We start from the raw sequence: 227,899 nt of genomic DNA, 5'->3' as shown, positions 1-227,899 counted from the left end.
GGAAGCCGTCGACCCTGTACGCCCGTGCCCACGTGAGCACGGAGTCGATCATCAGCTTCTCCATCATCCGGTGCTCGGTCGCGGTGTTGGAGCAGCAGGTGCTGTTCTCGACCGCGCCGGTCGCGGAGAGCCGGTGGTAGTAGCCGGGGACGACCCGGTCGAGCACGGACCTCGGGTCCTGGCCGGACGCCGCGGTGTGGTTGTAGACCACGTCCATCACGACCTGGAGGCCGGCGCCGTGCAGCCCCTGGACCATCCGCCGGAACTCCACGGTGCGGGGCGTGCCGTCGGGATCGGTGCTGTAGGAGCCCTCGGGCGTCGTGTAGTGCAGCGGGTCGTAGCCCCAGTTGAAGCCGTCGCTGCCGGCGATCGCGCCGACGCACTCCTGCTGCCGCGGCGAGTCGGGCGGCAGCGCGCGCAGGTCGCAGTCGGGCGTGGCCTGGGCGGCGCGGCGCTCCTCGATGGTCGCGATGTCGAAGGCCGGGAGCAGGTGCACCGTGTTGAGCCCGGCGTCGGCCAGCCGGCGCAGGTGGCGCATGCCGGCGGAGTCGCGGCGGGTGAAGGCGAGGTACGTGCCCCGCTCCGCGGCCGGCACGGTCTCGTCGCCGATCGAGAAGTCGCGGACGTGGAGCTCGTAGACGTTGCGGTCCTCGGGCTGCGCGATCCGGGGCGCCCGGTCGCGCGACCAGCCGGCCGGCGCGAGGCGGGGGTCGTCGAGGTCGACGACGAGGGACGCCTGCGAGTTCGCGGTGAGCGCGACGGAGTACGGGTCGGTGACCCGGTTGGTGACCACCGCTCCCGCCGCGGGGGCGAAGACCGTGACGTCGTAGGTGTAGGCCGCGCCGCGCCACGACGCGGGGCCGGTGACCTGCCACGTGCCGTCGTCGCGGCGCCGCATCGGCACCGTCCGGCCGGCGACCCGGGCCGAGACGGCCTGCGCCGTCGGCGCCCAGACGGCGAGGGTCGGGCGCCCTCCGCGCCACGTCACGCCGAGGTCGGCCCGCGCCGCGTCGGCGTAGACGTCGTCGAGGACGCCCGGCACCTGCACGCCGGTCGCGTCCTGGAGCGCGCCGCCCGGGTCGTACGACGCGACCGCGAGCTGGCCGGTGAGGATCTCGCGCACCCGTCGCTGCGCACTGCGGTCGAGGCGGAACGCCTCGTAGCCGTCGAGCTGCGGGAAGTCCTCGAGCACGTCGGCCGGGAGCCCGTCGGGGTCGAGGGTCAGCGGGACCGACGACCCGCCGGTGACCGCCTCGGCGTCGACCGCGAGGTCACCCGCGCGGGAGAAGTGCAGGCGGTGGCGACGCGAGCCGGCGTCCGGGACGTCCCAGGCGAGGAGGCCGCGGCGCACCCACTGCGCCTTCGCCTTCGTCAGGTCGGGCGCCGCGCCGGCCTGGCGCGAGGAGATCGTCAACCGGTGCGTGGCCACGTCGTAAGTGAAGACCACCTGCACCCCTCCTGCGGGGACGTCGAAGCCGATGTTCGCGCCGTCGCGGGCGCCGTCCTGGCCGTAGTTCTCCTCCCACGACAGCCCGTGGGCGACCTTCGTCTCGTAGCTGCCGGCCGGCAGCGCCAGCGACGCGGTGTAGGTGCCGTCGACGTCGGGGTCCTGCAGCCAGCCGCGCATGCAGTCGGGCGACCAGTCGGCCGCGCAGCCCAGCTCGGACTGGAAGCTGCCCGCGAGCGTGACGATCGGCCCCTGCGCGTCGCTGGTGACCCAGTGGGTCGCGTGGTCGTAGTAGAACGTCACCGGGCCGGGGGCAGCGACGTCGAGCGGGATGTTGGCCCCGCCGGGCACGCCACCGGCGCCGTAGTTCTCGTCCCAGGCGTTGTCGATCGCGGCCTTGTACTCGTAGCCGCCGGCGGGCAGGTCGACGGTCCGCTTCCAGACCAGGTCGTCGGCGTCGAGCGACATCTGCGCCTCGGCGCAGTCGGGCTGCCAGTCGCCGGAGCAGCCCATCTCGCTGTTGAGGCTGCCGGGCACCGACACGGCGGACGGCTGGGTCACCGGACCGCCGCCGCCACCGCCACCCGGGGTCGGCTCCTCCTCCGGCTCGCCGACCGAGGCGTAGGACGACGCCACCGACAGGTTGCCGCTGGAGTCGCGCAGCACCGCGCGGTACTCCACGAGCGTGCCCTTCGCCAGCGACGAGACGTCGTGGAAGACCCGGTAGGGCGCGTTGTCGTCGGTGCCGAGCGTGGTCCAGTCGGTCGCACCGACCGGACGCCACGCGACGCTCACCTGGTTGAACCCTCCGTCGGGCACGCCGACCGTGATCGGCGAGCGCCCGCCGACGACGCCCCCGGCGGACGGCTTCTCGAGGTGGATCGCCGGCGCCTCGCGGCGGCGCTCCAGCCGGGCGTCGGCGCGCCAGACGACCGCCGACAGGGCGGGCACCGTGATCTCGGTGCGGCCCTCGGCGTCGGTGCGCAGCCGGCCGCGGCCGGCGGGCCACACCTGCGCGAACGACCCGCGCCGGGCCTCGGTCGCGACGGTGACCGTCTTGGCGGTCGTCGCGTTGTTGAGCGCGACGAGGAACTCGCGGCGCTCCCCCGCGTCGATCCGGCTGAAGGCGTAGACACCGGCGTCGTCGGAGGCGTAGCGGTGCAGCTGCGCGCCGTCGGCGAGCGCCGGGTAGGTCTTCCGCAGCCGGGCCAGGTCGCGGATGGTGCGGTAGAGCGGGTGCGAGGTGTCGTAGCTGGCCTGCGCGGTGGTGGCGTCGGTGCCGATCAGGTCGTTGTCGTTGTAGGACGGCACCGCGCTGGCGAACATGTCCTCGCGCGCGTCCTTGTCGCCGCCGTCGCCGACGAAGCCCTGCTCGTCGCCGTAGTAGACGACCGGCTGCCCGCGGGTCAGGTACATCAGCGCGTGGGCGAGCCGGTCGCGCTCGAGCACGGAGTCGGTGCCCTGCAGGAAGGTGCCGATGCGGCCCATGTCGTGGTTGCCGAGGAAGGTCGGCGACGCGTACGCGTTGGAGTCGGCGTCGGTGTACCAGTCGTCGCCGGCGTAGAAGTCGCGCAGCCGGGTCGTCGCGGCGCCCTTCGCGAAGCCGGTGCCCGCCGCCTGGAAGCCGAAGTCGAGGGTGGCGTCGAGCCGGCCCTCGGTGCTGAACCGCGAGAGGTAGGCGGGGTCGGCGTCGTAGACCTCGCCGAAGGCGAAGAAGTCGTCGTTGCCGGTCGCGGCGGCGTGGTCACGGATGGCGGGGGCGAACTCCTGCCAGAACTCCATGTTGACGTGCTTGACGGTGTCGATCCGGAAGCCGTCGATGCCGAAGTCGACCCAGGTGCGGTAGACGTCGGTCATCCCGTCGACGACCTCGGGCTTCTCGGTGAACAGGTCGTCGAGGCCGACGAAGTCGCCGTAGGTCGAGGACTCGCCGGCGAACGTGGAGTCGCCGCGGTTGTGGTAGTTCGTCGGGTCGTTGAGCCACGCCGGCACCTTGACCGTGCGGTCGGCGTCGGTGCGGAAGACCGGCGTGTAGGGGAACGACGCGGCGGCGTCGAGGTCGGGGAAGGTGTCCGTGCCCGCGAAGTCGCGGTCGTCGAACGGCTGTCCCGCGGCGTCGCGGTAGGGCTCGGCGTCCTTGCCGACGTAGCCGTACTGCTGCTCCTGGTAGTCGATGACGTCGGCGGTGTGGTTGGTGATGATGTCGAAGAAGACCTTGATCCCGCGGGCGTGGGCCCGGTCGATGAACGCCTTGAGCTCGGCGTTCGTGCCGAAGTGCGGGTCGATGCGGGTGAAGTCGGTGACCCAGTAGCCGTGGTAGCCCGCGCTCGCGTCGGCGCCCGTGCCCTGCACCGGCCGGTTCTGGAAGCTCGGGGTCAGCCAGATCGCGGTGGTGCCGAGCCCGGAGATGTAGTCGAGCCGGTCGGAGAGGCCCTTGATGTCGCCGCCGTGGAAGAAGCCCTTGTCGGTCGGGTCGAGACCGGTCGTCATCCGGTCGCCGGTCAGCCCTCCGGTGTCGTTGGTCGGGTCGCCGTTGGCGAACCGGTCGGCCATCACGAAGTAGAAGTTCTCGCGGGTCAGCGGGGTGCGCAGCGAGGTGCCGGCCAGCCGCCGGTCCGCGGCGGTCGGCTCCGCGGCCGGCTGCTCGGCGAGCGCGACGGCGATCCGGTGCGTGGTGTCGTCATAGCTGAACCGCAGCCGCGCCTGGTGCTGCAGCACGAGCGGCACGTCCGCACCGCCGGCCGCGCCGCCCGCCCCGTAGTTCTCGTCCCACGACCCGTCGATGGTCACCTTGAAGCCGTACGCCCCGGCCGGCAGGTCGGCCTCGAGCGCCCACGTGCCGTCGTCCTGGCGGGTGAGGCCGGAGGCCTCGCAGTCGGGCGTCCAGTCGCTCGCGCAGCCGAGCTCGTCCTGCAGGGAGCCGGCGAGGGTGACGGTCGCGGGTGGGGCCTCCCGCGCGGCGAGCGCACCCGTCGTGGGCACGAGGGTGGCGAGCGCCGTGACGGCGGCGACGAGGGCGGGGGTGGGTCGACGCACAGGTACTCCCGAGAAGGCGGTCAGCGTGGCGTGCGTCACACTAGGGCCGGGAGCAAGCAGTTGCAATGCCTGCAATATTTTGCAGGCACGTCGGCCGAGAGTCTGCGTACCTTCCCAGCGCGCTCTCAGGGCTTCCACAGGGAGGCGACGCACGGTGGAGTCATGAGCGACGGATTCCCTCCCCAGAACGGTGCCGGCGAGCCGGCAGACCCCTCCCGTCCGACCCCGCAGCAGCCCGCGGACGGGTGGCAGCACTCCCCCGGCTGGCCCGCGCCGGCCGCCCCGCTCACCCAGCAGCGCCCGCCGCGACGTCGACGCACCGGCCTGGCGGCCGCGGTGGTCGCGACGTCCCTGCTCGTCGGCGGAGGCGCCGGCGTCGGCGGCGCAGCGTTCTGGGACGCCACCCACGACGACCCGGCGGGGACCTCGAGCGCCAGCCCGGTCTCGACCTCGACCGTGGCGAACCAGAGCCAGTCCCCCGCCGCCGACGGCTCGGTCGAGTCGGTCGCGCAGAAGGTGCTGCCGAGCGTCGTCAAGATCAACGTCGCGGGCCAGCAGGGCGAGGCGTCGGGGTCCGGCATCATCCTCACCGCCGACGGCACCATCCTCACCAACAACCACGTCGTCGAGCTCGCCGAGGACGGCGGCACGCTCAAGGTCGACTTCAACGACGGCACCAGCGCCGACGCCGAGATCCTCGGCACCGACCCGCTGACCGACACCGCCGTCATCAAGGCCTCCGGTGTCTCCGACCTCACCCCCGCCACCATCGGCAAGTCCGCCAACCTCGGCGTCGGCGAGGGCGTGGTGGCGATCGGCTCGCCCTTCGGGCTCGACGCCACCGTCACCTCCGGCATCGTCAGCGCCCTCGACCGACCGGTCAACGTGGGCTCCGACGACCAGGGCAACTCCACGACGTACCCCGCGATCCAGACCGACGCCGCGATCAACCCGGGCAACTCCGGCGGTCCGCTCGTCGACATGACGGGAGCGGTGATCGGCATCAACTCCTCGATCCGCACCGCGGCCTCGCAGTCGGCCTACGGCTCGTCGGGCGAGTCCGGCTCGATCGGCCTCGGCTTCGCGATCCCGATCGACGAGGTGATGCCGATCGTGGACCAGATGGCGCAGGGCGAGACGCCCACGCACGCGCGCCTCGGCATCCGCGTCGGCGACGACGAGGCCGGCGCGAAGATCGCCGACGTCACCGCCGGCTCGACCGCCGCCGACGCGGGCATCAAGACCGGTGACGTGATCACGTCGGTCGACGGGAAGAAGATCACCGGCGCCGACTCGCTGGTCGCGACGATCCGCTCCTACCGTCCCGGGGACCAGGTGAGCGTCACCTGGACCCGTGGCGGCGAGCCCCAGGAGGCGACCGTGACGCTCGACAGCGACGCCACCTCCAGCGCCGGCTGACACGACACGGACCCACCCGTTGCCCAGGCTCAGGCCGGCCGCGCCATGATGGGGCGGCCGGCCTGACCCGTCTTCGACCGAGGAGCCACATGCAGCTCGAGCTGAGCCCGACCGACGCGGAGTTCCGCACCCGGATGCGCGAGCTCTTCACCACCAAGGTGCCGCAGGAGATCCGGGACACCGTCCTGGCGGGTCGCCACCTCTCGCACGACCAGATCGTCGAGAGCCAGCGCATCCTCAACGCCGAGGGCCTCGCGGTGCCCCACTGGCCCACCGAGTGGGGCGGGCAGGACTGGACCGACCTCCAGCGTCACCTCTGGCACGAGGAGATGCAACGCGCCGGCGTGCCGCTGCCGCTCGCCTTCAACGCCTCGATGATCGGCCCGGTGATCGCGCAGTTCGGCACGCAGGAGCAGAAGGAGCGGTTCCTGCCCGCGACGGCGAACCTCGACATCTGGTGGTCGCAGGGCTTCTCCGAGCCCGACGCGGGCTCCGACCTCGCCAGCCTGCGCACCTCTGCGGTGCGCGACGGCGACGACTGGGTGGTCAACGGGCAGAAGACCTGGACCACGCTCGGCCAGTACGGCGACTGGATCTTCACCCTCGTGCGCACCGACCCCGAGGTGAAGAAGCAGGCCGGCATCTCGATGCTGCTCATCGACATGACGTCGCCGGGCGTCGAGGTGCGTCCGATCGAGCTCATCGACGGCGGCCACGAGGTCAACGAGGTGTGGTTCTCCGACGTCCGCGTCCCAGGCGACCTGATGGTCGGCGACCCGGGCCAGGGCTGGACGATCGCGAAGTTCCTGCTCGGCAACGAGCGCGTCGGGGTGGCTCCCGTCGGCGCCACCAAGCGGGCGCTCGCCCGGCTCAAGTCGGAGGCCGCCGACCTGATGGACGACCCCCTCGTCCGGGCCCGCGTCGCCGAGCTGGAGAACGACCTGCTCGCCCTCGAGCTCACCGCGCTGCGGGTCGTCGCGCACTCCTCGGACGGGGCGCCGCACCCGGCGTCGTCGGTGCTCAAGCTGCGCGGCTCCGAGCTGCAGCAGGCGGTGAGCGAGCTCGCGCTCGACCTCGCTGGACCGGCCTCGCTCGCGGCACGCGCCGACGACGACTCGCCGCAGGAGGGCTGGGCGCGCCGCTCCGCGCCGACCTACCTCAACCTCCGCAAGGCCTCGATCTACGGCGGCTCCAACGAGGTGCAGCGCCAGATCATCAGCCGCACGATCCTGGGCCTCTGAGGGCCCGGAGAGGACTGGTCATGGACTTCACCCCTGACGACGAGCAGCAGGCCCTGCGCGAGGCCGTCCGCGGCCTGCTCGCCACGACGTACGCCGACCACGACGCGCGGCGCCGCACGGTGGCCGAGGATCCCGGCTTCGACGAGAAGCTGTGGGGCCGGCTGGCCGAGATGGGCGTGCTGGGGCTGCCCTTCAGCGAGGCCGACGGCGGCGTCGGCGCCGGGCCGGTCGAGATCGGCATCGTGTGCCAGGAGCTCGGCCGCGTGCTCGCCCCCGAGCCCTACCTCGCCTCGGTCGTGCACGCCGGCGGCCTCGTCGCCGCGTGCGGCACGGCGGAGCAGAAGGCCGACGTGCTCGGTCGGCTCAGCGCGGGCGACCTGGTGCTCGCCGCGGCCGACACCGCGCCGGGCGCGCGGTGGTCGTCGGCCAACGACGGCGTGCGGGCCACCGTCGAGGGCGACGCGTGGACGCTCACCGGCGTCGCCGACCCGGTCGTCGGCGGCGCGCGGGCGGACCTCCTGGTCGTGACCGCGGCGCTGCCCGACGGCGGCACCGGGCTGTTCCTGGTGTCCCCCGAGGCGGTCGAGCGCACCGGCTACGTCGCCGCCGACCTGACCCGTGCGGCGTCCGTGCGGTTCGACGCGAGCGCCGCCACCCCGCTCGGCGAGCCCGGGCGCGACCTCTCCGCGAGCATCGCCACGATCAGCGACCTGACCCGGATCATGGGCGCCAACCAGGCGCTCGGCGTCATGCAGTCCCAGGTGCGCGCGACGACCGACTACCTCAAGAGCCGCACGCAGTTCGGCGTCACGCTCAACACCTTCCAGGCGCTGACCTTCCGCGCGGCCGACATGTACGTCTCGCTCGAGATGGCGCAGAGCATGGTCGACTGGGCGACGATGACGATCGCCGGCGGCGACCCCGCCGTCGTGGCCGACGCCGCCGACCGGGTCGGCCTCACCATCGCGCGCACCGGGCGGCACGTCGGGCAGGAGGCGATCCAGCTCCACGGCGGCATCGCGATGACGGCGGAGTACGCCGTGGGCGTCGGCGCCGCCCACGTCGAGGTGCTCGGGCAGTGGCTCGGCAACGGCGCCCACCACCTCTCGCGCCTCGCGGACCGGGTCGGCGAGCACGAGATGGTCGACGCCGTCTGATGGACCTCTCGCTGAGCGAGGAGCAGCAGGAGTTCCGGGCGCTCGCCCGCGACTTCCTGGAGCGCGAGGCCGTCCCGCACCGGATGCAGTGGGACCACGACGAGTCCGTCGACCTCGCGATCGTGCCCAAGATGGCCGAGCTCGGGTTCTTCGGGCTCACCATCCCCGAGGAGTACGGCGGCGTCGGCGGCGACCACGTGACGTACTCCCTCGCCATGGAGGAGCTCGGCCGCGCCGACTCGGCGCTGCGCGGCATCGTGTCGGTCAGCAGCGGGCTGGTCGGCAAGTCGATCCTCTTCCACGGCACCGAGGAGCAGAAGCAGGAGTGGCTGCCCCAGCTGGCCGCGGCGACGAAGCTCGGCTGCTTCGGGCTCACCGAGCCCGGCACGGGGTCCGACGCCGGCAACCTGACCTCGCGCGCGCGGCGGGACGGGTCCGACTGGGTGATCGACGGGCAGAAGCTCTTCATCACCAACGGCACGTGGGCCGACGTCGCGCTCGTCTTCGCCCGGACCAGCGACGAGGGACCCCGCGGCGTGACGGCGTTCCTGGTGCCGACCGACGCCCCGGGGTTCACCGCCCGCGAGATCAAGGGCAAGCTCGGGCTCCGCGGCCAGGCCACCGCCGAGCTGTTCCTCGACGGCGTGCGCGTCCCGGACGCGGCGCGGCTGGGTGAGGTCGGCCAGGGCTTCAGGATCGCGATGGGCACCCTCGACAAGGGCCGCCTGGCGGTCGCCTCGGGGTGCGTCGGCATCGTGCAGGGCTGTCTCGAGGCGTCCGTCGCCTACGCCACCGAGCGCCAGCAGTTCGGTAGGCCGATCGCGTCGTTCCAGCTCGTGCAGGACATGATCGCCGACATGTCGGTCGACGCCGACGCGGCGCGGCTGCTGTGCTGGCTGTGCGCCGACCTGGTCGACCGCGGCGAGCCCTTCGGCACCGCCGCGTCGAAGGCCAAGCTGTTCGCGTCGGAGGCGGCCGTGCGCGCGGCCAACCTCGCCGTCCAGGTCCACGGGGGGTCGGGCTACGTCGACGACTTCCCGGTCGCGAAGTACCTCCGCGACGCCCGCGTGATGACGCTCTACGAGGGCACCTCGCAGATCCAGAAGCTGATCGTCGGACGCGCCGAGACCGGGATCAGCGCCTTCACCTGAGCGACGGTCAGGGACCGGCGTCGACCAGGCGACGTACGTCGTCGAGCTCGAGGTCGTGGGGGCCGACCCGCGTGAGCACCCACGACGCGCCGCGGTCGAGCCACGGCGCCGGGTCCTGGTCGGGCTGCAGGTCGACCACGAGGTCGAACCCGGGAGCGGGGTCGTGCGCCGCGAGGTCGGCCGCGACCCGGTCGAGGTGGTCCGGCCCGCCGAGCCCGATGACGAAGAAGCCGTCGTGGCGGGCCGCGCGCCGCAGCGGGGCACGGTTGCCGAACCGTCCGGCCAGCCACACCGGCACGTCGGGCGCCGACCGCCCGCGCACGCCGCGCGCCGCGTAGTGCTCACCGTCGTGGTCGACCTCCCCGTCGCCGAGCAGGCCGGCGAGGACGGCGAGCCCCTCGTCGAGCATCCGCCCGCGGACCTTCGGGTCGGTCTCGTCGCCGTAGCCGCCGAACTCCCCCACCCAGTCGTCGCCGATCCCCAGCCCGAGCACGAACCGGCCGCCGGACAGCACGGCCAGGCTCGCCGCCTGCTGCGCCAGCACCTGCGGCCGTCGGCGCGGCAGCGGGGTCACCATCGGGCCGAGCAGCATCCGCTCGGTGCGGTCGGCCACCACGGCGCAGCAGGTCCACACGTCAGCGAGGTCGGTGACCCGGTCGCCGTACTGCAGGTGGTCCCAGAGGAAGAAGCCGTCCCAGCCGGCCCGTTCCGCCGCGACCGCGAGGTCGCCCACCACGCGCGGGTCGGCGAGGGCGTCGAAGGGGGCCACGAACAGGCCGCGTCGGGTCGTCATGGCGCCATTGCAGCACGACACTGCGGTCGACGGCTGCCGTGGCCGACGGGGCCGCCCCTACCCTGTGCCGGTGTCCTGGACCGAGAGCATCGACGGCTACTGCGAGCGCACCGACCCGTCCTTCTGGTCGGAGCCCGTGAACGCCCTGACCAACCTGTCGTTCGTCGTGGCCGCGGTCGTCACCGCACGCATGGCACGACGAGCCGGTGACCGGTCGGCGCTGCTGCTGGCGGTGTGCGCAGGCAGCATCGGTGTCGGGTCGTACCTCTTCCACACGCTCGCGACCCGGTGGTCGATGCACGCCGACGTGTGGCCGATCCGCGTGTTCGTGCTGCTCTTCCTCGTCCTGGCGGTCGTGCGGTTCCTCCGGGCGCCGGTCTGGGTCGGGCTGGCGGCGGCGGCCGGGTTCGTGGCGGTGACCGCGGCCACGATCGCCGCCGGGCGGACGCTCGGCCTCACCCTCAACGGCTCGATCGGCTACGCCACCGTCCCGGTGGCCATGGCCGCGATGGCCGCGTTGACGGCGCGCGAGGACCGTCGCTCGTCCCGCGCCCTGCTCGCGATCGCGGCGGTCTTCGTGGTCTCCCTGGGCTTCCGCACCGTCGACCGCGAGCTGTGCGCCGCGCTGCCGCTCGGCACCCACTTCGGCTGGCACCTGCTCAACGGGGTGGTGGCCGGGACGATGATCGCCCTCTACGTCAGGAAGGGCCAGGACCGCCCAGCTTCTTCTGGAAGTCCCCGAGCCACGCGACCGGCCGGAAGCCCAGCGCCTCGTTGACCGCGACCATGTGGGTGTTCACCTCGGCGTTGTAGGTCGTCAGGCGGACGATGTCGGGGCGCTCGCGCTGCAGCAGGCGCAGGTTGGCGACCTTGACCGCGATCCCGAGGCGGTGGCCGCGGTGCGCGGTCTGGACGAGGGTGCCCCACTGGTAGGCACGGCCGGGCTCGTGGACGGTCGTGGCGAGGTCGGTGTAGGCGACCACCTCACCGTCGCCGGTCAGGGCCACGGTGTTGAGCTTCGTGCGTCCCTGCGCGACCAGGGTCGCCTCGCGCTCGCGCACCGCCTCGGTGCTGACCGCCTCGGGCTCCAGGTCGAGGTCACCGGTCGGCGCCTCGGTCGCCAGGCTCGACGTGAGGGCGGCCCAGCCCGCGAGCAGGTCGTCGGGGACCGGCCCGACCCAGGAGCGGAGCGTGTACGCGGCGTGGGCGGGCGCCGCGTCGTCGGCCAGCCGGGCCAGCACCGCGTCGTCGACCGGGAGCCACAGCTCGCGCTGCACCTCCGTCAGCGCGAGGTCGTAGCCCCGCACCCGGGCGAAGGACGGGCCGGACGCGCCGTCGCCCCCGGGCCCGGCGGCCGAGGGCCACCCGCAGAGGCCGGTCAGCACCCGACGGCCGCGGGCGGCCGCGGCGGACTCGAGCACGTCGAGGACGGCCGAGCCCACGCCGCGGCGGCGGGCGTGGGGCAGCACGTGGACCGCCACCTCGGCGAGCTCGAGGTTGTCGAGCAGCGGCGTACGCATCCACCCGGCCGCCACGACCTCGCCGTCGAGGTGTCCCGACCACCCGCCCGAGCAGCTGTGCGAGGCCGTCGCCCGCATCGCGACGCGCAGCTCCTCGACCTGCCAGACGGTCGCGAAGTCGTCGAGGTCGTGGCGCTCGGCCGCGGCGTAGACGGCGTGCCAGGCGTCGAAGGCAGCGTCGTCGTGGACGTCGAGCTCGCGGACCTCCAGGCCCGGCGGCGGGGTGGTCATCGGGTGCGGGCCACCCGGCCCTCGTCCCAGACCGGGCCGTCGGACTCGTAGACCTCGCCGTCGGCGCCGTAGACCAGGAACCGGTCGAAGCCGCGGGCGAACCAGCGGTCGTGGGTCACCGCCAGCACGGTGCCCTCGAACGCCTCCAGACCGGCCTCCAGCGCCTCGGCGGACTGCACGTCGAGGTTGTCGGTGGGCTCGTCGAGCAGCAGCAGCGTCGCCCCGGAGAGCTCGAGCAGCAGGATCTGGAACCGCGCCTGCTGGCCGCCGCTGAGTGACTCGAACCGCTGCTCGCCGGCGTGCGCGAGCTCGTAGCGGTCGAGCACCCGGCTCGCGGCCTCGCGGCCCATCCCGGCCCGGCCGTCGGGGGTACCGTCGCCGCGGTGCAGGATCTCCAGCAGCGTGCGCCCGACCAGCTCGGGGTGCTCGTGGGTCTGGACGAACCAGCCGGGACGCACCCGCGCACCGAGCTTCGCCGACCCGGTGTGCGCCACCGGCGCGGGCGGGTCGCCGACCGGCCGGTGCTCGACGTCGGGGTCGCTGCCGCCCGCTGCCAGCAGGCGCAGGAAGTGGGACTTCCCGGAGCCGTTGGAGCCCAGCACGGCCACGCGCTCGCCGTACCAGACCTCGAGGTCGAAGGGCCTCATCAGGTTCGTCAGCTCGAGGTCGGTGCACACGACGGCGCGCTTGCCCGTGCGCCCGCCCTTGAGCCGCATCGTCACCTGCTGCTCGCGCGGCTGCTCGATCGGCGGCCCGGCGTCCTCGAACTTCTTCAGCCGGGTCTGCGCCGCGCGGTACTGCGAGGACATGCCGTCGTTGTACTCCGACTTGATCTTCAGCCGCAGCACCAGCGCCTTGATCTTGGCGTGCTCCTCGTCCCAGCGGCGGCGCATCTCCTCGAAGCGCTCGAAGCGGTCGCTGCGCGCCTCGTGATAGCTCGCGAAGCCGCCGGGGTGGGTCCACACGAGGTTGCCGGCGCTGCCGAGCTCGACCGTGACGATGCGGGTCGCGGTGTTGTCGAGCAGCTCGCGGTCGTGGCTGATGAACAGGATCGTCTTGGCCGACTCGCGGATCCGCCCCTCGAGCCAGATCTTGCCGGGCACGTCGAGGTAGTTGTCCGGCTCGTCGAGCAGCAGCACCTGGTCGGGCCCGCGCAGCAGGTACTCCAGCACCAGCCGCTTCTGCTCGCCGCCCGACAGGGTCGAGAGCAGGCGGTGCCGGGCGCGGTCGAAGGGCAGCCCCATCGCCGCGGTCGTGCACACGTCCCACGTCACCTCGACGTCGTACCCGCCGGCGTCGGCGTAGTCGGACAGGGCGGTGGCGTACGCCATCTGGGTGCGCTCGTCGTCGGTGTCCATGAGCGCCAGCTCGGCGGCGTCGACCGCCTCGGCCGCCGCGCGCACGGCGGGCGGCGCCACGCTCAGCAGCAGGTCGTGGACGGTCTCGTCGCCGCCGCCGTGGCCGACGAACTGGCGCATCACGCCGAGCCCGCCGGAGCGGGTGACCACGCCCGCGTGGGGGGTGAGGTCGCCGGTGACGATCCGCAGCAGCGTCGTCTTCCCGGCCCCGTTGGCGCCCACGAGCGCGACCTTCTGGCCGTCGCCGACGCGGAAGCTGACGTCGTCGAGCAGCACCCGCCCGTCCGGCAGCTCGTACCTGACCCCTGCCACGTCCACATGTCCCACGAGGAGAAGTGTCGCAAGCCGGACGCGTGCCGTCGCCCGGTTATCCCGCCCGCCCGTCGGAGGAGGGACGGGGTGCCGTCACGAGACCGATGGTCTAGACCGCGGTTAGGGTGCAGGGCATGGCGACCACCACAGGAGACCAGCAGACCACCGTCCCCCGATGGCGGGTGATCGGGCCCGGCCTCGTCGTGGCCGCCACCGGCGTCGGCGCGGCCGACCTGGTGGCGACCCTCATCGCCGGCCAGAAGTTCGGCTACACGCTGCTGTGGTGCGTGGTCGTGGGCTGCGTCATGAAGATCGTGCTCGTCGAGGGCGCGGGCCGGTGGTCGCTCGCGACCGGCCGCACGATCTTCGAGGGCTGGCGCTCGCTCGGGGCGTGGACGACCTGGTACTTCGCGCCGTACATCGTCATCTGGGGCTTCGTCTACGGCGCCGCCGCGATGGCCGGCACCGGGCTGGCCCTGCAGGGGCTGCTCGGTGGGCTCTCCACCACGTGGTGGGGCATCCTGTCCGGCCTGCTCGGCCTGCTGCTGGTGTGGACCGGGCGCTACTCCGTCTTCGAGAAGGTGCTGGCGGCCCTCGTCGGGATCATGTTCGTGACGATGGTCGGCGCCGCGCTGCTGACGCTGCCCAACCTCGGCGAGCTGCTCACCGGCCTCGCGCCGCGCATCCCCGACGGCGGCCTGGTCAACACCCTCGCCCTCGCGGGCGGCGTCGGTGGCACCATCACGCTCGCGGCCTACGGCTACTGGCTGCGCGAGAAGGGCTGGGCCACGCCCACCTACATGCGGGTGATGCGCATCGACAACACCGTCGCCTACGTGGTCACCGGCATCTTCGTGCTGGCCACCCTGGTCGTCGGCGCCGAGCTGCTCTACTCCACCAGCGTCGCGATCGAGAGCGGCGACGCCGGCCTGCTCGACCTCGGCGTGGTGCTGCAGGACCGCTACGGGCAGTGGGCCGGCAAGCTGTTCCTGCTCGGCTTCTGGGCGGCCGCGATGTCGTCGCTGGTCGGTGTCTGGAACGGCGTCAGCCTGATGTTCGCCGACTTCGCGACCAACGTGACCGGCGGCCCTGCCGAGGATGCCCGCGCCGGCGGGAAGTGGTACCGCGCCTACGTCCTGTGGCTGACCTTCCCGCCGATGGTGATGATGTTCCTCGGCAAGCCGGTGTGGCTGATCCTGGCCTACGGCGTGCTCGGCGCGTTCTTCATGCCGTTCCTCGCGGTCACGCTGCTGTGGCTGCTCAACACCGACCGGACGCCGGCGGAGTGGCGCAACAAGCTGCACTCCAACGTGCTCATGGTCGTCATCGCGCTCGCCTTCGTCGCGCTCTGCGTCAACGAGGTCCGCAAGGCGGTCTCGGGCGCCTGAGCTCAGGCGCCGGTGGGGTGCCGGACCCACACGTTGGGCTCGACGTAGACGGCCGTGCCGTGCTCGGCGTCGCACATGACCGGCGCGAGCGCGCCGGGCACGACGACCGGTCCGGTCGTGTCGAACGGCAGCCCGGTCCACGCCCGCCACTCCGCGACCGTGCCGGGGATGACCATCGAGCGCGGCGCGACCCGGTCGATGCGGCCGCCGGCGCGCACGTGGACGCGCAGCCACGGGTCGACCGGCAGCCCGTCGTCGCGGGTGCGGGAGGCGTACGTCTCCATCGGCTCGTGGACGTCGGTCTTGCCGTTCGGGCGGACCGGGGCGAGCAGCTCGGAGTAGCCGAGGCGTCCGGCGTTGTCGCGCAGCGCGGCGAGCATCACGCTCGAGAGCCCGGTCCCCTGGAGCTCCGGGACGATCGCGATCTCGGCGGCCGTGATCGCGTTCGGCGTCTCGCCCCAGACGGGCGTCAGCACCGCGCTGCGCAGCGCGAAGTCCCAGCCGGCGTCGGGCAGCTCGCCGTCGGGGAGCTGGAACGGCGCGCTGTGCGCCTTGGCGACGATCCGGCCGTCGCCGTCGAGGGCCACCAGCACGCACTCGAGGAAGAGCTCCTCGAGGCAGGCGTAGTAGGAGTTGCCGATCGGGTCGTGCTTCATGAACTCCGGCCACGACGTCTCCATCGCCCAGAACACGTCCCACGGCTGGGGGCGCTGGGCGAGGGTGACGATCTCGAGGTCCATCCGGCGATTGTGGGCGTCGTGAGTCGTCGCCGCCACCGACTTGTCAGGCTCTCGCTGAACTTGTCAGGGCGTGCACGGCCTGACAAGTTCAGCGATCCCCGGTCAGCCGGGGATCGCTGAAGAGGCCCTCACATCCGCTCCGCCACCCGCCGCGCCGCGACCTGCAGCACGTCCCAGGCGGTCGCGAACGGCGGGGCGTACGCCAGGTCCATCCACGCCAGGTCGTCGACGGTGCCGCCGTGCCACAGCACCGCGGCCGCCGCGTCGACCCGCTTGCCCGCGCCGCGACCACCGACCAGCTGCACCCCGAGCAGCCGCCGGGTGGCGCGGTCGGCCATCACCCAGATCGCCACCGGGTCGGCCTCGGGCATGTAGCCGCTGGCGGTCGAGCCCTCGGTGACCAGCACGACCGGGTCGAGGCCGGCGGCCTCGGCGTCGGCGCGGGACAGGCCGGTGCGGGCGACCTCGACGTACTGCCCGCCGGCGGCGAAGCGGGTGATCGACGTGTCGGTCATCCCGTCGAAGGCGAGCGACCCGCCGGCGAGGCTGTCGCCGAGCGCGCGGCCGTGCTTGTTGGCGTGGGTGCCGAGCGGGCGGAACACCCACGCGTCGTCGATCCGGCGACGCACCTCGCAGCAGTCGCCGGCGGCCCAGACGTGCTCGGCCACCCGGCCGTGCGGGTCGGGGCGCAGCGCCCCGTCGTCGGCGAGCGGCACGCCGGTGCCGCGCAGGAAGTCGGTCGCGGGCCGGACGCCGGTCGCGACGACCACGAGGTCGGCCTCGCGGGTGCCCCCGTCCCAGTGCACGCCGGTCACGCGCTCGCCGTCGAGGTCGAGCCCGGTCACCTCGGCGCCGAGCACGAGGTCGACGCCGGCGCCGACCAGCGCCGCGTTCACCCGGTCGGACATCTCGTCCTCGAGCATCCCCATCCCGCGGGTGCGGGTCAGCACGGTCACCGCGAGCCCGCGGCGCAGCGCCGCCTCGGCGACCTCCACCCCGACGTACCCGGCGCCGACCACGACGACGCGGGCGCCCGGGCCGGCCTCCTCGAAGCGCCGCAGCCACGCGCCGCCGTCGTCGAGGGTCTTGACGGTGCCGACCCCGTCGTACGGCGTCCCGTCCGCGCGCAGCGCCCACTCCGGCACCACCGCGGGAGCACCCGTGGCGACCACCAGCTCGTCGTAGGCGAGCACCTCGCCGTGGGCGGTGGTCACGGTGCGCGCACCCGTGTCGACCGCGACCACCTCGGTGCCCATCCGCAGGTCGAGCCCGCTCGCGAGGTGCTCGTGGGCGCTGCGGGCGACCAGGTCGCCCGGGTCGTCGACGTCGCCGGCCATCCAGTAGGGGATGCCGCAGGCAGAGTACGAGGTGTGGTGGCCGCGCTCGAGCACCGTGACCGCGAGCTCGCGCCCGTGCCGCTTCGCGGTGCGCAGCGCCTGGTGGGCGGCGGACATCCCGGCCGCGTCGGCCCCCACCACGACGACCCGGGTCGCCCGACCCCCGTGCTCGCTCACTCCTCGGTCTGCTTCGCCCAGAGGTTGATCCCCGACTCGACGGCGTACCGGTCGATCTCGGCGAGCTCGTCGTCGGTCAGCGGCGGTCCGGCGAGCGCGTCGAGGTTGGTGTCGAGCTGCTCGACGCTCGAGGCGCCGATCACGGCGCTGGTGACCCGCCGGTCGCGCAGCACCCACTGCAGCGCGAGCTGGGCCAGCTTCTGCCCCCGCTGCTCGGCGACGGCGTTGAGGCCCCGGACCCGGTCGAGCACCGCCTCGTCGAGCCCGGCGACCGTCGAGTCCTCGCGTGCGGCGCGCGAGTCGGCGGGCACGCCGTCGAGGTAGCGGTCGGTGAGCAGGCCCTGGGCGAGCGCGGTGAAGACGATGCAGCCCATCCCCTGCGCGTCGAGCTCGTCCAGCAGGCTCGGGCCGTCGCCGTCGGGCCCCTCGATCCACCGGTTGAGCATCGAGTACGACGGCTGGTGGATGAGCAGCGGCGTGCCGAGCTCGCGGGCGATCGTCGCGGCCTCGCGGGTCCGCGACGCGGAGTAGGAGGAGATGCCGGCGTAGAGCGCGCGCCCGGACCGCACCGCGGTGTCGAGCGCCATCATCGTCTCCTCGACGGGAGTCTCGGCGTCGAATCGGTGGCTGTAGAAGATGTCGACGTAGTCCAGGCCCATCCGGCGCAGCGACTGGTCGAGCGAGGCGAGGACGTACTTGCGCGAGCCGCCGCCCTGGCCGTAGGGGCCGGGCCACATGTCGTAGCCGGCCTTGGTGGAGATGACGAGCTCGTCGCGGTAGGGCGCGAAGTCGTCGGCGAGGTAGCGCCCGAAGTTCTCCTCCGCGCGACCGTAGGGCGGGCCGTAGTTGTTGGCGAGGTCGAAGTGGGTCACGCCCCGGTCGAAGGCGCGGCGCAGGATGGCGCGCTGGGTCTCCTCGGGCCGGTCGGTGCCGAAGTTCTGCCACAGGCCGAGCGACAGCGCGGGCAGCTTCAGCCCGCTGCGGCCGGTGGACCGGTAGTCCATGCCGGTCGCGTCGTCGTACCTGTCGGGGGCTGCGTCGTGGGCCATGGCCCCATCCTGCCCGGTGCGCGGGCAGCGAGGCCCCTCGGGGACACGCCGGGGATCATCCGGATCGACGCCGTTCGCGCCCGTGGGATTGACTGGCCCCATGGCTTCGTCGACGGCGTCCACCCTGCGTGGCACCGCCCTGCGCCTGGCCCTCTCCGGCGTGCGGCGGGTGCCGTACGTGCGCGTCCCCGCCGGCATCCGGTACCCGCTCCAGCGCGACGGCGTACGCCCCGTGGCCCGGCTGGCGCAGACCCGCGAGCGCGGCGACGTGGTGCGCTTCGCCAGCCTGCTCGGCACCCGCGTCTGGCTGGTGACCGGTCACGACGTGGCCCGCACCGTCCTGGCCGACTCCACCTCGTTCGCCAACGACGTGCGCGGCCTCATCGGCCGCCAGGAGCGCGCGCCCGCCGAGCGGATCGGCGGGCTCGGGATGACCGACCAGCCCGACCACGGTCGCCTGCGCGGCCTGCTCACGCCGTCCTTCACCCGGCGCCGGCTGCTCGACCTCCAGGCCGACGTCGACCGCGTCGTCGCCGCCGCGCTCGACGACATGGAGGCCCACGGGCCCGAGGTCGACCTCGTCGAGCGGTTCGGCTTCCAGGTGCCGTTCGAGGTGATCTGCGACCTGCTCGGGATGCCCGACGTGGACCGGGCGGAGTTCCGCCAGCACGGCGCCGCCCGCTTCGACCTGCGCGACGCCGGCGCCGGCATCTTCGACACCGCCGCCGGCACCCGGCAGTTCCTCATCGACCTGGTGGCCTCCGAGCGCCGGTCGCCCCACCTGCCCGACGGGCTGGTCTCCCGGCTGGTCGCCGACCACGGCGCGGACTTCGACGACGTCGAGCTCGGCGGCCTCGCCGACGGCGTCTTCCTCGGCGGCTACGAGACCAGCGCCAGCATGCTCTCCCTCGGCACGTGGGTGCTGCTGCAGCACCCGGCCTCGTGGCGGGCGCTGCGCGAGGGCGACCCGGTCGAGGTCGAGCGGATCGTCGACGAGCTGCTGCGCTTCGTCTGCCCGGTCCAGATGGCGTTCCCCCGCATCGCGCGCCACGAGGTGGCGGTCGGCGAGCAGGTGGTCCGGGCCGGCGACATCGTGCTGGTCTCCCTCACCGGCGCCGGTCGCGACCCGGCCCGCCACGTCGACCCGGAGGCCTTCGACCCGACCCGCGAGCCGGTCGCGACGCTCGCCTTCGGCCACGGCCTGCACCGCTGCGTCGGCGCCGAGCTGGCCCGGATGGAGCTGCGCACCGCGCTGGTCGGGCTCGCGCGCCGCTTCCCCGACCTGTCGCTCGCCTGCGACCCCACCGACCTGCGCTTCACCGAGCTGGCGATCGTGCACGGGGTGGAGCGCCTGCCCGTACGGCTGGGGTGAGCGCCGCCCGCGACGTACCGTGGGCGAGGTGGCAGGACGCGCCGTGCTCGCGCTCGCCGCGGCGCTCGCCGCGGTGACCACCGCCTGCGCGTCCGACGACCCTCGCCGCGCGCCGGAGCCCGGCGCGGGCAGCACCTCCTCGGGCGCCCCCGCCCCGTCCGCCTCGGCCGGCACCCCGACGCCCACCAGCGAGCCCACCACCGAGCCGACCACCGAGCCCGCCCCGGAGCCCCGGCGCTCCTTCGTCACCATCGAGGCGATCGGGCTGCGCGACTTCCCGGTCGTGCGCTACCGCGGGTCCCCCGACGACGCACCGGGCACCGCGCTGCAGGACGCCGGCGAGATGGCCTCCCCGCGCGGCCCGGGCGGCGGCACCGGGCCGGGCGAGATCGGCAACTTCATCGTCACCGGTCACCGGCTCACCGGCGCCGCCCCCCTGCGCTACTCCCCCAGCCTCGTCCGCGGCGACCGGATCCGCGTGCGCAGCGGCGACACGGTCTTCGTCTACGAGGTGCGCCGCACCCGCTGGACCTCGTTCCGCGAGCCCGCGTCGCTGCGCGCCCAGCGGGCCGAGGTGCCCGGCCGGCCCGGCCGCACCGCGACCCGGGCGATGATCACGCTGTCGACCTGCGCGACCCTCGAGGACCACGCCGCCGGCAACTACTGGTCCGACGAGTTCAAGAACCCCGAGCACCGCATCGACAAGATCGGCGTGCTCGTGGCCACCCGTCCGGCCTGATCGCCCGGCGGATAACGCCCACCCCTTGCCTCCCGGCGCGACGGACGGTTGAGTGCGCGCCATGTCCGACCCCGAGGACCGCTGGCGCGACCCGACCTTCCTCGCCGCCGCGCACGCGTGGATCCACCAGCAGCTCGACGGAGGGACCGGGGGTCCGGTGCTGCAGGTCGAGCAGACCCACGTCACCCCCTGGTCGACCGTCATGCGCGTCACGGCGCGCCACCAGGTCCTCTGGTTCAAGGCGAACGACGAGCCGATGCGGCACGAGGCGGCGCTCACCGCGTTCCTCGCCGCGCGCTCGGGAGAGCGGGTGTGCCGCCCCACGGCATACGACCGCGTCACCGGCTGGATGCTGATGACCGACATGTCGCCGCGCCTGCGCGAGGTCGTGGCCGAGGAGCGCAGCCTGGATCGCTGGCACGAGGTGCTCGACGCCTACGCCCGCATCCAGCTCGCGTGCGAGGACCAGGTCGACGCCCTGCTGGCCCTCGGCGTACCCGACCGGCGGCTCGCGACGCTGCCGGGCGCGTACGCCGACCTGCTCGCAGGGCTCGACGACGCCGACCCACGCCTCCCCGGACCGGAGACCGTCGAGGCGATGTGCGCCGGGCTCGCGGCCCTGGGCCTCCCGGACACCATCCAGCACGACGACCTGCACGACGGGCAGGTGTTCGTGCCCCACGGTCACGCCCACGTGCTCGACTGGGGCGACGCCTGCGTCTCCCACCCGTTCCTCACGCTCGCCGTGACCCTCGAGGGGGTCATCGCCTGGGGCGTGGACGACGAGCAGGACTCCGAGGACGTCGGCCCCTTCCTGCGGTCCTACCTGCGGCCCTACGCCGAGCGGCACCGGGCGGACGGGGCCCGGCTGCTCGAGGCCGCCCGGACGGGGATGCGGCTCGGCTGGGTCTGCCGCGCGGTCAACGGCCACCTCCCGCACGACCCGGCCTCGACCCACACCCGGCTGCGGATGTTCCTCGACGGGCGCCCCTAGGCCCGGCGCGTCTCCAGCACCCGGAAGCCCTTGCTGCTGGCGAGCCGCTCGGTCGGCCAGCCCTGCTCGGTCAACCAGCGCTGGAGCGAGTCGCCGCCGAGGTTCTTCCCCACGACCATCACCATCCGCCCGCCCGGCGCGAGGCGCGGGAGCCACGTGAGCAGCAGCTCGTGCAGCGCCTCCTTGCCGATCCGGATCGGCGGGTTCGACCAGATCTCGTCGAACACCTGGTTGCCGGGCACCTGCTCGGGCAGGCAGGCCACGAAGCGCGACGACAGGCCGGCCGCCCGCGCGTTGTCGTTGGCCAGGAGCAGGGCGCGCTCGTTGACGTCGACCCCCGTGACGTTGGCCAGCGGCACCGCCTTCGCCAGGGCGAGCCCGATGACGCCGTAGCCGCAGCCGAGGTCGAGGAACTGCCCCTGCGGCGGCGGTGCGAGCTCCTTGAACAGCACGGCCGTCGCGTGGTCGAGGTGGCCGCGGCTGAAGACCCCGGACCCGGTCTCGAAGGTGAGCTCGTGGCCCCAGAGCTCCGCGGTGAACGGCTCGCGCTCGAACGGGCTGGTCGGGTCGGCGGAGAAGTAGTGCTCAGGCATCGATCGCCTCTCGTCGGGCGCGGGCGCGGTCGGCCTGGGCCGCCAGCTCCGCGTCATCGGGGTAGCCGACCTCCTCGAGGGTGAGGCCGTGGGCGTGCACCACGCGTACGCCCTGGTCGCGGCGCCGCCCGGCCATCACCTCGGCCGGCCAGTCGACGGGCCTGCGGCCCTCGCCGACGGCGATCAGGCTGCCGACGAGGGCCCGGACCATGTTGTGGCAGAACGCGTCGGCGCGCACGGTGCCGACCGCGACGCCGGCCCGGTCGCGGCGCCAGTCGAGGTCGAGCAGCGTCCGGACGGTCGTGGCGCCCTCGCGCTGCTTGCAGAAGGCGGCGAAGTCGCGCAGCCCGAGGAGCGCCGCGGACGCCTCGTTCATCGCGGCCAGGTCGAGCCGCCGGCCCCACGCCAGCACGTGGCCGCGGGTCAGGGGGTCGACCACGGCCCGGTCGTCGGCGATGCGGTAGGCGTAGCGGCGCCACACGGCGGAGAAGCGCGCGTCGAACCCGACCGGCGCCTCGCTGATCCGTCGCACCCGCAGGTCGGGCGGCAGGATCCCGTCGACCCGACGGGCCAGGGCCTCCAGCGGCGGGTCGGTCGAGCGGCCCGCGGAGGCCTCGACCACCCCGGGCTCGACGTCGAGGTGGGCGACCTGCCCGCGCGCGTGCACGCCGGCATCGGTGCGCCCGGCGACGGTCACCCGCGCGGACTCCTGCCGCAGCGCCGTCGCCAGCGCCGCCTCGAGCGTGCCCTGCACGGTGCGCCGCGTCGGCTGGGCGGCCCAGCCGGAGAACTCCGTGCCGTCGTAGGCACAGTCGATCCGCAGGCGCACGCCCCGATCCTAGGCGTCCGGGACGGCTCGGGCCGAGGGGGTGCCGTCCGCGGCCGCGGCTCCCTAGGCTGGTGGGGTGACCCGCCCGCTGCCCACCGGTCCGCTGCTCGCCGCCCTCGGCCTCGCCGCGTCGCTGGCCGCGGCCCCTGCACCCGCCGCCGTGCCGGTCACGGTCACCGTGGTCGGGTCGGGTCCCGTCGGGGAGGCGCGCGCCGGCACCGCCGGGACGGACACCGACGGCGACGGCCTCGACGACCTCGTCGACGGCTGCCCGACGCTCGCGTCCGGCAACCCGACCGGTTGCCCCTCGGCGGCCCGCCGCGCGCGGCTGCGCTGGCTGGAGGGGCCGGGACGGCTCGAGGCCCGGATCACCTCCCCGGTCCAGGCCTGCGCCTCCCGCGCGCGCGTCAAGCTCTGGCGGGTCCGGCCCGGCGGCGACGCCAGGGCCGGCTCCGAGGACGCCTCGGCCCGCGGGCGGCAACGGTTCCGCGTCCCGCGCGGCGCCCGCTACTACGTCAGCGTCTCGCCGTCCTACGCCTCCGGGCTCGCCGAGTGCGACAAGGCGGTCTCGCGCATCGTGCGCGTCCCGCGGCGCTAGTTCAACCGATTGGTTGACAAAGGATCCCACCCGGCCTACCTTCTTGTTCAACCCATCAGTTGAAGAAGGTGCCCCGTGACCGACCCGCTCTCCCGCGTCTTCGCCGCGCTCGCCGACCCGACCCGTCGGGACATGGTGGCCCGCCTCGCCGAGGCGGACCACACCGTGGGCGAGCTGGCCGAGCCGTACGCCGTCAGCCTCCAGGCCGTCTCCAAGCACCTCAAGGTGCTGGAGGACGCCGGCCTGGTGACGCGGACCCGTGAGGCGCAGCGACGTCCGGTGCACCTGGAAGCCGAGGTGTTCGACCTCATGACGAAGTGGATCGAGCGCTACCGCCGGCAGGCCGAGGAGCGGTTCTCCCGCCTCGACGGCGTGCTCGCGCGGATGCAGGACGACGAGGACGCCACCGACCGACCCCGCACCCAGGAAGGAACCGCATCATGACCACCACGCACGACCAGCAGGCCACCACGCGCTACCCCGAGGCCGCCATCGAGGCCGACCCCACCGTCCCTGCGATCCACATCTGGCGCGACTTCGCCGCGACGCCCGCCCAGCTGTTCCGCGCCCACACCGACCCCGCGCTCTTCGCCCGGTGGAGCGGCCCGAGCAGCATCGGCGCCGAGATCACCGAGTGGGACGCCCGCGACGGCGGGTGCTGGCGCTACACCGCCCGCGGCCTCGAGGGGCGCGACGAGTTCGAGACGTCGTTCCACGGGTGCTTCCACACCGTGCGCGAGGACCGGATCGTGCAGACCTTCACCTGGGACGGCATGCCCGACGCGGTCGCCCTGGAGACGATGACCTTCGAGGACCTCGGCGACGGCCGCACCCGGCTGCACGCCTTCAGCCTGTGCGACTCCTTCGAGGCGCGCGACGGCTGGCTCAGCAGCGGCATGGAGGTCGGCGTGCACGACGGCTACGCCGCCATCGACCGCCTGCTCGCCGACGGCACGCTCTGATGGCCCTCCCCGAGGCTCCCGCCGACCGCCACGCCGCGGTCGCGCGGGGCTTCGGCCGGCTCGTCGAGCAGACGCCCGACTGGTCGGCCCCCTCCCCCGTCGCCGGGTGGACGGCCCGCGACGTGGTCGGCCACCTCGTCGAGTGGTTCCCTGGCTTCCTGGCCGCCGGCGGCGTCGAGCTGCCGGCCGGCCCGACGGTCGCGGACGACCCGTGGGCCGCGTGGGAGCACCACGCCGACGCCGTGCAGGGCCTCCTCGAGCAACGCCCCGACGAGGAGTTCACCCACCCCTACGTCGGCACCCAGACGCTCGCCGAGGCCGTGGACCGGTTCTACACCGCCGACGTCTACATGCACTCCTGGGACCTCGCCCGCGCGGGCGGCCAGGACCCCGGCCTCGACGAGGACTTCGCCGCCCGGATGCTCGAGGGCATGAAGCCGATCGAGGCGATGCTGCGCGACTCCGGCCAGTACGGCCCGGCCGTCGCAGTCCCGGACGACGCACCGGTCGTCGACCGGCTGATGGCCTTCATCGGCCGCGACCCCGGGTGGCGCGCCTCGTAGGGTCGGGGCCATGAGCTACGTCGTCTACGGCACCGGGGCCGTCGGTGGGGTCATCGGCGGCCACCTGCACCTCGCGGGGCTGCCCGTCACGCTCGTCGCCCGCGGCGCCCACCTCGAGGCGATCCGCGCGCACGGCCTCGTCCTCGACGCCGGCAGCGGCCGGCACCGGATCGACGCGCCCGCCACCGACGGAGCGGCCGGGGTGGGGTGGACCGACGACACCGTCGTCCTGCTCGCCGTGAAGTCCCACCAGGTGGCGGCCGCGCTCGACGACCTGCGCCGCCACGCGCCCGCCGACGTCGCCGTCGTCTGCGCCACCAACGGTGTCGCCACCGAGGTCGCGGCGCTGCGGCACTTCGCCAGGACGTACGCCGTGTGCGTGATGCTCCCGTCGTCGCACCTCGAGCCGGGCGTGGTCGTCGCCTCCTGCCACCCGACACCGGCCATCCTCGACGTCGGACGTGTCCCCGGCGGCACCGACGCGACGACGGCGGCCGTCGCGGCCGACCTCCGCACGGCGGGGATCGCGTCGCAGGAGCGCGACGACATCATGGCCTGGAAGCGCCGCAAGCTGGTGCTCAACCTCGGCAACGGCGTCGATGCGGCGTTCACCCCCGGACCGGGCGCCGACGAGCTCGCCGCGCTCGCGCAGGCCGAGGGCGAGCGTGTCCTCGCCGCCACCGGCCTGAGCGTGGTCACGGCCGCGGACGACACCGCCCGGAGGGGCGACGTCCTGCAGCGGCGCCCCGACCTCGAGCGCCGCGGCGGGTCGACCTGGCAGAGCCTCCACCGCGGCACGGGCGACAGCGAGATCGACTACCTCGCCGGCGAGGTGGTGCTCCAGGGTCGCCTGCTCGGGCTGCCGACACCCGTCAACGAGGCCATCGTCGCGGCGACCCGCTCCCTGGCGTACGCCGGCGGCGCCGCCCGCAGCCTCGACCCCGCCGCGGTACTCGCGACCCTCCGCCGCTGAGCGGTGCCCCACCCACATTCCTGCACCCGAAAATGTGGCTCACGCACCGCCCCCAGCGCGAGCGGTGCCCCACCCACGTTCCGGCGCCCGAAAATGTGGCTCACGCACCGCCCACCAGCGCGAGCGGTGCGTGAGGAGGATTCCAGCAGCCCACAATCCCCCTCACACACCGCTCGGGTGGCGGGCTGGCCGGGTAGCGGGCAAGGGCGTACGCCCCCGGGGACGCGCGAAGGCCCGCCACCCCAGGGGGTGGCGGGCCTTCGTCGTGGTCCGGCAGGAGCCGTGGATCAGGCCTTGGCCTCGTCCTCGGTGCCCTCCGCAGCCTCGGCAGCCTCGGCGGCGGCCTCGTGCTCGGCGGCGGCAGCCTCGTGCTCCTCAGCAGCAGCCTCGTGCTCCTCGGCAGCAGCCTCGTGGGCCTCGGCAGCGGCCTCGTGCTCGTCGGCAGCCGTGGTCTCCTCGACCTCGGTCTCCGCAGGCGCCGGCGCGGGAGCGGCGGCGGCCTCGGTCTTCTTGGTCGACGGGGCCTTCGGGCTGTAGGCCTCGGTCACCAGCTCGATGACCGCCATGGGGGCGTTGTCGCCCTTGCGGGGGCCGATCTTCGTGATGCGGGTGTAGCCGCCGGGACGCTCGGCCATGACCGGGGCGATCTCGGTGAACAGGGTGTGCACGACCGACTTGTCGCGGATGGTCTTGAGGACCTCGCGACGGTTGTGCAGGTCGCCCCGCTTGGCCTTGGTGATCAGCTTCTCCGCGACCGGACGCAGCAGGCGCGCACGCGTCTCGGTGGTGGTGATCCGGCCGTGCTCGAACAGGGCGGTCGCCAGGTTCGAGAGCATGAGGCGCTGGTGGGCCGGGCTGCCGCCGAGGCGGGGACCCTTCTTGGGCTTGGGCATGTCATTTCCTTCTCTCGGGCCGTGTCAGGTACCCGGGTAGACGACCGGCGGGCGCCGGTCGGTTTGTCAGAGCTGCTCGTCCTCGATGAACGCGTCGTCGTCGTCGTCGCCGTAGGCGGCGAGGGCGGCGTGCGGGTCGAAGCCGGGCGCGCTGTCCTTGAGCGAGAGGCCCATCTCGACGAGCTTGGCCTTGACCTCGTCGATCGACTTCGCACCGAAGTTGCGGATGTCGAGCAGGTCCTGCTCCGAGCGGGAGATGAGCTCACCCACGGTGTGGATGCCCTCGCGCTTGAGGCAGTTGTACGAGCGGACCGTGAGCTGCAGGTCCTCGACCGGCAGGGCCAGGTCGGCGGCGAGCTGCTCGTCGACCGGCGACGGGCCGATGTCGATGCCCTCGGCCTCGACGTTGAGCTCGCGGGCCAGGCCGAAGAGCTCGACGAGGGTCTTGCCGGCCGAGGCGATCGCGTCGCGGGGACGGATCGACGGCTTGGTCTCGACGTCGATGACGAGCTTGTCGAAGTCGGTGCGCTGCTCGACGCGGGTGGCCTCGACCTTGTAGGTCACCTTCAGCACGGGGCTGTAGATGGAGTCGACCGGCATCCGGCCGATCTCGTTGTCGGCACCCTTGTTCTGCACCGAGGAGACGTAGCCGCGGCCACGCTCGACGACGAGCTCCATCTCCAGCTTGCCCTTGTCGGACAGGGTGGCGATCTTGAGGTCGGGGTTGTGCACCTCGACACCGGCGGGCGGCGTGATGTCGGCGGCGGTGACGTCACCGGCACCCGACTTGCGCAGGTACATCACGACCGGCTCGTCGTGCTCCGAGGAGACGACGAGGCCCTTGAGGTTGAGGATGATCTCGGTCATGTCCTCGGTGACGCCCTCGATGGTCGAGAACTCGTGGAGGACGGAGTCCACCTTGATGCTGGTGACCGACGCGCCCGGAATCGAGCTCAGGAGGGTGCGGCGGAGCGAGTTGCCGAGCGTGTAGCCGAAGCCCGGCTCGAGGGGCTCGATGACGAACCGCGAGCGGAACTCGTCGACGGTCTCTTCCGTGAGGGTCGGGCGCTGAGCGATAAGCACGGAGTGTGTCCTTTCCGGATCCACCCGCTATTTGACGGATCCGAACATGGTGAGGAGTGGTGTGGAAGAGGGGCGTCGGTGGCCGCCCGGGACGGACGGCCACCGACAGTGATCACTTCTTGGAGTAGTACTCCACGATGAGCTGCTCCTGGACCGGGACGTCGATCTGCGCCCGGACGGGGACCTGGTGGACCAGGATGCGCATCCGCGACGGGATGACCTCCATCCACGCGGGGGTGACGCGCTCGCCGTGGGTCTCGCGGGCGACGATCAGGGGCGTCATCTCCAGCGACTTCTCGCGCACGTCGATGATGTCGTGGTCGGTCACCTGGAAGGACGGGATGTTGACCTTCTTGCCGTTGACCAGGAAGTGGCCGTGCACGACGAGCTGGCGGGCCTGGCGGCGCGTGCGGGCGAACCCGGCGCGGTAGACCACGTTGTCGAGGCGGCACTCGAGCAGCTGCAGGAGGTTGTCGCCGGTCTTGCCCTGGCGACGGCTGGCCTCCTTGTAGTAGCGGACGAACTGCTTCTCCATCACGCCGTAGGTGAAGCGCGCCTTCTGCTTCTCACGGAGCTGGAGCAGGTACTCCGACTCCTTGATGCGGCCGCGGCCGTGCTGGCCGGGGGCGTAGGGACGCTTCTCGAAGGCAGCGTCGCCGCCGACGAGGTCGACACCGAGACGGCGCGACTTGCGGGTCATGGGACCGGTGTAGCGGGCCATGGTTCAGTCTCTCTTTCTCAGTCTCGGGTCAGACGCGGCGGCGCTTGGGCGGCCGGCATCCGTTGTGCGGGGTGGGCGTGACGTCCTGGATGGTGCCGACCTCGAGGCCGATGGCACCCAGCGACCGGATGGCGGTCTCACGACCCGAGCCCGGGCCCTTGACGAAGACGTCGATCTTCTTCATGCCGTGGTCCATGGCGCGACGGCCGGCGGCCTCGGCGGCCATCTGGGCGGCGAAGGGGGTCGACTTGCGCGAGCCCTTGAAGCCGACGGTGCCGGCAGAGGCCCACGAGATCACCGCGCCGGTCGGGTCGGTGATGGTGACGATGGTGTTGTTGAACGTGCTCTTGATGTGGGCTTCGCCCTGAGCGATGTTCTTCTTCTCCTTGCGGCGGACCTTGGTCGCGCGGCTCTTGGGAGGCATTCACTAACTCCTGGTGAGGTCTGGTCGAAAAGCTTCTGGGAAGCGGGCGTGGATCACTGCGCGAGGGCGCAGGTCACTTCGCCTTCTTCTTGCCGGCGACGGTGCGCTTGGGGCCCTTGCGGGTACGCGCGTTGGTCTTGGTGCGCTGACCGCGGACCGGGAGGCCCATGCGGTGGCGGCGACCCTGGTAGCTGCCGATCTCGATCTTGCGGCGGATGTCCGCCTGGACCTCACGGCGGAGGTCACCCTCGATCTTGAAGTTGGCTTCGATCTCGTCGCGAAGCTTGACCAGCTCCTCGTCACCGAGCGTGTGGACCCGGGCGTTCGGGTCGACGCCGGTGGCGGCCAGGAGCTGCTGGGCGCGGGTACGGCCGATGCCGTAGATGTAGGTGAGAGCGACCTCGATGCGCTTGTCGCGCGGGAGGTCAACACCAACGAGGCGTGCCATGTGGCGGTTTCCTTGTCTGTTCTCGCATCGGTTTCGGTTCGTGTCGCGTCCCATCCCGCCTCGGGTGGGCTCCGGCCGGTGCTCCGGAGGTGGTTCGGTCAGGCGGTGCCTGGCCTAGCGTTCACGTTGTGGAGTTGCTGGTCGTGCCCTGATCGGCGCAGCCGGCGGAGCCGGCGGCGGCGATCAGCCCTGCCGCTGCTTGTGGCGGGGGTTCTCGCAGATGACCATGACCCGGCCGTGACGGCGGATGACCTTGCACTTGTCACAGATGGGCTTGACGCTGGGGTTGACCTTCATGTCAACGATCCTTGCTACTCGGCTGGCTGGTTACTTGTAGCGGTAGACGATCCGACCCCGGGTGAGGTCGTACGGCGAGAGCTCCACCACGACCCGGTCCTCGGGGAGGATCCGGATGTAGTGCTGTCGCATCTTGCCGCTGATGTGCGCGAGCACCTTGTGCCCGTTGGCCAGCTCCACACGGAACATGGCGTTGGGAAGGGCCTCCACGACGGTGCCCTCGATCTCGATCACGCCTTCTTTCTTCGGCATGTCCTCCACAATCTGTTGTCTCGTTGTCTACCGTGGCCCGGGAACCGCCCGGCTCCTGCAGGCAGGGGACCGGTGGACCTCGTGAACGGCCCGGGGTCCTCATCCCCGGCACGCGCGAGCGTCTGGGACGATCACACGAGTCCGGGCAGCCGCGAGGCACCACGAAGCACAGCCCACGTTGGGCCGACGAGCCAGTCTAGTCAGGCGTCCTGCGAGAACGCCAATCTGCGAGTCCGCGCAGCCGCTCCCCGACCGCCGCGCCCCGCCGGGACGGGTTGGACCGCAGGAACGAGCGGAGGCTGATGGCCGCGCGCCACCGCTGCCAGCGGCCCACCTCCTGCGACATGGCCCGGCGCTCGGCGTCGACCTGCTCCCAGTACGCCGTGGCGGCGGAGGCCTCCGGGACGCCGGGGCCGAACACGAACCCGTCGGCCCGACGCGCCAGCTGACCGGCCCCGCCCGACACGATCCCGGCGGACTGCTCGCGCCGGGTCACCGTCGGGCCGAGCGGGACGACCTGGCCGAGGTCGCGCGCGTGGTCGACGAGCTCGCGCCAGGCGCCCACGAAGCGGGCGGACACGACCTCGGCGGTGCGGCGCCTGCGCCGGCGCAGCGCCTTGAGGCCCACGACCGCGCCGAGGAGCAGCGCGACCACGAGGATCGGGAGCCCGACGTAGGTCAGCACCGCGCCGACCCACCCGGGCAGGCCCGCGATGAGGCCCTCCTCCTCGTCGGCCTTCTTGCGCGCGGACTTGCGCTCCTTGAGGTCGGCGTCGCTCTGCTCGCCGGCGTCCGACGGCGGCGGGATCGGGTTGGGTGGCGGGATGACTGTGCCCGACATCGGGGTGTTGGTCTCGGGCACCTGGTCGGCCGGCGGGGTCAGCGACATGAAGCGCTCGGTCGGCAGCGTCCGCCACGAGCCGTCGGCAGCCCGCAGCTCCACCCACGCGTGCACGTCCTCGCCGGTGACCTGGCCGCCCTCCGGGACCTCCGCGCCCAGCACCACGCGCGCCGGGACGCCGATGTCGTTGGCGATCAGGGCCATGGTCGCGGCGTACTGCTCGTCGTTGCCGACGATCTGCGGCGCGTTGACGAACTCGTCGGACAGCCGCCACACGCTGTGCCCGGCCACGTAGATCCGCTGGGTGCGGCCGATCCCGTCGGAGTACTTGCCCTCCGAGCGCAGGTGCTCGGCCGCGGCGAGGACGCGCGCCATCGGGTCGTTGCCGGCCTTCTCGGTCCACTTCTCCGTGGGGCCCTGGATGAACGCCGCGCTCTGCGGGAGGTAGGTCGGGTCGGCCGAGGCGACCGTCTCGTCGCTGAGCTCGTCGTCGGGCAGGACCGCGGTGAAGGTGTACCGGTCCCCCGCCTGCAGGCCGGTGGGCACGACCCCGGTGGACGTGGCGAGGTTGTAGCGGAAGACCTCGGCCTTGGACCGGGCGTCGGCGGTGTCGAAGCGCATCGAGGTGAGGGCGCCGACCGTGGGCAGCCACACCCCGTCGTAGCCCTCGTCGAGCGTGATCGTCACGTCGACCGGCTCGCCGTCGACCGGGTTGTCGATGGTCGAGGAGACCCGCTGGAACGAGTCGTCGGCCGGGCCGGGCAGCGCGTCGTCGGTGGCGCCCCAGACCATGCCGTCGTAGCGGTCCATCGTCGCGATCCGCACGCGGGTGCCTGCCGGCACGCCGTCGACGTCGAACAGCGCCTTGTCGTGGACGTTGGCGCGGCTGGGGCGACCCTGCGGGTCGACGTACTTGCGGAAGCCGGCCAGCGGGGACGGGTAGCGGCCGATGTCGAAGGGCGGCTCGACCCAGTCGCGGGCGACGGCACGGTCCCGGTCGTCGGTCAGCCAGCCGCTGGCCGGCACCGCGACCGCCGCCGCGACGGCGAGCATCGCGACCGCGCCGGCGCCGCGGACCCACGACCGGCTGCCGCCCTGGACCGCCGCGCTCGCCCGACGGGCGCGCACGGCGAGCCAGCCGAGCGCGAGGCCAGCGAACAGGGTGCCCTGGAGCAGCAGCGACTGCGGGTGGCGCACGCCCAGGACGATGGCGCCCGACAGGACCAGGGTCGTGCCGAGGACCGGCAGCAGCGCGCTCAGCCACGGTCGCCGCACCTGCACCTGCGCCAGGCCGAGCCCGACCAGGCCGGCGAGCATGCCGGAGAGCCACGGCAGGACCAGCAGCGGCCCGTCGCCGTCGACGGGCGGCAGCGTGGTGAGCAGGTCCTTCCAGCCGAACACGGCCTGGTCGACGACCTCGGCGAGGGTCGACGGGCCGGGCAGCAGCAAGCCGTCACCGAGCGAGCGCAGGCACAGCGGTCCCCCGAGCAGCAGGAACAGCACCAGGCAGATCACCACGGCCGAGACGAACGGCCAGCCCGCCGCGCGGGTCAGGTGCGTGACCAGCACGGCCAGCACGGTGCCGAGGACGCCGACGACGAGGTAGGCCGAGCCGGTGAACGAGGACCCGAACGCGGTGAGGGCGACGGTGCTCAGCGCGAGCGCGAAGCCGAGGTCGACCCAGGCCGGCAGGTCGGGCAGCAGCGCGTGGGGACGGACCCGGGTGCGGGTGCCGGTGGCGGCGACGTTGCGGCGCCGTCCGCGGGGCGCGGGTCCGGTGTCGCTCATCGCACGCTCCAGCGCAGGAGGCCGCCGAGGTCCTCCTTGACGGCGAGGTGCAGCACCGGCAGGCCGCCGGTCTCGGTGACCCGGCTGTTGCCGCTGGGGTCCACCACGATCCCGAAGCGGCGCACCTCCGGCGGGAACGCGGCGGCGGCGCGCAGCAGGTCGGTGAAGTCGGTCGCGCTGCCCCCGACGAGGAAGGCCAGGCTGGTGTCGGGCGCCATCGTGCTCGCCTGGCGACCGGACTCGACGACGCCGCGACCACCCATCTCGGAGCGGCAGACCGCGTCCAGCGCGAGGTGGCCGTCGGAGCCGGTCGAGGCGTGCCCGCCGCAGACGTAGGAGACGTCGAACTCGTCGAGGACGGCGCGGACCGCGATCGAGGCGGCGACCGCCATCGCGGTCTCGAAGTCCTCGGGGTCCGGCCACGAGCCGACCCGGTCGTCGACGACGATCGTGGCGTGGCTGCGCCGGGTGTCGAGGTACTGGCGCACCAGCAGCGCCGACTCCCCCGTCGACGCCATCACCTTCGCCGACGAGCGCCAGTGGATGTGGCGCAGGTCGTCGCCGGGGACGTACTCGCGCAGGGCGTGGAAGGCCAGGTCGCTCTGGCTGACCGCGTCGGTCGAGACTCCCTCCAGGTCGCGCAGCAGGCCGGCGCCGAGGGACTCCATCGGCACCAGGTGCGGGCGCACCAGCACCTCGCGCACCGGCGTCCAGACCACGTCGCGGGAGAACAGGCCGACCGGGTCGCCGCGCCGCGTCATCGCGGGGCCGACCGGGATCACCCCCCGTCGCTCGGTGCGGATGGTGAACGACTCCTCGTGGACGCCGCCGGGGGCCAGCGAGCTGATGCCGTAGCGGTGGATCGCCGAGCCCACCGGGACCTCGAGCGTCGTGGGCACCAGGCGCGACGAGGCGCGGTTGACCACGACGACGCCGGCGGCGACCGACTCGCCGGCGGCGACCCGCTCCGGCTGGAGGCGGAGGTCGACGCTGACGGCGGTGCTGCCGAGCAGGAACGGCAGGGCCAGCACGAGCAGCAGCACGCACGCCACGCCCAGCACGGCCAGCTCACGCCACTGCATGAGGCTGGCGACCACCGCCGCTCCGAGCCCGAGCCCGAGGACCAGCCAGCCGATCGGCTTGATGACCTCGAGCGCGTCGTTCAACCGCTGCCGCATGGACGTCGTCAGATCCCCACGCGGTCGGTCGGCGGCGCGACGGCGTCGAGCAGCCGGGCGATGACCGTCTGCACGTCGACGCCGCTGAACTGCGCCTCGGCGTCGAGCAGCAGGCGGTGCGCGAGGACCGGCTCGGCGAGGTCCTTGATGTCGTCGGGCACGACGTGGTCGCGACCGTCCGCCGCGGCCCAGGTCTTCGCGACCCGGACGAACGCGAGGCACCCGCGGGCGGAGAGGCCGAGCTTGACGTGCGGCTGGCGCCGCGACTCCTCGGCGAGCTCGGCGACGTAGCCGATGACCGCCGGGTCGACGTAGACGTCGTCGGCGAGGCCGCTCATCTGCGCGATCGTCGCCGCGGTGATGACGGGCGTCACGAGCGCGGCGCGGTCGCGGACGGCGGCGTTGTTGAGCAGCTCGACGGTCGCCTGGCGGTCGGGGTAGCCGACCGAGGTCTTCATCAGGAAGCGGTCGAGCTGCGCCTCGGGCAGCCGGTAGGTGCCGGCCTGCTCGATCGGGTTCTGGGTGGCGATGACGAGGAACGGCCTGCCCACCGGGTGCGCGACGCCGTCGACCGTGACCCGGCCCTCCTCCATCACCTCGAGCAGCGCCGACTGGGTCTTCGGCGACGCCCGGTTGATCTCGTCGGCCAGCACGATGGTGTGGAAGATCGGGCCGGGGTGGAACTCGAAGGTGCCCTTGTGCTGGTCGTAGACCGTCACGCCGGTGACGTCCGACGGCAGCAGGTCGGGCGTGAACTGGATGCGCGCGTGGCTGCCCTGCACCGTGTTGGCCAGCGCGCGGGCGAGCATCGTCTTGCCGGTGCCCGGGAAGTCCTCGAGCAGGATGTGGCCCTCGGACAGCAGGCAGGTCAGCGCCAGCCGCACGACGTGGCGCTTGCCGAGGACGGCCTTCTCCATGTTGTCGGTGAGCTGGTCGAACGTGGACTTGAACCACTCGGCCTGTTCCTGGCTGATGGTCATGCTGCTCCTGCTCCTCGTGGGTGGTGGTGGTGGGGTCCGGCCGCTAGCCGTTGTTCACGGGCCATGACGTCGAGCCTGATGCCGATTGGCCGATGTCGCTCTCGCACGTCACGGTTACCTGGGTGCCCGGGCTGTACCAGCCGATCGCCAGGCTGGAGACGTTGGACGTCTGCTCCGGGAAGTCCCACCCGGGGTTGTAGGACCCTGATGCCGTGCAGTCCCACGGGCCCTCGAACCCGCTGGTGGTGATGACGAGCGTGCTGCAGCTGTTCACGTAGCACCCGACGCCCTCGTACTGCTTGCAGGTGCGCGAGGTGTTGGGTCCGTCGCCGCAGATCTCGCCGCGCGTGATGGTCACGGTGGCAGGCGGCGGCTTGGCGGACCGCGTCGTGTTCTCACCCGAGTCCGTGCCGCGCGACGGCTTGGCGGGATCCACCACCGCGACGCTGACCCGGATCTCCTTGTCGTACCCGTCGGTCGTGTAGGTACGGGTCTGCACGCTGAACCGGCCCGAGACGCCCGGGTTGATCGTGAGCGCCCCGTTGTCGTAGCCGCCGACCTCGTAGCGCACCGCGACCGGGGAGCCGTTCGCGGTGCCGGAGATCACCCAGTAGACGTTCTTGCCGTTGACCACGGGCCGGATCTCGCTGATCGCGTCACCGAGCGGGCCGTAGCTCTGCGCCTGCTTGACGCCGCTGAGCGTGCAGCCGGCCGGCGCCTTCTCGTTGCACACCCGGAGCTCGACGTTGTAGGGCTGGTCGTTGCCGGGCGTGGAGACCGTGACGGTGTTCTGGCCGGTCTGGTTGGGGAAGGACCTGGGCACTCCGTTGACGAGCACGTCGACGTTGCTGGCCGAGCCCCGCGGGTCGGGGACGGTGTAGGTGAGCCGCAGCTCCTGGCTCGTGCCGGTCGGCACCACGGACCAGTCGGCCCACGGCGCGGGCCGTCCGACCAGCGTGATGGCCGTGCCCTCGCTCGCCGGCGAGCGGTTGGCGCCCGCGTTGGCGGCGGTGACCCGGTAGGTGTAGGTGTTCCCCTCGTAGGGCAGGCCGGTGTGCGTGCAGGTCAGGCTCGCCGTCTTCTGGCACCCGGGGACGGCCACCTCCTTGCCGCCGTCGACGCTATAGGTGACCGTGTAGACCGTCGGGCCGGGGCCCTCCGGTGACACGGCGCCCCAGGCGACCCGCACCGACGTCTGGTTGGCCCCGCTGATCAGGTCGGTCACCGACGGGGCGGCCGGCTGCGGCGGGGTGCCGAGCGGCTGGAAGGCCGCGGACTGCCGCGGGTCGGACCACCCGACGTCGTTCCTCGCCCGGACGTTGAACACGTACTGGCTGTTGTTGTTCAGGCCGCCGATCGGAGCGCGCTCCACGTTGCCCGGAACCCTGACGACCTCCCCGCCTGGATAGGTGACCTCGTACTCCTGGATCTTCGAGGTGTCGGTGTCCGGCCGCTTCCAGCCGATGGTGATGGTGCCGTCGCCGCGGTCGACCATCGTGATGGCGCGGACGCGCCCGGGCTTGGTGTCGGCCTTCGCGGACTTGGACGACTCGCTCCACTCGCCCTCGCCGACCCGGTTCACCGCCCGGGCCTGGAAGCTGTAGCGGGCGCCGATCTTGACCCCGCGGAAGACGCACTGGCTGTTGGTGGCACACCGCTGGATGTCGCCCGACCGGTCCTCGCGCACCTGGTAGTAGAGGATCGGCGCGCCACCGTCGTCGTCCGGCGGCGACCAGCCCATCTTGACCGTGCCGGCCTCGTCGGACAGCGGGAACGTGAGCGGCGCGCCGGGGGCCGAGGGCGTGCCGATGACCTGGAACTCGATCTGGCCCTCCGCGCGGCGCGAGGCCGGCGGCGAGCCCCGGTCGACGTCGCTGACGACCAGCCGGAACCGCGCCTGCGCGCCGCCGGCGTCCTTCGCGGCGGTGAGCGTGAGCCGGCTCCCGTCGGCGCTGGCGCGGACCGCCGGGTTGCCGAGGTTGTCCACCGACACGATGGTCGGCGACGGGTCGGCCACGCCCGAGGTGAGGAAGGTGGACACGTCGATGGTCCGGGAGGTCCCGGCCTCCATGGTCTCCACCTTGATCGGCGAGAGCCGCGGCGGCGGGGCCTGGTCGAGCTGGAAGCGCACCTGCTGGGTGTTGCTGTTGCCGGCGCGGACGGTGAGGACGGCCTCCCCGCCCTCGGTCGCGGCGTCGTCGGCAGTGACCGTGACGACCGAGCCGTCCGGAGCGCCCAGGTCGAGTCCGTCGAGGGACTGGTCCCACTCGGCGGAGTAGTCCAGCCCGGCGGCGTCGCGCGGGTCGAGCGTGAACACGGTGCAGAAGTCCGCGATGTCGAGGTCGAGCTGCTGGCCGGCCGAGATCGGGATCGGGGAGCTCGGGCAGGTGAGCTCGGGCCGCTCGTCGCCGACCTGCACCGGGATGGACAGCAGGACGGTCGCGCCGTCCGACGTGGTGGTCGAGTCCTCGTTGCCGCTGGTGTCGCTCGCCGAGGTCACCTCGACCAGCAGGGCACCGGGGCCCCGGAAGCCGGGGGCGGCCGACAGGCGGAACCCGCTGTCGCCCTGGGGGTCGACCGACAGCGGTGAGGGGGACGCCGACCAGGAGCCGCGCCCGGACGCCAGCCGGACCTCGGCGTCGCCCGGCGCGGAGACGTAGTCGCCCAGCGTGCCCGTGACGTCGCCGCCCTCGTCGAGCTCGACGAGCGCACCGTCGACGACGAACGGCAGCCCGTTGCCCGTGGGGGGCACGTAGACCGAGGCCGAGGCGGTGCCGCCGTCCGCGTCGCGCACCACGAACGGGAGCACCTTGGGCTCGGTCCCGCGGTTCGCCCGCACCCTGACCTCGTCGACGACCCGTGCCGACGGGTCGCCGCGGACATCGGCGACCTCGAGCCCGTCGACCGGGCCGTCGGGGTCGTAGGCGCCCTCGAGCACGTCGACGACGACGCTGCCGCTGTCGCGCGCACTGCCGAACGCGTCGTAGACCACCGGAGGGTTGTTGAAGTCCTCCGCGGTGGAGAGCGTCATGGTGCTGCGGGACTCGCTGATCCCGTTGCCGACGGTGTAGACGACCACCACCGGGGGGTCGGTCATGGCGGCCGGGGCCGGGACGGTGACGAGGTTGGTGCGGGGGTCGAGCCGTACGCCGTCCGGCGGGTCGACGAGCCGGACCTCGGCCGCGTCACCGGACCCGACGAAGTCGTTGGCGATCGGGTCGAAGGTCGCGGTGCGCCCGGGCTCCACCGTGAGCCGGTCCTCCACCGCCAGGGGCTGCTGGGGGTCGCCCGCCTCGACGACCACGACGCGCACCGTGCCGGTCGCGAACGCACCCTGGGAGTCGACGACGGAATAGCTGAACTCGTCGGTGCCGACGGCGCGCGGGTAGGCCTGGTACTGCAGGAAGTTGCCGCCGTAGGTCACGATCCGGCCCAGCCGCGGCGCGGAGGTGATGCCGGTGACGGTGACCGGGTCGCCGTTGCGGTCGATCCCGGCGCCGGGGACGCGGATCTTCACCTCGTCGCCGCCCACGACCCGCGACTCCAGGGTAGGCGGCTCGGGCGGGTCGTTGGCCTCGTCCTTCGGCACGACCACGACCCGGAGGGTGCCCGGCGCCCGCTTGTCGTCGAGGTTCTGCGCGACGTAGGTGACGGTGAACGACTCGCGCTCGGTGACCGTGTCCGGCGCCACGAAGCGGACCAGCCGGCCCGAGGTGAACGCCTGGCCCTTGTCGCCGGTGAAGTCGACGGGGGCGACGACGTCGAGCTGGCCGCTGGGCCCGCCGGTGGCGAGGTCCTGCAGCAGCGTGAGCCGGTCGCCGGACGGGGACACGTCGTTGTCGAGCACCGGCACCGAGACCGAGGAACCCGCGCGGACGATCGCCTTGTCGGCGACCGTCAGCGGGGTGTTGTCCGCCGGTGCGGCGCGCTGGGTCACGACGACCTCGCCGCGCACGCCCGACTCGGCACCGTTGCTGATCGTGTAGGACACCGTCTGGGTCGCCGGCAGCAGGTCAGGCTGGGCGGCGGAGAGCCGCAGCCAGCGTCCGTCGACGACCGCCACGTCGAGCTGGCCGGGTCGGTCGGACGACGCGTTCTGCACCGCCAGCAACCCACCCGCGGGGTCGAGGTCGTTGGCCAGCACGTCGACGATGCCGGGCGCCTGCCCGTAGATGGTCAGGGTGTCGGGCATCGCGATCGGCGCGGCCGTGCGCCGGGGCTTCGGCTTCACGTCGACGCGGATGGCGCCCTGGTCGAGGTCCGCGTTGCCGTAGCCCGCGTCGTAGCTGAGGAAGTAGGTCCCGGCCCGCTCCCCCGTGACCGTGACCACCCCGGCGTCGAGGTCGGAGACGACCTCGAGCCCGGCCTGCGGCGGCACCTTGGCGGCGAGGCTGAGGTCGGCGTCCGGGTTGGTGGGGTCCGAGCCCGGCAGGTCGTTGAGCAGCGGGCGGATCTTGATCGGCTTGCCGACCTCACCGCGCACGACGTCGGGCTGCGCCCGCGGGGCGAACGAGTTCTGGTCGTCGCGGGCCTGCACCTGGAAGCTGATCGCCTTCTTGACCGGCGCCGAGCGCCCGTCGGTGACGGCGAAGTCGACGCGGACGGTCGAGGCCCCGCCCTCGGACGAGACCGGTGCGGTGAAGCGGATCCGGCCGTCGGGGGTGGTGCGCGCCGTCGCCCCGGACTGCTCCCCGCCCACGGCGACCGCGGAGTCGAGCAGCAGCGTGTCGCCGTCGCTGTCGTCGCGCCAGTCCGACAGCACCGGCACGGCGAGGGAGCCGCCGTCCGGCACCTGGTAGGTGGGCCGCTCGTAGCCCGTCCGCAGCGTCGGTGCCTCGTTGTCGCCGCTCCCGCGGACCACCACGTCCACCCGGGCGTGCGCCGACACACCGTCGCGGCCGTCGTCGATGAAGTACTCGAACGAGGCGTCTCGGCCCTTCTCCGGCATCTGCAGGACGAGGGTCTGGCCATCCGGGCTGATCTCGACCCGGGCGTCGCCGCTCGGCTGCTCGACGTCGACGATGCTCAGCAGGCGGCCCTCGGGGGCGGAGTCGTTGTCCAGCGGGTGCAGCACGGTGGTGCGCCCGGCCCGAACGCCGTAGGAGTCGGGCTTGGCCTGGGGCGGGCGCCGGTCGGCGTCCGTCTGGTTCTCGTTCTCGTTCTCGTCCTCGTCGTTCTTCTTCTTGGAGGTGAACGACTCCCAGTTGTCGATGCGCACCGGGGCGTCGCGGTCGACGTCCCAGACGGTGCCGGTGGTGGCGTCGTTGAGGACGATCTCGCCCCGGTTGACCCGGAAGGCGAGGCTGCTGGCGTCCCCGCCGAGCGTCTCGGTGCGGACGTCCGCGGACCCGCACCGGCGGGCGAACGAGCCCACCCCGCCGGACCAGGCACCGAACACGCAGGCCCCGAGCCGGACCGGCGCGACGGGGATGCCGCCGGCGGACGCGACGGTGGTGGTGTCACCGGAGTCGAGGTCGACCTCCAGCAGCGCCTCCGGCGTGGTGACGAGCACCGAGCCGGCGTCCGGGCCGGGCTGTTGGAGCACGCTCCCGGCGGCCACGCTGGCGGACGCACCGCCGACGACCGTCAGCCGGCCGGACTCCGCGTCGAGGGTGACCACGCGCTCGCCCACGGCGGTGACCTGGGAGACCTCGCCCGCCTCGGCCGGCAGGTCGGAGGTCGTGGCCTCGGCGAACGCCGCGCCCGACGGGTCGATCGTGGTCACGGTCCCCGCGGCCGCCGACGCGGCCGTGACGGTGCCGCCCAGGCTGACCGCGATGACCGCGCCCTCCCCGGCCTCGGCGAGGGCGTCGGCCTGGCGGTCGACGACGCTCATCAGCGGCGTCCCGACCTGGCTGTCGTAGCGCACCGCCCAGACCTTGCCGCTGTCCGGGTCGGCGCTGGCGAGCGTGCCGCCGCCCATCGCCACCTGGCCGCCGGTGGGGATGGCCGCGGACCCGCCGTCCTGCGCCTCGAGGCGGGTCGTCTCGATGGCCTGCCCGCGGCTCGCGTCGAGGTTGACCGTCACCACGGCAGCGCCGTCCTGCACCACGTCGAGGCGGGTCTTGCCGTCCTGGGTGGGCACCACGCCGTCGAGCTGGGCGATCGGCTTGTTCATCCGACCCGACCAGCCCTTCTTGCCGTTGACGACCCACACGCCGCCGTCGTTGAGCTCGGCCTCGTGGGACTTGTAGCCCTGGGCGGTGACGACGTAGACGAGGATGCCGCTCAGCGCGAGCGCGAGGGCAGCACCGGAGGCGATGCCGGCCCGGTGTCGACGCACGAAGGAACCTCGCGCCACGTGAATCCCCCTACACCCCTGGATGACGTACGCCCGCCGCAGACATCCCGCAAGGAGGGTATGTATGCGGTCAAGGATCCGACAAGTCGCCATCGCGTGCGTGGACAGCGGACCATGGGTGATGATGGTGCCGTAGGCGCGTACGAGGGGAGCCGACGTTGATCGTGGAAGCGCGGTACGCCACCGGGGGCGGCGTGCTGGTGGGCAGTGGCGCGCACTGGGTGCTGCTGACCGACCCCGGCGACGAGCAGGTCGTCCAGGAGCTCTGGGAGGCCGTGAGCCTCACCGTCGCCTCCGGCGCCGGCGTGGCCGAGCGCGTGCTGGCGATCGTGGAGAAGGCCTTCGACGGCGAGCCACCCGGCCTGGCGCTCGTCGACTTCACCTCGGGTGCGTCGACGTCGATGTCGCGCGGCTCCGGCCACGTCCGGCTGGCGGGCGCCGGCCGCGTGCTGAGCCTGGACCACGGCGCCGACCCCGCCCACCTCGCCCCGCTGCGCCGCCTCGTCGGTGGCGTGGTCGCGGCGTCCCGGGTCGAGCTCGAGCCCGTGTCCGCCCGCACCGCTCCCGCTCCGACGCCGCGGGCGACGCCCGCACCGCAGGCCGCGGGCGCCCTGATCGACGGCATCCCGGACGCGATCCTCGCCGCGCGCGGACCCGACGGCCCGCCGCCGCGGACCCGGGTGCGTCGACCGGTCGAGGACACCGGGTCGCTGACCGACACCTCCGAGCCCGACCCGCTGATGGTCCAGCGGATCGAGGAGGGCACCCACACCACCATCCGGCCGCCGGCGGCACCGCAGGGTGCCCACGCAGGCGCCTCGCCGGTCGGCGGACCCGAGGAGGTCGACGACCACGACGGGTCGACCACGCTGCGACCCGCCCACCTCACCCACGCCACCGCGCCCACCGTGCTGGCGGTGAGCTGCCCGCTGGGCCACCTCACCCCGCCGATCGCGCCGCAGTGCCGGGTGTGCCACCAGCGCGTGGCGCCGCAGGAGCCCCGCCGCGTCGACCGCCCCTCGCTCGGCGGGCTGCGCCTGCCCACCGGCGAGGTGGTCCCCCTCGACCGGGGCGTGGTGCTGGGTCGCAAGCCGGCGCCCGCCGAGGGCAGCACCGACTGGCCGCACCTGGTGCACCTGCCCGCGGACCACTCGTTCGTGTCGCGGCGCCACCTCTCGATCGAGCTCGACGGCTGGGACGTCGTGGCGCGCGACCTCGACAGCCGCGGCGGGACGACCATCGCCCCGCCGGGCCGCGAGCCGCAGCGGATGCGTCCCGGCGACGCCTACGTGCTGGACCCCGGTACGGTCCTCGACATGGCGCACGTCTACGCCGTCCGGTTCGAGACGGGAGCAGCTGTCCGGTGAGCGCGCCGGTCATCCCCGGGTTCACGTTCGTCGAGCACCTGGGAAGCGGCGGGTTCGCCGACGTGTTCCTCTACGAGCAGCAGTGGCCGCGCCAGCGGGTCGCCGTGAAGGTCGTGCGTCCCGACGTGCCCCTCACCGACCGCGAGAAGTACCTCTTCACCGCCGAGGCCAACGCGATGGCGCGGCTCGCCGACCACCCCTACATCGTCTCGGTGATCACGGCAGGGGTGACCGCCGAGGGCGGTCGCCCGTTCCTCGTGATGCGCTACTGCCCTCCCCCGGACCTCGGCGTCCGGGTGCGGTCCAACCCGATGTCGCCGATGGACGCGGTCTCCACGGGCATCAAGCTCGCCAGCGCGATCGAGACCGCCCACCGGTCGGGCATCCTGCACCGCGACATCAAGCCCAGCAACGTGCTGGTGACGAGCTACCACGAGCCCGCGCTGACCGACTTCGGCATCGCCGGCCACATGGCCGAGGTCGAGGGTGACGACGACGTCCGGATCTCCTACCCGTGGTCGCCCCCCGAGCTGCTCGACGGCCGCTCCAACGGGTCGGTGGCCTCCGACGTCTACTCCCTCGGCGCCACCATCTGGCACCTCCTCGTCGGACGCTCGCCGTTCTCCATCCCCTCGGGCGACAACTCGACGCGGGCGCTGAGCGCGCGCATCCTGCACGCGGCGCCCCCGGCCACGCAGCGCCCCGACGTGCCGCCGGCGCTCGACCGACTGCTCCAGCAGTGCCTGGCCAAGCGACCCGAGCACCGGCCGTCCAGCGCCCTCGAGCTCGCCCGCGCCCTGCAGCGCATCGAGTCCGCGGCCGGCTGGGCCCGCACGTCGGTGGCAGTGGAGGGCGACCGTCCCGACGCCGCCGTGGCGGCCCCCGACGCGGCCGTGGCTCCCGACTCGCTCGAGGACGCCACCGCGATGAAGCCGGTCACCGTGATCTCCGCGAGCGGACCTCGCCGGATCGCCGCCCAGGACCCCGCGCCCCACCCGGCGGAGGACGACGGCGCGCGCGGACCGGCCGGACTGGTCTGGGCCGGCGTGGGCGCGGCGGTCCTCGCCGTGGTGGTCGGCGTGCTGGTGCTCGGTGGCCGCGACGAGGACCCGGGCGTCACCGTGCCGAGCGCCTCGATCACACCCTCCGACGCCGTGGCGGACGACCTCACCGAGGCACCCACCCTGACCGGGCGGCGTACGGCCCGGGGCGTGCTGTTCACCTGGAACGCGCCGGTCGAGATGCAGGCCGGCGACGCCTTCAGCTACTTCCGCGACGACACCGGCGACTACGGCACGACCACCAAGGAGCAGCTGCTGGTCCGCACCCCGGACCCGATCTGCCTGGACCTGCGGATGACCCGCGGCTCCGACTCCTCGCCCAGCGCCAACCAGTGCGTGACCTGAGCGCCGCTCCAGCCCTGCACGCGACGACGCCTCCCCCGCTGCTGCGGGGGAGGCGTCGTCGCGTGGGATTCGCGGGACCGGTCAGTCGTCGTCCCAGTCGCGCCGCGGACCGGTGGCGGCGTCCTGCTGCTGGGCGTCCATGCGGCTCGACGCCCACAGGGACAGCACGGCGGTGACGGCGAGGGTCGCGAGGATCACGACCAGCGAGAGCCAGATCGGGATCTCGGGGGCCCAGGTGATGTGCTCGCCGCCGTTGACGAACGGCAGCTCGTTCTCGTGCATCGCGTGCAGGATCAGCTTCACGCCGATGAAGGCCAGGAGGAACGCCAGGCCGTAGGAGAGGTAGATCAGGCGCTGCAGCAGACCGCCGATGAGGAAGTAGAGCTGGCGCAGGCCCATCAGGGCGAAGATGTTGGCGGTGAGCACCAGGTAGGGCTCCTTGGTGATGCCGAAGATCGCCGGGATCGAGTCGAGCGCGAACAGCAGGTCGGTGGTGCCGAGGGTGATGATCACGATGAACATCGGGGTGATCATCCGCTGGGCGCCCTCCTTGATGAAGAGCTTCTCGCCGTGCCACTCCGAGGTGGCCGGGAAGCGCTTCTCGACGAACGCGACGACGCGGTTCTCCTCGAACTCCTCGTCCTCGTCCTCGGCGCCCTCCTTGGCGAGCTTGACCGCCGTGTAGACCAGGAACAGGCCGAAGAGGTAGAAGACCCAGCTGAAGTTGTTGATCGCGGTGGCGCCGACGGCGATGAAGATCGCCCGCATGATCAGCGCCATCACGATGCCGACCATCAGCGCGAACTGCTGGAGCTCCTTGGGCACGGCGAACTTCGCCATGATGATGATGAAGATGAACAGGTTGTCGATCGAGAGCGAGTACTCCACGAGCCAGCCCGAGAAGAACTCCAGCGCGGGCGTCCCGCCGGAGGTCCACCACACGCCGAGGCCGAAGACCACCGCGAGCCCGACGTAGATCGACAGGTAGGTGGCGCACTCCTTCATGCTCGGCTCGTGCGGCTTGCGGCCGATCACGACGAGGTCGAAGGTGAAGACGGCGAGCGTCACGACCGCGGTGGCGATCCAGACCCAGGTGGGGACGTCCACGAACTGCTCCTAGAGGGTGAGGTGGGGGCGGTGTCCGTGCACGACACGGACGCCGGAGGTCTCTTCCACCCGCGTCACGCGAGCCGGTGGCACCGGGCCCCGCTCGCGCGGGCGCCGTGCTGACGACACCACCACCAGGGGAATACTCCCCTCCAACCGGTGCAGTCTTCCACGCCCCTCGGGGCGGGAGCCAAACCGGACGTCAGCGTCCGCCGAATGGGACGCCGAGCTCGGCGAGGCGCGCCGCACCGCCGTCGACTGCGGTCAGCACCCACGCACCCTGCGGCGTGACGGTGAAGGTGTGCTCGAAGTGGGCCGACATCGACCCGTCGACCGTCGCGACGGTCCACTCGTCCTCGAGCAGGTCGGTGTGCTTGCTGCCGAGCGTGACCATCGGCTCGACGGCGAGGGCGAGGCCCTCCACGATCACGGGGCCGCGGCCCTTGCGACCGTAGTTCGGCACGTTGGGGGCCATGTGCATCTCGGTGCCGATGCCGTGGCCGGTGTAGTCCTCGAGGATGCCGTAGCGGCCCTGCGCCCGGACGTAGGTCTCGATCGCGTGGCTGATGTCGGTCACCCGGCCGCCGAGCCGCGCGGCCGCCATGCCGCGCCACAGCGACTCCTCGGTGACGCGCAGCAGCTCGCGGACGTCGTCGCCGACCTCCCCGACCGGCACCGTCGTCGCCGCGTCGCCGTGCCAGCCGTCCACGATCGCACCGCAGTCGATGGAGATCACGTCACCCTCGGCGAGCACCCGCTCGCCGGGGATGCCGTGGACCACCTCGTCGTTGACCGAGGCGCAGATCGTCGCCGGGAACGGCGGCGTGCTGTAGCCCTTGAACGACGGGATGCCGCCGTGGTCGCGGATGTTGGTCTCGGCCAGCGTGTCGAGCTCGAGCGTGGTCACGCCCGGCCGGACGGCGGCCCGCAGCAGCTCGAGGGTCTCCCCCACCAGCAGCCCGGCCACCCGCATCTTCTCGACCTGCTCGGGCGTCTTGATCTCCAGGCCGCGGTCGCGGAACCCCATGCGTGCGTGTCCTGCCCGGGTCAGCTCTGCGGCACGACGTCGAGGGCAGCGAAGATGCGCTTGGTGACGTCGTCGACGTCGCCCATGCCGTCGACCTCGACGAGGATGCCGCGCTCGCGGTAGACCTCGATGAGCGGCTCGGTCTGCTCGGCGTAGACCTCCTGGCGGCGCCGGATGACGTCCTCGGTGTCGTCGGCGCGCCCGTCGGTCACCGCGCGCTGCAGCAGCCGCTGCACGAGCTCCTCGGGGTCGACGGTGAGCACCACGACCGCGTCGAGGCGGTGGCCGGTGAAGCCGATCATCCCGTCGAGCTCGGTCACCTGGGCCAACGTGCGGGGGTAACCGTCGAGCAGGAAGCCCGGCTTCGCGTCGTCCTCGTCGATGCGGTTGCGCACCATCTTGTTGGTGACCTCGTCGGGGACGTACTCGCCGGCGTCCATGTAGCGCTTGGCCTCGACGCCGAGCGGGGTCCCCTGCGAGACGTTGGCCCGGAAGATGTCACCGGTGGAGATCGCCGGGATCTCGAAGTGCTGGGCGATGAACGAGGCCTGGGTGCCCTTGCCGGCGCCCGGGGGGCCCATGAGGATGAGACGCATTAGCGGAGGAATCCTTCGTAGTTGCGCTGCTGGAGCTGGCTCTCGATCTGCTTCACCGTGTCGAGGGCGACGCCGACCATGATGAGGATCGAGGTGCCGCCGAACGGGAAGTTCTGGTTGGCCTGGATCATCGCGAAGGCGACGAGCGGGACCAGGGAGATCAGGCCGAGGTAGAGCGCTCCAGGGAACGTGATGCGGGACAGGACGTAGGACAGGTAGTCCTCGGTCGGCTTGCCCGCCCGGATCCCGGGGATGAAGCCGCCGTACTTCTTCATGTTGTCCGCCACCTCGACAGGGTTGAAGGTGATCGAGACGTAGAAGTACGTGAAGAAGATGATCAGCAGGAAGTAGACCGCCATGTAGAGCGGGTGGTCCCCGCCGGCGAGGTAGGTGCCGATGAAGTCGAGCACGGGGTTCTTGCTGTCGGGGTTGAACTGCACCGCCATCGCCGGCAGGTAGAGCAGCGAGGAGGCGAAGATGACCGGGATGATGCCGGCCTGGTTGACCTTGAGGGGGATGTAGGTCGAGTTGCCGCCGAACATCTTGCGACCGACCATCCGGCGGGCGTACTGCACCGGGATGCGGCGCTGGGCCTGCTCGATGAAGATGACGGCTGCCACCAGGATCAGTCCGATGACCATCACGATGGCGAAGGTGACCCAGCCCTGGGACGTCTGGACGCTCCACAGGGACGCCGGGAACGTGGCGACGACCTGGGTGAAGATGAGGATCGACATGCCGTTGCCGATGCCGCGGTCGGTGATCAGCTCGCCGAGCCACATGATCACGGCGGTGCCCGCGGTCATGGTGATGACCATGACGAGGAACGTGCCGGTGCCGTCGTCGTGCAGCAGGTCGCGGTTGCAGTTCTGCAGCAGCGCGCCGTTGCGCGCCAGCGCCACGATGCCGGTCGCCTGGAGGACGGCGAGGCCGAGCGTGAGGTACCGGGTGTACTGCGTGATCTTCGTCTGGCCGGCCTGGCCCTCCTTCTTCAGCGCCTCGAGCCGTGGGATCACCACGACGAGCAGCTGCAGGATGATGGAGGCCGTGATGTACGGCATGATCCCGAGCGCGAAGATGGTGAGCTGGAGCAGCGCGCCACCGGAGAAGAGGTTGATGAGGCTGTAGAGCCCTCCCTCCTCGACCTGGTTGAGGCAGGCCTGGACGTTGGCCACGTTGACGCCCGGGGTCGGCACCTGGGAGCCGAGCCGGAAGATCGTGACGATCAGCAGGACGAACAGCAGCTTCTTGCGCAGGTCCGGGGTCCGGAAAGCGTTGGCGAACGCGCCTAGCACTGGTTCCTCTTTCGTTGGGTGCCGGCCTGGTTCAGGCCGGCTGACGAGAGACCCTCGCCGGTGTACGGCGAAGAGCCCGGGGAAGCCTAACAGTCGCGGTGCGGCCCGCTCTCCCCGCTAACGACGAAGGCCTGGCCGACAGTTCCCACTGTGCGGCCAGGCCTTCACCGGATGGTGCTGATGTGTGGCCTCAGGCCACGGTCGCGGTGCCGCCGGCAGCCTCGATCTTCTCCTTGGCGGAGGCCGAGAACGCGTCGACGCTGACCTGGACGGCGACGGAGATGTCGCCCTGGCCGAGCACCTTGACGGGCTGGCCCTTGCGGACCGCGCCCTTCGCGACGAGGTCCGCGACGGTGACCTGGCCACCGTCGGGGAACAGCTCGCCGAGACGGTCGAGGTTGACGACCTGGAACTCCACGCGGAAGGGGTTCTTGAAGCCCTTCAGCTTGGGCAGGCGCATGTGGATCGGCATCTGGCCACCCTCGAAGGCGACCGGGACCTGGTAGCGCGCCTTGGTGCCCTTGGTACCGCGGCCGGCCGTCTTGCCCTTGGACGCCTCACCACGACCCACGCGGGTCTTGGCGGTCTTGGCGCCCGGAGCGGGACGCAAGTGGTGCAGCTTGAGCGTCATGTCACTCCACCTCCTCGAACGTCACCAGGTGACGGACGGTGTTGATCATGCCCCGGATCTCCGGGCGGTCTTCCTTCACGACGACGTCGCCGATCCGCTTGAGACCGAGCGAGCGCAGCGTCTCGCGCTGGTTGGCCTTGAGGCCGACCGTGCCGCGCTTCTGCTGGACCTTGAGCTGTGCCATTACTGCTGCACCCCCGCCGTCGCCTCGAGCTGGCCCTCGGCGCGCGCCTTGAGCAGCGCGGCCGGGGTGACGTCCTCGACCCGCATGCCGCGGCGAGCAGCCACGGCCTCGGGCTCCTCGAGCATCCGCAGCGCCTCGACGGTCGCGTGGACGATGTTGATCTGGTTGGACGAGCCGAGCGACTTGCTCAGCACGTCGTGGATGCCGGCGCACTCGAGCACGGCGCGCACCGGGCCACCGGCGATCACACCCGTACCGGGAGCGGCGGGACGCAGCAGGACGACGCCCGCGGCCTTCTCGCCCTGGACCGGGTGCGGGATGGTGCCCTGGATGCGGGGGACCTTGAAGAAGTGCTTCTTGGCCTCCTCGACACCCTTGGCGATCGCCGCGGGAACTTCCTTCGCCTTGCCGTAGCCGACGCCGACCAGACCTTCACCGTCGCCGACGATCACGAGGGCGGTGAAGCTGAAGCGACGACCACCCTTCACGACCTTGGCGACCCGGTTGATCGCCACGACGCGCTCGATGTAGGCGGTCTTGTCAGCCTGGTTGCGACCGTTGTCGCGTCCGCGACGGTCACCACCCTGGCGCTCGCCACCGCGCTGTCCGCGCTGGGCTCCGCTCATGAGACTTTCTCCTCTTTCAGAATTCTTCGCGTGGGCGATCAGAACTGGAGGCCGCCCTCACGGGCGGCGTCGGCCAGGGCCGCGATGCGGCCGTGGTACTTGTTGCCGGCACGGTCGAAGACGACGTCCTCGATCCCCGCGGCCTTGGCACGCGACGCCACCAGCTCGCCGACCTTCTTGGCCTTCGCGGTCTTGTCACCCTCGGTCCCGCGCACGTCGGCCTCCATGGTGGAGGCGTAGGCGAGGGTCGCACCGGCGAGGTCGTCGACGACCTGCACCGAGAGGTGCTTGGCCGACTTGGTGACGACCAGGCGCGGACGCTCGGCGGTACCGTTGATGCGCTTGCGACCGCGCGCCTGACGACGCAGACGGGCACGGACGCGGTTCGCGGTGTGCTTGTTGTTGCTCAGCGAGATCGCCATGTCACTTACCGGCCTTTCCGACCTTGCGGCGGATGTGCTCGCCGGCGTAACGGACGCCCTTGCCCTTGTAGGGCTCGGGCTTGCGCAGCTTGCGGATCTTGGCCGCGACCTCGCCGACGAGCTGCTTGTCGATGCCGACGACACCGAGCTTGGTCGGGCCCTCGACGGTGAAGGTGATGCCCTCGGGGGCGTCGAAGACGATCGGGTGGGAGTACCCGAGCTGGAACTCCAGCTGGGTGGGGCCCTTCGGCAGGACGCGGTAGCCCACGCCGACGATCTCGAGCTTCTTCTCGTAGCCCTCGGTGACACCCACCACCATGTTGTGGATGAGCGTGCGGGTCAGGCCGTGGAGCGAGCGGCTGTTGCGCTCGTCGTCGGGGCGCTGCACCTCGAGGATGCCGTCCTCGCCCTTGGCGACCGTGATCGGCGCCGCGATGGTGTGCGACAGGGTGCCCTTGGGGCCCTTGACGGTCACCAGCGAGTCGTCGATCGCGACGTCGACACCGGACGGGACCGCGATGGGGAGCTTGCCAATGCGCGACATGCTTCTCTCTCTTCCTGGTCTCAGTTGGTCCGGGTCACCAGACGTAGGCGAGGACTTCGCCGCCCACGCCCTTCTGGTTCGCCTGGCGGTCGGTCAACAGGCCCTGCGACGTCGAGATGATCGCGACACCGAGGCCACCGAGGACCTTGGGCAGGTTGGTGTGCTTGGCGTAGACACGCAGGCCGGGCTTGCTGATGCGGCGGACACCCGCGATCGAGCGCTCCCGGTTGCGGCCGTACTTGAGCGTGACGGTCAGCGTCTTGCCGACGGCGGGCTCGCCCTCGGCGGTGGCGTTGTCCGTGACGTCGTAGGAGGTGATGTAGCCCTCCTGCTTGAGGATCTCCGCGAGGCCGGCCTTCATCTTGCTGTAAGGCATCGACACCACGTCGTGGTACGCCTGGTTGGCGTTGCGCAGACGCGTGAGCATGTCTGCGATCGGGTCAGTCATCGTCATGATGTGGGTTTCTTTCTCGTCGTGGTTTCCCCAGGCTCGCGGCCTGGGGACCTGCAACGTGTTGAGAGGTGATTACCAGGAGAAGGCGATTACCAAGAGGACTTGGTCACGCCGGGCAGCTCGCCGCGGTGGGCCATCTCGCGCAGGCAGATGCGGCAGAGGCCGAACTTGCGGTAGACGGCCTTCGGGCGACCGCAGCGCTGGCAGCGGGTGTACCCGCGGACGGCGAACTTCGGCTTGCGGGCGGCCTTGACCTTCAGAGCAGTCTTCGCCATGTCAGTTCTCCTTGAACGGGAAGCCGAGCTGCTTGAGCAGCGCACGGCCCTCGTCGTCGTTGGTGGCGGTGGTCACGACGGTGATGTCCATGCCGCGCGAACGGTCGATCTTGTCCTGGTTGATCTCGTGGAACATGACCTGCTCGGTGAGACCGAACGTGTAGTTGCCACGACCGTCGAACTGCTTGGGCGAGAGGCCGCGGAAGTCGCGGATGCGTGGCAGCGCCAGGGACAGCAGGCGGTCCAGGAACTCCCACATGCGGTCGCCGCGCAGGGTGACGTGCGCGCCGATCGGCATGCCCTCGCGCAGCTTGAACTGCGCGATCGACTTGCGGGCCTTCGTCACGGCCGGCTTCTGGCCGGTGATCGCGGTGAGGTCACGGATCGCGCCCTCGATCAGCTTGGAGTCACGAGCAGCCTCGCCGACACCCATGTTGACCACGATCTTGGTCAGGCCGGGGACCTGCATGATGTTGGCGATCTCGAACTCGGAGCGCAGCGCGGGGACGATCTCCTCGCGGTAGCGCGCCTTGAGCCGCGGAATCTCCGTGGAGGTGGTCTCGGCCATCTCAGATCTCCTTGCCGGTCTTGCGGGACACGCGGACCGAGCGGCTGGCGGCGTAGGTCGAGCCGTCGGGACGGCGCTTGGTGACCTCGTCGCGGCGGAACCCGACGCGGGTGACGCCGTCACCCTCGACCAGCATCACGTTCGAGACGTGGATGGGGGCCTCGCGGGTGATGATGCCGCCGGTGGTGCCGGTCTGCTGCACGGACTTGGTGTGGCGCTTGACGAGGTTCACTCCCTCGACGATCACGCGGTCCTCCTCGCGGAGCACCGAGATGACCTTGCCCTGGGCACCCTTGTCCTTGCCAGCGATCACCTTGACGGTGTCGCCCTTCTTGATGTTCATGTGCTTACCCATCTCTCACAACACCTCCGGGGCGAGCGAGATGATCTTCATGAAGCGCTTCTCGCGCAGCTCGCGGCCGACGGGGCCGAAGATGCGCGTACCACGGGGCTCGCCGTCGTTCTTGAGGATGACGGCGGCGTTCTCGTCGAAGCGGATGTAGGAACCGTCGGCGCGGCGACGCTCCTTGACGGTGCGCACGACCACGGCCTTGACGACGTCGCCCTTCTTGACGTTGCCACCGGGGATCGCGTCCTTGACGGTGGCGACGATGACGTCACCGATGCCGGCGTAGCGACGCCCAGAGCCACCGAGAACACGGATGCAGAGGATCTCCTTCGCACCGGTGTTGTCGGCGACCTTGAGTCGCGACTCCTGCTGGATCATTGATTTCTCCTGGTTGTCGAGCTGGTTCTCTCAAGCCCTCGCGGGACTGGAGCCTGGCCGAACTGGTGGGGTTTCTGGGTGGTGCTGGTCCGGTGAGCCGGGCTTGGCCCGACTCACCGGGTGCTCACTTGGCCTTCTCGAGGACCTCGACGAGACGCCAGCGCTTGGTGGCGGAGAGCGGACGGGTCTCCATGATGAGGACCCGGTCGCCGATGCCGCACTGGTTGGTCTCGTCGTGGGCCTTGAGGCGCGACGTCTTGCGCAGGACCTTGCCGTAGAGGGCGTGCTTCACGCGGTCCTCGACGGCGACGACGATGGTCTTGTCCATCTTGTCGCTCACGACGAGGCCCTCGCGGACCTTGCGCTGGTTGCGCTCGACCGACGTGGTCGCAGTGTTCTCGCTCATGCCTTCGCCTCTTCGTTGGTGCCCGGCGTGGTGCGGATCCCGAGCTCACGCTCACGGACCACGGTGTAGATCCGGGCGATGTCCTTCTTGACCGTGCGGAGCCGGCTGTGGCTCTCCAGCTGGCCGGTGGCCGCCTGGAACCGGAGGTTGAACAGCTCCTCCTTGGCCTCGCGCAGCTTCGCCTCCAGGTCGGTGGCGTTGAGCTCGTCGAGCTCGTGGGCGTTCAGCTTGGTAGCCATCAGAATTCACCGGCCTCACGGGAGATGAACCGGCACTTCATCGGGAGCTTGTGCATCGCGCGGCGCATGGCCTCGCGGGCAACGGTCTCGTCGACGCCGGAGAGTTCGAACATGACGCGGCCGGGCTTGACGTTGGCAACCCACCACTCGGGGGAACCCTTGCCGGAACCCATGCGGGTCTCGGCAGGCTTCTTGGTCAGCGGGCGGTCCGGGTAGATGTTGATCCAGACCTTGCCGCCACGCTTGATGTGACGGGTCATGGCGATACGGGCCGACTCGATCTGCCGGTTGGTCACGTAGTGACCCTCGACCGCCTGGATGCCGAAGTCACCGAAGGCCAGCGTGGTGCCACCCTTGGCAACGCCACGGCGCTTGGGGTGGTGCTGCTTGCGGTGCTTGACGCGACGGGGCATCAACATGAGGTCAGGCCTCCTGTCCGGTGCTCGGTGCAGCCTCGGCGGCGGGCGCGGCTGAGGTCTCAGCGGTCGCCTCGGCGCGAGGAGCGCGGTCGCCGCGCGAGCCACGGCTCGGACGGTCACCGCCACGGGTGTTGGGACGACCACCGCGGCCGGGGGCACCGGCGCGGGCGGCCTGCTGGGCCTGGCGCTCGGCACGGGTGCCGGCGACCTCGCCCTTGTAGATCCAGACCTTCACGCCGATGCGGCCGAAGGTGGTCTTGGCCTCGTAGAAGCCGTAGTCGATGTCGGCACGCAGGGTGTGCAGGGGCACGCGGCCCTCGCGGTAGAACTCGGTGCGCGACATCTCGGCGCCGTTGAGGCGGCCCGAGCACTGGATCCGGATGCCCTTGGCACCCGAGCGCATCGAGGTCTGCATCGCCTTGCGCATCGCACGACGGAACTGCACGCGACCGGCGAGCTGCTCGGCGACGCCCTGGGCGACCAGCTGCGCGTCGACCTCGGGCTGCTTGACCTCGAGGATGTTCAGCTGGACCTGCTTGCCCGTGAGCTTCTCGAGCTCGCCGCGGATGCGGTCGGCCTCGGCGCCGCGGCGACCGATGACGATGCCGGGACGCGCGGTGTGGATGTCCACCCGGACGCGGTCACGGGTGCGCTCGATCTCGACCTTGGAGATGCCGGCCCGCTCCATGCCCTTGGAGAGCAGCTTGCGGATCGCGACGTCCTCGCCGACGTACGACTTGTAGAGCTTGTCGGCGTACCAACGGCTCTTGTGGTCGGTCGAGATGCCCAGACGGAAGCCGTTCGGGTTGATCTTCTGGCCCATCAGGCACCCTTTCCGTTCTTCTTGGCCTGCGTGTTCAGCGCGTCAGCCGGCTGCACCGCGAGGGTGATGTGGCTGGTGCGCTTGTTGATGCGGGTCGCACGGCCCTGGGCACGCGGACGCCAACGCTTCATCGTCGGGCCCTCGTCGACCATCGCGACGGAGAGCACCAGGTCGGCCCGGTTGAGGCCCTCGGTGGTCTCGGCGTTGGCGACGGCGCTCTCCAGCACCTTGTAGACGGTCTCGGAGGCGGCCTGCGGCGCGAACTGCAGCAGGGTGAGGGCCTCGTCGACGGGGAGGCCGCGGACCATGTCGACGACACGGCGGGCCTTCATCGGGGTGATCCGCACGTAGCGTGCGCTGGCGAACGCGCCCGGCTGGTCGCCGAGCAGCGACTCGCGGCGCGCACTGGTGCGGCTGCGCTCGGTGGTGCTCATCGACGGCGTCCCTTCCGGTCTTCCTTGACGTGCCCGCGGTAGGTGCGGGTGGGGGCGAACTCCCCGAGCTTGTGGCCGACCATCGAGTCGGTCACGAAGACGGGGACGTGCTTGCGACCGTCGTGCACGGCGATGGTGTGACCGATCATGTCGGGCACGATCATCGACCGGCGCGACCAGGTCTTGATGACGTTGTGCGAGCCCTTCTCGTTCTCGGCGTCCACCTTCTTCTGGAGGTGGCCGTCCACGAAGGGACCCTTCTTGAGGCTACGAGGCATGTCGGTTACTTCCTACCCTTGCCGGACTTGCGACGACGGATGATCTGGGAGTCGCTGGCCTTGCTCTTGCGAGTACGGCCCTCGGGCTTGCCCCAGGGGGAGACCGGGTGACGACCACCGCTGGTCTTGCCCTCACCACCACCGTGCGGGTGGTCGACCGGGTTCATGACGACACCACGGACGGTCGGGCGGACGCCCTTCCACCGCATGCGGCCGGCCTTGCCCCAGTTGATGTTCGACTGCTCGGCGTTGCCGACCTCGCCGATCGTCGCGCGGCAGCGCACGTCGACGTAGCGCATCTCGCCCGAGGGCATGCGCAGCGTGGCGCGGCTGCCCTCACGGGCGACCAGCTGGGCGGACATGCCGGCCGAGCGGGCGATCTTCGCGCCGCCACCCGGACGCAGCTCCACGCAGTGGATGGTCGAACCGACCGGGATGTTGCGCAGCGGCAGGTTGTTGCCGGGCTTGATGTCGGCGTTGGGACCCGACTCCACCGCGGTGCCCTGGGTCAGACCCTTGGGCGCGATGATGTAGCGCTTCTCGCCGTCGGCGTAGTGCAGCAGCGCGATGCGGGCGGTGCGGTTGGGGTCGTACTCGATGTGAGCGACCTTGGCCGGCACGCCGTCCTTGTCGTAGCGACGGAAGTCGATGATGCGGTAGGCGCGCTTGTGACCGCCACCCTTGTGCCGGGTGGTGATGCGGCCCTGGTTGTTGCGGCCGCCGTTCTTGGGCAGCGGGCGCGTCAGCGACTTCTCGGGCGTCGACCTGGTGATCTCGACGAAGTCGGCCACCGACGAGCCGCGGCGGCCCGGCGTGGTCGGCTTGTACTTGCGGATAGCCATATCAGTTCCTATTCAGCGAGCCCGGTCAGGAGACCGGACCTCCGAAGATGTCGATGCGGTGACCCTCGGCGAGGCTGACGATCGCGCGCTTGGTGTTGGGACGCTTGCCCAGGCCGTAGCGGGTGCGACGCGTCTTGCCCTGGCGGTTGATCGTGTTGACCGAGGTGACCTTGACGTCGAAGACCTTCTCGACCGCGATCTTGATCTCGGTCTTGTTGGCGTCCGGGTGGACGATGAAGGTGTACTTGTTGGCGTCGAGCAGGCCGTAGCTCTTCTCCGACACGACCGGCGCGATCAGGACGTCGCGGTGGTCCTTGTGCAGGGTGCTCACTTGTCGCTCTCCTTCTCGGCACGGGTGAGGCCGGCAGCCTCGGCGTCCTCGACGGACTTGAACCAGAAGTCGCCGCCGGCGGCGTCGTAGTCGGCGTCGCCCTCGACGAGGTAGACGCCCGACGTCTTGCCGAGGACCTCGAAGCCCTTCGGGTTCTTGCCGCTCTTCAGCGGGGCCTTGGCGCCCGCCGGGAGCTCCGGGGTGTCGGTGGTCTCGGTGGCGGCCGGCTTCTCGGCCGCAGCGGCCGGGGCGGACGAACCGCCCACGAAGACGTCGTAGGCACCCTTGGTGAAGACCACGTCGTCGGCGGCCAGCACGTCGTAGGTGTTGAGCTGGTCGACGGCGACGATGTGGACCTCGGGCGCGTTGCGCAGCGAGAGCCAGGTGAGGGCGTCGGAGCGCTCGAGCACGACGAGGTAGCCCACGCGGTCGGTCAGCGACGTCAGCGCGGCGAGCGCACCCTTGGTGGAGGGCTTGTCACCCGATACCAGCGAGTCGACGACGTGCACGCGGCCGTTGCGGGCCCGGTCGGAGAGGGCACCGCGCAGGGCGGCGGCCTTCATCTTCTTGGGGGTGCGCTGCGAGTAGTCGCGCGGCTGCGGGCCGTGGACGGTGCCACCGCCGGCGAACTGCGGGGCGCGGGTCGAGCCCTGGCGGGCGCGGCCGGTGCCCTTCTGCTTGTAGGGCTTGCGGCCACCGCCGCGGACCTCGCCGCGGGTCTTGGTGGCGTGGGTGCCCTGACGCGCAGCGGCCTGCTGGGCCACGACGACCTGGTGGATCAGGGGGATGTTGACCTCGACGTCGAAGATCTCGGCCGGGAGGTCGACCTTGACGGTCTTGACAGCCATGCTCAGGCCTCCTTGCCAGAGTTGGTGGTGCTCTTGGCGGCCGAGCGGAGGACCACGAGACCGTTCTTGGGGCCGGGGACGGCACCCTTCACGAGGATCAGGCCCTTCTCGGCGTCGACGGCGTGCACCGTCAGGTTCTGGGTGGTCACCGTGTCGTTGCCCATGCGGCCCGACATCCGGGTGCCCTTGAACACGCGACCCGGCGTGGCGCACGCGCCGATGGAGCCGGGCTTGCGGTGGTTGCGGTGGGCACCGTGGGAGGCGGAGACACCGGAGAAGCCGTGACGCTTCATGGTTCCGGCGAAGCCCTTGCCCTTGCTGGTGCCGGTGACGTCGATCTCCTCGCCGGCGGCGAAGGTGTCGACCCCGAGCTCCTGGCCCACGGTGTAGCCGGCGGCGTCGGCGGTGCGGATCTCCACCACGTGGCGGCGGGGGGTGACCCCGGCCTTGGTGAAGTGTCCGGCCTCCGGGGAGTTCACCTTGCGCGCCTCGATCTCGCCGAAGCCGACCTGGATGGCGTTGTAGCCGTCCACCTCGGGCTGGCGGACCTGGGTCACGACGTTGGTGCTCGCCGCGATGACGGTCACGGGGACGACCTTGTTGTTCTCGTCCCAGAGCTGGGTCATGCCGAGCTTGGTGCCCAGCAGGCCCTTCACGTTGCGTTCGAAAGTCTTAGCCATGTCGCGCCTCAGAGCTTGATCTCGATGTCGACACCGGCGGGCAGGTCGAGACGCATCAGCGAGTCGACGGTCTTCGGCGTCGGGTCGATGATGTCGATCAGGCGCTTGTGGGTGCGCATCTCGAAGTGCTCGCGGGAGTCCTTGTACTTGTGGGGCGAACGGATGACGCAGTACACGTTCTTCTCGGTCGGCAGCGGCACAGGGCCGGCGACCTTCGCACCCGTACGGGTGACGGTGTCCACGATCTTCCGCGCCGAGGTGTCGATCACCTCGTGGTCATAGGCCTTGAGCCTGATGCGGATCTTCTGTCCCGCCATAGGTCCCTGTCCTCTTCGATCTCGTACGCCTGGTCTGGTCTCAGCGCCCTGCCCCGGTGGGCCGGCGCCGCCTGTCTCTCCTCCACCCTCCGACCCCCGCGGTCGGGCGTGTCGTGGGCTGGAACCGAGATTCCGGCCGTGACACGTCCCCTGCGGGAAGCGGTGTTTCTCTGGGTGGCACCCGACGGTTGTCGGATCTGGTCGGGTCTCCGATCACTGTCGTGACCTGGCGCGGTGCACGCAGACGACTGTTTCGATCAAGGAGACGCGATTCAGAAGTCAAGGTGTGCCGCGCCCCGGCGACCCGCCGGAGCAACCGGAACATCTTGGCAGACGCAGCGAGCACACACCAAATCGGAGCACGGGGCCGTCCGGTGAGGGACGTGTCACCCGGCGTCGGTGTCCGCCGCGAGCGCGACCAGCCGCCTGCCGATGCGGGTCGCGGTGCCCTCGACCGGGTCCACGAGCAGCTCCCAGCCGTGACCGGAGCGGCCCGCCACGAAGGGTACGCCGGCGGCGCGGGCGAGGTCGCGGGCGGCCGCGAAGATCGCGTCGCCGTCACTGGGCGCCATCACCACCAGGCCGTCGGGCACCCCGCCCGCGGCGAGCCGCGGACCGAGGTCGGCGAGGTCGGTGCCCTCCCACGCCGGGGGGCCGGAGACGTCGGCCCAGGCATCGACGTCGGCCCCCGCGGCGACCGCCATCACGGTGAGCGACCCGCCCATCGAGGTGCCGAGCAGGACCACGCGGGACGCGCCGAGCTCGTCCCGTGCCCGCGCGACGGCCGGCGCGACCTCGTTGAGCGGGTCGGCGTCCGCGTCGTCGGGGCAGGTGGACTCCCCGTAGCCGCAGGGGTTGACCAGCAGGGAGGTGATCCCGGCCTGCCCGGCGGCGGCCGCGGCCCACCGACCCCAGCCGCACAGCCCGCTGATCTGCGGCAGCAGCACCGCGACCGTGTCGCTGGTCGCGGGGCCGATGCGCGCCGCCTCGACCTCTCCCCCGGTCCGGCCGGGGAGGGTGAGGGCCTCCAGCTCGGCGTCGTCGGGGATCGCCGACAGGCAGCGCTCGCGCAGCGCGGTGGTGGCGTCGACCGACGCGCTCGGGGCGGACGCGTCGGGCCCCGCCGCGCCGCCGTCGGTCGCCGGCGAGCAGCCGGCCAGGCCCAGGCAGGCCACCAGCGTCGTCGTGGCCGTCGCCCGGCGTACCGCTCCCCCGCGTCCCCGCACGCTCCCGAGGATAGGGAGGCGCCGACGCCCCGTCGAGGCCTACGCTCGCGCCATGGCGAGCCTGCGCGACCTCTGGGACTTCGACGACCCCGCCGCCAGCGAGCAGCGCTTCCGTGCGCACGCCGACGCCGCCGCCGAGCCGGCTGCGACCCACGCCCGGACCCAGGTGGCCCGCGCGCTCGGCCTGCAGGAGCGCTACGCCGAGGGCCACGCCGTCCTCGACCCCCTCCCGACCACCGACGACGAGGCCGCGGTGCGGGTGGCCCTCGAGCGCGGCCGGCTGCTGCGGTCGGCCGGGGACGCGGCGGCCGCACGCCCCCGGTTCGAGGAGGCCGCGGCGCGCGCCGCGGCGACCGGCCTCGAGGAGCTGGAGGTCGACGCGCTCCACATGGTCGCACTGGTCGCGGGGCCGGACGAGGCGCTGGCGGCGAACGAGCGTGCGCTGGCCCGTGCGCTGGCCGCGTCGGACCCGGCCGCCCGCGACTGGGACGCGTCCCTGCTCCACAACATCGCGATGGTGCACGCCGACGCCGGCGACCACGCCGCGGCGCTCCCCATCTTCGAGCAGGCCCTCGCGGCCCGCCAGCGGATCGGCGACCCGGCCCGCACCCGGGTCGCGCGATGGATGGTGGCGTGGTCGCTGCGCCACCTCGGACGCACCGACGAGGCGCGCGCCGCGCAGCTCGCGCTCAGGGCCGAGCTCGAGGCCGTCGGCGAGGAGGACCCCTACGTCGACGAGGAGCTGGACCTCCTCGGCGAGTGACGGCTCAGGCGCGCCGGCGGTAGCAGTAGTCGACGATGTCCCGGCCGACGTCGACGCCCTTGCGCTCGAACCGCGTCACCGGACGCTCGGACCACCGCTCGACCGGCCCGCCCTCGAGCGTCGGCTCGGCGTCGAGCACCTCGCGCATCTGCTCGGCGTAGTCGGCCCAGTCGGTGGCCAGCCGCCACGCTCCCCCGGGCACCAGCCGCGACGACGCGAGCGCGGCGTTGGCCGGGTTCACCAGGCGCCGCTTGTGGTGCTTGGTCTTGCGCCACGGGTCGGGGAAGAAGGTCCAGAGCTCGGTGAGGCTGCCCGGGGCGAGCAGGTGCTCCAGGGACCACACGGCGTCGACCGAGCAGAAGCGGACGTTGTCCGCGCCGGCCTCGGCCACCCGCCACAGCGAGTCGGCCACGCCCGGGCGCCACACCTCCAGCGCCAGCACGTTGTGGTCCGGGCGCGCGGCCGCCAGCACGGCCGTCGCCTCGCCGATGCCCGACCCGATCTCCACGATCAGCGGCGCCCTGCGTCCGAACCGCTCGGCGAGGTCGAAGTCGGGCCGGTCGACCGCCTCGTCGGGGATCACCCAGTCGGCCTGGTGGGCCGCCCACGCCTCGGCCTGCCGCGGCGTGAAGCGGCTGCCACGGCGCGAGTAGGTGAGCACCTCCCTCATGCGGCGCCCGTCCTCGGTCAGCTTGAGGTGCGGGCGAGCGGGGCGTACGACGTCGTTCACGGTCCTATTTTGCGCTCGCTCCGCTCGCGCGTGCTCGGCGCCCCCGGAGACGTCGTCTTCCCTCCTCGCTCGACGGCGCTGCCTCGCTGCGCTCGTCACGCTTGCTCGCTCGTCGGTCCAGACGACGTCGGGCGCCGAGCGCGAGTGCTGGGGATTCCCCTCACCCCCGCTCGAGGGCTTCCCTCACATCCGCTCGAGGGCTCCCGTCAGCACGCCGCGCAGGCGCTGCTCGATGTCGTCGAACTCGGGCTGGCCGATGATCAGCGGCGGCGCGAGCTGGATGACCGGGTCGCCGCGGTCGTCGGCCCGGCAGTAGAGCCCGGCGTCGAAGAGCGCCCCGGAGAGGTAGCCGCGGAGCAGGCGCTCGGACTCCTCGTCGTTGAAGGTCTCCTTGGTCTCGCGGTCCTTGACCAGCTCGATGCCGTAGAAGTAGCCGTGGCCCCGGACGTCGCCGACGATCGGGATGTCGAGCAGCTTCTCCAGGGTGGCCCGGAAGGCCGGCGCGTTCTGCTGGACGTGGTCGGTGAGGCCCTCGCGCTCGAAGATGTCGAGGTTCGCCATCGCGACCGCCGACGACACGGGGTGCCCGCCGAAGGTGTAGCCGTGGGCGAAGAGCGTGGTGCCGGACTTGAACGGCTCGAAGAGCCGGTCGCTGGCGATCATCGCGCCGATCGGCGAGTAGCCCGAGGTCATGCCCTTGGCGCAGGTGATGATGTCGGGCTGGTAGCCGAACTCGCTGGCACCGAACATCTCGCCGACGCGCCCGAACGCGCAGATCACCTCGTCGGAGACCAGCAGCACGTCGTACTCGTCGCAGATCTCGCGGACCCGCTCGAAGTAGCCGGGCGGGGGCGGGAAGCAGCCGCCGGCGTTCTGCACCGGCTCGAGGAACACCGCGGCGACGGTGTCGGGGCCCTCGAACTCGATCGCCTCGGCGATCCGGTCGGCGGCCCAGCGACCGAAGGCCTTCTCGTCGTCGCCGAGGTAGTCGGGGCGGCGGTAGAAGTTGGTGTTGGGCACCTTGTGCGCGCCCGGGACGAGCGGCTCGAACATCTCCTTCAGCGGCGGGATGCCGGTGATGGAGAGCGCGCCCTGCGGGGTGCCGTGGTAGGCGACGGCCCGCGAGATCACCTTGTGCTTGTTGGGCCTGCCGGTCATCTTGTAGTACTGCTTGGCCAGCTTCCAGGCCGACTCGACCGCCTCGCCCCCGCCGGTGGTGAAGAACACCCGGTTGAGGTCGCCGGGGGCCATCGCGGCGATCCGGTCGGCCAGCTCGACGGCCCGCGGGTGCGCGAAGGACCACAGCGGGAAGAACGCCAGCTCCTTGGCCTGCCGCGCCGCGGCCTCGGCCAGCTCGTCGCGCCCGTGTCCGACCTGGACGACGAACAGGCCGGCGAGGCCGTCGATGTACTCGTGGCCGTGGCTGTCCCAGATCTTGTGCCCCTCGCCGCGGACGATGAGCGGCATCTCGCCGCCCTTCTCGTAGGTCGAGTGGCGGGTGAAGTGCAACCACAGGTGGTCGCGGCCGGAGCCCTGGTAGTCGAAGGACTCGTCGAGGGAGGGTTGGATGCTCATCGCGTTCCCCAGTTGTAGTGCTGCTTGTTGAGCTTGAGGTAGACGAAGGTCTCGGAGGAGACCACTCCCTCGAGCTCCCGGACCTGTCGCATGACCTCGAGGAGGTGCGGGTCGTCCTCGCAGACGACCTCGACGAGGAGGTCGAAGCTGCCGGCCGTGGTGACGACGTAGTCGACCTCGTCGATCTGGGCGAGCAGGTCACCGACCTGCCCCGGGTCGCCGTGCGTGCGGATGCCGATCATCGCCTGCCGGGTGAAGCCCACCTGCGTGGGGTCGGTGACCGCGACGACCTGCATGACGTCGGAGTCCAGCAGCTTCTGCACCCGGGCGCGTGCGGCTGCCTCCGAGAGGCCGACCGCCTTGGCGATCGCGGCGTAGGAGATCCGCCCGTCCTCCTGCAGCAGCTCGATGATCCGCTTGGCGGTCGCGTCGAGGCGCACCCCTCCGTCGCTCATCGCCGCACCTGCGTCGGGGGCCGCACGAATCGCTCGCTGCGCTCGGTCATGCCGCACATCGTGCTGTGCGCAGCGCCTCATCGCAAGTACCACGGCACGGATTCCGCAATCTGCTGTCAAGGAATCCGCGATTCCCGCAGTTTCCTTCGGACGAACTATGGAGATTGCCCGCGCGTCGTCCTAGTCTCCCTTCACCGCACCCGACCGGGAGGACTTCGTCGTGACCAGCCCACGCACGCTGCGCAACTTCATCGGTGGCACCTACGTCGACGCCCGGGGCCCGGCCACGACCGACGTCGTCGACCCGTCCACCGGGCAGGTGGTCGCGACCGCGCCGGTCAGCGGGGCCGACGACGTCGACGCGGCCTACGAGGCCGCCGACCGCGCCTTCGGCGAGTGGGGCAGCACCACCCCGAGCGAGCGCCAGCAGGCGCTGCTGAAGATCGCCGACGCGATCGAGTCGCACGCCGAGGAGCTCATCGACCTCGAGTCGGCCAACACCGGCAAGATCAAGGCGCTCACGGCGAGCGAGGAGATCCCGCCGATGGTCGACCAGCTGCGCTTCTTCGCCGGGGCCGCCCGGGTGCTGGAGGGCAAGGCCGCGGGCGAGTACATGGCGGGGCACACGTCGTGGATCCGGCGCGAGCCGATCGGCGTGGTCGGCCAGGTCACGCCGTGGAACTACCCGCTGCTGATGGCGGTCTGGAAGATCGGGCCCGCGCTCGCAGCCGGCAACACCGTCGTCCTCAAGCCCAGCGACACCACGCCCGAGAGCACCCTGCGCCTGGCCGAGATCGCCGCGGAGCACCTGCCCGCCGGCACCCTCAACGTCGTCACCGGCGACCGCGAGACCGGCCGGCTGCTCGTCGAGCACCGCACCCCCGGTCTCGTCGCGATCACCGGCTCGGTGCGCGCCGGCGCCGAGGTGGCCGCCAGCGCCGCCCCGAACCTCAAGCGCGTCCACCTCGAGCTCGGCGGCAAGGCGCCGGTCGTGGTCTTCGACGACGCCGACATCGAGGCCGCGGTCGAGGGCATCGCGATCGCGGGCTACTTCAACGCCGGGCAGGACTGCACCGCCGCCACGCGCGTGCTGGTCGCGCCGGGGATCCACGACGAGTTCGTCGCCGCGCTCGCCGACTACGCCCGCACCCAGGCCCCCGTGGGCCTGCCCGACGACGCGGACGCGCTGTTCGGCCCGGTCAACAACGCCACCCAGCTGGCGCGGGTGAGCGGCTTCATCGAGAACCTGCCGTCGCACGCCAGCGTCGCGGCCGGCGGCAACCGACGCACGGACCTCGGCGCGGGCTACTACCTCGAGCCGACCGTGCTCTCGGGCCTGCGCCAGGACGACGAGGCGATCCAGGACGAGATCTTCGGCCCGGTCATCACCGTGCAGCAGTTCGGCGACGAGGCCGAGGCGGTCCGCTGGGCCAACGGTGTCGACTACGGACTCGCGTCCTCGGTGTGGACCAAGGACTTCGGTCGCGCCATGCGGATGTCGAAGGCCCTCGACTTCGGGTGCGTGTGGATCAACACCCACATCCCGCTGGTCGCGGAGATGCCGCACGGCGGCTACAAGAAGTCCGGCTACGGCAAGGACCTCTCGATGTACGGCTTCGAGGACTACACCCGCGTCAAGCACGTCATGGCGAACATCGAGAGCTGACACGACCCACCAGAGCTTCGGGCCCGAGCGAAGGACCACGACATGACACCGATCCCCCGCCGATCGCGGCGCCACCTCTCGGAGCCGGCCGCCGCCCTGACCCGCGCCGCGTCGGGCGGCCTGAGCCGCCGGGCGCTGCTCGGCACGGGCCTGGCCACGGGCGCCGGCGTGGCGCTCAGCGGCTGCGCGCCGCCCGAGCCGCCGACGGGCTCGGGCAGCCTGGCCAGCCTCGACCTGCCGAAGGACGTCTCGGACACCGAGAAGATCCTGAAGTGGGCCAACTGGACGGCCTACCTCGACCTCAACGGCAAGGAGACGAGCTCGCCGACGCTCACCGCGTTCGAGGAGCAGACCGGGATCACGGTGAGCTACAGCGAGGACGTCGACGACAACGACTCCTACTACGCCAAGGTCGCCCCCCAGCTGCGCGCCGACCAGAGCATCGACCGCGACATCTTCACCTTCACCGACTGGATGGCGGGCCGCGTCATCCGCGACCAGCTCTGCCAGCCGCTGCAGCTGATCGAGATGCCGAACGTCGTGACGCACCTGCTGCAGCCGCTCAAGGAGGTCAGCTTCGACCCCGGCCGCAACTACTCCATCACCTGGCAGAGCGGCTTCGCCGGCATCGGCTACAACCGCGACAAGGTCGGCCGCGAGCTCAAGTCGCTCGACGACCTGTGGGCCGACGACCTCAAGGGGCGCATCGTCGTGCTCTCCGAGTTCCGCGACACCGCCGCCCTCGTGATGCAGTCCCAGGGCGTCGACATCACCAGCGACTGGGGCCGGACCGAGTTCGAGAAGGCGCTCGACTTCATCGAGGGCAAGATCGAGGACGGCTACATCCGCAAGGTGAAGGGCAACTCCTACCTGGAGGACCTCACCAGCGGCAACGCCGTCGCCGGCATCACGTGGAGCGGCGACATCTTCGTCCTCGCCGCCGACACCGAGGACCCGTCGTGGACCTTCACGATCCCCGAGTCCGGCGGCACCCTGTGGTCGGACAACCTGATGGTGCCGATCACCGCCACGCACCGCCGCAACGCCCAGAAGCTCATGGACTACTACTACGACCCGGCCGTCGCGGCGCAGGTCGCGGCCTGGGTGAACTACGTCTGTCCCGTCGACGGGGCGCAGGCGGAGATGGAGAAGATCGACCCGGACCTCGCCGAGAGCCAGTGGATCTTCCCCACCGCCGACTTCATCTCGGAGTCCAACATCCAGCAGTTCCGCGCTCTCGACGCCGACGAGGAGATCGAGTACGCCGACCTGTGGTCCACCAAGGTGATGGGGAACTGACATGGCTGGATTCCGCGAGGCCCGTGGCGACCTCCTGCTCGAGGGCGTGACCAAGTCGTTCGGCGACTTCACCGCCGTCGACGACATCGACCTGACCGTCCCCCGGGGGTCGTTCTTCGCCCTGCTCGGCCCGTCCGGCTGCGGCAAGACGACGACCCTGCGCATGGTCGCCGGGCTCGAGCAGCCCACCGTCGGCCGGGTGCGCATCGGCGACACCGACCTCACCGGCTCGCGGCCCTACGAGCGGCCGGTCAACACGGTGTTCCAGTCCTACGCGCTCTTCCCGCACCTGACGATCCGCGACAACGTCGCCTTCGGACCGCGGCGGCGCAAGGACAAGGACGCCAACCGGCGTGCCGACGAGGCGCTCGAGCTGGTGCAGATGACCCAGTTCGCCACCCGCAAGCCGTCCCAGCTCTCGGGCGGCCAGCAGCAACGCGTCGCGCTGGCCCGCGCGCTGGTCAACCACCCCGAGGTGCTCCTCCTCGACGAGCCGCTCGGCGCGCTCGACCTCAAGCTGCGCCGCGAGATGCAGGTCGAGCTCAAGCGGATCCAGACCGAGGTGGGGCTCACCTTCATCCACGTCACCCACGACCAGGAGGAGGCCATGACCATGGCCGACACGGTCGCGGTGATGAACAAGGGGCGCATCGAGCAGATGGGTCCGCCGGCCGCCCTCTACGACCTGCCCCGCACCCGCTTCGTGGCCAACTTCCTCGGCCAGGCCAACATCGGCGAGGGCACCATCGAGGCCACGGACGGCGACCGCGTCGTGGCCGACGTGCTCGGCACCAAGGTGCAGATCCTCAAGTCCCGCTCGCAGGTCCACGAGGGCAACCTGCTCTTCGGCGTACGCCCCGAGAAGGTGACCGTCTCGCGCAAGCAGCCCGACGGGGTCGGCAACGACGTCAAGGGGGTCGTCCGCGACGTCTCGTTCCTCGGGGTCGCGACGAGCTACCTGGTCGACATGCCGAGCGGCGCGACCTGGAGCTGCTACGAGCAGAACCTCGACGTCGAGCCGCTCGACCTCCGGCCGGGTGACGAGGTCTGGCTGACCTGGAACCCGGGCCACGCCTTCGGCGTGCCGGTCGCCTCATGAGCTCCCTCGCCCAGGTCTCGCAGGTCGCGGGCGACCCGTCGGTCCACCCGACGCCGCCCGCGCCGGAGACGGAGAAGCGCAGCTGGACCGCCTACCTGCTGCTGCTCCCCGGCGTGCTGTGGCTCGGCGTCTTCTTCATCCTGCCGCTGGTCCAGCTCGCCGCGGTGAGCCTGCAGAGCCGCTACCCCGGCTTCCCCGGCTACTACTACCGCGACCTCAACTTCGAGAACTACGCCAGCGCCCTCACCGACTACGCGCCGCACTTCGCTCGCTCGTTCGTCTACGCCGGGCTCGCGACGTTCCTCGCCTTCGTGGTCGCCTACCCGCTGGCCTACGCGATGGCGTTCAAGGCCGGCAAGTGGCGCAACCTGATGATGATCTGCGTCGTCGCGCCGTTCTTCACCTCCTTCATCCTGCGCACCTTCGCGTGGTCGCAGATCCTCGCCGACGAGGGCTGGGTGGTGCGCAGCCTGGACTTCCTGCACCTGCTGCCCGGCGGCCACATCATCAACACCCCGGTCGCGGTGGTCGCGGGCCTGACCTACAACTTCCTCCCGTTCATGGTGCTGCCGATCTACGCCTCGCTCGAGCGCGCCGACCCGAGGGTCATCGAGGCCGGGGGCGACCTCTACGCCAACGGGTTCACCACGTTCCGGACCGTCACCCTGCCGATGTCGATGCCGGGCGTCCTCGCCGGCACGCTGCTGACCTTCATCCCGGCGGCCGGCGACTTCGTCAACATGGAGCTGCTCGGCCCCCAGCGCGGGAAGATGGTCGGCAACGTCATCAACGACCAGTTCCTCGCGATCCCGGGCGGCTACCCGGTCGCGGCTGCGCTCTCGTTCACCCTGATGGCCGCGATCCTGGTGATGGTCTTCCTCTACGTCCGCCGCTTCGGCACCGAGGAGCTGGTGTGAGATGACCGCGACCACGACCTCCCGCGCCACGGCTCCGGGCGCCCCGGGACCGTCGGGCGGCAGCCCGGCCTACCGCCCCTCGGCGGCGAAGCGGGCCCAGCTGTGGCTGGCCAACCACTTCGCGATGCTGTCGGCGATCCTCGTCCTGCTCTACCTGTTCCTGCCGGTCGCCTACACCTTCGCGTTCTCCTTCAACGACCACGGCAAGACCAACATCGTCTGGCAGGGCTTCACCACCAAGCACTGGGCCGACCCGTGCCGCGTGGACGGTGCCTGCGAGTCGCTGGTCGTCTCGCTGCAGGTCGGGGCGATCTCCACGGTGGTGGCCACGGTGCTGGGCACGCTGATGGCGCTGGCGATGGTGCGCTACCGCTTCCGCGGCAAGGCGGCCAGCAACGTGCTGATCTTCGTGCCGATGGCCACCCCCGAGATCGTCATGGGTGCCGCGCTGCTGACGATCTTCGTGCAGGGCTTCACCAACATCGGCATCAGCCTGGGCTTCTGGACGATCGTCTTCGCCCACATCATGTTCTGCCTGAGCTTCGTCGTGGTCACGGTGAAGGCCCGGATCCAGTCGCTCGACCCACGCATCGAGGAGGCGGCGCAGGACCTCTACGCGGGTCCGATGGAGACCTTCTGGAAGGTCACCTTCCCGCTGATCCTGCCCGGCATCCTCGGCGCCGCCATGCTCGCGTTCTCGCTGTCCTTCGACGACTTCATCATCACCAACTTCGTCTCCGGCAACGAGAACACGTTCCCCAAGTTCGTCTACGTCGCGTCGCGGCGTGGCATCCCGGCCGAGGCCAACGTCATCGGCTTCTCGATGTTCGTGATCGCAGTGCTGCTCGTCGTCGGCGCGCAGGTCGTCAGCTCGCTGCGCGCGTCCAGGACCAAGGAGTGAACCCCTGATGGACCGACCCATGCGCGTGCTCATGGTGGGTGCGGGTGGCGTCGGCGACGCCGCCGCGCGGATCGCCGTCGAGCGTGACTACTTCGAGGCGTGGGTGGTGGCCGACTACGACCTCGCCCGCGCCGAGCGCACCGTCGCCGCGGCGCGCGGGCGACGCCCCGGCGACGAGCGGTTCAGCGCCGCGCAGGTCGACGCCTCCGACGCCGACGCGGTCGCCGCACTGGCCCGCGAGGTGCGGGCCACCCACGTCTTCAACGCCGTCGACCCGCGCTTCGTGATGCCGATCTTCACCGGCGCGCTGGCCGCGGACGCCGACTACCTCGACATGGCGATGAGCCTGTCGGTGCGCCACCCGGAGCGACCCTACGAGGAGGTGGGCGTCAAGCTCGGCGACGAGCAGCTCGCCCGCGCCGGCGAGTGGGAGTCCGCCGGGCGGCTCGCGCTGCTCGGCATCGGCGTCGAGCCCGGCCTCTCCGACGTGTTCGCCCGCTACGCCGCCGACGAGCTCTTCGACCACATCGAGGAGCTCGGCACCCGCGACGGCGCCAACCTGGTCATCCGCGACGACGACGGCAACGAGGTCTTCGCGCCCGGCTTCTCGATGTGGACGATCATCGAGGAGTGCCTCAACCCGCCGGTGGTGTGGGAGCGCGAGCGGGCCGGCGGCGACGTCGAGCGGGGCTTCTTCACCCTCCCGCCGTTCTCCGAGCCTGAGGTCTTCGACTTCCCCGAGGGCATCGGACCGGTCGAGTGCGTGCACGTCGAGCACGAGGAGGTGCTCCTCATGCCGCGCTGGGTCGAGGCGGACCGGGTGACCTTCAAGTACGGCCTGGGCGAGGAGATGATCGGCATCCTGCGCACCCTGCACACCCTCGGCCTGGACTCGACGGAGCCGGTCACGGTCAAGGGCGTCGAGGTGTCCCCGCGCGACGTCGTCGCCGCCTGCCTGCCCGACCCGGCGACCATCGGGCCGCGGATGGAGGGCAAGACCTGTGCCGGGCTGTGGGTCACCGGCACCGGCAAGGACGGCGCGCCCCGCGCGACGTACCTCTACCACGTCGTCGACAACGCCGACTCGATGCGCGACTACGGCGCGCAGTGCGTGGTCTGGCAGACCGCGATCAACCCCGTCGTCGCGCTCGAGCTGCTCGCCGACGGCACCTGGTCGGGCACCGGCGTGCTCGGTCCCGAGGCGCTTCCCCCCAAGCCCTTCCTCGACCTGCTCGCCGCACCGAAGCCCGAGGGGTACGGATCCCCCTGGGGGATGGAGGACCGCCCCTCCGGAAAGGACCTGTCATGACGCTCTCGCAGGAACGCATCCTCGCCACCGAGATCCCGGGCCCGCGCTCGCGCGAGCTCCAGGCGCGCAAGGTCGCCGCGGTCTCCGCCGGCGTCGGGACCACGCTGCCGGTCTACGTCGAGCAGGCCGGCGGCGGCGTGCTCCGCGACGTCGACGGCAACCAGCTGATCGACTTCGGCTCGGGCATCGCGGTGACCACGGTCGGCAACGCCGCGCCGCGGGTCGTCGACGCGGTGCAGCGGCAGGTCGCCGACTTCACCCACACCTGCTTCATGGTGACCCCCTACGAGGAGTACGTCGCGGTCTGCGAGAAGCTCGCCGACCTCACGCCCGGTGGGCACGAGAAGCGCTCGGCCCTCTTCAACTCCGGGGCCGAGGCCGTCGAGAACGCCGTCAAGGTCGCCCGCCACCACACCGGGCGCGACGCCATCGTCGTGTTCGACCACGCCTACCACGGCCGCACCAACCTGACGATGGCGCTGACCGCGAAGAACATGCCCTACAAGCACGGCTTCGGCCCGTTCGCGGGCGAGATCTACCGCGCGCCGATGGCCTACCCCTACCGCTGGCCGGGTGGGCCCGAGGCCTGCGCCGACGAGGCGTTCGAGGCCTTCGTGACGACCGTCCACGCGCAGGTCGGCGAGGACAACTGCGCCGCGGTGCTGATCGAGCCGATCCAGGGCGAGGGCGGTTTCATCGTCCCGCCGCCGGGCTGGCTGCGCCGCGTCGCCGACTGGTGCCGCGAGCACGACGTCCTCTTCATCGCCGACGAGATCCAGACCGGCTTCGCCCGCACCGGCGACTGGTTCGCCAGCGACCACGAGGGCGTGGTGCCCGACCTCGTCACGACCGCGAAGGGCATGGCCGGAGGCCTCCCCCTGGCCGCGGTGACCGGGCGCGCGGACGTGATGGACTCCGTCCACGTCGGCGGGCTCGGCGGCACCTACGGCGGCAACCCCGTGGCGTGCGCCGCGGCGCTCGCCGCGATCGGGACGATGGAGGCCGAGGACCTGCCGGCGCGCGCCCGCGAGATCGAGAAGGCGTTCCTGCCCCGCCTCGAGGCGATCGCCGCACGTCACCCCGACCGGGTGGGCGACATCCGCGGCCGCGGCGCGATGCTGGCGCTGGAGCTCGTCTCCGACGGCCCCGGCCGCACACCCGACGCCGCCCTCGCCGGCGCCGTGCACCGGGCGTGCTCCGCGGAGGGCCTCGTCACCCTGACCTGCGGGACCTTCGGCAACGTCTTCCGGTTCCTGCCGCCGCTCGCCATCGGCGACGACCTGCTCGCCGAGGGGCTCGACGTCTTCGAGGCCGCCTTCGACGCGGCCGTGGCTGGCAAGGTGGAGAAATGACCAGCGAGAGCGTGCTCCAGTCCGTCCCCCACCAGCTGCTCATCGGCGGCAGCTGGGTCGACGCCACCGGCGGTGCCACCTTCGACGTGCTCAACCCCGCCGACGAGCAGGTGCTGGCGAGCGTCGCCGACGCCACCCCCGGCGACGGCGAACGGGCCCTCGCAGCCGCCGCCGAGGCGCAGCGCGAGTGGCGCGCGACCGAGCCGCGCAAGCGCGGTGAGGTGCTGCGCAGCGCCTTCGAGCTGCTCACCGAGCGCGCCGACGACTTCGCCCGGCTGATGACCCTCGAGATGGGCAAGACCCTGGCCGAGGCGCGCGGCGAGGTGGCCTACGGCGCGGAGTTCTTCCGCTGGTTCTCCGAGGAGGCGGTCCGCATCCACGGCCGCTACTCCGAGGCGCCGGCCGGCGGGACCAGGCTGATCACCATGAAGGGCCCCGTCGGCCCGACCCTGATGATCACGCCCTGGAACTTCCCGCTGGCCATGGGCACCCGCAAGATCGGACCGGCCATCGCCGCCGGGTGCACGATGGTCGTCAAGCCCGCCGCCGAGACACCGCTGACGATGCTGGCGCTCGCCGCACTGCTCGAGGAGGTCGGGCTCCCCGCCGGGGTGCTCAACGTGCTCACCACCACCGACTCCGGTGGCGTGTGCGAGCCGATCATCCGCGACCCGCGGCTGCGCAAGCTCACCTTCACCGGCTCCACCGCCGTCGGCAAGGTGCTCGTGGCCCAGGCCTCCGACCAGCTGCTGCGGGTCTCGATGGAGCTCGGCGGCAACGCGCCGTTCCTCGTCTTCGAGGACGCCGACCTCGACGCCGCCGTCGACGGCGCGATGCTCGCCAAGATGCGCAACATCGGTGAGGCCTGCACGTCGGCCAACCGGTTCCTGGTCCACGAGTCGGTGGCCGAGGAGTTCTCCTCCCGGCTGGCCGGGCGGATGGGCGCCCTCACCGTCGGCGACGGCACCCGTGACGGCGTCGACGTCGGACCCCTCATCACCGACAAGGCCCGCACCGGCGTGCACGACCTGGTCCACGACGCCGTGTCCGGAGGTGCCCGCGCCCTGGTGGGCGGCGAGGTCCCGGACGGCCCCGGCCACTTCTACCCGCCGACCGTGCTCGTCGACGTGCCGCCGTCCGCGCGGCTGCTGCGCGAGGAGATCTTCGGTCCGGTCGCCCCCGTCACCACGTTCACCGACGAGGACGAGGCGCTCGCACGTGCCAACGACACCGAGTACGGCCTGGTCGCCTACGTCTTCACCCGCGACCACGCCCGCGTGCTCCGGGTCAGCGAGGCGCTCGACTTCGGCATGGTCGGCGTCAACACCGGCATCGTCTCCAACCCGGCCGCCCCGTTCGGCGGGGTCAAGCACTCGGGCTTCGGGCGGGAGGGCGGCTTCGAGGGCATCGAGGAGTACCTCGAGACCAAGTACGTCGGGAGCGCGCTGTGATCGAGGGCGCCGTGCCCGTCGACCGGGCCCGGCTGGCCGCCCTGCACGCCGAGGAGGAGCAGCGCTTCGTCGACCTCCACCCCACCTCGGCCCGGCTCGCCGACGAGGCCGGCCGGCACCTGCTCGCCGGCGTGCCGATGCCGTGGATGACCCGCTGGCCCGGGTCGTTCCCGCTCTTCGTCGAGTCCGCCGCCGGCGGCCGCTTCACCGACGTGGACGGCCTCGACTACGTCGACCTCTGCCTCGGCGACACCGGCTCGATGACCGGCCACTGCCTCCCGGCCGTCGCCGAGGCGGTCCGCGAGCGCACCGAGCGCGGCATCACCACGATGCTCCCCTCGACCGACGCCGCCTGGGTGGCCGGCGAGCTGAGCCGCCGCTTCGGGCTGCCCCGCTGGCAGATGGCGATGACCGCCACCGACGCCAACCGCTTCGTGCTGCGCTTCGCCCGCCACCTCACCGGCCGACCGCGGATCGCGGTGATGGACTGGTGCTACCACGGCACGGTCGACGAGACCCTCGGCGTGCTCGAGCACGGCCGGGCCGGCGACCGGGTGGTGCCGCGCCCCGGCGCGCTCGGCCCGCAGGTCGACGTGTCGGTCACCACCGCGGTCGTGCCGTTCAACGACCTCGACGCGCTCGACCGGCGCCTGTCCGAGGGCGACATCGCGTGCCTGCTGATGGAGCCGGCCCTCACCAACATCGGCATCGTGCTGCCCGACGAGGGCTACCTCGCCGGCGTCCGGGAGGTGACCCGACGCCACGGCGTCCTGCTCGTCAACGACGAGACGCACACCATCTGCGCCGGTCCCGGCGGCGCCACCGCCGCGTGGGGGCTCGAGCCCGACCTGGTGGTCATCGGCAAGCCGATCGGTGGTGGCATCCCGGTCGCCGCCTACGGCATGACCGACGAGGTGGCCTCCCGCCTCGAGGGACCGATGCTCGGCCACGACATCGACGTCGCCGGCGTCGGCGGCACCCTGTCCGGCTCGGCGCTGGCGATGGCCGCGGTCCGGGCGACGCTCTCGACCGCGCTGCGCCAGGAGGACTTCGACGTCGCGATCCCGCTCGCCGAGTCGTTCACCGCGGGCATCAGCGAGGTGATCGCGGAGCACGGGCTGCCGTGGCACGTGCAGCGGCTGGGCTGCCGGGCGGAGTACTGGTTCTGCCCTCCCCCGCGCGCCGGCGCCGAGGCGGCCGCCGCCGTCGACGAGGAGCTCGACGCGTTCTTCCACCTCTGGACGGTCAACCGGGGCGTGCTGCTCGCACCGTTCCACAACATGTCGCTCTTCGCGCCGTCCCACACCCGGGCCGACGTCGACGCCCACACCTCGGCCTTCCGGGGTGCCGTGGAGGCGCTCGTCGGATGACGGCCGCCGCCTCCGCGGCGTACGGTTCTCCCATGCGCGACTGGCTCCAGGTCGTGGTCCTGCTGGTCCTCGCGATCGGGCTGCCCCCGGTCGTGGTGGCGGTGTGCACGGGCGACGTGGAGCGCTGGCGGACCTACCGTGCGGCGGCCCGGCTGCTGCGGCGGTTCGCCCGCTGGCGGCCCGGCGCCGAGGTCCGCGTGCTGCGGCGCCCGATCGAGGACGTGGTCGCCGACCTGCGGCGCCTGCACGGTGCGTTCAACCGGGGCGGGATGCGGTTCGCCAAGTGGGAGGGCTGTCGCCAGGCCTACGACCACGTGCTCGGCGAGGTCGCCGAGATGGTCGAGGTGCCCCACCTGCTGGCGGTGCTGCCGCCCGGCACCGAGCTCGACCGCGAGCGCGAACGGATCGAGGACCTGCTCGAGGACGCCGGCCTGCTCCCCCGGCGCTGGGCGGCCTGAGCGCGCCGCCTGTCAGCCGCGGGCGTCCGGCAGCAACCCGGCCGCCCGCGCCGCACCGGCGTAGGCCACCGCGAGGGTGGCGACCGTGTCGTGGGCGTTGAGGCCCGACGGGTTGGGCACGACGAAGACCCGCGAGGTTCCCCACGGCGACGGCTGCTCGCCGACCTGCGCCTTCCGCTCGCCGAACGCCGTGCGGTAGGCGGTGATGCCGGCGACCGCGACGACCCCCGGCTCGCGCTCGGCGACCAGGCGGCGCAGCCGTTCGCCGCCGGCGCGCAGCTCCTCGGCGGTGAGCTCGTCGGCCCGGGCGGTCGCGCGGGCGACGACGTTGGTGATGCCGATCCCCCGCTCCCGCAACGCCTCCCGGTCGGCGTCGGTCATGCCGGCCGCCGGGTCGACGGGCCGGTCGATGATCCCGGCCTCCAGCAGCGCCGGGTAGAACCGGTTGCCGGGACGGGCGAAGTGGGTCTGGACCGCCGCGGTCCACAGCCCCGGGTTGATGCCGACGAAGAGCAGCCGCAGCGGCCGGCCGGGCGCCGGCAGCAGGTCGGGGACCTCGGTGTCGCGGAAGGACTCCAGCTCTGCCCTGGTGAATCCCATGGCCCCATCCTGCCCGCGTCGTCAGGCGCGGTGCCCGTCGGGCCCGTCGAGGTCGTCGAGCAGCCGCTCCTCGGCCCGCTCCTGCCCGACCAGGGTCCACACGCCGCTGCACAGCCGGTGCAGCTCGGCGGTGAGGACCGGGGCGTCCGCCGCCGACAGGCTCGGCGCCGACAGCTCGAGGACGAGCGCGCGGACCCGCTGCTCGCAGCCGCGGATCGCCTCCACCGTGGTGACGCTCGCGGTGCCCGAGTCGACGTAGGCCACCGCGTCGAGGTAGTCGCGCCAGGCCAGCGCCACCCCCGGCGGAAGCGTCGTGGTGAGGACCGCCGGGTCGCGGGGGACAAGGCGGCCGAGGGCACCGGCGAGCACCAGGCTCACGGCCGCGGGCACCGTCGAGGCCCACGGGTGACCGGTGAGCAGCACGACCGCCGTGACGACCACCGCGGCGGCGAAGGCACGCCCGGCCCACCGCGCCCGACGCCGACCCGACTCGACGCGGAAGGTGGCGTCGGCGAGGGGCGCCCGCGGGTCCTGCACCTGCTGGACGGGGCCGGTGCGGCGGGCGTACATCCCCGCGCGGCGCCGCGCCCAGTGCTCGAAGTCGACGTCGTGGTCGACCGCCCCGAGCCGAGCCACCGCCTCGTCCGAGGCGGCGTCGCTCGCGGCCGACGCCTCCGCGAGCGTCGGTCCGACGAGCGGCGGCAGCCGGTCGAGCGGTGAGGCGTCGGCGTGCCGGGCCCGCCGCTCACGCCACTCCTCGCTGGTCGCGTGCACCAGCGCACCGGCTTCCCGGATGCGGGTCATCCGCTCCTCCGTGCGGGCGTCGGACATCGCGGCCCGCACCAGCGGGCGCACCTCCTCGACGACGGACGCGGCGAGCGGCCACGCCGGGTTGCCAGGCTCGACCGAGCCCAGCCGCAGGCCCTCGACGACGTCCTGCCACGGCACGGCGACCTCCTCGGCCGCCACCGCCTTCCCCCGGCCCAGCCTCACCATCGACCACACCGAGCCGACGACTCCGAGGATCGCGGCCACGAACACGATCCGGAGCGGCACGACGAGGTCGGCGCGCGAGAGCAGCGCCTCGTCGATCAGGCGGCCGACGTAGACCACGGCGAGCGCCGCCGTCACGCACCCGACGAGCGGGCGGCGGTCGTCGTGGATCCCCGGGGCGCCCGATCCCCCGTCGTCCGCCGCGACCGGACGCCGCGGGCTGGTGATGATCGTCGTGCCGGTGCCCAGGCGCCGGTAGTGGCGCAGCCGCTCCTGGCGCAGCTCCTCGCGCCGTGCGGCGCGCTCCCCCTCGTCCACGGCGGCCACCCTAGGCGACCGCGCGGTCCCCCGGACGCACGAGACCCCGCCTCCCTTGCGGGAGACGGGGTCTCGGTGTGGATCAACCTGGTCTCGACACGCCCTCGTCGCGACTTCGCAGGCTCAGTCGCGGGGCTGCTCGACCTGGCTGAGGTCCGCCGCCCCGACTGCGTCGGGGCGGCGGCTCAGCTCACTTGGTGATCTTGGTGACGCGGCCGGCGCCGACGGTGCGGCCACCCTCACGGATCGCGAACCGGAGGCCCTCGTCCATGGCGATGGGCTGGATGAGCTCGACCGACATCTCGGTGTTGTCACCCGGCATGACCATCTCGGTGCCCTCGGGCAGGGTCACGACACCGGTCACGTCCGTGGTCCGGAAGTAGAACTGCGGACGGTAGTTGTTGAAGAACGGCGTGTGACGGCCACCCTCGTCCTTCGACAGGATGTAGACCGACGCGTCGAAGTTGGTGTGCGGGGTGGTGGTGCCGGGCTTGATCACGACCATGCCGCGCTCGACGTCCTCGCGCTTGGTGCCGCGGAGGAGCAGACCGACGTTCTCACCGGCCTGGCCCTCGTCGAGGAGCTTGCGGAACATCTCGACACCGGTGACGGTGGACTTCTGCGAGCCCTCGCGGATGCCGATGATCTCGACCTCCTCGTTCACCTTGACGATGCCGCGCTCGATGCGACCGGTGATGACGGTGCCACGACCGGTGATCGTGAAGACGTCCTCGACGGGCATGAGGAACGGCTTGTCGGTGTCGCGCTCGGGGGTCGGGATGTAGTCGTCCACGGCCTGCATGAGCTCGGCGACCGAGTCGCCCCACTTGGCGTCGCCCTGGAGGGCCGGGAAGGCCGCCACGCGCACGACGGGGATGTCGTCGCCCGGGAACTCGTACTCGGAGAGGAGCTCGCGCACCTCCATCTCGACGAGCTCGATGAGCTCCTCGTCGTCGACCATGTCGCACTTGTTGAGCGCGACGACCAGGGCGGGCACGCCGACCTGGCGGGCGAGCAGGACGTGCTCGCGGGTCTGCGGCATGGGGCCGTCGGTGGCGGCGACCACCAGGATGGCGCCGTCCATCTGCGCCGCACCGGTGATCATGTTCTTGATGTAGTCGGCGTGACCGGGGCAGTCGACGTGCGCGTAGTGGCGCGTCTCGGTCTGGTACTCGACGTGCGCGATCGAGATCGTGATGCCGCGCTGGCGCTCCTCGGGAGCCTTGTCGATCTGGTCGAACGCCGAAGCCTCGTTGAGGTCCGGGTGCTTGTCGTGCAGCACCTTGGTGATCGCCGCGGTCAGCGTCGTCTTGCCGTGGTCGATGTGACCGATGGTGCCGATGTTGACGTGCGGCTTGGTCCGCTCGAACTTCGCCTTAGCCACTGGGGCTCCTCCTGATTGTTGTTACTTGACTCGTGGGTGTGGGGTGGTGCTGGGTGCCGAGGATCCGGCAGCGATCACTCGCCGCGGACCTTCTTCACGATCTCGTCGGCGATGTTCGTCGGAACCTCGGCGTACGAGTCGAACTCCATCGAGTACGACGCCTGACCGGAGGTCTTGGACCTCAGGTCGCCAACGTACCCGAACATCTCGGACAGGGGCACGAGGGCACTGACGACCATGTCGCCGTGACGCTCCTCCTGCGCCTGGATCTGGCCGCGGCGCGAGTTGATGTCACCGATGACCGTGCCGAGGAAGCCCTCGGGGGTGGTCACCTCGACGGCGAACATCGGCTCGAGCAGGACCGGCTTGGCCTTGCGGGCCGCCTCCTTGAACGCCTGGTTGCCGGCGATCTTGAACGCGAGCTCGGAGGAGTCGACGTCGTGGTACGCGCCGTCCTCGAGCGAGAACTTCACGTCGACCATCGGGTAGCCGGCGAGCACGCCGAACTCCATGGCCTCCTGGCCGCCCTGGTCCACCGAGGGGATGTACTCCTTCGGCACGCGACCACCGGTCACGTTGTTGGCGAACTCGTAGCCCGCACCGGTGCCGGTCTCGGGGTCGATGTTCGGCTCGAGGGAGATGACGACCTTCGCGAACTGGCCGGAACCACCCGTCTGCTTCTTGTGGGTGTAGCTGTGGCCCTCGACCTTGTTGCGGATGGTCTCGCGGTAGGCCACCTGCGGCTTGCCGACGGTCGCCTCGACGCGGAACTCGCGCTTCATGCGGTCGACGAGGATCTCGAGGTGGAGCTCGCCCATGCCGGCGATGATCGTCTGGCCGGTCTCCTCGTCGGTCTTGACCGTGAAGGTCGGGTCCTCGTCGGAGAGACGCTGGATCGCGGTGCCGAGCTTCTCCTGGTCGCCCTTGGTCTTGGGCTCGATCGCGACCTCGATCACCGGGGCCGGGAACGTCATCGACTCGAGCACGACCTGGTTGTTCGGGTCGCAGAGGGTGTGACCGGTCTTGGTGTCCTTCAGACCCATCACGGCCACGATCTGGCCGGCGCCGACCGACGCGATCTCCTCGCGCTTGTTGGCGTGCATCTGGTAGACCTTGCCGATCCGCTCCTTCTTGCCGTTCACCGAGTTGACCACGGTGGAGCCGGCCTCGAGCTTGCCCGAGTAGACGCGGACGTAGATCAGCTTGCCGAGGTGCGGGTCGCTGGCGATCTTGTAGGCCAGGCCCGAGAACGGCTCGTCGTCGGACGGCTTGCGCGAGATCTTCTCCTCCTCGTCCTTCACCGAGTGACCGACGATGGCGTCGATGTCGAGCGGGGACGGGAGGTACTTGACGACGGCGTCGAGCAGGGGCTGCACGCCCTTGTTCTTGAACGCGGTGCCGCACAGGACCGGGTTGAGCTTGTCGGCCAGGGTGGCGCGGCGGATCGCGGCCTCGAGGGTCTCCACGTCGAAGACGTCGCCGTCCTCGAGGTAGACCTCCATGATGTCGTCGTCGGCCTCGGCGAGCGTCTCGACGAGCTTCTCGCGGTACTCCGCGGCCTGCTCGGCGAGCTCGGCCGGGATCTCCTCGACGTCGTAGTCCTCACCCATCTTGGTCTCGCCGCGCCAGGTCAGGGCACGCATGCCGACCAGGTCGACGACACCGAGGAAGTCGGACTCCGCGCCGATCGGCAGCTGGAGCACGAGCGGGGTGGAGTTGAGGCGCTCGACCATCATGTCGACGCAGCGGAAGAAGTCCGCGCCGGTGCGGTCCAGCTTGTTGACAAAGCACATGCGGGGGACCGAGTACTTGTTGGCCTGGCGCCAGACGGTCATCGTCTGGGGCTCGACACCGGCGACACCGTCGAACACCGCGACGGCGCCGTCGAGGACGCGCAGCGAGCGCTCGACCTCGGCGGTGAAGTCCACGTGGCCGGGGGTGTCGATGATGTTGATCTGGTGGTTCTTCCACCAGCAGGTCGTCGCGGCGGACGTGATGGTGATGCCGCGCTCCTGCTCCTGCTCCATCCAGTCCATCGTGGCGCCACCCTCGTGGACCTCACCGATCTTGTAGGTGATGCCGGTGTAGAAGAGGATGCGCTCGGTGGTGGTGGTCTTGCCGGCGTCGATGTGCGCCATGATGCCGATGTTGCGGACCTTGTTGAGGTCGGTGGTGATGTCGACAGCCACTGTTGTGTCTCAGTCCCTCGGAAGTTGGTGGGGGCTTGTGGGGTGAGGGGCCGCACGCCGCTCGTCGCGGGCGCGGCCCCTCGCCGTCACCAGCGGTAGTGGGCGAAGGCCTTGTTGGACTCGGCCATCTTGTGGGTGTCCTCGCGCTTCTTCACAGCGGCACCGAGGCCGTTGCTGGCGTCGAGGATCTCGTTCATCAGGCGCTCGGCCATGGTCTTCTCGCGGCGGTCCTGGGCGTAGCCCACGAGCCAGCGCAGGGCCAGCGTGGTGGAGCGGTTGGCCTTGACCTCGACCGGGACCTGGTAGGTCGCGCCGCCGACGCGGCGGGACTTGACCTCGATGGCCGGCTTCACGTTGTCCATCGCGCGCTTGAGCGTGACGACCGGGTCGGTGCCGGTCTTCTCGCGGCAGCCCTCGAGGGCGGTGTAGACGATGCGCTGCGCCACGGCCTTCTTGCCGTCCTGGAGGACCTTGCTGACGAGCTGGGTGACCAGCTGCGAGCCGTAGACCGGGTCGACGACGAGGGGACGCTTGGGAGCGGGACCCTTGCGAGGCATTACTTCTCCTTCTTCGCGCCGTAGCGGCTGCGGGCCTGCTTGCGGTTCTTGACACCCTGGGTGTCGAGCGAGCCGCGGATGATCTTGTAGCGGACACCGGGAAGGTCCTTCACACGGCCGCCGCGCACGAGCACGATCGAGTGCTCCTGCAGGTTGTGACCGACACCCGGGATGTAGGCGGTGACCTCGACGCCGCTGCTCAGGCGCACGCGGGCGACCTTGCGGAGGGCGGAGTTCGGCTTCTTCGGGGTGGTCGTGTAGACGCGGGTGCAGACGCCACGGCGCTGCGGGGATCCCTTCAGGGCAGGCGTCTTGTTCTTCGACACCTTGTCCTGGCGGCCCTTGCGGACCAGCTGGTTGATGGTGGGCACCGGGTGGTTCCCTCTCTCTGTCTTCTCGTCACGGTCCGGCGCGGTGCCAGACTCGGTGGTCGTGCGTTGTTGCGACGTGCCTCGTGCAGGTGGGGCGCGGGCCGGGGAACGGCCGCGACATCGGAGCATGCACACGGGTCTGGACATGCCAGACACAGGGATTGAGGCTACTCGGGCGCTCCGACAGGGTCAAAATGCCGCAGGAGCGGCCTCCAGGGCCGGTTCGGACGGCCCCTCGACCCGCTCGCGACGGGCCTTCTCGAGCCTGAGGTAGAGCAGCGCCGACAAGCCTACGCCGGCGATGGTGATGAGCCCGCCGCCGAGCAGCGTCCAGCGGGCGCCGTACTCCTGGCCGATCCACCCGATGATCGGTGCGCCGACGGGCGTGCCACCCATGAAGATCATCAGGTAGAGCGCCATCACCCGGCCGCGGACGCCGGCGTCGACGTGCAGCTGCATGTAGGTGTTGGCGCTGGTGATGAAGGTGAGCGCGGTGAGCCCGGTGACCGGGGCCAGGAGCGCGAAGGCGAGGTAGGTCGGCATCAGGCCGGCCAGCACCACGCTGGTGCCGAAGGCGAGGGCCGATCCCACGACGAGGCGGTGGCGCACCCGCGCACGGCGCGCGGCGAGCAGGGAGCCGGTCAGCGAGCCGACGGCGAGGAAGGTGCCGAGCAGGCCGAACTCCTCGGGGCCCTTGCCGAACACCTCGGTGGCCATCAGGGCCGAGGTGATCTGGAAGTTGAGGCCGAAGGTGCCGGCGAAGAACACCATGCCGAGCACCAGCAGCAGGTCGGGACGGGCGCGGACGTAGGCGACGCCCTCGCGGATCGCGCCGGGCCCGCGGTTGGCCGGCGCCGCGTCGATCCGGGAGGCGTCGAGGTGGCGCAGCGACCAGATCGGGGCGGCGTACGACACCGCGTTGAGCAGGATCACCCAGCCGGTCGCCACCGCTCCCCCGCCGAACGCAGCGATCAGCAGACCGGCGAGGCCCGGGCCGACGAGGCGCGCAGCATTGAAGCTGGCGGAGTTGAGGCCGACGGCGTTGGTGAGGTCGGCCGGCTCGACGAGCTCGGAGACGAACGACTGGCGCGCGGGGCCGTCGAAGGCGGACGCGGCGCCGAGCAGCGTGGCGAGGACCCAGACGTGCCAGACCTCGGCGGTGCCGGTGACGGCGAGCACGCCGAGCACGGCAGCCGGCAGGGCCATGCCGAGGTTGGTCAGCTGGAGCAGCCGCTGCTTGGGCATCCGGTCGGCGACCAGCCCGGCGAAGGGGGTCAGCAGCAGGAACGGGAGGAACTGCAGGCCGGTGGTGATGCCGAGCGCGGTGGCGCCGGAGCCGACGGCGAGCTCGAGGACCAGCCAGTCCTGGGCGACGCGCTGCATCCAGGTGCCGGTGTTCGACACGACGCCGCCGGCGGCGTAGCGGCGGTAGTTCGGGTTCGCGAGGGAGCGGAAGGTGGGACTCGTGGTGACTCCTCGGTCGGGGAAGCGGTCAGTCGGTCAGGGCGAGGCGCACCAGGAGGGGCGCGGCCTCGCGGAGGGTGGCGCGCTCGGCGGCGGTGAGCCCGGCGAGCTGCTGGGAGAGCCAGGCGTCGCGGCGCTGCCGGTCGGCCAGCACCGCGGCGCGGCCGGAGTCGGTGATCGAGACGACGACCTGGCGGCCGTCGGTCTCGTGCGGGCGGCGCTCGACGTAGCCGTCGGCCTCCAGGCAGTTGACCGTGCGGGTCATCGACGGCGGCTGCACGCGCTCGGCGCGCGCGAGCTCGCCGACGGTCTGGTCGCCGAGCCGCACCAGCAGCCCCAGCACCACCATCTGGCCGATGCTCAGGTCGTTGTCGGGGTGGCGCTCGCTGGCCAGGCGTCGGCGCAGGCGCATGACGCCGGCCCGGAGCTCGGAGGCGAGCCCGGCGTGGGTGCGGAGGTCTGCGGTCGGCATGTCGTTAGCATAACTCATTACCTGTGCTAACTATTCCGGGTGCCCCGGCGCACGCCAGCGATCCCCGGCTGACCGGGGATCGCTGAACTTGTCAGGCGTTGCACGGGCCGACATGTTCAGTGATCCCCGGCTGACCGGGGATCACTGAACTTGTCAGGCTCTCCCTCGGCGCCGGCGGAGGGGGCGTACGCCGCTCAGGTGAGCCAGGACGTGATCGGCGAGATCGCGAAGTAGACGACGAAGAGGCCGGCGACGATCCACATCAGGGGGTGCACCTCGCGGACCTTGCCGACCACGACCTTGATCAGGACGTAGGCCAGGAAGCCGGCGCCGATGCCGACGCTGATGGAGTAGGTGAACGGCATCAGCACGATGGTCAGGAACGCCGGGACGGCGATCTCGAGGTCGTCCCACTCGATGCCCTTGACCTGCTGCATCATCAGGAAGCCGACGAGGACGAGCGCAGGGACGGCGGCCTCGGACGGGATCGCCTCGACGATCGGGGCGAAGAAGGTGCTGAGCAGGAAGAGCAGGCCGGTCACGACCGAGGCGAGACCCGTGCGGGCACCCTCGCCGACGCCCGAGGCGGACTCGATGTAGGACGTGTTGGACGAGACGCCGGCCGCGCCGCCCGCCATCGCCGCGATCGAGTCGACGACCAGGATCCGCTGCGCGTGCGGCGGGATGCCCTCCTCGTCGTTGAGGCCGGCCTCGGCGCCGATCGCGGTCATCGTGCCCATCGTGTCGAAGAAGTCGGCGAGCAGCAGGGTGAAGGCGAGCAGCAGCGCGGCGAGCACGCCGACGGAGGAGAAGGCGCCGAACAGGGAGAACTCCCCGAGGGTGCCGAAGCTCGGGACGTCGACGACGCCGTTGAGCTCGGGGACGTTGAGTGACCAGTTGCCCGGGCCGGCCTCGCCGACGGAGCTGAGGTCGAGCACCGCCTGCAGGACGAAGGCCAGCACCGCGGTGGCGACGATGGAGATCAGGATCGCGCCGCGCACCTGGCGCACCCACAGCGCGATGATCAGCACCACGCCGACGGCGAACACGAGCACCGGCCAGCCGCTCAGCGTGCCGCCGTTGCCGAGCTGGACCGGCACGGTCGTCTGGGCCACGTCCGGGATCCGGGTGACGAACCCGGCGTCGACGAAGCCGATCAGGGCGATGAACAGGCCGATGCCGACCGAGATCGCGATCTTGAGCTGCTGGGGCACCGCGTGGAACACGGCCGTGCGGAAGCCGGTCAGCACCAGGACCAGGATGATGATGCCCTCGAGGACGATCAGGCCCATCGCGTCGGCCCACGTGGAGCGGGTCGCGATGGCGTTGGCGACGAAGGCGTTGAGGCCGAGGCCGGTGGCCAGCGCGAGCGGGAAGTTCGCGACCGTGCCCATGAGGATCGTGAGCACCCCGGCGACCAACGCGGTGCCGGCCGCGATCACCGGCAGGTTCGACCCGTCGCCGGTGCCGCCGCCGAGGAAGGCACCGGTGGAGTCGGGCACGAAGCCGAGGATCAGGGGGTTGAGCACGATGATGTAGGCCATCGTCAGGAACGTGACGACGCCGCCGCGCACCTCGCGACCGATCGTCGAGCCGCGTGCGGTGATCTGGAAGAAGCCGTCGAGGCCGGTGGCCTTCGCGGGCTGCGGAGCGGTCTGCGTCTGGTCGGTCACGGAACGTCATTCTCGCAGACCCGTGTGACGGCCGTGTTTCGCCGTCCGCCCCTTGTGTAGCGTGGAGCCGTGGACCTGGGCGACGAGCAGCCGACGACGCACGAGATCGGCAACCGCACCTACATCGTGGCCCAGGTCGAGCCCCTCGACGTCGACGGCGTCCGCACCACCGAGGTCGGCACCGCCCTCTGGCTGCTCGCGTTCGTCGCCCTGCTGCCCTTCTGGGGCACCCTCGAGGAGAACGGCCGCACGTGGTGGCTGTGGACCTGCCTGGCCGGCTTCGGGCTCGGGCTCTGCGGCCTGGAGTACTGCCGGCGCCGGCGCAAGGAGCGCGCCGCGCAGCGGTCGGACGCATGACGCTCCCCCCGACCCGCTGGGAGCTCGCGGGCGAGGAGAACCGCGGCTACGGCGTGCACTTCGCCGACAGCGTCGCGCGCGGGGTCGACGTCGACGGCGAGGCGAGGTTCGTCGACGCGATGGCGGCCCGCGGGTCGCGGATCCTCGACATCGGGTCCGGCATGGGGCGGGTGTCGGCCGCGCTGCTGGCGCGCGGGCACGAGGTGGTCGCCACCGAGCCCGACCCCGACCTGCGCGCGCAGTCCCGCGCGACGTACCCCGACCTGCCGGTCCTGCCGCACCAGGCGCTCGCCCTCGACCCGGACGAGGTCGGCACCTTCGACCTGGTGACGGTCGTCGGCAACGTGATGATCTTCCTCGGCGAGGGCACCGAGCGCCGGGTCCTCGAGCGGGTGCGCGACCTGCTGCACCCCTCCGGTCGTGCCGTGCTCGGCTTCCACCTCACGGCGGTCAAGGCTGGCAGCCGGACCTACCCGGCCCACGAGTTCGTGGCCGACGCGGAGTCGGCCGGGCTGCGCGTCGTGCACCGCTTCGGCAGCTACGAGCTGCACGAGCCGGTCGACGACTACGCCGTGTGGGTGCTCACCCGGGCCTGAGCGGCGCCCGGGGCAGCGGCCTCAGAGGGTCTCGAAGTCGTCCTCGGTGAGCGTGTCGTGGACGTGGTCGGGCAGCGGCAGCGGCTGCTGCTTGCGGGCCAGCTTGACCTCGGAGTGGGCGCCGCAGCCGTGGTCGAGGGAGACCACGCGGCCGTCGTCGTTGGCGTTGCCGTTGGCGCACACGCCGAACGACTCGGCCAGCGAGCCGTTGAGGCGCATCAGGAAGCCGCACGACGTGCAGCTCAGCGGCGCGCTCCGCGCCACCGGGGCGTCGGGCCCGCCGTCACCGGCGTACCAGCGCTCGGCGGCCATGTCGATGCCCTCGCGACTGAGGGTGCGCACGCGCCCGAGCCCGAGGTCCTCGGCGACCCGACGCACCTGCGCGCGGGCGTCGCCGTCCATCGGCGGGTCGAGCGGGTCGTCGCCGACGAGGTAGGTCGGGACCAGGCGCGGGTCCTCGTCCTCGACCGGGAGCAGGTCACCGGGCGAGAGGTCGCCGGGCTTGATCCGCTCCTTGTAGGGCACCCACGCGGGCGCCACGATCGCGTCGTCGCCGGGCAGCAGCACGACCTCGTTGACGGTCACGTCCTTGCCGCGCTTGGCGCGGGTCAGCGTCACCGACCAGTACCAGCCGGGGTAGCCCGGCCGCGAGCAGGCGAAGTGGTGGGTGACCACGCGCTCGCCCTCGGCGCGCGCGCCGAGGTGGTCGCCCACCTCCGACGGCTCGGCGACCTCCAGCACGATGCCGCGGGCCACGTCGACGGCCTTGGCGAGGGCGGCGTCCGGCTTGCCGGCGCGGGTGGGGAGTGCGATCACCTCCGCATCATCGCAAACGGCTCCACCTCCTGTCCCGTCGGGAGTGCCTGCGGGGCGTCCGCGCCGACGCTGTCGGGTGCGTAGGCCAAGATGGTGCCGTGACCTCCGACCGCCCCGACCCCACCCCGGGCCACGGGGTGGACGAGGCCGATCAGGCCCCCACCGACCGGCGCGTGGGCGCTGCCGGGCCCGCCGCCGCGCGCCCCGGCACGGTGCGGCGCTCCCTGGCCGGCGCGGCCCGTGGCGCGAGGGCGGCCGGGCGCGGCGCCCGCGTCGCCGGGCGCGGGGCCGGGACGGCCGGGCACTACGCCGTCTCCCAGGCCCGGCGCGCCGCGCGCGCCGAGGGTGCTGGCGACTCCGGCCTCTCCCGCCTGATCGAGCTGCATGCCTTCAACGCCGCGGGCGACGCGGCGGTGGCGATCTCGCTGGCCGGCACCCTCTTCTTCCAGGTCCCCACCGGCGAGGCGCGCGGGCAGGTCGCGCTGTTCCTGGGCCTGACCATGCTCCCCTTCGCGATCGTCGCCCCGCTGATCGGCCCGTTCCTCGACCGCTTCAGCCACGGCCGGCGCTGGGCGGTCGGCGCGACGATGGCCATCCGCAGCTTCCTGTGCTGGGTCCTGGCGACGGCGGTGGTGACCGAGTCGGCGTGGCTGTTCCCCGCCGCGCTCGGCGTGCTGGTCGCGTCCAAGGCCTACGGCGTGACCCGTGCCGCCGCCGTGCCGCGCCTGCTGCCGCCCGACCTCACCCTCGTCAAGGCCAACGCCCGGGTCTCGCTGGCGGGCGTCGTCGGCGCGGGCGTGTCGGCGCCGCTCGCCGTGCTCGCCTCCACGTTCGGGCCGGAGTGGTCGCTGCGCTACGCCTTCGTCGTCTTCGTGCTCGCCACGATCTGGGCGATCCGGCTGCCCGACAAGGTCGACGCCAGCCAGGGCGAGGGCGAGATGGTGCTGGCCGGCGAGGAGACGGAGTCGCGCCCCGGGCGGCGTACGCGCACCCGCATCCCGTCGGCGGTCGCCTTCGCGCTGCGCGCCAACTGCGGTCCCCGATGGCTGTCGGGGTTCCTCACCATGTTCATGGCGTTCCTGCTGCGCGAGAACCCGATCGGCGACTGGCGTCCGGAGGTGCTGCTCGGACTGGTGATCGGCGCGGCCGGCCTCGGCAACACGCTGGGCATCACCATCGGCTCCCTGCTGCGCCGGCTCAACCCGTCGGTCACGGTGGTCCTCGCGCTGCTGGCCGACTGCGCCGTGGCGGTGGTCGCGGCGCTGTTCTACGGCCTCGTGTCGCTCGTGCTGCTCGGGCTCACCGCGGGCCTGGCGCAGGCGCTGGCCAAGCTCTCGCTCGACTCGACCATCCAGCGCGACATCCCCAGCCGGGTGCAGGCCAGCGCGTTCGCGCGCTCCGACACCACGCTCCAGCTCGCGTGGGTGATCGGCGGGTTCGTGGGCATCGCGATGCCGCTGATGCCGCAGCTCGGGCTCGGCATCGCCGCCGGCGTGCTGGGGGCGTGGGCGAGCTTCGTGCTGCTCGGCAAGGCGTCGCGCGGCGCCCGCCCGACGCCAGCGGCCTGAGCCGCGCGGGCGTCGGCCGAGGGGTCAGAGCTCGAGCTCGTCGGCGAGGGCGCGCAGCACCTTCGCCGTCCCGCGGGCGGCGGCCCGCTCGGGGTGCCGGCCGCGGCGGTAGGTCTCCTCGACGCCCTCGAGCATCCGGATGAGGTCCTCGACGATGGTCACCATCGCCTCGGGGTGCTTGCGCTGGGCGTTGCGCTGGTTGCGGGCGACCGAGGCGGGCGCGTCGAGCACCCGGACCTGGAGCGCCTGGTCGCCGCGGCGACCCTGGGCGATGCCGAACTCGACCTTGGTGCCGGCCTTGAGCGCGCCGGTGCCCTCGGGGAGCGCGTCGGAGTGGACGTAGACGTCCGGCCCGTCGTCCTGGGACAGGAAGCCGAAGCCCTTCTCCGCGTCGAACCACTTCACCTTGCCACTGGGCACGGTCCACTCCACTCCGGTCAGCTGCCACACGACCGCGGACTCACGGGCGCGGGCACAGGATAGGCGGCCCGACCGACAGCCCACCAACGGGTTGTCCCCGGCCGGAGTTGGGGGGTGACGGTGCTGCTGGGACCATGGAACACTCGTGGGACGTCGGACGGCCGCGTCCACGGCACAGTCGACGACGAGCAGGACAGGGTGAGGCACGGTGCGGGCACGATCGGTGGGACGGGTCCTCGGCTGCGGGCTGGCCGCACTGGCGACGGCGGTCACCGCCTCGCTGGTCGCCCTGCCCGACGACGCCTCGGCCAGCCCGGGCGACGGACCCCTGACCCTCGTGACCCTCAACGGACCCGGCACCGCCGGCGGCGACCGCGGCGCCGAGGAGCTGCTCGCCCGCCAGGACGCCGTGCTCGCGGCGATCGGGGCCGGCGAGCCCGCCTACCGCTGGACGACGGCCCTCAACGGCTTCGCCGCCCCCCTCACCGACACCCAGGTCCGCGCGCTCGACCAGCAGCCCGGGGTCGCCGTGATCGAGGCCGACGAGGTCCGGCCGCTCGCCGGCCGCACGAGCCTCGCGACGGTCCGTGCTGCCACCGGCAGCCCACGCCTGCGCGGCGGCGCCGGCGTGGTCATCGGCGTCGTCGACTCCGGCATCGCACCCGACTCCCCCGCCTTCGCCGCCGTCCCGGGCCTCGGCGCCTCGCCCGACGGGTTCAACGGCGTCTGCATGGCCGGCGAGGGGTGGTCGCAGGACGAGTGCACGCGCAAGGTCGTCGGTGCCCGCTGGTTCGTCGAGGGCTTCGGCCGCGACCGGGTCCGCACCTCCGAGACCCTGTCGGCCCGTGACGACCTCGGCCACGGCACCCAGGTGGCCTCCGTCGCCGCCGGCAACGCCGGGGTCAGCGTGCGGGTCGACGGCCGTGACGCCGGGACCTTCGGCGGCGTCGCCCCGCAGGCGCGGGTCGCGGCCTACAAGGCCTGTTGGGGTGCGCCCGACCCGTCCGGTGACGGCTGCTCGACCGCCGACGTCGTGAGCGCCGTCGACGCGGCGGTCGCCGACGGCGTCGACGTGCTCGACCTGGCGATCGCCGGCGGCGAGGGGATCGACACCCTCCAGCGCGCGCTGCTCGGCGCCGCCGAGGCGGACGTCGTCGTGGTCGGCGCGGCCGGCAACTCCTCGCGCTCCGCGTTCGCCGCGCACGTCTCGCCGTGGGTCACCACCGTCGGCGCCTCCGTGGGGCGGATGTCGCGCGGACGCGTCGCCGTCGCGGGTGGGCCGACGCTCACCGGCGGCGGCCGCCCGGTCGACGTGCGCGGGCGTACGGTGCTCGCCCGCGACGCCGCTGCTCCCGGCGCCTCGCGCGCCGGCGGCGGCCCAGTGCCGGCCCGGCGCCCTCGACACGCGCCGGGTGGCCGACCGGGTCGTGGTGTGCGTGCGCGGCGGCATCGGTCGCATCGACAAGTCGGAGGCCGTGGCCCGTGCGGGAGGCCGCGCGATGGTGCTGGTCAACCCGCGCCGAGGCGCGGTGAGCGCGGACTTCCACGCCGTCCCGACCGTCCACCTCGCGGCCCGGGAGGGTCGCCGGCTGGTCCGGTGGGTGGCCCGGCACCCGGGCACCCGCATCAGGCTGGGGCGCGTCGACGCCTCGCCCGCACCCCGCCGCGCCGCCGGGTGGAGCGCCTCGGGCGACCCGCGGGGTCCCGTCCTGAAGCCCGACGCCATCGCCGACGGCGACGCCGTGCTCGGCGCCCTGCCGGGGACGAGCGGCCGCTCGTGGGGCGTCTTCACCGGGAGCTCGGCCGCGACCGCCCACGCTGCCGGCCTCGCGGCGCTCGTGCTCGGCGAGCGCGACCTCCCCGCCGCCGTGGTGCGCTCCCTCGTCACGACCTCCGCCCAGCCGGTCCGCGGCGCGAGCGTGCTGGAGCAGGGCTCCGGCGCGCTGCCGCAGCGGGCGCCCACGGCCCACCTCGCCCTCGACGTGCCGCTCCGCGCGTGGCGCCGCGCCCTGCGCCGCCACGACCTGGTCGACCTCAACACCAGCTCGGTGCTGCTGCAGGCCCGTCGGCCCGTCGCGCGGCGCACCGTCACCAACATCTCCGGCCGCGCGGAGTACTTCTCGGTCACCGCCCGCGGCTTCACCACCCACCGGGTGCGGGTCCAGCCGCTCGCCGTGCGCCTCGCGCCCGGCCAGTCCGCGACGTTCACCGTCACCGCGACCGGCCCGAGCGGACCGGGCCGCCTCGACGACGGCGAGCTGGTCTGGCTCGGTGCGCGCGGTGGCGTGACCCGGGTGCCGGTGGCCATCACCCGCTGACCCGGGGCAGCCACGGCGACGGGCCGCCGCCCCCGGGGGGACGACGGCCCGTACGGCCCTCAGGCCGGGCTCAGCTGTCGAGCACCCGGTCGTGGCGCAGCGACGTCGCCCGGGTCTCCTTGGCGAAGAGCACCGAGACGACCGTGAGCACCGACGCGATCGTCATGTAGATCGCCACCTTGGAGACGTTGTCGCTCCCCTCGCTCGCGTCGCCGAGCAGGTCGATGGCGATGATCGGCGCCAGCGCGCCGGCGAAGATCGAGGCGAGCTGGTAGCCGACGGACGCGCCGGTGTAGCGCACCGAGGTGCCGAACAGCTCGGAGAAGAACGCCGCCTGCGGGGAGTACATGAACGCGTGCAGGACCAGGCCGACGCAGATCGCGAGGATGATCTTGCCCTCGGAGCGCGAGGCGATGAGGTCGAAGAAGACCCAGGTCCACGCGGCGACGCCCACGGCGCCGACGAGGTAGAGCGGGCGGCGCCCGACCCGGTCGCTGAGCGCACCGACGAGCGGGATGGTCACGAAGTGCACGACCGAGCCGATCAGCAGGGCCTTGAGGATGAGCGGCTTGTCGTCCGCGGTGCCGGCGTAGAGGGTCAGGAACGAGATCGAGATGATGGTGAAGATGTAGTACGAGATGTTCTCGGCCATCCGCATGCCCATCGCGACGAGGACCTCGCGGGGGTACTTGCGGAAGACCTCGAGGATCGGCAGGTGCGGCTGCTCCTTGGTCTCGAGCTCCGACTTCGCCTCGGCGAACACCGGCGACTCCTCGACCGAGAGCCGGACCCACAGGCCGACGGCCACGAGCACGGCGCTCAGCAGGAACGGGATGCGCCAGCCCCACGCGTTGAACGCGTCGTCGGACTGCACGGCGGCCAGCACCCACAGCACGCCGGTCGCGAGCAGGTTGCCGAGCGCCACGCCGGCCTGCGGCCACGACGACCAGAACCCGCGCTGCGAGTCGTCGCCGTGCTCGGCGGCCATCAGCACCGCCCCGCCCCACTCGCCGCCCACCGCGAAGCCCTGGAGCAGCCGGCAGGTCAGCAGCAGCAGCGGCGCGGCGATGCCGATCGAGGCGTACGTCGGGAGCAGGCCGATCGCGAACGTGGACAGCCCCATCAGGAAGAGCGAGAACACCAGCATCTTCTTGCGGCCGACCTTGTCGCCGAAGTGGCCGAAGACCACGCCGCCGAGGGGGCGGGCGACGAAGCCGAGCGCGTAGGTGCCGAACGCGAGCAGCGTCGCGGTGGCGGGCTCGCTGTCGGGGAAGAAGAGGGTGCCGAAGACGAGCGCCGCGGCCGAGCCGTAGAGGAAGAAGTCGTACCACTCGACGGCGGTGCCGATGAGGGAGGCGAACACCACCTTGACGATGCTCGTCCGGCCGGGATCGGCCCCGGGGGACGTGGCCCCGGGGCGGTCGGGCGTGGTGGTCTCGGTGGTCATGGGCGTGCCTTTCATCGGGTTCTGCGGGAGCTGGTGTCGAGGTGGTGGCCGGGCGGCCGGCGTCAGGCGGCGGTCCAGCCGCCGTCGAGGAGGAGCGACGTGCCGGTCATGGAGGTGGCGGCGGGGCTGCAGAGGAAGGCGACCGCGTCGGCGACCTCCTCCGGCTCCACCAGCCGCTTGAGCGGGGTGCGGGCGAGCAGCACCGTGTCGACGACCTCGTCGTCGGGCACGCCGTGGGCGCGCGCCTGGTCGGCGATCTGCCCCTCGACGAGGGGCGTGCGGACGTAGCCGGGGCACACCGTGTTGCTGGTGACGCCACGGTCGGCGCCCTCGAGCGCGATCACCTTGGACAGCCCCTCGAGGCCGTGCTTGGCGCTGACGTAGGCGGACTTGAACGCCGAGGCGCGGTGGCCGTGGACGCTGGAGACGTGCACCAGCCGGCCCCAGCCGCGGGCGTACATCCCGGGCAGCACCCGCTGCGCCAGCAGGAACGGCGCGTGCAGCATGAGCGCGTGGATGGTGCGGAACCGCTCGGGGTCGAAGTCCTCGACGGGCGCGACGTGCTGGACGCCGGCGTTGTTGACCAGGACGTCCACGTCGAGGTCGAGGCGCGCGATCGCGGCCGGGTCGGTGAGGTCGACGACGTGGGGCGTGCCGTGGACCTGGGCGGCGACCTTGGCCACCCCCTCCTCGTCGCGGTCGAGCAGGTGGACCTCGGCGCCGGCCGCGGCGAGCCGGGCGGCGACGGCCGCGCCGATGCCGCTGGCGGCGCCGGTGACGAGCGCGCGGCGGCCCTCGAGCGTGGGCCGGACGGGGTGGGTGGCGGTGGTCATGGGATCACCGTAGGGAGGCGAGTGACGTACGGCACATGGTGTTCGGCCACATACTTGCCGCCGTTCCGTGTGCCGCCGGGCCACTCCACGTGGTTGCCCGACGGGGTGTAGTCCAGTGACGAACGGTTGCTGGACGTGCCGTCCGACGACCATCCGTCACTGGACTACCCCGGATTGGTGGGCGGGCCCGGGCCGACGAGGTCAGGGGCGCTGGAGGCGCGCCAGGCGCAGCGCGAGCTGGACGTCGAGCGAGCGCGCGGGCTCTCGCCAGCCGGGGCCGAGCAGCTCGCCGACGCGGTCGAGGCGCTGGGTGACGGTGTTGGGGTGCAGGTGGAGGGCCGCCGCCGTCTCCTTGAGCCGACCGCCGGCGGCGAACCACGCCTCGAGGGTGACGAGCAGCGACGTGCCGCGCCGCTCGTCCCAGTCGCGGACCGGGCCGACGGCGGCGTCGATGAAGGCGTCGACGTGCTCGGGGTCGTTGTCGCCCAGCAGCAGCCGCGCGACGCCGAGCCCGGCCGGGTCGCTGACCTCCCCGCGGCGACCGAGCCGCACGAGGGCGTCCAGGCAGCGCAGCGCCTCGCCGTGCGCGCGGGCCAGCCGGTCGTCGTGCAGCGCATCGGTGGTGGCGGCGACGCCGATGGTCGCGGTGCTGCCCGTGGCGGCGACGACGGACTGCAGCTCGACCCCGACGCGGTGGGGGTCCTCGCCGGGCACCACCAGCACCAGGGCACCCCGGTGCTCCCCGGCCAGGCCCGACATCCGGCGGGCGAGGGCGAGCACGGAGCGGCTGGCCCGGTGCCGGTCCGCGCCGTCGACCGCGGCGGCCGCGACGACGACCGGACCGTCGATGCGGGCGCCGTGGCGCCGGACCCGGTCGCGCAGCCGGCTCCGGTCCGCCGGGTCGCCCTCGAGCAGGTCGACCAGCAGCTGGCCGCCGAGGCGCTCCTCGGCGTCGGAGACCGACCGGGCGAACAGCAGCACCAGGGCGGTGACCAGCGCGCCGCGCTCGAGCGTACGGCGACCGGCGAGGTCGAGCGGCTCGTCGCGCCGCAGCACGAGGGTCGCGACGTGCTCGCTGCCGGCCTGGGCGGCGGCGACCAGCCCCGACCCGACGACGACGGAGCGGCCCGAGGCCAGCGCCGCGGGCACCGCGTCGGCCCACGCGACGCCGGCGTCCTCGCCGGCCTGCAGCTCCCCGGACGGGGTCCAGATCGACACCGCGCCCCCGAGCACGCCGGAGAGCACGTCCGCGACCTCGGCGACCCCTCCCCCGCCGACCAGCAGGTCGGTGAGCCGGTCGTGGGCCAGCGCGGCGGCGTCGACGGCCTCGGTGTGGCGGGTCAGCGAGCGGTTGGCCGCGTCGAGCTCGGCGAACAGACGGGCGTTCTCCAGCGCCACCACCGCGTGCGCGGCGAACGACGTCAGCAGGCTGACCTCGGCCTGCGGGAAGCGCCGCACGGAGCGGTGCACGGCCAGCAGCGCCCCGATCACCACGCCGTCCAGCACCAGGGGCACCCCGAGGATGGCGCGGATCTGCTCCCCGGCCACGGCGTCGTCGATGTAGCCCTGGTGGAGGAACCGCTCGTCGCGGGCGTAGTCCTCGGTGAAGTACGCGGCGCCGGTCTGCGCGACCAGGCCCAGCAGGCCGGTGCCGAGCGGGAGCCGCAACGTCTGGAACTCACGCGTCAGGGCACCGTCGGTGACCTTCATGTAGGACGCGCCGTCGCCCTCGTCGTTGAGCGAGAGGTAGGTCATGTCGCAGTGCAGCAGCTGGCGGGCGCGTCGCACGATCGCGGCCAGGATGGTGTCGACGTCGCGGATGGCGGTGAGGTCGGAGGCGGTCTCGTAGAGCGCCGAGAGCTCGGCCTCGCGCGCCCGCATCCGGGTGATCAGGTCCCGCAGCCGCAGCGCGACGTCGTACTCCGCGCGCACGGACGCCGCCTCCTCGCCGGCGAGCCCCTGCTCGGCCCGGGCGAGGTGCGCGTCGAAGTCGCTCAGCGGCGCCTCGTCGTAGAGCAGGTCGAGGAAGGTCGGCACCCGTCCCATCCTGCCGCCAGCGGCGCCGGCGCGCACGGGACGGGTCAGGCCTCGCGGGAGATCGTCATCTCGCGGTCGCCGTAGACGACCTTGTCGCCCTCGAGGAGCGTCGCGGGCTTGCCCGGCGCCAGCTGGCGCGCGACGCCCTGGCGCACGAGGACCGTGCCGTTGGTGGAGCCCCGGTCCATCACCACGATGGTGCCGTCGGGGGCCGGCCCGAACTGGGCGTGGGTCTTCGACACCGACATGTCGGCGGACGCGAGCGGCACGAGGTGGGCGACCTGCTCGCCGTTGCGCGCCTCGGGGCGGCGCCCGACGAGGGCGAGGCCGGCGATGACGAAGCTCTCGCCGTTGTCGAAGTGGACGCGCCAGCGCGTGGCCTGCCCGGGCGGCGGTGCGGCGTGCCGGGGCGGCCCGGTCGGTCGGCGCTGCTGGGTCACCGCGGCCGGGGGCGGTGGCGCCGCCGCCGGGGTCGGCTGCGGGGTCGGCTGAGGCGCGGGAACCGGCTGCTGCACCGGAGGCTGCGCGGGAGGGTGGACCGGCTGCCGGACGGGCGGCTGGACCGGCTGCGGGACCGGCTGGCGGGCCGGCGCCGGCGCGGCCGTGACCTCGGGCGGGAGCGGCTGGCGGCGCATCGAGTGCTCGGAGCGCTCGGGGGTCCGGACCGCCTCCACCGGCGGGGCGGGGATCAGTCGCATCGCGGTCAGGTTGACGATGTGGCGCGGCGCGTCGTCGACGTCGTCGACCGCGGACTCCACCACGGGTCGCACGTCGACGACCACGGTGTGGGCGAGGTGGTCGTGCCAGCCGCGACGTTGCCGGCCGCGGTCCTCGACGGCCGTCCAGGCCAGGGTCGCGACCCCGAGCCCGAACGTGGGCAGGCCGGCCGCGCCGAGGACCAGCGAGCGCAGCAGCGCGGGGCCGACCCCGATCGGGGTGCCCGTGCCGTGGTGGACCACGCGGAGGCCGGTCATCGCCTTGCCGGGCGAGGTGCCGCCCACGCCCAGCACGACGGCGAGGACGAGCCAGAGCAGCACGGTGGCGCCGGCGACGACGCCGACGACGGTCCACGGCTCGTCGGGGACGAGCACCGCGGTCACGACGCCGGCCGCGACCAGGAGCCCCCAGCCGAGGAGGCGGTCGACGGCGAACGCGGTGAAGCGGCGCTCGAGAGCGGCGACCGGGTAGGTGGTCGCCGGTTCCTGCCGGGGTGGCGCGGGGTGCGGGTGCGGGTGCTGGTGCTGGGTCACGGTGGTGTCGCTCAGGGGTTGGTCACCTGGATGGTGACGCCGTCGCCCAGGTCGAGGACGGCGCCCGGGATCAGGCTGACGGCGATGCCGGCCGTGAGCTCCTCCGGGTCGAGGCCGGGCTGCGCGAGCACGGTGCCGTTGGTCGAGCCCAGGTCGGTCACGATGGCCGAGCCGTGGTCCGCCCCGGCGCCGGGACGGATCTCGAGGTGGGTCGAGGAGATCTCCTGGTGCGGGCTGGCGACGGTCACCACGTGGGGCTGGTCGTGGGAGGCGAACCGGCGGGCCTCCGGCGCGCGACCGACCAGCACGGTGCGGTCGACCGCGACCACGTCACCGGTGGAGAACACCAGCGAGGCGACGGGCGCGGACACCACCTCCGGGCCGATCTCCTGGCCGGGGACCGGCGGACGCTGGAAGTCGGGGGCGGGCGGGCCGGCGACGGTCTGCCCGTCGCGGTCCCAGTCATCCTGCACGGCCGGCGTCTCGCCGGTCGGCGTCGGGTCCTCGTCGGGCTGGCCGAACGTCATCGGCTCGGCGGGCACCGCGACCGGCTCGGGTGCCGGCGCGGCGTCGGCGACGGGCGGTGCGGGCTCGGGCGTGGGCTCGGGCGTGGGCTCGGGCGTGGGCTCGGGCGTGGGCTCGGGCTCGGCGACGGGAGTGGGCTCGGGCGTCGGCTCGGGCGCGGCGACGGGAGCGGGCTCGGCCGCCGGCGCCGGGGGGCGTACGTCGTCGGCGGCGGCACGCTCCGGGCCGATCTCGACGACCGACACCCGGGCCAGGCCGGGGGTGAGGGTGTGCTCGACCGGACCGTCGCCGGCCACGGCCAGGCGGACCGACACCTCGCCGGCGAGGACCTGCTCGTGCCAGGTCGTGCCGGGCTCCGCGGTGAGGACCGACTCGCCGGCCGCCGACACCACGCGGGCGGACGGGGCGCCCCGCACGAGGACGCGGGTGCTGCCGTCCGAGCGGGCCACGAGGGCGAGGTGGTCGAGCGAGGACAGCCCGCCGGCGAGCAGGGCGTCGAGCAGGGTGTCGGCGTCGGCGCCGCCGTCGGCGAGCTCCCAGAGCGCGGCCACCCGGCCGCGCTGGCTGCTCGGCAGCAGGACGGTGACCTGCTCGCCGACCACGGCGTACCAGTCCCCCGTCGCGAACCTGCCCGCTGCGCCGGCCTCTGCGCTCACTGTCGTCCCCCCAGCTTGGATTCGAGACTCTGCAGCTGGCGCTGCGAGTCGTAGGTGGCGTCCTTCACCAATCCCACCACATCGACGACGATCGCCGTGGCGTTGTCGCGACCACCGGCGGCCACGGCGGCCCGGACCAGCCGGTCGGCCGCGTCGCGCGGGTCGGGGACGCTCTCGAGGATCTCCTCGATCTCCTTGTCCTCGATCATCCCGGTCACGCCGTCGCTGCACAGCAGCAGGCGCTCGACCGAGCCGAGCGGGAGCAGGAAGAAGTCGGGCTGGATGCCCTCCGGGCTGCCGAGCGCCCGCGTGATGACGTGCCGCTCGGGGTGGACGGCGGCCTCCTCGAGGGTGATCTCGCCGGCGTCGACCAGCTCCTGGACGACGGAGTGGTCGACGCTCACCTGCTCGAGCCGGCCCTCGGTGATCCGGTAGATCCGGGAGTCGCCGAGGTTGGCGAGCAGCCACTTCGTCACGCCGTGGTCGTCGACCAGCACCGCGACGACCGCCGTCGTGCCGGCGTGCCAGCCCGGGGTCAGCGCGCGGTGGGCGTCGCCGTAGTCGACGATGCGGGCCTGGGCGCGGGCGAGCGCGTCGGCCACCTGCTCGGCACCGCGGGCGGGGTCGTAGTCGCCCGCGAGGCGCTGGAACTCCTCGACCACCATCTGGCTCGCGACGTCGCCGCCGGAGTGACCGCCCATGCCGTCGGCGACGACGAAGACCGGCGGCGCCACCAGGTAGGAGTCCTCGTTGACCTTGCGCACCAGTCCGACGTCGCTCGACGCCCCGTGGTGCAGGTCGACGTTCTTCATGCCCGGCCCTCTTCGCTGCCCCGTGCCCAGTTGGTCGGCGGGGGTGCCGACCAGGCGAGTAGCGTAAGAGGGATGTCCAGCCAACGACGGGCGACACCCGCACGCACCCTCGCCGACCAGCTGCGCGGCTGGCCCGACGAGCGTCTCGTCGCCCTGCTCGGGGCCCGTCCGGATCTCGCCACGCCCGCCCCTCAGGATTCGTCGCAGCTGGCCTCGCGGGCCGCCACGCGCTCGTCGATTCATCGCGCCCTCGACGGCCTCGACCGCCTCGAGCTTTCCGTGCTTGATGCCCTGATCGTGGTCGGTCAAACCACTCCGGAGCGACTTGTCGAGGTCGTGCACGCGGATCCCGCACGGACGCAGGCCGCGCTGCAGCACCTGCTCGACCTGGCGCTCGCCTGGGAGGCGCCCGGTGGCCTGCGGGCGCTGACCGGCGTGGCCGACGCGATGCGCGGTGGTCCGGGCCCGGTCAGCGGCCTGCGACCGAGCAGCCCGGAGCCCGAAGACCCGGAGGTCGTCGCCGGCCTCGTCGCCGAGCTCAGCCCGGCGGCGCAGGCGCTGCTGCGCCACGTCGACGCCCACGGGGGCGAGGGCACGACCGGCGCCGCGCGCCGCACCGTCACCCCCGCCGACGCCGCGTCCCCGGCCGAGGAGCTGCTCGCCCGGCGGCTGCTCGTGCCGCGCGAGGGCACCACCGTCGTCCTGCCGGGCGAGGTCGGTCTCGCCCTGCGCGGCGGGCGCACGACCACCGAGCCGGTCGACGACGTGCCCGGGCTCGCCACGTCCACCCGCGACCCGGCGCTCGTGGCGCGGACGGCGGCGGGCGCCGCGTTCGACGTGGTCCGTCGCGTCGAGCTGCTGCTGGACCAGTGGGGGGTGCACCCCCCGGGCGTGCTGCGCAGCGGCGGGCTCGCGGTGCGCGACCTCAAGGTCGTGGCGCGCGACCTGCACGTCGACGAGGGCGAGGCGGCGCTCGTCGTGGAGGTGGCCCTCGCGACGGGCCTCGTCGCGGAGGGCACCGAGCCCGACGGGTCGCCGGCCTGGCTCCCGACCGACGAGTTCGACGTGTGGTCCGCCCGCCCGATGGCGCAGCGGTGGGCGAGCCTCGTGGGCGGGTGGCTCTCGAGCAGCCGGGTCCCGTCCCTCGTCGGCAGCCGCGACGCCGCCGGCAAGACCTGGAACGCGCTGTCGCCCGAGCTCTCCAGCGGCCTCGCGGAGGAGGCCCGCCGGCTGGCGCTGCGGGTGTGGTCGCAGACGGCCGAGGGCGAGGTGCTGGCCGCCGGGACCGGGACGGCGTCGCTGGTGCGGCACGTCGAGTGGCTGCGCCCGCGGCGTCCGACGATCTTCACCGACCTGGTGGCGGCGGCGCTGGGCGAGGCCGCGGTGCTCGGCGTCGGCGGCGCGGGCGGCCTGCCGCCGAGCGGCCGACGGGTCGCGGAGGGCGACCTGCCGGGCGCGGCCGCGGCCATCGACCCGCACCTCCCCCAGCCCGTCGACCACGTGCTCCTCCAGGCCGACCTGACGGCCGTCGCGCCCGGCCCGCTGGAGACCGAGGTCGCCCGCCGGCTGCACCTGCTCGCCGACGTGGAGTCCCGCGGCGGCGCGACGGTCTACCGGTTCAGCGCCGGCTCCCTGCGGCGGGCCTTCGACGCGGGCTGGTCGGCCGCCGAGGTCCGCGACTTCCTCGCCTCGGTCTCCCAGACGCCGGTCCCCCAGCCGCTGGACTTCCTCGTCGACGACGTGTCGCGGACCTTCGGCACGGTCCGGGTCGGCCACGCCGAGGCGTTCCTGCGCGCCGACGACGAGGCGGCGCTCGCGGCTCTCGTCCACGACCCGCGGGCCCGCTCGCTCGGGCTGCGGCTGCTCGCCCCCACCGTCGCGATCGCGACCTCCCCGCTCGACGTGCTGCTGCCGCGCCTGCGCGAGCTGGGTGCGGCGCCGGTGGTCGAGGCCGCCGACGGCACGGTCCGGGTCAGCCGTCCCGACCTCCAGCGGGCCCGCTCCCGGCGCGGGCGGCGTCCGGCCGGCGCGGTCGAGGCCCGGCAGGTCGCGCAGGTGCAGGCCGTCGCGACGGCGATCCGCGCCGGCGACCGGGCGGAGTCGTCACGCCCGCCCAGCGCCGCGACGACCACGCCGTCGGGCGCGCTCGCCGCGCTCCGCGAGGCGATCGAGGCGGGGACCACCGTGGTGATCGGCTACGTCGACAACCACGGCGCGACGGGCGAGCGCGTCGTCGACCCGCGCCGGCTCGACGGCGGCCGGCTCTCGGCCTTCGACCACCGCTCCGACGACCTGCGCGAGTTCGCCGTGCACCGCATCACCGGCGTGCGCCGGGCGTGAGGCCCGCCCGTGCGGACGCGTTCGTAGAATGGTCGGATGGACTTCCTCCGCTACGCCGAGCGCTCCGCCGCGCTCGTCAACGCCGAGCTGCCCGACGAGGCCGCCCTGCGTGAGCACCTCGCGGACCGCTCCTGGCTCCACCGGTCGGTCGTGACGGACGACGTGGCCGCGCTGGAGACCTTCCGCGCCGAGCTGCGCCCGGTCTTCGAGGCCTCCCAGGCCGACGACGTACGCCTGGTGGTGAGCCAGCTCAACGACCTGCTCGCCCGGCACCCGGTCACCCCGATGATCTCCGACCACGACCCCACCCACCTCCACATGCACGTGGCCAACCGCGCCGCGTCGGTCGCCGAGCTGCTGATCGGCGAGGCGCTGATGGGCCTGGCCACCCTCGTGTGCGACCTCGGCGCGACCCGGCTCGGGACGTGCTCGGAGCCCAAGTGCGACCACGTGTTCGTCGACACCTCGCCCAACCAGTCGCGCCGCTACTGCTCCGACCGGTGCTCCTCGCGCGCCAACGTGGCGGCGTTCCGGGCACGGCAGAAGGCGGTGCGCGCGCAGCACGACGGCGACGCCCCGGCCGCGGCGGCGGCGCAGTGAACGACGGCCCCCTGATCGTCCAGTCGGACAAGACGCTGCTGCTCGAGGTCGACCACCCGTCGGCCGCCGAGGCCCGCAAGGCGATCGCGCCGTTCGCCGAGCTCGAGCGCTCCCCCGAGCACATCCACACCTACCGGCTCACGCCCCTCGGCCTCTGGAACGCCCGGGCCGCCGGCCACGACGCCGAGCAGGTCGTCGACGCGCTCCTCACCTGGAGCCGGTACGCCGTGCCGCACGCGCTGCTCGTCGACGTGGCCGAGACGATGGGCCGCTACGGGCGGCTGCGCCTGGAGAAGCACCCGGTGCACGGCCTGGTCCTGTCGTCGGTGGACCGCCCCGTCCTCGAGGAGGTGCTGCGCGCCAAGAAGGTCGCCGGCATGGTCGGCGCCCGCATCGACGACGACACCGTCGCGGTCCACCCGAGCGAGCGGGGCAACCTCAAGCAGGCGCTGCTCAAGCTGGGCTGGCCGGCCGAGGACTTCGCGGGCTACGTCGACGGCGAGGCGCACGCCATCGACCTGGCCGAGGACGGCTGGACGCTCCGCCCCTACCAGCGCGACGCCGCGCAGTCCTTCTGGGACGGCGGCTCGGGCGTCGTGGTGCTCCCCTGCGGCGCGGGCAAGACCATCGTCGGCGCCGCCTCGATGGCCCACGCCGGGGCGACCACGCTGATCCTGGTCACCAACACGGTCAGCGCCCGCCAGTGGAAGGACGAGCTGGTCCGGCGTACGTCGCTGACCGCCGACGAGATCGGCGAGTACTCCGGCGCCGTCAAGGAGATCCGGCCGGTCACGATCGCGACCTACCAGGTGCTGACGATGAAGCGCAAGGGCGTCTACCCGCACCTCGAGCTGCTCGACGCCCGCGACTGGGGCCTCATCGTCTACGACGAGGTGCACCTGCTGCCCGCCCCGATCTTCCGGATGACCGCCGACCTCCAGGCCCGGCGCCGGCTCGGCCTGACCGCGACCCTGGTGCGCGAGGACGGCCGCGAGGGCGAGGTGTTCTCGCTCATCGGGCCGAAGCGCTACGACGCGCCGTGGAAGGACATCGAGGCGCAGGGCTACATCGCGCCGGCCGACTGCGTGGAGGTGCGGGTGACGCTCCCCGACGGCGAGCGGCTGGCCTACGCCACCAGCGACCCCGACACCCGCTACCGGCTGGCGTCGTGCACGCACGCCAAGATCGACGTGGTCAAGGACCTGGTGAGGCAGCACGCCGGGCAGCCGACCCTCGTGATCGGCCAGTACATCGACCAGCTCGACGAGATCAGCGCGATGCTCGACGCGCCCGTGATCAAGGGCGAGACGACGGTCAAGGAGCGTCAGCGGCTCTTCGACGCGTTCCGCTCCGGCGAGGTCGGGCTGCTGGTCGTGAGCAAGGTCGCCAACTTCTCCGTCGACCTGCCTTCGGCCGAGGTGGCGATCCAGGTCAGCGGGTCCTTCGGCTCCCGCCAGGAGGAGGCGCAGCGGCTGGGCCGGCTGCTGCGTCCCAAGACCGAGGGGCGCAGCGCCCACTTCTACACGATCGTCTCACGCGACACCGTCGACGCCGACTTCGCGCAGAACCGCCAGCGCTTCCTCGCCGAGCAGGGCTACGCCTACCGGATCATCGACGCCGGGGACCTGCAGGCCGACGCCTGACCCGCGACTCCGCCGGGTCGGCACAACCTGACCCCCGACCCTGCCGAGTCGGCAGGATCGGGGGCCCAGGTGCTGCCGACTCGGCTGGGTGCGCCGTCAGGCGAGGGTGCTGCTGTCGATCACGAAGCGGTAGCGCACGTCGGAGGCGAGCACCCGCTCGTAGGCCTCGTTGACCTGGTCGGCCCGGATCAGCTCGATCTCGCTGACGATGCCGTGCTCGGCGCAGAAGTCGAGCATCTCCTGGGTCTCGGCGATGCCGCCGATCATGGAGCCGGCGAACGTGCGCCGGTTGCTGAGCAGCGAGAACACGTTGACGTCGAGCGGCTCGGCGGGAGCGCCGACGTTGACCATCGCACCGTTGACCGCGAGCAGGCCGAGGTAGGCGCTGACGTCGATCTTGGCGCTGACGGTGTTGATGATCAGGTCGAACGAGCTGGCGAGGGTCTCGAAGGTCCCCTCGTCGGAGGTCGCGTAGTAGTGGTCGGCGCCGAGACGCAGGCCGTCCTCCTGCTTCTTCAGCGACTGCGACAGCACGGTCACCTCGGCGCCCATCGCGTGGGCGATCTTGACGGCCATGTGGCCGAGGCCGCCCAGGCCGACGACGGCGACCTTCTTGCCGGGGCCGGCGTTCCAGTGCCTGAGCGGGGAGTACGTCGTGATGCCGGCGCACAGCAGCGGGGTGGCTGCGGCGGGGTCGAGGCCCTCGGGGACCGAGAGGACGTAGTCGGCGTCGACCACGACCTTCTGGGAGTAGCCGCCCTGGGTGGTGGTGCCGTCGCGGTCCGTGGCGGCGTACGTGCCGACCATGCCCTGGCGGCAGTACTGCTCGTCACCGGCGCGGCAGTTGTCGCACTCGCCGCAGGAGTTGACCATGCAGCCGACGCCGACGCGGTCGCCGACCTGGTGGCGCGAGACGTCGGAGCCGACCGCGGTGACGGTGCCGACGATCTCGTGGCCCGGCACGACGGGGAAGGGCTGCGGGCCCCAGTCGCCGTTGACGGTGTGGATGTCGGAGTGGCAGATGCCGGCGTACTCGATGTCGATGAGCACGTCGTTGGCGCCGACCTCGCGGCGCTCGATGGTGATCGGCTCGAGCGGCTGGCCGGCGGCGGGGGCGGCGTAGGCGTTCACGCGCATGGTGGAAATCTCCTTGCTTCCTCGGGGGACCTCCGGGCGGCGCCCGGACGGCGGTCGGGCCGTGGCCCGACTAGTGGTCGGTGACCGCGCGCAGCTCCTCGGCCATCGCCCGGGCGCGCGCCGAGATCTCGTCGGCGCGCCCGGCGTCGCCGTCCTCGACCGCCTGCCAGTAGGCGATCTTGAGGTCGACGTAGCGCTGGCGCAGGGCCAGCCGCTCCGCCTCGACGGTGAGGTGCCGCTGCTGCTGCTCGAGCAGCTCGCGCTGCCCGGCCGCCGCGGCGGCGCCCCGTCGGGCGTTGGCCATGTAGTGGCGCATGTCGTCGAGCCCCATGCCGGTCGCGGCCAGGCAGGACACCGACATCAGCTGGTCGAGGTCGGCCTCGCCGTAGACGCGGTGCCCGCTGCTCGCGCCGCGGCTGATCGGGGGGATCACCCCGACCTGCTCGTAGTAGCGCAGCGTGCTCGCCGGCAGCCCGGTGAGGGCCGCCGTCTCGCGGATCGTGTAGCTGCGGGGCTCGGCGTGCGTGGTCACGTCCTCGACGCTAGGAACTTCGAGTACTCGAAGTCAAAGCGGGCCGCGGACGTTGTGCGCGCTCGCTAGGCTCGAGGACGTGACCCTCCGCGAACGCCTCGGCGCCGAGCTGTTCCGCAAGGTGGCCGGGCCTGACGGCGACCGCGCCCGCGAGCGGGTGCACGGCACCCCCGGTCCCCGGTGGTTCGCGCCCGACTCCCCCATCGCCCGCGTGCACGGCGACGCGTCGATGTTCGTCGGCGGCATCCGCGCGATCATGCTGCAGTCGCTCCACCCGGCGGCGATGCAGGGCGTGGCCGACCACTCCGGCTACCAGGGCGACATGTGGGGCCGGCTCGCGCAGGTCTCCACCTACATCGCGATGACGACCTTCGGCACCGAGAAGGACGCGCTGCAGGTGATCCGGGCGGTGCAGCGGGCCCACGAGTCGGTGACGGGCACCATGCCGGACGGGACGCCCTACGCTGCGAGCGACCCGCACCTGCTCGGCTGGGTCCACGCCGCCGAGATCGAGAGCTTCCTGCTCGCCCACGACCGCTACGGCCGCCGGCCGCTGGTCGGCCGCGAGCGCGACGAGTACGTCGCCCAGACCGCCGTCGCCGCCGAGCACCTCGGCGTGATCGGCGCCCCGCGCTCGGAGGAGGAGCTGCGCACCGTGCTGACCGCCTACGGGCCCGAGCTGCGTGGCACGCCCGCCGCCCACGACGCGATCCGCTTCCTGCTGCTGCACCCCGACCTCCCGCTGGTCGCGCGTCCCGGCTACCTCTCGCTCGCGACCGCCGCGATCGGCCTGCTGCCGACCGAGGCCCGGCGCGAGCTGCGGCTGCCGCCGGTCCCGCCGGTGACCAACCGGATCCTGGGCGCCGCCGCCACCCGCACCATCCGCTGGGCGATGGCGTCCGGCCACGACCACGCCCGCCAGCTGCAGGAGCAGCAGGCGTGAGCCTGGCGGCCCGCTGGCCGCTGCCGGACCGGCACGACGTGCGCGACGAGCTGCTGGCCGCGTGGGACCGCCCGGGCTACCACGACCTGCAGCACCTCGCGGAGGTGCTCGAGCGCCTCGACGAGCTCGCCGACGCGGGCGCGGGCTTCGACGCCGCGACGGTCGCGCTCGCCGCGTGGTTCCACGACGCGGTCTACGACGGCGCCGACGACGACGAGGAGCGCTCGGCCCGGTGGGCCGAGCGGGTCCTGGCGCCGCCCCTCGCGGCGGAGGTCGCGCGGCTGGTGCGGATGACCCTCGAGCACCAGCCGGACGACGACGACGCCGACGGGTGCGCCCTCAGCGACGCCGACCTCGGGATCCTCGCCGCCACGCGGGAGCGCTACGACGCCTACGTCGCGGGCGTGCGGGCCGACTTCGCGCACGTGTCCGACGCCGACTTCCGCGCCGGGCGTCGCGCCGTGCTCGAGGACCTCGCCGCGCGGCCGCGGCTGTTCCGCACCCGTCAGGCGCACGACCTGTGGGACGCCCCCGCGCGCGCGAACCTCGAGCGCGAGCTGGCGGGGCTGCGCGGGTGAGCCCTCAGCGGTCGGCGAGCTGGAGGTAGAACGTGAACCGGTCGTGGCGGTAGCAGGTGCGCGAGACCTCGACGATCCGGCCGTCGGCCACCGCCCGGCGCGCGTGGCGCAGGACCGGGTCGCCCTCGGCGATGCCGAGGATGCTGGCCTCCTCGGCGCTCGCGCGGTCGGCGCTGATCGCGTCCTCGACGTCGGTCGGGCGCAGCCCCCGCGCGGCGAGCGCCTCGTAGAGGCTGGTGGGGGTGCCGTGCTGCAGGAAGCCCGGCAGCAGCACCTCGTTGAGGTAGGCGTCCTCGACGCAGACGATCTCCTGGTCGGCCCGCCGCAGCCGGCGCCAGTGCAGGACCGGGTCACCCGGCGAGATGTCGAGGGCACGGGCGACGCCCGGCCCCGCCTGCTCGACGCGGGCGAGGAGGGTCTGCGACTCCGGGAGCATCCCGCGCCGACGGATCTCCTCGGTGTAGGACGTCAGGCGCCCCGGGGTCTTGGGCGGCTGGGCGACGAACGTCCCGCGCCCGGGGATCCGCTCCAGGAGTCCCTCGGCGACCAGGGCGTCGAGCGCCTGGCGCACCGTCATCCGGGCCACGCCGAAGCGGGCGACCAGCTCGCGCTCGGACGGCGCCGCCGACCCGGGGGGCTGGCTCTCGATGAGCCCGCGCACGTGCTCACGCACCTGCACGTGCTTCAGCGCCCGCTGACGCGGGACGACGAGGTCCACCGGCTCCATGCCACACAGGCTAAGGAGCGGCGCTGATCTACGTCACCCAATTGACCAAGCCTGTGGGTAAGCCTTGACCAGACCTTGATGTTCGAACGTGCGTTCGACAGATCGGGTACGATGCCGCCGTGGACTCCCCACTGGACTTCCAGGGCTCGCTCTTCGCCGCCGAGGACACCGCCGCGGTGCCCCTCGCGCCGGAGCGCCGCCTGCTCACCGACGGCGCCTGGGTCGACGTGCAGCGCAGCTGGCTGGCCGAGCCCAACGCCGTGCTGGAGGCCCTCGTCGCCCGGGTGCCGTGGCGCGCGGAGCGGCGGGAGATGTACGACGCGGTGGTCGACGTCCCGCGCCTGGTGCACACCTACGTCGGGGGCGACGCGCTCCCCCACCCGGTGCTGGAACGGGCCCGCGAGACGCTGAGCGAGCACTACCTCCCCGAGCTCGGCGAGCCGTTCGTGAGCGCCGGCTGCTGCTACTACCGCGACGGCCGCGACTCGGTGGCCTGGCACGGCGACACCATCGGACGTGGGCGCCACCAGGACACCATGGTGGCGATCGTGAGCGTCGGCGACCCCCGCCGGCTGTTGCTGCGCCCGCGCGGCGGGGGTGCGTCGATCGCGTTCACGATGGGCCACGGCGACCTGGTGGTGATGGGCGGGTCCTGCCAGCGCACCTGGGAGCACGCGGTGCCCAAGGTCGCCCACGCGGGGCCGCGGATCTCGGTGCAGTTCCGCCCGCTCCACGTGTTCTGACCCGCCCACCAGGTCGACCGGCGCTACCTCCGCAGCAGCCGCCGCACGAGGGCGAGGCCCACGACCGCGGCCAGCGCCTGCTTCCAGTACGACCTCGCCAGGACGGGCAGCACCGCGCTCCCCAGGTCGAGCGCCTCCGCCGGGGGCGGCGGGGGCGGCGGGGGCGCCGGCCTCGGCGGCGAGCGGCCGCCCGGGCCGTCGGCGCCGTCCGTCGTCCGCGCCGGGCGCGGCGTCGGTGGCCGGCTCGGGCTCGGGCTCCGGCTCCGGCGCGGGCGCGGCGAGGCGCTGCTCGAGGCAGGACACGAACTGCCCCAGCAGCTTGTCGGAGACGTCCTGCATCACGCCACGGCCGAACTGCGCCGGCTTGCCGGTGATGGCCAGGTCGGTCTCGACCGCCACGTCGGTGGAGGAGTCGGAGCCGGTCATCGACACCGTCACCTTGGCGCCGGCCGTGCCGTTGCCGCGCTTGTCCTTGCCCTTGGCGTCGACCACGAACCGGTGCGCCACGGCGTCCTTCTCCACGAAGGTGCCGCTGCCGTTGTACTGCAGCGCGATCGGGCCGAGCTTGACCTTCACCGATCCCGAGAACGACTCCTCGTCCGCCTCGGTCACCTGGGCGCCCGGGAAGCACTCGGCGACCGACGCGATGTCGTTGAAGTGCGCCCAGGTCTCCTCGACGCCGACGGGCACGGTGAAGCGGTGGGACAGCTCCACGCCTACGCCCCCGCTGCCCGGAGCACCGCGCGGCCGGTGAGGACCCGGGCGAGGTGCTGGCGGTAGTCGGCGGCGCCGTTGAGGTCGGAGGGCGGGTTGGTGCCGTCGGCCGCCTGCTCCGCCGCAGCGCGTACGCCGTCCTCGGTCGCGCTCGCACCGGCGAGCGCGGCCTCCGTGGCCCGCGCCCGCAGGGGCGTCGACCCCATGTTGGTCAGGCCCACGCGGGCCTCGTCGATCGACCCCTTGACGGTCGCCGCGACGGCGACGATCGGCCACTGGTGGGCGACCCGCACGAACTTCTCGTAGTGCGCGCCCCAGCCGGTGTGCTTGGGGACCCGGACCTCGGTGAGGATCTCGTCCTCGCCGATCGCGGTCTCGAAGAGGTCGACGAAGAAGTCGTCGGCCTCGACGGTGCGGGTGCCGCCGGAGCCGGCGATCACGAACTGCGCACCGAGCGCCAGCGCCGGCGCGCCGAGGTCGCCGGCCGGGTCGGCGTGGGCGAGCGCGCCGCCGAAGGTGCCGCGGTGGCGGATCTGGGAGTCGGCCACCTCGGCCGCGGCCTTCGACAGGAGCAGCGCGTGATCCTTGACGAGCGCGTCGTCGCGGACCTCGGTGTGGGTGGTCATCGCGCCGATCACGATCGCGTCGCCGTCGTCGCGGATGCCGCGCAGGGAGGTGATCCGACCGAGGTCGATCACCACCTCGGGCGCGTTGAGGCGCATCCGCAGCACGGGCAGGAGGCTCTGGCCGCCGGCCAGGATCTTGGCGTCGTCGCCGTGCTCGCCGAGGGCGGCGAGCGCCTCCTCGACCGAGCTGGGCGCGACGTAGTCGAACTGCGCCGGGATCATGCCTGGGCCCCTTCCGTGCTGTCGGGTCCGGGTTCGGACTCGTCGAAGTGAGGCATCGCCGCCTCGGGAGTCGGTGCGGCCTGGTCGCCGGCGTGGATGGCGCGCCAGACCCGCTCGGGCGTGCACGGCATCTGGATGTCGGTGACACCGAGGTGGCGCACGGCGTCGACGACCGCGTTGACGACCGCGGGCGTGGAGGCGATGGTGCCGGCCTCGCCGACGCCCTTGGTGCCGAGCGTGTTGGTGGTGCAGATGCTCGGGTCGTCGGTGTGCACGACGTCGAAGGAGATCGTGTCGGCCGCGGTCGGCAGGAGGTAGTCGACGAACGATCCGCTCACGAGCGTCCCGGCCTCGTCGTGCACCGCCTCCTCCCACAGCGCCTGCGCGATGCCCTGGACGAGGCCGCCGTGGACCTGCCCGGCGACGATCAGCGGGTTGATGATGGTGCCGATGTCGTCGCAGCAGGTGTACTTGCGCATCTTCACCTGACCGGTCTCGGTGTCGACCTCCATGGCGCACAGGTGCGTGCCGTGGGGGTAGTTGAAGTTCACCGGGTCGTAGGTCGCGTCGGCGTCGAGGTTGAGCTCCATGCCCTCGGGGTAGTTGTGCCCGGCGAACGCCGCGGTCGCGAGCTCCTGGATCGCCGTCCCCTGGTCGGTGCCGCGGACGGTGAACCGGCCGCCGGAGTACTCGAGGTCGTCCTCGCTGGCCTCCAGCAGGTGGGCGGCGAGCACCTTGGCCTTGTCGATCACCTTGTCGACGGCCCGCACCAGCGCCTCTCCGCCGACCACGAGCGAGCGGGAGCCGTAGGTGTCGAGGCCCTTCGGAGCCGTCTGGGTGTCGCCGTGCAGCACCTCGACGTCCTCGAACGGGACGCCGAGCCGGTCGGCGACGATCTGGCTGAACGCCGTCTCGTGGCCCTGCCCGTGGGCGCTGGCGCCGGTGACGACCTCGACCTTGCCGAGGGGCGTCAGCCGTACGCTCGCGTGCTCCCAGCCGCCGGCGCCGTAGTCGAGGCTGCCCAGCACCCGGCTCGGCGCGAGGCCGCACATCTCGGTGAAGGTCGAGACCCCGATCCCGAGCTGGACGCGGTCGCCGCGCTCGCGACGCTCCTTCTGCTCCGCGCGCAGGGCGTCGTAGCCGAAGGACTCCTTGGCCTTCGCGGTCGCCGCCTCGTAGTTGCCGGTGTCGTACTCGAGGCCGGCCACGGTGGTGAACGGGAACTCCTCGTGGGTGATCCAGTTGCGCTCGCGGATCTCGAGCGGGTCGACACCGACCTCGGCGGCGAGCTCGTCCATCATCCGCTCGATCGCGTAGGTCGCCTCGGGCCGCCCGGCGCCGCGGTAGGCGTCGGTGAAGGTGGTGTTGGTGAGGACGGTCTGGCACTCGAAGCGGTAGGCCGGGAACTTGTAGATCGCGTTGAACATGAAGGCGCCGAGCACCGGGACGCCGCCGCCGACGATGGCGATGTAGGCGCCGAGGTCGGCGTCGAGGTGCACCTTGAAGCCGGTGACGTTGCCGTCCTTGTCGGCGGCCAGGGTGAGGGTCTGGACCTGGTCGCGGCCGTGGTGGGCGGCCATCAGGCTCTCGCTGCGGGTCTCGGTGTACTTCACCGGCTTCATCAGCCGGCGCGCCACCGCCCACGCGATCCACTCCTCCGGCGTGGTCTGGAGCTTGCCGCCGAAGCCACCGCCCACATCGGGGGCGATGACGCGGATCTTCGACTCGGGCACGCCGGTGGTGGCGGCGAGCGCGAAGCGCAGGATGTGCGGGATCTGGGTCGCCGACCACATCGTCATCTGCTCGCCGGTCGGGTCGACCACGACGCTGCGCGGCTCCATGAAGGCGGGGATCAGCCGCTGCTGGCGGTACTCGCGCTCGATGACGATGCCGTCGGAGCGCGCGGCCTCGATGGCCGCCTCGACGTCACTGCCGGTGCCGGCCTCCGCGGAGTCGAAGACCCACAGGGCGGACTTGTTGGTGCCGAGGTCGGGGTGGGCGAGCACCTGGTCCTCGAGCGCCTTCTTGATGCCGACGACGGCCGGCAGCTCGTCGTACTCGACGTCGACGAGCTCGGCGGCGTCACGCGCCTCCGCGGCGCTGCGGGCCACGACCACGGCGACGATCTCACCGGCGAACGCGACGCGGTCGGCCGGCATCGGCGAGTGGCCCGGGGTCTTCTGGTCGGGCGTGATCGGCCACGCGTTGATGCAGGCGCCGAGCTCGTCGCCGAAGTCCTTGCCGCTCAGCACCGCGACGACGTTGGGCGAGGCCTTGGCGGCCTCGACGTCGACCGACGTGATGGTGGCGTGGGCGAAGGGACTGCGCACCATCGCCAGGTGCAGCATCCCCGGCAGCGTGATGTTGTCGGTCCAGCGGGTCCGGCCGGTGATCAGCCGCTGGTCCTCCTTGCGGCGGCGGTCGCGGCCGATCTCGGTGGCCGGGCGTTCCTGGGTGGCGGTCACTTCGCACCTCCGGCGGCGTGCAGCACGCTCTTGACGATGTTGTGGTAGCCGGTGCAGCGGCAGAGGTTGCCCTCCATGCCGAGCCGCACCTCCTCCTCGGTCGGATCGGGGTTCTCGGCGAGCAGGTCGACGGCCTGCATGATCATCCCGGGGGTGCAGAAGCCGCACTGCAGGCCGTGGCACTCGCGGAACGCCTCCTGCACCGGGTGGAGCTCGGAGTCGACGGTGTCGGCGAGGCCCTCGATCGTGGTGACGGTGCGGCCGTCGGCCTGCACCGCGAGCACGTTGCACGACTTCACGCTGGTGCCGTCGAGGTGGACCGTGCACGCTCCGCAGTTGGAGGTGTCGCAGCCGATCACGGTCCCGGTCTTGCCGAGCTTCTCGCGCAGGTACTGGACCAGCAGCATGCGCGGCTCGACGTCGTCCGAGACCGAGGCCCCGTCGACAGTGAGGTGGATCTTCGTCATCAGTCGCCTCCGGGCGGGTGTGAGGTGTGTCACTCGACGCCGACGGTAGGTGGAGCTGGTTGGTCGATGGTTGGGGGCAGGCCGCCCGTGACCGAGGAACGAGGTCGCGGGCGAGGCTGTCCCGGTCGAGCGAGCGTCGCGCCCGAGCTCGCGAGGGCGCGGCAGCGCGTCGAGACCCGGTCCAGACCGGCAGCGACGCGGCGGCGTGGGCGGGCCCTGACTCCCGCCCACACCGCCGCGTGCCTCCCCTGGTCAGTAGGCCAGCACCTTGCCCTTCGGCCCGTCGGCGAGGACGTTGGCCGACACCAGCACCTGGCCGCCGACCCACTCCACCGCCGCGGGCATCTTCACCGTCGCCCACGGCTTCGCGGTGCTGCTGCCGTGCCGGACCCGCGAGACCTGCCCGCCGAAGAGCTGAGCGACGTAGACGTCACCGTTGCGGGCGACCGCCACGCCCGTCGCGCCGGCGAACCCGGACGCGACCGTGCGGACCGCACCGGTGCGCGCCTTCACCTTGACGACCATCCCGTTGGCGCCCGCGCTCCCGTCCTCCGGCCCGCCGGGCAGGAGGCTGACGTAGAGCCAGCCGCCGCGCCCGACCTCGACGTCGGTCGGCACCGGCTCGAAGGCGTACGCGTGGCCGACGGTGCAGGCCGGGAGCTCGTTGGCGGCCGCCGCCTCGGCGGTGATCACCACCGGCACGGTGGGCAGCACCGCGACGGTGGAGACCTTGCCACGCGGGCTGACGGCGAGGATGGCGTTGGCGCCGGCGTCGGCGACGTACGTCGTGCCGCGGCGCACCGCGGTGCCGTAGGGGTGCGAGTCGACGAGGCCGGCGTAGGACGCCGGGACCGCCGGGGGCACCTGCGCGAGGCAGGTCGGGTCGAGGTCGGTGAAGCCGTAGGCCTGGTCGGCGTCCGGGTTCCGGGTCTTCTCGTAGCGGTAGAGGTCGGCGACCTCGGTCGGGCTCGCGCCCGGGCGCATCGACCACAGCGCGGCGTGCTTCTTGGCGGTGGTGGCGAAGCGGACCAGGCCGCCGCCGACCGAGACGGCCCCCACCTCGGTCTTCCTCGGCGCGGCGAACACCACCTCGGGCGAGCCGCCGGCGGGCACCGCCGTGAGCAGGCCCGCGAAGTTCTGGCTGACGTAGGCGGTGCCGTCGCCGGCGACCGCCATGCTGAGCGGCGAGACGAGCTTCCTCGCCACGGTCGTGGGGTCCGACGCCGGTGCGGCCCCGGACGGGGCGGGGGCGACGAGCAGTCCCCCCGCGAGCAGCGCGGCGACCGCTGCGGTCACCCCTGGTCGTGTCGTTGCCATGCGTGCTCCTCGGAACGTGGCTGCGCCTCCTCCCCGGCGCAGCGCGCTCCTACCGAGCGTCCTCCGGGGACGCCGACCGCGCCAGAGCAGCGACGGATCTCTCGGGAATTACCCAGTTTGTGCCCGCTCAGCGGGCGCTGGCGAGCTTGCCCTTGAGCAGCGGCCGCACCGGGTGGTGCACCGGGATGGCGGCGAGGCAGGCCTCGACGACCGCCGTGTCGTAGGGAGCGAGGTCGCTGTAGCGCAGCACCGCGTCGGGGTCGGGATCGGCCAGCAGCGCCTCGCGGACGCTGACGGCGAGGTAGTCGCCCATCTGGACGAGCGCCGGCGAGTCGGTGCCGGGCAGCAGGTCGCCCCCGTAGGCCCGGACGGCGGCCCGCACGTCGCCGCGGCGCAGCAGCCGCTGCACCTCCTCCACGTCGGTGGTCACCGGCAGGGTCAGGCGGTACGGCCGCGACGACAGCTGGCCGGCGAGGGCGGCCCGCAGGTGCGAGACCTCCGCCTTCAGCGTGGACGTGGTGACGGCGGCGTCGCCGTAGAGGAGGGAGTGGAGGTGCTCGACCGACAACCCGCCCGGGTGGAGGGCGAGCAGCGCGAGGATCTCGGTCTGGCGCCTGTTGAGCAGCAGCCGCTGGCCGTCGAGCCACACCTCGGCGGTCCCGAGCAGTCCGAGCGTCAGCCCGGGGTCCGCCGGCGCGGCCGCAGCGCCGGGGTCGCCGCGCCGGTCGGCCGGCAGCGCCCCCTCGATCAGGCGCGCCATCACGCGGGCAGTCGCCAGCCCGATCGGGTGCGTGCGGTCCCACGTCGTCGACAGGTCGATCACCCCGAGGCTGCGACCGGTGACCGGGTCGAAGACCGGGGCCGCCCAGCAGACCCAGTTGTGCACGACCTCCGCGTAGTGCTCCGCACTGAACACCATCGACGGCTTCGCGGTGCGCCCGGCGATGGCGAGCGCGTTGGTGCCGACGCTCTGCTCGTCCCACCTGCCGCCCGGCACGAAGTTGACCGTCTCGGCCTTGCGCCGCATCACCCGGCCGCCGTAGGTCCACAGGATGCGGGTCTGCTCGTCGGTGACCGCGATGACGAGGTCGCCGTCCTCGGCGGTGCGCCGCAGCTCGTCCTGGACCCGCGACACGGCCGTCTGCAGCGGCGAGGCGTTCCAGAACTCCGCGGTGTCACCCTCGTCGGCGAGCGGCGCGTGGGTCACCGTCGGCGACACCACCCCGGACAGCTGCCAGCTGCGCAGGATCTCCGGCCGGACCGCCTGCGCGTCCCCGTCGGAGACGAAGCGGGTCCAGGCGCGCACGGCGTCGACGCGGCGTGCGTGCAGATCCTCGCTCGGCATGGCGGCTCCCCTGTGGTCGCGGCCAACCTAACTCGCCTGTGACGCTCGCAACAGGGAATCTGGACCACCGAGGACGTTCGCGCCGACCGTCGCGCCACCCGGGGTGGCGGCACACGACGTGCGCCGCGCGCTCAGTCGTCGTGGTGGATGCGACCCGACGTCGCGGCGAGCCGCTCCCCCGACCCGCCCCACTGCCGCGCGACGATCTCCGCGGCGATCGACACGGCCGTCTCCTCCGGGGTCCGGGCACCGAGGTCGAGCCCGATCGGGGACGACAGCAGGGCCAGCTCGGCGTCGTCGAGGCCGGCGTCGACCAGCCGCTCCATCCGCTCGTCGTGGGTGCGTCGCGAGCCCATCGCCCCGATGTAGGCGGGGCGCACGTCGTCGGGCAGCCGCAGCGCGACCTCGAGCAGCGGCACGTCGAACTTGGGGTCGTGGGTGAGCACGGCCAGCACCGTGCGCCGGTCGACCCGGCCGGCGTCGACCTCGGCCCGGAGGTAGCGGTGCGGCCAGTCGACGACGACCTCGTCGGCGCCCGGGAAGCGCGAGCTCGTCGCGAACACGGGCCGGGCGTCGCAGACCGTGACGTGGTAGCCGAGGAAGGAGCCCACCTTGGCGACGGCGGCGGCGAAGTCGATCGCGCCGAAGACCAGCATCCGGGGCTTGGGGGCGAAGCCCCACACGAAGACCCGCATCCCCTCGCCCCGGCGCTCGCCGTCGGGCCCGTAGGTGAGGGTGGCGTTGCTCCCGGCGGCGAGCAGGCCGAGGGCGTCGTCGTGGACGGCGGCGTCGGCGCGCGGCGAGCCCAGGGTGCCCCCGGCCGGCGCGTCGGGGCGTACGACCATCCGCCGGCCGAGCCACGTCGGGTCGGGGTGCTCGATGACGGTGGCCAGCGCGACCGGTCGGCCGGCCTCGACGTCGGCAGCCACCTCGCCGAGCTCGGGGAAGGTCTCGCGCGACACCCGCTCGACGAAGACGTCGAGGATCCCGCCGCAGGTCAGGCCGACGGCGAACGCGTCGTCGTCGGAGACGCCGTAGCGCTCCAGCACCGGCTCGCCCGAGGCGACGACGGACTGGGCCAGCTCGTAGACCGCGCCCTCGACGCACCCGCCCGACACGGACCCGACCGCGGACTCGTCGGGCCCGACGAGCATCGACGCCCCGGCCGGTCGGGGCGCGGACCGGAAGGTGGCCACCACGGTGCCCACCCCGACGGTCTCGCCCGCCTCCCACCACTGCATCAGCTCGGGCAGCACGTCACGCACGCGCGATCACCTCCGTGAGGTCGGCGAAGGTCGCCAGCGAGTGGCCGGCGAGGAAGTCGTCGCAGTGCGGCAGGGCCGCGACCACACCGCCCTGGAGCGGGGCGTAGCCGGCCTTGCCGCGGTGCGGGTTGACCCACACGACGCGGTGGGCGACCCGTTGGAGCCGGGCCATCTGCTCGCCGAGCAGGGCCGCGTCCCCGCGCTCCCACCCGTCGCTGAACACGACGACCACCGAGCCACGTGCCATCCCGCGCTGACCCCAGCGGTCGAGGAAGACCCGCAGCGTCTCGCCGAGCCGGGTGCCGCCGGACCAGTCGGGCACCACCTCCCCGGCAGCGACCAGCGCCCGGTCGGGGTCCGGTGAGCGCAGCGCGCGCGTCACGTGGGTGAGCCGGGTGCCGACGGTGAACGTCTCGACGACGCCACCGTGGGCGCGCGCCGACTGCGTCAGCCGGTGCGCCAGGCGCAGCAGCGCGTCGGCGTACGCGCTCATCGACCCGCTGACGTCGACCAGCAGCACCACGCGCCGGGGCCGGGTGCCGCGGCGGCGCCAGGCGATCTCGCCGGGCTCGCCCATCCGCCGCAGCGAGGCGCGCAGCGTCCGGGACGCGTCCACGCTCCCGCGGTGCCAGCGGCGGTGCCGGGCGGTGCGCCGGGTGGGCGGGCGCAGCGCGAGCCGCACGAACATCGCGTCGAGACGCCGCTTGTCGTGCGCGTCGAGCGTCGCGACGTCGCGGTGGCGCAGCACCTCCGACTCCGACGCCGCGACCCGCAGCACGTCCTCGTCCTCGTCGCCCCGGCCGGCGCCACCGCTCTCCGCGTCGGGCAGCAGGTGGGCGGTCGCCGGGCGCGGGGTCTCGCGCGGTCTCGCCCGGGGCGGGCCGTCGCGGTGGTCGAACCACGCGGCGAAGACCTGGTCGAAGCGGGCGAGGTCGTCCGGCGAGCCGCAGAGGGTGGCCCGCCCCGCCCACCAGGTCGCCCGACGGTCGTCGAGGCCCACCGCCGCGACCGCGGCCAGGAAGCCGTGGGCGCGGTCCTGGGTGACCGGGACGCCCGCCGCCCGCAGCGCGCGGGCGAAGCCGAGCAGCACCTCGTCGGGTGCGTGCAGTTCCTCGGCTCCGACGCTCATCGCGACAGCATCCGGTCGAGGGCCGCCTTCACCCGGTCGCCGTCCTCGCGGTACTTCAGCAGCGCCCCGAGCGTGGCCGCGGCCGTGGCCAGGTCGAGGTCGGTGGTGCCGAGGTGCGTGAGTGCCCGCGCCCAGTCGAGGGTCTCGGCGACGCCCGGCGGCTTGAGCAGGTCGTCGCGCACCCGCAGCTGCTGGACCAGGGACACGACCTGGCGGGCCAGCTGCTCGCCGACCTCCGGCGCGCGGGAACGGACGATCTCGACCTCCCGCTCCAGGCCGGGGTGGTCGATCCAGTGGTAGAGGCAGCGTCGCTTGAGCGCGTCGTGCAGCTCGCGCGTGCGGTTGGAGGTGAGCACGACCAGCGGCGGCTCCGGAGCGGTGACGGTGCCGAACTCGGGGATCGTCACCTGCCAGGTCGACAGCACCTCGAGCAGGAACGCCTCGAACTCGTCGTCGGCACGGTCCACCTCGTCGACCAGCAGCACCGCCGGCGCCTGGCGCAGCGCGGCCAGGACCGGGCGGGCGAGCAGGAAGCGCTCGTCGTAGAGGCTCTTCTCGGCCTCGTCGGAGTCGACCGCCCCGGCGGCCTCGAGCGCGCGCAGGTGCAGGATCTGGCGCGGGAAGTCCCAGTCGTAGAGCGCCTGGCTGGCGTCGATCCCCTCGTAGCACTGCAGCCGGACGAGGGGCAGGTCGAGGGCCTGCGCCAGCGCCTCGGCGAGCGCGGTCTTGCCGGTGCCGGGCTCCCCCTCGAGCAGCAGCGGGCGCTGCATGCGGGAGGCGAGGAAGACGACCGTGGCCAGCTCGTCGTCGGCGAGGTAGCCGGTCGCGCCGAGCCGGGCGGCGACGTCAGCAGCGGAGTCCATGCCGTCAGGCTACGACCCGGCACGTTGGTCCCACGTTGGCGAGGGGTGGCGACGATCAGCGGGCGTCGACGTCGACGCCGGTGGCGAGGTCGCCGCACTCGACGAGGTCGACGGCGCGGGCGGCGAGGTAGTCACGCGCACCGCGGTCGCCGGCGGCCGAGGTGACGACGCCCGCCCAGTGGTCCCGGCCGATCAGCACCGGGTGCCCCGGCACCCCGTCGTACGCCGCCCGGGCGAGCACGTCGCTGCCGCGGGCGGCGCCGAGCAGTCGCCCGACCACGTCGCCCCCCACGTCGGGCAGGTCGACGAGCGTGACGAGCGCGGCGTCGTGGTCCGTCCCCTCCAGCGCCTCCAGACCGGCACGCAGGGACGCGCCCATCCCGTCGGCCCAGTCATCGGCGCGCACCCGCGCGACCGACATCGGCAGCAGTGCCGCGGCCTGCTCGGCCCCGGCGCCGAGGACGACCACCACCTCGGCGCACGGGCGCAGCGCCTGGACCGACCGCAGCAGCCACGACGTGCCGTCGTCGTCGCGGGCCAGCGCCTTGGGGCCGCCGAACCGGCGACCCGCGCCGGCGGCCAGGAGCAGCCCGGCGACCGAGGTCACCCGGCGAACGCCTGGTCGTAGAGCGCCTGCAGCTCGGGGGCCGCCTCCGCGGTGAAGCCGCAGAGCGTGACCCGACCGCCGTCGGCGCTGACCAGGTAGGTCTTCCCCTCCTGGAAGTCGACCGCCATGAGGAGGTCCCGCAGGTCCTTGCTGGGAGCGTCGACGGTCACGGTCGAGCCGTCGCCGCCGGCGTACCACTGGTCGACGTCGAGGGTGACGGTGCCGCCGTCGATCGAGGCGACGGTGCCCGCGAAGGCCGTGTCGAAACCGGCGAGGGTCTCCGCGTTGGGCACCGCGCACTTGCCGGCCGTCGTGCCGTCGGCGGTGAGGGCGAGCGTGCCGTCCGAGGCGGCGCCCGCGGCGTCGGAGTCGTCGGAGGTCTGCGACGAGGACGGGGCCGACTCGGGCGCGTCGGAGTCCGTGGTGCTTCCGCCGCAGGCGGACAGGGTCGCGAGGGCGAGCACGGTGACGGGGGCGGCGACGAGGCTGCGCAGGGTCTTCACGGTTCCTCCTGGTCTGGCCGGGCCGGTGTGGTCACCGGCCCGTGGGAGTGGGACGGACGCGGGTCGCGATCCGTTCCCGCTCAGCGCACGGTGGCGTCGGTGTCGTCCTCGCCCTCCTGCTCGTCGATCCGGCGCCTGATCCGACCCATGCCGGGGAGCTTGGCGAGCATGTCGTTGAGCTCGCGGGCGACGGTGAGCAGGTCGTGCACGTCGGGCGCCACCGAGCCGAGCGTGCCGAGGATCGGCACCACGTCCTGCTCGACGCGCTCCGTCAGCACGGGCAGCTGGTCGACGAGCCGGACGAGCGCCTTCACCTCGTCGGGGTGGGTGGTGTCGGCCAGGGTCTCCAGCGTCGGCTGCAGCCGGGTCAGGGACGGCTCGAGGCCGTCCATGAGGGTGGTGACCCTCCCGACCTGGACCTGCGCGTCGTCGACCACTCCCCCGACCCGCACGACGACGACGTTCGCCGCCTCGGTCACCTCACGGACCCGCTCGATCGCGCCCGAGGCCCGCACCAGCAGCCGTTCGGCGTCGTCGAGCAGGGTCAGCATCCGCGGCACGGCGCCGATGACCGCCTCGACCTGGTCACCCCCGCGCTCGAGCAGGGACATCACGTCGCGGGGGCCGGGCACGGGGAGGCGCATGGCCCATTCCTACCAGCGTGCACCGAGCGCGGGGACGGACGCAGCACGGCCCCCGCCGTGGGCGGGGGCCGTGCTGGGTGTGGAAGCGCCTGCGTCAGTTGACCTCGAGCGGGACTGCCACCTGGTTGACCGTTCCGCCGGCCGGCAGGCCGAGGGCCGTGCGGGTCGCCGTCTCCAGCAGCCACCCGCTGTTGCTGCCGGCGCTGGCACCGCAGTCGGGGTTGTCGATCGACGCCGACGTGAAGGACACCGACGTCGTGTAGCCGGACGTGACGGTGGCGGGCACCATCCACGACCCCAGCGAGCCGCTGTAGACCGCGGCCTTGCCGAAGTTGACCTGTCCTGGAGTACCGCCGTCGTTGAGGTAGGCCTGGCCGCTGTTCACGTTGGCGCAGGAGGAGGTGTAGTAGATCTGTGCCGGGCTGCTGGTGCCGTCCCACGCGACGGACAGCAGGTAGCCGGTCGAGCTGATGAAGGAGACGCCGTAGGAGTCCATGTGGACGACGTCACCGAGCGTCACGCCGTTGGCGTCCTTGAGGACGAGCGCACCGCCGGCGGGTCCCTGCGGACCGGTCGCGCCCGTGGCGCCGGTGGCCCCGGCGGGCCCCTGCGGACCCGTCGGACCGGCCGGCCCCTGCGGCCCCTGCGGACCCTGCACGCCCTGCGCACCGGTCGCGCCGGCCGAGCCGGTGGCGCCCGTCGTGCCCTGCGGACCCTGCGCACCGGTCGAGCCCGTCGCGCCGGTCGCACCCGTGGCGCCGGTGTCACCCGTGTCGCCCTTGGGGCCGATCGGGCCGCGGAGGTTCACGACGGGCGCCCAGCCCTGGGCGCCCTTCTGGTAGGCGTCCCACGAGTCGGTGTCGAGGTACCAGTCGCCGGTCGTGCCGAGGCCGTTGCCGGGAGCACCCGCGCCGCGCAGCCACTGGCTGCCTGCGGCGCCGGTCGCACCGGTGTCGCCCTGGTCGCCCTTCTCTCCCTGGTCGCCGGTGTCGCCCTTGGCGCCGTCGGCTCCCGCGTCACCACGGTCGCCCTTCGCGCCCTGGGCGCCGGTCGCACCGTCGGCGCCCTTGGCGCCCTGCGGTCCCACCGCGCCGGGGGCACCGGTGGCGCCCATGATGTTGACGCGGAACGACCAGCCGCCGGGGGTGTTCTTGTAGGCGTCGCCGGTCGCGGTGTCGAGGTACCAGCTGTTGGTGTCGCCGTCGCCGGCCTTCGGCGCGCCCACGCCGGAGTTCCAGCTGGTGCGGAGGCTGTCGAGCGCGTCCGTGCTGATCTGCTGCTTGCCGATGGTGCGGTTGGCGATGTCGTCGGCCGTGATCGACCGGTCGCGGATGTCCTTGCCGGTGATGAGGGCGCCGGCGGTGGCGCCGCCGACGCCGGCGGACACCACGAGGGCGCCGGCGACGATCAGGGCGGGGACGGTGCGCTGCCCGAGGCGCGCAGGCTTGAAGTGGGTCACGAGGGCTCCTGGGGGATGAGTGCGCGGCCACCCCCACGGCGGCTCTGCGCACGACGAGCCTAGGAGCCAGAAGCGCTCCTCGTCCCGGGAACACCGGAACCCGTCCACGGGCCGAGGTCCGTCACGAAATGGCAGCAGGGCCCCCGCCGAAGCGGAGGCCCTGCCGGTGGAACGAGGGGGATGGATCAGAAGTCCATGCCGCCCATGCCGCCCATGTCGCCGCCGGGCATGGCCGGCGCCTTCTCGGGCTTGTCGGCCACGACGGCCTCGGTGGTGAGGAACAGCGCGGCGATCGACGCGGCGTTCTGCAGCGCCGAGCGGGTGACCTTCGCCGGGTCGATGATGCCCTCGGCGATCATGTCGACGTAGTCACCGGTCGCGGCGTTGAGGCCGTGACCGGCCGTCAGGTTGGCGACCTTCTCCGCCACGACGCCGCCCTCGAGACCGGCGTTGATCGCGATCTGCTTGAGCGGGGCCGAGGTGGCGACGCGGACGATGTTCGCGCCGGTGGCCTCGTCGCCGACCAGGTCGAGCTTGTCGAACGCGGTGGCGGCGGCCTGGACGAGCGCCACGCCACCTCCGGCGACGATGCCCTCCTCGACGGCGGCCTTGGCGTTGCGCACGGCGTCCTCGATGCGGTGCTTGCGCTCCTTGAGCTCGACCTCGGTGGCCGCGCCGACCTTGATGACGGCCACGCCGCCGGCCAGCTTGGCGAGGCGCTCCTGGAGCTTCTCGCGGTCGTAGTCGGAGTCCGACTTCTCGATCTCGGCGCGGATCTGGTTGACACGGCCCTCGATCTGGCCCTGGTCGCCGGCACCCTCGACGATGGTGGTCTCGTCCTTGGTGATGACGACCTTGCGGGCCTGGCCGAGCAGCTCGATGCCGGCCGACTCGAGCTTGAGGCCGACCTCCTCGGAGATGACCTGGCCACCGGTGAGGATGGCGATGTCCTGCAGCATGGCCTTGCGGCGGTCACCGAAGCCCGGCGCCTTGACGGCGACGGAGCGGAAGGTGCCCTTGATCTTGTTGACGACCAGGGTCGACAGCGCCTCGCCGTCGACGTCCTCGGCGATGATCAGCAGCGGCTTGCCGGACTGCATGACCTTCTCCAGCAGCGGCAGCAGGTCCTTGACCGTCGACACCTTGGAGTTGGCGATGAGGATGTACGGGTCCTCCAGCACGGCCTCCATGCGCTCGAGGTCCGTGGCGAAGTAGGCCGAGATGTAGCCCTTGTCGAACCGCATGCCCTCGGTCAGCTCGAGGTCCAGCCCGAAGGTGTTGGACTCCTCGACGGTGATGACGCCTTCCTTGCCGACCTTGTCCATCGCCTCGGCGATGATCTCGCCGACGGTGGTGTCAGCGGCGGAGATCGACGCGGTGGACGCGATCTGCTCCTTGGTCTCGACGTCCTTGGCCATGGCGAGCAGCTGCTCGGACACGGCCTCGACGGCGGCCTCGATGCCGCGCTTGAGACCCATCGGGTTCGCGCCGGCCGCGACGTTGCGCAGACCCTCGCGGACCATGGCCTGGGCCAGGACGGTGGCCGTCGTCGTGCCGTCACCGGCGACGTCGTCGGTCTTCTTGGCGACCTCCTTGACCAGCTCGGCGCCGATCTTCTCGTAGGGGTCCTCCAGCTCGATCTCCTTGGCGATCGAGACACCGTCGTTGGTGATCGTGGGGGCGCCCCACTTCTTCTCCAGGACGACGTTGCGGCCCTTGGGGCCGAGGGTGACCTTGACCGCGTCGGCGAGGGTGTTCATACCCCGCTCGAGGCCGCGGCGGGCCTCCTCGTTGAAAGCAATCAGCTTCGGCATAACTCTTCGCGATTCCTATCGACGTGAGTCTGGTGGTGTCCCCGGGCAGGCTGCCCGCGACGGACGACCGGCTCCGCCGGCGATCCATTCCCACCGGCCTTGCCGACCTCAGCGTCACCCGGGTCGTTGTCACTCTCCAGTCGAGAGTGCCAGCCTCATGTTTAGCACTCGACCCCCGAGAGTGCAAACGCCGTCCCGGAGGTCCGGGACGGCGTCGGCAGTGCTCGTGGCGCGGAGGGCGCGGCTACTCGATCAGGCGCACCGGCTCGCCCACGATGCGGGCGGTCCACGTGGTCGCGTCGGTCACGGTCGCACCGGGGAAGTTGATCGCCACCCGGAACCAGCAGCCACCCTGGCTGGAGGTCTGACAGGTGTAGGTGTTGGGGATCGGCACCCGGATCGTCTGCAGCTTGCCGTTGTTGGTCGCCGACGTCACCCCGTTGACCTTGCAGTTGGTCAGCGTTCCCGTCGTGGGTCCGGTCGCCTTGCAGTCGGAGATCGACGTCATCGCCGCGGCACCGATCTTGGCGTCGCCGGGCGGCAGGATCTGCACGCTGCCCGCGGTCGTGCCGGTGGCCTCACCGACGTCGAAGTAGGTGATGACCAGGGTCTTGTTGGCCGCCGCCGGCACCACGCGCACCAGGTTGAACTGCGTGTTGGCCGAGTCGGCGTTGGCGAAGATGCGCATCTTCTCCCAGGGCGAGACCGAGATCGCGCCGGCCGCGGCGCCGGTGACGGCGCGGACGGCGAACTGGTTGGTGCCGTTGCCGAGCACGAGCGGGTTGTCGGCAGCCTGGTTGTAGACGTTCGCGTTGCCGGCCACCGCGCCGGTCGAGTCCAGCGTGTAGGCCAACGGCATGGCCACGTTGCTGCGGACCTGCAGGTAGTAGTCACCGGCCTGGGTCGGGGTGAAGGTGCACAGGTTGACCCACTGGTGGAAGACCCGTGCGACTTCCTCCTGCAGGGCGGCGTTGCTGCCGAGGTTGCGCAGGTTCCGCTCGCGGGGGCCGGTGCTGCCCGTGTAGGCGTAACCGGGCCACTGCTTGGTGCACTCGGTCGGGTTGAGGGCCGGAGCCGTGTACGGGTTCAGGTTGTCCACCGGGCTGCGCACCGTGAACGACGTGATGGTGGGCACCTCGACGCCGAAGCGTCGGCCGCTGTTGTCCGAGTCGCCGGTGCAGAACATCGTCGCGTTGACGTTGTCGTTCTTGTAGCGGTCGCTGGCGTCGGTCGTGGCGTAGGGGTAGTTGCCGTTGGCGGACGACGAGATGTTCGCGGTCGGGCCGGTCGAGCAGTCGGCCGCCGTCTCGACGTAGGCCGGGTCGTAGATCTGCAGGTTCACCGACTGCCCGACCCCGGCAGGGGCGACCCGGATCAGGTAGATGAAGCCGCGCGGGTCGAACTCGTCGTTGACCCCGCCGCTGCAGCCGTCCTCGCCGCTGCCGCACTTGCGGGCGTCGTACTGCGACCCCTGGTCCTTCCAGGTCTCCGGTCCGGTGATCGCGCCCCAGAACTGGGGGTTCGAGCAGCTGGCGTAGGTGGGGACCTTGGTCTGGGAGCTCTGCGGGCCGAGCTGCGCGGACCCGGCGGGCTCGTTGGCGAAGCTGTTGCACGGGCTGCCCATCGGCGCGGGCCCGTTGAAGTCGGCGAGCGCCGAGCGGGACATGGTCGACTGGGAGATGCCGAACGAGCGTGCGAAGGCGTTCTTGACGGTGGACGACACCGTCACCTTGAGCTGCGTGGGCTTCGTGCCGGCCGCGACGGTCACCGACGACGTGCCGGAGTTGGGGAACCCGTTGTCCTCGGCGACCTCGATGGCGCGGGCGCGGGCGGCGTCGAAGTCGTCGGGCATGAAGGTGACACCCGCGGTGGCGGCGGCGTCGGCCGCCGCCTGGACCCGCTGGAGCTCGACGTAGAGGCGGGCCAGGTCGACCGAGGCGGCGCCGAGCGGGAGCGCGATGAAGGCGAAGAACATCGCGACGATGATGGCGGTCGCGCCCGCTTCGTCACGACGCCTGCGCCAGGTGGTGGGGGCTCTCATCTCTCGTCCGATCAGTTGTGCGCGTTGGGGGTGCCCGGCTTGCACCGGTCCTGCTCGAGCGGCTCGAACTTCATGACGGTGCGCTCGGTCATCACCTTGGCGCCGCCGAGGACGCTGTTCATCAGGCCGGTCATCCAGTTGTGGTTCGCGCGGAGCGCGACCCCGACCGCGTCGGTCTCGTTGAGGCAGGCGTTGACGGTGGCCGACGCCCAGGACCCGCTGGAGTAGCGGAAGCGCCCGGTGCCGTTGGCGGTGACGACGCCCGCGTCCCAGACGTACATCACGCAGTTCGCGACGCCCGAGCAGCTGGCGGGGATGGTGGAGCCGGTGCCCGGGAAGCCGGCCCCGTTGGCCTTGTAGACCATCACCCACTGGATGTCGGCGGAGTTCATGGCCATGCCGGCGGTCTGCATGGTGTCGGCCGCGGCCTGCGCGAACCCGGGCACCGAGGCGGGCGAGCACGGCGGGGGCGAGGCGCTCGCCTCGCAGGTGCCCGGTCCGGCGTCGGCGGCCGCCGACGCCGAGCGTGCGCCCGCGCGCACGCTGCTGCTCATCGAGATGTTGTCCTTCATGTAGAGGCCGAGCTCGATGGTGCCGAGGAAGAAGAGCAGCAGGATCGGCACCGTGAGGGCGAACTCGACCGCGACCGCACCGCGATCGTCCCGTCGCCTGGCGAAGAACCTCATCGACTACTCCCTCGTTGTCCCCACGCCGCTGCAGACGACGTACGACACCTGCTGCCACAGTCTTGGCGCCCGAGGCGCAGCGCGCCCGACCTTTGCCGAACGCTAGTGACAGCGGATCAAGGATGCGTCAGCACGACGGTCGAGATGTATAGCCCGAAATGACCATGTGCGGGGTGGTCCGGACGGCACTACCGCAGGCGCGAGGCCACCAGGTCGGCGAAGGGTGCGGCGTTGGCGGGCGACACGTCGAGGTAGAGGCCCGGCTCGATCAGCTCGAGCTCGCTCACCACCCACTCCCCCTGCCACCGCAGCAGGTCGACGCGGAGGTAGTCCATCGGGCGCCCGAAGCGGGCGGCCATGGCATCGGCCGCGCGCAGCGCGAGGTCGGCGACGTCGCCGAGAGCGACGGCCCGGACCCGGCCGCCGAACTCCTCGTTGACGCGGACGTCACCCTCGCCCGGCAGCTTGTCGAAGCGCTGGGCGAGGTGGCCGTCGAGCACGTAGACCGACGTCTCGCCGTGGGTGCGGATCGACTCGACGAGGGGCTGGACGACCCACGGGCCACCGACCTCGGGGTAGTCGGGGTGGCTCTGCACCGGCGTGCCCAGGCGCGGGTCGTCGGGGTCGGTGACCACGATCAGGCCGGCTCCCCCCGCGCCGACGCGCGGCTTCACCACGGCGGTGCCGAAGCGGGCCACCGCGGCGGCCAGCGCTGGCCGGTCGTCGGCGAGGACCGTCGGCACGGCCGGCAGGTCCCCCAGGTCGGTGAGGTAGCGCTTGTCGTGGTTCCACGCGAAGACGTCCGCGCCGTTGAGCAGGCGGGACTGGTCGAGCGCCTGCGTCCACGCGAGGAAGTCGCGGTGGCGGGTGACGTAGTCCCAGGTCGAGCGGACGGCGACGAGGTCGGCGGCCGCCCAGTCGACGGCCGGGTCGTCCCAGCGCGCCCAGGTGGCGTCGACCCCACGCTCGGCGAGCGCCGCGTCGAGTGCCGCGGCGCCGGGCTCACCGGTCGGGAGGTCGCCGCTGGTGGCGAGGAGGACGGTCATCGCCCGCTCACGCGTCGGAGCGCTCGGCCGGGATCTCGCTGGCGCCGTAGAGCTCGTGGGCGACCGCGTCGCGGTTGGAGCCCTCGCGGTTGTCGCCCTTCTCGATGATCACGAGGTTGTGGTAGCAGTGCACCGCCCGGACCCACTGGTCGGTGTAGGTCGGCTCGTAGCCCTCCACGAGGAACTCCTCGTGGTTGAGGCCGTCGACGAGGTCCTTGACGAGGTCCATCGACGTGCCGGGGGCCCGCGGGTCGAGCTGGCCGCCCCAGGCGGGCCAGTAGGACGTCTGGGTGTCCTCGATGCAGTAGATCGCGCCGTCGGGCAGCAGCGGGAACAGGATCCGGAAGGACTCGCGCACGTGGGCCGGGATGTGGCTGCCGTCGTCGATCACGACGAGTGGGGCACCCTGCTCCTCGATGATGCGGTGCAGCACCTCCGGGTCGGTCTGGTCGCCGTGGTAGGCGTGGACGTGGCCCTTGGTCAGCCACGTCTTGTCCTCGATGTCGAGGCCGACGATCCGCGCCTTGGGGAAGAACCAGCGCCACATCTTCATCGAGGCGCCGCTGCGCCGGCGCTTCTTGTAGCCCCCGATGCCGAGCTCGAGGAGGGTGAAGGACTCGCGGCGCAGGTGCTGGAGGTGGCGCTCGTAGTGGGGGGTGTACTTGTGCACGCCCCACTTGTCGGTGCGGAACTCGATCGCCAGCTCCGTCAGGTTGCTGGCCAGCAGCCGCCGCCGGCGCTCGGCGCGCGGGTCCGGCACCTCCGCCACCGTCGGCTGGGCGGACGTCTGCAAGCGTCCGGCCTTCCTGGCGGCCTTCTTGACGGCCTGGCCGGCTCGACGAGCAGTGGTGCGCACCCGCAGACCCTAGCCTGACCCGCCCACCACCGGCGCGTGGTGCCCGAACGGCACGTCCTCGACCGCGCCGAGCGCCGCGAGGACCGACGGCAGCATCGCCTTCGCGGTGCGCTGGTAGCCGTGCGCGCTGGGGTGGAACCGGTCGAGGCTGAACATCTCGTCGGGGTTGGTGATGAAGAACGGACCCACGACGTGCGCCAGCGAGACGACCCTCGCTCCGTGCTCGAGCGCGACGGTGCGCTGGGCCTCCGCGAGCTGCCGGGACGCCCGGGAGCCGAGCGCGCGCAGCGGCTGCGGCACCGGCCGCAGCGCGCCGAGGTCGGGGCAGGTGCCGACCACCACCTCCGCCCCGCGCGCCCGCAGCGCGTCGACGGCGTCGGCCAGGTGCCGGGCCGAGTCGGCGACGGGCACCCGGTGGGTCACGTCGTTGCCGCCGACCACGACGACCGCGACGTGCGGGCGGTACGTCGCCGGCAGCGAGGCGACCTGGGCGGCGAGGTCGCTGCTCTCCGAGCCGACGACGGCGACGGTCCGCAGCCGCACCGAGCGCCCCAGCCGCTTCGCGACCGCCCGCGCGAGCCGGCCGCCGAGCGTCTGCTTGGGCTTGTCCGCGCCGAGGCCCGCCGCGATGGAGTCCCCGAGGACGACGAGGTCCACCGGGTCGCCGTAGGACCGGCGCCAGTGCCGGTCGCCCGGGGGCGCCTCCTCGCCCAGCGGCTTGCCGATCGCCCGCCGCGCCAGGGCGGCCTGGTGGCGCAGCAGCCGCCCGGTCCCGTACGCCGCGACCGCGACCCCGACACCCACGGCCGCGACGGCGTACGCCCCGGCACCCGTCCCTCCTGCGTGCTCCTCGTGCTCCACGCACCGGTTCAACCACCCGGGCCTGAACCGGCGGTCAACGTCGGGCGACGGATGACCGACCGGCACCGCACAGTTGGGTCGTAGTACTCAGGACGGGACCCGCCGACCGGGCCACGCTGGAGCCATGAACACCTCCGTGGACACCGTCCGCCCCGTGCCACCCCGCCAGCTGACCTGGCTGCGGGCCGAGCTGGTCGACTGGACGTCGCAGGGCCTGATCTCCGACGAGCAGGCCGCGCTCATCTCGACCCGCTACCGCGCCGAGTCCCATCGGGTGGGCGTCGGCCGCGTCCTGCTCTACCTCGGCGGCGGCTTCGTCGGCATCGGCCTGATCTGGCTGGTGGCCGCCAACCTCGACCAGCTGTCGCCCGCGAGCCGCTTCGCCGCGGTGTGCCTGATCTGGCTGGCCCTGCTCGCGGGGGGCGAGGTGCTCGCCGCACGTCGGTCCAGCCCGCCGGTCGTCGGCGCCGCACGCCTGCTGGCGGCCCTCGGCTTCGGCGCCGTCGTGTTCCAGGCCGCCCAGTCGCTGCAGGTGCCCGCGTTCGAGCCGCGCCTGCTGGGCGTCTGGGCGATCGGCACGCTGCTCCACGGCTACCTCGCCCGCGCCTACCTCCCGTTCGTCGTCGGCGTCGCCACCGGCGTCGCCTGGTGGTTCTCGCAACCGCTCTGGCAGGAGCCCTCCGGCCTCGCCGTCGTGGTCCTCCTCGGTGCGGGCGCCGTGCTCGCCTCCTCCCTCGCCGTCCTGCACGACTCCCGTCTCCCCGCCTTCGCATGGACCTGGCGCACGGTCGGCGCCGGCATGGCGCTGCTGGCCCTCTTCGTGGCCGCGATCCCGGACATCGGCTCCGGCGACCTGGTCTGGAACGCGTGGCTCGCCGCCGTGCTCGTCGTCTCCGCCGCCGCCGTGGTCGCCGCCGTCGTGGTCGACCGCTCGGCGCGACGGCTCCTCGAGCCCGCCGGGGCGGTCGTCGTCCTCCTCGTCGCGACCGGGCTCGCGCTCTGGCAGACCGGCACCGACACGACGACGGTCGATGCCTCCGACTGGCTGCACGCCGCGGTCTCGGTGGGCGTCTACGTGGTCCTCGCCGTCGCCCTGGTCGCCCTCGGGACGCTGCGCGACCACACGCCGATCACCTGGATGGCGATGGCCGGGCTGGTGGTCTTCACGACCTTCCAGAGCTTCGCGGTGTTCGCACCGATCGTGACCGGCGCCTGGCTGTTCGTCGTGCTGGGCACGGTCTTCCTGGGCACCGGCTTCCTCTTCGACCGGGCTCGCCGCGAGCTCACCCAGGCGCTGGACGCCGACACCGACACCGACCACTCCCGAGGAGCAGACCGATGAACCGCACCGCCACCACAGCCGTCGTCGCCGTGGGCCAGCTGGTCCTGGTCGGGCTCGCCGTCGCCCCGCAGCTCTCCGCCCGGCTCAACGGGGACACCTACGCGCTGAGGGTGGCGCCGCTCGACCCGATCGACCCGTTCCGCGGGGCGTACGTCTCGCTCGACTACCCCGACCTGCACCGGGGCGGTCCGTCGTCCGGCGAGCAGGGCATCGGCTCGCTGGACGACGGGACGTCGGGCGACCTGTTCATCACCCTGCGCCGCGACGGTGCCGTGTGGGTCGGGGACGACTGGACCCGCGAGCGCCCGGAGGACGGGCCGTACCTCGCCTGCAACGACCAGTCGTGGCAGGTCCGGTGCGGCATCGAGAGCTGGTTCCTGCCGCAGGACGAGGCAACGCGCACCGAGGACCTGCTGAGGGACGGCGCCGTCGCCGAGGTCAGGATCGACGGGCGCGGCAACGCCGCCGTCGTCGACGTCCGCGCCCCGTGACCGGGTGGACCGCCGCGGTCAGCCGCCGGCGACGGCCGGGATGACCGAGACCTGGCTGCCGTCGGGGGTGGGGGTCTGCAGGTCCTCGAGGAAGCGCACGTCGTCGTTGCCGACGTAGACGTTGACGAACCGGCGCAGCGCCCCGGCCTCGTCGAGGATGCGCCCCTTGATCCCGGAGTAGCGGGCGTCGAGGTCGTCGAGGACGGCCGCGAGCGTGTCGCCCTCGGCGCTCACCTCGGACTCGCCCCCGGTGTAGGTGCGCAGGATGGTCGGGATCCGTACCGAGACTGCCATGGGTCCTCCTTCGTACGTGGATGGGCTGAGCGTGCTCTGGCGCACCACCAGAGTGCGCTCAGAGGACGCCGGACGCCACGAAGGCGTCGTAGGACGGTGCGATGGTGGCGGCCGGTCCGACGCGGTCGGACACGGAGTCGAGGGTCTTGAGGCCGTGGCCGGTGTTGATGACGACGGTCTCGAGCGAGGCGTCGAGCTGGCCGGTCTCGACGAGCTTGCGGAGCACGCCGACGGTGGTGCCGCCCGCGGTCTCGGTGAAGATGCCCTCGGTGCGGGCGAGCAGCACGATCGCGTCGCGGACCTCGTCGTCGGAGACGTCCTCGACGGCCCCGCCGGTGCGCCGGCAGACGTCGAGGACGTAGATGCCGTCGGCCGGGTTGCCGATCGCCAGGCTCTTGGCGATGGTGTCGGGCTTCACCGGGCGGATCGCGTCGGTCTCGGCCTTGTAGGCCACCGAGACCGGCGAGCATCCGGTCGCCTGGGCACCGAACACCTTGTAGGGCTTGTCCTCGACGAGGCCGAGCGCGATCAGCTCGCGGAACGCCTTGTCGACCTTGGTCAGCTGGGAGCCGGAGGCCACCGGGATGACGATCTGGTCGGGCAGCCGCCAGCCGAGCTGCTCGGCGATCTCGTAGCCGAGCGTCTTCGAGCCCTCGGCGTAGAACGGGCGGACGTTGACGTTGACGAACGCCCAGCCCTCCTCCTCGCCGGCGATCTCGGACGCGAGCTTGTTGACGTCGTCGTAGTTGCCCTCGACCGCGACGAGCTTCTCGGTGAAGACGGCCGAGTTGACCTTCTTCGGCGTCTCGAGGTTGCTCGGGATGAAGACGACGGTGGGGATGCCGGCGCGGGCACCCGCGGCGGCGACGGCGTTGGCGAGGTTGCCCGTCGAGGGGCACGCGAAGACCTTCGCGTCGAGCTCGCGGGCAGCGCTCAGCGCGCAGGCGACGACGCGGTCCTTGAAGGAGTTGGTCGGGTTGGTCGAGTCGTCCTTGACCCAGAGCTTCTCGAGGCCGAGCTCGCGGGCGAGGTTGTCGGCCCGCAGCAGCCGGGTGAAACCGGGCTCGGTGTTGGGGCTCTGCTCGATGTCGTCCGGCACCGGCAGCAGCGCCTTGTAGCGCCAGATGTTGCGGGGGCCGGCGGCGATCTGCTCGCGGGTCACGGCCGGGAAGTCGTAGGCCACCTCGAGCGGCCCGAAGCACTCCGGACAGGCGTACGACGGGCCGAGGGCGACCTCGTGGCCGCACTCGCGGCAGGCCAGCGACCGGGCGTGGCCGAAGGCGCCGGCACGCAGCGTGTGGGTGGTGTTCTCGTCCAGCAGGGTGCTCATGAAGTCCTCCTCCTCATCTGTCCCGGCGACGATCGCGCGGGTCGGATTTGGCACCTGCTCCCATGTCTGCCGGACGGGGTCCGGGCAGGAGGCTCATGGGCGGTTGCCGGGACTTCGTCGGGCCGTTCCCTCAGTCCCTCGTGATGAGCAAGGACAACTGTAGGCATGCGTCTCACGATGTGCACACGAAGTCCGACATCCGAGACCAAGGTCCCGCGGGTGGCTCCCGTCGCCGTCGGTCCGCTCACCGTGGCGGCACACGACACCGCCCCCAGCACCGTGGCGGCACACGACACTCGACCGGCGCTCCGGGATGTCGTCTGCCGCCACCCTCGGCGCCCGGATGCCGTGTGCCGCCACCCTCGGCGCCCGGATGTCGTGTGCCGCCACCGACGGAGGCGTACGTCAGCGGGCGAGGAGGCCCAGCATCTCGACGACGCCGGCGGGGCCGTCGACCACCACGTCGGCGAGGTCGACGAGGTCGGGCTGCTCGGTGGACGCGGAGCACACCACGAGCCCGGGCAGGCCGTCGGCACGGAGGTCGCGGACGGCCTCGAACGCCTCGATGTCGCCGAGGTCGTCGCCGCCGAAGACCACGCCGCTCGCCTCCTGCTCCGCGACGAAGGTCCGCACCGCGCGGCCCTTGTGCATGTCGCCCGAGCGGACCTCGATGACGTTGCGGCCGGGCTCGAGGGTGAGGTGGTGGCGCTCGGCGAGGTCGGCCAGCGGCTCGCGGATCCGGTCGAGGGCCCCCTCGGGGTCGTCCATGCGACGGGTGTGGACGGCGACGGCCAGCCCCTTCTCCTCCACGAACGCGTCGGCGGCGCCGGCGCGACGCAGCACCGACGGCAGCTCGCGCTCGAAGGTGGCGAGCCCGGCGGGCGGCCGGGGCGAGCGGATCCGCTGCTCGGTGGCCGACCAGCGCTCGTTGCCGTACTGCCCGAACACGAACAGCTCGGCCCCCCTGTCGAGCATGGCGTTGCCGAGCGCGTCGAGGTCGCCCATCGCGATCGCCTGGCGCGCCGGGCGCCCGGTGATCACCGCGACCGCGCGGACCACCTCGGCGAGCTCGAGGAGCGCGCCGGGCGCCGCCGGGTGCAGCCGGGCGGACTCGGGGTCGTCGACCACGGGCGAGAGCGTGCCGTCGAAGTCCAGGCCCACCACCGTGCCCGCGAGGACCTCGCGCACGGCGTCGTAGTGCTCGCGCGCGGCCGCGGAGGTGAACTCCATGGCACCAGCCAACCAGATGTCGCGGGCGGGCGACCAACCGTCCCGCGACCGGGTCACCCCCAGGAGTCGGCGCGCGGTCAGCGGGGGGCGTCGGTGGTGAGGATGACGGTGAGGCGGTCGCGCTTCATCACGCCGACCGCCGGCATCGTGCGCGTGACGCCCAGGTCGAGGGCCAGCTGCTTGCCGGCGGCCTCGAGGCGCGGCGGGAAGTAGACCGTGGTGGTGGGGATGTTGCCGACCCAGTTGTCCTCGCCCACGACCGACCAGCCGATGTCCGTGGCGCGCGCCGCCGTGGAGGCGGCGAGGCCGCTGATCCCGGAGTTGTTGAAGACCTCGACGTAGACCTCGCCGCGCTTCAGCTGGGGCTTGGGCTTCGGCGTCTTCGTGGGCTCCGGCGTCGGCTCCGCGCTCGGCGTCTGGTCGGCGCTCGCGATGGTGGCGGTGTCGACCCGTTGCTCGGTGGGCGCCTGGTCGCGGGTGGCGACGAAGGTGATCGAGGCCATCGCCACGGCGAGCACCGAGAGCATGACCAGCGGCGAGGGGAAGGCGACGCCGCGCTCGTCGCGCGGTCGGGTGGCGGTGGTGGTGCGGCCCGTGCTGGGGAAGGAGGCCATGGGGAAGGAAGCCGATCCGTGAGTGGTGGACAGGTGGGTCGTCAGACCTCGAACCCGAGTCGACGGGCCGAGCGCTGGCGCTGGCGGGAGGCACGCAGCCGACGCAGGCGGCGTACGAGGAGCGGGTCGGCCTCGAGGGCCTCGGGACGGTCGATCAGGGCGTTGAGGACCTGGTAGTAGCGCGTCGAGGACATGTCGAACTTCTCCCGAACGGCCTGCTCCTTGGCGCCGGCGTACTTCCACCAGTGGCGCTCGAACTCGAGGATCTCGCGATCGCGCTGGCTCAGCGCGGCAGCAGTCTCCTGCTCGGCTGCGATGTGCTTCGCGGCGTCCATGACCAACTCCTTGTCGACCCCACGTCCACCGGAGCAGGTGGACTGCGCCCGAGTCTAGGCGACGAACAACAACGATGTCATTCGCCTGCGGCGAGTCGTCTGGACAAAACCCGCGGGCGGCCCACGTTGGGGTGACCTGCGCCTCTCGCGGCCTCGATAGGGTCGTGCCGTGAGCCACACCCCGCAGGCAGACCTCGTCATCGTCGCCAACCGGCTGCCCGTCGACGGCGTGCGCCAGCCCGACGGGTCCATGACGTGGCGCCGGTCGCCGGGTGGGCTGGTGACGGCCCTCGAGCCCGTGCTGCGCGCCAACGACGGGGCGTGGATCGGCTGGCCCGGTTCGGCCGACGAGGAGGACTTCGAGCCGTTCGTCGAGGACGGCCTGTCCCTCGTGCCGGTCCCCCTCAGCGGCGCGGAGGTCGAAGAGTTCTACGAGGGCTTCTCCAACGGCACCCTCTGGCCGCTCTACCACGACGTCATCGCCAAGCCGGAGTTCCACCGCGAGTGGTGGGAGAGCTACGTCCGGGTCAACGAGCGCTTCGCCGACCGCGCCGCCGAGGTGGCAGCGGAGGGCGCGACGGTGTGGGTCCAGGACTACCAGCTGCAGCTGGTGCCGCAGATGCTGCGCGAGCGGCGGCCCGACCTGCGCATCGGCTTCTACCTGCACATCCCGTTCCCGCCGGCCGAGCTGTTCTCCCAGCTGCCGTGGCGCCGCCAGATCCTCGAGGGCCTGCTCGGTGCCGACCTGATCGGCTTCCAGCTCCCGGGCGCCGCCGCGAACTTCGTCCGCCTGGTGCGCAGCCGGGTCGGCCACAAGACCCACCGCGACACCATCTACCTGCCGGACGGCCGGCCGGTGAAGGCCACCGCGTTCCCGATCTCCATCGACACCGCCGGCTTCGAGGAGCTCGCCCGCTCGGAGGGCGTCACCGAGCGGGCCGCGGAGATCCGGGAGGCGCTGGGCAACCCGCGCCGGATCTTCCTCGGCGTCGACCGGCTCGACTACACCAAGGGCATCCACTCGCGGCTGCGGGCGTTCGGCGAGCTGGTCCGTGACGGCAAGCTCGACGTCGAGGACGCGGTGTTCGTCCAGGTGGCCACCCCGTCGCGCGAGCGGGTCGAGCAGTACCGCATCCTGCGCGACGAGATCGAGCTGCTGGTGGGTCGCATCAACGGCGACCACGGCCGGATCGGCCGCCCGGCGATCTCCTACATGCACTCCTCCTATCCCCGCGAGGAGATGGCCGCGCTCTACCGTGCCGCCGACGTGATGGTCGTGACGCCCTTCCGCGACGGCATGAACCTCGTCGCCAAGGAGTACGTCGCCTGCCGCCTGGAGGACGACGGCGCGCTGGTGCTGTCGGAGTTCGCCGGCGCTGCAGCCGAGCTGCGCCAGGCCTGGCTGGTGAACCCCTACGACATCGACGGGATGAAGGCCGCGCTGCTCGAGGCGTTCGCCGCGGACCCCAAGGAGACCGGTCGCCGGATGCGCGCGATGCGCAAGACGGTCGTCCAGCACGACGTGGCCCGCTGGGCGCGCGACTTCCTCAGCGAGCTCGAGCACCTGCCGGACCACCACGACAAGACCGTGCGGCGCTCGCGGGCCCGCTGAGCCCGCTCATCGCGGCTGCTCCTCCGCGGCGGCGCGGTGGGTCGCGTCCTGGGCGACCATGATCGCCTCGACCTCCTCGACGAGCCGGGGCCCGAGGCGGGGCCAGGACGGGTCGTAGCCGTAGGCCTCGGCGAGCCCGACGGCCGACCTCGTGCCGTCGACGAGGTCGACGTCCCCGGGTCCGATCAGCCCGGGGTGCACCACCCCGACCGCCTCCGAGACCTTCAGCAGGTCGCGGCGCAACGACCGGACGTAGTTCGCGGCCCGCTCGCTCTTCAGCGTGACGTCGAGGCCGCGGGTGTAGCGCGGGTTCTGGGTCGCGACCCCCACCGGGCAGTGGTCGGTGTGGCACTTCTGCGCCTGGATGCACCCGATCGCCATCATCGCCTCGCGACCGACGTTGACCATGTCGGCGCCCAGCGCGAAGGCCACCACCGCGTTCTCCGGGATGCCGAGCTTGCCGGCACCGACGAACACCACGTCGTCGGCGATCCCCGCCTGCGCGAAGCGTCGGTGGACCTGGGCGAAGGCGAGGCGGAACGGGTAGGCGACCGAGTCGGCGAAGATCATCGGCGCGGCGCCGGTGCCGCCCTCTCCCCCGTCGATGTTCACGAAGTCGACGCCACGGCCGCCGCCCGCCATCTGCTCGACGAGCTCGTCCCACATGGTGAGGTTGCCGACGGCCGACTTGATGCCGACCGGGAGGCCCGTGGCCGCGGCGACCTCCTCGACGAAGTCGAGCATCGAGTCGACGTCGCGGAAGACCGCGTGCCGGCTCGGGGAGGCGCAGTCGACGCCCTCGGGGATGCCGCGGATCTCGGCGATCTCCCGGCTGACCTTCCCTCCCGGGAGCATCCCGCCCAGGCCGGGCTTCGCCCCCTGGCTGAGCTTGACCTCGATGGCGCGCACCGGCGCCGACTGGACCAGGTCGACGAGGCGGCCGAGGTCGAAGCGGCCCCGCTCGTCACGGCAGCCGAAGTAGGACGTCCCGATCTGGAAGACGATGTCGCCGCCGTGGCGGTGGTGCGACGAGAGCGCACCCTCACCCGTGTTCTGCAGGCAGCCGGCCGCAGCCGCGCCGCGGTTGAGCGCCTCGACCGCCTTGCCCGACAGCGAGCCGAAGCTCATCCCGGAGATGTTGACGACCGAACCCGGCCGGAACGCGTGCGTACGCCCCCGGGCGGCACCCAGCACCTTCGCGCAGGGCAGCCGGACCTCCTCCTGGGCGTGCGGCATGACCGCGGCCCCGGGTCCGGTGAAGGTGCGGTGCTTGATGATCGGGTAGCCCACGACCTGCTCGACGTCGTTGTCGGTGCCGAAGCCGAAGTAGTTGTTCTCCAGCTTGGAGCTGGCGTAGACCCAGCTGCGCTGGTCCCGGCTGAACGGGCGTTCCTCGTCGTTGCTGGTGACGATGTACTGGCGCAGCTCCGGTCCGACCCGCTCGACCAGGAACCTGCCGTGGCCGATGACCGGGAAGTTCCGGAGGATCGCGTGCCGGGTCTGCACCAGGTCGTGGACGGCGGTCGCCGCCGCCGCGACCGCCGAGCCGCCCAGGATCGCGTACCTCCACCTCATGGGGACGTTCCTAGCCGCCCGCGGTGGGGTTGTCGAGGATCAGGCGAGCTCGCCACGCGCGAGGCTCACACCCGAGTGGGTGGGATCGCCGTCGTCGGGCTCCACGGAGATGTCGAGGATCCGGTAGCCCTCGTCGATGAGGCGGCGCGGCACCTCGAAGGTCCCGTCGTCGCCGCGGGCCAGGATGCCGAGGGCGACCATCCGCTTGCCGTCGACGTTGATCAGCCACACCTCGTGGAACCCCGGCTCGCCGCCGAGCTCGCGCGCGCGGACGGACACCTGCACGACGTCGTCGGCGGCGTCGAACGCCTCGACGTCGCCGCGGGGAGCGTCGCTGTCGAGCGCGGTGAGGGCCGCGCTCGCGACCACGGCGCCGGTGGGCTCGGGGTCGGGCTCGGGGGCCGCGACGGGGTCGGCGGCGGTCCAGCGACCGAGGCCGAGACCGGCGACGAGGCCGATGACCGCCGCAGCAGTCGCCAGCCACAGCGGCACGGCGTGGCGACGGCGCAGGGGCACGGGGGCGACGTCCGCGGCCTGCGGTGCGACGCCCTGGCCGAGCGCCTCGGCCAGGACCCGGGCGCGCAGGCCGTCGGGGACGGGGACGAGCGGTTCTGCCCCGGTGGCGCGGCGGGCGGAGCGGAGCGCGTCGAGGGCCGCGCCGCACTCGGGGCAGGAGGTCACGTGGGCGTGCACCGACTCGCGGACGGCGCCGGGCTCGAGCACGAGGTCGGCCAAGGTGTCGGGGTCAGCGTGAGCCATGGCGCACCTCCTCGAGGACGCGGTGGAGCTGGGCGAGGCCGCGACGCAGGTGGCTCTTCACGGTGCCGAGCGGGAGCCCGGTCGTCGCAGCGATGTCGGAGTGGGGCTTGTCCTGCCAGAAGGCCAGGAGCAGGACGGTGCGGCGCGGCTCGTCCATCTGGTCGACGAGCTGGCGCACGACGAGGCGCTCGGCGAGCGCGACGTCGGCGGCAACGTGCTCGTCGGGGGTGGTGACGGCAGCGACCGCACGGACCTTGCGGGCGTCGCGCGCCCGGGCGGCGCGCGCGTCGGCGACCTTGTGCCGGGCGATGCCGACGAGCCAGGCCGGGAACGTGCTCGGGCCCGGCGTCACGGTGGCCCGGCTGCGCCAGGCGGCCACGAAGACCTGCTGGGTGACGTCCTCGGCGTCATGGGGGTCGCCGAGGGCGCGGACCGCGAAGTTGTGGATCAGGGAGGACCAGCGGTCGAACACCTCTCCGAGGGCGGCCTCGTCGCCGTCACGGAAGCGCGATGCCAGCGCCACCATCGACTCTTCGTGCGCCTCCTCGAGGGCCGCTGCTCCCACCACGGCACCACCGTAGCGGGGCCCCGACCGGGCGGGGAGCCTGACGACGGTCATGTCGCTCCCCTCCCGGTCCGGGCCTCGTGCTGGTCGTGCGTGCCCGGGAGCCTGGGGCTCCCGGGCTCGGGATCACAGGTCGATCGGGCGCATGACCTGGTCGATGGCGTGGGCGATCTGCTTGTTGCCCTTGTTCAGGTCGAGACCGCTGAGGACGGCCATCGCGTCGGTGTCGTTCTTGTCGCGGTCCTTCAGCGTGACCGAGACCTCGGGCTTCGTCTTGACCTTGACCTTGATCTTGCCGCCCTGGGCGGTGGTCAGCTTGGCGCCGTTGGCCTTGAGCACCTTCTTGCTGGTCAGGGTCTTGCCCGGGACCACGTGGTAGAGCAGGACGGACTCGATGGTGTCGACGCCGGCGAGCTCGACGAGCGCGTTGAAGATCTTCTTCTCGCTCTTGATGTTCTTGCCGGTCAGGTCCTTGGCCAGGTCGCGGAAGGCCTGGTCGGTGGGCGCGAAGACGGTCAGGCGCTTCGAGCCGTCGGCGACCAGCGCGACCGGGGACTCCGGCTTGGCGCCGATGACGGCGAGCGCCGCCTCGGTGAGGATGTCGAAGTCGTTCTTGTTCTTGTCGAACTTGTTGCCGTCCGAGGTCAGCAGGCCCGCGAGGCTGTCCTCGCCTGCAGCCTTGGCGTTGGCCGCAGGAGCGGTCGCCTGCACGGCACCGAGCGCGAGGGCCGAGGCCGCGAGCAGAGCGGGTACGCGTCGCTTCATGGTGGGGGGTCCTTCCGTCGGGGGCGCCGTCCGCGCCCGTCACCCCCTTCTCGGACGATCCCCCCTCCCCGGATGCACCTACCCGTAGATTTCTTTCCATGGACCTGATCCCGAAGCCCGACCAGCTGGTCTCGGCGGCGGGCAACGTCGCCCACTCGCTGCTCTACGGCGGCCTGGCGGACCTCCGCCCGATGCCCCGGACCCTCATCGACGACGGCGAGCTGCGCGAGGTCTACCACTACCGTCCCGACCGCGACGTCGCGCCGACCGGCGACCCGGTCCTGCTGGTCACGCCGCTGGCCGCGCCGTCGCTGTGCTTCGACCTGCGCCGTGACTGCTCGCTCGTCGAGCACCTGGTCACGCTCGGCCGGCCGACCTACCTCGTGGAGTACGGCCAGGTGTCGTTCCGCAACCGCTCGCTCGGCGTGGAGCACTGGGTCGACGAGGTGCTGCCCGAGGCGATCCGCACCGTCCACGAGCACTCCGGAGGGCGACCCGTCCACCTGGTCGGGTGGAGCCTGGGCGGCATCTTCGCCCTCCTCGTCGCCGCCGACCGCCAGGACCTGCCGATCGCCTCGCTGACCGTGGTCGGCTCCCCCGTCGACGTGACCAAGGTGCCGCTGGTCGCCCCGGTGCGCCCGCTGCTGAACCTCACCCAGGGGCGCGGCGCGATCACCCGCGCCTACCGCGCGCTGGGCGGGGTCCCGACGCCCCTGGTCAACTGGGCGTTCACCGCCGCGTCCGCGCAGAAGGTCGTCACCAAGCCGCTCGCGGTGCTGACCCACCTCGACGACACCGACTACCTCGCGCAGATGGAGGCGGTCACCCGGTTCATGAACAGCATGACCGCCTACCCGGGTCGGACCTTCGGCCAGCTCTACCACCGCTTCGTCAAGGGCAACGCCCTCGCGAGCGGCCGGATGGAGATCGGGGACCGCACGGTGGACCTGGCCGCCGTCGACGTGCCGGTGCTGGTCTTCGCCGGCAACACCGACGGGATCGCCCCGCTGCCCGCCGTACGCGCGGTGGTGCCGCTGCTGGGCGGCTCGCCGCAGGTGCGCTTCGAGATCGTGCCGGGCGGCCACCTCGGGATGCTCACCGGTCGCGCCGCGCGCGGCACCACCTGGACGGTCATCGACGAGTGGGTGGCGCAGTGGTCGGGCGCCGCGCCGGCGAAGAAGGCAGCTGCGAGGAAGGCTCCCGCCAGGAAGGCTGCTGCGAAGAAGGCTGCTGCCAAGAAGACGCCCACCAAGAAGGCTGCTGCCAAGAAGACGCCCACCAAGAAGGCTGCTGCCAAGAAGGCTGCTGCCAAGAAGACGCCCGCGAAGAAGACCGCGTCCGCCGCGGCGATCGGGTCCAACCCGGCGCGCCGCTACGGCTCGGCCGGGTCACGGGCGCTCGGCCGGCGCTGAACGACAGCCGCCCGCGGGAGGTGCCGCCTAGAGTGCCGCCATGCCCAGACCCACCGAGACCACGCCGCGGGCCGGGGAGCCGGGGTCGACGCTGCCCCGCGGCGTCCGGATCGGCTACGGGAGCGGGTCGGTCGCGACCGGCGCCTTCGGCACCGTCCCCGGCCTGATGCTCCTGCCCTACCTCACCGACGAGCTGGGCATCGCAGCCCTCTGGGCCGGTGTGATCGTGTTCCTCCCCAAGGCCTGGGACGTCGTCCTCAACCCGGTCGCGGGCCGGGTGAGCGACCGGACGGTCGACCCGGCCGGCCCGCGGCGCCCCTGGCTGGTGCGCGCCGGGCTGATGCTGGCCGGGGCGTTCGCGCTGATCTTCGCGGCCCCCGACCTGGGCAGCGCGGCGCTCGAGGCGGGCTGGGTGCTGGTGTTCTTCGTGCTGGCCGCGTCGGCGTACGCGTTCTTCCAGGTCCCCTACGTCGCGATGCCGGCCGAGATGACCTCGTCCTACGACGAGCGCACCCGGCTGATGACGTGGCGGGTGGCGATCCTCGCGTTCACCATCATGCTCGCGGGCGCGACGGCGCCCGTCATCCGGGACGCCGTCGGCGGTGGACGCGACGGCTACCGCGTGATGGGCGTGGTGATGTCGGTGCTGATCGTCGTCGGCGTCCTGGGCGCGTGGTGGGGCACCCGGCGAGCACCGGTCGGGACGGTGGCCGCCGGAGCAGGCTCCCTGCGCGAGCAGCTCAGGGTGGTCGCGCACGCGCGCGACTTCCGGCTGCTGCTGACCACCTTCGTCGTGCAGGCGCTCGCCACGGGCTGCATGCTCGCGGGGGTCGACTACCTCGCCGGCGACGTGCTGGGCAGCGCCGGCGCCTCGACCGTGCTGTTCGTCTGCTTCGTGGGCCCGGCGCTGCTGCTGACGCCCGCGTGGGCGGCGCTCGGCACCCGGATCGGCAAGCGCCGTGGCTACGCCATCGCCTCGGTCGTCCTGGCCGCCGGGGCGCTGCTCGCCGTGACCGCCCGGGTCGCCCCGCCGGCGGTGGTCTTCGCGGCGACCGCGCTGGTCGGCGTCGGCTACGCCGGCTGCCAGGTCTTCCCGATGGCGATGCTGCCCGACGCCGCGGCCGTCGACTCCGCGCGCACCGGCGAGAACCGGACCGGCGTCTACACCGGGGTCTGGACCGCCGGAGAGACGCTGGGGCTCGCGCTCGGACCGGCGGTCTTCGCGGTCGTGCTCGCCCTCGGCGGCTACCTCTCCAGCGAGGGCCGCGAGCTCGACCAGCCCGACTCGGCGCTGACCGCGATCACCCTCGGCTTCTCCGTCCTGCCCGCCGCCCTGACCCTGCTCAGCCTGTGGTGGCTGCGCCAGTACACCCTCGACGCCGCCGAGGTGGCGGCCGCGGAAGGAGCCCTGCATGGCTGAGCCGACGAGCCCGCTCGAGCGGTTGCGGGCCCTCCAGGGGGCCGACCTCCCGGTCCACGGCGGTCGCACCCTGGCCTACGTCTACGACTCCGGTGAGCCGGAGGTCGACCGCGTCGCCCGCGAGGCGGTGGCGGCGTACGCCGCGTCGAACGCCCTCGACCCGACCGCGTTCCCGTCGCTGCTGCGGATGGAGAACGAGCTGGTCGGCTTCGCCTGCGATCTGCTCGACGCGCCCGCGTCCGCGGTCGGCACGGTGACCTCCGGCGGGACGGAGTCGATCCTGCTGGCCGTGCAGGGGGCACGGGACAGCCGGCCGGACGTCACCCGACCGCGGATGGTCCTGCCCGCGACGGCGCACGCCGCGTTCCACAAGGCGGCGCACTACTTCGGCGTCGAGACCGTCCTGGTGCCGGTCGGTCGGGACTTCCGGGCCGACGCGCCGGCGATGGCCGCGGCGATCGACGACGACACGGTGCTGGTCGTCGCCAGCGCCCCGTCCTACGCCCACGGCGTGGTCGACCCCGTCACCGAGATCGCCGCGGCGGCCGCGGGGCGCGGCGTGCGGTGCCACGTCGACGCCTGCATCGGCGGCTGGGTGCTGCCGTACGCCGGCCGGCTCGGGCGCGACGTACGACCGTGGACCTTCGCCGTCGAGGGCGTCACCTCGATCTCGGTCGACACCCACAAGTACGCCTACGCCCCGAAGGGCACGTCGGTCCTGGTGCACCGCGACGCCGGGCTCCGCAAGCCGCAGTTCTTCGCCTCGGCAGCCTGGCCGGGCTACACGATGCTCAACGCCACCACCCAGTCCACCCGGTCGGGCGGACCGGTGGCCGGGACGTGGGCGGTCGTGCAGGAGATCGGGGACGCGGGCTACCTCCGCCTCGCCGGGCAGGCGTTCGACGCCGTCGACGCGATCGTGGCGATGGTCGACGACGAGCCCGCCCTGCGCCTGGTCGTCGCCCCCGACTCGACGCTGGTCACCCTGGCCACGGACGCGACGTGCGACCCGTTCACGCTGACCGACGAGCTCGTCGCGCGCGGGTGGTACGTCCAGCCGCAGCTGTCGTTCGCCGGCGACGGCCCGAGCATCCACCTGTCGGTGAGCGCCGGCACGCTGGCCCACGTCGACGACCTGCGCACCGCCCTGCGCGAGTCGGTCGCGGCCGCGCAGGCCGCCGGGCCGGTGGCGGTCGACGCCGGCGTGGTCGCGTTCATCGAGGCGCTCGACCCGGCCGCGCTCGGCGACGACGACTTCGACGGCCTGCTCGCCGCGTCGGGCCTCGTCGGGGCGTCCGCCGACGGCGACCTCGAGCTGCCGACCCGGATGGCCGAGGTCAACGCGATGCTCGACGTCGCCTCGCCCGCGATGCGCGAGGCGCTGCTGGTGGCGTTCCTCGACCGGCTGCAGCGGCCGGTGCGTGCGGGGGGCCCGGCATGAGCTCCCTGGCGCGCCTGGTGGAGCAGGGGCGGGTCGCCCCCGACTGGGCCGAGGCGCTGGCGCCGGTCGACGAGCAGATCGCGGCGATGGGGCGCTTCCTGCGCGACGAGGAGGCCGCCGGGCACGGCTACCAGCCGTCCGCCGACCGGGTGTTCCGCGCCTTCGAGCGCCCGCTCGCCGACGTCCGGGTGCTGGTCGTGGGGCAGGACCCCTACCCGAACCCGTCGCACCCGATCGGGCTCAGCTTCGCCGTCGAGCGGCGCGTGTGGCCGCTGCCGCCGAGCCTGCTGAACATCTACGTCGAGCTGCGCGACGACCTCGGGATCGTGCCCCCGAAGCACGGCGACCTCTCGGCCTGGGCCGACCAGGGCGTGATGCTGCTCAACCGGTCGCTCACGGTGCGCCCGGGCGACTCCAACAGCCACGCCGGCAAGGGCTGGGAGTCGGTCACCGAGCGCGCCATCACCGCCCTGGCCGAGCGCGGCGGACCCCTGGTGGCCGTGCTGTGGGGTCGGCACGCACAGTCGCTGAAGCCGCTGCTGGGAGCCGTGCCGGCGGTCGAGTCGGTCCACCCCTCCCCGCTCAGCGCGCGGCGCGGGTTCTTCGGGTCGAAGCCGTTCAGCGCGGTCAACCGGCTGCTCGAGGAGCAGGGTGCCGAGCCCGTCGACTGGACGCTGCCGGCCTACGACGACGTCCCCGAGCGCCCGGCCCCGCGGCGGTAGTCCAGTGAGCGATGGTCGTCGAGGCGGCGTGCCGCCGACCGTTTGCCACTGGACTACCCCGGGAATATAGTTGAAACCCGGACTATTGAGGTGGACATGACCGACACGACGCCCGACACGATGCCTGCCCTCTACATCGGGCACGGCGCCCCGCCGCTGCTCGACGACCCGACCTGGTCGGGCCAGCTGGCCGCGTGGGCGCAGGACCTGCCGCGCCCGCGGGCGGTGCTCATCGTCTCGGCGCACTGGGAGTCCGCGCCGGTCAGCCTGTCGGCCAGCGGCGCCCCGCTCGTCTACGACTTCGGCGGGTTCGCGCCGAAGTACTACCAGATGACCTACGAGACGCCCGACGCCTCCGACCTCGCCCGACGCGTGGCGGCGATGATGCCGAGCACCGAGCCGGTCCACCAGCACGCGTCCCGCGGCCTCGACCACGGCGCGTGGGTGCCGCTGAGGATCATGTATCCCGAGGCCGACGTCCCGGTGCTGCAGATGTCGCTGCCGACCGACGACCCCGAGCGCCTGATGCGGCTCGGCGAGCGGCTGCGGCCGCTGCGCGACGAGGGCGTGCTGATCGTCGGCTCGGGCTTCCTGACCCACGGCCTGCCGTTCCTCACCGAGTGGCGCATCGACGCCGCGGTGCCGGGCTGGTCGCGCGACTTCGACCTCTGGGCGGCCGACGCGATCGCGCGCGGCGACGTGGACACCCTCGCGGACTTCAAGGCCAAGGCGCCGGGCATGCCGTACGCCCACCCGACCGTCGAGCACTACACGCCGCTCTTCGTCACGCTCGGCGCCGCGACGAGCGCCGACCGGCCGGCGACCCAGGTGATCGACGGCTACTGGATGGGCCTGTCCAAGCGGTCGCTGCAGGTCGCCTGAGGACCTGTTCTAGTCTCGAGGGGTGCGCGTCCTCTCGATCCAGTCCCACGTCGCCTACGGCCACGTCGGCAACTCCGCAGCCGTCTTCCCGCTCCAGCGCCTCGGCCACGAGGTGTGGCCCGTCCTGACGGTGAACTTCTCCAACCACACCGGCTACGGCGCGTGGCGCGGTCCGCTGATCGCGGCCGACGACGTCGCGGCGGTGATCACCGGGATCGGTGAGCGCGGGGCGTTCGAGACCTGCGACGCGGTCCTCTCGGGCTACCAGGGCTCGCCCGAGATCGCCGACGTCATCGTCGACGCGGTCGCGCAGGTCAAGGCGGCCAACCCGGCCGCGACCTACACCTGCGACCCGGTGATGGGCAACGCGACCTCGGGCTGCTTCGTCAACCCGGCGATCCCGCCGAAGTACCGCGAGACCGTCATCCCCGTCGCCGACGTGCTCACCCCCAACCAGTTCGAGCTCGGCTTCATCACCGACCGCGACGCGCTCAGCGGTCCCTCGTCCCTCGACGCGATCCTCGACGCCGTCGACGAGGTGCGCGGGCTCGGTCCCTCCACGGTGCTGGTGACGTCGGTCGACCGCGAGGGTGCCGACGCCGACGTCATCGAGATGCTCGCCGTCACCGCCGACGGCGCCTGGCTGGTCACCACGCCGCGCCTGCCGATGAAGGCCAACGGCTCGGGCGACATCACCGCCGCCCTCTTCACCGCGCACCTGAAGGAGACCGGCTCGCCCGCCGACGCCCTCGCACGCACCGCGTCGTCCGTCTTCGCGGTGCTGCAGGCGACCCTCGACTCGGGCGAGCGCGAGCTCCGCCTGATCGCGGCCCAGGACGCGATCGCCAGCCCCGCCTGCGAGTTCGCCGTCGAGCAGGTGCGTTGACGCATCGGAGCCGGTGACAGGAATCGAACCCGCGACATCATTATTACAAGTAATGCGCTCTACCAACTGAGCTACACCGGCGTGCCCGGACCGACAGAGGACGGGCGCGCGCCATCCTAGGTGAGCATGGACTGCGGGAAGCAGCCGAGGCTGGGAGGATGGACCCCGTGAGCCTGCTGCACCTCCCCCACCACGACGGGTCGCCGACCTACCTCGACGACGAGGCTCCGCGGCTGGGCACGTCCGTGCGGGTCCGGGTGCGGACGCACCCGTCCGACCCGGTCGACGCGGTCTGGCTGCGGACGACCTTCGACGCCGAGCCGGTCTACCACGAGATGCACCCCACCGGCGGGGGCTGGTGGGAGGGCTCGCTGCCGGTGCACAACCCGGTCACCCACTACCGCTTCCTGCTGGTGCGCGGCGAGGACCAGGAGTGGCTGACCGGTCGCGGCGTGGTCGGGCACGACGTGCCCGACGGCGGCGACTTCAAGGTGTGCGCCTTCGACCCGGCGCCCGACTGGGGCCGGGACGGCGTCGTCTACCAGGTGTTCCCCGACCGCTTCGCCCGCTCCGCCGCGGCCGACGGGCGCGAGGTCCCGCCGTGGGCCGTCCCGGCCGACTGGGACGACGAGGTGGTCTTCGAGCCGAGCGACCCGCGCACGCCGTTGCAGCTCTACGGCGGCGACCTCGACGGCGTGGTCGAGCACCTCGACCACGTGGCCGCGGCCGGCGCGGACATCCTCTACACGACGCCGGTCTTCCCCGGCGAGAGCAACCACCGCTACAACGCGACCACCTTCCGCGAAGTCGACCCGCTGCTCGGCGGCGACGAGGCGTACGCCCGGCTCAGCCGTGCGGTGCACGCGCGCGGGTGGCGGATCCTGGGCGACCTCACCACCAACCACACCGGCGACACCCACGAGTGGTTCCGCGCCGCGCAGGCGGACCCCACCGACCCGCACCGCACCTTCTACTACTTCGACGAGGCCGGCGGCTACGCCTGCTGGATGGGCCACGGCACCCTCCCCAAGGTCAACCACGCCGACCCCGACCTGCGCGCCGCTATGGTCGAGGGCCCCGACTCGGTGGTCGGCCGCTGGCTGCGACCGCCGTTCGACGTCGACGGCTGGCGCATCGACGTCGCCAACATGACCGGCCGACTCGGCGCGATCGACGTCAACCACGACGTGGCGCGCGCCGCCCGCCGCACCGCGGCCGCCCTGCGCGAGGACCCGCTGGTCATCGCCGAGCACAACCACGACGCCACCGGCGACGTCGACGGCGACGGCTGGCACGGCTCGATGAACTACTCCGGCTTCTCCTGGCCGGTGTGGTCCTGGCTGCGCGACCCGGCCTCGCCGGCCCGTCCGTTCGGCCGCCCGGCGGCGGTGCCGCGCCGCCCGGGAGGCGCCGTGGTGGCCACCTTCCGCGACTGGCTCGGCTCGCTCGGCTGGCGCGCCACCTGCAGCAGCTGGAACATCCTGGGCTCCCACGACTCGGCGCGCATCCGCACCCTCGTCGGCGGCGACGCCGCGGTCCACCGGGTCGCGGCCGGCCTGCAGTTCCTGCTCCCCGGGGTGCCGATGGTCTTCGCCGGCGACGAGATCGGGCTGGAGGGCGTGCTCGGCGAGGACTCCCGTCGCCCGATGCCCTGGGACCACCCCGAGCGCTGGGACCACGACACCCTGGACGCCTACGGCTCGCTCGCCGCGCTGCGCCGCTCCCGGGCCGCGCTGCTGCGCGGCGGCCTGCGCTGGGCGCACGTCGACGACGACACCATCGCCTGGCTGCGCGAGCACCCCGAGGGGAGCCTGCTGGTGGTCGCCAGGCGGGCGGGGGGCGACGGGTTCACGCTGCCCCTCGCGAGCGGCACCCACCTCTACGGCACGGAGGCCGGCGGTGCCGACCTGCGCGCCGACGGCGACGGCGTCCTCGTGCCGGCCTCGGCCGGACCGCGGCTCGACGTCTGGTCGGTGCAGGACCGGGCGCAGTAGTTTGCCGTCCATGGCGCTGCGCATCACCGCGAGCAGACCGGACCCGGCGGTCCTCACCCTCCCGTGGGACACCCCGCTGGAGGAGTGGCCCGACGACCTGGTGGTCCCGCTGCCGCGCGGCCTGTCGCGCCACGTCGTCCGGATCGTCCGGCTCGGGTCGCGGGTCTACGCCGTCAAGGAGACCCAGGGCGACATCGCGTTCCGGGAGTACCGGATGCTGCGCGACCTCCAGCGGATGGGCATGCCGGCGGTCGTGCCGCAGGGCGTGGTGACCGGTCGCGAGGGTGCCGACGGCACCGAGCTCCCGGCCGCGCTCATCACCCGCCACCTCCAGTTCTCGCTCCCCTACCGGAGCCTGTTCAGCCGCGGGGCCACCGCCGAGGACGTCCCGCTGCTGATCGACGCGATGGTCGTCCTGCTCGTGCGGCTGCACCTCGCAGGCTTCTACTGGGGCGACGTGTCGCTGTCGAACGTGCTCTTCCGCCGCAACGCCGGCGAGTTCGCGGCCTACCTCGTCGACGCCGAGACCGGCGAGCTGCACGAGGCCGTCGGCGACCGGCTGCGCGAGTACGACATCACCGTCGGCTGCGAGAACATCTTCGCCGAGCTGATGGACCTCAGCGCCAGCGGCGCGGTCCACCAGCCGATCGACGGCTTCGCGATCATCGACCACCTCCGCGAGCGCTACGAGGCCCTGTGGGGTGAGCTCACCGGCCTCGAGGAGTTCAGCACCGACGAGATGTGGCGCATCGAGCGGCGCGTCGAGCGGCTCAACGACCTCGGCTTCGACGTGGACGAGCTCGACATCGTCACCGACCTCGGCGGCGACACGATCCGGATCCAGCCCAAGGTCGTCGACCTCGGCCACCACGCCCGCGAGGTGCAGGCGCTCACCGGCATGGCGGTCGAGGAGAACCAGGCGCGCCGGATCCTCAACGACCTCGCCGCCTTCACCGCCCACCACGACCTCGGCCGCGAGGACCGCCAGCTGGTCGCGAGCCGCTGGATGCACCAGATCTTCGAGCCGATCATGGCGATGATCCCTCCGGACGCGACCGGCAAGCTCGAGCCCGCGGAGATCTTCCACGAGATCCTCGAGCACCGCTGGTACCTCAGCGAGCAGGCCGGCCACGAGGTCGACATCCACGACACGGCGCGCGACTACATCGACCGCTTCCTCACCCGGCGCCCCGACGAGGCGATCACGGGTCAGGAGTGAGCGCCGTCCAGTCGCCGACCACCCACGAGCCGTCGGTCCGCAGCCGGACCAGCTGAAGGCCGGTCGGACGGCCGTCGGCGTAGGTGATCAGGCTGACCTCGGCGTCGCGGCGCGGCTTGCTGCCCACGGCGATGGCGTACGCCGCCCCGCCCGTCGTGCCGTTGGTCCAGGTCCACCCGACGGTGCCGTCCTCGGCCTCGACCGCGTCCGGCCCCGAGTGCACGTGGGTGTGCCCGCCGACCACGAGGTCGACGCAGCCCCGCTCGAGGGCCTCGCCGCCCAGGTTGGCGTCGTGGACCAGCAGCGTGCTGACCCGCTCGCCGTCCTCGGCCTCCGCGCAGGCGGCGTCGGCCAGGCGGGTGCCGACCTCGGCGAAGCTGAGCCCGGACTCGTCGCGCCAGTTGCCCAGGCCGCTGGAGCGGGGGTCGTCGACCCCCATCAGGACGCCACCCCAGGGCGCCTCCACGGCCTCGCCGTCGAGCATCGTCCAGCCCTTGTCGGCCAGGTAGGTGGACACGAAGGACCCGTGGTCGTGGTTGCCGGCGACACCGAACCGGTCCCAGTCCTCGAACGTGCCGGCCAGCGAGTCGAGGCTGAACGCCTCCCACGGCTCCCCGGTCGAGGTGTCGTCACCGGCGTCGAGCACGACGGTCGCGCCGGCGGCCTCGCCGATCGCGCGGGCGACCCGGTCCATGCCGATGTTGTCGTGCCGGTCGCTCACCAGCAGCGCCACGGTCTCGCCGTCCTCGGGCACCCGGACGTCGAGGTCGGCCGCCTGCTCGGCCGCGGTGGAGTAGAAGGCCTTGCTGCGGTCGTAGGTGTCGACGGCGCTGAGCACCAGCTTCTTGGTCTCGGTGGTCACCGGGCCCACCCGCACCTCGATGTCGCGGGCCTCCGCCGGCAGGGTCACGTCGGGACCGGCGAGCTCGGCCAGCGTCTGCCAGCTCTCCTGCTGGTCCTGGGTCTCCGCGTCGGACTCCCACGGCTGCCACAGCAGCACCGGGAGCGCGAGCAGCAGCACCAGGCCGAACGCGCCGCGACGGGTGCGCACCCCGCGGAACAGCTCGCCGCGGCGGTGCCGCCCCAGCAGCAGGAAGACCGCGACGGGGACCAGGCCGGCGGCGAGGCCCCGTACGGCCGCCGAGACCGCCATGTCGACCACCACGCCGCGCACCTTGCCGACCTGCGCGGTGGGGTCGGTGGCGATGAAGCCGTAGCGCTGGACGAGCTCCTCGATCGACCCGACCTCGGTCTTGCCGAGCGTGAGCGTCACCCCGATCGGGCCAACGTCGCGGAACCGGAAGTCGGGCAGCAGCGGCCCGGTCTGGACGACCGCGTCGCCGGTCGTGGTCGGCCTGACCTCGGTGTCGTGGCCGACCAGGACGATCGTGCGGCTGCTGTTGAGGAACAGCGACACCGCGACGGACACGCCGACCACGAGGCCCACCGCGAGCAGCCCCGCGGCGGCCAGGAGGCGCCGCGGACGGCTGGTGCGGGGTCCCCGTGGGGCCGACGTCATGCCAGGCGGGCCTGCGAGACGGCGTAGAGCGCGACCGAGGCGGCCACGCCGGCGTTGAGCGACTCGAGCTGGCCGGCCATCGGGATCGAGACGATCTGGTCGCAGGTCTCGGCGACCAGGCGACCCAGGCCCTTGCCCTCCGACCCCACGACCACGACCAGCGGCCCCTCGGCGAGGCCACCCGGCGCGACCAGCTCGGGGAGCGAGAGGTCGCCGTCGGCGGCGAGGCCGACGACCATGCAGCCGGCGTCCTGGTAGGCCTTGAGCTGACGGGTGAGGTTGACGGTCTGCGCCACCGGGAGCCGCGCGGCCGCGCCGGCGCTGGTCTTCCACGCCGACGCGGTCATGCCCGCGGCCCGGCGCTCGGGGATCAGCACGCCGTGCGCGCCGAAGCCGGCGGCCGAGCGGATCACCGCGCCGAGGTTGCGCGGGTCGGTGACCTGGTCGAGCGCCACCACGAGGGCGGGCTCCTTGGCCTCGGCCGCGCGCTCGAGCAGGTCGTCGGCGTGCGCGTACTCGTAGGCGGGCAGCCGTGCGGCCAGGCCCTGGTGCACCGCGCCACCGGTCATCCGGTCCATCTCGTTGCGGGTGACCTCGAGCATGGTCAGCCCCCGCTCGGCGGCCAGCCGGAACGCGTCGCGCATCCGGCCGTCGCGCTCGGCACCCTCGGCGACGTAGACCGCCGCGACCGGCACGCCGGCCTCCAGCAGCTCGACGACGGAGTTGCGCCCCGCCGCCCACTCGGCGTCGGAGGTGGTGCGGCGCCTGGGGCGCTGCTGGACCTTGTCGCGCTCGGCGCGCTGGGCCGCCTTGTGCGCCTTGTGGTACGGCCGGTCCTTGGCCTTGGGCGTCGGGCCCCTGCCCTCGAGCCCCCGGCGGACCCGGCCACCCGAGCCGGCAGTGGGGTTGCCCTTGCCGGTCTTCTTGATGGCGCCCTTGCGCTTGCTGTTGCCTGCCACGTCACACGCTCCCGGACCCGAGGGTCCACTTCGGGCCGGTCGGGGTGTCCTCGACCTCCACGCCGGCCGCCTTGATCTGGTCACGGATCGCATCGGCGCGCGCCCAGTCCCGCGCCTCGCGGGCGGCGGCCCGCTCGGCGAGCAGGCCCTTGACCAGCGCGTCGACGACCCCGGTGAGCCGGTCGTCGTCGCCGGCGGTCTGCCACGCCTCGTCGGCGGGGTTGAGCCCCAGCACGTCGAGCATCGCGATCACCTCGCCGAACGTCTGGCCCAGCGCGTCGGACGGCCCCGCGGCCAGCAGCCGGTTGCCCTCGCGGACCGCGTCGTGGATGACCGCGACGGCGGCCGGGGTGCCGAGGTCGTCGTCCATCGCGGCGACGAAGGCGTCGGGCAGCGACGCGAACCAGGTGCCGACGACAGGAGCCGCGCGGTCGAGGAAGTCCTCGATGCGCCGGTAGGCCTTCGCGGCCTCGTCGAGCGCCTCGAAGGAGAACTCGACGTGCGAGCGGTAGTGGGCGGCGACCATGTAGTAGCGCAGCTCGACGCCGCGGACGCGCTGGAGGACCGACGGCACGAGCATCGAGTTGCCGAGCGACTTGCTCATCTTCTCGCCGGCGGTGGTGATCCACGCGTTGTGCAGCCAGTACGACGCGAACGGCCGTCCGGCCGCGCGCGACTGGGCCTGCTCGTTCTCGTGGTGCGGGAAGCGCAGGTCGACCCCGCCGCCGTGGATGTCGAACGCGGGACCGAGGTACTTGCCGGCCATCGCGGAGCACTCGATGTGCCAGCCCGGACGCCCCGGACCCCACGGGGAGGGCCAGGCCGCCGTCGCGGGCTCGGACGCCTTCTTGTAGCCCTTCCAGAGCGCGAAGTCGCGCGGGTCGCGCTTGCCGCGCGGGTCCGCGTCCCCGGCGGGCTCCATGTCCTCGACCTTCTGGCGGGTCAGCTCGCCGTAGGCCGGCCAGCTGCGGACGTCGAAGTAGACGTCGCCGCTGCCGTCCTCGGCGGCGTACGCGTGGCCGCGCTCGATGAGCTGCTCGGTGAGCTCGATGATCTCGGGCACGTGGCCGGTGGCGCCCGGCTCGTAGGTGGGCGGGAGCACGTTGATCGCGGCCAGGGCCCGGTCGAGCTCGCGCTTCATCGCGGCCGCGAGGGCGTACCAGTGGACGCCCTGCTCGGCCGACTTCGTGAGGATCTTGTCGTCGATGTCGGTGACGTTGCGGATGAAGTCGACCTCGTGGCCGGTGGCGCTCAACCAGCGCCGCAGCACGTCGAAGTTGACCGCGGAGCGGACGTGGCCGACGTGCGGCTCCGACTGCACGGTGAGCCCACAGACGTAGATGCCGGCCCGCCCCGGGACGAGGGGGACGAAGTCGCGCGTCGTGCGCGTGGCGGTGTCGTGGAGCCTGAGGGTCACGGGGGCGATTCTAGGGGCCGCACGTCGAAGTCCCCCCTTCCGCGAGGACCCCCGGACGCGCGGGAGCCCCGGCCCACCGTGGTGGTCCGGGGCTCCCGCGTCGTGCTCAGCGCTTGCGGCGCGGCGACACCTTCAGCGTGGTGCTGTCCTCACCGGCGAGCGTGTGCTCGTCGCCGAGGTAGGTCACCCGGACCTTCCAGCTGCCCTGCTTGGTGACCTTGATCCACGCCACCGAGTCGCCGCGGATCAGGGTCTTGCGGACCACGATCCGCTTGCTGCCCTGCTTCAGCACGATCTCCACCTTGCCGGTGGGGACGTAGCCGTCGGCGGACACGTCGACCCTGACCTTCGCCTTCTCGCCGGCCCGGACAGGGCTCGGCTCGTCGACGCGGACCTTCGGCCTCGCCTTGGTCACGGTGACCGTCACGGTGCCCTGGGAGGGCGCGTGGGTGGCCGAGCCGAGGTACTTCACGACCAGCACGTGCTGGCCGACCTCGAGAGACCGCGCGGCCAGCGCGATGCTGGCGGAGCCCCCGGACAGGCTCGCAGAGCCCACCCGGGTGGTGCCGTCGAGGAGCTCGACCGTGCCCGTCGCCGCGGTGGGCGACACCGAGACCGCGACCGATCCGGCCTTGGCCCACTGCACCGAGGTGTCGGTGCCGGTGACCGTGGTGGCGGTCGGCTGCGGGACCGGCCTGGCCGTGACGGTGACGGTCACCGTGCGGGTCGAGGCAGCCACGTCGGCGGAGCCGGCGTAGCGGACCTCGATCGCCTTCGCGCCCACCGTGGCGAACGGTCCGACCACCAGGGTCGCCTGACCGTCGACGAGGGTGCCCGTGGCCAGCTGGGTGTCGCCCAGCCACGCGCTGACCGAGCCGCTCGGAGCGGCGCCCGTGGCGGTCACCGCGACGGCGAGCGAGCTGGTGCCCGAGTCCTGGACCACCGATGCCGGCGTGGCCGTGACCGTCGTGGTCGAGGCCGCCTTGGCGACCGTGACCGTCACCGTGCCCTCGGCGGGCTTCACCGCACCGTCGCCCGCGTAGGCCAGGCGCAGCTGGTGCTCGCCGAGCGCGAGGGTGCCCGCCGGGATCGCGATGGTCGTCGTGGCGTCGCCCGTGAGGGTGCCTTCGCCGATCTTCGCGGTGCCGTCGAACAGCTCGACCGTCCCCGTGGCCGTGGTCGGGGTGACCGTGACGGCGACCGAGCCGGGCTGGCCCGCCACGATCGGGGCGGCCGTGCCCGTGACGGTGGAGTCCGCCCGGGTGTCGACCACCGCGACCGGCAGCTTGGCCACCGTGCCGGTCGTGGCGCCGGTGAGGGTGAACCACGTCGTGCCGCCGGGCAGGCCGGCCGGCAGCGTGAAGCTGACGGTGGCCGCGCCGGGGACGTCGAACGGGGTGGTGGGCAGGACGGACGTCACCGGGACGGTGCCCAGGTCGGTCGCGCCCAGCGAGACCGTCACCGAGGTGTCGGTCGCGTCGGTGATGTCGGCCGAGGTGCCGCCACCGGTCATCGACAGCGAGTCGACCGGGACGGTGACCGTCTGGCCCGCGGAGAACGGGCCGGCCGGGACGCGGGCGCCCACGCCGTGCTGCGCGTAGTCGACCGCGAGCGGGCCGTCGGACGCGTGCGTGGCGAGGTAGTTCACCGTGGCCTGCAGGTCGGTCTTGCCGGTGTCCTGCCGGTTGGTGCCGAGCGTCAGCGCGCGGAAGTTGTCGCCGCCGCCCGCGATGAAGCTGTTGGCCGACACCGTGTAGGTCCCCGTCGGGTCGACGGCGACGCCGTCGAGCCACATGCCGGTGATCCGCTGGCCCTCGGGCCGGGACGAGTCCTCGGTCCAGGTGAAGCCCTTCGAGGTGCCCAGCCGCAGGAACGGCCGCGACGGGACGTTGCCGTCGGGGTCGCGCTGCCACTGCTGCTCGAGGAGCGTCCTGAGCTGCGCACCGGTCAGGTCGACCGTCACCAGCGTGTTGGCGAACGGCTGGACGTTGGCGGCCTCGCGGTAGGTGACCGGGCCCGCACCGTCGCCGGTGCCGACCAGGTCGTCGCGCAGGCCACCGGGGTTCATCACGCCGATGTCGGCGCCGGTCTCCTCGCGCTGCATCTCCGCGACCAGGTTGCCCAGGGTGGACTCGCCGCCGCGGTTCTCCACGACGCCGCTGGTCGGGTCGACCCGACGCGCCCGCTTGAACGGGGCCGCGACCTGGCCGAGCTCGACCGCGCCACGCTCGTTCGCCACGGTGACGGCGGCGTCGACGATGGTCTTGGTGGCGGCGTCCTCGTCGTAGTCCTTCGTCGCGAGCACGTGCTGGCGGACGCCCACCAGGTCGTCGGTGCCGAGCGCGAAGTCGAACTGCAGCTGGTTGAGGTACGAGCCGTACTGGCCCGCGGAGACCACCGGGCGCTCGAGCGTCTTGCCCGGCACGGCCACCTTGCAGTTGTACTTGAGGTGGGTGTGGCCGGAGATGATCGCGTCGACGTCGGTGCTCGCCTCGTGGACGATGCGGCCGAAGGTCGACGTGTCGTCGTCCTTGATCGTCGCGCAGCTCGGGCTGGGCGCACCCTCGTGCACCAGCTCGATGACCAGGTCGCAGGGCTGACCGCCGCAGCCGTCGGCCTTGAGGTCGGCCGCCGCGGCGTTGACCTCGTCGACGATGCTGGTGATCTCCAGGCCGGCGATCGCCGACGGGGCGACCAGCGACCCGAGGTCCTCGGTGACCGCGCCCACGAACCCGACGCGGATGCCCGCGCCGCCGTCGAGGCCGTCGAAGCTCTTCCACCAGGTCGCGCCGTTGGCGTGGGCGAAGTTGCCGTCGGTCCGGTCGGACTTCAGGGCGTGATCGCCGGTCGCGGCGTCACGCACGTTGGCGGCGATGTAGGGCCAGTCGGCACCGCCCTCGGGGTCGGTGGCCGACATGATGCGGTCCATCAGGTCGTCGTAGCCCTGGTCGAACTCGTGGTTGCCCGCGGCGGACACCTCGAGGCCGGCCTCGTTCATCGCGTCGATCGTCGGCTTGTCGTTCTGGATGAACGACTCGAACGTCGAGGCACCGACGATGTCGCCGGCCATCACGAACGCGGTGTTCGCGTTGTCCGCCCGCAGGCCCTTGACCGCCCCGGCCATCGCCGCGGCACCGGCCGAGGCGCTGCCCGGGTCGTCGAGGAGGCGACCGTGGAAGTCGTTCGAAGCCAGCACCTGGACGGTGTCGACCGCGTCGGGCGCCTCGGAGACCGGGGCCTTGATGCCGACGATCTCCGGGTTGTGGTCGGAGGAGCGGAACGCGGTCTGGTCGTAGAGCGGCGTGACGTTGTAGTTGAACCGGCTGTACTCGTAGTAGATCGGCTCGTTGGCGTTGATCGGCCAGATCGTCGCGCCCTGCACGAGGCCGAGGGCCGCGTCGTTGGCGAAGACGTGGTCGAGCGAGCCGGCGAGGCCACCGAAGAAGTAGCTGGTCTCGCCGTTGTCGGCGTCCAGCGCGTTCCAGCCGAGGCCCTCGAGCGTGGTGACCGGGTCCTCCTGGGAGTAGGAGTTGTAGTCGCCGGTCATGAAGACCGACTCGATGCCCTTGTCCTCGACGAGCGCGTCGGCGAAGGCGTCGAGGGCCCTGGCCTGGCGGATGCGGTCACCGTTGTAGGAGCCCGCGCCGTCGCCCTTGTCCTCGTTGTCCGTGCCGGCGATCGTCGACGGGTCGTCGGGGCCACCCTTGGACTTGAAGTGGTTGACGATCACGAGGAACGCGTCGTCGCGGGTGCCGTCGACGTGCTGGAACGCCTGGGCGAGCGGCTCGCGGGCGTTGCGGAACGGGGCCGAGTTCACCAGGATCTCGGACCGGCCGACGGTGCTGACCTTGCGCGGGTTGTAGATGAACGCCGAGCGGATCGCGTCCTGCTCCGCGATGGTCGGCTGCGCCGCGGCACGCGGGGTCGGGACGAAGGCCCAGCGCTTGCCGAGGACCTGCGGGTCCTGGCCGGGGTGCTTGGCGTCCCAGTCGGCGTTGAGGGCGGCGACGAGCCGCTCGAGCGCGGCGTCGCGGTCGGAGTAGCCCAGCTTGACCGGGTTCTCGACCTCCTCGAGGCTCATCACGTCGGCGTCCATCGTGTTGATGGCCGCGACCTCCTTGACCTCCTGGCGGAGCAGGCTGGCCTCGGTGGCGGCACCGCGCGGGCCGATGTCCGGCAGGGTGCCGGGCGGCTGGGTGCGCGGGTCGCGCCAGGTGCAGGTGTTCGCGGTGAGCGGGACGTTGTTGCGGTCCTTGTAGGTGGTGCAGGTGCGGTTGGTGCCCGGGTAGGCGTCGCCGCCGTTGGCCACCCACTCGTCCACCGGGTGGACGAAGTAGTTGAGCATGTTGAACGTGGCGATCTTCAGGTTGCCCTGGTCACCGAGCACGTCGTCGGGGGCCGGCGGGCGGTCCTGCTCGAAGGAGACCTGGCCGCTGCCGTCGTTGCCCGGCTGGATCCGGCTGGACGGCTGGAGGCGCCAGCTGTTGAAGCGGTAGTCGAGGACGACCGGCTTGACGAACGTGGCCTCCGCGCCGCCGCGGACCGTGTTGGTCAGCGTCAGCCACGGGAACGCGGTGGCGCCGGTGTAGGTGACGGTGGCGCCGTCGTCGAGGACCACGCCGTGGGCCTCGTTGAAGGCGGCGATGTCGGCGCGCAGCTGCGTCTGGGTCGGCCGCGCCTTCTCCAGCGGGATGTAGAGCGGCTCGTCGGAGCCGATCGCGAGCTTGAACTCGCCGCGCATCGACGACGAGCCGACGCCGCCGCTGTAGGAGTCGGTGACGGTGTGCGGGCCGGTCGGCAGGAAGGCCTCCTGCTCGTGGGCCTCGCGCAGCGCGTCGAGCGCCGCACCCGTGGGGCACGAGCCCTGCACGCAGTCGGTGCCGGGGATGACGGTCCCGGGCGTGACGGCCTCCTCGGCCGTGGCCGGGCGGGTGTCGAGGAAGTCGCCGTTGGTCACGGTGACCTGGGTGGCGCCGTTGAACTCGCTGACCCGGCCGTTGAGGACCGTGACGTGCTCGCCGATCGCGGGCAGCGTGTAGGCGGGGGTGCTGCCGGCGTAGACGAAGAGGGCGTCGGAGGCGTTGGGGGTCGCGTCGTCCTCGGGGTCGTAGCCCGCGGTCTGGAGCACGAAGCCGTTGATGCCGCCGTCGGGGTAGCGCGCGGTGACGACGCCGGAGGTCGAGACGTCGGCGTTGGCGTCACCGGTCGCGAAGGGCGACGAGGCGCCCTCGCCCTGGATCTCCGGGATGGCGTGGAACGGCTTGACCGGGACGTCCGAGACGACGAGGTCGAACTGGACGGAGGCGTTGGCGGAGGCGCCGTCGGTGACGGTCGCCTCGACGGTGTAGGTGCCGTTCTGGGTCGGCGTCCCGGAGACGACGCCTTCCGCGCTCACCGTGACGCCGGGGGGCGTGCCGGTGGCGGACCAGGTGTACGGCGTGCTGCCGCCGTTGGCCTGCAGCGTGAACGGCGCCATCGCCCGGTTGCGGAAGAGCGGGCGGTCGGCCGGGTCGGTGGCGCCCAGCGGAGCGGGGCCTCCGCCCGCGGTGATCGAGATGTTGTCGATGCCGACGTGCTCGTTGCTGCCCGAGGCGTTGTCGACGGTGATCACGCGCAGGAAGACGTCGGTCTTGCCGTCGACCGCCGACGGGAGCTGTGCGCTCACGTGGGTCGAGGTCACCGTCGTGTTGCCCGCCACGGTGGCGTCGGCGAGGTAGGCGGCCGGCACGTTGGTGTACGCGCCCGAGTTGCCGACGCGGTACTGCAGCGCGACGCGGGTCGGCTGGTCGTCGGCGCTGCTGTCGAGGTCCTGCACGTCGTAGTCGACGGTGAAGCCGGACTTGCCCGTGGTGTCGAGGTGGAAGACCAGGTGGGGGGTGGTCTGCGCGCCGGTCGCGCCGAGCGCGACCGTCCTGCTCGCGGTCGGCACGGCGGGGAAGCCGAGGACCGCACCCGTGGCGACGGTGTTCGGGACGGCCGTGCTCGTCTGCAGCGCGAGGCTCGTCGTGAGGGTGCCCTCGGCGGTCAGCGTGCCGACGTCGGTGCTGTTGGACAGGTTGGCGGCGGCGATCGAGGTGCCGGAGGTGAAGCCCTCCACGCCCTGGAAGTCCGCCCACGTGCTGGTGGACGTGAGGCCCGACCAGTCCTGGGTGTAGGGGAAGCTCGAGATCACGGAGGAGACGCTCGCGCTGGCCGGGGCACTGAAGCCCAGGGCCAGCGGAGCGGCCACGAGGGCCAGGAGCGAGGTGAGGCTGGTGGCCCGTCTGGGCATGCGTGCAGACAAAGTTGTCGTGTCCCTTGTTCGGGGCCGCCGGGGGGTCGGGTGGCGGCCGGGGCACACGCTAAGCGGCGGCACCGACATGTGGCACATGACACGTCATGAACTCATCCCTCATTTTGGTGAACTTTCGCCCTAGCCGAGTGACATCTGTGACTCGCGGGACGGGTGGTGCGATCCGGGGTACCGTCGACCGGTGCTCCGACCCGCCTCCGCCCTGCCCCGCCTGCTGTCGAGCGGCCCCCTCGCCCTGCTGCTGGCCCTCGCCGCGGTCCCCGCGGTCACCCCGGTTGCAGGGGCCACCGACGCCCCCGGCGCGACCGCGCGCCGAGCGACGCCCCAGGTGCAGCTCACCTCGTGGGGCAGCTACCACGAGCTCAAGGCCGGCCAGCGGCGCGGCCTCAAGCTGGGTCGCGGCAGCGTCACCCTCAAGAAGCCCACGGTCCGCCGGGTCGGTGGCCGCACCTGGGACACCGGCACCTGGACGTCGCCGTGGGCGACCCAGGCCTTCGGCGCGACGTCGCTCGTCCCCACCTGGGAGGCCACCACGCCCGGGCGGAGCATGGTGCGCGTCGAGGTGCGCGGTCGCACCGCCGCCGGCACCACCGGCTCCTGGGACACGATGGCCGACTGGTCCACGCGCGGCCGACCGGTCCCCCGCACGACCTACTCCGGGCAGTCGGACGACCTCGGGGGCGTCAACGTCGACACCTGGACCGCCACCACCCCGGTGACGGCGTGGCAGGTGCGGGTGACGCTGATGCGCCCCCGTGGCGGGCGGCAGGCGATCAGCCTGGACCGCGTCGGCGCGGTCGCGTCGGTCGACGCCACGGCCGCCCGGCCCACGTCCGCTCCCGGCCCCGCGGCCGGCACCGTCCTGCCGGTCCCGACCTACAGCCAGATGGTGCACACCGGGCACTACCCGCAGTGGGGCGGAGGTGGTGAGGCCTGGTGCTCGGCGACGTCGACGGCGATGGTGCTCGGCTACTACGGCATCTCTCCCACGCCCACCGGGATCGCGGCCGGCCACGTCGACCCGGTCGTCGACCACACCGCGAAGATGGTCTACGACCACGGCTACGACGGCACCGGCAACTGGGCCTTCAACACCGCCTACGCGGCCACCCTCGTCGGCGGGGACTCCTACGTCACCCGGATGCGCGACCTGCGCGAGGCCGAGGGCTACGTCGCGGCGGGCGTGCCGCTGGTCGTCTCGATCGCCTTCGGCAAGGGCGAGCTGACCGGGGCGCCGATCTCCGCCAGCAACGGCCACCTGCTCGTCATCGTGGGCTTCGAGGCCGACGGCGACGTCGTCGTCAACGACCCGGCTGGGGCGACCAACGCGGAGGTGCGTCGCGTCTACGACCGCGCCCAGCTCGAGCGGATCTGGATCGCGGCCAGCGGCGGCACGGCGTACGTCATCCGCAACGGCTGACCCGGACGGTCGGTCGGGCGGTCACGCAGGTGACGCGCTGATCCCGATCGTGTGCAGGCCGGTCGCCCCGTCGGGGTCGGGCGCCCGCAGGACGCTGGTCTGCGTCTCCCCGTCGCGGCCGATGGCACGCACCCGGACCTCGTGGTCGCCCTCCGGGACGTCCAGGGTCACGGCCCACTGCACCCACGTGTCGACCGACGGCGCGCCGGCGAGCCGGGCCCGCTCCCACGGCCCCCCGTCGACCTGCACCTCCACCGCCTCGATGCCGGTGTGCTGGTGCCAGGCCACGCCTCCGAAGGACACCTCGCCTGCCTCCACCTCGTCGCCCGAGCGCGGCACGTCGATGCGCGAGGCGATCTTGACCGGGCCGAGCGCCGACCAGCCCTTGTCGGTCCAGTAGCCCATGGAGTCGGCGAACGTGCTCACCTCGAGGTCCACGACCCACTTCGTCGCCGAGACGTAGCCGTAGAGGCCGGGAACGATCGTGCGCACCGGGAAGCCGTGCTCGATGGGGAGCGGGCGGCCGTTCATGGCGACCGCCAGCATCGCGTCGCGGTCGTCGGTGAGCGCCTCGATCGGCGTCGCGCACGTCCAGCCGTCGTGCGAGGTCTGCAGGACGCAGTCGGCGGCCGGGTCCACCCCGAGGTCCTCGAGCAGGTCGGCGATGCGTACGCCGCTCCAGCGCGCGTTGCCGACCAGCCCCCCGCCGACCTCGTTGCTCACGCAGTTGAGCGTGATCCACGACTCCGTCATCTGGCGTCCGACCAGGTCGGTGAAGGAGAGCACCAGCTCGCGCTCGACCATCCCGTGGATGCGCAGCGTCCACTCGTCGGGCTCGATGGTGGGCTTCGCGATGGTGGTGTCGATCAGGTAGAAGTCCTCGTTCGGCGTCTGCCAGGGCGTCACCCCGGCCAGCCCGACGGCGGTGTCGGCCGGCGCCTGGCGGCGCGTGACACCGGGGATCCGGAGCAGCCGTCGACTCGCCTCGACGTGGCGTCGGCCCGCGCCGACGAACCGCCCGGCGACCGCGATCCCGACCGACGCGACGGAGACCGCGCCCGCCACCATCAGGAACACCCGGCGCTCGCGGGAGGCGAGGTCGGGGCTGCGCACCGCGCGGCGCAGGGCGTCGATCAGCGCCGAGTGGACCGTCACCCAGGTCAGCAGGCCCACCAGCACCGGCAGCGCGTCCACGGCTCCGGCCCCGCGCTGGGCGAGGACCGCGCCGAGGCCCACCGCGGCCAGCGCGAGCCACACCAGGGTCGGCTGCCACCACCCGCGCCGCGCCAGCCTGCCGGCCCCGGCGAAGCAGCCCAGCAGGAACACGAGGATGCCCGCCACGAGGAACGGCTTGTCGAGGTGGCCCAGGACCGCGATCGCCCGCTCGGCGAGCGGCCCGGGGGTGAGCCGGATGAGGAGCTCGGCCACCGCGACCACCGGGGACTCACGGATGGTCAGCACCATCGCGGTGGCATAGCTGGTGGCGAGCCCGGCGCACCCGGCGAGGACGCCGGCGAGCGCCCAGGGCGGGCGGCGAGTGGTCACCGGACCATTGTGGCGCGTCCTCGGGCATGATGCCGCCGTGACGTCTCCCCACCCCGCCCCGACCCTGCTGCCCCGCGTCGGCATCGGCACCGACGTCCACCGCCTCGTCGCCGGCGTGCCGATGCACCTGGCGGGCCTCGCCTGGCCGGACGAGCCCGCCGGGCTCGAGGGCCACTCGGACGCCGACGTGGCCGCCCACGCCGCCTGCGACGCGCTCTTCTCCGCTGCCGGGCTCGGCGACCTCGGCACCAACTTCGGCACCGCGGAGCCGGAGTGGGCCGGCGCCTCGGGCGCGACCCTGCTGGCCGAGACCGCCCGGCGGGTGCGGGCGGCCGGATTCGAGATCGGCAACGTCGCCGTGCAGGTCATCGGCAACGTCCCGCGCCTCGGCCCCCGCCGGGCCGAGGCGGTCGCCGCGCTCTCCGCGGCGCTCGACGCCCCCGTGACGCTGTCCGCGACCACGACCGACGGGCTCGGGCTGACCGGTCGCGGCGAGGGCGTGGCGGCGGTCGCGACCGCGCTGGTGGTGCCCGCCTGATGCCGAGCGCCGTCGTCGTCCTCGCCGCCGGGTCCGGGAGCCGCGTGGGCGCCGAGGTCAACAAGGTGCTGCTGCCGCTGCGCGGGGTGCCGGTGCTGGTCTGGTCGCTGCGCGAGGCGCTCGCCCTCGACGACGTCGCGCGCGTCGTGCTGGTGGTGCGGCCCGAGGACCGCGAGGCGGTCGGCGCGGCGGTCGCCCCGCACCTCGGTGAGCGCGAGGTGCTCGTCGTCGACGGTGGCGCGACCCGCCACGCGTCCGAGTGGGCGGCGCTGCGGGTGCTGGCGGAGGACATCACCACCGGTGTCGTCGACGTCGTCGTGATGCACGACGCCGCGCGACCGCTGGCCGACGCGGACCTGTGGCGCCGGGTCGTCGCGGCGGCCCGCGAGGCGGGCGGCGCGATCCCCGTGGTGCCGGTGGCCCACCTGCTCCACACCGACCTGACGCCGGTCACCGAGGCGGTGGGCGCGGTGCAGACCCCGCAGGCGTTCCGCGCGCGAGACCTGCTCGACGCCTACCGCGCCGCGGAGCGCGACGGGTTCGAGGGCACGGACACCGCGGCCTGCGTGACGACGTACGCCGACGTCGCCGTGGCCGCGGTCGCGAGCACCGCCACCAACCTCAAGGTCACCTTCCCCGAGGACGTCGCCCTGGCGGGCGAGCTCGCCGGGCTCAGTCCGCGGTCGTGAGCGCCTCGAGCAGGCGCACGTCGTCGACGGTGTCCACCCGACGCCCCTCGGGCGGCGCCACGAGGGTCTGCACCGGCTGACCGGCCGCGGCCAGGTCGGCGACGGCCTGCGCCAGGTCGTTCGACGGGCGGCGCGCCAGCCCGGCGAGGACCGCCGCCGGGACCACCAGCGGCGAGGTCACCGCGACCAGGTCGTCGCGGTCCAGGGTCGAGCCGACCAGGCCGTCGGCCACGGCCTTGACGGTGTCGGTGACCGGTCGCGTCCCGACCACCGGGCGCCCGGTGGTCCGGGCCAGGTCGAGGCAGTCGGCGATGAACGAGGCCGGCGTCATCGGGCACAGCGCGTCGTGGAGCACCAGGTCGCGGCCGGAACCGGCCAGCTCCTCCCAGTCGACGGTGGCGTCGACGAGGTCGACGCCCGCCTCCCCCACGGCCCACGCGGCGCAGGCGACGAGCGCCTCGCCGTGCACCAGGGCGTACGGCAGCGAGCCGCGGTCCTCGTCCAGAACGAGACCGAGGCCCCTGGGAACGTCGTCCCAGGGGCCTCGGTCGAGGTCGTTGCCGCTCAGGAGGCGAGCACCTCGTCGAGCATGGCCTCGGCCTTGTCCTCGTTGGTCTTCTCCGCGAGCGCGAGCTCGGAGACCAGGATCTGGCGTGCCTTGGCGAGCATCCGCTTCTCGCCGGCCGACAGGCCGCGGTCACGCTCACGGCGCCACAGGTCGCGCACGACCTCGGACACCTTCATCACGTCGCCCGAGTGGAGCTTCTCCAGGTTGGCCTTGTAACGGCGCGACCAGTTCGTGGGCTCCTCGACGTGGGCCGCACGGAGCACGTCGAAGACGCGGTCCAGGCCCTCCTTGTCGACGACGTCGCGCACTCCGACGAGGTCGAGGTTGCAGGCCGGGACGCGCACGACCAGGTCCTGCTGGGCGACAATCCGGAGGACGAGGTACTGACGGTCCTCTCCCTTGATCTTCCGCATCTCGATGTCCTCGATGACTGCGGCCCCGTGATTGGGATAGACGACCGTTTCGCCGACGGTGAAAGTCATATGTTCAGTTCCCCTTCCTAGGTGACCATTCTAACACGGGTCCGGACCGACCCCCGGACGCGTTTGTGCAGGTCAGAGGCCACTTCCGGGCTTGACAGATCGCGGGTTGCTGTGGTGCGCGCACCTGCTCGCGGGTGCGGCTGCGCCATACTCCGACCATGGCGACCGTCCCCGCGCTGCTCCTCGTCCGTGCCGCGCACCCCCGCCAGGCGGTGGCCACCGCGGCCGCGGTCGGGGCCGCCGCGGCGGTGGCCGGACGTCCGCCGCGCGAGGTCGCGCTGGTCGCCGCGACGGTGCTGGTCGGGCAGGCCGTCCTCGGCTGGCTCGACGACCTCGCCGACCGCGAGCGCGACGCCCGGCGCCGCCCCGACCGCCCGCTGGCGTCGGGTCGCCTCGACCCCGGCACCGTGTGGTTCTCGGTCGCGTGCGGCGTGCTGCTGGTCGTGCCCCTCGCCGTCGCGAACGGACGCACCGCCGCGACCGCCTACCTCGCCTCGCTGGTCGTCGCCGCGCTCGGCGACCGGCTGCTGCACGCGCGCCCGCTGTCGTTCGTGCCGTGGACGGTCTCCTTCGCGCTGCTCCCCGCGTTCCTGGCCCACGGCGGGTGGGGCGGGGTCGGCACCTCCACGCCTCCGACGGTGGCGATGACGGCGCTGGCCGCCGCCCTCGGCCTCACGGTCCACGTGCTGCTCGCGCTGCCGGGCCTCGTGGACGACCACGAGGAGGGCGAGCGCTCCTTCCCGCTGCTCCTCGCCCTGCGCACCGGGACGCCCCGGCTGCTGGTGCTCGCGTCGGTCGCCACCGGCGTGCTGGCGGTGGCCGTCCTGTTCACGGGGCAGACGGTGGGACTGGCCTGACGCGACGCTAGGCTGTGCGCCATGCAGCTTCGACACCTCGCGACCGGCGCAGCGGTCATCGCGCTGACCGCGTCGCTCTCCTCGTGCGGCTTCGACTACGCCACCGAGCGTGACTACACCCCCGGCAGCGGCGCCAACAGCCGTGTGGGCACCGTCGACGTGCTCTCCGCCGTCGTGGTCTCGGCCGAGGAGGGCTCCGGCACGTTCGTCGCCTCGCTGTCCAACAACGACGCCGACACCGAGCAGACCTTCACTGGCGTCTCGGGCGGCCAGGACGCGACGATCACCGCCGCGACCTTCGACCCGGTGGCCATCGCGCCGGGCGGGCTGGTCAACCTCGCCGAGCCGGCCGCGAACATCGTCCTCGAGGGCGACTTCACCTCGGGCGACTTCGTCCCGCTGGCGATCGACTTCGGCAACGGCGACCGCGTGATGATCGAGGTCCCGGTCGTGCCCGACGACGTCGGCTACTGGGCCGGCATGGACGCCTCTGGCTCCACCACCACCACCGACGCGGACACGGAGGCCGACGCGTCATGACCCACACGCTGGTCCTGCTCCGCCACGGCGAGAGCGAGTGGAACGCCAAGAACCTGTTCACCGGCTGGGTGGACGTCGCGCTGACCGAGAAGGGGCGCGGCGAGGCGGTCCACGGGGGCCGGCTGCTGCGCGAGTCGGGGGTGCTCCCCGACGTCGTGCACACCTCGCTGCAGCGGCGCGCGATCAACACCGCCGCGCTGGCCCTCGACGCCGCCGACCGCCACTGGATCCCGGTCAAGCGGTCCTGGCGGCTCAACGAGCGCCACTACGGCGCGCTGCAGGGCAAGGACAAGAAGCAGACGCTCGAGCAGTACGGCGAGGAGCAGTTCATGCTCTGGCGCCGCTCGTTCGACGTCCCGCCGCCGCCGCTCGACGACGCCGACGAGTTCTCGCAGGCCGGCGACCCGCGCTACGCCGACCTCGGCGAGGACATGCCGCGCACCGAGTGCCTCAAGGACGTCATCGCGCGGTTCCTGCCCTACTGGGAAGCCGAGATCGTCCCCGACCTGCGCGAGGGCCGCACGGTCCTGGTGGCCGCCCACGGCAACAGCCTGCGCGCGCTGGTCAAGCACCTCGACCAGATCAGCGACGAGGACATCGCCGGCCTCAACATCCCGACCGGCATGCCGCTGGTCTACCGCCTCGACGAGGACCTGCGTCCCACCGTCGCCGGCGGCGAGTACCTCGACCCCGAGGCCGCCGCCGCCGCTGCCGCGGCCGTCGCCAACCAGGGTCGCTGAGCAGCCGCCGGCGAGGAACGAGCCGGCGGCGTGGGCTCAGCGAGGTTGAGCAAGCCCCGCGGCTGAGGAACGAAGCCGCGACGGGCGCGACGAAACCCGGTCAGCGAGGCAGCGGCCGGCACACCCACCAGCGGTGGGTGAGGGGGATTCCAGCACCCCGGAATCCGCGTCACGCACCGCCCACCGGCGCGTCGACGTACGACACGCGCCGCAGCGGTGTCCCAGCCACATTCCTGCGCTCGGAAACGTGGCTGCCGCACCGCCGAGCAGCGGTGGCGCACGTCAGTCGCGCTGCGGGACCTCGCCGGTGACCACGAAGACCACGCGGTTGGCGACCGAGACGGCGTGGTCGGCGATCCGCTCGTAGTAGCGGCCCAGGAGGGCGATGTCGACCGCGGCCTCGACGCCGTGCTTCCAGTCGGTGGAGAGCAGCTCGGTGAAGCTCCGGCGGCGCAGCTGGTCCATCACCTCGTCGTCGCGGCCGAGCTCGATCGCGGCCTCGACGTCGCGGTCGACGATGATGCTGCGCACCCGGCGCACCATGTCCTCGGCGGTCTCGGCCATCCGCTCCATGGTCGGGCGCAGCTCCTCGGGCACGGCGACCGCCGGCACCCGGAGCCGCGCGATCTTCGCGACGTGCACCGACAGGTCGCCCATCCGCTCGAGCTCGCTGACCATCCGCAGCGCCGACACGATCATCCGCAGGTCGCCGGCGACCGGCTGCTGAAGCGACAGCAGCTGGAACGACGTGTCGTCGACCCGCTCGCGGGCGTCGTCGATCGCCTTGTCGCCGCTGATCACCTGGTCGGCGGTGTGCACGTCGCCGGTCATCAGCGCCTTGGTGGCCTCGCGCACGGCGATCTCGACCTGTCCGCAGATGTCGGAGAGGTCGGAGAAGATGCCGTCGAGCTGGTCATGGAAAGCCTCACGCATGGGCGCACTGTAGGCACCGCAGGCGAACAGCCGGGCGTACCCGATGAACGGCGCGTGAACACTCGGCACCGGGCGTCCATCGGGGCGGGAGCACCCGGCGCGATGCGTACGATGGTGGCCGTGGACCCGACCATGCAAGCCGGTCTGGCCGCGATCGTCGGGGCCGTCATGGCAGGCGGCGCGGTGCTCGCCTGGCACATCAGTGACCGGCAGCGGCACACCCTCCCCCAGGTGGAGGAGCCGGTCGTGCAGGCCGGCGTCGCGGCGGTCCTCAGCATCCTGCGCTCCAGCGCGGTGGTGGTCGACGAGTCCGACCACGTCCTCAAGGCGTCCGCGCCGGCCTACGCGTTCGGCCTGGTGCGGGGCAGCACCCTCGTCGTGCCCGAGCTGATCGAGCTGGTCGCCCAGGTGCGGCGCGACGGGCAGATCCGCGAGAGCGAGCTGGACCTGCCGGCCACCGACGGCGGCACCGCCCGCACCCTCACCGCCCGCGTGGCACCGCTCGGTGCGCGACTGGTGCTCGCCCTGGTCGAGGACCGCACCCGCGAGAAGCGCGTGGAGGAGGTGCGCCGCGACTTCGTCGCCAACGTCAGCCACGAGCTCAAGACCCCGGTCGGTGCGATCCGCCTGCTCGCCGAGGCCGTCACCGACGCCTCCGACGACCCCGAGGCGGTGCAGCGCTTCGCCAACCGGATGCTCACCGAGAGCGACCGGCTGACCAACCTGGTGCAGCAGATCATCGAGCTGTCCCGCCTGCAGGCCCACGACCCGCTCGAGAAGCCGGTCATGGTCGACCTCGACGCGGCGGTCGCCACGGCCGTCGACACCAGCGCGATGGAGGCCGCCGCCAAGCAGATCACCGTCGAGTCGCGCGGCGAGCACGGGCTGGAGGTCTTCGGCTCCCAGGACCTCATCGGCGCGGCGGTCAGCAACCTGGTCGCCAACGCGGTGGCCTACTCCGGCTCCGGGTCGCGCGTCGTCGTGACCACCCGGTCGCAGGGCGAGCAGGTGCAGGTGTCCGTCGTCGACCAAGGCATCGGCATCCCGCCCGAGGACATCGACCGGATCTTCGAGCGCTTCTACCGCGTCGACCCGGCGCGGCACCGCTCCACCGGCGGCACGGGCCTGGGCCTCGCGATCGTCAAGCACGTCGCGGCCACGCACGGCGGCGACATCTCGGTGTGGTCGGTGCAGGGGCAGGGGTCGACCTTCACGCTCACCCTCCCCCGCAACTCCCAGCCCACGCCGGGTCAGCCGACCACCCCCGTCGAGGTCGTCGTGCCGTCCGACGCCGACGCCCCCGGCCCCCCAGACCGCAGCACACAGCAGGAGGTACGCAGGTGACCCGGGTACTCGTCGTCGAGGACGAAGAGAGCTACAGCGACGCGCTCGCCTACATGCTCCGCAAGGAGGGCTACGAGGTGGCGATCGCCGCGGACGGCACCACCGCGCTCTCGGAGTTCGACCGCTTCGGCCCCGACATCGTGCTGCTCGACCTCATGCTCCCCGGCGTGCCCGGCACGGAGGTGTGCCGCCAGATCCGGCAGACCTCGTCGGTCCCGGTGATCATGGTGAGCGCCAAGGACGACGAGGTGGACAAGGTCGTCGGCCTCGAGCTCGGCGCCGACGACTACGTCACCAAGCCCTACTCCCCCCGCGAGCTGGTCGCCCGGATCCGTGCGGTGCTGCGACGTGGCCAGGAGCCGGAGCTGATGCCCGACACGCTCGAGGCCGGCCCCGTGCGGATGGACGTCGAGCGCCACGTCGTCACCGTCGACGGCACCGAGCAGCGGCTGCCGCTCAAGGAGTTCGAGCTGCTGGAGATGTTCCTGCGCAACCCGGGCCGGGTGCTGACCCGCGGCCAGCTGATCGACCGGGTCTGGGGATCGGACTACGTCGGCGACACCAAGACCCTCGACGTCCACGTCAAGCGGCTGCGGGCCAAGCTCGAGCCGGACCCGGGCGAGCCGAAGTACCTCGTCACGGTCCGCGGGCTGGGCTACAAGCTCGACCTCTGAGCGCACGCAACCTCCTGGGCTCCTCCGACGTCCGACCGGCGTGACGAGGACATCCGCTGCGGTCGCCGCCCTGGCGTGCCTGACTGCCCTGACCGGATGCGCCGCGGGCGAGGGGTACCTCGACGACGACTGCCGACCGTCCGGCTCCGCCGTGGTGAGGGCGGTCGGCCCGGGCGGGGCGTGGACCGTGCGCACCGCGGCGACGGAGGACCCGCCGTCGATCGGGGGCGGGTACGTCCTGGTCCGGCACTCGTGCGGCTGGACGGCCCTTGACCTCGCCGACGGCGCCGTGGTCCGCGAGGGCGACGGCTACGCGGTGGGGATCGCGAGCGGCTTCGTGTTCACCCGGAACGAGGTGGACAACTCGGTGATCGGCGAGCCCGTGGTGGAGGGCGGGACCGTGGACGGCTACCGCCGCATGATCGTGGGCTCCAACGCGGCGATCCTCGCGCAAGCCGTGGACGATCGCCTGTACGTGGTCGACGGGGGCGGAGGGGGTCCCGCCACCGTCACGCAGCACGTCGGACCTGCCGTGCGCGGGTGGGACGCCGTGCTGCCGGTGGTGCGCCAACCCACGCTGACCACGGTGGGGACGACGTTGGTCGTCACGAGCGCGGACGGGTCCGTCTACGGGCTCGACACGTCCACCGGGAGGGTGCGATGGCGTGCCCTCGCCCCGACCCTCGAGGGCACGGTGATCCTCCGCGTCCGTGCGCTCGACGACCAGGTCGTGCTGACCACGTGGGAGTCGGCCGGGGTCGACGGCCCCGGGAAGGTCGTGGTGCTCGACGCGGTCACCGGTGAGCGGCTCGAACGGGTCGCGGCCCCGGACCCCTGGGAGCCGCAGCTCGCGGCGAGCGCGGACGGCTGGCAGGTCACGGTCCGGTCCGAGCCCGCTCCCATGGTGATGGAGGAGTGACGAGAGCGGCGGGATGTCACCGTTCCCCGTCCGGAATCCGCTGGCGATCGGTCATGACCGTACCTAGCCTTGACCCGTGACCACCGCCAGCCAGACCACCCCCGCCGCGCCGACCGGGCAGGCGGCACCCGCACCGTGGCTCCCCGTCGCGGCCGGTGCCGTGACGCTCGTGATGTGGGCGTCGGCGTTCGTGGTGATCCGCCACGTCGCCCACGACGTCAGCCCGGGCGCGCTCGGCTCCGGCCGGCTCCTGGTCGCGGCGCTCGTCGTGCTGCCGCTCGTGCTGCGGCGTGGCTGGGTGCGCCCCACGGGGCGGGAGTGGACGCTGCTGGCGCTGGGCGGCCTCGGCTGGTTCGGCGTCTACAACCTCGCCCTCAACGCCGGCGAGCGCCACGTCGACGCCGGGACGGCCGCGATGATCATCCAGATCGGGCCGGTGATCGTCGCCCTGCTGGCGGTCCCCCTGTTCGGGGAGCGCCTCCACGCCTGGCTCCTCGCGGGCATGGTCGTCGGCTTCGCGGGCGTCGCCGTGATCGCGCGCGGCTCGTCCACCGACGCCGACGCCAGCCTGCTCGGCGTCGTGCTGGTCCTCGTCGCCGCCGCGATGTACGCCGTCGGCGTGCTGACCCAGAAGGTGCTGCTGCGCCGGCTCCCGTCGGTCCAGGTCGTGCTGGTGTCGTTCGTCATCGGCGCGGTCACCTGCCTGCCGTTCTCCGGCGACCTGCCGGGCATCGTCGCCGACGGCGGCGCCGAGCTGTGGTGGATCCTCTACCTCGGCGTCTTCCCGACCGCGGTCGCCTTCACCACCTGGGCCTACGCCCTCACCCACACCGACGCGGGCGCGCTGTCGCTGACGACGTTCCTCGTGCCGCTGATCGCGACCTTCATCGCGTGGGTGACGATCGACGAGGTGCCGCCCTCGCTCACGTTCGTCGGCGGCGCGCTCGCGATCGTCGGGGTGCTGATGACGCGGCGCAAGCCCCGGGCCGCGCGCCTCGCTGGTTGAGCACCCCTCGCTGGTTGAGGTGCGAGGAGCGCCAGCGACGAGCCTCGAAACCTGCGACTCCCCGGGCGACTCCCTGACGTGTGGTTTCGAGGCTCGCTGCGCTCGCACCTCAACCACCGATAGTCGGTGGGGCGGACCGTCACTGCGGGTCGGAGCCCGACTCCAGCCAGCCGCGGAAGGCCTCGAGGTTGCGGGTGGACTCCCCGCGCGAGATCCGCCACTCCCACTCCTTGCGGATGGAGGAGGCGAAGCCGAGCTCGAGGATCGCGTTGAACGACGAGTCCGCGTTGGCGAGCACCGACCCGAGGATCCGGTCGAGCTCGTCCTCGGTGACCGACGCCAGCGGCAGGCGCGCCTCGAGGTAGATGTCGCCGGTCCGGTCCACGGCGAACGCGACGGCGTACATCCGCAGGTTCCGCTCGAGCAGCCAGCGGTAGACCCGCTGGTGGTTCTCGTCGGGGTTGCGGCACACGAAGGCGTGCACACCGAGCGCGTGCGGGCCGACGTCGAGCCGCACGGGCGTCTGGAGCTTCTTCTCCCCGGGCAGGGTCAGCGAGAACGAGCCGCCGCCGATCTCCTCGTGCTCGATCTCGTTGTCGGCGAGGTACGCGCGCAGCCGGCGCACCGCGGCCACGGTCTCGTCCGAGGGCGTGGCGGCGGGGGTGTCGGTCATGCGGCCATCATGAGGCAAGCGCGGAGCGCATCCGGCCGGCGGCCCGGGCGTAGGCCTCGAGGGTGCGCTCGGCGGTGCGCTCCCACGAGAAGTCGCGGGCGTGGGCGACGGCGCCGCGGCCGAGCCGCTCCACCAGCGCCGGGTCGTCGATCAGGCGCCGCAGCGCGGCCGCCCAGTCGCGCGGCTCGTGGGTGTCGACGAGCAGGCCGCTCACGCCGTCGCGCACCACGGTGGTGAGGCCGCCCACGGCCGCGGCGACGACCGGCGTGCCGGTCGCCTGCGCCTCGACGGCGACCAGGCCGAACGACTCGTTGTAGGACGGCACGGCGACCGCGGTGGCGGCGGCCGACCAGACCGCGAGCTCGGCCTGGCTCACGGGCGGCACGAACCGCACCACGTCGGCGATGCCCAGCTCGGCGGCCAGGTCGGCGAGCGCGGTCGGGTGCTCGAGCCCGGAGCCGGACGGGCCGCCCACGACGGGGACGACCAGCCGGTGGCGCAGCGACGGGTCCTGCTCGAGCAGCACGTGGACCGCGCGCAGCAGCACGTCGGGCGCCTTGAGCGGCTGGATCCGGCCGGCGAACATCAGCACGACGGCGTCGAGCGGCAGGCCGAGGTGGCGGCGGGCGTCGTCCTGCTCGCGCGGGACGAAGACGCCGAGGTCGACGCCCGGGCTGATCACCTCGACGGCGTCCGGGCTCGCGTCGTAGAGGTCGACGAGCTGGCGGGCCTCGGTGTCGGTGTTGGCGACCAGCAGGTCGGCCGCCTCGACCACCTGCTCCTCGCCGATCACCCGGGACGCGGGCTCGGGGGTGTCGCCGGCGGCGAGCGAGGCGTTCTTCACCTTCGCCATGGTGTGCATCGAGTGCACGAGCGGGATGTTCCAGCGGTCGCGCGCGAGGGCGCCGACCTGGCCGGAGAGCCAGTAGTGGGAGTGGACCGCGGTGTAGTGGCCGAGCGGCTGCATGGCCTCGGTGCGCAGCACCTCGCGGGCGAAGGTGCACAGCTGACCGGGGAGCTCGCCCTTGGTGAGGCCCTCGAAGGGTCCCGCGGCGACGTGCCGCACCAGCACGCCGTCGGCCGCCTCCACCACCTGGGGGAGCGACGACGAGGTGGCTCGGGTGAAGACGTCCACGGCGATGCCCTGCGCGGCGAGGCGCCGGGACAGCTCGATGACGTAGACGTTCATCCCTCCGGCGTCGCCCGTCCCCGGCTGGTCGAGGGGCGAGGTGTGCAGGCTGATCATCGCCACGCGGTCACCCACGCTGTCTCCTCCTTCGCTGCGTCCGACGGCGCCCGCACGCGGGCACCTCCGGCACAACCACGGACCACGCCCGGGGATTCCCCGGGCCGTGGCTCAACGGGCGTGCGCGCCCGAGCGCGGGGCGGCCGCGGGCCCGCCCCGACGGCGCAGCAGCGCGACACCGCCGGCCACGAGGGCCACGGCGCCCCAGAACGCGTCGTACCAGCGCGCGCCCGGCGGCCGGAACGCCTCGACGAGCGAGAGGGCGAGCAGCGCGGAGGCGACGGCCACCACGACCCGCATCCCGAGGGCGTCGCTGCGGACCAGGCTGCTGCCGAACAGCGCCGCCGCGGCGAGCAGGCAGGCCAGGCCGAGCACGAAGAGCGTGCCGGCGAGCGGGCCGTCACCGCCACCGAGCAGGGCGCGGACGATCCACAGCAGGCCGCCGGCGACGGCCAGCGGCGCGGCGAGCTTCACGAGGGGCATCCCGCGATGATGCCACGCGGTCCGCGGCGGGCCGGGCTCAGGACTCGTCGGTGCCCTGGTGGAACCGCGCCTGCCACTGACCCCCGGTGCGGACCCACAGCGTGCTGCGCAGCGTCGAGCGCTCGGCGGTGGAGGTGCGCCACAGCAGCAGGATCACGTCGTCGGCGAGCCGCGACGTCGACAGCACCTCGACCCGCACCGGCTCGATCGGCCCGATCTCGTCCAGCACGGCCTCGCGCGTCCACAGCCGTCCCGACCGGCCGACCTCCTGCCAGTCGGGGTGGAGCAGCGCGGCCACGGCGGCGCGGTCCGAGCGCACCTCGTCGCCGAGCAGGGAGCGCTCGAGGGCGACCACGTGCTCCTCGTCGCTGGGGGCCGGCTCGTCGACCAGGCCGGAGAACAGGTCGGGCTCGGCCTCGACCTGGCCGACCGCGGCGTCGGGGTGCGCGGTCGTCGCGCCGGAGAACCCGGGTCCGGGGTCGGGCGCCACCCCGCGCTGGTAGGCCGACGCGGCGGCGTTGGCGCGCCGGTCCGCGGCCTCGTTGAGGTCGTGCCCGGCGTGCCCCTTCACCCACTCGAACCGCACCCGGTCGCGCCGGCCGTCGAGCGCGGCGTCGAGCGCCTTCATCAGCTCGACGTTGAGCACCGGCTTGCCGTCGCTCTTCTTCCATCCCTTGCGCTTCCAGCCCGGCATCCACTTGGTCACCGAGTCGATGACGTACTTGCTGTCGCAGAAGACGTGCAGGTCCTCGTCGACGTGGGCGGTCTGCTGGAGCAGGTCGAGCACCGCCATCAGCTCGCCCATGTTGTTGGTGCCGTGCGGCCAGCCGCCGGAGGCCCAGCAACCGTCGTCCACGTACCACGCCCACCCGGCGGGGCCGGGGTTGCCGAGTGCCGAACCGTCTGCTGCCGCGATGATCACCCGCCCATCCTCCCAAGACGGTGATCTTGGCAGGATGGCGGCATGACCCAGGACCACACCACTCCCCGCACCGCCGTCGTGACCGGAGCCTCCAGCGGCATCGGCGCCGCGACCGCCCGTGCGCTGGCCGCCCAGGGCTTCCACGTCGTGTGCGCCGCCCGGCGCACCGACCGGATCGAGGCGCTCGCCGCCGAGATCGGTGGCCGCGCCGTCACCTGCGACGTCACCGACGACGCGTCGGTGGCCGCCCTCGCCGCGCAGGTGCCCACCTGCCACGTGCTGGTCAACAACGCCGGCGGCGCGGTCGGCACCGACCGCGTGGACGAGGCCGACCTCGACGGCTGGCGCTGGATGTACGACATCAACGTCCTCGGGCTGGTCCGGGTGACCCGGGCGCTGCTGCCCGCGCTGCGCGACAGCGGCGACGGCGTCATCGTCAACGTCGGCTCCACCGCGGGCCGCTGGGCCTACGAGGGCGGCGGCGGCTACACCGCCGCCAAGCACGCCGTGAAGGTGCTCTCCGAGACCCTGCGCCTCGAGCTCAACGGCGAGCCGATCCGGATCAGCGAGGTGGCGCCCGGCATGGTGCGCACCGAGGAGTTCTCGCTCGTGCGCTTCGGCGGCGACCAGGCGAAGGCCGACGCGGTCTACGCCGGCGTCGACCACCCGCTGCTCGCCGAGGACGTCGCCGACGCCATCGCGTGGGTGGCCACCCGGCCGTCCCACGTCGACATCGACGAGCTGGTGATCAAGCCCCGTGCCCAAGCAGCGGCACACAAGGTGCACCGGTCGTAGGACGTGGAAGACTGCCGCGCGTGAAGACCATCGGACTCGTCGGCGGGATGAGCTGGGAGAGCAGCGCGGTCTACTACCGCGACCTCAACCTCGGTATGCGCGAGCGGCTCGGCGGCCTGTCGTCGCCGAGGCTGGCGCTCACGACCGTCGACTTCGCGGAGGTGACCCACCTCGAGGACGACGAGCGCTGGGACCAGGTCGGCGTGCTGCTCGCCGACGCCGCGCGCGCCGTCGAGCGGGCCGGCGCGGACTTCCTGCTGCTGTGCACCACGACGTTCCACAAGGTCGCCGACCAGGTCGAGGAGGCCGTCGACATCCCGGTGCTGCACCTCGGCGACGTGGTCGCGGAGGCGGTCCGGGCCGCGGGCATCGAGACGGTCGGGCTGATCGGCACGAAGGTCGCGATGTCGGAGTCGTTCTTCGTCGACCGGCTGGCCGCCCACGGCCTCTCGGTCGTCGTGCCCGACGAGCGCCACCACGACGTCCTCAACGACGCGATCTACGAGGAGCTCGTCCACGGCGTCGTGCTGCCCCGCACCCGCAGCCGGGTGGTGTCGATCATCGAGGAGCTCTGGGACGCCGGCGCCGGCGGCGTGCTGCTCGGCTGCACCGAGCTCGAGCTGCTGGTCAAGCAGGCCGACGTCGAGCTGCCGGTCTTCCCCTGCACCACGCTGCACGTGCAGGCCGCGCTCGACCGCGCGCTGGCCTGAGGCACGCGCTAGAGCGGCAGCCCGCGGGCGGTTGCGAGCCAGCGCCACGCCGACCACGCGGGGCCCGCGAGGTCGGCCGCGGCCGCGGCGGGCGGCAGGTCGACGGCGAGGACCTGCGACCGGGCTCCCTCCGTGCTGAGCCACAGCTCGCCGCCGGCCACCGTGAGGCCCTCGCCCTGGTCCTGGGGCGGCAGCTCCCACCACCCGAGGGACTCCCACGAGGGGTGGGCCACGACGTGGGCGTTGGTGTAGGTCCGCAGGACGAGCGCGCCGCCGCCGGGCAGGAAGGCCGCGTCGGTGACGAGGCCGGGCGCCTCGGCGACCTCGACCAGGCGGTTGGGCCGGTCGGAGAGCAGCGGCAGCGGTGCGGCGTGGACGGCACCGGCGAAGACGCCCTTGGTGACGACGAACAGCTGTCCGGTCACCGGGTGCGCGAGCAGCGCCTCGGCGTCCCTGGCCCCGTCGGGCCAGACCAGCTCGAAGCGCTCGGGGCTCGCGACGACGTCCCCCCGTCCGACCGGGACCCGGAGCACCTCCACCGAGCCGCGGCGGCGCTGGTTGTCGCCGGTGTCGGCGACCCACACGTGCCCCGGTCCCGCCGGCGCGAGCGCCTCGACGTCCTCGGGGTCGGGCGTCCACGAGGTCGTGCCGACCGTCTCCCCCGTCGCCGGGTCGACCGCGAAGACCCGCCCGGAGTCACCCGAGTCGTTGGTGGTGACCAGGAGCCCGTCGACCAGCGCGAGACCGCTCGACTCCACGACGTCGGGGTCCTGGAACCGCAGGACCGGGCGCCCGGGTGCGTCGACGCCCGACGCGGCACCCACCAGGAAGGGCAGCACGACGGCCACGCCGACCACTGCCCGTACGCCCCTCACCACGCCCCCACGGTAGCCCCGCGGGCCGCGAGCGACCGCTCGTCGCGCGAGGACGACCGCTCGTCGGGGCCACCCGTGGAGGTGTGTGACGGCTCAACCACCTGTCCGTAGCGTGCAGGGGTTCGCTCGGGACGACTCTCGGAAACCAAGGGGGAAGCATGTCCGTGCTCGACAAGCAGGCCATCGTGGCGCGACCCGGCTACAGCCGGTGGCTGATCCCACCAGCGGCGCTGGCGGTGCACCTGTCCATCGGACAGGTCTACGCGTTCTCGGTCTTCAAGACCTCGTTGGTCGCGACGTTCGACACCAGCCTGACCGCGATCGGGTGGGTGTTCTCGCTCGCCATCGTGATGCTCGGCCTCTCGGCCGCGGTGCTCGGGACCTGGGTGGAGCGCTCCGGCCCGCGCAAGGCGATGCTCGCCTCCGCGGTGTGCTGGGGAACCGGGTTCCTCGTCGGCTCGGCCGGCATCGCGTCGGGCCAGCTGTGGCTGCTCTACCTCGGCTACGGCGTGATCGGCGGCATCGGCCTCGGCATCGGCTACATCTCGCCGGTGTCCACGCTGATCAAGTGGTTCCCCGACCGTCCCGGCCTCGCGACCGGCATGGCGATCATGGGCTTCGGCGGCGGCGCGCTGATCGCCTCGCCGCTCTCGAACCGGTTGATGGCCGCCTACGACCCCGGGTTCGTCGCCACCGAGCCTGGTGCGGTCGCCTCCGGGTCCGCCCTGGCGCAGACCTTCCTGACCCTCGGCGTCGTCTACACCGCGATGATGCTGGTCGGCGCCGCGCTGGTCCGCGTGCCGCCCGGCCACGGCAGCGACGAGACGGCCGAGCACTCCCCCGGCACCAACGGCGCGCTCGTGCGGGCGTCCGCCGCGATCCGCACGCCGCAGTTCTGGCTGCTGTGGGTGGTGCTGTTCTGCAACGTCACCGCCGGCATCGGGATCCTCGAGCAGGCCGCCCCGATGATCCAGGACTTCTTCCGCGAGGACGGCACCAGCACGGTGACCGCCGCCGCGGCGGGCGGCTTCGTCGGCGTGCTGTCGCTCGCCAACATGCTGGGCCGCTTCGTGTGGTCGAGCCTGTCGGACCACATCGGGCGCAAGAACACCTACGTCATCTACCTCGGCGTCGGGCTGGTGCTCTACCTGCTGCTCGCCCTCTTCGGCAGCGTCTCCACCGTGGTCTTCGTGGCGCTCGCGGTCGTGATCATCTCCTACTACGGCGGCGGGTTCGCGACGATCCCGGCCTACCTCAAGGACCTCTTCGGCACGCTCGAGGTGGGCGCCATCCACGGCCGGCTGCTGACCGCGTGGGCGGCCGCCGGCGTCGCCGGCCCGCTCATCGTCAACGGGATCCTCGACTCGGTCGGCGAGCCGGGCAACCTGGTCGCCGCCGACTACCGCCCGGCCCTGCTGACCATGGTCGCCGTGCTGGCGGTGGGCTTCGTGGCCAACCTGCTGGTCCGGCCGGTGGCGGAGACCCACTTCGACCACGACGCGCACACCGCCAACGAGGAGCGCATCTCCTCGCGACAGGAGGTCTCCCGATGAGCACCCAGGACTCCACCACCCGCACCGGCGACGACGCCCCCACCAGCCCCGCGCTGGTGGCGCTGGCCTGGCTGGTCGTCGGGCTCCCGCTGGCCTACGGCCTGTGGCAGACGCTCGTGAAGGCGTCCGCGCTCTTCACCGGATAGGGCAGAGGACGGGCTAGGCCGGGGACCGGCGGAGCAGCTCGCCGAGCCGGGGCCGGACGCCCCACGCGGCGACCAGCGCGGCGTACTCGCCCGCTGCGTCGTCGCTGCGACCGCCCGTGCGCACGGCGCGCAGCAGCGTGTTGCGCGGCGTGTGGGCGCTCTCGACGAACTCGACGACGTCGACGCGGTAGCCCTCGCGCCGCAGCAGGGTGGCGCGCAGCGCGTCGGTGAGGGTGTCGGCGAAGCGCTCGCGCAGGATGCCGTGGCGGGTGAGCACGGCGTACGGCTCCGGGGCGGGCGTCGCGCGCAGCTGCGCGGCGATGTCGTGGTGGCAGCACGGGGCGGCCAGCACCAGCGCGGCGTCCCAGCCGATCCCCCGGGCCAGGGCGTCGTCGGTGGCGGTGTCGCAGGCGTGGAGGGCGAGGACGACGTCGGGGGCACGGTCGAGCTCGGCGTCGGCGATCGACCCCACGACGAAGTCGGCGTCGATCCCCAGGCCGGCCGCGACGCTCCCGTTGTGGTCGGCCGACTGCTGCTTGACGTCGACGCCGGTCATCCGCACCGCGAGCCCGCGGCCGCCCTCCTCGGGCGGGGCGGTGAGGAAGCGGTGCGCGGCGAAGGTGAGGTAGGCGTTGCCGCAGCCGAGGTCGACGACCCGCAGCGGGTCGTCCGCGGTCGGGGTGCGGACGTGCCCCTGCGCGATCGCCTCGGTCAGGCTCGCGTCGAGCAGCCGGACGAACTCCTCCACCTGGCGGTACTTCGCCTGCCGGCTGGGCTTCACCCTCCCCTGCGCGTCGCTGATGCCGAGCGCCACCAGCACCGGGTCGTCCTCGCGCAGCAGCCGGTCCTTCGCCCGGTCGTGGCCGCGCGAGACCTCGACGGCCTCCTCGCGCGCTGACACGTGCAGCAGCGGGGCACCCTTCCGGGTCACCCGCAGCTGGAGGGTCTCCGTGGCGGTGTCGACGTGCCAGTTGGCGAACGGCTGCGCGAGCAGGGCGTCCACGGCGGCCGCGGCCTGCTCGCCGACGGCGTGGTTGGAGGTGTGCGCCTGGGTGGCGTCGTACGCCGTCACCTGCAGGTGGCGTCCGGCCTTGAGGTCGACGACCCGGAGCTCGACCCGACGGACCTCGCGGCCGTCGACCACCGGGACCGGCTGGCCCTTGCGGCGGCCGGTCGCCAGCGCGCGGACCAGGTGGTCGGCGTCGAGGACCGCCGCGCGGACCCGGTCGACCTCCTGCGGGGACGTCGTGCTCACGGGCGGGCGCTCACAGGATCGCGGCGAGGACGACGACGAGGATCAGCGCCCCCAGGGCCACCGGGATGACGAGGCGGCGGTGGCGGGGGTTCATGCATCCATCCTAGTGAGCGGGGCGCGAGGCCCCGATTCGTCAGGGGAGCCCGCCCGGCGCTCACCAGTGCTCGAGGGACGCCCGGAACACGCCGCCCAGGTGGTCGGCGGTCACGGGGACCGGCGCGGTGGCGAGCAGCCGCTGCTGCTGCAGGGCACCGCCGACCAGGTCGTCGACGTCGTCCGCGCCGTAGCCGAGCTCGGCGAGGCCGCTCGGCAGGCCGACGTCGCGCATCAGGCCGCGCAGCACCGTGGGCAGCAGGTCCGGTCCCGCGGCGACGTCCGCGCCACCGAGCAGCGCCGCGGCGTGCAGGTGTCGCTGGGGGGACGCCTCGAAGGTGAGCGCGAACGCGGCCGGTGCCGTCATCACGACGGCCATGCCGTGCGGCACGATCGGTTCGTCGGCCGGGTAGCCCTCCGGGCGGTAGTCGCGCACCCGGCCCGCGACCGGGTACGCGCAGGCGTGCGGCACGTGCACCCCAGCGTTGCCGAAGCCGAGCCCGGCGAAGGTCGCGGCCAGCGCCATCTGCTCGCGGGCCGCGCCGTCCGACCCGTCGCGGACGGCCGTGCGGAAGGCGCCGGCGAGGAGGGTCAGCGCCTTCTCCGCCCACATGTCCGCGACCGGGTTCGCGCCGCAGTAGGGCACGCGCTGCTCGGGGCGCTTGGCGTCGAAGTCGGCGAACCAGCGGGCGGTCCAGCTCTCGAGCGCGTGGCACAGGATGTCCATGCCGGACGAGGCGGTGACCATCGCCGGCTGCGTCGTGGTGAGGTCCGGGTCGACGACGGCGAGGGTGGGCCGCAGACGCGGGTGCGAGATGCCGGTCTTCACCTTGAGCGCCAGCACGTCGAGCACGCAGATCGTCGTCGACTCCGCGCCCGTGCCGGTCGTCGTCGGGACCGCGACCAGCGGCAGCAACGGCCGCTCCGGTGCCCGGCCGCCGCCGACGGGCGCGTTGACGTAGTCCATCAGCGTGCCGTCGTTGGTGAGCATCAGGTCGACCGCCTTCGCGGTGTCGATGCTCGACCCGCCGCCCACCGCCACGACGGCGTCGAACGGGCCGGCGCCGCGGGCGAACGCCACCGCCTGCTCGAGCGAGGCGTCGGTGGGCTCGACGCGCGCGCCGTCGAAGACGACGACCTCGAGACCGCTGCCGCGCACCGCCTCCGCGACCCGCTCGGGGTGCCCGGTCGCGGCCACGCCGGGGTCGGTGACCAGCAGCACCCGGCGGGCTCCGCCGCCGGGCGTGCCGGCGCGCGGGGCGGAGTCGACGAGCTGGGCGACGTCCCACCCGACCTCGCGGCTGGCGCCGCGCCCGAGCTTGAGGCCGGGCGCCGCGTAGGTGAAGACGGTCTCGGTCATGAGGGGTCCTCGCTCCCGCGTCGGTGGTCGTCGAGGCGCAACCCGTGCCGCACCACGTCGAGGACGTCGACCTCGCCGGCCGCGACCGCACGCACGTCGACCCAGGCGACGGCGTCGGTGGTGCCGTCCTGCTCCACGACCCGCGGGTCCCCGTCGGCGACCGTGGCGCGGAAGAGCAGGTGGATGCCGTGGAAGTCCTCGATCCGGCCCGACGGGGCGGTGCCCTCGAAGTGGGTGTCGTGCACGTCGAGGAGCTCGCCGACCTCGCACGCCAGGCCGCACTCCTCCTCGACCTCGCGCGCCAGCGCACGGGCCGGGGGCTCGCCGTGGTCGATCCCCCCGCCGGGCAGCGTCCAGCGGCCCGGGTGCGCCGCACGCGCCGACAGCCGGGTCAGCAGGACCGAGCGCTCGCCGCCGGGGCCGTCGCGGTGCACGACGGCGTAGGCCGCGACCCGCTGCAGGCGGAACGGCCGGTGGTCCTCGAGCGCGTCGGCGACCGACGCGGTGACGGGGACCCGGCCGGCGAGCACGGCGTCGAGGGGCTGCCAGGCCGCGTCGACGGTGGACCCGTCGACCTCCACCACCCGCGGGGCGGGCGCGTCGGGCGCGACCCACCCGTCGTAGACGATGCGGATCGCGTGGGCGTCGACGAGCTGGCCGTCGCGGGGCGCTCGGGGCATGTGGGCGCTGTAGACGCGGGCTCGCTCGCCGATCGTGGCGGCGAGCCCGGTCTCCTCGTGGATCTCGCGGATCAGCGCGTCACGCGGGTCCTCCCCGTGGTCGACGCCGCCGCCGGGCAGCGTCCACATCTCCGTGCGCGAGATCCGCGGTGCCAGCCGGCTGAGCAGGATCTCCACCACGCCCGAGCGCTCGCGGAGCACGACGGCGTACGCCGCCACCCGTTGGCGCCTCGGCAGGGATCCCATGCCCACAACCTAGTGAAGTACGGTGAGCGCCGTGGCTCCCCCGTCCCGCGATCCCTGGCTCGACAACGTCAAGATGGTGCTCGTCACCCTGGTCGTGGTCGGGCACGCGATCGGCCTGGTGGAGGCCACGCAGGGCAGCCACTGGGTCTACGACTTCATCTACCTGTGGCACATCCCCGCCTTCGTCTTCGTCAGCGGCTACCTCTCGAAGTCGTTCGAGTGGGACCGGCGGCGGCTCAAGAGCCTCGTCTACACCCTCGCGATCCCCTACCTGCTCTTCGAGCCGGCCCTGTTCTACTTCCGCCGCGGCGTCGCCGACGAGGACGTGCAGGGCCCGCTCTGGCTGGTCCCGCACTGGACCATGTGGTACCTCATCGTGCTGCTGATGTGGCGGCTGGTGACCCCGATCCTCAAGCGGCACTGGCTCTTCCTGCCGCTCTCGGTGATCGTCAGCCTGCTCGGCGGGCTGTGGAACGACGACTCGCTGATGATCCCGCGGTTCCTCGGGCTGCTGCCGTTCTTCGTCCTCGGCCTGCACCTCAAGCCGCGCCACCTCGCCCACCTCGACGACGTGTGGGTGAAGGTCGCCGCGGTGCCGATGCTGGTCGGCATCGGCGTGATGGCGCTCTACACCGACACGTGGGCCGAGACCGCGCTGCTCTGGTACGACACCGGCTACGAGGACATCCCGATCTCCAACGAGATCGTCTTCCAGACCCGCCTCACCGTCATGATGGTCGGCCTGCTCGGCGCCTTCGCGGCGATGGCGCTGGTGCCGCGGCGCAACCTCGGCTGGTTCACCACGATGGGCACCGCGACGATGGTCGTCTACCTGTTCCACGGCTTCGTCATCAAGACGGTCAAGGCGCTGGGCTGGCCCGACTTCACCGCCGCCCACCCGACCCTCGGGCTGGTGCTCACCATCGTCGGGGCGGTCGCGCTGGCGCTGCTGCTCGCGAGCCCGCCCGTGCGGCGCGTGCTGGAGCCGTTCACCAACCCGCTGGGATGGCTGGAGGCGCGGCGAGCCCGTCGCAGTCCGGCCCCCACGTCGGCCTGACCGCCGAGCGCGGCACGTCGTCGAGCGCGACCGCCTCCGCGCGGGTCGGCGCGTGCCCGCCGAGGTGGGCCGGGTGCCACGGAGCGTGCTCGCCCGGGCGCGGCGCGTGCCCGGGGCGCAGCTGGAGTCCCTCGAGCATCGTCGTCAGCCGTCGTCCGAGGTCGTGGGTGACCGCGTCGGGGTCCGCACCCGGCCCGACCTGCACGGGCTCCCCGATCGCGACGTCGACGCGGCGTCCGCGGGTCAGGTCCGGACGGGGCTTGCGGCCGCGCGCGTCCGGGAGGCCCACCGACCAGATCCGCTGCGCGCCCCAGAGGGCGACGGGGAGCACCGGCACCCCTGTGTCGCGGGCCAGGGCGGCGACCCCGCGCATCAGCGGCCGCACGGTGTAGGAGTGGCTGAGCCCGGCCTCGGGGAACACGCCGACCGCCTCCCCCTCCCGCAGCAGGCCGCGCGCCGCGAGGTAGGCGCCCGCCGGCGCCGCCCGGTCGACCGGCACGTGCCGCATCCGGGTCATCGCCGTGCCCACGAGCGGCACGTCCCACACGTCGTGGCGGGTCATGAAGCGGACCAGGCGGCCGCGGGCACGCGCCGCGTGCTCGACGAGGACGAAGTCGAGGAAGCTCGCGTGCGTCGCCGCCAGCAGCACCGGCCCGTCGGTCGGCAGGTGCTCGAGCCCCGACCAGTGCACGTCGATCCCGAGGGCGCGGATCGCCGCGTTCCCGAGCACGTTGACCGTGCGGTAGACCTGGTCACCCACGGCAGTGGTTCGGCGCCGACCCCGCGCGGGATCGGTCGTGCGCATCAGCTGAACGGCGGGCGCGCGTCGCGCGCCATCGAGCGCCGGCCCGCCCAGCGCCACACACGCGCGGCACGGTCGCGGTCGGCGTCGTCGACCAGGTTGCCCATCCACCGCAGCGCGAGCGTCATCAGCCAGTCCGACCGCATGCCGGCCGGGCCAAGCGCGGCGACCACCTTCGGCTGCGTGGCGATGCCGGCGAGCCGGCGGGCGATCGAGAACGACTCGCCGTAGTGCGCGACCAGCGTCGAGCGCCACGCCTCGCCGAGGCCGGTGCCGGACGCGAGGTGCTCGGCGACCAGCCGGCCGGTCTCCAGGCCGTAGTCGATGCCCTCCCCGTTGAGCGGGTTCACGCACGCGGCCGCGTCGCCGATCAGGGCCCAGTTCGGGCCGGCGACGTTGCTGACCGCGCCACCCATCGGCAGCAGCGCCGACGTCGGCATCCGCAGCTCGCCGGAGAGCCCGAAGTCCTTGCCGATCGTGTCGGCGTAGGTCTGCATGAGCGGCTTGATGGCGACCTCGGCGGGCCGCCGGCTGGTCGCGAGCGTGCCGGCACCGAGGTTCACCGTGCCGTCGCCGAGCGGGAAGATCCAGCCGTAGCCGGGGACGAGCGCCCCCTCCTCGTCGCGCAGCTCGAGGTGCGAGCTGATCCACGGGTCGTCGGAGCGGTCGGAGTCGACGTACGAGCGCCCCGCGACCGCGTAGACGGTGTCGCGGTGCCACTCGCGCCCGAGCAGCTTGCCCAGCGGGGAGCGCACGCCGTCGGCGACGACCAGCCAGCGGCAGGCCACCTCGAAGGCCCCCTCGGCGCCTCCCTCGGTGGTCGAGGTGCGAGCCTGCGAGCCTCGGAACTCGACGGCCGCGACCCGTTCGCCGTCGCGGCGCACCCCGACCGCGCGGGCGCCGTCGACCGCGGTCGCCCCGCTCGCGACCGCGACCGAGCGCAGGTGGTCGTCGAGCTCCGTGCGCGCGACGGCCGATCCCCAGTCGGGCAGCCCGGAGCCCGAGGACTGGGGGCCGGGCCACGGCAGGAGCAGCGTCTGGCCGAAGCCGTGCGCGCGCAGGCCCTGGTTGACGACGTGATCGCGCAGCCACGGCTCGAGGCCGAGCTTCTGCATCTCGCCGATCGCACGCGGCGTGAGCCCGTCGCCGCACGTCTTGTCGCGCGGGAAGGTCGCGGCGTCCGCGAGGACGACGTCGAGGCCGGCGCGGGCCGCCCACGCGGCAGCCGCGGAGCCGGCGGGCCCGGCGCCGACGACGAGGACGTCGGTCGAGGTGGGGATCGTCACGATGGAATTCTCCCCTGCCGCCCCAACGGCGACGAAACCGCCGCCGCCGGTGGCGCCCGCCGGGCGCGGCTCAGCCGTGGAAGGGACGGTGCGACAGCAGGTGCACCGCGTCGGCGGCGCAGCCCGTGGTGGCGTGCTCGACGAAGAAGGCCCGGGTCGCGTCGGGGGCGTAGACGCGGAAGCCGTCGACCGGCACCGGGTGGCAGCGGCTGCGGGGGTAGTTCCCGGCCACCGTCTCCGACACCCGGCTCAGGGCCCGCTCGCCGGGCGCCAGGACGACGCGGTGGGCGGTGGCGGGCTCCCGGTCGGCGGGAGCCCCGACCTCGGCGCCGTCGCCGCCGCCGACGTACGACAGGCCGCCGTAGCCCTGCACCACGCAGGCGCGGTCACCGACGTTGCGCAGGCGGACCACGCCGTAGCGGTGGCCCGCTGCGGCGTCGCGGGCGCGGTAGTCGGCGTCCAGCTGCGACGCGCGGCACTCCGGCGTCGTCGTGCGGGACGACACGGGGTGCGTCGCGTCGGTCGCGCCCGCCCGCGCGGGAGGCATGCCCGGGTGCACGTAGACCGAGGCGACCAGGACGAGGGCGCAGGTGCCGAGGAGGAGCAGGAGCGAACGGTGCCACGCGGAACGGACCATGGGTTCCAGTCTGCGTCGCTCCCGGCGGCGACCCAAGGGCCTCCGACAACGGCCGAGCCCCGGCCCCCACGAGGGGGACCGGGGCTCGGCGTTGAGAAGGGTGGCTGCGCTCAGCTCTGGTAGGAGCCGAAGTCGAAGTCGTCCAGCGCGACGGCCTGCGACGACGGACCGAAGTCGTAGTCGTAGGCGTCGTAGCCGGTGACCGAGTAGGCCGCGGCACGCGCCTCCTCGGTCGGCTCCACCCGGATGTTGCGGTAGCGCTCGAGGCCGGTGCCGGCCGGGATGAGCTTTCCGATGATCACGTTCTCCTTCAGGCCACGCAGGCTGTCGGAGCGGCCGTTGATCGCGGCGTCGGTGAGCACGCGGGTGGTCTCCTGGAAGGAGGCCGCCGAGAGCCACGACTCGGTCGCGAGCGACGCCTTGGTGATGCCCATGAGCACCGGGCGACCCGAGGCCGGCTTGCCGCCCTCGGAGACCACGCGACGGTTCTCCTCCTCGAACCGCACCCGGTCGACCAGGTCGGACGGGAGCAGGTTGGTGTCACCGGACTCGATGACCGTCACGCGGCGCAGCATCTGCCGCACGATGATCTCGATGTGCTTGTCGTGGATCGACACGCCCTGGGACCGGTAGACCTCCTGGACCTCGTCGACGAGGTGCTCCTGGGCCTTGCGGACACCGAGGATGCGCAGGACGTCCTGCGGGTCCGGCGTACCGGAGGTGATGTGGTGACCCACCTCGATGTGCTGGCCCTCCTCGACGTTGAGGCGCGAGCGCTTCGAGACCGGGATCTCCTGCGGCTCGCCACCGTCGTCGGGGGTGACCACGACGACGCGGGCCTTGTCGGTCTCCTCGATCTTCACGCGACCGGCGGACTCCGAGATCGGCGTCCGGCCCTTGGGCGAGCGGGCCTCGAAGAGCTCGACCACACGGGGCAGACCCTGCGTGATGTCGTCCGCGGAGGCCACACCACCGGTGTGGAAGGTACGCATCGTCAGCTGCGTGCCGGGCTCACCGATGGACTGCGCGGCGATGATGCCGACCGCCTCACCGATGTCGACCAGCTGGCCGGTGGCCAGCGAACGGCCGTAGCACTTGGCGCAGGTGCCGGTGCGGGCGTCGCAGGTCAGGACCGAGCGGACCTTGACCTCCGCGATGCCGGCGGCCACGAGCTCGCCGATCTTGACGTCGCCGAGGTCCTCACCGGCGGCGGCGAGCACCTCGCCCGTCTCCGGGTGGGTGATCTCGACGGCGGCGGCCCGGGCGTAGGCCGAGGTCTCCACGTGCTCGTCGTCGATCCGCTTGGGCAGGCCACGCTCGGTGCCGCAGTCGTCCTCACGGATGATGACGTCCTGCGACACGTCGACCAGACGACGGGTCAGGTAGCCCGAGTCGGCCGTGCGGAGCGCGGTGTCGGCCAGGCCCTTGCGGGCACCGTGGGTCGAGATGAAGTACTCGAGCACCGACAGGCCCTCACGGAAGTTGGCCTTGATCGGGCGCGGGATGATCTCGCCCTTCGGGTTGGCCACCAGACCACGCATGGCCGCGACCTGCCGGATCTGGTTCATGTTTCCGGAGGCACCCGAGTCGACCATCATGTAGATCGGGTTCTTGCGGTCGAAGTTGGTCTCCATCGCGCGACCGACCTCGGCAGCGGCCTGGGTCCACAGCTCGATGAGCTCCTGACGACGCTCGTCGTCGGTCATCACACCGCGCTCGTAGTTCTTCTGGACCTTCTCCGCCTGCGCCTCGTAGCGGCCCAGGATCTCGGCCTTGCTGTCGGGCGTGGTGACGTCGTCGATCGAGACCGTGACACCCGAACGCGTGGCCCAGTGGAAGCCGGCGTCCTTGAGGGCGTCGAGCGACGCGGCGACCTGGACCTTGGTGTAGCGCTCGGCCAGGTCGTTGACGATCGCGCCGAGGCGCTTCTTGCCGACCTCCTCGTTCACGAACGGGTAGTCGGCCGGCAGGGTGTCGTTGAAGTAGACCCGGCCCAGCGTGGTGTCGAGCAGGATCGCGGTCCGCTCCTCCCAGTCCGCACCGAGCTCGAGGTCGAGCGGCGCCACGATGTCGTCGAGGCGGATGCGGATCTTGCTCTGCAGCGTGATCTCGCCGCGGTCGAACGCCATGATCGCCTCGGCCGGCGAGGAGAACACGCGACCCTCGCCCGGCTCACCGTCACGGTCGGAGGTCAGCCAGAACAGGCCGATGATCATGTCCTGCGAGGGCATGGTCACCGGACGGCCGTCCGACGGCTTGAGGATGTTGTTCGTCGACAGCATCAGGATCCGGGCCTCGGCCTGCGCCTCCGCGGACAGCGGGAGGTGCACGGCCATCTGGTCACCGTCGAAGTCGGCGTTGAACGCGCCGCACACGAGCGGGTGGATCTGGATGGCCTTGCCCTCGATCAGCTGCGGCTCGAAGGCCTGGATGCCGAGGCGGTGCAGGGTGGGTGCACGGTTGAGCAGCACCGGGTGCTCGGTGATGACCTCCTCGAGCACGTCCCACACGACCGGGCGCGCACGCTCGACCATCCGCTTGGCGGACTTGATGTTCTGCGCGTGCGACAGGTCGACGAGGCGCTTCATCACGAACGGCTTGAACAGCTCGAGCGCCATCTGCTTGGGCAGACCGCACTGGTGCAGCTTGAGCTGCGGACCGGACACGATGACCGAACGGCCCGAGTAGTCCACGCGCTTGCCGAGCAGGTTCTGGCGGAAGCGACCCTGCTTGCCCTTGAGCATGTCGGACAGCGACTTCAGCGGCCGGTTGCCCGGGCCGGTGACGGGACGACCGCGACGGCCGTTGTCGAAGAGGCTGTCGACGGCCTCCTGCAGCATCCGCTTCTCGTTGTTGACGATGATCTCGGGCGCGCCGAGGTCGAGCAGTCGCTTGAGGCGGTTGTTGCGGTTGATGACGCGGCGGTAGAGGTCGTTCAGGTCGGAGGTGGCGAAGCGGCCACCGTCGAGCTGGACCATCGGGCGCAGGTCCGGCGGGATCACCGGGACGGCGTCGAGCACCATGCCGATCGGCTGGTTGCCGGTCTTGCGGAACGCGTCGACGACCTTGAGGCGCTTGAGCGCGCGGACCTTGCGCTGGCCCTTGCCGTTGGCGATGGTGTCGCGCAGCGACTCCACCTCGGCCTCGATGTCGAAGTCCTGGAGGCGCCGCTGGATCGCCGTGGCGCCCATGTGGCCCTCGAAGTACTTGCCGAACCACGTCTTCATCTCGCGGTAGAGGAGCTCGTCGCCGAGCAGGTCCTGCACCTTGAGGTTCTTGAACGTGTCCCAGACCTCCTCCAGCCGCGCGATCTCGCGGTTGGCACGGTCGCGGAGCTGGTTCATCTCGCGGTCGGCACCGTCGCGCACCTTGCGCTTGGCGTCGGCCTTGGCGCCCTCGGCCTCGAGGGTGGCGAGGTCCTCCTCGAGCTTCTTGGCGCGGTCCTCCACGGAGGTGTCGCGACGCTTCTCGAGGCGCTCGCGCTCCAGGCCGACCTTGTTCTCCAGCGACTCCATGTCGCGGTGGCGGGCGTCCTCGTCGACCGAGGTGATCATGTAGGCGGCGAAGTAGATGACCTTCTCGAGGTCCTTCGGCGCCAGGTCGAGGAGGTAGCCCAGGCGCGAGGGGACGCCCTTGAAGTACCAGATGTGGGTCACGGGAGCGGCGAGCTCGATGTGGCCCATGCGCTCGCGGCGCACCTTGGAACGCGTCACCTCGACGCCGCAGCGCTCGCAGATGATGCCCTTGAAGCGCACGCGCTTGTACTTGCCGCAGTAGCACTCCCAGTCCCGGGTGGGACCGAAGATCTTCTCGCAGAAGAGGCCGTCACGCTCGGGCTTGAGCGTGCGGTAGTTGATGGTCTCCGGCTTCTTGACCTCGCCGTGGCTCCACGTGCGGATGTCGTCCGCGGTGGCCAGGCCGATCTGAAGCTGGTCGAAGAAGTTCACGTCGAGCACGGTGGCTGCAACCCTTCGGTAGTTCTAGGAAAAGTGAGGTAGGGGGCGGAGGCAGGGGCCCCGCGAGGGGCCCCTGCCGTCACACCTCTTCGACCGAGCTGGGCTCGCGGCGGGAGAGGTCGATGCCGAGCTCCTCGGCCGCGCGGAAGACGTCTTCCTCGGCGTCCTTCATCTCGATGGTGGAGCCGTCCTGCGACAGCACCTCCACGTTGAGGCAGAGCGACTGCATCTCCTTGACGAGCACCTTGAACGACTCCGGGATGCCCGAGTCGGGGATGTTCTCGCCCTTGACGATCGCCTCGTAGACCTTCACGCGGCCCGGGACGTCGTCCGACTTGATCGTGAGCAGCTCCTGCAGGGCGTAGGCGGCGCCGTACGCCTCCATCGCCCAGACCTCCATCTCGCCGAACCGCTGGCCACCGAACTGGGCCTTACCGCCCAGGGGCTGCTGCGTGATCATCGAGTAGGGGCCGGTAGAGCGCGCGTGGATCTTGTCGTCGACGAGGTGGTGCAGCTTGAGGATGTACATGTAGCCCACGGCCACCGGCTCCGGGAACGGCTCGCCGGAGCGACCGTCGAAGAGGTTGGCCTTGCCGTCCTCCTTGACCATCCGCTCACCGTCGCGGTTCGGCAGGGTCGAGCCGAGCAGGCCGGTGATCTCGTCCTCGCGCGCACCGTCGAAGACCGGGGTCGCGACCTTGGTGTTCGGGTCGGCCTTGTCGGCGCCGATGGAGATGAGGCGCTGCTTCCACTCGGACTCGCCGGCCTCGCCGGACAGGTTGAGGTCCCAGCCCTGCTTGGCGAGCCAGCCCAGGTGGAGCTCGAGGATCTGGCCGATGTTCATACGGCGCGGCACACCCAGCGGGTTGAGCACGACGTCGACCGGCGTGCCGTCCTCCATGAACGGCATGTCCTCGACCGGCAGGATCTTGGCGATGACGCCCTTGTTGCCGTGACGACCGGCGAGCTTGTCACCGACCGAGATCTTGCGCTTCTGGGCGACGTAGACGCGGACCAGCTGGTTGACGCCCGGAGGCAGGTCGTCGCCGTCCTCGCGGTCGAAGACCCGCACGCCGATGACGGTGCCGGACTCGCCGTGGGGCACCTTCATCGAGGTGTCGCGCACCTCGCGCGCCTTCTCGCCGAAGATCGCGCGGAGCAGGCGCTCCTCGGGGGTGAGCTCGGTCTCGCCCTTGGGCGTGACCTTGCCGACCAGGATGTCACCGGTGGTGACCTCGGCGCCGATGCGGATGATGCCGCGCTCGTCGAGGTCGGCCAGGCCCTCCTCGGAGACGTTCGGGATGTCCCGGGTGATCTCCTCGGGGCCGAGCTTGGTGTCGCGGGCGTCGACCTCGTGCTCCTCGATGTGGATCGAGGTGAGGATGTCCTCCTGCACCAGGCGCTGGCTGAGGATGATCGCGTCCTCGTAGTTGTGGCCCTGCCACGGCATGAAGGCGACGAGCAGGTTGGTGCCTAGCGCCATCTCGGCGTCGTCGGTGCAGGGACCGTCGGCGATCGGCGTGCCGACCTCGAGGCGGTCACCGGCCTTGACCAGCGGGCGCTGGTTGATGCAGGTGCCCTGGTTGGAGCGACGGAACTTGGCCATCTTGTAGGTCTGGTAGGTGCCGTCGTCGTTCATCGTCTCGATGGCGTCGGCGGACACCTCCTTGACCACACCGGCGGCGTCGGCGACGACCACGTCACCGGCGTCGACGGCGGCGCGGTACTCCATGCCGGTGCCGACCAGCGGGCTGTCGCTGGTGATCAGCGGCACGGCCTGGCGCTGCATGTTGGCGCCCATGAGCGCGCGGTTGGCGTCGTCGTGCTCGAGGAACGGGATCAGGGCGGTCGCGACCGACACCATCTGGCGCGGCGAGACGTCCATGTAGTCGACCTCGCCGGCGAGGATCGCGTCGACCTCGCCGTCCTTCTGGCGGACCAGGACGCGCTCCTCGACGAACTTCATGTTCGTGTCGAGGGGGGCGTTGGCCTGGGCGATGACGTAGCGGTCCTCGTCGTCGGCGGTGAGGTAGTCGATCTGGTCGGTGACGACACCGTCGACGACCTTGCGGTAGGGCGTCTCCACGAAGCCGAACGGGTTGATCCGGCCGTAGGAGGCGAGCGAGCCGATCAGGCCGATGTTCGGGCCTTCCGGCGTCTCGATCGGGCACATGCGGCCGTAGTGCGACGGGTGGACGTCACGGACCTCCATGCCGGCGCGGTCGCGGGACAGACCACCCGGGCCGAGCGCGGAGAGGCGACGCTTGTGCGTCAGGCCGGCGATCGGGTTGGTCTGGTCCATGAACTGCGAGAGCTGCGAGGTGCCGAAGAACTCCTTCAGCGCCGCGACCACGGGACGGATGTTGATCAGGGACTGCGGCGTGATGGCCTCGACGTCCTGGGTCGTCATCCGCTCGCGGACCACGCGCTCCATGCGGGCCAGGCCGGTGCGGAGCTGGTTCTGGATCAGCTCGCCGACCGTGCGCATGCGCCGGTTGCCGAAGTGGTCGATGTCGTCGGCCTGGACCTTGACGGGAGCACCGTCGGGGCCCTCGACGACGTTGCCCTCGGCGTCGACCAGGTCGGGGGACTCGACCTGGACGCCCGCGGCGTGCAGCTGCACGACGTAGCGGATCGCGGCCACGATGTCGTCGATGGTCAGCGTCTGCTGGTCGAACGCCTCGTGCAGGCCGAGCTTCTTGTTGATCTTGTAGCGGCCGACCTTGGCGAGGTCGTAGCGCTTGCCGTTGAAGTAGTAGTTGTTCAGCAGCGTCTGCGCGGCCTCGGCCGTCGGCGGCTCGCCCGGGCGCAGCTTGCGGTAGATGTCGAGCAGCGCGAGACGGGTGACCTCGTCGTTGACCTGCTCGGCGGTCGGGGCCTCGCCCCGCGCCTTCTTCTGCAGCTCCTCGTAGACGACCTCGTAGCGGACGGAGTCCTTCTCGAGGGTCAGCATCATCGACTCGTACTGGCCGAACTCCTCGCGGATCTGCTCGGTCGTCCAGCCGAGCGCCTTGAGCAGCACGGTGACGTTCTGCTTGCGCTTGCGGTCCAGGCGCACGCCGACCAGGTCGCGCTTGTCGATCTCGAACTCCAGCCACGCGCCACGGCTCGGGATGAGCTTGGCGGTGAAGATGTCCTTGTCCGAGGTCTTGTCCGGGGTGGACTCGAAGTAGACGCCCGGCGAGCGGACCAGCTGGGAGACCACGACGCGCTCGGTGCCGTTGATGATGAAGGTGCCCTTGCGGGTCATCATGGGGAAGTCGCCCATGAAGACGGTCTGGCCCTTGATCTCACCGGTCTCGTGGTTCATGAACTCGGCCGAGACGTAGAGCGGGCGGGAGTAGGTGAAGTCCTTCTCCTTGCACTCCTCCTCGGTGTACTTCTCGTCCAGGAAGACCGGGTTGTCGAAGGAGAGCATCATCGTCTCGGAGAAGTCCTCGATCGGGGAGATCTCCTCGAAGATCTCCTGCAGACCGGTCTTCTCGGAGACGTCCTCACCGGCGGCCCGACGGGCTGCCACCTCCTGCTCCCAACGCTCTCCGCCGACCAGCCAGTCGAAGCTGCTCGTCTGGAGCGAGATGAGAGGGGGAACCTCGAGAGGTTCGGTGATCTTTGCGAAAGAGGTGCGACGGTGGTTACCAGCGGAGCTGCGCGCGGCCAAGAGTTGTCCTCACAAATGATCAAGTGATCTCGGCGCCGGCCGACCACCACGACAGCCGTTCCGGGAGGCGTCGGGCATCTGAGGGCAGGCGCAAAGCACTACGATAGCGCACCTGCGGACATGACTCAATCGCGGGGCTGATTTCCCGAGGGACGACCTCCACGCGTTGGCCACGACTATGAACGCCGCAGCCCCCGTGGTCAAGCAGAACGCGCCGATTGGCCCACCCCTGTGGACCGGGGACTACCCCTGCACCGGCGAGGTGAGCAGGTCGTCGACGAGCCACTCGCCGTCGACGCGCTGCATCGACAGCGTCACCTGGTCCTTGTAGACCACGGGCTCGGCGTCGAGCTTGTTGGTCGTCGGCCGGTCGACGAAGACCAGCACCTGCGCCCGGTCGTCGGTGGCCCGCACGATCCCCGACGCGACCACCTCGGCGCTCACCGCGGTGCGGGTCTGCGGGGCGTTCTCCCGCAGCACCGCGAAGAGCTTGTCGTACTCCTGGCGGTAGGAGCCGGTCATCAGGGCCTGGGCGGCGCGCTGGTCCTCGTCGAGGTGGCGGAAGTCGTAGGACAGCACCGGGACGACCGCGCGCTCCGCCGCGACCTGCGCGTCGCGCGCCGCGGTGGAGCCCTCGCCCCCGTCGGCCCGCGTCCACGTCCACGCTGCCGCCGCGACGAGCACGGCCGCGAGCACGCCGAGACCGGCCAGCAGCCAGCCGGGGACGCCGGCACCGCCGGTCGAGGAAGCACCGCCGGTCGAGGCGCCGTCCTGAGGAGGCGCGCCAGCGCCGTCTCGAAGGGAGCGACGAAGTCGCGTCACGAGACCCGGTCGTCCAGGCGCGGCCTCGTCGTCCAGGGGTCTCGTGACGGGCGCCAGGGCGCCCTCCTCGACCAGCGGGTGGGCCGGGGCGCCCTCCTCGGCCTCGTCGGCCGGCAGGGAGGCGTCGTACGCCGACCGCGCGGCGGGGTCGAGCAGGACCCGGGCGGCCCGGTTGAGCGTGTCGAAGCGCCGGTCACCGGGCTCGAGGTCGGCCGTCCGCTCCTTCCAGGCCGCGCGGACCGCGTCTGCGGACGCGTCGCGGGGGACGTCGAGGAGGTCGTACCAGGTGGGTGCGTCGCTCACGGCGTGCTCCCCTCGCTCGCGCCGGCCTCGTCGGAGGGGCTGCTGACCGGCGTGAAGTCGTCGACCAGCCACTCCCCCTCGCTGCGCACGAGGTCGACGGTGAACCGGAACGGCAGCGGCTCCTGGTCGACGGTGCGGGCCTTCTCGCCCTCGCCCCGGGTGTAGCTGTCGGTGAACGCCCCGGCGACCAGCACCCGGGCGGAGTCGTCGTCGATGGAGGAGACGGCGGTGGCGAAGACGTCGGCGCTGCGGGTGATCCCACCCCGGGCGACGAGCTGCTCGGCGGTGGTGACCTCCTTGTCGAAGTCGGCCGCGAACTTCGGCGTGATCACCTCGCGGACCTGCTCGCGGTAGGCCGGCATCTGCCCGGAGTCGTCGACCATGTCGGGGCTGTAGGTGCCGAGCCGCTTCACGAACTGGCTGGTCAGGCTCATCACCTGCTCGCGCTCCTGGGGCAGCTCGAGCCCGCCGTCCGCGGAGCCGCGGCCGGCCACGGCGAGCTGGACCAGCACCGCGACCGCGGCCGCGACCACCAGCGCGAGGACGGCGGCGAGCACGGTCCGGCCGCGCGGTCGGCGGCGGCCCTCGGCTGCGGGGACGGGGTCGGACGTCGCGACGTCGTCGCGCGCGGCCCTCTCGGTCGTCAGTGACATGGGTGTTCCCTCCCTCGGGACGTCCGGGCCCTCTCCCAGGGGCCCGACAGGATCAACGACGACCCGCGCCCGGGGTCACGCCCTCGCCGGTGAGCGGCTCGAGGTAGAGCCACTTCCAGGTGTCGCTGCCCAGGGTGCTCGGCGCCGGGACCCGCGAGCCGGTCAGGCGCCGGATCGCCGCCGGGTCGGTGGTCATCCGTCCCGAGTCCGGGTCGACGGCCAGGTCGGCCGGCCCCCAGCCCGTGGCCGGCCGCGGCGACTGGATGTTCTGCGCGCCGCGGGAGTTGGTGGTCGGTGCCGCGGTGCAGCCGGCCCGCTCGTTCATCGGGGCGTTGCTGCCGTCGAGCGGCGAGCGCCGGTCGGTGCCCTCGTAGCCCTCCAGGCACACCGGGGGGTTCGGCTGGAGCACCAGCCCGAAGTGGGCGTCGTAGAGCCCCGAGCCGGGCGACTTCGAGACGACGGTGAAGCCGCCCTCGACGACGTAGGGGTAGATGACGAGCAGCTGCTCGATGCCGTCGAGGTGCTTGACGACGACCTCGCCGGTGGTGACCAGGTTGTTGATCAGCTCGCCGAGGTCGACCTCGTTGGCCTCGAGGAAGGTGCGCAGCTCGTTGGCGCTGGCCGACCCGTCGTCGATGAGGTCGCGCAGGTCCTGGTCGCGCCCGGCGACGGTCGTGGTGAAGCTGGACAGGTCGCGGGCGAACCGGCGGAAGGCCCCCTCGGAGTCGACCTGGCCCTGCAGCACCGTGTTGCTGTCGCGGATCAGGTCGACGGTGACGCCGAAGTTCTCGTCGGCCGCGGCGATGAACGCGTTGCTGCTGTCGATGATGGTCTGCAGGTCCTGGCCGGCACCCCCGAGCGCGAGGCCGAGCTCGGTGGTGACGGTGCGGAGGTCCTCCTGGTCGACGCTGCGCACGGTCTCGTCGAGGTGGGTGAGCAGCGTGTCGGTCTGGATCGGCGTCGCCGTGCGGTCGCGGGCGATCTCGGAGCCGTCGCGGAGGTACGGGCCCCGGTCGCTCTGCGGCTGGAGCTCGACGTACTGCTCCCCCACCGCGGAGCGGTTGCCGACCAGGGCGTGCGCGTCGGCCGGGATGTCCGCGAACTCGTCGTCGATGTCGAGGACGAGGTCGACCCCGTCGTCGGTGAGCTCGAGCCGGTCGACCTCACCGACCCGGACGCCGCGGTAGGACACCTCCGCCCCGGCGAACGCGCCGCCGGAGTCGGCGAAGTGGGCGACGACGGAGTAGTCCTGGTCGACCAGCAGCCGGTCGAGGCGGGCGTAGCGGGCCCCGACGAAGCTCACCCCGACCAGCGTGATCAGCGCGAAGACGAGCAGCTGCACCTTGGTGCGACGGGTGATCATCGCGTCACCAGCCCCGGGACCAGCAGGCTCACGAGCGCGGGGTCGTAGCTCTCGGTGAGCTCGCGGACCGTCGGTCCCCGGCGTGGATCGGGTGGGGACGTGGCGTACGTCCCCGGGCGCGGCAGGCCGGGGATGGAGATGGTCGGCAGCGGCGAGATGGTCGGCAGCGTCGGGAGGGTGGTCGGCAGCTCGGTGGGCAGCGTCGGCAGTGGCGTCGGCGTGCCGCCGGTGCTGCACAGCCCCGGCACCGGGTACTGCTGGCACACCACCTCGATCACCGACCCGGGCAGGCCGAGGCAGGCGCTGGGATCGCCCTTGCGCAGTCCCTCGAGGCACCTGTTGATCGCGTCGAGCGCGTCCTGGCAGAGCTTGCTGGTGTCGGGCAGCGGGCCGTCCTGCGGGAGCTGGCTGAGCGGGATGCAGGCCTCGGTCGGCAGCGTCGTCGGGATCGTCGTGGGGATCGTGGTCAGGTCGACGTCGAGGGTGATCGACAGGTTGGTGTAGTCGCCCATGTGCAGGTTGCGCGCGACCTGCGGGTCGCGGCCGACGACCTCGTCGACGAAGGGGTAGGTGAGGAAGACGTTGAAGGCGTTGGTGAAGTCGTCGCCCGACGCGGCCAGCTGGGTCAGGACGGGGTCGAGGCGCTCGAGGGAGGTGATGGTCGCGCCCTTGGACCGGGCGATCACGTCGACCGCCACCGACGAGAGCCGGTCGAGCGCGCCCAGCATCTCGACGAGGTCGTCACGCTGCCGGTCGATGGAGTCGAGCGCGCTGGGCAGCTCGTCGAGCGCCTTGTCGATGGTGGGCAGCTGCTTCTCCGCTGCGATGGCGAGCCGGTTGAGCTGCTCGATCGCGTCGACGATGTCGGCCTTGTTCTCGTCGAGCTGGCCGGTGAACGTGCGCAGCTGGCGCAGCACCGACCGGGCGGAGTCCTCGCGGCCCTCGAGCGCGGTGTTGAGCTCCTGGGTGATGGTCTTGAGCTGGGCCACGCCGCCGCCGTTGAGCAGCAGGCTGAGCGCACCGAGGACCTCCTCGACCTCGGGGTTGCGCCCGGACCGGTCGATCTCGATGACGTCGCCGTCCGCGAGCCGGTTGCTGCTCGCCCCCTGCTCGGGCGCGCTGAGCTCGACGAACTTCTCCCCCAGCAGGCTGGTCTGGCGCAGCTCGGCGACCGCGTTGTCGGGGAGGTCGACGTCGCGCCGCAGCTCGAGGGTGACGAGCGCCTGGTAGCCCTCGAGGTCGATCTCGCTGACCCGGCCGACGCTGACGTCGTTGACCTTGACCGTCGACTGCGGGACCAGGTCGAGGACGTCGGCGAACTCCACCTCGATCGTCATCGGGTCGTCGCCCACGTCGGGGCCGCCGGGCAGCGGCAGGCCGTAGACGCTGGCGTCGCAGCCCGCGAGCACCGTCGCCAGGGCCACGCCGACCGCGAGGGCGCCGAGTCGTCGCAACCGCCTCATCGCTGCACCTCCACCAGTCCGCCGAGGGTCGGGTCGAAGACGTCCTGCGCCGCGATCCGCCCCGACCCGGACAGGGCACCCGGACGGCTGCGGTCGAGCAGCCGGGTGATCGCGTCGCACGCCTGCTCGGACCGGTCGACCTGCCCGACGAAGCCGCACAGGAACGCGGCGGGGTCGGCGTTGAGCTGGTTGAGCGACTCGCCGAAGTTGGCCCGCTGGTCGAGCGTGCCGGCCTGCGGGTTGTAGGTCAGGGCCAGGTTGTTGAGCGCACCGGGGGCGACGTGGAGGATCTCGTCGAGGGCGGCGCGCTGGCGCACCAGCACCTTCGAGACCCGGTTGAGCCCGGAGATGTTGCGCGTCAGCGAGTCCTTGTTCTCCTCGACGAACCCCTTGACCTCGGTGAGCGCCACCGACAGGTTGCGGACGGCGGCCACCAGCTCCTGGCGCTCGCCGTCGAGCATCGTCGAGACGTCCGCGAGCGACTGGTTGAACCGGCGCACCGTCTGGTCGTTGTCGGCGAGGGTCTGCATGAAGCCCTCCAGCGCCCGCACCGACCCGAACAGCTCCTCCTTGTTGTTCGACAGCGTGGAGGTCAGCCGCGAGAAGTCCGACAGGGTCTGGCGGAAGGTCGTCCCCTGGCCGCCGAAGTTGTCGGCGGTGACGGACAGCAGGTCGGAGAGCGCACCGGACTTGTTGGCGCCCCGGGGGCCGAGGGCGACGTTGAGCCGGTCGAGGCTGTCGTAGATCTGGTCGAGCTCGAGGGGCTGCGCGGTCTCCTCCACGGACAGCTCGGCGCCGTCGGCGAGCACCTTCCCGGAGCCGCCGTAGGCCGGGGTGAGCTGGACGTAGCGGTCGCCCACCACCGACGGCGCGACGATGACCGCACGGGCGTCGGCCGGCAGGCGTACGTCCTCGTCGTAGGTCATCGTGACGGTGACGTCGGTGCCGGTCGGCTCCACGCGGGTCACCGTGCCGACGGGGACGCCGAGCACGCGCACGTCGCTGCCCTCGTAGACGGAGATGGCGCGCGGGAAGTGCGCGACGACGGTCCGGGGGGTCTCGCCGCCGAGGAAGCTGACGGCCGACGCGACCACGAAGCCGAGGACGACGAGGGGGACGAGGAGACGCCTGACGAGGTCCATGGTCAGCCCACCTGCGGGACGGGAGGGAAGTTGGAGATCCAGGTGTCGAACCACGGACCGGTGCCGAGCGTGTTGGCGAAGACGCGGTAGAACGGCGCCATCAGCCGCAGGCTGCTGTCGATGTTGTCCTCGTTCTTGTTGAGCACGGCGACGACGTTCTCCAGGTGCGCGAGGGCGGGCGCGAGGTCGGCGCGGGACTGGCGGACCAGCGTCGTGAGCTCGCGGGAGAGCCGGGTGCTCGACACCAGCAGCTCGTGGACCGCGTCGCGGCGGGCGACGAGCGCGCGGAACAGCACGTCGCTGTCCTTCATCAGCGCGATGATGTCCTGGTCGCGCTCGTCGAGGACCGTCGAGACGCGCTGCAGGTTCTGCAGGAGCGTGTTGAGCTGCGCGTCCTTGGCGGCGACGTTGGCCGACAGCCGGCTCAGCCCGCCGAGGGCGCCGCGGAACTCCTCCGGGGTGTTGCGGGTCAGGTCGGCCAGCGTGGTCAGCGACTCGGCGAGCTGGTCGGTGTCGATCTTCTCCGAGGTGGAGGCGAGGCCCTCGAAGGCGTCGACGACGTCGAACGGCGACGAGGTGCGCTCGGCCGGGATGGTCGCGCCCTCGGCGAGCTGGCCGCCACCGGCCGGCTCGAGGGCGAGGAACATCGACCCGAGGACGGTCTTCACCTTGATCGCCGCCCCGGTGTCGGTGCCGAACGCGGCGGCGTCCTGGACCTTGAACGTCACCCGCACCCGGTCGCCGTCGAGCGCGATGTCGTCGACCTTGCCGACCCTCACCCCCGCGATGCGGACCTCGTCGTCGACCTGCAGGCCGCCGGCCTCGGTGAACAGCGCGTGGTAGGTCTCGCCGCCTCCGATCACCGGGAGGTCGTCGGCGCGCAGCGCGGCCACCACGACCAGGACGAGCACGACGAGGCTGACCGCGCCGACGACGACGGGGTTGCGCTCGCGGAAGGGCTTCATCTCCGTCATCCGAGATCACACCTGTCGGAGCCGGTCTGGTACTTCACCGGCAGCGAGACGCCGGCGGGCAGGTTGACCCGGCCCTGGAACTCGCACAGGTAGAAGTTGAAGAACGAGCCGTAGATCGCCGTGCGGCCGATCTTGTTGAGCTTGATCGGCAGGACCTGCAGCGCCCGGTCGAGCTCGGCCTTGTTCTCGTCGATGTTGCCGGCGACGGCCCGGAGCTGCTCGATGTCGCGGACCAGCGGCTCGCGGATCCCGTCGACCAGCGAGGCGGTCTCCACCGAGAGCGCCGAGACGTCCTCGAGGGAGCCGAGGATGGCGTTGCGGTCGCGCTTGAGCCCGCCCACGAGGGTCCGGAACGACTGGATCAGGCGGGTCAGCTGCTGGTCGCGGTCGGCGACGTGGTCGAGGACGAGCGACAGGTTGTCGATGAGGTCACCGATCACCTGGTCGCGGTCGGCGAGGGTCGAGGTGACCGACGCCGTGTGGGCCAGCAGCCCCTCGAGGGTGCCGCCCTCGCCCTGGAAGACCTGGATCAGCTCGAAGGAGAGCTGGTTGACGTCCTCGGGCGAGAGAGCCTGGAAGAGCGGCTTGAAGCCGTTGAAGAGCACGGTGAGGTCGAGCGCCGGACGGGTCCGCGAGAGCGGGATGGTCGACCCGGCGGGGAGCCGGGCGGTGTCGCCGACCTCCTGGGTGAGCGAGATGTAGCGCTGGCCGACGAGGTTGCGGTAGCGGATCGACGCGAACGTGCCGCCGTTGACCTGGGTGCCCTCGTCGACGTCGAAGGTGACCAGCGCCCGCGACCGGTCGACGATCTCGACGTCGCCGACCGTGCCGACGCGGACGCCGGCGACGCGCACGTCGTCGCCCTTCGTGACGCCGGTGGCGTCGGTGAACTCGGCGCGGTACTCCCGCGACGACCCGAAGCCCAGGTTGCCGATCGTGACCACCAGCACGCCGGTGGCGAGCGAGGTGACGAGCACGAAGACGAGCAGCTTGACGAGGTCGCCGGACGTGCGCCGGTCGAGCACGGGACTCATCGCAGGCTCACCTCCGCGCCGCGGGCCATCGGGCCGACGAGCAGCACGCCGAGGTCGGGGACGTCGTCCGCGCTGACCCCGAGCCCGGGGGCGAGGAGCGCCTTCAGCACGCTCGCCTCGTCGCGGCCGCCCGCGTAGCCGGCGGCGGTGCCGGACCAGCCCGGGCCGACGCGGCTGGTGCCCTTGCCGGTCGGCTCGTCGATGCCGTCGACGAAGTCGGGCTGGTGGGTGACCGGGTTGCTCTGCGACCACGGCGGGCTCGGCAGCCGGCCGCAGTAGTAGCCGCGCTTGTCGCCGTAGACGGGGGCATCCTGCGGCCCGTAGGCACGCGGCTGGTTCGGGATGGTCTCGAGCACGATGTGGAGGGTGAACCCGCGGAACGCCTCGGCCTGCAGCTTGCCGGCGCCGACGATGCCGCCCAGCAGGCACGGGTAGCCGGGCGCGTAGCGGGCGAGCACCTCGAGCTGGGAGGAGGCGAGGTCGCCGAGGCGCACCAGGTTGTCGCCGTTGCTCCGCGTGAACTGCTCGGCCACCGAGGCGAACCGCGACACGTCGTTGAAGAGCGCCTTCAGCTTCTCCTCGCGCCCCTCGAGGGTGCCGGTGGTGGTGATCGTGTTGCGCAGGATCGTCGCGACCTCCGGCAGCGCGTCGGCGTACGTGTCCGACACGTCCGCGGTCAGGCGCAGGTCCTCGACGAGGGCGGGGATCTCGGGGTTGAGCTTGCGGAGGTAGCCGTCGAGCGTCTCCAGGCTCGCCCCGAGCGCGTCGCCGCGCCCCTCCAGCGCGGTCGCGACGGCGTTGAGGGTCATGTTCAGGTCGGCCGGCTGCACCGCCCGGAGCAGCGGGTAGAGGTCGCTGAGCACCTTCTCGACCTCGGTCGACAGCGCCGTGCGGCGGATCTCGTCGCCGGCCTCGATCGGCGGCGCGGTCGAGCCGCCGTCGGGGACGACGAGGGAGACGTACTTCTCGCCGAACAGCGTCTTGGGCAGGATCGACGCCGTGACGTCGCGTGGGATCTCCGCGGTCCGGTCGGGGTAGAGGCCGAGCGTGATGTCGGCGCCCTCGGCGGTGGGGACGAAGTCGAGGACCTCGCCCACGATCACCCCCCTGATCTTCACGTCGGCCCGCTTCGGCAGCTGCAGGCCGATGCGCGAGGCGTGCACCACGACCTCGTCGTAGTCGCTGAACTTCTGGGTGAACACGCCGTAGGTGGCCCAGACGCCCGCGAGCATCAGGACCAGGAAGACCACGCCCAGGGACTTCTGCCTCATCGCCGCCTCACCCGGCCAGCCGCACGGTCGTCGCCGCGCCCCAGATCGCCATGGACAGGAACAGGTCGAGCACGTTGATCGCGACGATGCTCGTGCGGACCGCGCGGCCCACCGCGACGCCCACGCCCGCGGGGCCCCCGGAGGCGGTGTAGCCGTGGTAGCAGTGGATGAGGATGACGGTGACGGCGAAGACCAGCACCTTGCCGAAGGACCACAGGACGTCGCCCGGTGGCAGGAACGCGTTGAAGTAGTGGTCGTAGGTGCCGGGCGACTGGCCGTAGATCTGGGTGACCACGAGCCGGCTCGCGAAGTACGACGACAGCAGGCCGACGACGTAGAGCGGGATGATCGCGATCAGCCCGCCGACGACGCGGGTCGCCACGAGGAACGGCATCGACGGGATCGCCATCACCTCGAGCGCGTCGACCTCCTCGGAGATCCGCATCGCGCCGAGCTGGGCGGTGAAGCCGCAGCCCACGGTCGCGGCCAGCGCGATGCCGGCGACCAGCGGGGCGATCTCGCGGGTGTTGAAGTAGGCCGAGACGAAGCCCGAGAAGGCGGCGGTGCCGAGCTGGTCGAGGGCGGCGTAGCCGGACAGCCCGACCTGGGCGCCGGTGAAGAAGGTCATGCCGATGATCACGCCGACCGTGCCGCCGATGACCGCCAGCGCCCCCGAGCCGAGGGTGACCTCGGCGAGGATCCGCATGATCTCCCGGGGGTAGCGCCGGATCGACCGCGGCACCGCGCGGAGCACCGCGAGGTGGAAGGCGAGCTGCCCGCCGAGGCCGTCGAGCGCGGTGAGCGGCTTGGTGTGGAGGTCCTTGAGCGCCATGTCATCCGCCCTTCGGGGGCACGACCTGGAGGTAGATCATGCTGAGGACGAAGTTGGCGACGAAGAGCAGCAGGAAGGTGATGACGACCGACTCGTTGACCGCGTCGCCGACACCCTTCGGGCCGCCGCTGGCGTTCATGCCCTTGTAGGAGGCGACGATCGCGGCGATCACGCCGAAGACGAGCGCCTTCAGCAGGCCGATCCACAGGTCGGGCAGCTGGGCCAGGGCGGTGAAGCTCGCGAGGTACGCGCCCGGGGTGCCGTCCTGGAGGATCACGTTGAAGACGTAGCCGCCGGTGACGCCGACGACGCTGACCATGCCGTTGAGGAAGAACGCGACGAGCATGCAGGCGAGCACGCGCGGGACGACGAGGCGCTGGATCGGGTCGATGCCCAGCACCATCATCGCGTCGAGCTCCTCGCGGATCTTGCGGGCGCCGAGGTCGGCGGCGATGGCGGAGCCGCCCGCGCCGGCGATGAGCAGGGCGGTGCCGATCGGGGCCGCCTGCTGGACCACCGCGAGCACCGACGCGGAGCCGGTGAAGGACTGCGCGCCGAACTGCTTGATCAGCCCGCCGACCTGCAGCGCGATCACCGCGCCGAACGGGATGGCGACGAGCGCCGTGGGCACGATCGTGACGGAGGCGATGAACCACGCCTGCTGGATGAACTCGCGCAGCTGGAACGGGCGCCGGAAGAGCGCGCGGAGCACGTCGAGGGCGAACGCGAAGAGGTTGCCCGCGACCGCGACCGGCGCGAGGGCGCGCGTGGGGAGGGAGGTGGACACGACGCCTCAGGCCCCCGGCGCCAGGCCGGCGTTGCTGGACTCGAAGGAGCCGGGCGGCGGGGTGACGCCGTGCTCGCGGCACCACTCCCCCGCGGGCCGCTGGCTGCGGCGCGGGATCCCGTTGGACGGGTCGAGCTGGAGCGGGATCGGCGGCAGCGGTGGCAGCTCCTGGCCGGCCTCGGCGGCGAGCTCGTCGGCGTCCTTCTCCTCCGACATGCCGATCGGGCCGACCCGCTGGGCGTTGAGGAACTGGCGCACCACCGGCTCCTCCGAGCTGAGCAGCTCCTCGCGCGGGCCGAACATCGCGAGGTGGCGGTGGTAGAGCAGCCCGATGTTGTCGGGCACCGTCCGCGCGGTGTTGATGTCGTGGGTGACGATGAGGAAGGTGGCGTCGATCTGGGCGTTGAGGTCGACGATCAGCTGGTTGAGGAAGGCCGTACGCACCGGGTCGAGGCCCGAGTCGGGCTCGTCGAAGAGCACGATCTCGGGGTCGAGCACGAGCGCGCGGGCGAGGCCGGCGCGCTTGCGCATGCCGCCGGAGATCTCGCCGGGGAGCTTGTCCTCCGAGCCGAGCAGGCCGACGAGGTCCATCTTCTCCATGACGACCTCGCGGACCTCCGACTCCGACTTGCGCGTGTGCTCGCGCAGCGGGAAGGCGACGTTGTCGTAGAGGTTCATCGAGCCGAACATCGCGCCGTCCTGGAACAGCACGCCGAAGAGCTTGCGGATCTCGTAGAGGTCGCGCTCGGAGCAGCTCGCGATGTCGGTGCCCTCGATGACGATGGAGCCCTTGTCGGGCTTGATCAGCCCGATGAGGGTCTTGAGGAAGACCGACTTGCCGGTGCCGGACGGCCCGAGCATCACGCAGATCTCGCCCGCCGGGATCGTGAGCGACACGTCGCCCCAGATCAGCTGCTTGCCGAACGACTTCGTGAGGTCCCTGACCTCGATCTCCACACCCATGCGCCCTCCTCCCTCCGGCCCGAGCCGCGGCTCCCTCCGCGGGCTGCTCCTGAGGGGGACAACGCCGCTCCCGGCGTGGGGTTACGGGGTGGTGGGACGAGCGTCACTCCGGTGTGTCGCGGGACTCCCCGGGACGCCAGGCGCGGTCCTCGTCGATCCGCGCCGTGACCAGCCGGCACGCCTCCCCGAACGCGCGGGCCTGCTCGGGGGTGAGCGCGTCGAAGACCAGGCGCCGCACGAGCGCGACGTGGCCCGGCCCGGCCTCGCGGGCGGCCTGCCGGCCAGCGTCGGTGAGGATCGCGAGGGTGAACCTGCCGTCGGAGGGGTCGGGCTCGCGGCGCACCCAGCCGCGGCGCTCGTGCCGGGCGACGGCGCGCGACAGCCGCGACAGCGAGCTGTTGGCGTGGCCGGCGAGGGTGCTCATCCGCAGCGTGCCGGCCTCGGCGCGCGAGAGCGCGAAGAGGATGCCGAACTCGAAGTGGGCCATCCTCGAGTCGCGCTGGAGCTGGGCGTCGAGCGCGGCCGGCACCCACTCCAGGAGCGTGGCGACCGACGACCAGGTCGCGAGCTCGTCGTCGTCGAAGGCGTCCGTCATGCCGTCACGCTAGCCGATGACTTGCTTGGGCAAGTCATGGCGTACGGTGACTTGCTCAGGAAAGTCAATGGTCGCCCTCCCGCGACCCGATGAGGAGGCAGTGGTGGATCTCCGGCTCCAGGAGAAGAACGTGTTCGTCAGCGGCTCGACCGAGGGGATCGGCTTCGCCGTCGCGCGGGCGTGCCTCGCGGAGGGCGCGTCGGTGGTCGTCAACGGCCGCACCGAGGAAGGGGTCGATGCCGCGGTCGCCCGCCTCGCCGCTCTTGTCCCGGGCGCTGCGGTCTCGGGTCTCGCCGCGGACCTCGCCGATGCCGGCCAGGTGCGGGCGCTGCTCGACCGCCTCGGCGAGGTGGACGTGCTGGTCAACAACGTCGGGACGTTCGGCGTCGAGCCGTTCCTCGACGTCACCGACGAGACATGGGAGCACTACGTCGAGCTCAACCTGATGAGCGGCGTACGCCTCTCCCGCGCCCTGCTGCCGGCCATGCTCGAGCGCGACTGGGGCCGCATCGTCTTCGTCGGCACCGAGTCGGCCGTCGACGTCCCCGGCGACATGGTCCACTACGGCGCGACCAAGGCCGCGGCGCTCGCGCTGGCCGACGGCCTCGCCAAGCTCACCCGCGGCACCGGCGTCACCGTCAACACCGTCCTCGGCGGCCCCACCTGGTCCGACGGCGTACGCCGCGCGGTCGAGGGCATCGCCGAGGCGCAGGGCATCGCCGTCACCGACCTCGCCGCGTCCCTCGTGCGGCCGACCTCGCTCGTGGGGCGCTTCCTGGACCCCGACGAGATCGCCTCGCTCGTCACCTACCTCGCGAGCCCGCTCTCCGCTGCGACGAACGGGGCCGCACTGCGGGCGGACGGGGGTGTGTTGGCGGGGGTGGGGTGAGCAGTAGGCACGTAGGAGAGGTGGGCGCTCGGCTCAACGCCGCAGTGTCAGCACGACGCTCACTGCGGCGTAGTAGGCCACGTACAGCAGCGACAGGACGGTGACGACGACGTTCGGGTCGGGGAACTGCAGCAGCATCACCGCGTAGGTCACCAGCCACAACCCCGCCAGGGTGATGTTGAGGCGGCGGGCGAAGGCGGTCCGGGAGGGGTAGACGTACTTGATGGGCACGAAGACCAGCACCACGCAGGTCAGCACCAGCGCCGCGGTCGCGCCGGGGGACACGCCCAGCACGATCACGTAGAGGGCCAGGACGTTCCAGTAGCTCGGGAATCCGAGGAAGAAGTGGTCGTCGGTCTTGGCGTCGGTGCGGCAGAACTGATAGCTGGACGCCAGGAGCGGCAGCACCGCGAGCACGGTGCCGAGCCGCCCTTCCGGCAGGTGGCCGCCGTGCCAGAGCAGGAAGACCGGCACGAAGCAGTAGGTGATGTAGTCGACGATGTCGTCGAGCCGCGCCCCGTCGAAGGCCGGGATGACCTCCTTGACGCGGAGCCGGCGAGCAAGCATGCCGTCGGTGCCGTCGATGATGAGTGCGAGGAAGAGCCACCACAACGCCGCGATCTCCTCGCCGCCGACGGCGGCTGTCAGGGCGAGGAACGCGATCGCGGTGCCGCTGGCGGTGTAGGCGTGCAGGGCCCAGCCCGCGGCGCGAAGGCGCGGCGATTCCTTGGCGACGTGCGTCGCTGTCATGTGGATAGCTACCTCTCGGTCACGCCCGGAGGGCGTCTGCGCATGGACCGGGTGCCCGCCGCTCGAGCACCCGCTGTCGTTGGCAACGCCAAGCATGCTGGATCAGTCTCAGCGCCAGGAACAGGACAACGCCGATGGGACCGTGGTTTCCGTCGCCGAGGTGCCACAATTGCCTCGCCATGCCGCCCGTCCCGTCACTGCCGAACACTCGAGTGGGATCGCGCTGGCGGTCGATCCTCGTGCAGCTCGTGGTCTTCGCCTGCGTGGGCGCTGCCTTCAACGTGCTGTACGGACTGCTCTACGTCCTCCTCCGGGAGCAGCTCGCCGCGCAGCCGGCGAACGCCCTCGCGCTCGTGCTGTCGACGATCGCTGGGACGTTCGGGCACCGCTACGTCACCTTCGGGGTCCGTGGCACGGAGCGAACCGTGCAGCACCAGGCGCTCGGCCTCGCCCTCCTCGCCTTCAGTCTCGCCGTGACGGCTGGTGCCCTGTGGGTGCTCGACGCCACCGTCGCCGAGCCGTCGCGTCGGCAGGAGCTCGCGGTCCTCATCGCGGCCAACCTGGGCACCGGCCTGGTGCGGTTCTGCGCATTCCGTGTGGCGATGGTGGGCCACCGGCGCTCGATGGACGCGAGCGGTACGACTGGGTCGAACGTCTCTGCCACGCGCGCGCCCTAGGGCTCACCAACCCTGGCCGAGGTCGCGTCAGCGGACCGCCTGATCCTGTCGCGCTCCGGATCTGCGGCGATCCGGTCGAGGAGGGGACGTGTGTCGTTCCCGCCGCGTCACGGCGCCGCTGCGGGACGTCGCACGCGGTGCCGTGTCGCCCGCGCCTAAGGGCGCATCCTTGCGCTACGCCCGAGCCCATTCCACGACAGCACCGTGGGTGACATCCCCACTGCCCTTCAGGAGGGCCTGACGCAGCGCCGTGTAGTCCAGCGCTCCATCAACGAGGAGCGCTCCGAAAGCTCCGGTGGCCAATCGTCCTGCGAGTTGCTCTGTCCACGCCCACCAACCTGTGTCTGGTGAGAACGCGAAGAGCGCCGCCGATACGGCGACCAACGACAGGCTGATGCCAAGGAGAACTCGTCCAGCCGACCGGTTGACTGACTGCCAGATCAGCGAGAGACGTCCGTTGATCGGAATTGCCTGTCCCGTCATGAGGAGCTCATTCGTAACGGAGCGAACCTGGATGCTCGCGAAACTTGTAGTGAACAGTCGTGCGTGCCCGCCACGTCGAACCGCGGCACCTCGAGACGTGAAGACCCGAGCGTCCGCTGGGCCGCGCTTAGCTGGGCTTAGGGCACCCACGAACTCGGCCGTAGCGCGTTGAAGAGCTCCCAAATCAGGCGATCGCAGACGCGCCTGTAGCGAGTGAGTGCGCGTCTCCACGGCCGGCGGATCCAAGAACAAAATTCCGTACACGTTCTCCTGGCTCTTGATCACGACCATGTCGCGTTGGAAGGCTTCGTCGCGCTCGTCCAGCGGAATCTGGACGAGCAGCAGTAACGCCTGCGACAAGGCCGTGTGCTCAAATGTGAACTGTTCGAACCGACGATCCGGGCCTTTGTCGTGATCCGTGATCACGGTCTGAATGAAGCGGCTGTCAGGACTGACCGGCAGGTCCTGACCGGCTCGACGCACTTTGTCGAGGACCCTCTTGGCCAAGCCCACAAGAGTCTCGTGCGAGAGGTCAATCTTGGCGTGCGTCCAGCCAGTCTCGTCTAGTGCGCCCAGCAGAGGTTCGTAGATCTTCACATCGCCCTGCACTTGAAACTTGAGCACGGTGCGCATGAGCTGGTCCCCCACTTAGTGCCGAACGGTGAACGCACTGTAATGGGTCAGAACTGGATGATGTCCGCGCATCTCATGGCGCATCGCGGACTGCACCCGGGGGCTCGGGCAGCAGTGGACTTATGCTTAGCGAGACTCATGAGGGTGCGTTGTACCTGTCGGGCGGCAGAGACATCGTCACTTCCCTCCGTCACTTCGCCCCCTGTAGGGGCATCACCCTCGGCCAGCCTCGCGGTCAGCCCAAGGCTTGCAAGCCCCGGGCTGCCAACCAGGGCTTGGCGTCGTATTCGGGTGGCTCGCCTGGCGTCGCGAGCACGGGCTCAGGCCGACGGTGCCCTACGGTCGCGACAAGTCGGCCAGCCGTTCCCGTACGCCCGGCACCGTCGCGTCCTCGGCAAGCACGCGCTCGAGATCCTTTCGAGCCATGGCGAGCTTGTTCTCCGCAACGTAGGTCTCGGCCCGTTCTACGAGGGCCTTGTGCCGGATGGCGGAGTCGCGCGATTTGGACTTGAGCGCTTCCTTGAACGCCTCCCGAGCGGCGATGTGGTGGCCCTGTTCCCGGAGTGCGACTCCGCGAAAAGTGACGAGCAGGGCGGTCGGGTCGTCAGTGTTTATCATCCCGTTGGTGAGGTCGACGACGTCGCTGATACGTCCTGCTTCTAGGTAGAGCTCACACAGCGAGACCGCGGCAACCGCGGAGGGATCGAGAGCCTCAACGACGGCGATCGCCTCGTCAACGTTGCCGGCGCCCTGCTCTAGTTCAGCAAGAGCCAGCCCGAGTGCATCGCGCCCGAACGGAACTGCCGCCTCGACTCCAGAAGCGACAGCGATGGTTATGGTCGTCCGGCCGATGTACTTGCGCACAAAGGGGTGCTCTGCGACGTCGCCCCCGGCGGACCAAGCCCAGCGGCATACCTCAAGCGCCCGGTCAGTCTCTCCAGCCTGCATAGCCACCAAGCCATCGAGCGTGGCCGCAACACCAGCTGCTTCCGGGTACGCACCCGCGATTCGAGGGAGCTCTTGGTAATGCTGCTCAGTGATGGCTTTGTGCAGTTCCTTCTCCCACTTCGGTGCCATCAGCCCGGGCTTGACGGGCTTCGACGCCTGCTGCGGCGGCGTCGCCGCTCGACGCGAGGCGCCGCCTGAAACGGTCTTAGTGTGAGAGATCCCCGAGCCGGGCAACCCAACAGTCCGCGTCACCCGGCCGGACGCTGTCCGTGTGACTCGTGCACCTCGTGTGCCGACAGAGGTACTCACTCCGCTCTTGGAGACTGTCATCCGAACTCCAGGCATAACCTTGAAACTCTTCCGCGCCGTGAACCCCATGCATGGACCCTCACATGTCAGGTCTTCCCTGGCTACCCATGAAGCCGCGAAGGGGGGTCATGGGTACGAACACCGGTACTACCTCAGATGCCGGTTAACTCCTACGAGGAGTTCTGTCACTAGGAACGGCGTCTCGCCGCCGCTTGTCAGACAAGGTCAGCTCAGCAGCGCATCCCATTCAGCGAGCGTGACGAACCAGGCGCCCACTGCCACAAGGGCCCAAGCGATCCAATCGGTCTGCGCGCGTTTCACAGAGCGTCGTACTTCGAGGTGTTCGGTTCGGCTATAAGCCAACTCTCGACGGCTTCGGAGTACACCGCCTTCAGCGAGCAACCAGCGCAGAGCCTGAACCGAGGCTCCAAGAGCGACGAGTAATGCACCGAGAGGTGAAAGCAGCGACGTCATCGCCACATCTTGGCGGAGGCGCCGGGACCTGTTGTTGGGCGGCGTCTGCAGATCGAGGAATGGCCCGGCGCCGATCGGAGACCACGCCTTGGCGAAGCACACACATTCCGCCGCGAGCCGGGGCCGTCAGAGTCGGCGTCAAGCATCGGCGGTGGTGCCGATCGACGTCGAGTCTCCAGCGAAGTGCCCGCTAGACCGACGGGGGTCCTGGGATGGCTTCGGGGGGAACCGGCGAGCCGATTGCGAACACGCGCCAGCCGGCAGGCTCCAGGTCGTTCCGATGCTGCAAGGTCATAATCTTGGCGGCGACCAGCGTTGGTCCAGAAACAATCAAAGCGTGGTCTACGTCTTCAGGGAACTTCACGTAGGCCACCCGTGGTGCCGGATACGCGGGAAACGATGCGAGCCCATGACCTTCGAGCAACTCTGCAATCCCGTCGAAGTCGCCCCACCCGGGCAGGGACTCTGGCGTGCATAGGGAGGTCAAGCGATCGGTCCGGTCAGGGCCCACCGGATCACCGAGCACACTCCAGAACGCGGCCGCCACCGAGACCGGATTCTCCCAAGACACCGGTCCGAACTTTTCAAGTGTCACGTCGCCGTCGTCGAGTTTCGTTACCGACCTACGCATCCGGCCACGCCAGCGTTGAAGCTGGCCGCCGAAGTCGCGAAGCCACCACCTGTTCGCAGCGTCGCGAAACGACACCTCAGCAACGAGCCTCCCTTCAACCTCGAGAGAGCCCAGCAGATCTTTGATTGGCCAAGTCCACTCCGCGCCTGGAGGCAGGACGGGTTGAGTCGGGACTGCGAGAGGACCGACGCTCGTTACGGCTGAGCCGAAATGTCCGTACCCGACGACGACTTGGACGTCGAAGACTGGGTGCGCCCCAGCATTCTTCAACGTGACGGAAACGGAACGGACGAGTTCCCGGTCCTCGTCCTGCGTGTATCGATCGTCAACCCAAACGGTGACGCCTTCGGCAGGCGTGCGGCGGCGATCCTTGAGCTGGAGACTCAGAACCCAAGCTGACACGAAGAACGCGAGCGCCGTCGCGCCACTGCCGATTGCGCCCCACGTTTCGGCACTCCAATCGACTGGATTCACGCGGCGAGCCTAAGCGACTATGTGCCCATCGCTGGTTTCCCAGTGGTTGCAGACAGACTCCGGCTTGGGCACTGCGATCAGCGGGGTGCCGCCCTGCGTGGACGCCCTCCGGAATGCGTCAAACCGTCGCGAATGCTGCGGCACCTACGACGCTGGGCAGGTCCTCGGAGCATGCCCTTCACTGACCGCCCGCGTGCCCCTGCCGTCCTGGGGACGACGCGAGGCCCGTTGTCGGTGGCTTGCCGTAGCGTCTGTGGTGTTCGAGCGAGCGAGCTCGGGTCCTTCCTTGAGGCCAGTATCTGGCTGTACGCACCTGACGACATTGACCCACGACCGTAGTTGTCGACGCGCCCAACCTGGGGTGCGGGAGGGGCAGTGCTGTGAGTGCTCTACCAGTCGAGGAACCCCACGAGAGCGGGCCCGAGGGTGGGCGTGTCGTTGAGTGGCGTGCCCCGGGCACCGATCCGGCCGCGTCGCCGGTCGTGGCTGCGGTGCTGGAGCGGGTCCACGCCACCCTGACCGAGGTGGGCGGGCTCTCGCTGACCGGGCTCGGGGACGCGGACGTCGTGCGGGTGCTGGACGAGCTGACCAGCGCGTCGAGCCGCCTGACCCGGCAGGTGTGCCGGACCGCAGCCGAGGCCGACCAGCGGCGGTTCGGGGACACGACGGGTGCACGGCACACCCACCAGCGGTGGGCCGGCCGCAGCCGCCACACCCACGCCGAAGCCGCACGCCTTACCCGGCTCGGCCGCGCGTTCGAGGACGACCTCCACGCCCCCACCGGACAAGCGCTCGCCGACGGTCGGATCCGCATCGAGCAGGCGCGGGTCATCGTCGCCGCCGTCGACGCCATCCCCACCTCCGTGCGCTGCACCGACGGCTCCACGCGGATCATCGACCCGTCCGCCCGCACCCAGGCACGCGACCACCTGCTCAAGGCCGCGAGCGAGCACGACGCCAAGGCCCTACGCCGCCTCGGCAGGCGGATCCTCGACGTCGTCGCACCCGAGCTCGGCGAAGCCCAGGAAGCCGCGACCCTCGCGGCCGAGGAGGCGCGCGCGGACGCCGGCGTCGAGCTCACCCTCACCGACGACGGCCACGGCCGCTGCCACGGCCGGTTCACCATCCCCTCCCACGCCGGCGCGATGTTCAAGCGCCACCTCCAGGCCCTCGCGAACCCAGCCCGGCACACAGACGACGAGCTCCGCGACGAGCACGGCAACTGGAAGCCGCTGCACCGGAGGATGGGCGAGGCGTTCGTGGAGTACATCGAGCGCTACCCCGAAGACGCCACCCCGCAGACCGCCGGCGTCAACGCCACCGTCGTGATCACGATGACCCTCGAGCAGCTCCTCGGCGAGCACGCCACCGCACTCCTCGACGACGGCACCCGGATGTCCGCGGCGATGGCGCGGCGCCTGGCCTGCGAGGCCGGGATCATCCCCGCCGTCCTCGACGGCGAGGGCCGGGTCCTCGACCTCGGCCGCGCCCGGCGGCTCTTCACCAAGGCCCAGCGGATCGCGCTCGGACTGCGCGACCACGGCTGCACCGCCCGCGGGTGCGAGACCACCGCATCGGGGTGTCACGCCCACCACGACGACCCCTGGTCCAACGGCGGCACCACCGACCTCGCCAACGGTCGGCTCCTCTGCCCGCGCCACCACCGCCTCGCTCACGACCCGCGCTACGCCAAGACCGTCCACGCCGACAACCAGATCACCTTCCATCGGCGAACGTAGGCCGACCGCCCAGCCCCGAGCACCGCCGGCTCGCCACGTGACCCGTCACTGTCGGGTCGTCCGCAGGACCATCGCCCGGACCACCGGCTCCGAGTCAGCGCTTCTGACCATCACCCCGGTCACCGCCACCGATCAGCCGCTGTCGGTCGTCCGTAACTCCCGGTCGGCGCTCCCGGTCGGCCACCGGCCTGCCCGACAGGCCCACCCAGGCACCGCGACAGCGCGCCCACCTCGGAGCGATCGGCACACCCGCGGCGGCGGCAGCGTGCCCGCGCGATCCCGACGCAGTCCGGCTCACCCGCGGTCGGGCGTACCGACCGACCGCGCGATGCGGACGCAGTCCGGCTCACCCGCGGTCGGGCGTCCCGACCGGCTCGGCGTGCTGCTTCCGCTTGAAGATCGGCTTGTCCATGAACCGGGTGACCATCGAGTCCGGCCGCAGGTAGGACCATGCCCACAGGGCGCCGAGCGCCACCCCAGCGGCGCCGCGCCACATGTCGCCGTCCTCGATAGCCCAGTACCCGAGACCGACCCAGAGGACGGCGAGGACCGCGAGGATCGGACGGCCTCTCGTCCTGGCGCTCTCCGACCCGGTCATGCGAGGAGGCTACGCCGACATCCAGCCCGGCGGAACGCCTCACGCGTCCCCCGCAGCCCGGCGAGCCGACCGCCCTCTGTAGGCAGTTCGCGACCCGGCAGCACGTAACCACGCGGCGAAAGGCAGCCGAGCCCGGCGAACTGCCTGCTCCATCGACAGCCAGCGAGACCCTCAGCCCCGCCGCCTCCGGATCTCGGCGTTGATCGCCGGGACCACCTCGTGCAGGTCGCCGATGACGGCGTGGGTCGCCTTGGTGACCATCGGGGCGTCGGGGTCGGTGTTGATCGCGAGGATCGCCTTCGCGGTGCTGCAGCCGGCCCAGTGCTGGATCGCGCCGCTGATGCCGCAGGGGATGTAGAGGTCCGGCGAGATCCGGCTGCCGGTCTGACCGACCTGCTCGTGGTGGGGGCGCCAGCCCAGCGAGGTGACCACCCGCGAGACGCCGAGCGAGGCGTCGAGGAGGTCGACCAGCTCGAGCAGGTCGTCGAAGCCCTCGGCCGAGCCGGCGCCGCGGCCCGCACCGACGACCACGCGGGCCGACTTCAGCGTCCCGGAGAGGTCGGGCTCGGGCTCGTCGGTCGACACCACGCGGGCCACCAGGTCGGCGTCGGGGACGTCGGGCGTCTCCACGACCACCTCGCCGGCGCCGGGGGCGTCGGCGGGGCGCGCCTCGACGGTGTGGCCGGCGACGGTGAAGAGCGCGGGCCGCTGGGACAGCTGCATCTCCTCGAGCGCCGCTCCTCCGACGACCTGGCGGGTCACCGTGAAGGGCGAGAGCCCGCCGAAGGACACGACGTTGGCGGCCATCGGCACCCCGGCGCGCGCCCCGAGGTGGGCGAGCACCTCGTTGCCGCGCGGGGTGCCGGACGCCATCACGACCACGGCCCCGGCGCTCGCGCGTACGTGCTCGACGCCCGTGGCCCAGGCGGCACCGGAGAACGCGTCGTAGGCCGGACCGGTCAGCGCGTGGACGCGGCGCACGCCGTAGGACGCGAGCACCGTGACGAGGGAGTCGTCGGGGGCACCCACCACGACCGCGTCGATCGGGATGCCGCCACCGGCGGCGGCCAGGTCGCGGGCGAAGGTGATCGCCTCGCGGGACGTCTCGACGGCCTCGCCCGCGGGCGAGACCTCGACCAGCACGACGATCATCGGGCCAGCACCCCCAGCCGCTCGAACAGGTCGACCACCGCGGGCGCGGCCGCCGCGCCCTCCCCCAGCACCTCCACCGAGGACGGCGACGGCGGCGGGAGCACGAGCCGTACGCGCGCCGGGCCGACGGGCTCGGCCACCGGCTGGCGCTCCTCGATCGGCACCTTCTTCGCCTTCATCCGACCCGGGACGGTCGGGTAGCGCGGCTCGACTCCACCCTCGAGGACCGTCACCACCGCGGGCAGGGGGACCCGGTAGGTCTCGTGGCCGTCCGGACCCGAGCCGCTGGCGGTCACGGTCCCGTCGGACACCGACACCGTGCTGACGCCGTTGACGACCGGCCAGCCGAGCTCGTGGGCCAACCGGATCCCGACCTGGTGGTCGCCGCTGTCGGCGGCGTCGTTGCCGAGCAGCACCAGCTGGTGGGGGGTGCCGGCCGCCTCGTGGTCGCGGACCACGGCCGCGAGCTCGCGCGCGACGTCGGCGGGGCCGAGGGACTGCGCGTCGACCAGGACGTGGGTCGCGGCCGTGCAGCCGACCGCGAGCGCGGAGCGCAGCTGCTCCACCGCGTCGGCGTCGCCGAGGGTGACCACCGTCGCCCCTCCGCCCTGGTCCGCGGCGATCCGCACCGCGAGCTCGACCGCGCACTCCTCGTGGGCGCTGGTGGTGAAGCCGGCGAACCGGCCGTCCACCCCCTGGCCGTCCTCGGTGAGCACGACCTCGCTGGAGGAGTCGACGACCCGCTTCACGCAGACGAGCGGGTTCATCGGATGCGCTCGTTGGACGGGTCGAGGAGCGGGGTGGCGTCGACCGAGCCGACGGTCACGGGATAGAGCTCCTCCATGTAGGACACGGCGAGCTGGTTGCCGATCACCGCCTCGGCCGGGGGCAGGTAGGCGAGCAGCACGTGCGTGCCGAGCGAGGGCGCCGAGCCGGCGCTCGTGACGTACGGGTGGTGGCCATGGCCGTCGGTGAGCGTGCCGCCGTCGCGGGTCAGGATCGGCTCGCCGCCGAGCATGTAGCGCTTCACGCCGGACGCGGACGTGTGGTCGTCGACGGTCAGGGTGCAGAGCACCGCCTTCGGTGCCTCCCCTGAATCCAACACAGCCCGCTGCGCGAGGTAGGCCTCCTTGCCGACGAAGTCGGCGGCCTTGACCTTGGGCCGCTGCATGCCGGCCTCGACGATGGAGCGCTCGGAGTCGAGCTCGGCGCCATAGGCGCGGTAGCCCTTCTCGATCCGGCCGGTGGTGCCGTAGACGCCGATCCCGGCGGGCACGACGCCGTGCGGCGCACCCGCGTCGAGCAGCGCCTCCCAGAGCTCGGCCGCGCGGTCCATCGCGACGTAGAGCTCCCAGCCGAGCTCGCCGACGTAGGAGATGCGCGACGCGAGCACCGGGATGCCGCCGATCTCGATCTCGCGGCAGGTCAGGAAACCGAAGCCGCCGTCGGACACGTCGTCGGAGGTGAGCGAGGCGACCACCTCGCGTGCCTTCGGTCCCCAGATGCCGACCGTGGAGACGTCGTCGGTCAGGTCGGTGAGCGTCGTGGTGCCCGACTCCGGCAGGTGACCCGAGAACCACGCGCGGTCGGCCATGCCGTGGGCGCCGCCGGTGACCACGCGGAAGTGGTCGTCGCCGAGCCGCATCACGGTGAGGTCGGACTTGAAGCCGCCCTTGGCGTCGAGGACCGGCGTGTAGATCACCTTGCCGACGGCGACGTCGCACTGCGCGACGCAGGTGCGCTGCACGACGTCGAGCGCCTCGGGGCCCTCGATGTCGAAGATGCAGAACGCCGACAGGTCGATGACCGCGGCCGCCTCACGCATCCGGAGGTGCTCGGCGTTGATGATCGGGCTCCACCACCGGGCGTCCCACTCGTGCTCGCGCGGCATGACCGCGTCGCCGTACTGCTCGACGAGGCCGGCGTTGGACTCGTACCAGAACGGGCGCTCCCAGCCGGCGGTCTCGAAGAAGACGGCGCCGAGCTTGGCCTGGGCGTCGTGCATCGGCGAGAGCCGCTGGTCGCGGTCGGACTCGTACTGCTCGGCCGGGTGCACGATGCCGTAGGTCTTGATGAACGACTCGGTGGTGCGCAGCCGGGTGTGCTCGCGGCGCTTCTGGTGGGCGTGGAAGCGGGCGATGTCGCTGTGGTGCAGGTCGATCTCGGAGTGGCCGTGGGTCATCCACTCGGCGACCGCGCGACCGACGCCGGGACCCTCCTTGATCCACACCGCCGCCGCGGTCCAGAGCCCGGCGACCTCGCTCTCGCCCAGGATGGGGTTGCCGTCGCAGGTGAGCGAGAGCAGGCCGTTGATGGCGTAGCGGATCTCCGCGCCCTCGGCGCCGAGCAGGTCGGGCATCAGCTCGTAGGCCTGCTCGAGCTGGGGGTCGAAGTCGTCCTCGGTGAAGGGCATCTCGGTCGGCGACAGCTTGGCCTGCTCGATCGAGGGGATGTCCTCGGGCTCGTGGAGGATCGCGCGGTGGGCGTAGGACCCGACCTCCATGTCGGCGCCGTGCTGGCGCTCGTAGCAGAAGGTGTCCATGTCGCGGACGATCGGGAAGGAGATCTCACCCTCCTTCTCGGACAGCTGGGGGCAGGGGCCGACGCTGATCATCTGGTGCACCGCGGGCGTCAGCGGGATCGAGATCCCGGCCATGTCACCGAGCTTGGGGCTCCACACCCCGGCCGCGATCACCACCACCTTCGCCTCGATGTCGCCGCCGGTGGTCCGGACGCGGGTGATCCGGCGGCGTCCGTGGGCGCCCTCCTCGGTGTCGAGGCCGGTCACCTCCACCGTGGGCACGACGGTGAGCTCGCCGGTCGCCAGGGCGCGCTCGCGCATGATCGTGCCGGCCCGCAGCGAGTCGACCACGCCCACGCCGGGCGTCCAGAAGGCCCCGATGAACTGGTCCTCCTCGATGAACGGCACCTTCTCCTTCACGAACGCCGGGGTCACCAGCGACGCCTCGATGCCCCACGCCCTCGCGCTCGACATGCGCCGGCGCAGCTCCTCCATCCGCTCCTCGGTCCGGGCGATCTCGAAGCCGCCGGACTGCGTGAAGACGCCCATCTCCTGGTACTGCGCGACCGAGTCGAGGGTGAGGTCGGTGATCTCGCGGGAGTGGTCGACGGTGAAGATGAAGTTGGACGCGTGACCGGTGGAGCCGCCCGGGTTGGGCAGCGGCCCCTTGTCGATCTGGACCACGTCCGTCCACCCGAGCCGGGTGAGGTGGTGCACCAGGCTGTTGCCGACGATGCCGGCTCCGATCACGACGACGTTCGCGGTCGCGGGGACCTCGGCCATGGGTGCCTCCTGCGTGGGAACGGCGTTGCGTATCACGCAACGTGTTGCGTCATGTGCGACGCAAGAAATGTACGGCCGGTCCCCCGGTGGCTGTCAAGCAACCGGGGGCAGCGGCGGACGGGTCAGTCGCGGCGGGCTGGGCGACCGTCCGCGTCCACGTCGGGCATCGGGTCGCCGGTGACCTCCTCGGGGTCGGCCCCGAGCGCCGCGAGCGCGACGGTGTGGTGCTCGATCTGGTCGTACCTCTGGGCGTGCAGCACCGCCTTGCGGACCCGCGAGGGCAGTGTCGACTCGTAGGGCTCGGCGCGCAGCGACTTCATCAGCGAGACGCACATCGCGCAGATCACCAGCATGAACGGCCCGGCCACGATGATCACCAGCGTCTGCAGCGCACCGAGCCCGCCGGAGAACAGCAGCACCGCAGCCACGGCGCCCTGGGCGACCCCCCAGAAGATGATGAGCCAGCGCATCGGCTCCTCCTTGCCGTGCTGGCTGAGCATGCCCATCACGATCGAGGCGGAGTCGGCACCGGTGATGAAGAAGATCGCCACCAGGAAGACGGCCAGCACGACGGTGATGCTCGCGAGGGGGTACTCGCGCAGCGTCGTGAAGAGCGCGCTCTCGGTGCCCTCGTCCGCGAGCACCGCGCCGAGGTCCTTGGCGCCGGAGAGCTGGAGGTCGAAGGCCGAGCCGGCCAGGATCGAGAACCACACGAACGACACCACGCTCGGCACCAGGATCACGTAGACCACGAACTGCCGGATCGTGCGGCCCTTGGAGATGCGGGCGATGAACATGCCGACGAACGGCGTCCAGGAGATCCACCACGCCCAGTAGAAGATCGTCCAGGTGCTGAGGAACTCGGTGCCGCCGAAGGCGCCGGTGCGGAAGGCCATCGTCGGCAGGTGGGTGAGGTAGCCGCCGAGCGACTCGGTGAAGGTGCTGAGGATGAAGACCGTCGGGCCAACGACGAAGAGGAAGAACACCAGCAGCACCGCCGCGATCGCGTTGGCGTTGGAGAGCAGCTGGACGCCCTTCTCGATGCCGGTCACCGCCGAGAGCACGAAGCACAGCGTCAGCACGGCGATGACGGCGACCGTCAGCCACTTGGAGTCCCCGCTGCCGAAGACGTCGTCGAGGCCGCCGGTGATCTGGAGCGCGCCGAGGCCGAGCGAGGTCGCCGAGCCGAAGAGGGTGGCGAAGATGGCGATCACGTCGATGGCCTTGCCCGCACCACCCTTCTCGCGCCCCTTCAGCAGCGGGCCGAACGCGCCGGACACCAGGTTGCCGGCGCCCTTGCGGTAGGCGAAGTAGCCGATCGCGAGGCCGATCACGGCGTACATCGACCAGGGGTGGAAGCCCCAGTGGAAGAAGGCGTACTCCATCGCGACCCGCGCGCTGTCGGGCGTCGACGGGTCGCCGCGACCCGGAGGGATGCTGTCGGCGGTGGTGGCGGTGAGGTAGGTCAGCGGCTCCGCGACGCCCCAGAACATCAGGCCGATGCCCATGCCGGTCGCGAACATCATCGAGACCCAGGAGAACGTGGAGAACTCGGGCTCCGAGTCGTCCGGGCCGAGCCTGATGTTGCCGTAGCGGCTCACCGCGAGGTAGGCGGAGAACAGCAGGAACGACGCGCTGACGAGGATGAACAGCCAGCCGAACAGGGACGTCAGCTCACCGAGCACCGTGGAGGTGGTCTCACCCATCCCGGTCGAGTCGAGCGTCCCCCACAGCAGGAACGCGACCGCGATGCCCGCGGCGACCCCGAAGGTCACCTTGTCGAGCGGGAGGTGGCCGTCAGCGCGCTCGGGCGGCGGCTGGGCGCTCTCGCGCTGCGCTCCGGGGGAGTCCTTGATCGCCATGACAGCCACCGTTCCCGTTGCGTCCAGCGCAACGTCGTTGCGTGATCTGCACCACAGGTGTTGCGGGTACGGTCCTCCCGGCCCGGACGGGTGTCAAGGTCCGTCCGGGCGGGAGGACCCTCGCTCAGCCGAGCCAGGCGTCGACCTTGTCCTGGTTCTCCTCGATCCACTTCGCGGCCGCGTCCTCCGGCGTCATCCCGTCCGCCGCGATGTAGCCGGCGACGACGTTCTGGTCCTCGTTGGTCCAGGTGAAGTTCCGCACCAGGTCGACCGCGGTGGAGTCGGAGGCCGCCCACTCCGAGCCGACGATCTTCTTCAGCTCGGTCTCCGGGTAGTCGCAGGCGACCTTCTGCGGGTCGTCCTGGCAGCCGTCGGTGTAGGGCGGGAGCGCCACCCGCTGCATCGCCACCTCGGCGTTGAAGTACTGCGGCTCGTACCAGTAGCCGATGACCCACTCCTTGTTCTCCTCCGCCTTGCGGAAGGCCTCGATGCTGGCGGCCTCCGAGCCGGAGTAGACGACCTGGAAGTCGAGCCCGAGGTTCGACACGATCGCCTCGTCGAACTGCACGTAGGACGGGTCGGCGCCGAGGAACTGGCCCTTGCCGCCGGACTCCGAGGTCGCGAACTCCGAGGCGTACTTGTCGAGGTTCTTGTAGTCGAGGATGTCCGGGTGCTCCTCGGCGAGCCACGGCGGGACGAACCAGCCGATGATGCCGACGTTGCCCTGGGGCCCGAAGTCCTCGGCGCTGCCGTCGCCCTCCTCGGCGAAGAACTTCTTCTCGAGGTCGGGGTGGCCCCAGTCCTCGATGACCACGTCGACCTCGCCGGTGCCGAAGCCCTGCCAGGAGACGTCCTCCTTGAGCTCCTTGTAGTTGACCGTGCAGCCGAGCTGTTCCTGGGCGACGGTGCCGACGACGTAGGCGCTGGCCTCGTAGCCCACCCACGGGTTGACGGCCATGTTGAGGTCGCCGCACTCGCCGCCGCTGGCGGCCGCCTGCTCCTCGTTGGCTTGCGTCTGCTCGTCGATGGATCCCCCGCCGCAGGCGGACAGCGCCACGACGGCGACGGTGGCGAGCGCACCCAGGCGGGCGGCTCGACTTCGGGTGTGGCGCATGGTGCTGCTCCTTCTCGGTGCGGGTGGGTGGTGCTAGTTGCCCGGCGGGCCGATCGGCAGCCGGAGGTGGAAGGCACGGCGCGTGCCGGGGCGGTCGTCGCGGCGTACGTCGGCGGCGGCGCGGGTGATCCGGTCGAGCATCACGCCGAGCAGCACGATGGTCAGGCCGGCGGCCGCGCCCTTGCCCCAGGCCTCGCTGCGGGAGAAGCCGTAGACGACGTCGAAGCCGAGGGCGCCGGCGCCGACCAGGCCGCCGATGACGGTCATCGACAGGACGTAGAGCAGGCCCTGGTTGGTGGCCAGCACGATCGACCCCTTGGCCATCGGCAGCTGGACCTTGGTGATCTCCTGCCACGTGGTCTGACCGGTCGAGCGACCTGCCTCGATCGTGGTGGGCGAGACGCCCTTGACCCCGTCGGCGACGAGCTTGATGGCGGCCGGCGCCGCGTAGACGATGCCGGCGACGATCGCGGTGAAGCGCGAGGGCCCGAAGAGCGCGAGGACCGGGATCAGGTAGACGAAGGGCGGGATGGTCTGGCCGGCGTCGAGCAGCGGCCGGATGCCGAGGTCGACGCGCCTGTCGCGGGCCATCCAGACGCCGAAGACCAGCGCGAGCGCCATCACCAGCACCGTGGCGACCAGGGTCATGTTGAGGGTGATCATCGCGTCGTGCCACAGGTCGAGGTACCAGATGCCGGCCAGGCAGGCGACGCTGATCACGAGGGCGCGGACGCCGCCGAAGACGAGGGCCAGGGCGGCGATCGCCACGAACGAGACGTACCAGGGCGACTCGGCCAGCAGCGACTGGACGGGGTTGAGGAGGTACTCGGTCACGGCGTCCTTGAGGCCGCCGGTGACGCCGCCGAAGGTGTCCTTGATCCACTCGACGGCGTCGCTCACCGCGCTGCTGATCCGGCCGCCGATGGCGTAGGTCGGGAACTCCGCGAGGCTGACGTAGGTGCGCGACAGGTAGACCGCGACCAGCGCGACCACCGCTCCCCCGCCGACCACGATCCGACGCCGCAGCCGGTTGGGGTCGCCGCCGCCGCGGGCGACCCGCTCGGAGCGCTCGCTGGCCGCGGTCGTGGTGCGGTCGAGCATCACGGCCATCACGACGATCAGGACGCCCGGCACGAACGCGGTGCCGACGTCGTTGACGCGCAGTCCCTGCAGCACCGGCTTGCCGAGGCCGGGCCCGTCGACGAAGGAGGCCAGCGTCGCCATCGACAGCGCGGCCAGGGTGGTCTGGTTGAGGCCGACGATGATCGTCTTGCGGGCCATCGGGACCTGCACCTTGGTCAGCCGCTGCCAGGAGGTCTGGCCGGCCGAGTCGGTGGCCTCGATGGTGGTGGTCGGCACCTCGCGGATCCCGAAGCCGGCGATCCGGATGAGCGGGGGCAGCGCGTAGATCAGGGTGGAGACGACGGCGGCGCTGGTGCCGATGCCGAAGAAGAGCACGATCGGGAGCAGGTAGACGAAGGTCGGCATGGTCTGCATGAGGTCGAGGAAGACCGTCACGACCGCGTTGGCGCGGGCGTTGGTGCCGATCCAGACCGCCAGCGGCATGCCGATCACGACCGCCAGCACCACCGAGATCAGCACCACGATGAGGGTGTCCATCGACTCGTCCCAGAAGCCGAGGACGCCGAAGGAGAGGAACGACGCCACCACGAGCAGGGCGATCCGCCAGCCGGCGACCACGAGCCCGACGTAGGTGGCGACCGCGGTGACGCCCAGCCAGCCGACCTGCGGCACCGGGCGCGGGAACGCCGGCTTGGAGATGAGCCTCTGCAGCCAGTCGACGGTGCCGCGGAAGATGTCGGCGATCGCGTTGGTGAACTGCATGAACGGGTTGGTCGAACGCCCCTCGAGCAGGGAGTTCTGGACCTCGGTGAGGCGGTCGTGGAGCGCCGTGCGCGAGAGGTTGGGGAGGTCGAGGGTGTCGGTGCCCCTGGTGAACGCCCAGACCAGCACCCACAGCACCACGACACCGAGGGCCGGGACCCAGCGGCTGATGCCGGAGTCCTCGACGACGGGAGGTGGCGCGCCCGGCTCGACCGGCCGCTTCTCCGGCGGGTCCGTCAGCTTCGCGCTCTCGACGACGCCGCGGGCACGGATGGCCGGGCCGGAGCCGCTCACGCCCCCTCCTCGGCCACGACCACGCGCATGATGTCCTCCTCGTCGACCACGCCGAGGAGACGGTCGCCGTCCACGACCCGGATCGGTGCGTCGGAGGCGATCGCCGCACGCGCCGCGTGGCGCACGATGGTCGACACCGGCAGCGCCGGGCCGTCCATCGCCTCGCCCCGGCGCGGCTCGCGCATCACCCACTTCAGGGTCAGCACGTGGGCCTTGGGCACCTCGGAGACGAAGTCCTTCACGTAGTCGTCGGCGGGCGCGGCGACGACCTCGTCGGGGGTGCCGATCTGCACGATCTCGCCGTCGCGCAGGATCATGATCCGGTCGCCCAGCTTGAGCGCCTCGGCGAGGTCGTGGGTGATGAAGACCATCGTCTTGCCGAGCTCGCGGTGCAGCCGGATGACCTCGTTCTGCATGTCGCGGCGGATCAGCGGGTCGAGCGCGGAGAACGGCTCGTCGAAGAGCAGCATCTCGGGGTCGCCGGCCAGCGCCCGGGCCAGGCCCACGCGCTGCTGCATGCCGCCGGAGAGCTGGTCTGGGTAGGACTTCTCGTAGCCCGTCAGGCCGACGAGGTCGACGACCTGGGACGCCTTCTCGCGGCGCTCCTTCTTCGCCACGCCGCGGACCTCGAGGCCGTAGGCGACGTTGTCGATGACCTGGCGGTGCGGCAGCAGGCCGAAGTGCTGGAAGACCATCGAGACCTGGGTGCGCCGCACGTCGCGCAGCTGGGCGGGCGACGCGGACGTGATGTCGACGCCGCCGAGCGTGACGCTCCCGCTGGTGGGCTCGATCAGCCGGGTGAGCAGGCGCACCAGCGTGGACTTGCCCGACCCGGACAGGCCCATCACGACGAACACCTCACCGGGGGCGACCTCGAAGGAGACGTCCTTGACGCCGACCACGCAGCCGGTCTTCGCCTTCAGCTCCGCGCGGGACAGGTCGGCGTCCGGGGTCCCGAGGACCTTGTCGGCGCGCGCACCGAAGATCTTCCAGAGGCTGTCGACCGACAGGGCTGCCGTCATCGGGGCTCCTCGCGTGTCCACGGCCGCACTCACGACGAGGGGCAGCCTGTTGCGCCTGTCGCAACCAGTTGCCCCAAGCGCAACTGGCCGGACATGCGAACAATGCTGCGAGGTCACCTGCTAGTCAAGAGCCGCGGTCTCATTGGTGCCGAGCCTTGACCTTCTTCGACGTCACCCCCTGCGGGGTGAGCCGGCCGCGTCGCCCCTCAGACGGGCCGGAGGTACGCGAGGTGGCGCTCGTACTGGTCGAGGCAGTCGTGGATGACCTGCTCCGCGGTGTAGCCCATGACGTCGTAGTCCTGCCCGCCGTCGACGAGGTGCACCTCGAGGCGGGCGTACTGGTCGCGGTTGCCGATCATCCGGCCGCCGTAGGTCGGCACCGGCGAGCGGCGCACCACGACGCGGTAGACGAAGTGCTCCTCCTCGGCCGCCTCGGTGGCGAGCTCCACCCACGGCAGCTCGTCGGAGCCGGTCGCGCCTCCCGCGGTGACGGTGGCCGGAACCCCCATCGAGGTCAGCTCCTCGGCGACCTCGGTCAGCGCGGGTCGCACGGTCGCGCCGAGGTAGGCGGCCGCCGCCTGGTCGTCGACGAAGTTGATCGTCCGCGCCAGCCGGGCCTTCCACGCCTTGCGGTTGTCCGCGCCCGAGCCGGTGCGCGCCGACAGCAGGGGCGCCATGCCGCGTACGCCGTCGACCTTGCGCCCCTCCTCGCGCAGCGAGCGGAACAGGCCCCACATCACGAGGACCAGGACGAACGCGAAGGGCAGGCCCATGATGATCGTCGCGTACTGCAGCGCGAGGATCCCGCCGACCGCCAGCATCGCCACAGTGAGCAGGCCGGTCACGCTGGCCCAGCTGATCCGCAGCCACGCCGCGCAGTCCTGCTGGACGTCGTGGAGCTCCGAGCACAGGTTGCCCATCACCAGGGCCGCGGAGTCGGCCGAGGTGATGTAGAAGAGCAGGCCGACGAGGAACGCCACGAACACGACCGCGCTGGCCAGCGGGTAGTCCTGGAGCAGGTCGTAGAACCCGACGCCGGTGAAGTCGACGGCGGACTCGGCGAACGCGTCGTCGCCGCTGCGCACCTTGTCGATCGCGGCGTTGCCGAAGATGGAGATCCACATGACGATGTAGCTGAACGGGATCACCATCGTGCCGAGCACGAACTGCCGGATCGTGCGCCCGCGCGAGATCCGGGCGAGGAACTGGCCGACGAACGACGCCCACGCCACCCACCAGGCCCAGAAGAAGAGCGTCCACAGCTGCATCCAGTCCTGGGTGTCCGTGAACGCGAAGGTCTCGAGGGTCTTGGCGGGGAACGAGCGGACGAAGTCACCGACGTTCATCACGACCGCGTTGAGCAGGAACGAGGTCTTGCCCGTGACGAGCACCCAGCCAGCCAGCGCCAGCGCGAGGAGCACGTTGAGCTGAGACAGGAACCGGATGCCCTTGTCGACGCCGGTGGTGGCCGACACCGCCGCGACGGTGACCGCGAGGATCGCCAGCGCCGCCTGCGCGCCGGTGCCGACCGGGACCCCGAAGATCACGTTGAGGCCGACGTTGAGGAACACCACGCCGATGCCCAGGCTGGTCGCGACGCCGAAGATCGTGCCGAGGACGGCGGCGGTGTCGACGGCGTGGCCGAGCGGGCCGTCGATGCGCTTGCCGAACACCGGGTGGAGGGCCGACCGCACGGCGAGCGGGAGGTTCTTGCGGTAGGAGAAGTAGCCCAGCGCGAGGCCCATGAGGGCGTACATCGCCCACCCGGTCACGCCGTAGTGGAAGAGGGTCCAGACGGTCGCGTCGCGGGCCGCGTCGACCGTGCCGGGCTCACCGACCGGCGGTGCGGTGTAGTGCGAGACCGGCTCGATCACCGAGTAGAACATCACGTCGGTGCCGATGCCGGCCGCGAACAGCATGCTGGCCCAGGCGAACGTGGAGAACTCCGGGCGTGCGTGGTCCGGGCCGAGCCGGATGTTGCCGTAGCGCGAGGCGCCGAGGAACACCACGAAGCCGACGACCACGGTCGCCAGCGCGACGTAGAACCAGCCGAAGCCGGTGCCGACCCTCGACACCAGCTCGCCGATGACCTTCTCGGCGTTGGTGGGTGCGACGACCGCCCAGAGCGTGACCAGGCAGACCCCGGCGAAGGAGGTGATGAAGACCGGCCAGCGGACCGAGGGTCCGGGCGCTGCGGGGGGCGTGTCGGCAGGGGCGCCGGCCTCGGCGTCGAGCTGTGCGGTCATCGGGTCCTCCGGTCTGGTGCGTGTCGGGCGCGGCGCTCAGCCGGCGTTGCGCGGGT

209 protein-coding genes, 1 tRNA gene, 2 pseudogenes and 1 riboswitch (2 of these 213 running past the window's edge) are annotated in these 227,899 nt (G+C 72.2%); of the genes and pseudogenes, 67 read left to right on the top strand and 145 right to left on the bottom strand.

The features are described from left to right. A protein-coding gene (gene pulA / locus LN652_RS17605) for a pullulanase-type alpha-1,6-glucosidase (protein WP_230441882.1) crosses the window boundary here: on the bottom strand, positions 1–4,483 show its 5' portion. 1,199 nt of this gene lie to the left of the window's left edge; only the first 4,483 of its 5,682 coding nucleotides appear in the window; it begins with the start codon at positions 4,481–4,483; its stop codon lies beyond the left edge, outside the window. Between the two features lie 162 nt (positions 4,484–4,645). Here pulA and LN652_RS17600 point away from each other — a divergent pair, with 162 nt between their 5' ends. From LN652_RS17600 to LN652_RS17585, 4 genes are all read left to right on the top strand, one after another. Continuing rightward, complete coding sequence (locus tag LN652_RS17600) at positions 4,646–5,902, top strand: S1C family serine protease (RefSeq protein ID WP_230441881.1); 1,257 nt, start codon at positions 4,646–4,648, stop codon at positions 5,900–5,902. An 89-nt stretch (positions 5,903–5,991) separates the two neighbouring features. Next, positions 5,992–7,143, top strand: a complete 1,152-nt coding sequence (locus LN652_RS17595; RefSeq protein ID WP_230441880.1) for an acyl-CoA dehydrogenase family protein — start codon at positions 5,992–5,994, stop codon at positions 7,141–7,143. Positions 7,144–7,163: 20 nt separating this feature from the next. Next, positions 7,164–8,300, top strand: coding sequence for an acyl-CoA dehydrogenase family protein (locus tag LN652_RS17590; RefSeq protein ID WP_230441879.1), 1,137 nt, complete (start codon positions 7,164–7,166; stop codon positions 8,298–8,300). Continuing rightward, positions 8,300–9,451: an acyl-CoA dehydrogenase family protein gene (locus tag LN652_RS17585; protein ID WP_230441878.1), complete on the top strand. Its 1,152-nt coding sequence runs from the start codon at positions 8,300–8,302 to the stop codon at positions 9,449–9,451. Before LN652_RS17590 ends, LN652_RS17585 begins: the two co-directional genes overlap by 1 nt. Positions 9,452–9,458: 7 nt before the next feature. On the opposite strand, the gene LN652_RS17580 is transcribed toward LN652_RS17585, so the two are convergent. Beyond that, positions 9,459–10,244, bottom strand: a complete 786-nt coding sequence (locus LN652_RS17580; protein WP_230441877.1) for an LLM class flavin-dependent oxidoreductase — start codon at positions 10,242–10,244, stop codon at positions 9,459–9,461. A 70-nt stretch (positions 10,245–10,314) separates the two neighbouring features. On the opposite strand from LN652_RS17580, the gene LN652_RS17575 reads away from it, so the two are divergent. Beyond that, a complete protein-coding gene (locus LN652_RS17575; protein WP_230441876.1) occupies positions 10,315–11,022 on the top strand; it encodes a ceramidase domain-containing protein in 708 nt (235 codons plus the stop codon). Here the strand turns inward: LN652_RS17575 and LN652_RS17570 are convergent. Continuing rightward, positions 10,943–11,995: a GNAT family N-acetyltransferase gene (locus tag LN652_RS17570; protein WP_230441875.1), complete on the bottom strand. Its 1,053-nt coding sequence runs from the start codon at positions 11,993–11,995 to the stop codon at positions 10,943–10,945. The genes LN652_RS17575 and LN652_RS17570 overlap by 80 nt on opposite strands. Further along, a complete protein-coding gene (locus tag LN652_RS17565; RefSeq protein ID WP_230441874.1) occupies positions 11,992–13,680 on the bottom strand; it encodes an ABC-F family ATP-binding cassette domain-containing protein in 1,689 nt (562 codons plus the stop codon). Before LN652_RS17565 ends, LN652_RS17570 begins: the two co-directional genes overlap by 4 nt. Before the next feature lie 119 nt (positions 13,681–13,799). On the opposite strand from LN652_RS17565, the gene LN652_RS17560 reads away from it, so the two are divergent. Continuing rightward, complete coding sequence (locus tag LN652_RS17560) at positions 13,800–15,053, top strand: Nramp family divalent metal transporter (protein ID WP_230441873.1); 1,254 nt, start codon at positions 13,800–13,802, stop codon at positions 15,051–15,053. A gap of 2 nt (positions 15,054–15,055) precedes the next feature. Here LN652_RS17560 and LN652_RS17555 read toward each other — a convergent pair whose 3' ends face one another. The 3 genes from LN652_RS17555 to mgrA form a co-directional block, all read right to left on the bottom strand. Next, positions 15,056–15,793 carry an N-acetyltransferase gene (locus LN652_RS17555; protein ID WP_230441872.1) on the bottom strand — a complete coding sequence of 246 codons (738 nt, stop codon included), beginning with the start codon at positions 15,791–15,793 and terminating at the stop codon, positions 15,056–15,058. Between the two features lie 128 nt (positions 15,794–15,921). Next, entirely contained in the window at positions 15,922–17,307 is a 1,386-nt protein-coding gene (locus LN652_RS17550; protein ID WP_230441871.1) for an FAD-dependent oxidoreductase, read from the bottom strand. Further along, positions 17,304–18,356, bottom strand: coding sequence for an L-glyceraldehyde 3-phosphate reductase (gene mgrA, locus LN652_RS17545; protein ID WP_230441870.1), 1,053 nt, complete (start codon positions 18,354–18,356; stop codon positions 17,304–17,306). The genes LN652_RS17550 and mgrA overlap by 4 nt, the downstream gene beginning before the upstream one ends. A 100-nt stretch (positions 18,357–18,456) precedes the next feature. Between mgrA and LN652_RS17540 the strand changes: the two genes are divergently transcribed. From LN652_RS17540 to LN652_RS17530, 3 genes are all read left to right on the top strand, one after another. Then, positions 18,457–19,728, top strand: a complete 1,272-nt coding sequence (locus LN652_RS17540; protein ID WP_230441869.1) for a cytochrome P450 — start codon at positions 18,457–18,459, stop codon at positions 19,726–19,728. 28 nt (positions 19,729–19,756) lie between these two features. After that, positions 19,757–20,467: a class E sortase gene (locus LN652_RS17535; RefSeq protein ID WP_230441868.1), complete on the top strand. Its 711-nt coding sequence runs from the start codon at positions 19,757–19,759 to the stop codon at positions 20,465–20,467. 61 nt (positions 20,468–20,528) lie between these two features. Beyond that, entirely contained in the window at positions 20,529–21,461 is a 933-nt protein-coding gene (locus LN652_RS17530; RefSeq protein ID WP_230441867.1) for an aminoglycoside phosphotransferase family protein, read from the top strand. On the opposite strand, the gene LN652_RS17525 is transcribed toward LN652_RS17530, so the two are convergent. Together LN652_RS17525 and truA are read right to left on the bottom strand one after the other, a co-directional pair. Continuing rightward, positions 21,458–22,054, bottom strand: coding sequence for a class I SAM-dependent methyltransferase (locus LN652_RS17525; RefSeq protein WP_230441866.1), 597 nt, complete (start codon positions 22,052–22,054; stop codon positions 21,458–21,460). The two genes, LN652_RS17530 and LN652_RS17525, sit on opposite strands and share 4 nt — an antisense overlap. Continuing rightward, positions 22,047–22,883, bottom strand: coding sequence for a tRNA pseudouridine(38-40) synthase TruA (truA, locus tag LN652_RS17520; RefSeq protein ID WP_230441865.1), 837 nt, complete (start codon positions 22,881–22,883; stop codon positions 22,047–22,049). The genes LN652_RS17525 and truA overlap by 8 nt, the downstream gene beginning before the upstream one ends. A gap of 76 nt (positions 22,884–22,959) precedes the next feature. Between truA and LN652_RS17515 the strand changes: the two genes are divergently transcribed. The 5 genes from LN652_RS17515 to LN652_RS17495 all read left to right on the top strand — a co-directional run bounded on the left by LN652_RS17515 (position 22,960) and on the right by LN652_RS17495 (position 25,979). Next, complete coding sequence (locus tag LN652_RS17515; protein ID WP_230441864.1) at positions 22,960–23,481, top strand: hypothetical protein; 522 nt, start codon at positions 22,960–22,962, stop codon at positions 23,479–23,481. Between the two features lie 75 nt (positions 23,482–23,556). Continuing rightward, positions 23,557–23,925 (top strand): ArsR/SmtB family transcription factor, encoded by a 369-nt coding sequence (locus tag LN652_RS17510; protein ID WP_230441863.1) that lies wholly within the window; start codon positions 23,557–23,559, stop codon positions 23,923–23,925. Then, the gene (locus tag LN652_RS17505; protein WP_230441862.1) at positions 23,922–24,443 is read left to right on the top strand and encodes an SRPBCC domain-containing protein; all 522 of its coding nucleotides are present in this window, start codon (positions 23,922–23,924) and stop codon (positions 24,441–24,443) included. The genes LN652_RS17510 and LN652_RS17505 overlap by 4 nt, the downstream gene beginning before the upstream one ends. Then, positions 24,443–25,006 carry a TIGR03086 family metal-binding protein gene (locus tag LN652_RS17500; RefSeq protein WP_230441861.1) on the top strand — a complete coding sequence of 188 codons (564 nt, stop codon included), beginning with the start codon at positions 24,443–24,445 and terminating at the stop codon, positions 25,004–25,006. Before LN652_RS17505 ends, LN652_RS17500 begins: the two co-directional genes overlap by 1 nt. A 10-nt stretch (positions 25,007–25,016) precedes the next feature. Then, on the top strand, positions 25,017–25,979 hold the full coding sequence (locus tag LN652_RS17495) for a ketopantoate reductase family protein (protein ID WP_230441860.1): 963 nt from the start codon (positions 25,017–25,019) through the stop codon (positions 25,977–25,979). Between the two features lie 287 nt (positions 25,980–26,266). Here the strand turns inward: LN652_RS17495 and rplQ are convergent, their stop codons facing one another. The 11 genes from rplQ to LN652_RS17440 form a co-directional block, all read right to left on the bottom strand. After that, complete coding sequence (gene rplQ / locus LN652_RS17490; RefSeq protein WP_230441859.1) at positions 26,267–26,872, bottom strand: 50S ribosomal protein L17; 606 nt, start codon at positions 26,870–26,872, stop codon at positions 26,267–26,269. Between the two features lie 66 nt (positions 26,873–26,938). Then, positions 26,939–27,955 carry a DNA-directed RNA polymerase subunit alpha gene (locus tag LN652_RS17485; RefSeq protein WP_211733339.1) on the bottom strand — a complete coding sequence of 339 codons (1,017 nt, stop codon included), beginning with the start codon at positions 27,953–27,955 and terminating at the stop codon, positions 26,939–26,941. 112 nt (positions 27,956–28,067) lie between these two features. Continuing rightward, on the bottom strand, positions 28,068–28,676 hold the full coding sequence (gene rpsD / locus LN652_RS17480; RefSeq protein WP_230441858.1) for a 30S ribosomal protein S4: 609 nt from the start codon (positions 28,674–28,676) through the stop codon (positions 28,068–28,070). 28 nt (positions 28,677–28,704) lie between these two features. Further along, positions 28,705–29,100, bottom strand: coding sequence for a 30S ribosomal protein S11 (gene rpsK, locus LN652_RS17475; RefSeq protein ID WP_010831742.1), 396 nt, complete (start codon positions 29,098–29,100; stop codon positions 28,705–28,707). 73 nt (positions 29,101–29,173) lie between these two features. Then, on the bottom strand, positions 29,174–29,548 hold the full coding sequence (gene rpsM / locus LN652_RS17470; RefSeq protein WP_116570804.1) for a 30S ribosomal protein S13: 375 nt from the start codon (positions 29,546–29,548) through the stop codon (positions 29,174–29,176). Between the two features lie 183 nt (positions 29,549–29,731). Further along, positions 29,732–29,845, bottom strand: coding sequence for a 50S ribosomal protein L36 (gene rpmJ, locus LN652_RS17465; RefSeq protein ID WP_004008316.1), 114 nt, complete (start codon positions 29,843–29,845; stop codon positions 29,732–29,734). A 30-nt stretch (positions 29,846–29,875) separates the two neighbouring features. Next, a complete protein-coding gene (gene infA / locus LN652_RS17460) occupies positions 29,876–30,097 on the bottom strand; it encodes a translation initiation factor IF-1 (RefSeq protein WP_056599768.1) in 222 nt (73 codons plus the stop codon). Between the two features lie 196 nt (positions 30,098–30,293). After that, entirely contained in the window at positions 30,294–32,726 is a 2,433-nt protein-coding gene (locus LN652_RS17455) for a transglutaminase-like domain-containing protein (RefSeq protein WP_230441857.1), read from the bottom strand. Continuing rightward, positions 32,723–33,904: a DUF58 domain-containing protein gene (locus LN652_RS17450; RefSeq protein WP_230441856.1), complete on the bottom strand. Its 1,182-nt coding sequence runs from the start codon at positions 33,902–33,904 to the stop codon at positions 32,723–32,725. Before LN652_RS17450 ends, LN652_RS17455 begins: the two co-directional genes overlap by 4 nt. Positions 33,905–33,912: 8 nt before the next feature. Next, positions 33,913–34,884: an AAA family ATPase gene (locus LN652_RS17445; protein WP_230441855.1), complete on the bottom strand. Its 972-nt coding sequence runs from the start codon at positions 34,882–34,884 to the stop codon at positions 33,913–33,915. A 43-nt stretch (positions 34,885–34,927) separates the two neighbouring features. Further along, on the bottom strand, positions 34,928–41,167 hold the full coding sequence (locus LN652_RS17440) for an Ig-like domain-containing protein (protein ID WP_230441854.1): 6,240 nt from the start codon (positions 41,165–41,167) through the stop codon (positions 34,928–34,930). Positions 41,168–41,349: 182 nt separating this feature from the next. Between LN652_RS17440 and LN652_RS17435 the strand changes: the two genes are divergently transcribed. Both LN652_RS17435 and LN652_RS17430 read left to right on the top strand, forming a co-directional pair. Continuing rightward, the gene (locus LN652_RS17435; protein ID WP_230441853.1) at positions 41,350–42,552 is read left to right on the top strand and encodes an FHA domain-containing protein; all 1,203 of its coding nucleotides are present in this window, start codon (positions 41,350–41,352) and stop codon (positions 42,550–42,552) included. Continuing rightward, positions 42,549–43,958 carry a serine/threonine protein kinase gene (locus LN652_RS17430; RefSeq protein WP_230441852.1) on the top strand — a complete coding sequence of 470 codons (1,410 nt, stop codon included), beginning with the start codon at positions 42,549–42,551 and terminating at the stop codon, positions 43,956–43,958. Before LN652_RS17435 ends, LN652_RS17430 begins: the two co-directional genes overlap by 4 nt. A gap of 81 nt (positions 43,959–44,039) precedes the next feature. On the opposite strand, the gene LN652_RS17425 is transcribed toward LN652_RS17430, so the two are convergent. The 26 genes from LN652_RS17425 to LN652_RS17300 all read right to left on the bottom strand — a co-directional run bounded on the left by LN652_RS17425 (position 44,040) and on the right by LN652_RS17300 (position 59,257). Beyond that, positions 44,040–45,065 carry a TerC family protein gene (locus LN652_RS17425; protein WP_230441851.1) on the bottom strand — a complete coding sequence of 342 codons (1,026 nt, stop codon included), beginning with the start codon at positions 45,063–45,065 and terminating at the stop codon, positions 44,040–44,042. Positions 45,066–45,267: 202 nt separating this feature from the next. Beyond that, entirely contained in the window at positions 45,268–46,092 is an 825-nt protein-coding gene (gene map, locus LN652_RS17420) for a type I methionyl aminopeptidase (RefSeq protein ID WP_230441850.1), read from the bottom strand. 20 nt (positions 46,093–46,112) lie between these two features. Further along, positions 46,113–46,688 carry an adenylate kinase gene (locus tag LN652_RS17415; protein ID WP_230441849.1) on the bottom strand — a complete coding sequence of 192 codons (576 nt, stop codon included), beginning with the start codon at positions 46,686–46,688 and terminating at the stop codon, positions 46,113–46,115. Further along, the gene (gene secY / locus LN652_RS17410; RefSeq protein WP_230441848.1) at positions 46,688–47,983 is read right to left on the bottom strand and encodes a preprotein translocase subunit SecY; all 1,296 of its coding nucleotides are present in this window, start codon (positions 47,981–47,983) and stop codon (positions 46,688–46,690) included. Before secY ends, LN652_RS17415 begins: the two co-directional genes overlap by 1 nt. A gap of 190 nt (positions 47,984–48,173) precedes the next feature. Continuing rightward, positions 48,174–48,614: a 50S ribosomal protein L15 gene (gene rplO / locus LN652_RS17405; protein ID WP_211733352.1), complete on the bottom strand. Its 441-nt coding sequence runs from the start codon at positions 48,612–48,614 to the stop codon at positions 48,174–48,176. Between the two features lies 1 nt (position 48,615). Continuing rightward, complete coding sequence (gene rpmD / locus LN652_RS17400; protein ID WP_090969275.1) at positions 48,616–48,798, bottom strand: 50S ribosomal protein L30; 183 nt, start codon at positions 48,796–48,798, stop codon at positions 48,616–48,618. Next, on the bottom strand, positions 48,798–49,424 hold the full coding sequence (gene rpsE, locus LN652_RS17395) for a 30S ribosomal protein S5 (protein ID WP_230441847.1): 627 nt from the start codon (positions 49,422–49,424) through the stop codon (positions 48,798–48,800). The genes rpmD and rpsE overlap by 1 nt, the downstream gene beginning before the upstream one ends. 38 nt (positions 49,425–49,462) lie before the next feature. Continuing rightward, on the bottom strand, positions 49,463–49,846 hold the full coding sequence (gene rplR / locus LN652_RS17390) for a 50S ribosomal protein L18 (protein ID WP_211733354.1): 384 nt from the start codon (positions 49,844–49,846) through the stop codon (positions 49,463–49,465). A 1-nt stretch (position 49,847) separates the two neighbouring features. After that, positions 49,848–50,390, bottom strand: coding sequence for a 50S ribosomal protein L6 (gene rplF, locus LN652_RS17385; protein WP_230441846.1), 543 nt, complete (start codon positions 50,388–50,390; stop codon positions 49,848–49,850). Between the two features lie 34 nt (positions 50,391–50,424). Next, positions 50,425–50,844, bottom strand: coding sequence for a 30S ribosomal protein S8 (gene rpsH / locus LN652_RS17380; protein ID WP_230441845.1), 420 nt, complete (start codon positions 50,842–50,844; stop codon positions 50,425–50,427). Between the two features lie 89 nt (positions 50,845–50,933). Further along, complete coding sequence (locus LN652_RS17375; RefSeq protein ID WP_011757321.1) at positions 50,934–51,119, bottom strand: type Z 30S ribosomal protein S14; 186 nt, start codon at positions 51,117–51,119, stop codon at positions 50,934–50,936. A gap of 1 nt (position 51,120) precedes the next feature. Further along, the gene (gene rplE, locus LN652_RS17370) at positions 51,121–51,687 is read right to left on the bottom strand and encodes a 50S ribosomal protein L5 (protein WP_211733357.1); all 567 of its coding nucleotides are present in this window, start codon (positions 51,685–51,687) and stop codon (positions 51,121–51,123) included. Between the two features lies 1 nt (position 51,688). Beyond that, positions 51,689–52,042: a 50S ribosomal protein L24 gene (gene rplX / locus LN652_RS17365; RefSeq protein WP_230441844.1), complete on the bottom strand. Its 354-nt coding sequence runs from the start codon at positions 52,040–52,042 to the stop codon at positions 51,689–51,691. 3 nt (positions 52,043–52,045) lie between these two features. Then, positions 52,046–52,414, bottom strand: a complete 369-nt coding sequence (gene rplN, locus LN652_RS17360) for a 50S ribosomal protein L14 (RefSeq protein ID WP_056599693.1) — start codon at positions 52,412–52,414, stop codon at positions 52,046–52,048. Between the two features lie 124 nt (positions 52,415–52,538). Continuing rightward, the gene (gene rpsQ / locus LN652_RS17355) at positions 52,539–52,820 is read right to left on the bottom strand and encodes a 30S ribosomal protein S17 (protein WP_230441843.1); all 282 of its coding nucleotides are present in this window, start codon (positions 52,818–52,820) and stop codon (positions 52,539–52,541) included. Beyond that, positions 52,817–53,059, bottom strand: a complete 243-nt coding sequence (rpmC, locus tag LN652_RS17350; RefSeq protein ID WP_230441842.1) for a 50S ribosomal protein L29 — start codon at positions 53,057–53,059, stop codon at positions 52,817–52,819. Before rpmC ends, rpsQ begins: the two co-directional genes overlap by 4 nt. Beyond that, positions 53,059–53,478 (bottom strand): 50S ribosomal protein L16, encoded by a 420-nt coding sequence (rplP, locus tag LN652_RS17345; protein WP_210439925.1) that lies wholly within the window; start codon positions 53,476–53,478, stop codon positions 53,059–53,061. The genes rpmC and rplP overlap by 1 nt, the downstream gene beginning before the upstream one ends. A gap of 4 nt (positions 53,479–53,482) precedes the next feature. Further along, positions 53,483–54,301, bottom strand: a complete 819-nt coding sequence (rpsC, locus tag LN652_RS17340) for a 30S ribosomal protein S3 (protein ID WP_230441841.1) — start codon at positions 54,299–54,301, stop codon at positions 53,483–53,485. Next, entirely contained in the window at positions 54,301–54,735 is a 435-nt protein-coding gene (rplV, locus tag LN652_RS17335) for a 50S ribosomal protein L22 (RefSeq protein ID WP_230441840.1), read from the bottom strand. Before rplV ends, rpsC begins: the two co-directional genes overlap by 1 nt. Further along, positions 54,732–55,013: a 30S ribosomal protein S19 gene (rpsS, locus tag LN652_RS17330; RefSeq protein ID WP_056906592.1), complete on the bottom strand. Its 282-nt coding sequence runs from the start codon at positions 55,011–55,013 to the stop codon at positions 54,732–54,734. Before rpsS ends, rplV begins: the two co-directional genes overlap by 4 nt. A 5-nt stretch (positions 55,014–55,018) precedes the next feature. Then, complete coding sequence (rplB, locus tag LN652_RS17325) at positions 55,019–55,855, bottom strand: 50S ribosomal protein L2 (RefSeq protein ID WP_211733363.1); 837 nt, start codon at positions 55,853–55,855, stop codon at positions 55,019–55,021. A 25-nt stretch (positions 55,856–55,880) separates the two neighbouring features. After that, entirely contained in the window at positions 55,881–56,186 is a 306-nt protein-coding gene (rplW, locus tag LN652_RS17320) for a 50S ribosomal protein L23 (protein ID WP_186342465.1), read from the bottom strand. Then, a complete protein-coding gene (gene rplD / locus LN652_RS17315; RefSeq protein WP_230441839.1) occupies positions 56,183–57,034 on the bottom strand; it encodes a 50S ribosomal protein L4, sunset domain variant in 852 nt (283 codons plus the stop codon). The genes rplW and rplD overlap by 4 nt, the downstream gene beginning before the upstream one ends. A gap of 2 nt (positions 57,035–57,036) precedes the next feature. Further along, positions 57,037–57,714 (bottom strand): 50S ribosomal protein L3, encoded by a 678-nt coding sequence (gene rplC, locus LN652_RS17310; RefSeq protein ID WP_230441838.1) that lies wholly within the window; start codon positions 57,712–57,714, stop codon positions 57,037–57,039. An 8-nt stretch (positions 57,715–57,722) separates the two neighbouring features. Next, positions 57,723–58,031 (bottom strand): 30S ribosomal protein S10, encoded by a 309-nt coding sequence (gene rpsJ, locus LN652_RS17305; RefSeq protein ID WP_008360994.1) that lies wholly within the window; start codon positions 58,029–58,031, stop codon positions 57,723–57,725. Positions 58,032–58,417: 386 nt separating this feature from the next. Next, positions 58,418–59,257, bottom strand: coding sequence for an alpha/beta hydrolase (locus LN652_RS17300; protein ID WP_230441837.1), 840 nt, complete (start codon positions 59,255–59,257; stop codon positions 58,418–58,420). 52 nt (positions 59,258–59,309) lie between these two features. On the opposite strand from LN652_RS17300, the gene LN652_RS17295 reads away from it, so the two are divergent. After that, the gene (locus LN652_RS17295; RefSeq protein WP_230441836.1) at positions 59,310–60,020 is read left to right on the top strand and encodes a tetratricopeptide repeat protein; all 711 of its coding nucleotides are present in this window, start codon (positions 59,310–59,312) and stop codon (positions 60,018–60,020) included. A gap of 4 nt (positions 60,021–60,024) precedes the next feature. Here the strand turns inward: LN652_RS17295 and trmB are convergent, their stop codons facing one another. From trmB to LN652_RS17280, 3 genes are all read right to left on the bottom strand, one after another. Further along, positions 60,025–60,750 (bottom strand): tRNA (guanine(46)-N(7))-methyltransferase TrmB, encoded by a 726-nt coding sequence (trmB, locus tag LN652_RS17290; protein WP_230441835.1) that lies wholly within the window; start codon positions 60,748–60,750, stop codon positions 60,025–60,027. 183 nt (positions 60,751–60,933) lie between these two features. Beyond that, a complete protein-coding gene (locus tag LN652_RS17285) occupies positions 60,934–62,325 on the bottom strand; it encodes an aspartate aminotransferase family protein (RefSeq protein WP_230441834.1) in 1,392 nt (463 codons plus the stop codon). Beyond that, positions 62,322–62,780 (bottom strand): Lrp/AsnC family transcriptional regulator, encoded by a 459-nt coding sequence (locus tag LN652_RS17280; protein WP_230441833.1) that lies wholly within the window; start codon positions 62,778–62,780, stop codon positions 62,322–62,324. Before LN652_RS17280 ends, LN652_RS17285 begins: the two co-directional genes overlap by 4 nt. Positions 62,781–63,000: 220 nt before the next feature. Between LN652_RS17280 and LN652_RS17275 the strand changes: the two genes are divergently transcribed. From LN652_RS17275 to LN652_RS17230, 10 genes are read left to right on the top strand one after another with little or no spacing between them, the layout of a single operon-like run. Then, on the top strand, positions 63,001–64,446 hold the full coding sequence (locus LN652_RS17275; RefSeq protein WP_230441832.1) for a gamma-aminobutyraldehyde dehydrogenase: 1,446 nt from the start codon (positions 63,001–63,003) through the stop codon (positions 64,444–64,446). A 42-nt stretch (positions 64,447–64,488) separates the two neighbouring features. Then, positions 64,489–65,745 (top strand): ABC transporter substrate-binding protein, encoded by a 1,257-nt coding sequence (locus LN652_RS17270; RefSeq protein ID WP_230441831.1) that lies wholly within the window; start codon positions 64,489–64,491, stop codon positions 65,743–65,745. Between the two features lies 1 nt (position 65,746). Beyond that, a complete protein-coding gene (locus LN652_RS17265; RefSeq protein WP_230441830.1) occupies positions 65,747–66,844 on the top strand; it encodes an ABC transporter ATP-binding protein in 1,098 nt (365 codons plus the stop codon). Next, on the top strand, positions 66,841–67,761 hold the full coding sequence (locus tag LN652_RS17260; protein ID WP_230441829.1) for an ABC transporter permease: 921 nt from the start codon (positions 66,841–66,843) through the stop codon (positions 67,759–67,761). The genes LN652_RS17265 and LN652_RS17260 overlap by 4 nt, the downstream gene beginning before the upstream one ends. 1 nt (position 67,762) lies before the next feature. Next, on the top strand, positions 67,763–68,662 hold the full coding sequence (locus LN652_RS17255; protein WP_230441828.1) for an ABC transporter permease: 900 nt from the start codon (positions 67,763–67,765) through the stop codon (positions 68,660–68,662). A 7-nt stretch (positions 68,663–68,669) separates the two neighbouring features. Then, positions 68,670–69,971, top strand: a complete 1,302-nt coding sequence (locus LN652_RS17250; RefSeq protein ID WP_230441827.1) for a saccharopine dehydrogenase family protein — start codon at positions 68,670–68,672, stop codon at positions 69,969–69,971. After that, positions 69,968–71,323, top strand: a complete 1,356-nt coding sequence (gene gabT, locus LN652_RS17245) for a 4-aminobutyrate--2-oxoglutarate transaminase (RefSeq protein WP_230441826.1) — start codon at positions 69,968–69,970, stop codon at positions 71,321–71,323. The genes LN652_RS17250 and gabT overlap by 4 nt, the downstream gene beginning before the upstream one ends. Further along, a complete protein-coding gene (locus LN652_RS17240) occupies positions 71,320–72,774 on the top strand; it encodes an NAD-dependent succinate-semialdehyde dehydrogenase (RefSeq protein WP_230441825.1) in 1,455 nt (484 codons plus the stop codon). Before gabT ends, LN652_RS17240 begins: the two co-directional genes overlap by 4 nt. Next, positions 72,771–74,144, top strand: coding sequence for a transaminase (locus LN652_RS17235; protein WP_230441824.1), 1,374 nt, complete (start codon positions 72,771–72,773; stop codon positions 74,142–74,144). The genes LN652_RS17240 and LN652_RS17235 overlap by 4 nt, the downstream gene beginning before the upstream one ends. Positions 74,145–74,176: 32 nt before the next feature. Further along, positions 74,177–74,602: a hypothetical protein gene (locus LN652_RS17230; RefSeq protein ID WP_230441823.1), complete on the top strand. Its 426-nt coding sequence runs from the start codon at positions 74,177–74,179 to the stop codon at positions 74,600–74,602. Between the two features lie 12 nt (positions 74,603–74,614). Here LN652_RS17230 and LN652_RS17225 read toward each other — a convergent pair whose 3' ends face one another. The 9 genes from LN652_RS17225 to LN652_RS17185 form a co-directional block, all read right to left on the bottom strand. Then, positions 74,615–75,202, bottom strand: coding sequence for a mismatch-specific DNA-glycosylase (locus LN652_RS17225; RefSeq protein WP_230441822.1), 588 nt, complete (start codon positions 75,200–75,202; stop codon positions 74,615–74,617). A gap of 21 nt (positions 75,203–75,223) precedes the next feature. Then, the gene (locus LN652_RS17220) at positions 75,224–76,513 is read right to left on the bottom strand and encodes a hypothetical protein (protein ID WP_230441821.1); all 1,290 of its coding nucleotides are present in this window, start codon (positions 76,511–76,513) and stop codon (positions 75,224–75,226) included. 190 nt (positions 76,514–76,703) lie between these two features. After that, positions 76,704–77,897, bottom strand: a complete 1,194-nt coding sequence (gene tuf, locus LN652_RS17215; RefSeq protein ID WP_211733383.1) for an elongation factor Tu — start codon at positions 77,895–77,897, stop codon at positions 76,704–76,706. A 74-nt stretch (positions 77,898–77,971) separates the two neighbouring features. Then, on the bottom strand, positions 77,972–80,035 hold the full coding sequence (gene fusA, locus LN652_RS17210; RefSeq protein WP_230444766.1) for an elongation factor G: 2,064 nt from the start codon (positions 80,033–80,035) through the stop codon (positions 77,972–77,974). A gap of 137 nt (positions 80,036–80,172) precedes the next feature. Then, complete coding sequence (rpsG, locus tag LN652_RS17205; protein ID WP_129453354.1) at positions 80,173–80,643, bottom strand: 30S ribosomal protein S7; 471 nt, start codon at positions 80,641–80,643, stop codon at positions 80,173–80,175. Beyond that, complete coding sequence (rpsL, locus tag LN652_RS17200; RefSeq protein WP_056906817.1) at positions 80,643–81,014, bottom strand: 30S ribosomal protein S12; 372 nt, start codon at positions 81,012–81,014, stop codon at positions 80,643–80,645. The genes rpsG and rpsL overlap by 1 nt, the downstream gene beginning before the upstream one ends. 189 nt (positions 81,015–81,203) lie before the next feature. Beyond that, positions 81,204–82,418: an MFS transporter gene (locus LN652_RS17195; RefSeq protein WP_230441820.1), complete on the bottom strand. Its 1,215-nt coding sequence runs from the start codon at positions 82,416–82,418 to the stop codon at positions 81,204–81,206. A gap of 88 nt (positions 82,419–82,506) precedes the next feature. Then, a complete protein-coding gene (locus LN652_RS17190) occupies positions 82,507–82,950 on the bottom strand; it encodes a MarR family winged helix-turn-helix transcriptional regulator (protein ID WP_230441819.1) in 444 nt (147 codons plus the stop codon). Between the two features lie 194 nt (positions 82,951–83,144). Next, positions 83,145–84,623: an NCS2 family permease gene (locus LN652_RS17185; RefSeq protein ID WP_230441818.1), complete on the bottom strand. Its 1,479-nt coding sequence runs from the start codon at positions 84,621–84,623 to the stop codon at positions 83,145–83,147. A 69-nt stretch (positions 84,624–84,692) separates the two neighbouring features. Here LN652_RS17185 and LN652_RS17180 point away from each other — a divergent pair, with 69 nt between their 5' ends. Then, positions 84,693–84,980, top strand: a complete 288-nt coding sequence (locus LN652_RS17180; protein ID WP_230441817.1) for a DUF2530 domain-containing protein — start codon at positions 84,693–84,695, stop codon at positions 84,978–84,980. Next, positions 84,977–85,576, top strand: a complete 600-nt coding sequence (locus LN652_RS17175; RefSeq protein ID WP_230441816.1) for a class I SAM-dependent methyltransferase — start codon at positions 84,977–84,979, stop codon at positions 85,574–85,576. Before LN652_RS17180 ends, LN652_RS17175 begins: the two co-directional genes overlap by 4 nt. A 21-nt stretch (positions 85,577–85,597) precedes the next feature. Here LN652_RS17175 and LN652_RS17170 read toward each other — a convergent pair whose 3' ends face one another. After that, positions 85,598–86,392: a DUF3027 domain-containing protein gene (locus tag LN652_RS17170; RefSeq protein WP_230441815.1), complete on the bottom strand. Its 795-nt coding sequence runs from the start codon at positions 86,390–86,392 to the stop codon at positions 85,598–85,600. Between the two features lie 98 nt (positions 86,393–86,490). On the opposite strand from LN652_RS17170, the gene LN652_RS17165 reads away from it, so the two are divergent. Further along, on the top strand, positions 86,491–87,960 hold the full coding sequence (locus LN652_RS17165) for an MFS transporter (RefSeq protein WP_230441814.1): 1,470 nt from the start codon (positions 86,491–86,493) through the stop codon (positions 87,958–87,960). Positions 87,961–87,984: 24 nt separating this feature from the next. Here LN652_RS17165 and LN652_RS22065 read toward each other — a convergent pair whose 3' ends face one another. Beyond that, positions 87,985–88,380 carry a cold-shock protein gene (locus LN652_RS22065; RefSeq protein ID WP_329958440.1) on the bottom strand — a complete coding sequence of 132 codons (396 nt, stop codon included), beginning with the start codon at positions 88,378–88,380 and terminating at the stop codon, positions 87,985–87,987. A 208-nt stretch (positions 88,381–88,588) separates the two neighbouring features. Between LN652_RS22065 and LN652_RS22185 the strand changes: the two are divergent. Together LN652_RS22185 and LN652_RS17155 are read left to right on the top strand one after the other, a co-directional pair. After that, positions 88,589–89,557 (top strand): annotated as a pseudogene (locus LN652_RS22185) (S8 family serine peptidase); the annotation flags it as partial. Positions 89,558–89,792: 235 nt separating this feature from the next. After that, positions 89,793–90,698: a PA domain-containing protein gene (locus tag LN652_RS17155; RefSeq protein WP_230441813.1), complete on the top strand. Its 906-nt coding sequence runs from the start codon at positions 89,793–89,795 to the stop codon at positions 90,696–90,698. 70 nt (positions 90,699–90,768) lie between these two features. Here LN652_RS17155 and LN652_RS17150 read toward each other — a convergent pair whose 3' ends face one another. The 6 genes from LN652_RS17150 to LN652_RS17125 form a co-directional block, all read right to left on the bottom strand. Further along, positions 90,769–92,145, bottom strand: a complete 1,377-nt coding sequence (locus LN652_RS17150) for an MFS transporter (RefSeq protein ID WP_230441812.1) — start codon at positions 92,143–92,145, stop codon at positions 90,769–90,771. Positions 92,146–92,207: 62 nt separating this feature from the next. Further along, complete coding sequence (locus LN652_RS17145; RefSeq protein WP_230441811.1) at positions 92,208–92,978, bottom strand: 3-hydroxybutyrate dehydrogenase; 771 nt, start codon at positions 92,976–92,978, stop codon at positions 92,208–92,210. 201 nt (positions 92,979–93,179) lie between these two features. Continuing rightward, entirely contained in the window at positions 93,180–95,024 is a 1,845-nt protein-coding gene (locus tag LN652_RS17140; RefSeq protein ID WP_407941509.1) for a helix-turn-helix domain-containing protein, read from the bottom strand. 35 nt (positions 95,025–95,059) lie between these two features. After that, positions 95,060–96,265 (bottom strand): RDD family protein, encoded by a 1,206-nt coding sequence (locus LN652_RS17135; protein WP_230441809.1) that lies wholly within the window; start codon positions 96,263–96,265, stop codon positions 95,060–95,062. Between the two features lie 11 nt (positions 96,266–96,276). Beyond that, complete coding sequence (locus LN652_RS17130) at positions 96,277–97,446, bottom strand: FHA domain-containing protein (RefSeq protein WP_230441808.1); 1,170 nt, start codon at positions 97,444–97,446, stop codon at positions 96,277–96,279. Further along, positions 97,443–98,258: a PP2C family protein-serine/threonine phosphatase gene (locus LN652_RS17125; RefSeq protein ID WP_230441807.1), complete on the bottom strand. Its 816-nt coding sequence runs from the start codon at positions 98,256–98,258 to the stop codon at positions 97,443–97,445. Before LN652_RS17125 ends, LN652_RS17130 begins: the two co-directional genes overlap by 4 nt. A 72-nt stretch (positions 98,259–98,330) precedes the next feature. Between LN652_RS17125 and LN652_RS17120 the strand changes: the two genes are divergently transcribed. The 3 genes from LN652_RS17120 to LN652_RS17110 are packed head-to-tail and all read left to right on the top strand — an operon-like array spanning position 98,331 to position 102,841. Beyond that, complete coding sequence (locus LN652_RS17120; protein ID WP_230441806.1) at positions 98,331–100,598, top strand: helicase C-terminal domain-containing protein; 2,268 nt, start codon at positions 98,331–98,333, stop codon at positions 100,596–100,598. A 36-nt stretch (positions 100,599–100,634) separates the two neighbouring features. Continuing rightward, on the top strand, positions 100,635–101,198 hold the full coding sequence (locus tag LN652_RS17115) for a CGNR zinc finger domain-containing protein (protein WP_230441805.1): 564 nt from the start codon (positions 100,635–100,637) through the stop codon (positions 101,196–101,198). After that, on the top strand, positions 101,195–102,841 hold the full coding sequence (locus LN652_RS17110; protein WP_230441804.1) for a DNA repair helicase XPB: 1,647 nt from the start codon (positions 101,195–101,197) through the stop codon (positions 102,839–102,841). The genes LN652_RS17115 and LN652_RS17110 overlap by 4 nt, the downstream gene beginning before the upstream one ends. Before the next feature lie 96 nt (positions 102,842–102,937). Here LN652_RS17110 and LN652_RS17105 read toward each other — a convergent pair whose 3' ends face one another. After that, positions 102,938–103,978, bottom strand: a complete 1,041-nt coding sequence (locus LN652_RS17105) for an NAD(P)-dependent alcohol dehydrogenase (RefSeq protein WP_230441803.1) — start codon at positions 103,976–103,978, stop codon at positions 102,938–102,940. Between the two features lie 70 nt (positions 103,979–104,048). Continuing rightward, positions 104,049–104,510, bottom strand: a complete 462-nt coding sequence (locus LN652_RS17100; protein ID WP_230441802.1) for a MerR family transcriptional regulator — start codon at positions 104,508–104,510, stop codon at positions 104,049–104,051. A gap of 79 nt (positions 104,511–104,589) precedes the next feature. Between LN652_RS17100 and LN652_RS17095 the strand changes: the two genes are divergently transcribed. Beyond that, entirely contained in the window at positions 104,590–105,453 is an 864-nt protein-coding gene (locus tag LN652_RS17095) for an oxygenase MpaB family protein (RefSeq protein WP_230441801.1), read from the top strand. Then, positions 105,450–106,031 carry an HD domain-containing protein gene (locus LN652_RS17090; protein ID WP_230441800.1) on the top strand — a complete coding sequence of 194 codons (582 nt, stop codon included), beginning with the start codon at positions 105,450–105,452 and terminating at the stop codon, positions 106,029–106,031. The genes LN652_RS17095 and LN652_RS17090 overlap by 4 nt, the downstream gene beginning before the upstream one ends. A gap of 4 nt (positions 106,032–106,035) precedes the next feature. Here LN652_RS17090 and LN652_RS17085 read toward each other — a convergent pair whose 3' ends face one another. After that, a complete protein-coding gene (locus tag LN652_RS17085; RefSeq protein ID WP_230441799.1) occupies positions 106,036–106,758 on the bottom strand; it encodes a GntR family transcriptional regulator in 723 nt (240 codons plus the stop codon). Between the two features lie 119 nt (positions 106,759–106,877). Here LN652_RS17085 and LN652_RS17080 point away from each other — a divergent pair, with 119 nt between their 5' ends. Then, complete coding sequence (locus LN652_RS17080; RefSeq protein ID WP_230441798.1) at positions 106,878–107,501, top strand: alpha-ketoglutarate-dependent dioxygenase AlkB; 624 nt, start codon at positions 106,878–106,880, stop codon at positions 107,499–107,501. A gap of 339 nt (positions 107,502–107,840) precedes the next feature. On the opposite strand, the pseudogene LN652_RS22180 reads toward LN652_RS17080, so the two are convergent. The 19 genes and pseudogenes from LN652_RS22180 to LN652_RS16990 all read right to left on the bottom strand — a co-directional run. After that, positions 107,841–108,191: pseudogene (locus tag LN652_RS22180) on the bottom strand (SRPBCC family protein); the annotation flags it as partial. A 26-nt stretch (positions 108,192–108,217) separates the two neighbouring features. After that, a complete protein-coding gene (locus LN652_RS17075) occupies positions 108,218–109,063 on the bottom strand; it encodes an FAD binding domain-containing protein (RefSeq protein ID WP_230441797.1) in 846 nt (281 codons plus the stop codon). Beyond that, entirely contained in the window at positions 109,060–111,528 is a 2,469-nt protein-coding gene (locus LN652_RS17070) for a xanthine dehydrogenase family protein molybdopterin-binding subunit (RefSeq protein WP_230441796.1), read from the bottom strand. The genes LN652_RS17075 and LN652_RS17070 overlap by 4 nt, the downstream gene beginning before the upstream one ends. Next, positions 111,525–111,995, bottom strand: a complete 471-nt coding sequence (locus LN652_RS17065) for a (2Fe-2S)-binding protein (RefSeq protein WP_230441795.1) — start codon at positions 111,993–111,995, stop codon at positions 111,525–111,527. Before LN652_RS17065 ends, LN652_RS17070 begins: the two co-directional genes overlap by 4 nt. 252 nt (positions 111,996–112,247) lie before the next feature. Next, the gene (locus LN652_RS17060) at positions 112,248–113,312 is read right to left on the bottom strand and encodes a ScyD/ScyE family protein (RefSeq protein WP_230441794.1); all 1,065 of its coding nucleotides are present in this window, start codon (positions 113,310–113,312) and stop codon (positions 112,248–112,250) included. Between the two features lie 127 nt (positions 113,313–113,439). Then, the gene (locus LN652_RS17055; RefSeq protein ID WP_230441793.1) at positions 113,440–114,657 is read right to left on the bottom strand and encodes a sigma-54-dependent transcriptional regulator family protein; all 1,218 of its coding nucleotides are present in this window, start codon (positions 114,655–114,657) and stop codon (positions 113,440–113,442) included. 131 nt (positions 114,658–114,788) lie between these two features. Further along, the gene (locus LN652_RS17050; RefSeq protein ID WP_230441792.1) at positions 114,789–115,922 is read right to left on the bottom strand and encodes an XdhC family protein; all 1,134 of its coding nucleotides are present in this window, start codon (positions 115,920–115,922) and stop codon (positions 114,789–114,791) included. After that, positions 115,915–117,051 (bottom strand): vWA domain-containing protein, encoded by a 1,137-nt coding sequence (locus LN652_RS17045; RefSeq protein ID WP_230441791.1) that lies wholly within the window; start codon positions 117,049–117,051, stop codon positions 115,915–115,917. The genes LN652_RS17050 and LN652_RS17045 overlap by 8 nt, the downstream gene beginning before the upstream one ends. Next, positions 117,048–117,914 carry an AAA family ATPase gene (locus LN652_RS17040; RefSeq protein ID WP_230441790.1) on the bottom strand — a complete coding sequence of 289 codons (867 nt, stop codon included), beginning with the start codon at positions 117,912–117,914 and terminating at the stop codon, positions 117,048–117,050. The genes LN652_RS17045 and LN652_RS17040 overlap by 4 nt, the downstream gene beginning before the upstream one ends. A gap of 55 nt (positions 117,915–117,969) precedes the next feature. Further along, a complete protein-coding gene (locus LN652_RS17035) occupies positions 117,970–118,521 on the bottom strand; it encodes a nucleotidyltransferase family protein (RefSeq protein ID WP_230441789.1) in 552 nt (183 codons plus the stop codon). Beyond that, the gene (locus tag LN652_RS17030) at positions 118,518–119,024 is read right to left on the bottom strand and encodes a hypothetical protein (protein WP_230441788.1); all 507 of its coding nucleotides are present in this window, start codon (positions 119,022–119,024) and stop codon (positions 118,518–118,520) included. The genes LN652_RS17035 and LN652_RS17030 overlap by 4 nt, the downstream gene beginning before the upstream one ends. 80 nt (positions 119,025–119,104) lie before the next feature. Then, the gene (locus LN652_RS17025; protein WP_230441787.1) at positions 119,105–119,668 is read right to left on the bottom strand and encodes a hypothetical protein; all 564 of its coding nucleotides are present in this window, start codon (positions 119,666–119,668) and stop codon (positions 119,105–119,107) included. A gap of 94 nt (positions 119,669–119,762) precedes the next feature. After that, on the bottom strand, positions 119,763–121,127 hold the full coding sequence (locus LN652_RS22060; RefSeq protein ID WP_329958438.1) for a collagen-like domain-containing protein: 1,365 nt from the start codon (positions 121,125–121,127) through the stop codon (positions 119,763–119,765). 185 nt (positions 121,128–121,312) lie between these two features. Continuing rightward, positions 121,313–122,941 (bottom strand): chaperonin GroEL, encoded by a 1,629-nt coding sequence (groL, locus tag LN652_RS17015; protein ID WP_230441786.1) that lies wholly within the window; start codon positions 122,939–122,941, stop codon positions 121,313–121,315. A gap of 244 nt (positions 122,942–123,185) precedes the next feature. Continuing rightward, complete coding sequence (locus tag LN652_RS17010) at positions 123,186–124,982, bottom strand: pilus assembly protein TadG-related protein (protein WP_230441785.1); 1,797 nt, start codon at positions 124,980–124,982, stop codon at positions 123,186–123,188. An 11-nt stretch (positions 124,983–124,993) separates the two neighbouring features. After that, positions 124,994–125,668: a TadE family protein gene (locus LN652_RS17005; RefSeq protein WP_230441784.1), complete on the bottom strand. Its 675-nt coding sequence runs from the start codon at positions 125,666–125,668 to the stop codon at positions 124,994–124,996. A 188-nt stretch (positions 125,669–125,856) separates the two neighbouring features. After that, positions 125,857–126,714, bottom strand: a complete 858-nt coding sequence (locus LN652_RS17000) for an ATP-grasp domain-containing protein (RefSeq protein WP_230441783.1) — start codon at positions 126,712–126,714, stop codon at positions 125,857–125,859. A gap of 7 nt (positions 126,715–126,721) precedes the next feature. Then, the gene (locus tag LN652_RS16995; RefSeq protein ID WP_230441782.1) at positions 126,722–127,570 is read right to left on the bottom strand and encodes a hypothetical protein; all 849 of its coding nucleotides are present in this window, start codon (positions 127,568–127,570) and stop codon (positions 126,722–126,724) included. Between the two features lie 9 nt (positions 127,571–127,579). Then, the gene (locus tag LN652_RS16990) at positions 127,580–128,431 is read right to left on the bottom strand and encodes an SGNH/GDSL hydrolase family protein (RefSeq protein ID WP_230441781.1); all 852 of its coding nucleotides are present in this window, start codon (positions 128,429–128,431) and stop codon (positions 127,580–127,582) included. A 124-nt stretch (positions 128,432–128,555) separates the two neighbouring features. Here LN652_RS16990 and LN652_RS16985 point away from each other — a divergent pair, with 124 nt between their 5' ends. Further along, positions 128,556–129,773: a DUF2157 domain-containing protein gene (locus LN652_RS16985; RefSeq protein WP_230441780.1), complete on the top strand. Its 1,218-nt coding sequence runs from the start codon at positions 128,556–128,558 to the stop codon at positions 129,771–129,773. Continuing rightward, positions 129,770–130,264, top strand: coding sequence for a GDYXXLXY domain-containing protein (locus tag LN652_RS16980; protein WP_230441779.1), 495 nt, complete (start codon positions 129,770–129,772; stop codon positions 130,262–130,264). The genes LN652_RS16985 and LN652_RS16980 overlap by 4 nt, the downstream gene beginning before the upstream one ends. An 18-nt stretch (positions 130,265–130,282) precedes the next feature. Here the strand turns inward: LN652_RS16980 and LN652_RS16975 are convergent, their stop codons facing one another. The 5 genes from LN652_RS16975 to LN652_RS16955 all read right to left on the bottom strand — a co-directional run bounded on the left by LN652_RS16975 (position 130,283) and on the right by LN652_RS16955 (position 134,067). After that, entirely contained in the window at positions 130,283–130,558 is a 276-nt protein-coding gene (locus LN652_RS16975; protein ID WP_230441778.1) for a MoaD/ThiS family protein, read from the bottom strand. Positions 130,559–130,616: 58 nt separating this feature from the next. Then, complete coding sequence (thrC, locus tag LN652_RS16970; protein WP_230441777.1) at positions 130,617–131,888, bottom strand: threonine synthase; 1,272 nt, start codon at positions 131,886–131,888, stop codon at positions 130,617–130,619. A 10-nt stretch (positions 131,889–131,898) separates the two neighbouring features. Then, a riboswitch (SAM riboswitch) is annotated at positions 131,899–132,038 on the bottom strand. 255 nt (positions 132,039–132,293) lie between these two features. Beyond that, positions 132,294–133,118: a trehalose-phosphatase gene (gene otsB / locus LN652_RS16965; protein ID WP_230441776.1), complete on the bottom strand. Its 825-nt coding sequence runs from the start codon at positions 133,116–133,118 to the stop codon at positions 132,294–132,296. A gap of 77 nt (positions 133,119–133,195) precedes the next feature. Continuing rightward, entirely contained in the window at positions 133,196–133,732 is a 537-nt protein-coding gene (locus tag LN652_RS16960) for a LytR C-terminal domain-containing protein (protein ID WP_230441775.1), read from the bottom strand. A 41-nt stretch (positions 133,733–133,773) separates the two neighbouring features. Continuing rightward, positions 133,774–134,067, bottom strand: a complete 294-nt coding sequence (locus tag LN652_RS16955; RefSeq protein WP_230441774.1) for a DUF3263 domain-containing protein — start codon at positions 134,065–134,067, stop codon at positions 133,774–133,776. Between the two features lie 169 nt (positions 134,068–134,236). Between LN652_RS16955 and LN652_RS16950 the strand changes: the two genes are divergently transcribed. Then, a complete protein-coding gene (locus tag LN652_RS16950; RefSeq protein ID WP_230441773.1) occupies positions 134,237–135,679 on the top strand; it encodes an alpha,alpha-trehalose-phosphate synthase (UDP-forming) in 1,443 nt (480 codons plus the stop codon). 6 nt (positions 135,680–135,685) lie between these two features. Here the strand turns inward: LN652_RS16950 and LN652_RS16945 are convergent, their stop codons facing one another. The 4 genes from LN652_RS16945 to LN652_RS16930 form a co-directional block, all read right to left on the bottom strand. After that, entirely contained in the window at positions 135,686–137,254 is a 1,569-nt protein-coding gene (locus LN652_RS16945; RefSeq protein ID WP_230441772.1) for an FMN-binding glutamate synthase family protein, read from the bottom strand. A gap of 39 nt (positions 137,255–137,293) precedes the next feature. Then, positions 137,294–138,013, bottom strand: a complete 720-nt coding sequence (locus LN652_RS16940; protein ID WP_230441771.1) for an anti-sigma factor — start codon at positions 138,011–138,013, stop codon at positions 137,294–137,296. Further along, on the bottom strand, positions 138,000–138,632 hold the full coding sequence (locus LN652_RS16935; RefSeq protein ID WP_230441770.1) for an RNA polymerase sigma factor: 633 nt from the start codon (positions 138,630–138,632) through the stop codon (positions 138,000–138,002). The genes LN652_RS16940 and LN652_RS16935 overlap by 14 nt, the downstream gene beginning before the upstream one ends. A 72-nt stretch (positions 138,633–138,704) precedes the next feature. After that, positions 138,705–139,343 (bottom strand): fasciclin domain-containing protein, encoded by a 639-nt coding sequence (locus LN652_RS16930; RefSeq protein ID WP_230441769.1) that lies wholly within the window; start codon positions 139,341–139,343, stop codon positions 138,705–138,707. Between the two features lie 98 nt (positions 139,344–139,441). On the opposite strand from LN652_RS16930, the gene LN652_RS16925 reads away from it, so the two are divergent. The 6 genes from LN652_RS16925 to pdxY all read left to right on the top strand — a co-directional run bounded on the left by LN652_RS16925 (position 139,442) and on the right by pdxY (position 146,106). After that, positions 139,442–140,755, top strand: a complete 1,314-nt coding sequence (locus tag LN652_RS16925; protein ID WP_230441768.1) for an alpha/beta fold hydrolase — start codon at positions 139,442–139,444, stop codon at positions 140,753–140,755. A gap of 40 nt (positions 140,756–140,795) precedes the next feature. Beyond that, positions 140,796–142,175 carry an MFS transporter gene (locus LN652_RS16920; RefSeq protein ID WP_230441767.1) on the top strand — a complete coding sequence of 460 codons (1,380 nt, stop codon included), beginning with the start codon at positions 140,796–140,798 and terminating at the stop codon, positions 142,173–142,175. Continuing rightward, positions 142,168–143,616 carry a pyridoxal phosphate-dependent decarboxylase family protein gene (locus tag LN652_RS16915; RefSeq protein WP_230441766.1) on the top strand — a complete coding sequence of 483 codons (1,449 nt, stop codon included), beginning with the start codon at positions 142,168–142,170 and terminating at the stop codon, positions 143,614–143,616. Before LN652_RS16920 ends, LN652_RS16915 begins: the two co-directional genes overlap by 8 nt. Beyond that, positions 143,613–144,338, top strand: a complete 726-nt coding sequence (locus tag LN652_RS16910) for a uracil-DNA glycosylase (protein ID WP_230441765.1) — start codon at positions 143,613–143,615, stop codon at positions 144,336–144,338. Before LN652_RS16915 ends, LN652_RS16910 begins: the two co-directional genes overlap by 4 nt. A 96-nt stretch (positions 144,339–144,434) precedes the next feature. After that, positions 144,435–145,220: a dioxygenase family protein gene (locus LN652_RS16905; RefSeq protein WP_230441764.1), complete on the top strand. Its 786-nt coding sequence runs from the start codon at positions 144,435–144,437 to the stop codon at positions 145,218–145,220. 22 nt (positions 145,221–145,242) lie between these two features. Further along, a complete protein-coding gene (gene pdxY, locus LN652_RS16900) occupies positions 145,243–146,106 on the top strand; it encodes a pyridoxal kinase PdxY (protein WP_230441763.1) in 864 nt (287 codons plus the stop codon). A gap of 8 nt (positions 146,107–146,114) precedes the next feature. Here pdxY and LN652_RS16895 read toward each other — a convergent pair. Then, positions 146,115–146,187 (bottom strand) — tRNA-Thr (locus LN652_RS16895). Between the two features lie 86 nt (positions 146,188–146,273). On the opposite strand from LN652_RS16895, the gene LN652_RS16890 reads away from it, so the two are divergent. Together LN652_RS16890 and LN652_RS16885 are read left to right on the top strand one after the other, a co-directional pair. Next, entirely contained in the window at positions 146,274–148,100 is a 1,827-nt protein-coding gene (locus LN652_RS16890) for a glycoside hydrolase family 13 protein (RefSeq protein WP_230441762.1), read from the top strand. A 10-nt stretch (positions 148,101–148,110) separates the two neighbouring features. Next, positions 148,111–149,319, top strand: coding sequence for a DUF4032 domain-containing protein (locus LN652_RS16885; protein ID WP_230441761.1), 1,209 nt, complete (start codon positions 148,111–148,113; stop codon positions 149,317–149,319). On the opposite strand, the gene LN652_RS16880 is transcribed toward LN652_RS16885, so the two are convergent. From LN652_RS16880 to LN652_RS16865, 4 genes are all read right to left on the bottom strand, one after another. Next, entirely contained in the window at positions 149,303–150,838 is a 1,536-nt protein-coding gene (locus tag LN652_RS16880; RefSeq protein ID WP_230441760.1) for a metallophosphoesterase family protein, read from the bottom strand. The two genes, LN652_RS16885 and LN652_RS16880, sit on opposite strands and share 17 nt — an antisense overlap. Further along, the gene (gene rlmB, locus LN652_RS16875; protein ID WP_230441759.1) at positions 150,835–151,797 is read right to left on the bottom strand and encodes a 23S rRNA (guanosine(2251)-2'-O)-methyltransferase RlmB; all 963 of its coding nucleotides are present in this window, start codon (positions 151,795–151,797) and stop codon (positions 150,835–150,837) included. Before rlmB ends, LN652_RS16880 begins: the two co-directional genes overlap by 4 nt. Before the next feature lies 1 nt (position 151,798). Then, positions 151,799–153,214, bottom strand: a complete 1,416-nt coding sequence (gene cysS, locus LN652_RS16870) for a cysteine--tRNA ligase (protein WP_230441758.1) — start codon at positions 153,212–153,214, stop codon at positions 151,799–151,801. 106 nt (positions 153,215–153,320) lie between these two features. Beyond that, positions 153,321–159,485, bottom strand: coding sequence for an ExeM/NucH family extracellular endonuclease (locus LN652_RS16865; RefSeq protein ID WP_230441757.1), 6,165 nt, complete (start codon positions 159,483–159,485; stop codon positions 153,321–153,323). Positions 159,486–159,687: 202 nt separating this feature from the next. Between LN652_RS16865 and LN652_RS16860 the strand changes: the two genes are divergently transcribed. Next, positions 159,688–160,926: a C39 family peptidase gene (locus LN652_RS16860; RefSeq protein ID WP_230441756.1), complete on the top strand. Its 1,239-nt coding sequence runs from the start codon at positions 159,688–159,690 to the stop codon at positions 160,924–160,926. 21 nt (positions 160,927–160,947) lie between these two features. Here LN652_RS16860 and LN652_RS16855 read toward each other — a convergent pair whose 3' ends face one another. Further along, positions 160,948–162,471, bottom strand: a complete 1,524-nt coding sequence (locus LN652_RS16855; protein WP_230441755.1) for a molybdopterin-dependent oxidoreductase — start codon at positions 162,469–162,471, stop codon at positions 160,948–160,950. Positions 162,472–162,508: 37 nt separating this feature from the next. On the opposite strand from LN652_RS16855, the gene ispF reads away from it, so the two are divergent. Both ispF and LN652_RS16845 read left to right on the top strand, forming a co-directional pair. After that, entirely contained in the window at positions 162,509–163,009 is a 501-nt protein-coding gene (ispF, locus tag LN652_RS16850; RefSeq protein WP_268932193.1) for a 2-C-methyl-D-erythritol 2,4-cyclodiphosphate synthase, read from the top strand. Next, complete coding sequence (locus LN652_RS16845) at positions 163,009–163,698, top strand: IspD/TarI family cytidylyltransferase (RefSeq protein ID WP_230441754.1); 690 nt, start codon at positions 163,009–163,011, stop codon at positions 163,696–163,698. The genes ispF and LN652_RS16845 overlap by 1 nt, the downstream gene beginning before the upstream one ends. Here LN652_RS16845 and LN652_RS16840 read toward each other — a convergent pair. After that, on the bottom strand, positions 163,682–164,167 hold the full coding sequence (locus LN652_RS16840) for a 2-C-methyl-D-erythritol 4-phosphate cytidylyltransferase (protein ID WP_230441753.1): 486 nt from the start codon (positions 164,165–164,167) through the stop codon (positions 163,682–163,684). The genes LN652_RS16845 and LN652_RS16840 overlap by 17 nt on opposite strands. 95 nt (positions 164,168–164,262) lie before the next feature. Continuing rightward, positions 164,263–164,748, bottom strand: a complete 486-nt coding sequence (locus LN652_RS16835) for a CarD family transcriptional regulator (RefSeq protein WP_121141777.1) — start codon at positions 164,746–164,748, stop codon at positions 164,263–164,265. Positions 164,749–164,906: 158 nt separating this feature from the next. On the opposite strand from LN652_RS16835, the gene LN652_RS16830 reads away from it, so the two are divergent. Genes LN652_RS16830 through LN652_RS16820 form a run of 3 tightly spaced genes read left to right on the top strand, consistent with a single transcriptional unit; the run spans position 164,907 to position 166,885 of the window. Next, complete coding sequence (locus LN652_RS16830; RefSeq protein WP_230441752.1) at positions 164,907–165,605, top strand: UbiA family prenyltransferase; 699 nt, start codon at positions 164,907–164,909, stop codon at positions 165,603–165,605. Between the two features lie 21 nt (positions 165,606–165,626). Then, positions 165,627–166,145 carry a hypothetical protein gene (locus LN652_RS16825; RefSeq protein ID WP_230441751.1) on the top strand — a complete coding sequence of 173 codons (519 nt, stop codon included), beginning with the start codon at positions 165,627–165,629 and terminating at the stop codon, positions 166,143–166,145. Continuing rightward, complete coding sequence (locus tag LN652_RS16820) at positions 166,142–166,885, top strand: phosphoglyceromutase (RefSeq protein ID WP_230441750.1); 744 nt, start codon at positions 166,142–166,144, stop codon at positions 166,883–166,885. Before LN652_RS16825 ends, LN652_RS16820 begins: the two co-directional genes overlap by 4 nt. 282 nt (positions 166,886–167,167) lie before the next feature. On the opposite strand, the gene phoU is transcribed toward LN652_RS16820, so the two are convergent. Next, a complete protein-coding gene (gene phoU / locus LN652_RS16815) occupies positions 167,168–167,818 on the bottom strand; it encodes a phosphate signaling complex protein PhoU (RefSeq protein WP_230441749.1) in 651 nt (216 codons plus the stop codon). A 120-nt stretch (positions 167,819–167,938) separates the two neighbouring features. On the opposite strand from phoU, the gene LN652_RS16810 reads away from it, so the two are divergent. The 4 genes from LN652_RS16810 (at position 167,939) to LN652_RS16795 (ending at position 171,761) form a co-directional block, all read left to right on the top strand. Continuing rightward, entirely contained in the window at positions 167,939–169,162 is a 1,224-nt protein-coding gene (locus LN652_RS16810; protein WP_230441748.1) for a sensor histidine kinase, read from the top strand. After that, positions 169,159–169,836, top strand: coding sequence for a response regulator transcription factor (locus tag LN652_RS16805; RefSeq protein WP_230441747.1), 678 nt, complete (start codon positions 169,159–169,161; stop codon positions 169,834–169,836). Before LN652_RS16810 ends, LN652_RS16805 begins: the two co-directional genes overlap by 4 nt. A gap of 40 nt (positions 169,837–169,876) precedes the next feature. Further along, positions 169,877–170,755 (top strand): PQQ-binding-like beta-propeller repeat protein, encoded by an 879-nt coding sequence (locus tag LN652_RS16800; protein ID WP_230441746.1) that lies wholly within the window; start codon positions 169,877–169,879, stop codon positions 170,753–170,755. Between the two features lie 76 nt (positions 170,756–170,831). Then, positions 170,832–171,761 (top strand): DMT family transporter, encoded by a 930-nt coding sequence (locus LN652_RS16795; protein WP_230441745.1) that lies wholly within the window; start codon positions 170,832–170,834, stop codon positions 171,759–171,761. 139 nt (positions 171,762–171,900) lie between these two features. Here LN652_RS16795 and LN652_RS16790 read toward each other — a convergent pair whose 3' ends face one another. The 4 genes from LN652_RS16790 to LN652_RS16775 all read right to left on the bottom strand — a co-directional run bounded on the left by LN652_RS16790 (position 171,901) and on the right by LN652_RS16775 (position 175,085). After that, entirely contained in the window at positions 171,901–172,434 is a 534-nt protein-coding gene (locus LN652_RS16790; RefSeq protein ID WP_230441744.1) for a type III secretion system chaperone family protein, read from the bottom strand. A 7-nt stretch (positions 172,435–172,441) separates the two neighbouring features. Continuing rightward, complete coding sequence (gene mshA / locus LN652_RS16785; RefSeq protein WP_230441743.1) at positions 172,442–173,698, bottom strand: D-inositol-3-phosphate glycosyltransferase; 1,257 nt, start codon at positions 173,696–173,698, stop codon at positions 172,442–172,444. 93 nt (positions 173,699–173,791) lie between these two features. Then, positions 173,792–174,163 (bottom strand): hypothetical protein, encoded by a 372-nt coding sequence (locus tag LN652_RS16780; protein ID WP_230441742.1) that lies wholly within the window; start codon positions 174,161–174,163, stop codon positions 173,792–173,794. Positions 174,164–174,200: 37 nt separating this feature from the next. Next, positions 174,201–175,085 (bottom strand): RNase H family protein, encoded by an 885-nt coding sequence (locus tag LN652_RS16775; protein WP_230441741.1) that lies wholly within the window; start codon positions 175,083–175,085, stop codon positions 174,201–174,203. A gap of 42 nt (positions 175,086–175,127) precedes the next feature. Between LN652_RS16775 and LN652_RS16770 the strand changes: the two genes are divergently transcribed. Next, positions 175,128–175,880 carry an SDR family NAD(P)-dependent oxidoreductase gene (locus LN652_RS16770; RefSeq protein WP_230441740.1) on the top strand — a complete coding sequence of 251 codons (753 nt, stop codon included), beginning with the start codon at positions 175,128–175,130 and terminating at the stop codon, positions 175,878–175,880. Between the two features lie 20 nt (positions 175,881–175,900). After that, the gene (locus tag LN652_RS16765; protein WP_230441739.1) at positions 175,901–176,590 is read left to right on the top strand and encodes an aspartate/glutamate racemase family protein; all 690 of its coding nucleotides are present in this window, start codon (positions 175,901–175,903) and stop codon (positions 176,588–176,590) included. A gap of 8 nt (positions 176,591–176,598) precedes the next feature. On the opposite strand, the gene LN652_RS16760 is transcribed toward LN652_RS16765, so the two are convergent. Next, positions 176,599–177,468, bottom strand: a complete 870-nt coding sequence (locus LN652_RS16760) for a hypothetical protein (protein ID WP_230441738.1) — start codon at positions 177,466–177,468, stop codon at positions 176,599–176,601. A 155-nt stretch (positions 177,469–177,623) separates the two neighbouring features. Between LN652_RS16760 and LN652_RS16755 the strand changes: the two genes are divergently transcribed. Continuing rightward, positions 177,624–179,018 carry an OFA family MFS transporter gene (locus LN652_RS16755; protein WP_230441737.1) on the top strand — a complete coding sequence of 465 codons (1,395 nt, stop codon included), beginning with the start codon at positions 177,624–177,626 and terminating at the stop codon, positions 179,016–179,018. Then, complete coding sequence (locus LN652_RS16750; RefSeq protein WP_230441736.1) at positions 179,015–179,164, top strand: MFS transporter small subunit; 150 nt, start codon at positions 179,015–179,017, stop codon at positions 179,162–179,164. Before LN652_RS16755 ends, LN652_RS16750 begins: the two co-directional genes overlap by 4 nt. A 13-nt stretch (positions 179,165–179,177) precedes the next feature. Here the strand turns inward: LN652_RS16750 and LN652_RS16745 are convergent, their stop codons facing one another. The 3 genes from LN652_RS16745 to LN652_RS16735 form a co-directional block, all read right to left on the bottom strand. Continuing rightward, positions 179,178–180,419: a class I SAM-dependent methyltransferase gene (locus tag LN652_RS16745; protein WP_230441735.1), complete on the bottom strand. Its 1,242-nt coding sequence runs from the start codon at positions 180,417–180,419 to the stop codon at positions 179,178–179,180. 154 nt (positions 180,420–180,573) lie between these two features. Beyond that, on the bottom strand, positions 180,574–181,872 hold the full coding sequence (locus tag LN652_RS16740; RefSeq protein WP_230441734.1) for a hydroxyacid-oxoacid transhydrogenase: 1,299 nt from the start codon (positions 181,870–181,872) through the stop codon (positions 180,574–180,576). Next, positions 181,869–182,798, bottom strand: a complete 930-nt coding sequence (locus LN652_RS16735; protein WP_230441733.1) for an NUDIX domain-containing protein — start codon at positions 182,796–182,798, stop codon at positions 181,869–181,871. The genes LN652_RS16740 and LN652_RS16735 overlap by 4 nt, the downstream gene beginning before the upstream one ends. A 31-nt stretch (positions 182,799–182,829) precedes the next feature. On the opposite strand from LN652_RS16735, the gene LN652_RS16730 reads away from it, so the two are divergent. After that, complete coding sequence (locus LN652_RS16730) at positions 182,830–183,855, top strand: acyltransferase family protein (protein ID WP_230441732.1); 1,026 nt, start codon at positions 182,830–182,832, stop codon at positions 183,853–183,855. On the opposite strand, the gene LN652_RS16725 is transcribed toward LN652_RS16730, so the two are convergent. From LN652_RS16725 to LN652_RS16645, 17 genes are all read right to left on the bottom strand, one after another. Continuing rightward, positions 183,788–184,615 carry a lysophospholipid acyltransferase family protein gene (locus tag LN652_RS16725; protein WP_230441731.1) on the bottom strand — a complete coding sequence of 276 codons (828 nt, stop codon included), beginning with the start codon at positions 184,613–184,615 and terminating at the stop codon, positions 183,788–183,790. The genes LN652_RS16730 and LN652_RS16725 overlap by 68 nt on opposite strands. A 44-nt stretch (positions 184,616–184,659) precedes the next feature. Beyond that, entirely contained in the window at positions 184,660–185,943 is a 1,284-nt protein-coding gene (locus LN652_RS16720) for a geranylgeranyl reductase family protein (RefSeq protein WP_230441730.1), read from the bottom strand. Between the two features lie 70 nt (positions 185,944–186,013). Further along, positions 186,014–186,580: a DUF4232 domain-containing protein gene (locus LN652_RS16715; RefSeq protein WP_230441729.1), complete on the bottom strand. Its 567-nt coding sequence runs from the start codon at positions 186,578–186,580 to the stop codon at positions 186,014–186,016. 110 nt (positions 186,581–186,690) lie between these two features. Beyond that, the gene (locus LN652_RS16710) at positions 186,691–190,536 is read right to left on the bottom strand and encodes a DNA-directed RNA polymerase subunit beta' (RefSeq protein ID WP_329958437.1); all 3,846 of its coding nucleotides are present in this window, start codon (positions 190,534–190,536) and stop codon (positions 186,691–186,693) included. Between the two features lie 79 nt (positions 190,537–190,615). After that, the gene (rpoB, locus tag LN652_RS16705) at positions 190,616–194,197 is read right to left on the bottom strand and encodes a DNA-directed RNA polymerase subunit beta (protein ID WP_230441727.1); all 3,582 of its coding nucleotides are present in this window, start codon (positions 194,195–194,197) and stop codon (positions 190,616–190,618) included. 243 nt (positions 194,198–194,440) lie between these two features. Further along, positions 194,441–195,322 (bottom strand): J domain-containing protein, encoded by an 882-nt coding sequence (locus LN652_RS16700; RefSeq protein ID WP_230441726.1) that lies wholly within the window; start codon positions 195,320–195,322, stop codon positions 194,441–194,443. Further along, complete coding sequence (locus LN652_RS16695) at positions 195,319–195,975, bottom strand: hypothetical protein (RefSeq protein ID WP_230441725.1); 657 nt, start codon at positions 195,973–195,975, stop codon at positions 195,319–195,321. The genes LN652_RS16700 and LN652_RS16695 overlap by 4 nt, the downstream gene beginning before the upstream one ends. Before the next feature lie 52 nt (positions 195,976–196,027). Next, on the bottom strand, positions 196,028–197,338 hold the full coding sequence (locus LN652_RS16690; protein WP_230441724.1) for an MCE family protein: 1,311 nt from the start codon (positions 197,336–197,338) through the stop codon (positions 196,028–196,030). Beyond that, on the bottom strand, positions 197,335–198,801 hold the full coding sequence (locus LN652_RS16685; RefSeq protein ID WP_230441723.1) for an MCE family protein: 1,467 nt from the start codon (positions 198,799–198,801) through the stop codon (positions 197,335–197,337). The genes LN652_RS16690 and LN652_RS16685 overlap by 4 nt, the downstream gene beginning before the upstream one ends. Then, on the bottom strand, positions 198,798–199,943 hold the full coding sequence (locus LN652_RS16680; RefSeq protein ID WP_230441722.1) for an MCE family protein: 1,146 nt from the start codon (positions 199,941–199,943) through the stop codon (positions 198,798–198,800). The genes LN652_RS16685 and LN652_RS16680 overlap by 4 nt, the downstream gene beginning before the upstream one ends. A 2-nt stretch (positions 199,944–199,945) precedes the next feature. Next, entirely contained in the window at positions 199,946–200,908 is a 963-nt protein-coding gene (locus tag LN652_RS16675; RefSeq protein ID WP_230441721.1) for an MCE family protein, read from the bottom strand. A 5-nt stretch (positions 200,909–200,913) separates the two neighbouring features. Next, entirely contained in the window at positions 200,914–201,951 is a 1,038-nt protein-coding gene (locus LN652_RS16670; protein ID WP_230441720.1) for an MCE family protein, read from the bottom strand. After that, positions 201,948–203,222, bottom strand: a complete 1,275-nt coding sequence (locus LN652_RS16665; protein ID WP_230441719.1) for an MCE family protein — start codon at positions 203,220–203,222, stop codon at positions 201,948–201,950. Before LN652_RS16665 ends, LN652_RS16670 begins: the two co-directional genes overlap by 4 nt. A 7-nt stretch (positions 203,223–203,229) precedes the next feature. Continuing rightward, positions 203,230–204,054 carry an MlaE family ABC transporter permease gene (locus LN652_RS16660; protein WP_230441718.1) on the bottom strand — a complete coding sequence of 275 codons (825 nt, stop codon included), beginning with the start codon at positions 204,052–204,054 and terminating at the stop codon, positions 203,230–203,232. Position 204,055: 1 nt separating this feature from the next. Then, positions 204,056–204,841: an MlaE family ABC transporter permease gene (locus LN652_RS16655; protein WP_230441717.1), complete on the bottom strand. Its 786-nt coding sequence runs from the start codon at positions 204,839–204,841 to the stop codon at positions 204,056–204,058. Positions 204,842–204,847: 6 nt separating this feature from the next. After that, on the bottom strand, positions 204,848–205,804 hold the full coding sequence (locus tag LN652_RS16650; RefSeq protein ID WP_230441716.1) for an ABC transporter ATP-binding protein: 957 nt from the start codon (positions 205,802–205,804) through the stop codon (positions 204,848–204,850). A gap of 103 nt (positions 205,805–205,907) precedes the next feature. Next, complete coding sequence (locus tag LN652_RS16645; RefSeq protein ID WP_230441715.1) at positions 205,908–206,399, bottom strand: MarR family winged helix-turn-helix transcriptional regulator; 492 nt, start codon at positions 206,397–206,399, stop codon at positions 205,908–205,910. 103 nt (positions 206,400–206,502) lie between these two features. Between LN652_RS16645 and LN652_RS16640 the strand changes: the two genes are divergently transcribed. Then, positions 206,503–207,288, top strand: coding sequence for an SDR family NAD(P)-dependent oxidoreductase (locus LN652_RS16640; RefSeq protein ID WP_230441714.1), 786 nt, complete (start codon positions 206,503–206,505; stop codon positions 207,286–207,288). A 33-nt stretch (positions 207,289–207,321) separates the two neighbouring features. On the opposite strand, the gene LN652_RS16635 is transcribed toward LN652_RS16640, so the two are convergent. Further along, the gene (locus LN652_RS16635; RefSeq protein ID WP_230441713.1) at positions 207,322–208,038 is read right to left on the bottom strand and encodes a CDP-alcohol phosphatidyltransferase family protein; all 717 of its coding nucleotides are present in this window, start codon (positions 208,036–208,038) and stop codon (positions 207,322–207,324) included. Between the two features lie 179 nt (positions 208,039–208,217). Here LN652_RS16635 and LN652_RS16630 point away from each other — a divergent pair, with 179 nt between their 5' ends. After that, the gene (locus LN652_RS16630; RefSeq protein WP_230441712.1) at positions 208,218–208,715 is read left to right on the top strand and encodes a GtrA family protein; all 498 of its coding nucleotides are present in this window, start codon (positions 208,218–208,220) and stop codon (positions 208,713–208,715) included. A 174-nt stretch (positions 208,716–208,889) separates the two neighbouring features. Here the strand turns inward: LN652_RS16630 and LN652_RS16625 are convergent, their stop codons facing one another. From LN652_RS16625 to LN652_RS16615, 3 genes are all read right to left on the bottom strand, one after another. Then, the gene (locus LN652_RS16625) at positions 208,890–209,831 is read right to left on the bottom strand and encodes a hypothetical protein (protein ID WP_230441711.1); all 942 of its coding nucleotides are present in this window, start codon (positions 209,829–209,831) and stop codon (positions 208,890–208,892) included. 336 nt (positions 209,832–210,167) lie between these two features. Further along, on the bottom strand, positions 210,168–211,157 hold the full coding sequence (locus tag LN652_RS16620) for a DUF4236 domain-containing protein (protein ID WP_230441710.1): 990 nt from the start codon (positions 211,155–211,157) through the stop codon (positions 210,168–210,170). 595 nt (positions 211,158–211,752) lie between these two features. Beyond that, positions 211,753–212,667, bottom strand: coding sequence for a hypothetical protein (locus LN652_RS16615; RefSeq protein ID WP_230441709.1), 915 nt, complete (start codon positions 212,665–212,667; stop codon positions 211,753–211,755). Between the two features lie 482 nt (positions 212,668–213,149). Here LN652_RS16615 and LN652_RS16610 point away from each other — a divergent pair, with 482 nt between their 5' ends. Then, positions 213,150–214,406 carry an HNH endonuclease signature motif containing protein gene (locus LN652_RS16610; protein ID WP_230441708.1) on the top strand — a complete coding sequence of 419 codons (1,257 nt, stop codon included), beginning with the start codon at positions 213,150–213,152 and terminating at the stop codon, positions 214,404–214,406. A 346-nt stretch (positions 214,407–214,752) separates the two neighbouring features. Here the strand turns inward: LN652_RS16610 and LN652_RS16605 are convergent, their stop codons facing one another. The 10 genes from LN652_RS16605 to betA form a co-directional block, all read right to left on the bottom strand. Further along, on the bottom strand, positions 214,753–215,004 hold the full coding sequence (locus tag LN652_RS16605) for a hypothetical protein (protein WP_230441707.1): 252 nt from the start codon (positions 215,002–215,004) through the stop codon (positions 214,753–214,755). A gap of 171 nt (positions 215,005–215,175) precedes the next feature. Next, a complete protein-coding gene (locus tag LN652_RS16600; RefSeq protein ID WP_230441706.1) occupies positions 215,176–216,156 on the bottom strand; it encodes an electron transfer flavoprotein subunit alpha/FixB family protein in 981 nt (326 codons plus the stop codon). Continuing rightward, positions 216,153–216,923, bottom strand: coding sequence for an electron transfer flavoprotein subunit beta/FixA family protein (locus tag LN652_RS16595; RefSeq protein ID WP_230441705.1), 771 nt, complete (start codon positions 216,921–216,923; stop codon positions 216,153–216,155). The genes LN652_RS16600 and LN652_RS16595 overlap by 4 nt, the downstream gene beginning before the upstream one ends. Continuing rightward, positions 216,920–219,460: a GcvT family protein gene (locus LN652_RS16590; RefSeq protein ID WP_230441704.1), complete on the bottom strand. Its 2,541-nt coding sequence runs from the start codon at positions 219,458–219,460 to the stop codon at positions 216,920–216,922. Before LN652_RS16590 ends, LN652_RS16595 begins: the two co-directional genes overlap by 4 nt. A 122-nt stretch (positions 219,461–219,582) precedes the next feature. Beyond that, on the bottom strand, positions 219,583–221,322 hold the full coding sequence (locus LN652_RS16585; protein ID WP_230441703.1) for a BCCT family transporter: 1,740 nt from the start codon (positions 221,320–221,322) through the stop codon (positions 219,583–219,585). Between the two features lie 124 nt (positions 221,323–221,446). Then, a complete protein-coding gene (locus tag LN652_RS16580) occupies positions 221,447–222,436 on the bottom strand; it encodes an ABC transporter substrate-binding protein (protein ID WP_230441702.1) in 990 nt (329 codons plus the stop codon). A gap of 33 nt (positions 222,437–222,469) precedes the next feature. Then, positions 222,470–224,575: an ABC transporter permease gene (locus LN652_RS16575; protein WP_230441701.1), complete on the bottom strand. Its 2,106-nt coding sequence runs from the start codon at positions 224,573–224,575 to the stop codon at positions 222,470–222,472. Further along, on the bottom strand, positions 224,572–225,597 hold the full coding sequence (locus tag LN652_RS16570) for a quaternary amine ABC transporter ATP-binding protein (RefSeq protein ID WP_230441700.1): 1,026 nt from the start codon (positions 225,595–225,597) through the stop codon (positions 224,572–224,574). The genes LN652_RS16575 and LN652_RS16570 overlap by 4 nt, the downstream gene beginning before the upstream one ends. Before the next feature lie 206 nt (positions 225,598–225,803). Continuing rightward, positions 225,804–227,843 (bottom strand): choline BCCT transporter BetT, encoded by a 2,040-nt coding sequence (gene betT / locus LN652_RS16565; protein WP_230441699.1) that lies wholly within the window; start codon positions 227,841–227,843, stop codon positions 225,804–225,806. A 36-nt stretch (positions 227,844–227,879) separates the two neighbouring features. Beyond that, positions 227,880–227,899: the 3' end of a choline dehydrogenase gene (gene betA / locus LN652_RS16560; RefSeq protein ID WP_230441698.1), read on the bottom strand. It continues 1,699 nt past the right edge of the window; the window shows 20 of its 1,719 coding nt (coding positions 1,700–1,719); the start codon falls outside the window, past its right edge — the gene reads right to left on this strand; its stop codon occupies positions 227,880–227,882.

It is taken from the genome of Nocardioides okcheonensis (assembly GCF_020991065.1).
GTDB classification, from domain to species: Bacteria; Actinomycetota; Actinomycetes; order Propionibacteriales; family Nocardioidaceae; genus Nocardioides; species Nocardioides okcheonensis.
Note: the sequence above shows the minus strand (reverse complement) of the source record. Positions and strands in the feature narration are given on the sequence as shown.

What these genes read in the sequence shown, in the direction of transcription:
- LN652_RS17600 (WP_230441881.1), top strand. Translation starts at nt 4,646, where the DNA reads ATGAGCGACGGATTCCCTCCCCAGAACGGTGCCGGCGAGCCGGCAGAC.
- LN652_RS17595 (WP_230441880.1), top strand. Translation starts at nt 5,992, where the DNA reads ATGCAGCTCGAGCTGAGCCCGACCGACGCGGAGTTCCGCACCCGGATG.
- LN652_RS17590 (WP_230441879.1), top strand. Translation starts at nt 7,164, where the DNA reads ATGGACTTCACCCCTGACGACGAGCAGCAGGCCCTGCGCGAGGCCGTC.
- LN652_RS17585 (WP_230441878.1), top strand. Translation starts at nt 8,300, where the DNA reads ATGGACCTCTCGCTGAGCGAGGAGCAGCAGGAGTTCCGGGCGCTCGCC.
- LN652_RS17580 (WP_230441877.1), bottom strand. Translation starts at nt 10,244, where the DNA reads ATGACGACCCGACGCGGCCTGTTCGTGGCCCCCTTCGACGCCCTCGCC.
- LN652_RS17570 (WP_230441875.1), bottom strand. Translation starts at nt 11,995, where the DNA reads ATGACCACCCCGCCGCCGGGCCTGGAGGTCCGCGAGCTCGACGTCCAC.
- LN652_RS17560 (WP_230441873.1), top strand. Translation starts at nt 13,800, where the DNA reads ATGGCGACCACCACAGGAGACCAGCAGACCACCGTCCCCCGATGGCGG.
- LN652_RS17555 (WP_230441872.1), bottom strand. Translation starts at nt 15,793, where the DNA reads ATGGACCTCGAGATCGTCACCCTCGCCCAGCGCCCCCAGCCGTGGGAC.
- mgrA (WP_230441870.1), bottom strand. Translation starts at nt 18,356, where the DNA reads ATGGCCCACGACGCAGCCCCCGACAGGTACGACGACGCGACCGGCATG.
- LN652_RS17540 (WP_230441869.1), top strand. Translation starts at nt 18,457, where the DNA reads ATGGCTTCGTCGACGGCGTCCACCCTGCGTGGCACCGCCCTGCGCCTG.
- LN652_RS17530 (WP_230441867.1), top strand. Translation starts at nt 20,529, where the DNA reads ATGTCCGACCCCGAGGACCGCTGGCGCGACCCGACCTTCCTCGCCGCC.
- LN652_RS17525 (WP_230441866.1), bottom strand. Translation starts at nt 22,054, where the DNA reads ATGCCTGAGCACTACTTCTCCGCCGACCCGACCAGCCCGTTCGAGCGC.
- LN652_RS17505 (WP_230441862.1), top strand. Translation starts at nt 23,922, where the DNA reads ATGACCACCACGCACGACCAGCAGGCCACCACGCGCTACCCCGAGGCC.
- LN652_RS17500 (WP_230441861.1), top strand. Translation starts at nt 24,443, where the DNA reads ATGGCCCTCCCCGAGGCTCCCGCCGACCGCCACGCCGCGGTCGCGCGG.
- LN652_RS17495 (WP_230441860.1), top strand. Translation starts at nt 25,017, where the DNA reads ATGAGCTACGTCGTCTACGGCACCGGGGCCGTCGGTGGGGTCATCGGC.
- rplQ (WP_230441859.1), bottom strand. Translation starts at nt 26,872, where the DNA reads ATGCCCAAGCCCAAGAAGGGTCCCCGCCTCGGCGGCAGCCCGGCCCAC.
- rpsD (WP_230441858.1), bottom strand. Translation starts at nt 28,676, where the DNA reads ATGGCCCGCTACACCGGTCCCATGACCCGCAAGTCGCGCCGTCTCGGT.
- rpsK (WP_010831742.1), bottom strand. Translation starts at nt 29,100, where the DNA reads ATGCCTCCCAAGAGCCGCGCGACCAAGGTCCGCCGCAAGGAGAAGAAG.
- rpsM (WP_116570804.1), bottom strand. Translation starts at nt 29,548, where the DNA reads ATGGCACGCCTCGTTGGTGTTGACCTCCCGCGCGACAAGCGCATCGAG.
- rpmJ (WP_004008316.1), bottom strand. Translation starts at nt 29,845, where the DNA reads ATGAAGGTCAACCCCAGCGTCAAGCCCATCTGTGACAAGTGCAAGGTC.
- infA (WP_056599768.1), bottom strand. Translation starts at nt 30,097, where the DNA reads ATGCCGAAGAAAGAAGGCGTGATCGAGATCGAGGGCACCGTCGTGGAG.
- LN652_RS17455 (WP_230441857.1), bottom strand. Translation starts at nt 32,726, where the DNA reads ATGAGCGACACCGGACCCGCGCCCCGCGGACGGCGCCGCAACGTCGCC.
- LN652_RS17450 (WP_230441856.1), bottom strand. Translation starts at nt 33,904, where the DNA reads ATGCGGCAGCGGTTGAACGACGCGCTCGAGGTCATCAAGCCGATCGGC.
- LN652_RS17445 (WP_230441855.1), bottom strand. Translation starts at nt 34,884, where the DNA reads ATGACCATCAGCCAGGAACAGGCCGAGTGGTTCAAGTCCACGTTCGAC.
- map (WP_230441850.1), bottom strand. Translation starts at nt 46,092, where the DNA reads ATGGGGTTCCGCGACCGCGGCCTGGAGATCAAGACGCCCGAGCAGGTC.
- LN652_RS17415 (WP_230441849.1), bottom strand. Translation starts at nt 46,688, where the DNA reads ATGCGTCTCATCCTCATGGGCCCCCCGGGCGCCGGCAAGGGCACCCAG.
- rplO (WP_211733352.1), bottom strand. Translation starts at nt 48,614, where the DNA reads ATGACGCTCAAGCTGCACCACTTGCGTCCCGCTCCGGGCGCCAAGACC.
- rpmD (WP_090969275.1), bottom strand. Translation starts at nt 48,798, where the DNA reads ATGGCACAGCTCAAGGTCCAGCAGAAGCGCGGCACGGTCGGCCTCAAG.
- rpsE (WP_230441847.1), bottom strand. Translation starts at nt 49,424, where the DNA reads ATGAGCGGAGCCCAGCGCGGACAGCGCGGTGGCGAGCGCCAGGGTGGT.
- rplR (WP_211733354.1), bottom strand. Translation starts at nt 49,846, where the DNA reads ATGGCGATCTCGCTGAGCAACAACAAGCACACCGCGAACCGCGTCCGT.
- rplF (WP_230441846.1), bottom strand. Translation starts at nt 50,390, where the DNA reads ATGTCGCGCATTGGCAAGCTCCCCATCGCGGTCCCGTCCGGTGTCGAC.
- rpsH (WP_230441845.1), bottom strand. Translation starts at nt 50,844, where the DNA reads ATGACGATGACTGACCCGATCGCAGACATGCTCACGCGTCTGCGCAAC.
- LN652_RS17375 (WP_011757321.1), bottom strand. Translation starts at nt 51,119, where the DNA reads ATGGCGAAGACTGCTCTGAAGGTCAAGGCCGCCCGCAAGCCGAAGTTC.
- rplE (WP_211733357.1), bottom strand. Translation starts at nt 51,687, where the DNA reads ATGGCCGAGACCACCTCCACGGAGATTCCGCGGCTCAAGGCGCGCTAC.
- rplX (WP_230441844.1), bottom strand. Translation starts at nt 52,042, where the DNA reads ATGGGTAAGCACATGAACATCAAGAAGGGCGACACCGTCAAGGTGATC.
- rplN (WP_056599693.1), bottom strand. Translation starts at nt 52,414, where the DNA reads ATGATCCAGCAGGAGTCGCGACTCAAGGTCGCCGACAACACCGGTGCG.
- rpsQ (WP_230441843.1), bottom strand. Translation starts at nt 52,820, where the DNA reads ATGAGCGAGAACACTGCGACCACGTCGGTCGAGCGCAACCAGCGCAAG.
- rpmC (WP_230441842.1), bottom strand. Translation starts at nt 53,059, where the DNA reads ATGGCTACCAAGCTGAACGCCCACGAGCTCGACGAGCTCAACGCCACC.
- rplP (WP_210439925.1), bottom strand. Translation starts at nt 53,478, where the DNA reads ATGTTGATGCCCCGTCGCGTCAAGCACCGCAAGCAGCACCACCCCAAG.
- rpsC (WP_230441841.1), bottom strand. Translation starts at nt 54,301, where the DNA reads ATGGGCCAGAAGATCAACCCGAACGGCTTCCGTCTGGGCATCTCGACC.
- rplV (WP_230441840.1), bottom strand. Translation starts at nt 54,735, where the DNA reads ATGAGCACCACCGAGCGCAGCCGCACCAGTGCGCGCCGCGAGTCGCTG.
- rpsS (WP_056906592.1), bottom strand. Translation starts at nt 55,013, where the DNA reads ATGCCTCGTAGCCTCAAGAAGGGTCCCTTCGTGGACGGCCACCTCCAG.
- rplB (WP_211733363.1), bottom strand. Translation starts at nt 55,855, where the DNA reads ATGGCTATCCGCAAGTACAAGCCGACCACGCCGGGCCGCCGCGGCTCG.
- rplD (WP_230441839.1), bottom strand. Translation starts at nt 57,034, where the DNA reads ATGGCTGTCAAGACCGTCAAGGTCGACCTCCCGGCCGAGATCTTCGAC.
- rplC (WP_230441838.1), bottom strand. Translation starts at nt 57,714, where the DNA reads ATGGCTAAGACTTTCGAACGCAACGTGAAGGGCCTGCTGGGCACCAAG.
- rpsJ (WP_008360994.1), bottom strand. Translation starts at nt 58,031, where the DNA reads ATGGCGGGACAGAAGATCCGCATCAGGCTCAAGGCCTATGACCACGAG.
- LN652_RS17295 (WP_230441836.1), top strand. Translation starts at nt 59,310, where the DNA reads ATGGCGAGCCTGCGCGACCTCTGGGACTTCGACGACCCCGCCGCCAGC.
- LN652_RS17285 (WP_230441834.1), bottom strand. Translation starts at nt 62,325, where the DNA reads ATGAGCATCCAACCCTCCCTCGACGAGTCCTTCGACTACCAGGGCTCC.
- LN652_RS17280 (WP_230441833.1), bottom strand. Translation starts at nt 62,780, where the DNA reads ATGAGCGACGGAGGGGTGCGCCTCGACGCGACCGCCAAGCGGATCATC.
- LN652_RS17270 (WP_230441831.1), top strand. Translation starts at nt 64,489, where the DNA reads ATGACACCGATCCCCCGCCGATCGCGGCGCCACCTCTCGGAGCCGGCC.
- LN652_RS17265 (WP_230441830.1), top strand. Translation starts at nt 65,747, where the DNA reads ATGGCTGGATTCCGCGAGGCCCGTGGCGACCTCCTGCTCGAGGGCGTG.
- LN652_RS17260 (WP_230441829.1), top strand. Translation starts at nt 66,841, where the DNA reads ATGAGCTCCCTCGCCCAGGTCTCGCAGGTCGCGGGCGACCCGTCGGTC.
- LN652_RS17255 (WP_230441828.1), top strand. Translation starts at nt 67,763, where the DNA reads ATGACCGCGACCACGACCTCCCGCGCCACGGCTCCGGGCGCCCCGGGA.
- LN652_RS17250 (WP_230441827.1), top strand. Translation starts at nt 68,670, where the DNA reads ATGGACCGACCCATGCGCGTGCTCATGGTGGGTGCGGGTGGCGTCGGC.
- gabT (WP_230441826.1), top strand. Translation starts at nt 69,968, where the DNA reads ATGACGCTCTCGCAGGAACGCATCCTCGCCACCGAGATCCCGGGCCCG.
- LN652_RS17240 (WP_230441825.1), top strand. Translation starts at nt 71,320, where the DNA reads ATGACCAGCGAGAGCGTGCTCCAGTCCGTCCCCCACCAGCTGCTCATC.
- LN652_RS17230 (WP_230441823.1), top strand. Translation starts at nt 74,177, where the DNA reads ATGCGCGACTGGCTCCAGGTCGTGGTCCTGCTGGTCCTCGCGATCGGG.
- LN652_RS17225 (WP_230441822.1), bottom strand. Translation starts at nt 75,202, where the DNA reads ATGGGATTCACCAGGGCAGAGCTGGAGTCCTTCCGCGACACCGAGGTC.
- fusA (WP_230444766.1), bottom strand. Translation starts at nt 80,035, where the DNA reads ATGGCGCACATCGACGCCGGCAAGACCACCACCACCGAGCGCATCCTC.
- rpsG (WP_129453354.1), bottom strand. Translation starts at nt 80,643, where the DNA reads ATGCCTCGCAAGGGTCCCGCTCCCAAGCGTCCCCTCGTCGTCGACCCG.
- LN652_RS17190 (WP_230441819.1), bottom strand. Translation starts at nt 82,950, where the DNA reads ATGCCGACCGCAGACCTCCGCACCCACGCCGGGCTCGCCTCCGAGCTC.
- LN652_RS17175 (WP_230441816.1), top strand. Translation starts at nt 84,977, where the DNA reads ATGACGCTCCCCCCGACCCGCTGGGAGCTCGCGGGCGAGGAGAACCGC.
- LN652_RS17150 (WP_230441812.1), bottom strand. Translation starts at nt 92,145, where the DNA reads ATGACCACCGAGACCACCACGCCCGACCGCCCCGGGGCCACGTCCCCC.
- LN652_RS17145 (WP_230441811.1), bottom strand. Translation starts at nt 92,978, where the DNA reads ATGACCACCGCCACCCACCCCGTCCGGCCCACGCTCGAGGGCCGCCGC.
- LN652_RS17140 (WP_407941509.1), bottom strand. Translation starts at nt 95,024, where the DNA reads ATGGGACGGGTGCCGACCTTCCTCGACCTGCTCTACGACGAGGCGCCG.
- LN652_RS17125 (WP_230441807.1), bottom strand. Translation starts at nt 98,258, where the DNA reads ATGAAGAACGTCGACCTGCACCACGGGGCGTCGAGCGACGTCGGACTG.
- LN652_RS17120 (WP_230441806.1), top strand. Translation starts at nt 98,331, where the DNA reads ATGTCCAGCCAACGACGGGCGACACCCGCACGCACCCTCGCCGACCAG.
- LN652_RS17115 (WP_230441805.1), top strand. Translation starts at nt 100,635, where the DNA reads ATGGACTTCCTCCGCTACGCCGAGCGCTCCGCCGCGCTCGTCAACGCC.
- LN652_RS17105 (WP_230441803.1), bottom strand. Translation starts at nt 103,978, where the DNA reads ATGCGCGTGAACGCCTACGCCGCCCCCGCCGCCGGCCAGCCGCTCGAG.
- LN652_RS17085 (WP_230441799.1), bottom strand. Translation starts at nt 106,758, where the DNA reads ATGGAGCCGGTGGACCTCGTCGTCCCGCGTCAGCGGGCGCTGAAGCAC.
- LN652_RS17075 (WP_230441797.1), bottom strand. Translation starts at nt 109,063, where the DNA reads ATGATCCCGGCGCAGTTCGACTACGTCGCGCCCAGCTCGGTCGAGGAG.
- LN652_RS17065 (WP_230441795.1), bottom strand. Translation starts at nt 111,995, where the DNA reads ATGACGAAGATCCACCTCACTGTCGACGGGGCCTCGGTCTCGGACGAC.
- LN652_RS17060 (WP_230441794.1), bottom strand. Translation starts at nt 113,312, where the DNA reads ATGGCAACGACACGACCAGGGGTGACCGCAGCGGTCGCCGCGCTGCTC.
- LN652_RS17055 (WP_230441793.1), bottom strand. Translation starts at nt 114,657, where the DNA reads ATGCCGAGCGAGGATCTGCACGCACGCCGCGTCGACGCCGTGCGCGCC.
- LN652_RS17045 (WP_230441791.1), bottom strand. Translation starts at nt 117,051, where the DNA reads ATGAGCGTCGGAGCCGAGGAACTGCACGCACCCGACGAGGTGCTGCTC.
- LN652_RS17040 (WP_230441790.1), bottom strand. Translation starts at nt 117,914, where the DNA reads ATGGACTCCGCTGCTGACGTCGCCGCCCGGCTCGGCGCGACCGGCTAC.
- LN652_RS17025 (WP_230441787.1), bottom strand. Translation starts at nt 119,668, where the DNA reads ATGCGCCTCCCCGTGCCCGGCCCCCGCGACGTGATGTCCCTGCTCGAG.
- groL (WP_230441786.1), bottom strand. Translation starts at nt 122,941, where the DNA reads ATGCCGAAGCTGATTGCTTTCAACGAGGAGGCCCGCCGCGGCCTCGAG.
- LN652_RS17010 (WP_230441785.1), bottom strand. Translation starts at nt 124,982, where the DNA reads ATGAGAGCCCCCACCACCTGGCGCAGGCGTCGTGACGAAGCGGGCGCG.
- LN652_RS17005 (WP_230441784.1), bottom strand. Translation starts at nt 125,668, where the DNA reads ATGAGGTTCTTCGCCAGGCGACGGGACGATCGCGGTGCGGTCGCGGTC.
- LN652_RS17000 (WP_230441783.1), bottom strand. Translation starts at nt 126,714, where the DNA reads ATGACCGTCCTCCTCGCCACCAGCGGCGACCTCCCGACCGGTGAGCCC.
- LN652_RS16985 (WP_230441780.1), top strand. Translation starts at nt 128,556, where the DNA reads ATGAACACCTCCGTGGACACCGTCCGCCCCGTGCCACCCCGCCAGCTG.
- LN652_RS16980 (WP_230441779.1), top strand. Translation starts at nt 129,770, where the DNA reads ATGAACCGCACCGCCACCACAGCCGTCGTCGCCGTGGGCCAGCTGGTC.
- LN652_RS16975 (WP_230441778.1), bottom strand. Translation starts at nt 130,558, where the DNA reads ATGGCAGTCTCGGTACGGATCCCGACCATCCTGCGCACCTACACCGGG.
- thrC (WP_230441777.1), bottom strand. Translation starts at nt 131,888, where the DNA reads ATGAGCACCCTGCTGGACGAGAACACCACCCACACGCTGCGTGCCGGC.
- otsB (WP_230441776.1), bottom strand. Translation starts at nt 133,118, where the DNA reads ATGGAGTTCACCTCCGCGGCCGCGCGCGAGCACTACGACGCCGTGCGC.
- LN652_RS16960 (WP_230441775.1), bottom strand. Translation starts at nt 133,732, where the DNA reads ATGGCCTCCTTCCCCAGCACGGGCCGCACCACCACCGCCACCCGACCG.
- LN652_RS16955 (WP_230441774.1), bottom strand. Translation starts at nt 134,067, where the DNA reads ATGGACGCCGCGAAGCACATCGCAGCCGAGCAGGAGACTGCTGCCGCG.
- LN652_RS16945 (WP_230441772.1), bottom strand. Translation starts at nt 137,254, where the DNA reads ATGAGGTGGAGGTACGCGATCCTGGGCGGCTCGGCGGTCGCGGCGGCG.
- LN652_RS16940 (WP_230441771.1), bottom strand. Translation starts at nt 138,013, where the DNA reads ATGGCTCACGCTGACCCCGACACCTTGGCCGACCTCGTGCTCGAGCCC.
- LN652_RS16935 (WP_230441770.1), bottom strand. Translation starts at nt 138,632, where the DNA reads ATGACCGTCGTCAGGCTCCCCGCCCGGTCGGGGCCCCGCTACGGTGGT.
- LN652_RS16930 (WP_230441769.1), bottom strand. Translation starts at nt 139,343, where the DNA reads ATGAAGCGACGCGTACCCGCTCTGCTCGCGGCCTCGGCCCTCGCGCTC.
- LN652_RS16925 (WP_230441768.1), top strand. Translation starts at nt 139,442, where the DNA reads ATGGACCTGATCCCGAAGCCCGACCAGCTGGTCTCGGCGGCGGGCAAC.
- LN652_RS16920 (WP_230441767.1), top strand. Translation starts at nt 140,796, where the DNA reads ATGCCCAGACCCACCGAGACCACGCCGCGGGCCGGGGAGCCGGGGTCG.
- LN652_RS16915 (WP_230441766.1), top strand. Translation starts at nt 142,168, where the DNA reads ATGGCTGAGCCGACGAGCCCGCTCGAGCGGTTGCGGGCCCTCCAGGGG.
- LN652_RS16910 (WP_230441765.1), top strand. Translation starts at nt 143,613, where the DNA reads ATGAGCTCCCTGGCGCGCCTGGTGGAGCAGGGGCGGGTCGCCCCCGAC.
- LN652_RS16905 (WP_230441764.1), top strand. Translation starts at nt 144,435, where the DNA reads ATGACCGACACGACGCCCGACACGATGCCTGCCCTCTACATCGGGCAC.
- LN652_RS16885 (WP_230441761.1), top strand. Translation starts at nt 148,111, where the DNA reads ATGGCGCTGCGCATCACCGCGAGCAGACCGGACCCGGCGGTCCTCACC.
- LN652_RS16880 (WP_230441760.1), bottom strand. Translation starts at nt 150,838, where the DNA reads ATGACGTCGGCCCCACGGGGACCCCGCACCAGCCGTCCGCGGCGCCTC.
- LN652_RS16865 (WP_230441757.1), bottom strand. Translation starts at nt 159,485, where the DNA reads ATGCCCAGACGGGCCACCAGCCTCACCTCGCTCCTGGCCCTCGTGGCC.
- LN652_RS16845 (WP_230441754.1), top strand. Translation starts at nt 163,009, where the DNA reads ATGCCGAGCGCCGTCGTCGTCCTCGCCGCCGGGTCCGGGAGCCGCGTG.
- LN652_RS16835 (WP_121141777.1), bottom strand. Translation starts at nt 164,748, where the DNA reads ATGACTTTCACCGTCGGCGAAACGGTCGTCTATCCCAATCACGGGGCC.
- LN652_RS16830 (WP_230441752.1), top strand. Translation starts at nt 164,907, where the DNA reads ATGGCGACCGTCCCCGCGCTGCTCCTCGTCCGTGCCGCGCACCCCCGC.
- LN652_RS16825 (WP_230441751.1), top strand. Translation starts at nt 165,627, where the DNA reads ATGCAGCTTCGACACCTCGCGACCGGCGCAGCGGTCATCGCGCTGACC.
- LN652_RS16820 (WP_230441750.1), top strand. Translation starts at nt 166,142, where the DNA reads ATGACCCACACGCTGGTCCTGCTCCGCCACGGCGAGAGCGAGTGGAAC.
- phoU (WP_230441749.1), bottom strand. Translation starts at nt 167,818, where the DNA reads ATGCGTGAGGCTTTCCATGACCAGCTCGACGGCATCTTCTCCGACCTC.
- LN652_RS16790 (WP_230441744.1), bottom strand. Translation starts at nt 172,434, where the DNA reads ATGACCGACACCCCCGCCGCCACGCCCTCGGACGAGACCGTGGCCGCG.
- LN652_RS16780 (WP_230441742.1), bottom strand. Translation starts at nt 174,163, where the DNA reads ATGCCCCTCGTGAAGCTCGCCGCGCCGCTGGCCGTCGCCGGCGGCCTG.
- LN652_RS16770 (WP_230441740.1), top strand. Translation starts at nt 175,128, where the DNA reads ATGACCCAGGACCACACCACTCCCCGCACCGCCGTCGTGACCGGAGCC.
- LN652_RS16755 (WP_230441737.1), top strand. Translation starts at nt 177,624, where the DNA reads ATGTCCGTGCTCGACAAGCAGGCCATCGTGGCGCGACCCGGCTACAGC.
- LN652_RS16750 (WP_230441736.1), top strand. Translation starts at nt 179,015, where the DNA reads ATGAGCACCCAGGACTCCACCACCCGCACCGGCGACGACGCCCCCACC.
- LN652_RS16740 (WP_230441734.1), bottom strand. Translation starts at nt 181,872, where the DNA reads ATGACCGAGACCGTCTTCACCTACGCGGCGCCCGGCCTCAAGCTCGGG.
- LN652_RS16735 (WP_230441733.1), bottom strand. Translation starts at nt 182,798, where the DNA reads ATGGGATCCCTGCCGAGGCGCCAACGGGTGGCGGCGTACGCCGTCGTG.
- LN652_RS16715 (WP_230441729.1), bottom strand. Translation starts at nt 186,580, where the DNA reads ATGGTCCGTTCCGCGTGGCACCGTTCGCTCCTGCTCCTCCTCGGCACC.
- LN652_RS16695 (WP_230441725.1), bottom strand. Translation starts at nt 195,975, where the DNA reads ATGTCACTGACGACCGAGAGGGCCGCGCGCGACGACGTCGCGACGTCC.
- LN652_RS16690 (WP_230441724.1), bottom strand. Translation starts at nt 197,338, where the DNA reads ATGATCACCCGTCGCACCAAGGTGCAGCTGCTCGTCTTCGCGCTGATC.
- LN652_RS16685 (WP_230441723.1), bottom strand. Translation starts at nt 198,801, where the DNA reads ATGAGGCGGTTGCGACGACTCGGCGCCCTCGCGGTCGGCGTGGCCCTG.
- LN652_RS16680 (WP_230441722.1), bottom strand. Translation starts at nt 199,943, where the DNA reads ATGGACCTCGTCAGGCGTCTCCTCGTCCCCCTCGTCGTCCTCGGCTTC.
- LN652_RS16675 (WP_230441721.1), bottom strand. Translation starts at nt 200,908, where the DNA reads ATGAAGCCCTTCCGCGAGCGCAACCCCGTCGTCGTCGGCGCGGTCAGC.
- LN652_RS16670 (WP_230441720.1), bottom strand. Translation starts at nt 201,951, where the DNA reads ATGAGTCCCGTGCTCGACCGGCGCACGTCCGGCGACCTCGTCAAGCTG.
- LN652_RS16665 (WP_230441719.1), bottom strand. Translation starts at nt 203,222, where the DNA reads ATGAGGCAGAAGTCCCTGGGCGTGGTCTTCCTGGTCCTGATGCTCGCG.
- LN652_RS16660 (WP_230441718.1), bottom strand. Translation starts at nt 204,054, where the DNA reads ATGGCGCTCAAGGACCTCCACACCAAGCCGCTCACCGCGCTCGACGGC.
- LN652_RS16650 (WP_230441716.1), bottom strand. Translation starts at nt 205,804, where the DNA reads ATGGGTGTGGAGATCGAGGTCAGGGACCTCACGAAGTCGTTCGGCAAG.
- LN652_RS16645 (WP_230441715.1), bottom strand. Translation starts at nt 206,399, where the DNA reads ATGACGGACGCCTTCGACGACGACGAGCTCGCGACCTGGTCGTCGGTC.
- LN652_RS16635 (WP_230441713.1), bottom strand. Translation starts at nt 208,038, where the DNA reads ATGACAGCGACGCACGTCGCCAAGGAATCGCCGCGCCTTCGCGCCGCG.
- LN652_RS16630 (WP_230441712.1), top strand. Translation starts at nt 208,218, where the DNA reads ATGCCGCCCGTCCCGTCACTGCCGAACACTCGAGTGGGATCGCGCTGG.
- LN652_RS16625 (WP_230441711.1), bottom strand. Translation starts at nt 209,831, where the DNA reads ATGCGCACCGTGCTCAAGTTTCAAGTGCAGGGCGATGTGAAGATCTAC.
- LN652_RS16620 (WP_230441710.1), bottom strand. Translation starts at nt 211,157, where the DNA reads ATGGGGTTCACGGCGCGGAAGAGTTTCAAGGTTATGCCTGGAGTTCGG.
- LN652_RS16605 (WP_230441707.1), bottom strand. Translation starts at nt 215,004, where the DNA reads ATGACCGGGTCGGAGAGCGCCAGGACGAGAGGCCGTCCGATCCTCGCG.
- LN652_RS16600 (WP_230441706.1), bottom strand. Translation starts at nt 216,156, where the DNA reads ATGATCGTCGTGCTGGTCGAGGTCTCGCCCGCGGGCGAGGCCGTCGAG.
- LN652_RS16595 (WP_230441705.1), bottom strand. Translation starts at nt 216,923, where the DNA reads ATGAACCCGCTCGTCTGCGTGAAGCGGGTCGTCGACTCCTCCAGCGAG.
- LN652_RS16590 (WP_230441704.1), bottom strand. Translation starts at nt 219,460, where the DNA reads ATGGCCGAGGTCCCCGCGACCGCGAACGTCGTCGTGATCGGAGCCGGC.
- LN652_RS16585 (WP_230441703.1), bottom strand. Translation starts at nt 221,322, where the DNA reads ATGGCGATCAAGGACTCCCCCGGAGCGCAGCGCGAGAGCGCCCAGCCG.
- LN652_RS16580 (WP_230441702.1), bottom strand. Translation starts at nt 222,436, where the DNA reads ATGCGCCACACCCGAAGTCGAGCCGCCCGCCTGGGTGCGCTCGCCACC.
- LN652_RS16570 (WP_230441700.1), bottom strand. Translation starts at nt 225,597, where the DNA reads ATGACGGCAGCCCTGTCGGTCGACAGCCTCTGGAAGATCTTCGGTGCG.
- betT (WP_230441699.1), bottom strand. Translation starts at nt 227,843, where the DNA reads ATGACCGCACAGCTCGACGCCGAGGCCGGCGCCCCTGCCGACACGCCC.